Annotated in this window: 210 protein-coding genes, 1 tRNA gene, 5 pseudogenes and 1 riboswitch (2 of these 217 only partly in view); of the genes and pseudogenes, 130 read left to right on the plus strand and 86 right to left on the minus strand. The window is 73.3% G+C overall.

What is annotated here, in order from left to right; all coding sequences use genetic code 11:
* The 3 genes from BSL84_RS32340 to BSL84_RS32350 form a co-directional block, all read left to right on the plus strand.
* Positions 1–184, plus strand: the 3' portion of a protein-coding gene (locus BSL84_RS32340; RefSeq protein ID WP_079273379.1) for a sensor histidine kinase. 1,058 nt of this gene lie to the left of the window's left edge; 184 of the gene's 1,242 nt are visible here — the last part of the coding sequence; its start codon lies off the left edge, out of view; the stop codon is at positions 182–184.
* Positions 181–849, plus strand: coding sequence for a response regulator (locus BSL84_RS32345; RefSeq protein WP_045321311.1), 669 nt, complete (start codon positions 181–183; stop codon positions 847–849). Before BSL84_RS32340 ends, BSL84_RS32345 begins: the two co-directional genes overlap by 4 nt.
* 143 nt (positions 850–992) lie before the next feature.
* Complete coding sequence (locus tag BSL84_RS32350) at positions 993–1,229, plus strand: hypothetical protein (protein WP_045321312.1); 237 nt, start codon at positions 993–995, stop codon at positions 1,227–1,229.
* Between the two features lie 20 nt (positions 1,230–1,249).
* On the opposite strand, the gene BSL84_RS32355 is transcribed toward BSL84_RS32350, so the two are convergent.
* Together BSL84_RS32355 and BSL84_RS32360 are read right to left on the minus strand one after the other, a co-directional pair.
* Positions 1,250–1,747 (minus strand): CAP domain-containing protein, encoded by a 498-nt coding sequence (locus BSL84_RS32355; protein ID WP_075971806.1) that lies wholly within the window; start codon positions 1,745–1,747, stop codon positions 1,250–1,252.
* Between the two features lie 172 nt (positions 1,748–1,919).
* A complete protein-coding gene (locus BSL84_RS32360) occupies positions 1,920–2,453 on the minus strand; it encodes a DUF6817 domain-containing protein (RefSeq protein ID WP_234363587.1) in 534 nt (177 codons plus the stop codon).
* A 197-nt stretch (positions 2,454–2,650) separates the two neighbouring features.
* Between BSL84_RS32360 and BSL84_RS32365 the strand changes: the two genes are divergently transcribed.
* The gene (locus tag BSL84_RS32365) at positions 2,651–3,559 is read left to right on the plus strand and encodes a LysR family transcriptional regulator (protein ID WP_030029510.1); all 909 of its coding nucleotides are present in this window, start codon (positions 2,651–2,653) and stop codon (positions 3,557–3,559) included.
* On the opposite strand, the pseudogene BSL84_RS32370 reads toward BSL84_RS32365, so the two are convergent.
* Together BSL84_RS32370 and BSL84_RS32375 are read right to left on the minus strand one after the other, a co-directional pair.
* Positions 3,524–4,783, minus strand: a pseudogene (locus tag BSL84_RS32370) (MFS transporter); the annotation flags it as partial. The gene BSL84_RS32365 and the pseudogene BSL84_RS32370 overlap by 36 nt on opposite strands.
* 38 nt (positions 4,784–4,821) lie before the next feature.
* Complete coding sequence (locus BSL84_RS32375; protein WP_075971808.1) at positions 4,822–5,424, minus strand: TetR/AcrR family transcriptional regulator; 603 nt, start codon at positions 5,422–5,424, stop codon at positions 4,822–4,824.
* A 190-nt stretch (positions 5,425–5,614) separates the two neighbouring features.
* Here BSL84_RS32375 and BSL84_RS32380 point away from each other — a divergent pair, with 190 nt between their 5' ends.
* Positions 5,615–5,860, plus strand: a complete 246-nt coding sequence (locus tag BSL84_RS32380) for a DUF6158 family protein (RefSeq protein WP_030035296.1) — start codon at positions 5,615–5,617, stop codon at positions 5,858–5,860.
* A 29-nt stretch (positions 5,861–5,889) separates the two neighbouring features.
* Here the strand turns inward: BSL84_RS32380 and BSL84_RS32385 are convergent, their stop codons facing one another.
* Positions 5,890–7,269, minus strand: coding sequence for a helix-turn-helix domain-containing protein (locus tag BSL84_RS32385; protein ID WP_075971809.1), 1,380 nt, complete (start codon positions 7,267–7,269; stop codon positions 5,890–5,892).
* 212 nt (positions 7,270–7,481) lie between these two features.
* Here BSL84_RS32385 and BSL84_RS32390 point away from each other — a divergent pair, with 212 nt between their 5' ends.
* Positions 7,482–8,810, plus strand: coding sequence for a M64 family metallopeptidase (locus BSL84_RS32390; RefSeq protein WP_075972351.1), 1,329 nt, complete (start codon positions 7,482–7,484; stop codon positions 8,808–8,810).
* A gap of 81 nt (positions 8,811–8,891) precedes the next feature.
* On the opposite strand, the gene BSL84_RS32395 is transcribed toward BSL84_RS32390, so the two are convergent.
* Together BSL84_RS32395 and BSL84_RS32400 are read right to left on the minus strand one after the other, a co-directional pair.
* Positions 8,892–9,080 carry a DUF6381 family protein gene (locus BSL84_RS32395; RefSeq protein WP_030029698.1) on the minus strand — a complete coding sequence of 63 codons (189 nt, stop codon included), beginning with the start codon at positions 9,078–9,080 and terminating at the stop codon, positions 8,892–8,894.
* A gap of 183 nt (positions 9,081–9,263) precedes the next feature.
* The gene (locus BSL84_RS32400) at positions 9,264–10,037 is read right to left on the minus strand and encodes a VOC family protein (protein WP_075972352.1); all 774 of its coding nucleotides are present in this window, start codon (positions 10,035–10,037) and stop codon (positions 9,264–9,266) included.
* Positions 10,038–10,277: 240 nt separating this feature from the next.
* Between BSL84_RS32400 and BSL84_RS32405 the strand changes: the two genes are divergently transcribed.
* The 3 genes from BSL84_RS32405 (at position 10,278) to BSL84_RS32415 (ending at position 13,157) form a co-directional block, all read left to right on the plus strand.
* The gene (locus tag BSL84_RS32405; RefSeq protein WP_030029701.1) at positions 10,278–11,264 is read left to right on the plus strand and encodes an isopenicillin N synthase family dioxygenase; all 987 of its coding nucleotides are present in this window, start codon (positions 10,278–10,280) and stop codon (positions 11,262–11,264) included.
* A 90-nt stretch (positions 11,265–11,354) separates the two neighbouring features.
* Positions 11,355–12,539: an alpha/beta hydrolase family protein gene (locus BSL84_RS32410; RefSeq protein ID WP_075971810.1), complete on the plus strand. Its 1,185-nt coding sequence runs from the start codon at positions 11,355–11,357 to the stop codon at positions 12,537–12,539.
* Between the two features lie 84 nt (positions 12,540–12,623).
* Positions 12,624–13,157, plus strand: coding sequence for a GNAT family N-acetyltransferase (locus tag BSL84_RS32415; protein ID WP_030029703.1), 534 nt, complete (start codon positions 12,624–12,626; stop codon positions 13,155–13,157).
* 84 nt (positions 13,158–13,241) lie between these two features.
* Here BSL84_RS32415 and BSL84_RS32420 read toward each other — a convergent pair whose 3' ends face one another.
* Together BSL84_RS32420 and BSL84_RS32425 are read right to left on the minus strand one after the other, a co-directional pair.
* Positions 13,242–13,517 carry a hypothetical protein gene (locus tag BSL84_RS32420; protein ID WP_324616563.1) on the minus strand — a complete coding sequence of 92 codons (276 nt, stop codon included), beginning with the start codon at positions 13,515–13,517 and terminating at the stop codon, positions 13,242–13,244.
* On the minus strand, positions 13,514–13,993 hold the full coding sequence (locus tag BSL84_RS32425) for a GmrSD restriction endonuclease domain-containing protein (protein ID WP_324616569.1): 480 nt from the start codon (positions 13,991–13,993) through the stop codon (positions 13,514–13,516). The genes BSL84_RS32420 and BSL84_RS32425 overlap by 4 nt, the downstream gene beginning before the upstream one ends.
* Positions 13,994–14,053: 60 nt before the next feature.
* Here BSL84_RS32425 and BSL84_RS36715 point away from each other — a divergent pair, with 60 nt between their 5' ends.
* From BSL84_RS36715 to BSL84_RS32450, 6 genes are all read left to right on the plus strand, one after another.
* A complete protein-coding gene (locus BSL84_RS36715; protein ID WP_199838821.1) occupies positions 14,054–14,227 on the plus strand; it encodes a hypothetical protein in 174 nt (57 codons plus the stop codon).
* A gap of 211 nt (positions 14,228–14,438) precedes the next feature.
* Positions 14,439–15,308: a DUF4132 domain-containing protein gene (locus BSL84_RS32430; protein ID WP_030029790.1), complete on the plus strand. Its 870-nt coding sequence runs from the start codon at positions 14,439–14,441 to the stop codon at positions 15,306–15,308.
* A complete protein-coding gene (locus tag BSL84_RS32435) occupies positions 15,305–20,224 on the plus strand; it encodes a DNA-binding protein (protein WP_075971811.1) in 4,920 nt (1,639 codons plus the stop codon). Before BSL84_RS32430 ends, BSL84_RS32435 begins: the two co-directional genes overlap by 4 nt.
* 316 nt (positions 20,225–20,540) lie before the next feature.
* Positions 20,541–21,659: an ATP-binding protein gene (locus BSL84_RS32440; RefSeq protein WP_420711132.1), complete on the plus strand. Its 1,119-nt coding sequence runs from the start codon at positions 20,541–20,543 to the stop codon at positions 21,657–21,659.
* Positions 21,656–25,882, plus strand: a complete 4,227-nt coding sequence (locus tag BSL84_RS32445; protein ID WP_234363588.1) for a DUF5682 family protein — start codon at positions 21,656–21,658, stop codon at positions 25,880–25,882. Before BSL84_RS32440 ends, BSL84_RS32445 begins: the two co-directional genes overlap by 4 nt.
* Positions 25,879–27,819 (plus strand): hypothetical protein, encoded by a 1,941-nt coding sequence (locus tag BSL84_RS32450; protein WP_075971812.1) that lies wholly within the window; start codon positions 25,879–25,881, stop codon positions 27,817–27,819. Before BSL84_RS32445 ends, BSL84_RS32450 begins: the two co-directional genes overlap by 4 nt.
* Here BSL84_RS32450 and BSL84_RS32455 read toward each other — a convergent pair.
* Entirely contained in the window at positions 27,785–28,267 is a 483-nt protein-coding gene (locus BSL84_RS32455) for an HAD domain-containing protein (protein WP_075971813.1), read from the minus strand. The genes BSL84_RS32450 and BSL84_RS32455 overlap by 35 nt on opposite strands.
* Before the next feature lie 59 nt (positions 28,268–28,326).
* Between BSL84_RS32455 and BSL84_RS32460 the strand changes: the two genes are divergently transcribed.
* The gene (locus tag BSL84_RS32460) at positions 28,327–29,046 is read left to right on the plus strand and encodes an MOSC domain-containing protein (RefSeq protein WP_051873380.1); all 720 of its coding nucleotides are present in this window, start codon (positions 28,327–28,329) and stop codon (positions 29,044–29,046) included.
* 189 nt (positions 29,047–29,235) lie between these two features.
* Here the strand turns inward: BSL84_RS32460 and BSL84_RS32465 are convergent, their stop codons facing one another.
* The gene (locus BSL84_RS32465) at positions 29,236–30,861 is read right to left on the minus strand and encodes a carboxylesterase/lipase family protein (RefSeq protein ID WP_075972354.1); all 1,626 of its coding nucleotides are present in this window, start codon (positions 30,859–30,861) and stop codon (positions 29,236–29,238) included.
* A gap of 214 nt (positions 30,862–31,075) precedes the next feature.
* Between BSL84_RS32465 and BSL84_RS32470 the strand changes: the two genes are divergently transcribed.
* On the plus strand, positions 31,076–32,167 hold the full coding sequence (locus tag BSL84_RS32470; RefSeq protein WP_075971814.1) for a hypothetical protein: 1,092 nt from the start codon (positions 31,076–31,078) through the stop codon (positions 32,165–32,167).
* A gap of 80 nt (positions 32,168–32,247) precedes the next feature.
* Here the strand turns inward: BSL84_RS32470 and BSL84_RS32475 are convergent, their stop codons facing one another.
* Genes BSL84_RS32475 through BSL84_RS32485 form a run of 3 tightly spaced genes read right to left on the minus strand, consistent with a single transcriptional unit; the run spans position 32,248 to position 34,960 of the window.
* Positions 32,248–33,273, minus strand: coding sequence for an NAD(P)/FAD-dependent oxidoreductase (locus BSL84_RS32475; RefSeq protein ID WP_045321327.1), 1,026 nt, complete (start codon positions 33,271–33,273; stop codon positions 32,248–32,250).
* Entirely contained in the window at positions 33,270–33,851 is a 582-nt protein-coding gene (locus tag BSL84_RS32480; RefSeq protein ID WP_234308339.1) for an isoprenylcysteine carboxyl methyltransferase family protein, read from the minus strand. Before BSL84_RS32480 ends, BSL84_RS32475 begins: the two co-directional genes overlap by 4 nt.
* Positions 33,852–33,901: 50 nt before the next feature.
* On the minus strand, positions 33,902–34,960 hold the full coding sequence (locus tag BSL84_RS32485) for a type III polyketide synthase (RefSeq protein WP_030033358.1): 1,059 nt from the start codon (positions 34,958–34,960) through the stop codon (positions 33,902–33,904).
* Between the two features lie 76 nt (positions 34,961–35,036).
* Here BSL84_RS32485 and BSL84_RS32490 point away from each other — a divergent pair, with 76 nt between their 5' ends.
* Positions 35,037–35,945: a UbiA family prenyltransferase gene (locus BSL84_RS32490; RefSeq protein ID WP_079273381.1), complete on the plus strand. Its 909-nt coding sequence runs from the start codon at positions 35,037–35,039 to the stop codon at positions 35,943–35,945.
* 29 nt (positions 35,946–35,974) lie between these two features.
* Here the strand turns inward: BSL84_RS32490 and BSL84_RS32495 are convergent, their stop codons facing one another.
* Together BSL84_RS32495 and BSL84_RS32500 are read right to left on the minus strand one after the other, a co-directional pair.
* Complete coding sequence (locus tag BSL84_RS32495) at positions 35,975–37,009, minus strand: PHP domain-containing protein (RefSeq protein WP_075971815.1); 1,035 nt, start codon at positions 37,007–37,009, stop codon at positions 35,975–35,977.
* 54 nt (positions 37,010–37,063) lie between these two features.
* Positions 37,064–37,579, minus strand: a complete 516-nt coding sequence (locus BSL84_RS32500; RefSeq protein ID WP_051873207.1) for a MarR family winged helix-turn-helix transcriptional regulator — start codon at positions 37,577–37,579, stop codon at positions 37,064–37,066.
* Between the two features lie 131 nt (positions 37,580–37,710).
* Here BSL84_RS32500 and BSL84_RS32505 point away from each other — a divergent pair, with 131 nt between their 5' ends.
* Entirely contained in the window at positions 37,711–38,121 is a 411-nt protein-coding gene (locus BSL84_RS32505; RefSeq protein WP_030029085.1) for an organic hydroperoxide resistance protein, read from the plus strand.
* A 177-nt stretch (positions 38,122–38,298) separates the two neighbouring features.
* A complete protein-coding gene (locus BSL84_RS32510; protein WP_030029086.1) occupies positions 38,299–39,927 on the plus strand; it encodes an FAD-dependent monooxygenase in 1,629 nt (542 codons plus the stop codon).
* Between the two features lie 45 nt (positions 39,928–39,972).
* On the opposite strand, the gene BSL84_RS32515 is transcribed toward BSL84_RS32510, so the two are convergent.
* Complete coding sequence (locus BSL84_RS32515) at positions 39,973–40,326, minus strand: DUF6204 family protein (protein ID WP_075971816.1); 354 nt, start codon at positions 40,324–40,326, stop codon at positions 39,973–39,975.
* A 104-nt stretch (positions 40,327–40,430) separates the two neighbouring features.
* On the opposite strand from BSL84_RS32515, the gene BSL84_RS32520 reads away from it, so the two are divergent.
* From BSL84_RS32520 to BSL84_RS32530, 3 genes are all read left to right on the plus strand, one after another.
* Positions 40,431–41,714 (plus strand): VWA domain-containing protein, encoded by a 1,284-nt coding sequence (locus BSL84_RS32520; protein WP_030029088.1) that lies wholly within the window; start codon positions 40,431–40,433, stop codon positions 41,712–41,714.
* Positions 41,714–42,520, plus strand: coding sequence for a hypothetical protein (locus BSL84_RS32525; RefSeq protein WP_030029089.1), 807 nt, complete (start codon positions 41,714–41,716; stop codon positions 42,518–42,520). Before BSL84_RS32520 ends, BSL84_RS32525 begins: the two co-directional genes overlap by 1 nt.
* Before the next feature lie 252 nt (positions 42,521–42,772).
* On the plus strand, positions 42,773–43,963 hold the full coding sequence (locus BSL84_RS32530; RefSeq protein ID WP_030026113.1) for a S8 family peptidase: 1,191 nt from the start codon (positions 42,773–42,775) through the stop codon (positions 43,961–43,963).
* Between the two features lie 35 nt (positions 43,964–43,998).
* Here BSL84_RS32530 and BSL84_RS32535 read toward each other — a convergent pair whose 3' ends face one another.
* Positions 43,999–46,461 (minus strand): serine hydrolase, encoded by a 2,463-nt coding sequence (locus BSL84_RS32535; RefSeq protein WP_234363589.1) that lies wholly within the window; start codon positions 46,459–46,461, stop codon positions 43,999–44,001.
* A 219-nt stretch (positions 46,462–46,680) separates the two neighbouring features.
* Between BSL84_RS32535 and BSL84_RS32540 the strand changes: the two genes are divergently transcribed.
* A complete protein-coding gene (locus tag BSL84_RS32540) occupies positions 46,681–47,340 on the plus strand; it encodes a lysophospholipid acyltransferase family protein (RefSeq protein ID WP_075971817.1) in 660 nt (219 codons plus the stop codon).
* Positions 47,341–47,347: 7 nt separating this feature from the next.
* Here BSL84_RS32540 and BSL84_RS36320 read toward each other — a convergent pair whose 3' ends face one another.
* Both BSL84_RS36320 and BSL84_RS32555 read right to left on the minus strand, forming a co-directional pair.
* Positions 47,348–48,124, minus strand: coding sequence for a hypothetical protein (locus tag BSL84_RS36320; protein WP_159393603.1), 777 nt, complete (start codon positions 48,122–48,124; stop codon positions 47,348–47,350).
* A gap of 120 nt (positions 48,125–48,244) precedes the next feature.
* Positions 48,245–48,676 (minus strand): GNAT family N-acetyltransferase, encoded by a 432-nt coding sequence (locus BSL84_RS32555; protein WP_075971819.1) that lies wholly within the window; start codon positions 48,674–48,676, stop codon positions 48,245–48,247.
* A 124-nt stretch (positions 48,677–48,800) separates the two neighbouring features.
* Between BSL84_RS32555 and BSL84_RS35805 the strand changes: the two genes are divergently transcribed.
* The 7 genes from BSL84_RS35805 (at position 48,801) to BSL84_RS37295 (ending at position 53,058) form a co-directional block, all read left to right on the plus strand.
* Positions 48,801–48,983: a hypothetical protein gene (locus BSL84_RS35805; RefSeq protein WP_045321334.1), complete on the plus strand. Its 183-nt coding sequence runs from the start codon at positions 48,801–48,803 to the stop codon at positions 48,981–48,983.
* 61 nt (positions 48,984–49,044) lie between these two features.
* Positions 49,045–49,896, plus strand: a complete 852-nt coding sequence (locus BSL84_RS37860) for an RHS repeat-associated core domain-containing protein (RefSeq protein ID WP_075971820.1) — start codon at positions 49,045–49,047, stop codon at positions 49,894–49,896.
* A 196-nt stretch (positions 49,897–50,092) separates the two neighbouring features.
* A complete protein-coding gene (locus tag BSL84_RS36325; protein WP_045321336.1) occupies positions 50,093–50,479 on the plus strand; it encodes a hypothetical protein in 387 nt (128 codons plus the stop codon).
* Positions 50,480–51,210: 731 nt separating this feature from the next.
* Positions 51,211–51,483, plus strand: coding sequence for an N-acetyltransferase (locus BSL84_RS32575; RefSeq protein WP_075971821.1), 273 nt, complete (start codon positions 51,211–51,213; stop codon positions 51,481–51,483).
* Positions 51,484–51,584: 101 nt separating this feature from the next.
* Positions 51,585–51,923, plus strand: a complete 339-nt coding sequence (locus BSL84_RS32580) for a hypothetical protein (protein WP_234363590.1) — start codon at positions 51,585–51,587, stop codon at positions 51,921–51,923.
* Positions 51,924–52,082: 159 nt separating this feature from the next.
* Positions 52,083–52,403: a hypothetical protein gene (locus BSL84_RS32585; RefSeq protein ID WP_234363591.1), complete on the plus strand. Its 321-nt coding sequence runs from the start codon at positions 52,083–52,085 to the stop codon at positions 52,401–52,403.
* A 223-nt stretch (positions 52,404–52,626) separates the two neighbouring features.
* Complete coding sequence (locus tag BSL84_RS37295) at positions 52,627–53,058, plus strand: hypothetical protein (protein ID WP_234363592.1); 432 nt, start codon at positions 52,627–52,629, stop codon at positions 53,056–53,058.
* Between the two features lie 44 nt (positions 53,059–53,102).
* Here the strand turns inward: BSL84_RS37295 and BSL84_RS32595 are convergent, their stop codons facing one another.
* Complete coding sequence (locus BSL84_RS32595; protein ID WP_075971822.1) at positions 53,103–53,600, minus strand: hypothetical protein; 498 nt, start codon at positions 53,598–53,600, stop codon at positions 53,103–53,105.
* A 257-nt stretch (positions 53,601–53,857) separates the two neighbouring features.
* On the opposite strand from BSL84_RS32595, the gene BSL84_RS32600 reads away from it, so the two are divergent.
* Positions 53,858–54,520, plus strand: coding sequence for a hypothetical protein (locus BSL84_RS32600; RefSeq protein WP_075971823.1), 663 nt, complete (start codon positions 53,858–53,860; stop codon positions 54,518–54,520).
* Between the two features lie 345 nt (positions 54,521–54,865).
* On the opposite strand, the gene BSL84_RS32605 is transcribed toward BSL84_RS32600, so the two are convergent.
* The 3 genes from BSL84_RS32605 to BSL84_RS32625 form a co-directional block, all read right to left on the minus strand.
* A complete protein-coding gene (locus tag BSL84_RS32605) occupies positions 54,866–55,501 on the minus strand; it encodes a hypothetical protein (RefSeq protein ID WP_079273382.1) in 636 nt (211 codons plus the stop codon).
* A 732-nt stretch (positions 55,502–56,233) separates the two neighbouring features.
* Positions 56,234–56,527, minus strand: a complete 294-nt coding sequence (locus BSL84_RS36330; protein ID WP_075971824.1) for a hypothetical protein — start codon at positions 56,525–56,527, stop codon at positions 56,234–56,236.
* 25 nt (positions 56,528–56,552) lie between these two features.
* Entirely contained in the window at positions 56,553–58,103 is a 1,551-nt protein-coding gene (locus tag BSL84_RS32625; protein WP_075971825.1) for an AMP-binding protein, read from the minus strand.
* Positions 58,104–58,220: 117 nt separating this feature from the next.
* Between BSL84_RS32625 and BSL84_RS32630 the strand changes: the two genes are divergently transcribed.
* The 3 genes from BSL84_RS32630 (at position 58,221) to BSL84_RS32640 (ending at position 60,137) form a co-directional block, all read left to right on the plus strand.
* Positions 58,221–58,958, plus strand: coding sequence for a class I SAM-dependent methyltransferase (locus BSL84_RS32630; protein ID WP_030026134.1), 738 nt, complete (start codon positions 58,221–58,223; stop codon positions 58,956–58,958).
* Positions 58,959–59,117: 159 nt separating this feature from the next.
* On the plus strand, positions 59,118–59,528 hold the full coding sequence (locus tag BSL84_RS32635; RefSeq protein ID WP_030026136.1) for a rodlin: 411 nt from the start codon (positions 59,118–59,120) through the stop codon (positions 59,526–59,528).
* Positions 59,529–59,846: 318 nt separating this feature from the next.
* A complete protein-coding gene (locus BSL84_RS32640; RefSeq protein WP_037660596.1) occupies positions 59,847–60,137 on the plus strand; it encodes a hypothetical protein in 291 nt (96 codons plus the stop codon).
* A gap of 107 nt (positions 60,138–60,244) precedes the next feature.
* Here the strand turns inward: BSL84_RS32640 and BSL84_RS32645 are convergent, their stop codons facing one another.
* Complete coding sequence (locus BSL84_RS32645) at positions 60,245–63,721, minus strand: M28 family peptidase (protein ID WP_075971826.1); 3,477 nt, start codon at positions 63,719–63,721, stop codon at positions 60,245–60,247.
* A gap of 183 nt (positions 63,722–63,904) precedes the next feature.
* On the opposite strand from BSL84_RS32645, the gene BSL84_RS32650 reads away from it, so the two are divergent.
* On the plus strand, positions 63,905–64,864 hold the full coding sequence (locus tag BSL84_RS32650; protein ID WP_075971827.1) for a LysR family transcriptional regulator: 960 nt from the start codon (positions 63,905–63,907) through the stop codon (positions 64,862–64,864).
* Positions 64,865–64,907: 43 nt separating this feature from the next.
* Here the strand turns inward: BSL84_RS32650 and BSL84_RS32655 are convergent, their stop codons facing one another.
* From BSL84_RS32655 to BSL84_RS32680, 6 genes are all read right to left on the minus strand, one after another.
* Entirely contained in the window at positions 64,908–65,738 is an 831-nt protein-coding gene (locus BSL84_RS32655) for a class I SAM-dependent methyltransferase (protein WP_030026143.1), read from the minus strand.
* Positions 65,739–65,913: 175 nt separating this feature from the next.
* Entirely contained in the window at positions 65,914–66,144 is a 231-nt protein-coding gene (locus tag BSL84_RS32660) for a hypothetical protein (protein ID WP_030031658.1), read from the minus strand.
* Positions 66,145–66,204: 60 nt separating this feature from the next.
* Complete coding sequence (locus tag BSL84_RS32665; protein ID WP_075971828.1) at positions 66,205–67,440, minus strand: mannosyltransferase family protein; 1,236 nt, start codon at positions 67,438–67,440, stop codon at positions 66,205–66,207.
* A gap of 143 nt (positions 67,441–67,583) precedes the next feature.
* Positions 67,584–68,042, minus strand: a complete 459-nt coding sequence (locus tag BSL84_RS32670; RefSeq protein ID WP_075971829.1) for a hypothetical protein — start codon at positions 68,040–68,042, stop codon at positions 67,584–67,586.
* The gene (locus BSL84_RS32675; protein ID WP_030031655.1) at positions 68,035–68,532 is read right to left on the minus strand and encodes a SigE family RNA polymerase sigma factor; all 498 of its coding nucleotides are present in this window, start codon (positions 68,530–68,532) and stop codon (positions 68,035–68,037) included. Before BSL84_RS32675 ends, BSL84_RS32670 begins: the two co-directional genes overlap by 8 nt.
* Positions 68,533–68,832: 300 nt before the next feature.
* Positions 68,833–68,906, minus strand: a tRNA-Met gene (locus tag BSL84_RS32680).
* Between the two features lie 289 nt (positions 68,907–69,195).
* On the opposite strand from BSL84_RS32680, the gene BSL84_RS32685 reads away from it, so the two are divergent.
* The 3 genes from BSL84_RS32685 (at position 69,196) to BSL84_RS35070 (ending at position 71,343) form a co-directional block, all read left to right on the plus strand.
* Positions 69,196–69,399 (plus strand): cold-shock protein, encoded by a 204-nt coding sequence (locus tag BSL84_RS32685; protein ID WP_030036890.1) that lies wholly within the window; start codon positions 69,196–69,198, stop codon positions 69,397–69,399.
* 183 nt (positions 69,400–69,582) lie between these two features.
* Positions 69,583–70,281, plus strand: coding sequence for a ribonuclease H family protein (locus tag BSL84_RS32690; protein ID WP_075971830.1), 699 nt, complete (start codon positions 69,583–69,585; stop codon positions 70,279–70,281).
* A 76-nt stretch (positions 70,282–70,357) separates the two neighbouring features.
* Positions 70,358–71,343, plus strand: a protein-coding gene (locus BSL84_RS35070) for an IS5 family transposase (RefSeq protein WP_420711141.1) whose coding sequence is annotated in 2 segments (ribosomal slippage) — positions 70,358–70,759 and positions 70,762–71,343 — 984 coding nt in all. Because the reading frame shifts where the segments join, the coding sequence is not laid out codon by codon here.
* A 19-nt stretch (positions 71,344–71,362) separates the two neighbouring features.
* Here the strand turns inward: BSL84_RS35070 and BSL84_RS32705 are convergent.
* Positions 71,363–71,782: pseudogene (locus tag BSL84_RS32705) on the minus strand (GNAT family N-acetyltransferase); the annotation flags it as partial.
* A gap of 119 nt (positions 71,783–71,901) precedes the next feature.
* On the opposite strand from BSL84_RS32705, the gene BSL84_RS32710 reads away from it, so the two are divergent.
* Positions 71,902–72,531 carry a class I SAM-dependent methyltransferase gene (locus BSL84_RS32710; RefSeq protein ID WP_029394286.1) on the plus strand — a complete coding sequence of 210 codons (630 nt, stop codon included), beginning with the start codon at positions 71,902–71,904 and terminating at the stop codon, positions 72,529–72,531.
* 111 nt (positions 72,532–72,642) lie between these two features.
* On the opposite strand, the gene BSL84_RS37300 is transcribed toward BSL84_RS32710, so the two are convergent.
* The 3 genes and pseudogenes from BSL84_RS37300 to BSL84_RS37305 all read right to left on the minus strand — a co-directional run.
* Positions 72,643–73,398, minus strand: coding sequence for a hypothetical protein (locus BSL84_RS37300; RefSeq protein WP_234363593.1), 756 nt, complete (start codon positions 73,396–73,398; stop codon positions 72,643–72,645).
* Positions 73,395–74,684, minus strand: coding sequence for a tyrosine-type recombinase/integrase (locus BSL84_RS32720; RefSeq protein WP_075971832.1), 1,290 nt, complete (start codon positions 74,682–74,684; stop codon positions 73,395–73,397). Before BSL84_RS32720 ends, BSL84_RS37300 begins: the two co-directional genes overlap by 4 nt.
* Positions 74,685–74,755: 71 nt before the next feature.
* Positions 74,756–74,920, minus strand: a pseudogene (locus BSL84_RS37305) (GNAT family N-acetyltransferase); the annotation flags it as partial.
* Between the two features lie 181 nt (positions 74,921–75,101).
* Between BSL84_RS37305 and BSL84_RS32730 the strand changes: the two are divergent.
* Positions 75,102–75,704 (plus strand): CGNR zinc finger domain-containing protein, encoded by a 603-nt coding sequence (locus BSL84_RS32730; protein WP_075971833.1) that lies wholly within the window; start codon positions 75,102–75,104, stop codon positions 75,702–75,704.
* A 5-nt stretch (positions 75,705–75,709) separates the two neighbouring features.
* Positions 75,710–76,105: an SRPBCC family protein gene (locus BSL84_RS32735; RefSeq protein WP_045321388.1), complete on the plus strand. Its 396-nt coding sequence runs from the start codon at positions 75,710–75,712 to the stop codon at positions 76,103–76,105.
* 95 nt (positions 76,106–76,200) lie between these two features.
* Here BSL84_RS32735 and BSL84_RS32740 read toward each other — a convergent pair whose 3' ends face one another.
* A complete protein-coding gene (locus BSL84_RS32740; RefSeq protein ID WP_075971834.1) occupies positions 76,201–76,860 on the minus strand; it encodes a family 16 glycosylhydrolase in 660 nt (219 codons plus the stop codon).
* Between the two features lie 334 nt (positions 76,861–77,194).
* On the opposite strand from BSL84_RS32740, the gene BSL84_RS32745 reads away from it, so the two are divergent.
* From BSL84_RS32745 to BSL84_RS32755, 3 genes are read left to right on the plus strand one after another with little or no spacing between them, the layout of a single operon-like run.
* Positions 77,195–78,058 (plus strand): hypothetical protein, encoded by an 864-nt coding sequence (locus tag BSL84_RS32745; protein ID WP_159393604.1) that lies wholly within the window; start codon positions 77,195–77,197, stop codon positions 78,056–78,058.
* Positions 78,058–80,214 carry a bifunctional serine/threonine-protein kinase/ABC transporter substrate-binding protein gene (locus BSL84_RS32750; RefSeq protein WP_075971835.1) on the plus strand — a complete coding sequence of 719 codons (2,157 nt, stop codon included), beginning with the start codon at positions 78,058–78,060 and terminating at the stop codon, positions 80,212–80,214. Before BSL84_RS32745 ends, BSL84_RS32750 begins: the two co-directional genes overlap by 1 nt.
* 6 nt (positions 80,215–80,220) lie before the next feature.
* Positions 80,221–82,371: a bifunctional serine/threonine-protein kinase/ABC transporter substrate-binding protein gene (locus BSL84_RS32755; protein ID WP_075971836.1), complete on the plus strand. Its 2,151-nt coding sequence runs from the start codon at positions 80,221–80,223 to the stop codon at positions 82,369–82,371.
* Positions 82,372–82,427: 56 nt separating this feature from the next.
* Here the strand turns inward: BSL84_RS32755 and BSL84_RS32760 are convergent, their stop codons facing one another.
* A complete protein-coding gene (locus BSL84_RS32760; protein ID WP_030032488.1) occupies positions 82,428–83,048 on the minus strand; it encodes an L-threonylcarbamoyladenylate synthase in 621 nt (206 codons plus the stop codon).
* 186 nt (positions 83,049–83,234) lie between these two features.
* Between BSL84_RS32760 and BSL84_RS32765 the strand changes: the two genes are divergently transcribed.
* From BSL84_RS32765 to BSL84_RS32785, 5 genes are all read left to right on the plus strand, one after another.
* Positions 83,235–85,367, plus strand: a complete 2,133-nt coding sequence (locus BSL84_RS32765) for a SpoIIE family protein phosphatase (protein ID WP_045321360.1) — start codon at positions 83,235–83,237, stop codon at positions 85,365–85,367.
* A 40-nt stretch (positions 85,368–85,407) separates the two neighbouring features.
* Positions 85,408–86,655, plus strand: coding sequence for a serine hydrolase domain-containing protein (locus BSL84_RS32770; RefSeq protein WP_075971837.1), 1,248 nt, complete (start codon positions 85,408–85,410; stop codon positions 86,653–86,655).
* Positions 86,656–86,689: 34 nt separating this feature from the next.
* Positions 86,690–87,214: a GNAT family N-acetyltransferase gene (locus BSL84_RS32775; RefSeq protein ID WP_075971838.1), complete on the plus strand. Its 525-nt coding sequence runs from the start codon at positions 86,690–86,692 to the stop codon at positions 87,212–87,214.
* 54 nt (positions 87,215–87,268) lie between these two features.
* Positions 87,269–87,667, plus strand: a complete 399-nt coding sequence (locus tag BSL84_RS32780; protein WP_030036587.1) for a nuclear transport factor 2 family protein — start codon at positions 87,269–87,271, stop codon at positions 87,665–87,667.
* An 86-nt stretch (positions 87,668–87,753) separates the two neighbouring features.
* Positions 87,754–88,659 (plus strand): aminoglycoside phosphotransferase family protein, encoded by a 906-nt coding sequence (locus BSL84_RS32785; RefSeq protein WP_234363594.1) that lies wholly within the window; start codon positions 87,754–87,756, stop codon positions 88,657–88,659.
* Between the two features lie 42 nt (positions 88,660–88,701).
* Here the strand turns inward: BSL84_RS32785 and BSL84_RS32790 are convergent, their stop codons facing one another.
* On the minus strand, positions 88,702–89,331 hold the full coding sequence (locus BSL84_RS32790) for a sigma-70 family RNA polymerase sigma factor (RefSeq protein ID WP_234363595.1): 630 nt from the start codon (positions 89,329–89,331) through the stop codon (positions 88,702–88,704).
* 77 nt (positions 89,332–89,408) lie between these two features.
* On the opposite strand from BSL84_RS32790, the gene BSL84_RS32795 reads away from it, so the two are divergent.
* Positions 89,409–90,242 carry an alpha/beta fold hydrolase gene (locus BSL84_RS32795; protein WP_030036593.1) on the plus strand — a complete coding sequence of 278 codons (834 nt, stop codon included), beginning with the start codon at positions 89,409–89,411 and terminating at the stop codon, positions 90,240–90,242.
* Between the two features lie 174 nt (positions 90,243–90,416).
* On the opposite strand, the gene BSL84_RS32800 is transcribed toward BSL84_RS32795, so the two are convergent.
* From BSL84_RS32800 to katG (BSL84_RS32810), 3 genes are all read right to left on the minus strand, one after another.
* A complete protein-coding gene (locus BSL84_RS32800; protein WP_030036595.1) occupies positions 90,417–91,601 on the minus strand; it encodes a cytochrome P450 in 1,185 nt (394 codons plus the stop codon).
* On the minus strand, positions 91,591–92,298 hold the full coding sequence (locus tag BSL84_RS32805; RefSeq protein WP_075971840.1) for a tRNA-dependent cyclodipeptide synthase: 708 nt from the start codon (positions 92,296–92,298) through the stop codon (positions 91,591–91,593). Before BSL84_RS32805 ends, BSL84_RS32800 begins: the two co-directional genes overlap by 11 nt.
* 256 nt (positions 92,299–92,554) lie before the next feature.
* Complete coding sequence (gene katG / locus BSL84_RS32810) at positions 92,555–94,771, minus strand: catalase/peroxidase HPI (RefSeq protein WP_075971841.1); 2,217 nt, start codon at positions 94,769–94,771, stop codon at positions 92,555–92,557.
* 321 nt (positions 94,772–95,092) lie between these two features.
* On the opposite strand from katG (BSL84_RS32810), the gene BSL84_RS32815 reads away from it, so the two are divergent.
* From BSL84_RS32815 to BSL84_RS32825, 3 genes are all read left to right on the plus strand, one after another.
* Complete coding sequence (locus tag BSL84_RS32815) at positions 95,093–95,503, plus strand: Fur family transcriptional regulator (RefSeq protein WP_030036598.1); 411 nt, start codon at positions 95,093–95,095, stop codon at positions 95,501–95,503.
* Between the two features lie 177 nt (positions 95,504–95,680).
* Complete coding sequence (locus BSL84_RS32820; RefSeq protein WP_030036599.1) at positions 95,681–96,049, plus strand: STAS domain-containing protein; 369 nt, start codon at positions 95,681–95,683, stop codon at positions 96,047–96,049.
* A 14-nt stretch (positions 96,050–96,063) separates the two neighbouring features.
* Complete coding sequence (locus BSL84_RS32825; protein ID WP_030036600.1) at positions 96,064–96,507, plus strand: ATP-binding protein; 444 nt, start codon at positions 96,064–96,066, stop codon at positions 96,505–96,507.
* A gap of 53 nt (positions 96,508–96,560) precedes the next feature.
* On the opposite strand, the gene BSL84_RS32830 is transcribed toward BSL84_RS32825, so the two are convergent.
* From BSL84_RS32830 to BSL84_RS32845, 4 genes are all read right to left on the minus strand, one after another.
* On the minus strand, positions 96,561–97,484 hold the full coding sequence (locus BSL84_RS32830) for a SigB/SigF/SigG family RNA polymerase sigma factor (RefSeq protein ID WP_075971842.1): 924 nt from the start codon (positions 97,482–97,484) through the stop codon (positions 96,561–96,563).
* A gap of 105 nt (positions 97,485–97,589) precedes the next feature.
* Positions 97,590–98,321, minus strand: coding sequence for a metallophosphoesterase family protein (locus BSL84_RS32835; protein ID WP_030036602.1), 732 nt, complete (start codon positions 98,319–98,321; stop codon positions 97,590–97,592).
* On the minus strand, positions 98,318–98,572 hold the full coding sequence (locus tag BSL84_RS32840; protein ID WP_030036604.1) for a hypothetical protein: 255 nt from the start codon (positions 98,570–98,572) through the stop codon (positions 98,318–98,320). Before BSL84_RS32840 ends, BSL84_RS32835 begins: the two co-directional genes overlap by 4 nt.
* On the minus strand, positions 98,569–99,216 hold the full coding sequence (locus tag BSL84_RS32845) for a nucleotidyltransferase family protein (RefSeq protein WP_037666203.1): 648 nt from the start codon (positions 99,214–99,216) through the stop codon (positions 98,569–98,571). Before BSL84_RS32845 ends, BSL84_RS32840 begins: the two co-directional genes overlap by 4 nt.
* A 203-nt stretch (positions 99,217–99,419) precedes the next feature.
* Here BSL84_RS32845 and BSL84_RS32850 point away from each other — a divergent pair, with 203 nt between their 5' ends.
* The 5 genes from BSL84_RS32850 (at position 99,420) to BSL84_RS32870 (ending at position 107,057) form a co-directional block, all read left to right on the plus strand.
* Positions 99,420–100,100, plus strand: a complete 681-nt coding sequence (locus BSL84_RS32850) for an HAD family hydrolase (RefSeq protein ID WP_030036607.1) — start codon at positions 99,420–99,422, stop codon at positions 100,098–100,100.
* 60 nt (positions 100,101–100,160) lie between these two features.
* Positions 100,161–100,643, plus strand: coding sequence for a DUF6328 family protein (locus tag BSL84_RS32855; RefSeq protein ID WP_030036608.1), 483 nt, complete (start codon positions 100,161–100,163; stop codon positions 100,641–100,643).
* A 284-nt stretch (positions 100,644–100,927) separates the two neighbouring features.
* Complete coding sequence (locus BSL84_RS32860; RefSeq protein WP_075971843.1) at positions 100,928–104,875, plus strand: Pls/PosA family non-ribosomal peptide synthetase; 3,948 nt, start codon at positions 100,928–100,930, stop codon at positions 104,873–104,875.
* Positions 104,876–105,000: 125 nt separating this feature from the next.
* Positions 105,001–106,323, plus strand: coding sequence for a M1 family metallopeptidase (locus BSL84_RS32865; RefSeq protein ID WP_075971844.1), 1,323 nt, complete (start codon positions 105,001–105,003; stop codon positions 106,321–106,323).
* A gap of 251 nt (positions 106,324–106,574) precedes the next feature.
* Positions 106,575–107,057 (plus strand): hypothetical protein, encoded by a 483-nt coding sequence (locus BSL84_RS32870; protein ID WP_045321370.1) that lies wholly within the window; start codon positions 106,575–106,577, stop codon positions 107,055–107,057.
* 37 nt (positions 107,058–107,094) lie between these two features.
* Here the strand turns inward: BSL84_RS32870 and BSL84_RS32875 are convergent, their stop codons facing one another.
* The gene (locus BSL84_RS32875; protein WP_075971845.1) at positions 107,095–108,951 is read right to left on the minus strand and encodes a protein kinase domain-containing protein; all 1,857 of its coding nucleotides are present in this window, start codon (positions 108,949–108,951) and stop codon (positions 107,095–107,097) included.
* Between the two features lie 361 nt (positions 108,952–109,312).
* Here BSL84_RS32875 and BSL84_RS32880 point away from each other — a divergent pair, with 361 nt between their 5' ends.
* The 3 genes from BSL84_RS32880 to BSL84_RS32890 all read left to right on the plus strand — a co-directional run bounded on the left by BSL84_RS32880 (position 109,313) and on the right by BSL84_RS32890 (position 115,101).
* Positions 109,313–111,181 carry a VanW family protein gene (locus BSL84_RS32880; RefSeq protein WP_079273384.1) on the plus strand — a complete coding sequence of 623 codons (1,869 nt, stop codon included), beginning with the start codon at positions 109,313–109,315 and terminating at the stop codon, positions 111,179–111,181.
* Between the two features lie 56 nt (positions 111,182–111,237).
* Positions 111,238–114,000 carry a SpoIIE family protein phosphatase/ATP-binding protein gene (locus tag BSL84_RS32885; protein WP_078848862.1) on the plus strand — a complete coding sequence of 921 codons (2,763 nt, stop codon included), beginning with the start codon at positions 111,238–111,240 and terminating at the stop codon, positions 113,998–114,000.
* A gap of 102 nt (positions 114,001–114,102) precedes the next feature.
* Positions 114,103–115,101: an RNA ligase family protein gene (locus BSL84_RS32890; protein WP_075971846.1), complete on the plus strand. Its 999-nt coding sequence runs from the start codon at positions 114,103–114,105 to the stop codon at positions 115,099–115,101.
* A gap of 48 nt (positions 115,102–115,149) precedes the next feature.
* Here BSL84_RS32890 and BSL84_RS32895 read toward each other — a convergent pair whose 3' ends face one another.
* Complete coding sequence (locus tag BSL84_RS32895; RefSeq protein WP_075971847.1) at positions 115,150–117,234, minus strand: SpoIIE family protein phosphatase; 2,085 nt, start codon at positions 117,232–117,234, stop codon at positions 115,150–115,152.
* A 311-nt stretch (positions 117,235–117,545) separates the two neighbouring features.
* Here BSL84_RS32895 and BSL84_RS32900 point away from each other — a divergent pair, with 311 nt between their 5' ends.
* Complete coding sequence (locus BSL84_RS32900) at positions 117,546–117,899, plus strand: hypothetical protein (protein WP_030037247.1); 354 nt, start codon at positions 117,546–117,548, stop codon at positions 117,897–117,899.
* Here BSL84_RS32900 and BSL84_RS32905 read toward each other — a convergent pair.
* Entirely contained in the window at positions 117,889–119,262 is a 1,374-nt protein-coding gene (locus BSL84_RS32905; RefSeq protein ID WP_030037248.1) for a pyridoxal phosphate-dependent decarboxylase family protein, read from the minus strand. The two genes, BSL84_RS32900 and BSL84_RS32905, sit on opposite strands and share 11 nt — an antisense overlap.
* 69 nt (positions 119,263–119,331) lie before the next feature.
* Positions 119,332–119,856, minus strand: coding sequence for a flavoprotein (locus BSL84_RS32910; protein ID WP_030037249.1), 525 nt, complete (start codon positions 119,854–119,856; stop codon positions 119,332–119,334).
* Positions 119,857–119,998: 142 nt separating this feature from the next.
* Between BSL84_RS32910 and BSL84_RS32915 the strand changes: the two genes are divergently transcribed.
* The 5 genes from BSL84_RS32915 to BSL84_RS32935 all read left to right on the plus strand — a co-directional run bounded on the left by BSL84_RS32915 (position 119,999) and on the right by BSL84_RS32935 (position 124,160).
* Positions 119,999–120,844 carry a hypothetical protein gene (locus BSL84_RS32915; RefSeq protein WP_159393605.1) on the plus strand — a complete coding sequence of 282 codons (846 nt, stop codon included), beginning with the start codon at positions 119,999–120,001 and terminating at the stop codon, positions 120,842–120,844.
* Between the two features lie 106 nt (positions 120,845–120,950).
* Positions 120,951–121,643: a DUF6882 domain-containing protein gene (locus BSL84_RS32920; RefSeq protein WP_324610009.1), complete on the plus strand. Its 693-nt coding sequence runs from the start codon at positions 120,951–120,953 to the stop codon at positions 121,641–121,643.
* 515 nt (positions 121,644–122,158) lie between these two features.
* Positions 122,159–122,800 carry a DUF4360 domain-containing protein gene (locus tag BSL84_RS32925; RefSeq protein WP_030031415.1) on the plus strand — a complete coding sequence of 214 codons (642 nt, stop codon included), beginning with the start codon at positions 122,159–122,161 and terminating at the stop codon, positions 122,798–122,800.
* Between the two features lie 48 nt (positions 122,801–122,848).
* Positions 122,849–123,526 (plus strand): DUF4360 domain-containing protein, encoded by a 678-nt coding sequence (locus BSL84_RS32930; RefSeq protein ID WP_045321375.1) that lies wholly within the window; start codon positions 122,849–122,851, stop codon positions 123,524–123,526.
* A gap of 82 nt (positions 123,527–123,608) precedes the next feature.
* The gene (locus BSL84_RS32935; RefSeq protein WP_030031417.1) at positions 123,609–124,160 is read left to right on the plus strand and encodes a GNAT family N-acetyltransferase; all 552 of its coding nucleotides are present in this window, start codon (positions 123,609–123,611) and stop codon (positions 124,158–124,160) included.
* Between the two features lie 13 nt (positions 124,161–124,173).
* Here BSL84_RS32935 and BSL84_RS32940 read toward each other — a convergent pair whose 3' ends face one another.
* The gene (locus tag BSL84_RS32940; protein ID WP_075971849.1) at positions 124,174–126,108 is read right to left on the minus strand and encodes a serine/threonine-protein kinase; all 1,935 of its coding nucleotides are present in this window, start codon (positions 126,106–126,108) and stop codon (positions 124,174–124,176) included.
* A gap of 354 nt (positions 126,109–126,462) precedes the next feature.
* Between BSL84_RS32940 and BSL84_RS32945 the strand changes: the two genes are divergently transcribed.
* Complete coding sequence (locus tag BSL84_RS32945) at positions 126,463–127,503, plus strand: hypothetical protein (RefSeq protein ID WP_051873165.1); 1,041 nt, start codon at positions 126,463–126,465, stop codon at positions 127,501–127,503.
* 10 nt (positions 127,504–127,513) lie between these two features.
* Here the strand turns inward: BSL84_RS32945 and BSL84_RS32950 are convergent, their stop codons facing one another.
* The gene (locus BSL84_RS32950; protein ID WP_030028352.1) at positions 127,514–128,110 is read right to left on the minus strand and encodes a DinB family protein; all 597 of its coding nucleotides are present in this window, start codon (positions 128,108–128,110) and stop codon (positions 127,514–127,516) included.
* A gap of 408 nt (positions 128,111–128,518) precedes the next feature.
* Between BSL84_RS32950 and BSL84_RS32955 the strand changes: the two genes are divergently transcribed.
* Positions 128,519–130,672: a discoidin domain-containing protein gene (locus tag BSL84_RS32955; protein ID WP_075971850.1), complete on the plus strand. Its 2,154-nt coding sequence runs from the start codon at positions 128,519–128,521 to the stop codon at positions 130,670–130,672.
* An 85-nt stretch (positions 130,673–130,757) separates the two neighbouring features.
* Here the strand turns inward: BSL84_RS32955 and BSL84_RS32960 are convergent, their stop codons facing one another.
* A complete protein-coding gene (locus BSL84_RS32960; RefSeq protein WP_051873164.1) occupies positions 130,758–132,143 on the minus strand; it encodes a GH1 family beta-glucosidase in 1,386 nt (461 codons plus the stop codon).
* Positions 132,144–132,320: 177 nt separating this feature from the next.
* Here BSL84_RS32960 and BSL84_RS32965 point away from each other — a divergent pair, with 177 nt between their 5' ends.
* From BSL84_RS32965 to BSL84_RS32985, 5 genes are all read left to right on the plus strand, one after another.
* Entirely contained in the window at positions 132,321–133,625 is a 1,305-nt protein-coding gene (locus tag BSL84_RS32965; protein ID WP_075971851.1) for an ROK family transcriptional regulator, read from the plus strand.
* A 94-nt stretch (positions 133,626–133,719) separates the two neighbouring features.
* On the plus strand, positions 133,720–134,562 hold the full coding sequence (locus BSL84_RS32970) for a class I SAM-dependent methyltransferase (protein WP_030028447.1): 843 nt from the start codon (positions 133,720–133,722) through the stop codon (positions 134,560–134,562).
* Between the two features lie 272 nt (positions 134,563–134,834).
* A complete protein-coding gene (locus BSL84_RS32975; RefSeq protein ID WP_030028449.1) occupies positions 134,835–135,245 on the plus strand; it encodes an Ig domain-containing protein in 411 nt (136 codons plus the stop codon).
* A gap of 68 nt (positions 135,246–135,313) precedes the next feature.
* Complete coding sequence (locus BSL84_RS32980; protein WP_045321382.1) at positions 135,314–135,934, plus strand: nucleoside/nucleotide kinase family protein; 621 nt, start codon at positions 135,314–135,316, stop codon at positions 135,932–135,934.
* Between the two features lie 126 nt (positions 135,935–136,060).
* A complete protein-coding gene (locus BSL84_RS32985) occupies positions 136,061–136,615 on the plus strand; it encodes a hypothetical protein (protein WP_030028452.1) in 555 nt (184 codons plus the stop codon).
* Positions 136,616–136,669: 54 nt separating this feature from the next.
* Here the strand turns inward: BSL84_RS32985 and katG (BSL84_RS32990) are convergent, their stop codons facing one another.
* Positions 136,670–138,859: a catalase/peroxidase HPI gene (katG, locus tag BSL84_RS32990; protein WP_045321384.1), complete on the minus strand. Its 2,190-nt coding sequence runs from the start codon at positions 138,857–138,859 to the stop codon at positions 136,670–136,672.
* Between the two features lie 310 nt (positions 138,860–139,169).
* On the opposite strand from katG (BSL84_RS32990), the gene BSL84_RS32995 reads away from it, so the two are divergent.
* Positions 139,170–139,598, plus strand: coding sequence for a Fur family transcriptional regulator (locus BSL84_RS32995; protein ID WP_030028456.1), 429 nt, complete (start codon positions 139,170–139,172; stop codon positions 139,596–139,598).
* A gap of 16 nt (positions 139,599–139,614) precedes the next feature.
* Here the strand turns inward: BSL84_RS32995 and BSL84_RS33000 are convergent, their stop codons facing one another.
* A complete protein-coding gene (locus tag BSL84_RS33000) occupies positions 139,615–139,836 on the minus strand; it encodes a hypothetical protein (RefSeq protein ID WP_030028458.1) in 222 nt (73 codons plus the stop codon).
* A 200-nt stretch (positions 139,837–140,036) separates the two neighbouring features.
* Between BSL84_RS33000 and BSL84_RS33005 the strand changes: the two genes are divergently transcribed.
* Both BSL84_RS33005 and BSL84_RS33010 read left to right on the plus strand, forming a co-directional pair.
* Positions 140,037–140,861, plus strand: coding sequence for a crotonase/enoyl-CoA hydratase family protein (locus tag BSL84_RS33005; protein WP_075971852.1), 825 nt, complete (start codon positions 140,037–140,039; stop codon positions 140,859–140,861).
* 53 nt (positions 140,862–140,914) lie between these two features.
* Positions 140,915–141,514, plus strand: coding sequence for a 2'-5' RNA ligase family protein (locus BSL84_RS33010; protein WP_079273386.1), 600 nt, complete (start codon positions 140,915–140,917; stop codon positions 141,512–141,514).
* 635 nt (positions 141,515–142,149) lie between these two features.
* Here BSL84_RS33010 and BSL84_RS33015 read toward each other — a convergent pair.
* Both BSL84_RS33015 and BSL84_RS33020 read right to left on the minus strand, forming a co-directional pair.
* Positions 142,150–142,338 (minus strand): antitoxin, encoded by a 189-nt coding sequence (locus BSL84_RS33015; RefSeq protein WP_030036186.1) that lies wholly within the window; start codon positions 142,336–142,338, stop codon positions 142,150–142,152.
* A gap of 105 nt (positions 142,339–142,443) precedes the next feature.
* Positions 142,444–142,761: an SCO4225 family membrane protein gene (locus BSL84_RS33020; RefSeq protein ID WP_158880195.1), complete on the minus strand. Its 318-nt coding sequence runs from the start codon at positions 142,759–142,761 to the stop codon at positions 142,444–142,446.
* Between the two features lie 164 nt (positions 142,762–142,925).
* Here BSL84_RS33020 and BSL84_RS33025 point away from each other — a divergent pair, with 164 nt between their 5' ends.
* Positions 142,926–143,162 carry a hypothetical protein gene (locus BSL84_RS33025; RefSeq protein WP_030036182.1) on the plus strand — a complete coding sequence of 79 codons (237 nt, stop codon included), beginning with the start codon at positions 142,926–142,928 and terminating at the stop codon, positions 143,160–143,162.
* Between the two features lie 144 nt (positions 143,163–143,306).
* Here BSL84_RS33025 and BSL84_RS33030 read toward each other — a convergent pair whose 3' ends face one another.
* The gene (locus BSL84_RS33030; RefSeq protein WP_030036180.1) at positions 143,307–143,753 is read right to left on the minus strand and encodes a C40 family peptidase; all 447 of its coding nucleotides are present in this window, start codon (positions 143,751–143,753) and stop codon (positions 143,307–143,309) included.
* Positions 143,754–144,065: 312 nt separating this feature from the next.
* Between BSL84_RS33030 and BSL84_RS37865 the strand changes: the two are divergent.
* From BSL84_RS37865 to BSL84_RS33040, 3 genes and pseudogenes are all read left to right on the plus strand, one after another.
* Positions 144,066–144,707: pseudogene (locus BSL84_RS37865) on the plus strand (MFS transporter); the annotation flags it as partial.
* Positions 144,708–144,719: 12 nt separating this feature from the next.
* The gene (locus BSL84_RS37870) at positions 144,720–145,376 is read left to right on the plus strand and encodes an MFS transporter (protein WP_420711226.1); all 657 of its coding nucleotides are present in this window, start codon (positions 144,720–144,722) and stop codon (positions 145,374–145,376) included.
* On the plus strand, positions 145,373–146,581 hold the full coding sequence (locus BSL84_RS33040; protein WP_075971853.1) for an anhydro-N-acetylmuramic acid kinase: 1,209 nt from the start codon (positions 145,373–145,375) through the stop codon (positions 146,579–146,581). Before BSL84_RS37870 ends, BSL84_RS33040 begins: the two co-directional genes overlap by 4 nt.
* Before the next feature lie 24 nt (positions 146,582–146,605).
* Here BSL84_RS33040 and BSL84_RS33045 read toward each other — a convergent pair whose 3' ends face one another.
* Entirely contained in the window at positions 146,606–147,106 is a 501-nt protein-coding gene (locus tag BSL84_RS33045) for a hemerythrin domain-containing protein (RefSeq protein WP_030036175.1), read from the minus strand.
* A 250-nt stretch (positions 147,107–147,356) separates the two neighbouring features.
* Between BSL84_RS33045 and BSL84_RS33050 the strand changes: the two genes are divergently transcribed.
* Positions 147,357–148,550, plus strand: a complete 1,194-nt coding sequence (locus BSL84_RS33050) for a serine hydrolase domain-containing protein (RefSeq protein ID WP_075971854.1) — start codon at positions 147,357–147,359, stop codon at positions 148,548–148,550.
* 182 nt (positions 148,551–148,732) lie between these two features.
* A complete protein-coding gene (locus tag BSL84_RS33055; protein WP_075971855.1) occupies positions 148,733–150,271 on the plus strand; it encodes a glutamate synthase subunit beta in 1,539 nt (512 codons plus the stop codon).
* A gap of 73 nt (positions 150,272–150,344) precedes the next feature.
* Here the strand turns inward: BSL84_RS33055 and gap are convergent, their stop codons facing one another.
* The 3 genes from gap to BSL84_RS33070 all read right to left on the minus strand — a co-directional run bounded on the left by gap (position 150,345) and on the right by BSL84_RS33070 (position 153,233).
* Positions 150,345–151,343 carry a type I glyceraldehyde-3-phosphate dehydrogenase gene (gene gap, locus BSL84_RS33060; RefSeq protein WP_045324024.1) on the minus strand — a complete coding sequence of 333 codons (999 nt, stop codon included), beginning with the start codon at positions 151,341–151,343 and terminating at the stop codon, positions 150,345–150,347.
* Between the two features lie 204 nt (positions 151,344–151,547).
* A complete protein-coding gene (locus BSL84_RS33065) occupies positions 151,548–152,504 on the minus strand; it encodes a GlxA family transcriptional regulator (protein WP_030036167.1) in 957 nt (318 codons plus the stop codon).
* Positions 152,505–152,588: 84 nt separating this feature from the next.
* On the minus strand, positions 152,589–153,233 hold the full coding sequence (locus BSL84_RS33070; RefSeq protein ID WP_030036165.1) for a LysE family translocator: 645 nt from the start codon (positions 153,231–153,233) through the stop codon (positions 152,589–152,591).
* A gap of 269 nt (positions 153,234–153,502) precedes the next feature.
* Between BSL84_RS33070 and BSL84_RS33075 the strand changes: the two genes are divergently transcribed.
* Positions 153,503–154,735, plus strand: coding sequence for an FAD-dependent oxidoreductase (locus BSL84_RS33075; RefSeq protein WP_075971856.1), 1,233 nt, complete (start codon positions 153,503–153,505; stop codon positions 154,733–154,735).
* 95 nt (positions 154,736–154,830) lie between these two features.
* Here the strand turns inward: BSL84_RS33075 and BSL84_RS33080 are convergent, their stop codons facing one another.
* The 6 genes from BSL84_RS33080 to BSL84_RS33105 all read right to left on the minus strand — a co-directional run bounded on the left by BSL84_RS33080 (position 154,831) and on the right by BSL84_RS33105 (position 161,447).
* Positions 154,831–156,561 (minus strand): acyl-CoA dehydrogenase family protein, encoded by a 1,731-nt coding sequence (locus BSL84_RS33080; RefSeq protein WP_075971857.1) that lies wholly within the window; start codon positions 156,559–156,561, stop codon positions 154,831–154,833.
* A 93-nt stretch (positions 156,562–156,654) separates the two neighbouring features.
* Positions 156,655–157,251 (minus strand): PadR family transcriptional regulator, encoded by a 597-nt coding sequence (locus BSL84_RS33085; RefSeq protein WP_075971858.1) that lies wholly within the window; start codon positions 157,249–157,251, stop codon positions 156,655–156,657.
* Positions 157,252–157,340: 89 nt separating this feature from the next.
* Positions 157,341–158,723 (minus strand): carotenoid oxygenase family protein, encoded by a 1,383-nt coding sequence (locus BSL84_RS33090; protein ID WP_030036158.1) that lies wholly within the window; start codon positions 158,721–158,723, stop codon positions 157,341–157,343.
* A gap of 69 nt (positions 158,724–158,792) precedes the next feature.
* Positions 158,793–159,287: an SRPBCC family protein gene (locus tag BSL84_RS33095; protein WP_075971859.1), complete on the minus strand. Its 495-nt coding sequence runs from the start codon at positions 159,285–159,287 to the stop codon at positions 158,793–158,795.
* Between the two features lie 28 nt (positions 159,288–159,315).
* Entirely contained in the window at positions 159,316–160,797 is a 1,482-nt protein-coding gene (locus BSL84_RS33100; RefSeq protein WP_075971860.1) for an MFS transporter, read from the minus strand.
* Positions 160,798–160,880: 83 nt separating this feature from the next.
* The gene (locus BSL84_RS33105; protein WP_075971861.1) at positions 160,881–161,447 is read right to left on the minus strand and encodes a TetR/AcrR family transcriptional regulator; all 567 of its coding nucleotides are present in this window, start codon (positions 161,445–161,447) and stop codon (positions 160,881–160,883) included.
* Between the two features lie 567 nt (positions 161,448–162,014).
* On the opposite strand from BSL84_RS33105, the gene BSL84_RS36720 reads away from it, so the two are divergent.
* The 9 genes from BSL84_RS36720 to BSL84_RS33150 all read left to right on the plus strand — a co-directional run bounded on the left by BSL84_RS36720 (position 162,015) and on the right by BSL84_RS33150 (position 171,840).
* On the plus strand, positions 162,015–164,273 hold the full coding sequence (locus BSL84_RS36720; RefSeq protein ID WP_075971862.1) for a DUF6777 domain-containing protein: 2,259 nt from the start codon (positions 162,015–162,017) through the stop codon (positions 164,271–164,273).
* Positions 164,274–164,490: 217 nt separating this feature from the next.
* Entirely contained in the window at positions 164,491–165,033 is a 543-nt protein-coding gene (locus tag BSL84_RS33115) for a hypothetical protein (RefSeq protein ID WP_075971863.1), read from the plus strand.
* A gap of 298 nt (positions 165,034–165,331) precedes the next feature.
* Complete coding sequence (gene sigK, locus BSL84_RS33120; protein WP_075971864.1) at positions 165,332–165,952, plus strand: ECF RNA polymerase sigma factor SigK; 621 nt, start codon at positions 165,332–165,334, stop codon at positions 165,950–165,952.
* Complete coding sequence (locus tag BSL84_RS33125; protein WP_045324010.1) at positions 165,949–166,701, plus strand: anti-sigma factor; 753 nt, start codon at positions 165,949–165,951, stop codon at positions 166,699–166,701. Before sigK ends, BSL84_RS33125 begins: the two co-directional genes overlap by 4 nt.
* 92 nt (positions 166,702–166,793) lie before the next feature.
* A complete protein-coding gene (locus BSL84_RS33130; RefSeq protein ID WP_075971865.1) occupies positions 166,794–168,059 on the plus strand; it encodes an NAD(P)/FAD-dependent oxidoreductase in 1,266 nt (421 codons plus the stop codon).
* On the plus strand, positions 168,053–168,802 hold the full coding sequence (locus tag BSL84_RS33135) for a DUF1365 domain-containing protein (RefSeq protein WP_045324013.1): 750 nt from the start codon (positions 168,053–168,055) through the stop codon (positions 168,800–168,802). Before BSL84_RS33130 ends, BSL84_RS33135 begins: the two co-directional genes overlap by 7 nt.
* Positions 168,799–170,250: an SAM-dependent methyltransferase gene (locus tag BSL84_RS33140; RefSeq protein WP_079273388.1), complete on the plus strand. Its 1,452-nt coding sequence runs from the start codon at positions 168,799–168,801 to the stop codon at positions 170,248–170,250. Before BSL84_RS33135 ends, BSL84_RS33140 begins: the two co-directional genes overlap by 4 nt.
* Positions 170,247–171,068, plus strand: coding sequence for a DUF1295 domain-containing protein (locus BSL84_RS33145; RefSeq protein WP_075971866.1), 822 nt, complete (start codon positions 170,247–170,249; stop codon positions 171,066–171,068). The genes BSL84_RS33140 and BSL84_RS33145 overlap by 4 nt, the downstream gene beginning before the upstream one ends.
* Positions 171,069–171,147: 79 nt before the next feature.
* Entirely contained in the window at positions 171,148–171,840 is a 693-nt protein-coding gene (locus BSL84_RS33150; protein WP_045324011.1) for an alpha/beta fold hydrolase, read from the plus strand.
* Here the strand turns inward: BSL84_RS33150 and BSL84_RS33155 are convergent, their stop codons facing one another.
* Positions 171,841–173,964: an MMPL family transporter gene (locus BSL84_RS33155; RefSeq protein WP_037664266.1), complete on the minus strand. Its 2,124-nt coding sequence runs from the start codon at positions 173,962–173,964 to the stop codon at positions 171,841–171,843. It lies immediately after the preceding gene.
* A 247-nt stretch (positions 173,965–174,211) separates the two neighbouring features.
* Between BSL84_RS33155 and BSL84_RS33160 the strand changes: the two genes are divergently transcribed.
* From BSL84_RS33160 to BSL84_RS33170, 3 genes are all read left to right on the plus strand, one after another.
* Complete coding sequence (locus BSL84_RS33160) at positions 174,212–174,826, plus strand: dihydrofolate reductase family protein (protein ID WP_030031395.1); 615 nt, start codon at positions 174,212–174,214, stop codon at positions 174,824–174,826.
* A gap of 3 nt (positions 174,827–174,829) precedes the next feature.
* On the plus strand, positions 174,830–176,116 hold the full coding sequence (locus BSL84_RS33165) for a ClC family H(+)/Cl(-) exchange transporter (protein ID WP_075971867.1): 1,287 nt from the start codon (positions 174,830–174,832) through the stop codon (positions 176,114–176,116).
* A 121-nt stretch (positions 176,117–176,237) separates the two neighbouring features.
* Positions 176,238–176,753, plus strand: coding sequence for an SRPBCC family protein (locus tag BSL84_RS33170; RefSeq protein WP_045324006.1), 516 nt, complete (start codon positions 176,238–176,240; stop codon positions 176,751–176,753).
* A 341-nt stretch (positions 176,754–177,094) separates the two neighbouring features.
* Here the strand turns inward: BSL84_RS33170 and BSL84_RS33175 are convergent, their stop codons facing one another.
* A complete protein-coding gene (locus BSL84_RS33175) occupies positions 177,095–178,015 on the minus strand; it encodes an SDR family oxidoreductase (RefSeq protein ID WP_045324139.1) in 921 nt (306 codons plus the stop codon).
* Positions 178,016–178,191: 176 nt separating this feature from the next.
* The gene (locus tag BSL84_RS33180; protein WP_234308588.1) at positions 178,192–178,737 is read right to left on the minus strand and encodes a hypothetical protein; all 546 of its coding nucleotides are present in this window, start codon (positions 178,735–178,737) and stop codon (positions 178,192–178,194) included.
* A gap of 263 nt (positions 178,738–179,000) precedes the next feature.
* On the opposite strand from BSL84_RS33180, the gene BSL84_RS33185 reads away from it, so the two are divergent.
* The 4 genes from BSL84_RS33185 to BSL84_RS33200 all read left to right on the plus strand — a co-directional run bounded on the left by BSL84_RS33185 (position 179,001) and on the right by BSL84_RS33200 (position 182,136).
* Positions 179,001–179,276, plus strand: coding sequence for an isoamylase early set domain-containing protein (locus BSL84_RS33185; protein WP_030037081.1), 276 nt, complete (start codon positions 179,001–179,003; stop codon positions 179,274–179,276).
* 118 nt (positions 179,277–179,394) lie between these two features.
* The gene (locus tag BSL84_RS33190) at positions 179,395–179,796 is read left to right on the plus strand and encodes a cofilin family protein (protein ID WP_030037079.1); all 402 of its coding nucleotides are present in this window, start codon (positions 179,395–179,397) and stop codon (positions 179,794–179,796) included.
* A gap of 295 nt (positions 179,797–180,091) precedes the next feature.
* Positions 180,092–180,703 carry a class I SAM-dependent methyltransferase gene (locus BSL84_RS33195; protein ID WP_037666315.1) on the plus strand — a complete coding sequence of 204 codons (612 nt, stop codon included), beginning with the start codon at positions 180,092–180,094 and terminating at the stop codon, positions 180,701–180,703.
* 266 nt (positions 180,704–180,969) lie between these two features.
* A complete protein-coding gene (locus BSL84_RS33200; RefSeq protein ID WP_075971868.1) occupies positions 180,970–182,136 on the plus strand; it encodes an alanine--tRNA ligase-related protein in 1,167 nt (388 codons plus the stop codon).
* Here BSL84_RS33200 and BSL84_RS33205 read toward each other — a convergent pair.
* The 3 genes from BSL84_RS33205 to BSL84_RS33215 form a co-directional block, all read right to left on the minus strand.
* On the minus strand, positions 182,114–182,863 hold the full coding sequence (locus BSL84_RS33205; protein WP_075971869.1) for a hypothetical protein: 750 nt from the start codon (positions 182,861–182,863) through the stop codon (positions 182,114–182,116). The genes BSL84_RS33200 and BSL84_RS33205 overlap by 23 nt on opposite strands.
* Before the next feature lie 541 nt (positions 182,864–183,404).
* Positions 183,405–183,929 carry a hypothetical protein gene (locus tag BSL84_RS33210; RefSeq protein WP_030037074.1) on the minus strand — a complete coding sequence of 175 codons (525 nt, stop codon included), beginning with the start codon at positions 183,927–183,929 and terminating at the stop codon, positions 183,405–183,407.
* A gap of 923 nt (positions 183,930–184,852) precedes the next feature.
* Entirely contained in the window at positions 184,853–185,644 is a 792-nt protein-coding gene (locus BSL84_RS33215) for an SDR family NAD(P)-dependent oxidoreductase (RefSeq protein ID WP_075971870.1), read from the minus strand.
* 203 nt (positions 185,645–185,847) lie between these two features.
* Here BSL84_RS33215 and BSL84_RS33220 point away from each other — a divergent pair, with 203 nt between their 5' ends.
* Complete coding sequence (locus BSL84_RS33220) at positions 185,848–186,438, plus strand: TetR/AcrR family transcriptional regulator (RefSeq protein ID WP_030030391.1); 591 nt, start codon at positions 185,848–185,850, stop codon at positions 186,436–186,438.
* A gap of 58 nt (positions 186,439–186,496) precedes the next feature.
* Here the strand turns inward: BSL84_RS33220 and BSL84_RS33225 are convergent, their stop codons facing one another.
* Positions 186,497–187,033: an NUDIX hydrolase family protein gene (locus BSL84_RS33225; protein ID WP_107069741.1), complete on the minus strand. Its 537-nt coding sequence runs from the start codon at positions 187,031–187,033 to the stop codon at positions 186,497–186,499.
* Between the two features lie 247 nt (positions 187,034–187,280).
* Here BSL84_RS33225 and BSL84_RS33230 point away from each other — a divergent pair, with 247 nt between their 5' ends.
* The gene (locus BSL84_RS33230) at positions 187,281–188,501 is read left to right on the plus strand and encodes a cytochrome P450 family protein (RefSeq protein ID WP_075971871.1); all 1,221 of its coding nucleotides are present in this window, start codon (positions 187,281–187,283) and stop codon (positions 188,499–188,501) included.
* A 52-nt stretch (positions 188,502–188,553) separates the two neighbouring features.
* Here the strand turns inward: BSL84_RS33230 and BSL84_RS33235 are convergent, their stop codons facing one another.
* Positions 188,554–189,372 (minus strand): peptidoglycan recognition family protein, encoded by an 819-nt coding sequence (locus BSL84_RS33235; protein ID WP_075971872.1) that lies wholly within the window; start codon positions 189,370–189,372, stop codon positions 188,554–188,556.
* A 189-nt stretch (positions 189,373–189,561) separates the two neighbouring features.
* On the opposite strand from BSL84_RS33235, the gene BSL84_RS33240 reads away from it, so the two are divergent.
* A complete protein-coding gene (locus BSL84_RS33240) occupies positions 189,562–190,212 on the plus strand; it encodes a hypothetical protein (RefSeq protein ID WP_030026485.1) in 651 nt (216 codons plus the stop codon).
* A 223-nt stretch (positions 190,213–190,435) separates the two neighbouring features.
* Positions 190,436–191,095, plus strand: a complete 660-nt coding sequence (locus BSL84_RS33245; protein WP_075971873.1) for a GNAT family N-acetyltransferase — start codon at positions 190,436–190,438, stop codon at positions 191,093–191,095.
* A 16-nt stretch (positions 191,096–191,111) separates the two neighbouring features.
* Here BSL84_RS33245 and BSL84_RS33250 read toward each other — a convergent pair whose 3' ends face one another.
* From BSL84_RS33250 to BSL84_RS33265, 4 genes are all read right to left on the minus strand, one after another.
* Positions 191,112–191,564, minus strand: a complete 453-nt coding sequence (locus BSL84_RS33250) for a hypothetical protein (protein ID WP_234308589.1) — start codon at positions 191,562–191,564, stop codon at positions 191,112–191,114.
* Positions 191,555–191,920, minus strand: coding sequence for a hypothetical protein (locus BSL84_RS36725; RefSeq protein WP_075971874.1), 366 nt, complete (start codon positions 191,918–191,920; stop codon positions 191,555–191,557). The genes BSL84_RS33250 and BSL84_RS36725 overlap by 10 nt, the downstream gene beginning before the upstream one ends.
* Positions 191,921–192,037: 117 nt before the next feature.
* Entirely contained in the window at positions 192,038–192,520 is a 483-nt protein-coding gene (locus BSL84_RS33260; RefSeq protein WP_075971875.1) for a DedA family protein, read from the minus strand.
* Positions 192,521–192,820: 300 nt separating this feature from the next.
* Complete coding sequence (locus BSL84_RS33265; RefSeq protein ID WP_045324147.1) at positions 192,821–193,951, minus strand: NADH:flavin oxidoreductase; 1,131 nt, start codon at positions 193,949–193,951, stop codon at positions 192,821–192,823.
* Between the two features lie 121 nt (positions 193,952–194,072).
* Here BSL84_RS33265 and BSL84_RS33270 point away from each other — a divergent pair, with 121 nt between their 5' ends.
* The 5 genes from BSL84_RS33270 (at position 194,073) to BSL84_RS33290 (ending at position 197,600) form a co-directional block, all read left to right on the plus strand.
* Positions 194,073–194,612, plus strand: a complete 540-nt coding sequence (locus BSL84_RS33270; protein WP_075971876.1) for a MarR family winged helix-turn-helix transcriptional regulator — start codon at positions 194,073–194,075, stop codon at positions 194,610–194,612.
* A 117-nt stretch (positions 194,613–194,729) separates the two neighbouring features.
* Entirely contained in the window at positions 194,730–195,446 is a 717-nt protein-coding gene (locus tag BSL84_RS33275; RefSeq protein ID WP_075971877.1) for a helix-turn-helix transcriptional regulator, read from the plus strand.
* 32 nt (positions 195,447–195,478) lie between these two features.
* The gene (locus tag BSL84_RS33280; protein WP_075971878.1) at positions 195,479–195,982 is read left to right on the plus strand and encodes a DUF3291 domain-containing protein; all 504 of its coding nucleotides are present in this window, start codon (positions 195,479–195,481) and stop codon (positions 195,980–195,982) included.
* A 116-nt stretch (positions 195,983–196,098) separates the two neighbouring features.
* Positions 196,099–196,515 carry a hypothetical protein gene (locus BSL84_RS33285; protein WP_159393606.1) on the plus strand — a complete coding sequence of 139 codons (417 nt, stop codon included), beginning with the start codon at positions 196,099–196,101 and terminating at the stop codon, positions 196,513–196,515.
* Positions 196,516–196,724: 209 nt separating this feature from the next.
* On the plus strand, positions 196,725–197,600 hold the full coding sequence (locus BSL84_RS33290; RefSeq protein WP_045323245.1) for an alpha/beta hydrolase: 876 nt from the start codon (positions 196,725–196,727) through the stop codon (positions 197,598–197,600).
* A 415-nt stretch (positions 197,601–198,015) separates the two neighbouring features.
* Here the strand turns inward: BSL84_RS33290 and BSL84_RS33295 are convergent, their stop codons facing one another.
* Positions 198,016–198,390, minus strand: a complete 375-nt coding sequence (locus BSL84_RS33295) for a VOC family protein (protein WP_030026504.1) — start codon at positions 198,388–198,390, stop codon at positions 198,016–198,018.
* 65 nt (positions 198,391–198,455) lie between these two features.
* On the opposite strand from BSL84_RS33295, the gene BSL84_RS33300 reads away from it, so the two are divergent.
* Positions 198,456–199,406, plus strand: a complete 951-nt coding sequence (locus BSL84_RS33300; protein WP_030026506.1) for a helix-turn-helix transcriptional regulator — start codon at positions 198,456–198,458, stop codon at positions 199,404–199,406.
* 502 nt (positions 199,407–199,908) lie between these two features.
* Here BSL84_RS33300 and BSL84_RS35830 read toward each other — a convergent pair.
* Positions 199,909–200,202: pseudogene (locus BSL84_RS35830) on the minus strand (transposase); the annotation flags it as partial.
* Positions 200,203–200,259: 57 nt separating this feature from the next.
* The gene (locus BSL84_RS33310) at positions 200,260–201,381 is read right to left on the minus strand and encodes a nucleotide disphospho-sugar-binding domain-containing protein (RefSeq protein ID WP_075971881.1); all 1,122 of its coding nucleotides are present in this window, start codon (positions 201,379–201,381) and stop codon (positions 200,260–200,262) included.
* A 591-nt stretch (positions 201,382–201,972) separates the two neighbouring features.
* On the opposite strand from BSL84_RS33310, the gene BSL84_RS33315 reads away from it, so the two are divergent.
* The 6 genes from BSL84_RS33315 (at position 201,973) to BSL84_RS33340 (ending at position 206,877) form a co-directional block, all read left to right on the plus strand.
* Positions 201,973–202,215, plus strand: a complete 243-nt coding sequence (locus BSL84_RS33315) for a protealysin inhibitor emfourin (protein WP_030026511.1) — start codon at positions 201,973–201,975, stop codon at positions 202,213–202,215.
* 117 nt (positions 202,216–202,332) lie between these two features.
* A complete protein-coding gene (locus BSL84_RS33320; protein WP_075971882.1) occupies positions 202,333–203,811 on the plus strand; it encodes an RNB domain-containing ribonuclease in 1,479 nt (492 codons plus the stop codon).
* Positions 203,812–203,854: 43 nt separating this feature from the next.
* Entirely contained in the window at positions 203,855–204,682 is an 828-nt protein-coding gene (locus BSL84_RS33325; RefSeq protein WP_045323242.1) for a hypothetical protein, read from the plus strand.
* 210 nt (positions 204,683–204,892) lie between these two features.
* On the plus strand, positions 204,893–205,318 hold the full coding sequence (locus tag BSL84_RS33330; protein WP_030026515.1) for a nuclear transport factor 2 family protein: 426 nt from the start codon (positions 204,893–204,895) through the stop codon (positions 205,316–205,318).
* On the plus strand, positions 205,315–206,259 hold the full coding sequence (locus BSL84_RS33335) for an NAD(P)H-binding protein (RefSeq protein ID WP_075971883.1): 945 nt from the start codon (positions 205,315–205,317) through the stop codon (positions 206,257–206,259). Before BSL84_RS33330 ends, BSL84_RS33335 begins: the two co-directional genes overlap by 4 nt.
* Before the next feature lie 15 nt (positions 206,260–206,274).
* Complete coding sequence (locus BSL84_RS33340; protein ID WP_030026519.1) at positions 206,275–206,877, plus strand: TetR/AcrR family transcriptional regulator; 603 nt, start codon at positions 206,275–206,277, stop codon at positions 206,875–206,877.
* A gap of 4 nt (positions 206,878–206,881) precedes the next feature.
* Here BSL84_RS33340 and BSL84_RS33345 read toward each other — a convergent pair whose 3' ends face one another.
* From BSL84_RS33345 to BSL84_RS33355, 3 genes are all read right to left on the minus strand, one after another.
* Positions 206,882–207,214, minus strand: a complete 333-nt coding sequence (locus tag BSL84_RS33345) for a GYD domain-containing protein (RefSeq protein ID WP_030026520.1) — start codon at positions 207,212–207,214, stop codon at positions 206,882–206,884.
* Between the two features lie 172 nt (positions 207,215–207,386).
* Complete coding sequence (locus tag BSL84_RS33350) at positions 207,387–209,543, minus strand: hypothetical protein (RefSeq protein ID WP_075971884.1); 2,157 nt, start codon at positions 209,541–209,543, stop codon at positions 207,387–207,389.
* Positions 209,544–209,625: 82 nt separating this feature from the next.
* On the minus strand, positions 209,626–210,414 hold the full coding sequence (locus BSL84_RS33355) for a type 1 glutamine amidotransferase domain-containing protein (protein ID WP_075971885.1): 789 nt from the start codon (positions 210,412–210,414) through the stop codon (positions 209,626–209,628).
* Positions 210,415–210,676: 262 nt separating this feature from the next.
* Here BSL84_RS33355 and BSL84_RS33360 point away from each other — a divergent pair, with 262 nt between their 5' ends.
* Positions 210,677–211,714 (plus strand): AraC family transcriptional regulator, encoded by a 1,038-nt coding sequence (locus tag BSL84_RS33360; RefSeq protein WP_051873365.1) that lies wholly within the window; start codon positions 210,677–210,679, stop codon positions 211,712–211,714.
* Between the two features lie 193 nt (positions 211,715–211,907).
* Positions 211,908–211,970: riboswitch (guanidine-III (ykkC-III) riboswitch) on the plus strand.
* Between the two features lie 80 nt (positions 211,971–212,050).
* Here BSL84_RS33360 and BSL84_RS33365 read toward each other — a convergent pair.
* The gene (locus BSL84_RS33365; RefSeq protein ID WP_051873596.1) at positions 212,051–212,653 is read right to left on the minus strand and encodes a DUF4328 domain-containing protein; all 603 of its coding nucleotides are present in this window, start codon (positions 212,651–212,653) and stop codon (positions 212,051–212,053) included.
* Between the two features lie 328 nt (positions 212,654–212,981).
* On the opposite strand from BSL84_RS33365, the gene BSL84_RS33370 reads away from it, so the two are divergent.
* From BSL84_RS33370 to BSL84_RS33425, 12 genes are all read left to right on the plus strand, one after another.
* Positions 212,982–213,266, plus strand: a complete 285-nt coding sequence (locus BSL84_RS33370) for a WhiB family transcriptional regulator (RefSeq protein WP_051873597.1) — start codon at positions 212,982–212,984, stop codon at positions 213,264–213,266.
* Positions 213,267–213,655: 389 nt separating this feature from the next.
* Positions 213,656–214,945 carry an NAD(P)/FAD-dependent oxidoreductase gene (locus tag BSL84_RS33375; RefSeq protein ID WP_075971886.1) on the plus strand — a complete coding sequence of 430 codons (1,290 nt, stop codon included), beginning with the start codon at positions 213,656–213,658 and terminating at the stop codon, positions 214,943–214,945.
* Positions 214,946–215,206: 261 nt separating this feature from the next.
* A complete protein-coding gene (locus BSL84_RS33380) occupies positions 215,207–216,691 on the plus strand; it encodes an aldehyde dehydrogenase family protein (RefSeq protein ID WP_075972365.1) in 1,485 nt (494 codons plus the stop codon).
* 14 nt (positions 216,692–216,705) lie between these two features.
* On the plus strand, positions 216,706–218,298 hold the full coding sequence (locus tag BSL84_RS33385) for a GMC family oxidoreductase (RefSeq protein WP_078849148.1): 1,593 nt from the start codon (positions 216,706–216,708) through the stop codon (positions 218,296–218,298).
* A complete protein-coding gene (locus BSL84_RS33390; protein WP_075971887.1) occupies positions 218,295–219,398 on the plus strand; it encodes a quaternary amine ABC transporter ATP-binding protein in 1,104 nt (367 codons plus the stop codon). Before BSL84_RS33385 ends, BSL84_RS33390 begins: the two co-directional genes overlap by 4 nt.
* 259 nt (positions 219,399–219,657) lie before the next feature.
* Positions 219,658–221,544, plus strand: a complete 1,887-nt coding sequence (locus BSL84_RS33395; protein ID WP_420711208.1) for an ABC transporter permease — start codon at positions 219,658–219,660, stop codon at positions 221,542–221,544.
* A 28-nt stretch (positions 221,545–221,572) separates the two neighbouring features.
* Positions 221,573–222,532: an ABC transporter substrate-binding protein gene (locus BSL84_RS33400; protein ID WP_030031051.1), complete on the plus strand. Its 960-nt coding sequence runs from the start codon at positions 221,573–221,575 to the stop codon at positions 222,530–222,532.
* A 197-nt stretch (positions 222,533–222,729) separates the two neighbouring features.
* Complete coding sequence (locus BSL84_RS33405; RefSeq protein WP_075971888.1) at positions 222,730–223,335, plus strand: hypothetical protein; 606 nt, start codon at positions 222,730–222,732, stop codon at positions 223,333–223,335.
* A gap of 117 nt (positions 223,336–223,452) precedes the next feature.
* Positions 223,453–224,223 (plus strand): hypothetical protein, encoded by a 771-nt coding sequence (locus BSL84_RS33410; protein WP_045323227.1) that lies wholly within the window; start codon positions 223,453–223,455, stop codon positions 224,221–224,223.
* Positions 224,224–224,370: 147 nt separating this feature from the next.
* Positions 224,371–225,504: an LLM class flavin-dependent oxidoreductase gene (locus tag BSL84_RS33415; RefSeq protein WP_045323226.1), complete on the plus strand. Its 1,134-nt coding sequence runs from the start codon at positions 224,371–224,373 to the stop codon at positions 225,502–225,504.
* Positions 225,501–226,193 carry a CE1759 family FMN reductase gene (locus tag BSL84_RS33420; protein ID WP_075971889.1) on the plus strand — a complete coding sequence of 231 codons (693 nt, stop codon included), beginning with the start codon at positions 225,501–225,503 and terminating at the stop codon, positions 226,191–226,193. Before BSL84_RS33415 ends, BSL84_RS33420 begins: the two co-directional genes overlap by 4 nt.
* A gap of 288 nt (positions 226,194–226,481) precedes the next feature.
* Positions 226,482–227,257, plus strand: the 5' portion of a protein-coding gene (locus BSL84_RS33425; RefSeq protein WP_075971890.1) for a M20 metallopeptidase family protein. The gene runs 481 nt beyond the window's last position; 776 of the gene's 1,257 nt are visible here — the first part of the coding sequence; the start codon lies at positions 226,482–226,484; its stop codon lies off the right edge, out of view.

The following is a 227,257-nucleotide window of genomic DNA, read 5'->3' on the forward strand; positions in this document are numbered from 1 at the left end:
AGCACCGCCGCCGGCCGCCCGGCCCGCCGCGGGTGGCGGGTACGGTCTGATCGGAATGCGCGAACGCGTGGCCCTCCAGGGCGGAACCCTGGAGGCGGCCGCACGCGTCGACGGCGGATTCCGGGTGGCGGCACGCCTCCCGGTCCCGGCCGGGCGGGGCGGCGAGGGAGGGGAACACCGATGATCCGTGTGCTCATAGCGGACGACCAGCCGCTGGTACGGCGGGGCCTCGCCCTGATCCTCGGCCCGGACCCGGAGTTCCAGGTGGTGGGCGAGGCCGAGGACGGCGCCCGCGCCGTCGCCCTCGCCGCGGAACTGCGGCCCGACGTGGTCGTCATGGACATCCGGATGCCCGTCCTCGACGGCGTCCAGGCGACCGCCGAGCTGGCGCGGACCCTCCCCGGCGTCCGCGTCCTGGCGCTCAGCACCTTCGACATGGACGAGTACGTGGTCGCCGCCCTGCGCGCCGGAGCGTACGGCTTCCTGCCGAAGGACGTCTCCCCGGAGGAACTCGGCGCCGCGGTCCGCATCGTGCACGCCGGCGAGGCGGCCGTCGCACCCCGGCTGCTCACCCGGCTGCTCTCCGCCTACGTACGGACGCCCGCGCCCGTCCGACCGGCCGCGACGCAGGTGCCGCCCGGCATGACCCCGCGCGAGCGGGAGATCTGGCAGCTCCTGGCTTCGGGCCTGGACAACGCGGAGATCGCCGCGGAGCTGGACATCAGCGTCTCCACGGTCAAGAACCACATCACCGGCATCTTCGGCAAGCTGGGCGTCCGCGACCGCGCCCAGGCCGTGATCGCCGCGTACGAATCGGGCCTCGTCGAGGCCGGCTGCGGCAGCGGTTGATCACGAAGTGCCCGCAAGAGGATCGTAATCCGCCTGGTGACCGCACCTCTGATCAGCCGGAACACTGGACGATCCGCCGGTGCGGAGGGCGCCTCGTCCATGGCACAGTGCGATGAGCCCAGCCGCACCAGCAGGGAGCCTCCATGCGCGATCCGCACGTCACGCCGCTCGCGGCCGCCCCCGCGTGCCCGCCCGAGCCGGGCCCGCTGCCGTGCTGTCCGGTGTGCGGCCGGGTGCCGCAGCGCATCTCCTGGCGCCAGTGGCCCGGGGAGCCGGTGCTGCTGGCCTTCGACCCCTGCGGCGACCGCTGGGGTACCCCGGCTCCGCCGGTCCTCGCGCTCACCCCGCCGCGCGGACACGGTCACGCCGGCGCCGGCTGAACCGGCGCCGACGCGCCCGATCAGCTGGTGAACACCTGCACGATCCGGTCGCCGTTGACCGCGACGCCCGTCTTGGTGAAGCTGCAGTTCTTGATGTTGCCCGCGTGGCCCGTGCTCTTCAGCCACCCGTCGACGTGCACCTTCTCGTCGCCCGAACCCCACGCGATGTTCTCGGCGTACCCGTTGAACGTCGCCCCGGCCTTCTTCAGCCGGTCCGGGATGGACGAGCCGTCCGAGCCTGTGTGGCTGGTGGTCGTGTCGTTGGCGTACTCCTGGGCGGCGGCCTGCACCTGCGGATCGACCGTGAGCGGCTGACAACCCGCCGCGACGCGGGCTTCGTTGACGAGCTGGAGGACCTTGTCGGGGTCGGCCTGGAGCGGAACGGACGCGCGCGCGCCCACCGCGGCGGGCTCGTCGGCCGCAGCCGTCCCGGCGCCTGCGGCGCCCCCGAGGACCAGCAGCGAGGACGCACACACGGCGGTGCACCCGCGCCGTATTCGGCCGGATCCGAAAGCCATGGGAATACCTTCCTACTCGACGAGAAGCGGCAGACGCGGCGTACGCCGCCGCCGGTCACCCCCCATCCCTGCCGATTCTCCGCCGCACCCCGTCGCCCCGCATCTCCCGACGGCAAAAGCCCACGCCGCGGACCCTCAGCGGCCGCCGCGGCAGCGGTGCGCCGGCTCAGCCTCACGCGCCCACGAGCACTGCCTGGCACTCCCGCCACGCGGGCTCGCTCAACAGACCCCGCAACCGGCCGAACAGCGCCAGGAGTTCGCCGCCCCACGCCGCGCGGAAGGCCGGATCGACGCGCGCCAGGTCGAGTTCGTTCGCCGCCGACAGCTCCGCCAGGTCCCGCCGCGCCTCCAGGGCGGGGGAGTGGACACCGCCCGTGAACCGGTCGCGGTAGGACGCCCGCGCGTGGCCGAGCGCCGGATACGAAGCCGCCCGGTCGCAGGCGGCGTAGAGGTACACGATCGCCTCGGCCTCGCCGCCGATGACCTCGGCCAGCTCCGCCCGGCGCGCGAGCGGCAGCAGCACCTCGGGGAAGCCGTCGGTTCCGTAGAACGCGTGGCACAGGCCCGCCCGTTGCAGGGCCGGCCGGGCGCCCCAGGACGCGAGTAGTCCCTGGACACGCTCCAGGTGCGCCAGCAGGGTGCCGCCGGGGTGGGCGACGTCCTGCGCGCCCAGTTCGCGCAGCCATGCCACGGCACGTTCCGACACGGAAACCTCCCCGGGATCGCGGTTGTGGATCGGCGGTGGTGGGTCGGCACCCGCCCGCACCTTTCGCCGGGGGTCCGGACCCCGCGGCGAAGGCAGGGGCGGGTTGCCGCCCGGGCCCTGCATCGATCTTGATCCACCCCCATATCCAAGTCAATCCTCCTGTTTGCTCCCCACATCCAAGGAATATCTTGGGTCTCATGACCCTCGACGACCTCCGCGTGTTCGTGGCCGTCTGCCGCGCCGGCAGCCTCAGCGCCGTCGCACGCGACCTCGGCTGCACCCAGTCCGCCGTCAGCCAGCACGTCCGCCGCCTGGAGAAGCAGACCGGCACCAGCCTCCTCGAACGGCACGCCCGCGGCGTCGTGCCCACCGAGGCCGGCCGCATCGTCCAGGCGGCCGCCGCCGACGGCATCGCCGGCCTCGACGGCGCACTGCGCCGCGTGGACGACCTCGTACGGGGCGGCGGCGGTACCGTGCGCGTCACCACCGGCGCGACGACCGTGCGGCACTTCATGTCCGAGGCCGTCGTCTCCTTCCGCCGCGACCACCCCGAGGTGAGCCTGGAGTTCCAGACCGAGAACTCCAGCCGCAGCTGCTTCGACGCCCTCGCCGCCGGCGACCTCGACCTCGCCTGGATCACCGTCGGGGCCCCCGTGCGGGGCATCGAGCAGCGCCCCGTCATGGAACTGCCCTGGGTACTCGCGGTCGGCGCCGACGACCCCCTCGCCGACCGGGCCGCACTCACCCCCGCCGACCTCGCCGGGATCCGCCACATCCGGCTCCCGGAGAACTCCGCCTCCCGCTCCCACCTCGACGCCGCCCTCGCCGAGTCCGGCATCCACGTACGCTCCGACACCAGCGTCGCCGACTGGGACACCGCCCTGCTGCTCGCCGAACTGGGCCTGGGCCACGCCGTCGTGCCCGCCCTGCCCGGCTGGCAGATCCCCGGATCAGACGGGCCGCTGCGCCTCGTCCCGATCCCCGCCCTGCCGCCGCTCGCCGTCGGCTGGGCCGTCCGCCGCTGGGCCGCCCTCGCCCCGCCGGCCCTGGTCTTCGCCGACGAGGTCGTGCGCAGCTGCCGGGCGCGCGCGGCCGGGCAGCAGTGACGCCGCGGCCAGACCGGCCGCCGCCAGCGCGGCCAGCGCCACCAGGGACGCGCCGTGCACCCCGGCGCCCGCGGCGACCGCGATACCCAGGGCCGGACCGACGTTCATCGCCGTCTGCTTGAGCCCGCCGACCACCCCCGCGTACCCAGGCGGGGCCTCGCCGACCACCGCCCCGGTCGCGGTGACCATGACGGTCGTGAAACCGGCCCCGAGCACCGCGAAGGCCGGCCCCGAGGCGGAGCCGAGCCCGGCGATGCCGGCGACGACCAGGGCCGTACCGGTCAGCGCGGTCCCACGCGCCCCGAACCGGCGCAGCGCCACCCCCGCCACCGGAGCCCCGGCGACCATCACCGCCGTCAGCGGCAGTACCCGAAGCCCCGTGTCGAGCGCGTCCAGCCCCTGGACGTCCTGGAGCCGGAACGTCGCCGTGAACAGCGCCCCGAACATGCCCGCGGACACCACCAGCAGCAGCCCCATCGAGGCCGTCACCGCCCTGGCCCGGGCCACGGCGGGCGGCACCAGCGGCCGCGCGGACCGCCGCTCCCGCCGCACGAACCAGGCGGCGACCACGGCGGCGCCCGCGAAGCCCAGCAGCGTCGGTACGCCGCTCCACCCGTACTCCGGTACGCCGACCAGCGCGTGCACGAACACCGCGACGGCCGTCGCGAGCAGGGCGGCACCGCCGAGCTCCAGCCGCCCGGCCTCCGCCCGCGGTGGCGCGGGCGCCCGTACCGCCAGCGTCAGCGCGGCGATCACCACGGCCACGGGTACGTTCACCACGAACACCGCCCGCCAGTCCCACCAGGCGACCAGCAGGCCGCCCAGCAGCGGACCGGCCGCCGCGGCCACCCCGATCGCACTGGTCCGCACGGCCACCGGCGTGCCCAGCCGGTCGGCCGGATACGCGAGCCGCAGCAGCGCCAGCGTCGCCGGCTGGAGCAGCGCGCCGAACACGCCCTGCACGGCGCGCAGCGCGATCACCCAGCCCACGCCGGGCGCGAACACGATCCCCGCCGACGCCGCGGCGAAACCGAGCACGCCGACCAGCAGCAGCCGGGCGTGCCCGTACCGGTCGCCCAGCCGCCCGGCGACGACCAGGAACGCGGCCACCGCCAGCATGTAGGCGGTGCTCGTCCACTGGACCTGCGCCACACTCGCCCCGAGGTCGCGGCTCAGGCTCGGCTGCGCCACGGTCAGCACCGTCCCGTCGAGCGCTACGAGCATGGCGCCCGCCACGCTGACGATCAGGGAGATCCGCTGCCTCACGCCGGGACACCCCCGAGATGCGCGTCGACGGCGGCGTCCACCAGCCGTTCGACGCCCGCGGCCCGGTCCTCGCCGAGGACCAGCGGCAGGCTGCCCCAGCGCCACAGCTGCGCCACACCGTGCAGGTTCGCCCACAGGGCGGCGGCGGTGACGGCGGGATCGGCCGCCCCGCACCGGCCGGCGAGCGCGACGAGCAGGGAGAACAGCGGGAGGGTCGACTCCCTCAGCCGCGGCTCGTCCGAGGGGTCCTGCCCCCCGCTGTCGAGCAGGTCGTGCCGGAACATCAGCTCGAACATCCCGGGGTGCTCCAGCGCGTAGCCGACGTAGGCGCAGCCGATCGCCCGCACCCTCTCCCGCGGGGTGCACTCCCTCGCTGCGGCCGCCACCCGGGCGAACCGCTCGCCGAGATCGGCGAAGCCGCGCCGGGCGATCGCCGACAGCAGGGAGTGGTGGGTGGGGAAGTACCGGCGCGGCGCGCCGTGCGAGACGCCCGCCCGGCGGGCGATCTCGCGCAGCCCGAGGGCGCCCGTGCCCTCGCTCATGACGAGCTCGGCGCCGATGTCGATCAGCCGTTCCCGAAGGGGTCTCTCCTGGTCCATGGGGCTCTGTCTACCAGCGGGAGTAGACAGTGTCTACTCGCGGTAGGCGCAGGCAGTGGTGCACGCAGCGGTGCGGGCGGCGAGCGTGGCGGGGCGGGGCGGCGGGGGGCCCGGGCGGTTGGCGAGGACGCGGGGCGCGGTGCGGAGGATGATGGACTGGTCGGGGATCGGAGGAGGAGGTGCACGTGCCATGACGGAGCACGACGGCGGCCCGTCGGCGCAGGACCTGGAGGAAGGCCGGCTGCTCAAGGAGCTGGAGGCCATCCACCGCACACGCCACGAGACCTTGTTGCACGGGTCCGACGACGCCCTGGTCACCCATACCAAGCGGATGAACGAGCTGGAGCACGAATACGTGCGCCGCCATCCGCAGCGCGCCCAGACCGCCTCCCGTACGCGTTCGGGCGCCCGCGCCCGGACCAACGGCGAGCACTGACACCGCCCGCCCCGGCCCGCCCGCCGCGCTCAACGCGTACGGTCTCCGGCCGGCCGGGGGGCACCGGCCCGGGCGGGCCGGAACGCGGCCGCGGGCGCCGGGCCCAGCGTGGTGGTGCCCGGCGCCGCCGCCCGGTGCCCCAGACCCGTGCGGTACGCGTCCATCGCCGCCTCGACCCGGCCCGTACGCCGCAGCAGGTCGCCCAGCAGCCGGCACAGATCGGCGAGATCGCCCGTCGCCCCGCTGCGCTCCAGCAGGGAGAGCGCCTGCACGTAGTGCTCCTCGGCGGACTCCGTCTCACCGCGCTCCTCGGCCATCAGCCCGAGGAGCCGGTGCGCGCCGCCGGCGTGCACCGCGCCGTGGCTGTTGCCGAGGTCGAGCAGCGCGTCGAGCAGCCCGGTGGCCTCCTCCTGCCGGCCCAGCCGGCGCAGCACGTCCGCCAGCTCGACCTCCACCTGGGCCGTGTACAGGCCTGCCCGCCGGGCCGACAGCATGTCGCGGGCGGTGCGCAGCTCCCGTTCCGCAGGCCCGAGTTCACCGTTCTGGGCCAGTACGTAGCCGCGCATCCAGTGGCAGTGCGCCAGATCGGTGCTCAGCTGCAGCCGGCCGTAGATCTCCTGCGCCTTGGCCAGGGAGGCGTCGGCCTCGGCCATCCGCCCCTCGGCGAGGAAGGTCCGCGCCACCTGCCGGTGCATGCCCGCCACCAGCGCCGGATCGCTGACCTGCGGCGCCAGTGCGAGCGCCAGCTCCGCCGAGTGCGCGGCCCGGGCGTGGGCGCCCATGTCCATGTACGGCCCGATCACCGCCGCGTGCAGCATCACGAGCGCGTCGGGGTCGGCCAGCCCGCTCGCCCCCAGCTCGTCGATGGCGGACTCCAGCAGGTAGCAGGCATAGCGCAGCTCGCCCGCGAGCAGATGCGCCACGGCCCGCCCCCGCACCGGGCGGGCCCGCAGCGGTAGCGGCTCGTCGGCCAGCAGGCGTTCGGCCTCCTCGAAGTGCCCGATCGCCGCCTGCAGTTCGCCGGACTCCAGCGCGCACTCGCCGAGCCCGAGGCGGGCCTGCGCCTGCTCCAGGGCGAGCCCGAGCTCCTCCGCCTCGGTGAGCAGCCGGCGGTAGCGCGCAGCCGCCTCCTCGGCCGCGCCGGTGGTGAGTGTGCGCTGCGCGTCGGTGAGGGCCAGGCGCAGCTCGGTGGCCAGGTGGGCGGGGCGGCCGGTGGCGAGTTCCTCGTACGAGGTGCCCAGGCGGTCCGCGAGGAAGCGCAGCGCGGTCTCCGAGGGGCGCACCTTGCCGGACTCCAGGGTGGAGACGTAGGCAGAGGTGTAGGAGGGGTGCGCCAACTGCTTCTGCGTCAGGCCGCGTTCGACACGCATGCGTTGGACCCTGCGGCCGATCTGGCCCGGTTCGTCCATGGAAAACCCCCTGGTTGCTCGAACTCCCCAGTATTCAACCGGAGTACGCCATTGCGCACCTCCCGCGCGCCGCCTAGTTTAAGCAGCCGATTCAATGCGTTTATCAATCTGCTTAACTTCCTTTCCCGGGGGAGGACTTCATGGATCCGGTCACAGGCGCGTTCAGGCGGAGAAGGCGGCGGACACGGCGTCCGGTGCGTGCGGCGCTCGCGATGGTCTGCGCGACCGCCGCGCTGGTGGCCGCCGGCCCGGCGGGCGCGGCGGACACGGCGCCCGCGGCGCCCGCGGCGGGCGGCCCGGCCGGGGGCCGGGTGAAGGTCGAGGTCCCCGGGCCCGAACAGGGCGGCGACGCCGGATCCGGGCACATCCTGGTCCCGTCGGCCGGGAGCCCCGCGAAGAGCCCGGGCCGGCTCACCGAGGCCGAGCGGTCGGCCGACGGCGAGGTGACCAAGATCATCGACAACGGCTCGACCGCCGACCGGCTCGACGTCGTCGTCATCGGCGACGGCTACACCGCGGCGGAACTGCCCCGGTTCCGCGCGGACGCCGAGCAGAAATGGGCCGAGGTGGCGGCCGTCGAGCCGTACACCACCTACCGCGGCCTCTTCAACCTCTGGACCGTCGACGCGGTCTCCCGGGAATCGGGCGTCTCCGGCGATCCGGACCAGGCCACCGCCCGCGACACCGCCCTCGGCTCCTACTTCTGGTGCGACGGCATCGAGCGGCTGCTCTGCATCGACCAGCCCAAGGTCGACGCCTACGTGGCGAAGGCGCCCGCGGCCGACCTGGTCATCGTCCTGGCCAACAGCGCCAAGTACGGGGGCGCCGGCTACAACGAGCCCAGCGCCACCCTCGGCTACGAGGGCATATCGACCGCCTCCGCCGGCCACCCGAAGTCCGGCCAGGTCGCCATCCACGAGACCGGCCACTCGCTGGGCAAGCTCGCCGACGAGTACTTCTACCCGGGCGTCCCGGACTACGAGAAGTACACCGGGCCCGAGCCCGGCGAGTCCAACAGCTCCGGCCTGACCGCCGACCGCATGGCCGCGCAGCGGGCCAAGTGGTACCGCTGGCTCGGCGAGGAGTCGCCCGACGGCGGGACCGTCGGGGCGTACGAGGGCGGCAACTACTACGTGACGGGGCTGTACCGGCCCACCGACAACTCGCTGATGCGGCTACTGGGCAAGCCGTTCAACCTGCCCGGCGTCGAATCGATGATCGCGGGGTTCTACCGGCACGCGAAGGCCGCCACCGCGCTCACTCCGACGGACCGGACCCTGCGCATGCGCCACAAGGCGAAGGTCGCCGTCCCCAGGCTGACCGGAGCGGAGGGCCGGCAGCTCGTGGTCCGCTGGTACCTGGACGGCAGGGAGGTCCGGCGCTTCGAGGGGCGCACCGAGGTGTCCGTGGCCGAGCTGCGGCTCTTCGACCTGCGCACCCACCGCCTGTCGGTGACGGCCGAGGACCGCACGCCCTCGGTCCGCGACCCGAAGACCGCCCGTACGCTGCGCACCACGGTGGAGTGGAAGGTCCGGCTGTAGGCCGTGCGGCCGGCCGCCGCCGCGACGCCCGTCGCGGCGGCCACCGGCCGGGGCCCGGTGAGCCGGGAGGGGCCGCGCAGGCTACATGGGGTCCATGCCCCGGTCGTCCATGCGGCTCTCCTGCTCGCTCTGCTCCTGCAGACGGCGGGCCTTCTCCTGCAGCCGGCGGCGCTCCTCCGGATCGGTGGACCGCTCGGCGGCCTCGTTGAGCTCCCTGGCCTTGGTGCGCATCTGCTGGGACCGGCCGCGGGACTCGCCTGAAACGCTCATGATCGCTCCTTGCACTGTGGGGGAGAGCGGGCGGATTCAGCGAACCAGCCCCGCCGTGCACCCGCATCTCGAACCGTCCCCCAAGGTGATGCGCCGCGAACCGGCCCGGGTGGGGGCGGGCGCTGCCGGGCGTCCGCGGTCATCACACCGTCGGCCCATCCGGCGGCGCAGGCACCCGGCCGGTCAGTACAGGCCCGGCCGGGCGAGGTCCTCGTCGGAGTCCGCCCGCAGCTCGGTGGTGAGGGTGAAGAGCGCCCCGTCCGGGTCGCGCAGCGTCACCCACCGCTCCAGGGCGTTCGAGGTGATGTCCGAGACCATGCGCCCGCCGAGCATGACGGCCGCCTCGATCGCCGGCCGGAGCCTGGGCACGCGGAAATGCACGTGCCAGCGCGGCCGGGTGTGCGGCGAGTAGGCGGCGAGCTCGACGGGGCCGCTGTTCAGGCGGGCCACCGGCTCGCCGTTCTGCCGCAGGACGACCTGGTCCTCCTCGTAGGAGACCTCGCAGCAGCCCGGACGGTCGGTGGCCCATTCCAGGACCGCGCCGTAGAACATCGCCGCGTCGAGGGCGTTGCGGGTACGTAGTTCCAGCCAGGCCGGGAGCGGACCCTTGCCGGCCCGCCAGTCCGCGGCCACGTCGCCCTCCCAGATGCCGAAGACCGCACCGTCCGGGTCGGCGACGAGCGCCGCGCGGCCGCCGGACTCGAAGGAGACCGGACCGACCGCGATGGTGCCCGTCCGCTCACGGATGCGGTCCACCGCCACGTCGGCGTCGTCCACGGCGAAGTACGGGGTCCATGCCGCCGCGACCCCGAGATCCGCGGCCAGCGCCCCGATGCCCGCCACCGGGACACGGTTGAGGAAGGCCACCGAGAAGGCGGCGCCGAGGCGGGCCGGCCGGAACCGCCAGCCGGCCACCGCACGGTAGAAGCGCTGGGCCGCCTCCAGGTCGCGCGTCATCAGGCTCACCCAGCACGGAGCCCCGAAGACCTCCCGTGTCGAAATCTCCACCGCACGCTCCGTCCCTGAGGCACCCATCGTTCCATTCTGGTCCTTTTCGGGACGATCCACCCGACCTGAGACGGCCGATGCGCACAGAGGGTGGCCGGAAATTACGCACCGTTCCGGTCCCGCCCTCCTGTCCGCGGCGATAGCCTCGCCCCCGTAACGCACCGTGCGGCGTCGGAAGGCAGGTCTCCCATGGCCCCATCCCAGGTTCCCGTGATCGATCTCGGGCCGTGGCGGTCCGGCGGGCCGGAGGAACGGGCCGGTACGGCCGCCCGCGTGGACGAGGCCCTCCGCGCGGCCGGATTCCTGCTCGTGACCGGCCACGGCGTCGACCCGGCGCTCCCCGCCCGGATCCGGGACGCGGCCCGCGCGTTCTTCCGGCTGCCGGCCGCCCTGAAGGAGCCGTACGCCGTCACCGTCGGCGGCCGGGGCTGGCTGGGGCCCGGCGCCGAGGCCAACAGCTACGCGGAGGGGACCGCCTCGCCGCCGGACCTCAAGGAGTCCCTGTCCTTCGCGGCCGACGAACCGACCGGGCAGCCCGCCGTCGACGCCGAGTGGTTCCGGCCCAACACCTGGCCGGAGGAGGTGCCGCAGCTGCGCCCGCTGGTCACGCAGTACCTGGCGCGGATGCGGGCCCTCTCCGACGAACTCCTCGGACTCCTCGCCGCCGCCCTCGGGCTCGACGAAGACCTCTTCACGCGCCACACCGGCCACCCCACCTGGGGGTTCAACCTCAACTGGTACCCCGGCACGCAGACCGTGGGCACCCCCCTGCCGGGCCAGTTCCGCATCGGCGCCCACACCGACTTCGGCACGGTCACCGTCCTGGACCGGCAGCTCGGCTCGGGCGGGCTGCAGATCCACACCGACGCCGACGGCTGGCAGGACGCGCCCTACGACCCGGCCGCGCTCACCGTCAACATCGGCGACCTGATGGCCCGCTGGACCGGCGACCGCTGGCGCGCCGGCCGCCACCGCGTGCTGCCCCCGCCCGCCGACGCCCCCGCCGAGGAGCTGATCTCCCTCGTCTACTTCTACGAGTGCGACGCGCACACCCGGGTGGAATCCCTCCCCGCCCCCATCGGCCGGGTGCTGCACGACCCCGTCGACTCCCACACCTACCTGCGGGAAAAGCTCCGGGCCATCAGCGTTCCCGCAGGTACTGATACTTCGGAGTGACACGCGGCGCGCAACCCTCCCCAGGGGCTACGCCACGGATCAACCGGCAAGGTGACGACCTGCCAGGCCACGCCCCGTAGCGTCGGTTGCATGACCCGACGCCGCACAGCCAGCGCCGCCGCCTTACTCGCCCTGCTCCTGCCCCTCCCGCTCGCCGCCGCCGGCACCGCCGCCGCGTCGGCCTCTCCGTCGGCCCTCGCGTCCGCGCCGCCGTCCGCGGCCGAGCGCAGTCGGACCGCCGTCGAACTCCCGCGCCCCACGGGCCGTTTCGCCGTCGGCCGCGAGGACCTGCACCTGGTGGACCGCAGCCGGACCGACCCCTGGGCGGGCTCCGGACCGCGCGAACTGATGGTCACCATGCGCTACCCCGCACGGCGCGACACCGGCAGCGCCGCGCGCTACCTCACCCGCGAGGAGGCCCGGCTGCTCCTCGTCGACAGGGGACTGGAACAGGCCGTGCCCGTCGAGACCCTGGCCGGTACCGCGAGCGCGTCCCGCAGCGGCGCCCGCCCGCTCCCCGGACGCCACCCGCTGGTCGTCCTCTCACCGGGCTTCACCGTCCACCGCGCCACCCTCACGGCGCTCGCCGAGGACCTGGCCTCCCGCGGCTACGTCGTCGCCGTGGCCGACCACGCATACGAGAGCGTGGGCACCGTCTTCCCCGGCGGCCGCGTCCTCACCTGCCTGGCCTGCGACAGGTCCGAGGAGACGGGTATGCGGGCGGTCAGCGACAACCGTGCCCGCGACGTGTCCTTCCTGCTGGACCGCCTCACCGGGCCCCGCCCCGCCTGGCGGCACGCCGGCCTGATCGACCCCGGCCGCATCGCGATGGCCGGCCACTCCATCGGCGGCGCCTCGGCGATAGCCGCGATGGCGGCCGATCCGAGGATCCGCGCAGGGGTGAACATGGACGGGGGCAACGCCACCCCCGTGCCCGCCACCGGACTCGGAGGACGGCCCTTCCTCCTCCTCGGCGCCCAGGAGCGGGGCCCCGGCGGCAACGAGAGCTGGGACAGGGACTGGCCGCTGCTCGACGGCTGGAAGCGCTGGATCACCTTCGACGGCTCCGGCCACTTCACCTTCAGCGACTTCCCCGCCATAGGCGAGCAACTGGGCCTGAACGACCCCGACAGCCCGCTGCCCGGCGCACGCTCCGTCGAACTGACCCGCCGCTACCTCGGCGCCTTCCTCGACCGGTACCTGCGCGGCGAGTCCCGGCCCGTCCTGGACGGCCCCTCCGCCGACGCCCCGGAGGTCCGCTTCCACACCCCGTAGCCCGCCCGGCCCCGGCCGTGTCCGGGGAGCGGGCGGCGACGGCCGATTACCGCCGGCCCGGCGGGTTTCGGCAGGATGTGCGGCATGACCGAGATCCGCACCCCCCGACTCCTCCTCCGCCTCTGGACCGACGACGACCTCGTCCCCCTCTCCGAGATCCACGCCGACCCGGAGGTGATGCGCTGGGTCGGCGACGGCTCCACACTCGGCCTCGACGAGACGGCCGAGGCGATCGAGCGCTGGGAGGAGGAGTGGGACGAGGAGGGCTTCGGCCTCTTCGCCGTCGAGCTCCTCGGCTCCGGCGAGCTCATCGGAGCCGTCGGCCTGTCGGTCCTGGAGGACCTGCCCGACGCACGGGCCGACGTCCAGATCAGCTGGCTGCTCGGCCGCCAGTACTGGGGCCAGGGCTACGCCTCCGAAGCCGCCCACGCCACCTTGGAGTTTGCCCTGCAGGACCGCGGCCTGGACCGCGTCGTCGCGGTCCACCGGCTCGGCGACACCGCCTCCGAGAACGTGACCCGCAAGCTGGACATGGTGCGGGAACGCGAGACCACCCACCCCCGGTACGGGCACGCCGTACAGGTCCACGGCATCGACCTCACCGAGTACGAGGCCTGACGGCCCGACCGGACACGGCACGGCGGGCACGGACGGGGGAGCGGGGACGCGCCGCAGGGCCCGCGCCGGGCCTGGCGGCGCGGCTCAACCCGTCCGCGGGGCCACGGCGCCGCCGCCCGCCCGGACCGCGGCGACGGCCGCCGCGTGCAGGGCGGCCGGGGCGCCGTGACCGGGCCGGGGGCTGCCCGTGAGGGTGTACCACTCGTCGGCGTCCTTGTACTGGACTTCGAACCGCACCAGCCCCCCGCCGGCCACCGTGGTGCGCACGGTCAGCGGGCCGGTGACGATGCCGACCTCGTCGGTCATTACACCGCCCGGTCCGGCGGGCACGTCGTCCTGCCACTGCTCGGCGCCGGTCACGAGGCGCAGGTGTCCAGCATCGTGGTGAGCATCTTCTTCTCCGGCTCGGTGACGGTCAGCTCGTACGCGGATTTGACGGTGGTCCAGGCCCGCCCGTACTGGCACCAGCTCGAACGGTCCGGCGGCTGCCACAGGTCGGGGCTCTGGTCGCCCTTCGACCGGTTGGAGGCCGCGGTGACCGCCAGCAGCTGCGGGTGGGCCAGGTCGTTGGCGAAGGCCTTGCGGCGGGCGGCGTCCCAGCCGGACGCGCCGGAGCGCCAGCCCTCGGCGAGGGGCACCATGTGGTCGATGTCCAGCTGGCCCGCGTCGGTGACGGTCACCCCGTCGTAGAGGCTCTTCCACGTCCCGGACACGGCCCGGCACTCGCCGTCCCGCTTCACCCCCGCGCCGTCCCGTTCGAGGACGGTCTCGCGCGTGTCGCACTTGTCGCCCTGCTCCGCCCAGTGCGTGAACCTGGCCCGGCTGTAGCCGGCCATCGTCCCCACCGGAGCACCTTCAGCGCGGCCAACCGGGTGCGGGCCACGGCGGTGGTGACCATGCCGGGCAGCACGTCCCCGCCGCCCGGCGCCCCGGCCGGCGGCGGCGCGGAGCCGGACGGCTGCGGCCTCGCGTCCCCGCCGGCCGGCGAGCCCGTACCGGCCGGACCGGAGCACCCGGCGCCGCCCGCCAGCAGCAGGGCGGCCAGCAGCACACCCGGTACGCGTATCTGACGTCCCATAACCCCACCCCGAGCCCGAACCGCTCCGCCACCGTCCGCGAAAGCCTACCCAGAACCGGACATTCAACCTACGGCGCCCCCTCCGGCGGGCGATGTCAGTGGCCCTCGCTAGTCTCCCGGCATACCGCAGCTCAGGGGGGTTTGGTCCCCCCTGTCAGAGCTGCGCCGGAACACGTACGGAACAGGCGGAGGGGCACAGTCTGATGGCATGGCTGGCGGCGGGCGAGGGGTACGAGATCGCCCTGGTGGAGGGGAGGGTGGCGGCGAGGTCCGTCACCGGCCGGGCAGCGGGACGGCAGTTGAAGACGCTGCCCAAGGCACTGAAGGACCACCCCGAGGTGGACCGGCTGCGCCGGCTCGCCGAATGGCTCGACCGGCACGCGGCGGCCTGCGTCGCCCAGGTCGACGGCTGGATGGTGTCCTCGCTGCCCGTCCCGACCGAACTGCTCGCCCGGGTCTGGCCCGACGAGGCCTGGCAGAACGCCCTGCGCGACCTGGCCGTCGTCGGCGACGACCCCGACGAGGTCGGCTTCCTGCGGGACGCCACCGCCGACGGCGAGCTGAAGGTGGTCAACCTCGACGGCGAGACCGTGCGGCTCTCGCCGCGCACGGTCACCCTGCCCCACCCGGTCCTGCTGCCCGACCTGGACGACGTACGGGAGTTCGCGGCCGAACTGGGCATCGTGCAGCAGGTCGAGCAGATCCACCGCGCCACCTGGCTCAAGCCCGAGGTCTCCGCCACCGCCACCGAGGTCCGCGACTACGCCGGCGGGGTCTTCCCCACCCGCTTCAGCCTCGCCGCCCGCGCGACCGCCCTCGGCTACCGGGTCTCCGGCGGCTACGCCACCTGCAAGGTCCGCGACGCGGGAGCCGGCACCGGCACCGAGGCGGCGGTGTGGATCGGCGAGCCCTACTACGACGACGAGACCACCACCGGCGCGCTGAGCTGGCACGACGAGAACGGCCGGACGGTGACGCTGGCGAAGGTCGGACCGGTGGCCTGGTCCGAGGGAATGCGAATGGCCGCGGCACTCTACGCCGGGCGCAAGATCGAGGAGGGCGGGAACGCATGAGCGGCAACCTGACAGACACCGGGACGACGACCGAGACCGCACTGCTGCTCCAGGCAGGCGCCGTCCTCCCCAACGGCACCACCGGGGCCGGCGCCGACGCCGTCGACCTGACCGCCCGCACCTACCGCCACCCCGGCCTCGACGAGGACCGCGTCGTCGTCCGCCTCGCCGCCGCCGAACTCGGCGCCGCCGAGGACCTCGCCGCCGGCTTCCTGGGCCTCGTACGCGACGAGGGCGAGCCGCCCGTCATCGGCCTGAGCCGCCGCCAGGCACTCGGCTTCCCCGAATGGGTCCTCGTGCACCACCCCGAGGACGGCCACCACGCCCTCGCCGTCGTCCCCGAACTCGACCGGATCGCCCGCCAGGCCAAGACCAAGCCCAAGGCCGCGCTCGACGCGTTCCTCGAACTGGCCGACCGCCTCGCCGCGTCCGTCCCGCACTTCCTGCCCCTCTTCCACGAGCAGGCGGCACGCATCTTCCTCGCCGTCGAGAACACCACCTACGCCGCCCAGCTGTTCGGCCGCGCCCGCAGCGCCGAGGCCCAGTACGGCCTGCCCGTCGACGAGGACCGCCTCGACTCCGTCTTCCTCGAATTCGCGCTGGCCGGCGCCCTGCCGGTGAAGGTCCTCTCCGGCTACGGCAAGGCACTGGCAGTCCGCGTCAGCCCCGACGAGGCCTACGAGCGCTTCCGCCGCCTGTGCGTACGCCGCACCGCCGGCGGACTGCCGCCCTCCGCGCAGGCCGCGGTCGAACTGCGCCGCCTCGCCCGCGCCGCCGGTCTGACCGGCACCGAACCCGAGCAGGACTACCTCGCCGAACTGCTGCCCCTGCCCGCCACCCTGCGCGCCGCCATCGGCTGGTGGAAGGCCCACCGCAGCGCCCTCACCGCACTCGCCCGCCGCGTCCCCGCCGTACGCGGCACGCTCCTCGGACTGACCCCGCCCAGCGGCGACGTCGACCTCACCGACCTGTGGCTGGACATCCTGGAGGAGTCCGGCGCCACCGCCGGACTGGCCGACGAGCACCTGCCCGAGGAGGAGCGCTGCGCCGACGGCGCCGCCGGCTGGCTCGAACGCTTCCACACCGCCCGCCACTCCGGCTGGGGACGCCGCCCCAGCAACCGGGTCCTCCTCGACCTCGTCGAGCGGTGCGCCCCGCGGCTGCGCGCCGAACTCGCCCGCCCCGGCAGGGAGGCCGGCCTGAAGGTCGGCGTCCTGGACGCCGACCTCCTCGACCTGCTGCTCACCCTCGACATCCCGGTCGTCTCGCCCGACGAAGACGACAAGCGGCACCGCCACGACACGCTGAACCTGTCGGACTGGTCCAGCCGCGACGAGCGCCGCGACCTGGCCGCGGTCGCCGCCGACCCCCGCTTCCGGCCCGCCTTCCGCCGGGCGCTGAACAACCTGGGCAGCGGCGGGGCCGACATCGTCCGGCTCGTCGCCGCCTCGCCCGGCGCCCGCCCGCTGCTCACCGAGTGGATGGTCGACGTCGCCCGCGCGTCCGTCGCCGCCGGCCTGCCCGGCGTCCCCGACGCCATCGAGCGGCTGACCTGGCTGCCCGCCGAGGCACTGGCCCTCGCCCCCGAGGAGGTCGCCGCCGCGGCCGCCGCCGACCTCGGGGAAACCCTCGCCCGCACCCTGCGCGGCGGCCTCTTCGAGGAGCTGGCCTGGCCCTCCTGGGAGAGCGCCATCGCCGAACTGACCCCCGGCAAGGACAGGAACGGCCTCACCATCGTCGAGGCATGGCCGTACCTCATCGTCGCCAACGCGACCCAGGTCCGCGTCATCGACGCCGACTCGACCGTCCTCACCCACGACCTGCGCGTGCCGGCGGGCTCCCACCGCCGCATGGGATTCCACTACGTCGACGGCGAACTGCTCGTCTTCTGGTCCGACTGGAGCGCCAACCGCGTCGAGGGCTACTGGCACTCCTCGCCCGGCACCGTCCTCACCCTCGACACCGACCGCAACTACTGGTCCCTGCGCAGCGACCACCTCTCCCTGCAACTGCCCGGCGGCGGGCGCACCACCGGCGGCGGCGTCCTGCACCGCGGCGACACCCGGCTGCCCGACGAGCGGCCGCTCCTGTCCGACGGCACCTCGTACTGGGTGTGGCGCCAGGGCGACCGCGGCCACGACGGCGGCTGGCTCGAATACGACCCGGTCGGCGGCGCCCACGGACGCTCCTCCATGCCCGCCTTCTTCACCGACACCACCAGGGCCTACAACGGGAACGCCTCCTCCGGGTACTCCAGCCGGCTGCTGCCCACGCCCACCGTGGAAGGCTCCGTGCTCGGCGCACCCGTCGACGGCCTCCTCGGCTGGCACGCCGTACGCCTCCCCGACCACGGCTGGGCCGGCACCGACACCGGCGGACGCACCGTCACCGTCCCCGAGGGCGGGGACAAGCCGGTGGCGGCCCTCGCCTTCCCGGGAGACGACCGCCCGCGCGCCCTCTCGCACAGCTGGCGCTCGCTCACCCTCACCGACCCCGACGGCGTCGTCACCGCCCAGACCCGCAACGACCGCCACGACACGCCCTTCAGCACCGGCAGCGTGGACCTCCCGCCGCTCTCCCACTGGTACGCACTGCGCCCGCGCGACCCGCAGGGCTCGGCGGCGCTGCGCACGGCCGACCGAGAGACCGTCGGGGCCCTCCTGAAGGCGGCCGCCGCCGTGTCGAAGGCCACCGAGCTGCCGGACGTGGTGAGCGCGGCCCTGCCGCAGGTCACCGACCCGAAGCTGATCGGCGGCATCGTCGAGGTCCTGCGGTTCGCCCTCGTCCAGCAGAAGGCCCTGGACCGCATCTCGGCCCGGCTCGACGCTGACACCGCCCCCGCCGAGGACCGCGAGCGGGGGCCCGCCGACCGGCTGCTCGCCGCCGCCCTGGGCGGCCTGCTCGACCACTACCACTACCGCTACGACGACGACAGCGACGGCGCACACCACACCCTGCGCCTCCTCGGCTCCGCCCGCGCCGCGACCGACGCCGCCGCCGTGCCCGGGCAGCTCCACTTCGACACCCCCGCCCTGCCGTACCACACCCTCACCTGGACGCCGCTGCTCGACCAGCCCGCGGCCGCGGCCTACCGGGCCGTCGCCGCGACGACCACCGGTGAACAGCGGACGGCCCTCCTCGCCGTGCTCGGCGAGGTGGACGCCCTCGGGATGGCCTCGGCCCGGGGCTCGGCCGGCACCTGGCGCCGGGTCGTGGTCCACCTCGGCCACGCCCACCTCACGGGGCCCGACGGCCTCGACCGCAACCGCTACCACCGCAGCCTGCTGCCGCTGGGCGGCGGAGCCGTGCTCGCCATGACGGAGCAGGGCGAATCCGTGCCCGACGGCCACGAGTTCGGAGCCCTCCTGCACGACCCCACCGGACGCTTCACCGTCCCCGGCCCCTACACCGTGCGCCGCGAGAGGCCCGTCGGCGACCCTGATCGGGACCCGGGCTGGCTGGCCGCCTTCCTCGGGGCCGCCGCGGAGCACGGCCCGGCACCCTTCCGCCCGGAGGCCGCGGAGGAGTTCTCCCGGCTCACCGGGGTCTCCGGCGCCCTCGCCCGCCTGGTGGTCGCCGGGCTCCCGCACCTCGACAGCTACGAGCGCAACTTCCTGCCCGCGGAGACCCGTACGGCCCTCGGGGTCAAGGCGACCGACGCCGCCTACGCCCGTGACGAGCTCAGGAGCCTCGGCGCCGGAGTCCGGCGCGCCCTCGTCGCCGCCCTGCTGCCCGCCGACCCCGCCCGGCTGTGGAGCGAAGGCCCCGACGTGGCCGCCGCGGCCGAGCTGTGGAACCGGCGCGTGGGCCGCCGCACCCCCGTACCCGACTGGCTCGCCACGGAGGCCGCCCGCGCCGTCCGCGGCGGATGGCCCGCACCCCGGGTACTGGCCGCACTCCTCGACCCGGCCGCCTCCCGCGAGCTCTCCGTCGACGTGCCGTGGACGGTCAGGGGCGACCACGTGGAGCCCGCCGAGCCCGCCACCGACCCGTTCACCGCACAGGTCCTGACCGCGACCGTGGCGATGAGCGCATGGCTGGCCCACCGGCTGCCGGCCGGGGACCCCGTACGAGCGGCCCTGCCGCCCGCGCTGACCGCCGTACGGCAGAGGCTCGCCGCCCCCGGCCTGCTCCTGGAGATCGGCCACTACACCAGCCTGTCGCACTTCCGGAAGACCGCCGGCACCCCGACCGAGACCGGCGAGGGCTACGAACGCTACGGCGCGGTCGTCATGGCCACCCACGACGAACAGCCCAAGCCGGCGGTGCGGACGGCGCTGCTGGACTCCACCGGCTCCGACCCGTACCTGCCGGCGCTGCGCGGCGACGACCAGCAGCCCCTCGTGGCCGAGACGGCCCTGCGGACCGCCCACGACCCGCGCTTCGCCGCCCTGCTCGCCGACCCGGGCGCCCCGGCGGCCGGCACGGTCGACGCGGCGGGCACCTGGTGGCCGCAGGACCCGAGCCGATCGGTTCCCGAGCTGGTGGCCGAGGTCGGCGCCGAGTACGGGCTGGGCGCCGACGCGGCCGCCCTGTACCTGGCACTGCTCGCCATGCCCGACCCCACCGACCGCAACACCGCCCGGTGGACGGGCTGGAAGCCGGCCCGGCTCAAGGCCGCCCGCGCCGAACTGGCCGCCACCGACCTGGTGGTGTCGGCCGACCGCAGCCGCGCCGGACGCTCGCTGTTCCTCCCCGGTGGATGGGCCGACATGCCCTCCCCGGCCCTGCCGGTGGAGCAGTGGAAGCTGCCGATGTACGGCCTCACCCACGGCGGCCGCCCGCTGCTGGGCGTCCTGGCACCGGCCGAACCGGCCGCCGAGCTCTACCGCCGCGCCTGGCAGCGGATCCGGGAGGGCGACGTCCCGCGCTTCCAGGAGCTCAAGGTGAAGCGCACCCGCGCCCGCCGCCGCTGAGCCGCCCGTAGGGGGTGACGTCCAAGTCCCGTCTGGGTGGCGGGGTCCGGCACGCTCGCTCGCCGCGTTGTCGTCGGTCGCCGACGCCCGCGTCGACTCCCTCCCGCGCCGTACGAGCGTACGCACCGGACCCCGCCACCCCCGCCCTCACGGGCGGCCGACGCCACTTCGACGACACCCTGGCCCGCCGCGGAGCCGGCGCGGCCCACCTGACACGGTGGGCCGCGCCGGCCCCCACCACCCTTCGCACCCCGCGCACACCGCAGAGGAACCACCCGTGACCGTCACCGAACCATCCGCCCCGGCCGCCCGGCAGATGCTGCCCGCCGAAGAGCGGCACGCCGCCGAGCTCGCCTTCCTCGCCGCCCACGACACCGGCCCCCGGCCGCCCGGCTGGGCCCTGACCCCTCGCGCCGTCGTCACCTTCGTCTGCGGCAGCGACGGCACCGAACTGGCCCTGCCCAAGCGCCGCGCGGGCCTCCCGTCCAAGCTGGCCATCGCCCCCAAGTTCGTCGGCGAACGCGCCCTCGTGGAGCGGTGCGTCGTCACCCTCGCCGGAGAGCGCGGCCTGCTCCTCACCGGAGAGCCCGGCACCGCCAAGTCGATGCTGTCCGAACTGCTGGCCGCCGCCGTCTGCGGCACCAGCGCCCTGACCGTCCAGGGCACCGCCGGCACGACCGAGGACGCCTTCCGCTACGGCTGGAACTACGCGCTGCTGCTCGCCCAGGGCCCGAGCCCGGACGCCCTGGTCGACTCCCCGGTGCTCTCCGCCATGCGCACCGGGCGCGTCGTCCGGGTGGAGGAGATCACCCGCTGCCTGCCCGAGGTACAGGACGCGCTCGTCTCGATCCTCTCGGACCGGCGGGTCAGTGTGCCCGAACTGACCTCGACCGAGGACGCCGTGGTCTCCGCCGCCCCCGGCTTCACCGTCATCGCCACCGCCAACCTCCGCGACCGCGGCGTCTCCGAGATGTCCGCCGCCCTCAAGCGGCGCTTCAACTTCGAGACCGTCGCCCCCATCGCCGACGCGGACGCGGAGGCCACCCTGATCCGCCGCCAGGCCGTCGCCGCCGTCCAGCGGGCCGGCGCCGCCTTCGGCGTGGACGACGCCGTGCTCGACGCGCTCGTCACCGTCTTCCGCGACCTGCGCTCGGGACGCTCCGCCGAGGGCTGGGACGTGGAACGCCCCGGCACGGTCATGTCCACCGCCGAGGCGGTCCAGGTGGCGGCCTCGCTGGGAGTCGCCGCCGCCTATCTGCCGGACGGGGACGTGCTGGACCTGCTGCCGGGGCACCTGCTGGGCGTCGTACGCAAGGACGACCCGGCCGACCACGGAAGGCTGCTGGGGTACTGGGACGGCCCGGTCCGGCGCCGCGCCGAGGACGGCTCGGCGATGTGGCGCCGCCTCTGGGACCTGCGCGGGAGCCTGCGTTGACGCACACCGACCCGCGGGCCGCGGTCGACGCGCTCGCCGCGGCCCGCGCGCCCTACCTGATCGGGGTACGGCACCACAGCCCCGCGCTGGCCGCGGTGGTGCCGGCCCTGCTGGACGCCTCCGGCGCGGATGTCGTCTGCGTGGAGCTCCCGGCGGACTTCCAGCCGTGGCTGGAGCACCTGGCCGACCCGGAGACCGTCGCCCCCGTCGCCCTGGCGGGCACCGGCGAGGACGGCCGCCTGGCGTTCTACCCGTTCGCGGACTTCTCCCCGGAGCTGGCGGCCATCCGCTGGGCCCGCCGATCGGGCGCGGCCGTCCTGTGCTGCGACCTCCCCCTGTCCGACCCCGGCTGGACCCCCCGTCCGGCCGTCCCCCACCCGACCCCGCCCGCGGACGGCCCCGCCGCCCCGCCGCGGGCCGCGGACACCACGTCCACGTCGAGCCCGACCGCCGCCGCGGCGTCGGTCTCGGCGACCGCCACGGACAGGGCCTCGGCCTCGGTCTCGTCCGCGATCACGGCTGCGGCCTCGGGCACGGCCCCGACTTCGGCCGCGGCGACCGCCTCCGGAAGGGCTCCGGGCCCGGGTGCCGGCAGCGCCCCGGCACCGGGCACCGCCGACGTGCGGCACGCCGCCGCGGTCCCGGTCCCGGCGACCGCAGCGCCCTGCGCGGGCTCGGCCTCCGGCGTCGCTTCGGCCTCGGCCGCGTACCCGTCCGCCGCGCCGGCTTCTTCTGGGGCAAACACCCCGGCGCGGGATGCCGCCGCGGGCCCGGACGCGCCGACGGCAGCCGTCCCCTCCGGAACGCCCCAGGCGGGCACGGCTCCCGGGGGCGACACCGCTGCGGCAGGCGGCGGCCCGCGTCGCGCCGGCAGCTTCGCCGACGGGCTCACCGCCGCAGGCACGGGCCGTGACGGCGACGACCTGTGGGACCGAGCCGTCGAGGTCCTCGCACCGGGCTGCTCTCCGGAGGCCGTACGCAGGGCCGCGCTCGGCGTCGGCTGGGCCCTGCGCGAGGACGGCCCGATCCCGGACCGGGACCTCGCCCGTGAGGCCCACATGCGCGCCGTGATCGCCGGAGCCGCCGCCGGCGGCCACCGGGTGGCCGCCGTCATCGGCTCCTTCCACGCCCCGGCGCTCGTGACGCCGTCGGCGACCGCCGAGGCCGAGGCCGACGGACCGGACCTGCCGGGGACGACCGCTGCGCCCCTCCCGACCGGGAGCGCCGCAGCGGAGTCCGCAGCCGCCCGGGGCACGGACAGCCCGCCCGCAGCCGGCCAGGGTTCCGCCGCAGACGCCGCAGACGCCGCAGACGCCGCCGACGGTGCCGCACCCGGTCACGCGGTCCGGTCCGCGCCGGGTCGACGCCCGGCCAAGGCCGACCCGGCCGAGTCGGACCCGGCCGGGTCGGTGGACGCCGCCGTCACCTCCCTCGTGCCGTACTCCTTCGACCTGCTCGACTCCCGCTCCGGATACCCCGCCGGCATCCGCGACCCGCTCTGGCAGCAGGCCGTCCTCCAGGCCGGCGGCGACCCCGAGCGGGTCCGGGAGGCGGCGTCCGTCGCCGTCACCGGACTCTGCCGGGAGCTGCGCCGGGCCGGACACACCGCCGGCACCGGCGAAGCGGCCGAGACGCTCCGCCTCGCCTGCGACCTCGCCGTCCTGCGCGGGCTCCCCGCGCCCGGCCGCGGCGAGCTCCTGGAAGCCGTCACCACCGTCCTCGGACAGGGCGAACCGCTCGGCCGGGGCCGGGCGCTGGCCCACGCCCTCGAAGCGGTGCTCGTCGGTGCCGCCCGCGGGCGGATCACCCCGCACGCCCCCCGCTCCGGGCTCGGCCCGTCCGTCGAGGCGGAACTCGCCGAGCTGCGCCTGCCGTGCCCCGAGGACCCCGCACCCCGCGAGATCCGCCTCGACCCGCTGCGCTCCGCCCTCGACGGCCGCCGCGAGGTCCTGCTCCAGCGCCTCCTCGTCTGCGGCGCGTCCTACGGGGAGCCGCTCACGGTCGCCGCCACCGGCGACGGCACCGCCCTCGGCACCAAGTGGCGGCTGTCCTGGACGCCCTCCGTCCCGGCCCGGCTCGACCTCACCGGCGTGCGCGGCGTCACCGCCGCCCAGGCGGCCGCCGGGACGCTCGGCGAGACCGCCCGCCGTGCCGCCGCCGAAGGCGGCCCGACGCCGGCCCAGATCCTCGCCGGGCTGGCCGCCGCCGCGCGGTGCGACCTGCCCGAACTGGTCGACGTACGCCTCCACGAGGCGGCCGCCGTCCTGCCGCGGACGGCGACCCTGCCCGAACTCCTCGACGCCGTCGACCTCCTGGAGGCCCTGCACCGCGGCCACCTCCCCGGCACCTCCGCCGCGTCCCGCGCCGCCTGCGCCGCGCTCACCGGCGAGCTCCTCGAAGCCGCCGTACGCTCTCTGCCCGGCCTCGCCGGCAGCGACGACCCGGCCGACGCCGCCGCCCTCGTGGCTTTCGCCGACCGGGCCTGCGCCCACCATCTGGGCCTGCGCACGGACGACGCCCTCGCCGCGCTCGCCGCCACCGCGTCGCCGCTGATGCAGGGCGCCGCCCTGGCCGTGCGGGTCCTCCTCGACCTCGACCCGGCCGAGGCGCTCGGCGACCGTGCCGCCGGATGGATCGACAGCACCGGCACCGCCGACAGCCGGCGCGCCCTGACCCGCCGGCTCGCCGGACTGCTCACCGCCGCCGGCCCGTTGCTGCAGTCCTCGCCGGCCGCCCTCACCCCGCTCCTCGACCGCGTCGAGCACCTTGCCGACCAGGACTTCCTCGACCGTCTCCCCGCCCTGCGCGGCGGCTTCGACGCGCTCGCGCCGGCCGCCCGCGACCGGCTGCTGGACACGGTCACCGAGCGCCTCGGCGACCGCGTCGACCTCGCGCTCGACGCACCGCCCGCGCTGCTCGCCCTCTGGGCCGCCGCCGACGCCGCCGGCCTCGCCGCCCTCAAGGCCCTTCCGCTGCCCCAGCCGCAGGAACCGCCTACCGAACGGGTGGCGGAACCGGACCTGGTCCCGCCCGCACCGGCCCCGTCTTCGGACGTCCCCGGGACGGCGTCCGCCCCCACCGCCCGGTCGGAGGCGCACCGGCTGGCCCCGGCCGACCGCTGGCGGCTCCTGCTCGGCCGTGAACGCGACCGGCTCCCGGCCGGCGCCCGCCGCTACGCCCACGCCCTGGACGAGCTGTACGGCTCCGGACACGGCGAAGGGGCCGGCGACCTCGGCACCGGCCAGGGACCGGGCCGGGCCGGCGGTCAGGAGGCCTCCTTCCCCACCGCCCGCGAATGGTCGCAGGAGCTCGAAGCGCTGTTCGGCGCCGACGTACGGGAGGAGGTGCTGGCCGGTGCCGCCGAAGCCGGCCGCACCGACGTGCTCGCCCAGCTCGACCCGGCGGCCGTGCGGCCCTCAGTCGAACTGCTGAGCTCGGTGCTGTCCCTCGCCGGGGGAATGCCGGAGGCCCAACTCGCGCGGCTGCGGCCCCTGGTGAAGCGCCTGGTGGACGAACTCTCCAAGGAACTCGCCACCCGGATGCGGCCGGCCCTCTCGGGCCTCACCACACCACGCCCCTCCCGTCGTCCGGGCGGCGGACTCGACCTGGCCCGCACCCTGCGCGCGAACCTCGCGCACGCTCGCCGCCGACCCGACGGCACGGTCGTCGTCGTACCGGAGCGGCCCGTCTTCAGCACCCGCGCGAGCCGCGAGGCCGACTGGCGGCTCGTCCTGGTCGTCGACGTGTCCGGCTCCATGGAGGCCTCCGTCATCTGGTCGGCCCTGACCGCCGCCGTACTGGGCGGCGTGCCCACCCTCTCCACCCACTTCCTCGCCTTCTCCACGCAGGTAGTGGACCTCACCGACCGGGTCGAGGACCCGCTCTCCCTGCTGCTGGAGGTACGCGTCGGCGGCGGCACGCACATCGCCGCCGGTCTCGCCCACGCCCGCTCGCTGATCACCGTGCCGAGTCGCACCCTCGTCGTCGTGGTCAGCGACTTCGAGGAAGGCGGACCGATCGGCGGACTGCTCGGGGAGGTCCGCGCGCTGGCCGCCTCGGGCGCCCATCTGATGGGCTGCGCCGCACTCGACGACACGGGCACGCCCCGGTACTCGGTCCCGGTCGCACGGCAACTCGTCGCGGCCGGCATGCCTGTGGCCGCCCTCAGTCCTCTCGCCCTCGCCCGCTGGGTGGGCGACCGCCTCCGTGGAGAGTCCCGTTGAGCACCGAACTGCCGCCCGTCGCACCCGAGGTGCTCGCCGAAGCGGTCGAAAGCCTCACCGCACGGCTGCGCAAGAAGCTGGACGACGCCACCGCCGCCTGCGCGGACTCCGCCACCCCCGAGGCCGACGGAAGCGTCACCCTGCGTTTCGGCGAGGACGCCCTCGTCACCCTGCGGCCCGGCCCGGCGGGGACCGTCACCGAGGCCGGACAGGCCACCTGCACCTGCCTGTTGACGCCCCGGTGCCTGCACCGGGCGGCCGCGCTCGGCGCCGCGCCGCTCGCCGACGCGGCGCCGCCGGAGCCCGCGTCCGAGCCGGCCGGTGCCGTCGCCGAGGGAACGGAGCAGGGGCCGGCGGCCCCATCCGCCGAAGCCCGCGCCGAAGCCGAAGCCGGCGCCCGCGCCCAAGCCGGAGCCGGAGCCGGATCCGGTTCCGGAGCCCTTGCCGAGCCCGAAGACGAGCCCGTCCCGGCCCTCACCGGCGCCCAGCTCCGCGCCGCGGCCGCGCTCTGGCACGCCGCCGCGCAGACACTGTCGGCCGGCGTGACCGCCGGGGGAGCCGTCGTCCAGGCCGAGCTGCTGCGCGCCGCGCACACCGCCCGCCTGGCCGGCCTGCCCCGCGCGGAGGCGGCCGCCCTCCGCGTCGTACGGGGCCTGCGCGCCGCCCGGGAACGCCGCACCGCGCACCGCCTGGGCGACCTCACCGCTTCCTTCCGCGAACTCCTGCACACCGCCGGGGTACTGGCCTCCGGTACGGCCGGCCCCGCACTGACCGGTAGCTCCCGGCGCGCCTACACACAGGGCGGCAGCCTCCAGGTGCGGGGCCTGTGCCGGGAACCGGTGCTCTCGGCCACCGGCTACGGCGGGGTCGTCACCCACGTGATGGCCCCGGACGGCTCCCGCTACTCCGTGTCGGACGTCCGCCCCGGTGGCCTGGCCCGCGCCCGCGGCGCCGGGCGGGCCTCCGTCGCCCTCGGCGGCGCCACCCTCGACCACGCCGGCCTCGCCCGGGGAGGCCTGCGCATCGTCGGCGCGACCGTCTCCCCGGAAGGCCGGCTCGGCGCCGGACGAGGGGTCAAGGCGACTCCGCTGCCCGGCGCCGCGTGGGCCGACGGGCCCGCGGCCGCGCTGTTCGCCCGCCCCGCGGCCGAGGCCGTCGCCGCGCTGCAGGCGGCCCCGGCCGGTGCGGCCGACACGGAAACCGCCCTGATCGGCTGCGATGTCACGGTCGTCGGGGCGTCCGGTGACCACCTCGTCGTCCGCGAGGCAGGACCGAACGCACCCCTGCTGAGGCTGCTCCCCGCGCATCCGCACCCGGAGCTGCCGCACACCGAGAACCTGCGGCGCATCGCCTCCTACCCCGGCCTCCGGGTGCGCGTCCTGGGCCGTCCCGACCTCGACCGCGCCGCCACGCTGCGCCCGCTGGCCGTCGGCCCGGTGCCCGGCGCGCCGTACACGCTGCGGCTGCCCGGGGAATGGCTGGGCCGGGCCGATCTCGGCTACGACCGCCTCCAGGGCGAGCACTTCCCGCCGCCGGACGCCGCCGCGGAGACGGCCGAGGCCGCCCCCCTGCCGGCCGCCGAAGCCCCGGACCCGCTGGCCGAATCTCCTCTGTGGCGGGTGCGCCGCCTGCTGGAGACCGGTGTCGCCGGCGGCCGCCGCGCCGTCGCCGAAGCGGCCCGCGGTACGGCGGCCCTGGCCGCGCACCACCCGCTGCGCCGGGCCGGCTTCACCGCCGCGGCGGACCTGGCCACCGCCCTGGCGGCCGAGGCCGACCGACGCCCGCGCGACGCCTTCGGCCGGCTCGCCGACCCCTCGCCCGACGGCTACGCCTGGGCCTGGCTGGCCGCGGCCACCCACCTGGCGGCGGCGGAGCGCTCCCTGGTCGCCGCGTCGTGGACGGCTACACCGAACGGAGCCACGCCCCCAGCGCCCTGACCTCCCCGGCAGTCAGGCCGACGCCCGCATCGACACGGTGCAACAGCGCCGGGCCCGGATGGCGCTCGTCCACCCAGGCCCGGTCCGCCCCGGTGATCTCGTCGTCGACCCACACGAAAGGCCGCCCCGACGCGTGTTCGAGGAGGGCGGGTGTCTTCCAGTGGATGCCCCCGCGCCCGTCCTCGTCGGAGGGCTCCGGCCAGGCCACCACGGGCAGCTCCGGCAGCCCGAGCAGCGGCGCGACGCACGCGTTGGCCTCCGCCATCCAGGTCGTCGCCCACCACAGCTCGCACGGCAGTCCCGCCAACAGCGGCCCGAGCGCCGCGTCCACGCGGGTGAGCAGGGGATGGGGGCCGCCGTCCCCGGGCGGGTACGGCCCCGCCCCGAAGGGGATGAGCGGTCCGTCGACATCGAGGTAGAGGAGGGGAAGGGTCGTGGAGCTGGTCATGGCCCCACGGTAGCCCCCGCCCGGTGGGCCGTCGGGGTGGGTGTACTACCGTCGCGGCGGTGGCGGACGACGTGGGTGTGACAGAGCGGTTGTGGCGGTATCCGGTCAAGTCGACGGGCGGTGAGCCGCTGCGCAGTGCGCAGGTCGACCCGCGGGGGCTGGTGGGCGACCGGCTGTACGCGGTGCGGGACGCGGCCGGGAAGTTCGGCTCGGGCAAGAACACCCGGCGCTTCCGGCGCATGGACGGACTGCTGCACCTGCGCTCCCGCTACGCGACGGGTGCGGGGGAGACGGGCCCGCCCGAACTGCTCGACCCCGACGGGCGCGTGGTGGCCGACCCCACGGCCTTCCTCCGCGCCTACCTCGGCCGTGACGACGTCGAACTGGCCCGTGAGGGCGAGGTGTCGCACTTCGACCAGCTGCCGATCAGCGTCCTCACCACCGCCACCCTCGACTGGATCCGCCGCCGGCTGCCGGACGTGCCCGTCGACGAGCGCCGCTTCCGGCCGAACCTCCTGGTGCGCACGCCTCCCGGTACCCCGCCCTTCGTCGAGGACGAGTGGATCGGCCGACGGGCGCGCCTCGGCGACACTGTGAGCCTGCACTTCCAACGCTCCAGCGAGCGCTGCGTGATGACCAACCAGGCCCAGCAGGACCTCCCGTACTCGCCGCTGGTCCTGAAGGCGATCGCCGCCGCGCACGACAACCGGCTCGACGTGCTCGCCACGGTCGTCACCCCGGGCACGGTCAGGGTGGGAGACCGTCTCGTCATCGGCTGACGCGTCCGGCCGCGCGGAACCACTTCCGCCGTGGCGGCCTCTTGCCCGCCCGCCGCACCGGTCCGGCCCACCGGCATCCGCACCGGCGCCGGCCGACTGGTTCGACGTGAGCCGCGACTTCAGGGCGTACCACCGCGCGCACCGCATCCGCCTGGCCGACCAGGTGCCGGTCACGCGGACCGCGGGGCGTCACCCAGCCGTCGTGACCCCGGGCCCGGGCCACCGCTCGTCCCAGAGCGCGCAGTGGTGTTCGCCCCGCGCGTCCACCGTACGGACCCCGTCCGCGCCCGGTGCCAGCGACAGCACCCGCGCCGACGTGCCCAGCCGCGGCCACGGCGGGGCACCGGGCGCGGCCGGGACACCGGTCCGCGCGAACCCGGTCCAGTAACCCGCCATCCGGTCCGCGAGCCCCTGCTGCGCCGCGCCCAGCGGGGTGATCGTGAACAGGTACGGCAGTTCGAAACCGTGGGCCGCGCCGAACGGCAGCCCCGGCACCGGCGCCAGCCCCGTGAAGTTCGGCGCGTCGCGGTCACTGAACCGGTAGCCGTACGTCGGCACGTGCCGCCGCAGCGCCGCCCCGTCCCGCAGCGTCGGGCAGACGAACGACGCGTCGGTCAGCACCGCCGCCCAGGCGATCGCCGGGGTCGGGTACGCCGACACCGGATAGGCGGCCAGCACCGCCCGGGCCGTCTCCACGCCGAACGACCGCGCCGCCCGCGCCCGGTACGCCCCCTCGTCGCCGATCGGATACGCCGCCAGCGTCTGGGACAGGAAGAGGCGGATCTCGTCCCGGGTGGTGCCCTGCACCACCGGCACCCGGTGGAACCGTCCGGCCTCCAACGCCCGCCGCGGCTCCACCGGCAGGCCGCCGTCCCCGTAGGAGACCTGGGAGAACCGCTGCATCAGGTCGGCGGTCGCCAGCGTACGGGCGTCCAGGCCGCGCAGGCAGTCCAGCGCGCCCGACGGCCGGCCGCAGCCGAGCCGGGCCGCCGCGAGGACGCCCTGCGCCACCGTGCGCCGCGCGGGCACGAACGGCTCGTACGTACCGAGGTCGGGCAGCAGCGCGGACGGCGGCGTCGTGGTCGAGCACGATCCGCTCTGCACGATCGCCCGGTGGAACAGGCCGGCGGAGGCGGGCGAGGTGAGGTGCGCGCAGACGCTCAGGGCCCCCGCCGACTCGCCGAAGACGGTGACGTTGCCGGGGTCGCCGCCGAACCGCTCCGCGTTCGTCCGCACCCAGCGCAACACCGCCCGCTGGTCCGCCAGGGCGAAACCGGGGGCCCCGCCGAGCTCCGGATGGCCGAACAGGCCGAAGACGCCCAGCCGGTAGTTGGCCGTCACGACCACCGCACCGCCCCGGACCGCCAGTCGCTCCGGCCGGTAGGCGTCGCCCGAGCCGCTGAAGAAGCCGCCGCCGTGGAACCAGACCATGACCGGGCGCGGTCGCGGGCGCGGCACTGGCCGCATGCCCGCCGCCGGGCCCGCCGGGACGGTGACGTTGAGGTGGAGGCAGTCCTCCGAGCCCACCGGTCCGCCGCCCCCGAGCACGGGCAGCTGGACACAGCGCGCGCCGGGCGCGCCGGCGTCCCGTACGCCCGCCCACCGGCGCGCCGGCTCCGGCAGCCGCCAGCGGCGCGGACCCGTCGGCGGAGCCGCGTAGGGGATGCCCTCGAACGTGCTGTACGCCCCGTGCGTCCGGCCGCGTACCGGACCGCGGTCGGTGTCCACGACCGGGCCCCGCGGCCCGGCCGCGGCGCCCACCAGCACGAGGAGCACGGGCAGCAGGAGCGCGCACCGGCGCCGGACCACTCGCATGTCGGGCACGGCCCTCGCCTTTCCCTCGGAGCGCGGAGCAGCCCGGAGCCCGGAGCCCGGCGGCGGTCGGCGGCGGCCCGCACCCCCGTTTGCACGCCCCGAATGGCGCAGTGGGCGGAAGTGGCACTCAATGTAACAAAGCGTGCGCTTCCCATGACGCACGATGACCGGCGCGCGATTGCGTAGACCCGCGCGTCGGCGAACGGAGCTTTCCATGAATGACCCCATCACTCTCGCGGCGACACAACACGAGGACCGCCGCGGGACCCCCGACCCCACCGCCCCGGACGTCCCGGACGTCCCGGACGCCCACGACACCCCGGGCACGGCCGACACCTCCCGCACCCCGGACAACCGGAAGGCGCCGGACAGAACGGACGCGCCGGCCGGCCCGGACTCGCCGGACGCCCAGGACGACTCCGACGCGCAGACCACCCAGCGCATGCGCACCCTCCTGGAGACGGCGGCCACCTGCCGCCCGGTGGAGGAGGTCACCGCCCTGGTGAGCCTCCTCAAGGAGGACGGCCCCCTGCCCGACGCCGGACACGACGCGCTGCGCGCGGCCGCCGTGACCCGGCCCGTACAGGACGTGCAGCGGATGGTCACCCTGCTGGGCGAGGCCCCGCGCGAGGTCGGCGAAGCGGACATCACGCTGCGCGCCGCCGCCGTCGGACGGTCCATCGAGGACGTGGCCCTGCTGGTGAACATCCTCGGCAAGGACGCCCCCGGCGAGCCGGAGCCGCAGCGCCGCCCCGGGCCCGCCGGCACGGCCCGGGCGGGTGAGGCGGCCGCCCGCGAGGCCGCGCCGTCCCCCGTGCGGGGCGAGGAGCCGTACGAGGTGCCCTACCCGGCCCTGTACGAGGCGCCTCACCAGGTGCGGACCCGGCGGCCCGACCCCGGCCCCACCGGCCGAGCGGCGGGCACGGCGGCGCTGCGGCACGCGCTGCGCTGGCCGGCGGCCATCGCCCTGCTGGTCAGCGGCGCCCTGCACCTGCCGCAGGAGTTCATAGCCCTGCCGTCCGCGACTCCCCTCGGCCTCCTGCCCCTCCTGGTCACCGCGGTGTGCCTGGGCGTCGGTGCGCTGGTGGCGCTGCGCGACACCACGGCCGTGTGGCGGGCGTGCGCGGCCGCGGCCCTGGGCGTGGTCGCCCTGCACGTGATCGGCGGGTCCCTCGCCTTCGACCCGCTGGCCGGCACCGTCGGCGGCTCCCGGGCCTGGGCCGGAGCCGCCGTCATGCTGAGTGCGGCGGCCGGAGCGGTCCTCGCCGGACTGGCCCTGCGCAACCGCCAGGAGAACTCCGCCTGACCGGCGTCCGCGACCGCCGCGGCGGCACCCCGCGCCACCGGGCGCGGGGTGCCGCCGCGTTCGCGCCCGCGGGCCTCCGCTCAGGCCAGCAGGTTGACCGCCCCCGTGAACACGCGGGGCAGCCGGGCGGCGAGCGGGACGATCCGGGTCGCGAGGCGCGGCCGCCGACGCGCCCAGAGCAGTGACTCGGTGAGCGAGCGGTAGCTGCGCGACAGGTCCCGCCAGGCCTGTTCGTAGGCCTGCGGCCGGCCCGCCCGTACGCACCGCACCAGTTCGCCCGCGGCCGTCACGGCCAGGGCGAGCCCTTCGCCGGTCAACGCGTCCACGTAGCCCGCGGCGTCCCCGACGAACAGCACCCGCCCCGAGACGCGTACGCGCGCGCCCTGACGCAGCGGCCCGGCGCCGCGCACGGGCGTGCCGGCGTCCCCGGCGAGCCGGGCCGCCAGCCGCGGGAAGTGGGTGAGCTGTTCGTCGAAGGGCGCCTGGTCGGTGGTGAGGATCGCCACGCCGATCCGGTCGGGCGCCACAGGGGTGACGTAGGCCTCGCTCCGAGCCGACCAGTGCACCTCCACGAGGTCGCTCCACGGCTCGACGGCGTAGTGGCGGCGCAGCCCGTAGCGGGCCGGCCGGCGGGGCGTGGCGGGCGCCGACAGGCCGAGTCCGCGCCGGACGGGGGAGTGCAGGCCGTCCGCCGCGACGAGGTAGCGGGCGGTGAGCCCGGCCGCGGTGACATGGTCGACGCCCTGGCGCACCTGGTCGACGCGCTGCGGTAGGACCTGTACGCCGAGCAGCGCCGCCCGTTCGGCGAGTGCGGCCTGGAGGTCCGTGCGGCGGGCGCCGAGGCCGGGTCCGGACCGGAAGAGCCCGTCCGCCTGCAGGCCGCTCGCGTCGTCGACGTAGCGGATGCCCCGGAAGGGCTGTCCGGGCACGGACACGCCCAGTTCCTGGAGGCGGCGTACCGCTCCGGGCATCAGGCCCTCACCGCAGGCCTTGTCGATGGGGGTGGGCCGCGGCTCCACGACCACGACCTCCAGGCCGGCGAGGGCGCCGTGGATCGCGGTCGCCAGTCCGGCGGGTCCGCCGCCCGCGATCAGCAGGTCGATCATGACGGCGCTCCCGCCGACGGGACGGAGGCGGGGGCGCGCAGCCGTTCGCCGTCCGTCAGGGCAGCGTCCTCGCAGCCGATCCGCACGCGCAGCAGCACCAGGTTGAGCACGGTGAAGCCGAGGGCGGTCACCCAGGCCGAATGCACCAGCGGCAGTGCGGCGCCCTCGGCGACCACCGCCGCGTAGTTGGGGTGGCGCAGCACCCGGTAGGGGCCCCGCTCCACCAGCGGCAGACCGGGGACCACGAGCACCCGGGTGTTCCAGCGTGGACCGAGGGCGGCGACGCACCACCAGCGCAGGCCCTGGGCCGCGACGACGACGGCGAGCGCGGGCCAGCCGAGCAGCGGGACGAACGGCCGCCCGGCCACCAACGGCTCGGCCACGCAGCCCGCCAGCAGCGCGGTGTGCAGGGCGACCATGGCCGGGTAGTGGCCGCGGCCGTACTCGCGGCCGCCGCGCGCCAGGCTCCAGGCGGTGTGCCGGCGGGCGGTGGCCAGCTCGGCGAGCCGCTCGGCGGCGACCAGGCAGACGAGCAGCAGGTACAGGCCGACGGAGGTCGAGGAGGTTGGGGAAGTCACGGAGGTCATGGAGGTCACGGAGGTCAGGGTGTGCATCGGGTTCTCCGGGGTCACCAGCGCAGGAGGGCGAGTTCGGAGGCGAAGCCGGGGCCGAAGCCGAGCATCAGCCCGACGGACCCGGGCGGCGGTGCGGTGCCGCGGACGCCTTCGAGGATGTGCAGGACCGAGGCGGAGGAGAGGTTGCCCACGGCGGCCAGCGACCGCCGGCTCGCCGCGAACGCCGACTCCGGCAGCCCCAGCGCGTCCGAGAGCGCGTCGAGGATCTTCGGGCCGCCGGGATGGCAGATCCAGGCGTCGACGTCCGCCGGTTTGAGGTCGTGGGCGGCCAGGAAGCTCTCCACCTCCTCGGCCACGTGCAGCCGCGCCAGGTCCGGGAGTTCACGGCCGAGGACCATCCGCATGCCCCAGTGGCCGATGTCCCAGCCCAGGAGGTGCTCCGTGCCCGGGTAGAGGCGGCTGCGGGCGGCGACGATCTCCGGTCCGGTGCCCGTCGCGTACAGGGGGTGGTGGCGGCCCACGGCCACCAGGGCGGCCGCACCGTCGCCGAAGAGGGCGCCCGCCACCAGGTTCGCCATCGAGGAGTCGGTGGACTGGAGGGTGAGCGAGCAGAGCTCGGTGGACAGCAGGACGGCGGCCTGAGCGGGCCGGCCGGCGAGCAGGTCGTGGAGATGGCCCACCCCGGCGGCTCCGGCTGCACACCCGAGACCGAAGAGCGGCAGCCGCCGTACGTCGGGACGCAGCCCCGCGCGCGCGGCGAGCCGGGCCTCCACCGAGGGCGTCGCGAGCCCGGTCACGGTGGTCGACATGACGAGATCGACCTCGGGGGCGGTCAGGCCCGCGTCGGCGAGGGCGAGTTCGAGCACGCGGGGCCCGAGTTCGAGGGCCGTCCGTACGAACAGGGCGTTCGTGGTGCCGAAATCGTTCGCGGGCCCGTAACGCTCCAGGGGAAGGGCGAGATGGCGGCTCTCCACGCGCACCGAGGCGTGGACCCGGCGCAGCAGGGCGGTGTCGGAGCCGGGCGGCAGGAAGCGGGCGAGCGCCTCCGTGATCTCGGCCTGGGGATGGCGATGGGGCGGGAACACGCTGCGCACTGCCAGAACACGTGTCATTACGTCACCATAGGAAACAACTGACACTTCGTTACGAATCACTCGATCCGGGCGCGGCGCCGCATAGCGTGTCGCCGTGCCCGTACGAACCACACAGTTCACCGAGAGCGGCGACGGCAGCGGCTCGGCCGCCCGCGCCGCCGGCGACGGACATGCCGCCGGCGCCCGGTCGTCCCTGTCGGCCCTGCGGGGCCTGCCGGCGGCGTGCCACCCGCTTCCCGCGGCGGCCGTGACCCTCTTCACCGCCGTCATGGCGGCCGCTGCCGGGCACGGCCCGTCGGGAGTGGCCCTCGCCGCCGCGGCAGTGGCCGCCGGACAGCTTTCGGTGGGCTGGTGCAACGACCGGGCGGACCTCCGGCGCGACCTGGCCGCGGGCCGACGGGACAAGCCCCTGGCCGCCGGTACGGCGTCACCCGCCGCGGTGGCCCGGGCGGCGGCGGCGGCACTGCTGGTCTGCGTTCCGCTGTCGCTGGCGGCCGGCCTCCCCGCGGGCGCCGCACACCTGGCCGGTGTGGCCGCCGCCTGGGGGTACAACCTGTGGCTGAAGGGCACGGTTCTCTCCTGGGCCCCGTACGCCCTGGCCTTCGGCCTGCTGCCCGCCTTCACCACCCTCGGGCTGCCCGGTGCGCCCTGGCCGCCGCCGTGGCTGACGGCGGCCGCGGCCCTGCTCGGCGCGGGCGCCCACTTCGCGAACGTCCTGCCCGACATCGACGACGACCTGGCCACCGGCGTGCGGGGACTGCCCCAGCGGCTCGGCGCCCGGCGCTCGGCCGCGCTGGCCGGGTTGCTCGTCCTGGGCTCGGCGGCCGCCCTCGTGGCCGGACCGCCGGGGCGGGTGACGGCGTACGGCTGGGCCCTGCTGGCCGCGACGGCCGGGGCCCTGCTCCTCGCGTCCCGCCGTCCCGCGGGCCGGGCCCTCTTCCGTACGGTGATGGCGGTGGCCGGAGCCGATGTGGTCCTGCTGGTGGCCGAACTCCGCCCGTGACCCGTTCCGGCGGGGAGGGCCGCCCGCCCTCAGGGCGCCTGCCGCGTGCGGGTCCAGGCCAGCAGGTCGTCCGCCGGCCAGGTGTTGACGACGCGCTCCACCGGGACACCGCATTCCACGGCCCGTTCGCAGCCGATCACCTGCCAGTCCAGCTGGCCCGGGGCATGCGCGTCCGTGTCGATCGCGAAGAAGGTACCGGCGTCCACGGCCAGCCGCAGCAGCCGCCGAGGCGGGTCCAGCCGTTCGGGCCGGCTGTTGATCTCCACGGCGGTACCGGCCTCGGCGCAGGCCGCGAACACCGCCTCCGCGTCGAACCGCGACTCCGGCCGGCCGCGCCCGGTGACCAGCCGGCCCGTGCAGTGACCCAGGACGTCCAGCAGCGGGTTGCGTACGGCCGCCACCATCCGCCGGGTCATCGCGGGCGCGTCCATCCGCAGCTTCGAATGGACCGAGCCGACGACGAGATCGAGCTGTTCCAGCAGCTCGGGCTCCTGGTCGAGGGCCCCGTCGTCCAGGATGTCGCACTCGATCCCGGTCAGCAGCCGGAAGGGCGCCCAGTCGGCGTTGAGCTCGGCCACCACGTCGAGCTGCTCGCGCAGCCGGTCCGGGGACAGACCCCGGGCGATGGTCAGCCGCGGCGAATGGTCGGTCAGCACCGCCCACTCGTGGCCCAGCCCGGCCGCCGCCCGTCCCATGGCGTCGATCGGGCTTCCGCCGTCCGACCAGTCCGAGTGCATGTGGCAGTCCCCGCGCAGCGCCGCCCGCAGCGCGGTGGCGGCGGGTGAGGCCGGGGGGCCCTCCGGGTGCGCCGCGGCCTCGTCCTCCAGGGCCTGCAGATAGGACGGCACCCCGCCGGCGAGAGCCTCCCGTACGACCTTCGCCGTCTTGGGGCCGAGGCCCTTGACGGCCTCCAGGGTGCCGGCGGCGGCCCGCTCGGCCGCCTCCTCCCCGCCCATGCGCGCGACGGCGGCGGACGCGGTACGGAAGGCCCGCACCCGGTAGGTCGGCGCCATCGCGCGCTCCAGCAGGAACGCGATCCGGTCCAGCGCCGCAACCGGGTCCATCGGGCACCTCCTGCCGCAGGGTGGGGTGGGCCCAGTGTCCGTCGCGGACGGCGGCTACGCCTCCGGGGCCTCCGGGGTCTGCCGGGCCTCCCGTGCCTCCTCCAGGGGCACGGCGGCGTCCAGTGCGGCGGTCAGGCGGCTCAGCCGGGCCTGGAGGTCGACGACCTCGGCCAGGTCGAAGCCGGTGGCCGCCGCGATCCGCCGCGGCACTTCCACCGCCCGGGCGCGCAGCGCCGCGCCCTCGTCGGTCAGGGCGGCGCGCACGGAGCGCTCGTCCTCGGTGCTGCGCTCGCGGCGCACCAGTCCTGCCGCCTCCAGCCGCTTGAGCAGGGGCGAGAGGGTGCCGGAGTCCAGCCGCAGGTGCCGGCCGATCTCCTTGACCGGCATCTCGCCGTGCTCCCACAGCACCAGCATCACCAGGTACTGCGGATAGGTGAGCCCCAGGTCCTTGAGGACGACGCGGTAGAGGCCGCCGAAGGCGCGGGTCGCGGCGTTCAGCGCGAAGCAGATCTGGCCGTCGAGGCGCAGGAAGTCCTGCTCGGAGTGGGTCGCGGCGGGCTGCTGGGTCATGTCGGCCAGTGTACCCGGGTAGGACTTGCGAGGCATTGAATTGTGCACAACTGAATTGCGTGCTCTACTGGTGGGGCGCAGTCGGGAAACACCGGCCGCCGCCACGGATCATTTCTGCGAGAGGAACTCTCATGGACGCGCTCTACACCGCTGTCGCCACCGCCAACGGCCGCGAGGGCCGCACCGTCAGCTCCGACGGCCGGCTCGACCTCGCCCTCGCCATGCCTCCGGCGCTCGGCGGCAACGGGCAGGGCACCAACCCCGAGCAGCTCTTCGCCGCCGGCTACGCCGCCTGCTTCGCCAGCGCGCTCGGCCTGGTCGGCCGCCAGGCCAAGGCGGACACCAGCGAGGTCTCGGTCACCGCGGAGGTCTCCATCGGCAAGGACGGCGCCGGCTTCGGCCTCGCCGTCACCCTGCGCGTCGAGCTCCCGGACTCCCTGGCAGGCGAGACGGGCGCCCTCCTGGTGAAGCAGGCCCACGAGGTCTGCCCCTACTCCCGCGCCACCCGCGGCAACATCGAGGTCGACCTCGTCGTCGAGTAACCCGACGCACCACCCGACGCGCCCCCCCGCGCACGCAGAGTCGCGCAGGCGTGCGCAGGGGCGGGTGCGCAGGGGTGTGCGGGCCCGCGAAGATCGCACCGAGATGCCGTACGCCGGGCGTACGGCCACCATGGAGGCAGACCGACTCTGACGGGGGCCGCACGCCGGGAGACGCCAGTGGGCCACAGCAGCACGACGGACGTACTGGTCGTAGGCGCCGGCCCGATCGGGCTGACCGCCGCCGCCGAGCTCCGCCGGCGCGGCGTCTCCTGCCGGATCGTCGACCGCCTCCCCGCGCCCCTGCCGTTCGCCAAGGCCGTGGGCATCCAGCCGCGCACGCTGGAGATCTGGGACCGCATGGGAATGGTCCGCGCCGTCCTGGACGCGGCCGTCCCCATGCGCGGGCAGCTCACCTACGTCAACGGCGCCGAGCAGCCCCGGATCGACCTCGTCCTGCCGCCCGAAGTGCCCTACCGCTTCGCGGCACTGCCGCAGTACGAGACCGAGCGCATCCTCCGCGAACACCTGGGCCGCTGGGGGACCGCCGTGGAACGCGGCACCGAACTGGTGTCCTTCAGCCAGGACGCCGACGGCGTCACCAGCCGGCTGCACACCCCCTCAGGCGCCGAGGAGGAACTGCGCACCCGGTACCTCGTGGGCTGCGACGGCGCGCACAGCATCGTCCGCAAGGGACTCGGCCTCTCCTTCGAGGGCGGCGCCCTCCCCGAGGAGTACATGCTCGCCGACGTCGCGGTCGACTGGGACCTGCCGTACGGCTACTCCCTGCGCGCCATGCACCTCGACGGCGCCGGCGCCGTCGACGACGTCCTCGTCTGCATCCCGCTGCCGGGCCGCGGCCGCTACCGGATGTCCATGAAGGTGCCCCCCGAACTGTCCACCGCCCAGCAGGCCGCGGACGGTGTGGCCCACGGCCTCCAGAGCGGCCGGGCCCCGCAACTCGCCGACATCCAGACCGTCCTGGACCGCCTCTCCCCGACCTCCACCACCGCCTCGGACATCCGCTGGTCGTCGGTCTTCCGCATCAGCCACCGCATCGTCGACCGGTACGGCCACGGCCGGGTCTTCATCGCCGGAGACGCCGCGCACATCCACCCGCCGACCGGCGCCCAGGGCATGAACACCGGCATCCAGGACGCCTGGAACCTGGCCTGGAAGCTCGCCCTGGCCGTCGAGGGCGCCGCCCACCCCGGCCTCCTGCCCAGCTACGACGCCGAACGCAGGCCGGTCGGCGAGGAGGTCGTCGGCCGTACCATGCGCCACGCCGCCCAAGGCGTCCAGTCCGACCCCGAGGACGCCGACACCCTGATGCTGCGCGAAGCCCAACTGCTCGTCGGCTACCGCGCAAGCCCCGTCGTCGACCCGCCCGGCGAAGGCCCCGGACCCCGCCCCGGCGACCGGGCCCCGGACTGCGGCGGCCTCACCTCGCCCATCGCCGCCGTCCCGCTGCGCCTCGCCGACCTCCTGCGCGAGCGCGAACACGTCCTGCTGCTCTACGGCACCGGCCTCGACGAACTCGCCGCCACAGCCCGTGAATCCTCCGGCGGCCGCGTCGAGACCTGCGTCGTCCTGCCGGCCGGAACCCCACCCGACACCCCGGCGGGCCCGGCCGTACTGCCCGCCTACCACGACACCGGCGGCGAGTTCGCCCGCCTCTACGCGGCCGAGCAGCCGACCGCCGTCCTCATCCGCCCCGACGGCTACCTCGGCGCCCGGCTCTCCCCGCCGACCCCGCAGCGACTCGCCGCACACCTCGCGACCGTCTTCGCCCCGCACGCCCGGCCCTGACCGCGCTCCCCCCGCCTCGCCCGCCCCGGCCGGGTCCCGTCCCGGTCAGCCCCGAGCGGCCTCCCGCCGCTGCCGCTTGCCCAGCGGAGCCAGCGACAGGTCCTGGGCCTGCGACCGCACCTGCTTGAAGCCGTACCCGCGTTCCGTCAGCCAGCTCTCCGCGGCCAGCTCCGCGCGAGCCGTCGCGTCGAGGATGTCCTCCTCCGCCTCGCCCGAATCCAGGAAGCGGAACGTGAAGAAGGGGCGGGCCGCGAGGTCGTACGTGAGGTGCCCCTCGGCGGTGAACTCCGCACGCAGCATGTCGTGCTCGGCCGCGCCCGCGAGCAGCTCGGCCCGCTGGCCGTCGGTCAGCCCGTCGAACGCGCCACGGACGGTGATACGGAAGGTACGGGTACTCATCCCCGAAGCCTAGGAGGGGACCCCCGCCCCACGCATCCGGATATCCGCCCGCCCGCCGGGCCGCTGCTTTTGGATTGCCGCACGATCCTCAATACGATCCGGCGATGATCACAAGAAAACGGCTTGCGGCCCGGGCCTGCGGCCTGTTCGCCGCACTGACCGTCGGCCTCCTCCCGGCGAGCGCCACAGCCGCCGACGGACCGACGGCGAAGGAACCCCCCAAGGTCGACCTCGTCCTGGACGTCAGCGGCTCCATGCGCGCCAACGACATCGACGGCCAGTCCCGGATGGCCGCCGCGAAGCAGGCCTTCAACGAGGTCATCGACGCCGTCCCCGCCGAAGTCCAGCTCGGCATACGGACCCTGGGCGCCGACTACGCCGGCGACGACCGCAACCTCGGCTGCAAGGACACCAAGCAGCTCTACAAGGTGGGGCCCCTCGACCGGACCGAGGCCAAGACCGCCGTCGCCACCCTCGCCCCGACCGGCTGGACCCCCATCGGCCCGGCCCTGCTCGGCGCTGCGCAGGACCTGGAGGGCGGCAACGCCACCAAGCGGATCGTGCTCATCACCGACGGCGAGGACACCTGCGCCCCGCTCGACCCGTGCGAGGTCGCCCGCGACATCGCGGCCAAGGGCATCCACCTGGTCATCGACACCCTCGGGCTCGTTCCGGACGCCAAGACCCGCGCCCAGCTCACCTGCATAGCCGAGGCCACCGGCGGCACGTACACCTCCGTGCAGCACAAGGCCGAGCTCTCCGGCAGGGTCCGCCAACTCGTCGACCGGGCCGCCGACCCCGTCGTCAACCCGGTGGCGACCGAGGGAGCCAAGCAGTGCGAGGGCGCCCCGCAGCTGAAGGCCGGCCTCTACAGCGACCGCGAGACCTTCGGCGAGCACCGCTGGTACCGGGTGGACGTCCTGCCCGGCCAGGAGCTCCGCGCCTCGGTGAGCATCGGCGCCGACCGCGCCGTCAACAACGACTACGGCGTCCTGCTGCGCGCCACGACCGTCCACGGACGGGAGATCGTACGCGGCTCGGAGGCGGGCGACGGCCGTACCGACGTCCTCTCCACCGGCCTGCGCTACCCGAAGGCCGAGGTCGACGACTCCGGCGCGGACTCGGACGCGAAGCCCGCGGCGGAGACCGTCTGCCTCCAGGTCAGCAACTCCTTCTCCGCCCCCGCCTCCGTCAAGACCACCCCCGGCATGCCCGTCGAGCTGACCATCGACCTGGTCGACGGTCCCGCCAGCGCCTCCGACGCCGCCGCCTTCGGCCTCGGGCGCGGCTGGTGGACGCCGGCCGTGCTGGTGCTGGCCGGACTGCTGGCCGGCCTGGTGTGGGGATGGATCTCGCGCTGGCGCATCTCCGTCTGGAGGACCAACTGATGCGTACCGTACGCACACTGACCGCGGGCCTGCTCGCGGCCGCCGCGGCCCTCGCGGTGGCCGGCACGGCCGCGGGTGCTGCCGTCGCCGACACCCCGTCGCCGAGCGCCACCACCGGCAAGGACGCGGCCCGCGCCGAGTCGGCCCCGACCGAGGCGGGCACGAGCTTCCGTACCGCCACGCCCTTCCGGCCCGGCCAGAAGGCCACGGCCGGCGCCTCCAGCGGCGACTACCTGTACTGGGTGCTCCCGATCGACGCGCAGCAGCGCGCCACCGTCAAGGCCGCCGTCACCCTGCCCGATTCCGCGGCCCGGCACGGCGCCTCGACCTGGCAGCTCGACGTCTACGACGGCCTGCGCCGCCGCCAGGCCTGCACGTACGGCACGCAGACGCGGGCGGCGGCCAAGGAGGCCGCCACGGTCGAACTGTCCTGCACCCTGCGCACGGTCCGCGCCGGCGCGGAGCCGTGGGCCAACGACCCGCTGCCCGGGAGCTACTACGTCCGGCTGACGGTCGTGGACCTTCCCGACGAGGACCTGGGCCTGCCGGTGCGCGCGGCCGTCGAGGCCGACGTACAGGAGGCCGGCGGCGCCTACGCGGTGGACGGCGCCCTCGCCACACCGCTCGTCGCCGGCACCGTGACCGGATCCCTGAGCGAGCCCGAGGACGGCTGGTCCGGCGGCTGGTGGTCGGACCGCTGGATCTGGACCGCGGCCGGCGGGGTGCTCGGCGCCCTCGCGGGGATCTTCGGGTACTCCCTGACGCGCGGCAGGGGCCGCCCGTCGCGGATGCCGTCCGGCGCCTGACCGGCGGCGCACCACGGGGCATGACCCGGCGGCGCACTCGGACCCGGCCGAGCGGGCCGGCCACGGCACAGACCGCGGCCGGCCTGCCCGCGGCCGCGCCGCCGGACGTGTCCGGCGGCGGCGCTGGGCCATGTGAGGAGCAGGCCCTCAAGCCCTCCCGCGCCCCGTCCGAAGGAGAGGGAGGCCGCGACCGAGCACGGACGAGGAAGCGGCCGTCTCCTGACGACCGCCGACCTCCTGGGGAGTACCTCCATGCGCCTGCTCGCACGTCTGACCGCCGCGGCCCTGATCGCGGCGACCCCCGCACTCGCCGGCGCCGCGGCCGCGGACGCCCCGAAACCCGTGCGGGCTCCGCTCCTGACGTCCTCCGCCGCAGTCCCCGGCAAGTACATCGTCAGCCTCGACGAGGACGTCGACGCCCCCGGCCTGGCCGAACGGCTCGGACTGGAGCCCACCTTCGTGTACGGCTCCGCGATGAACGGCTTCGCGGCACCGCTGAGCCCACAGCAGCTCGACGCCGTCCGCACCACCCCCGGCGTCCGCTCGGTGGAGGCGGACGCGGAGATCTCCGCCCCGCCCACCCCGGCCGGCCCCGCGGCACTGCCCGCCCCCCGGGTTCCCGCCCCCACCTGGGGCCTGGACCGCATCGACCAGCGGACCCTCCCGCTCGACGGCGACTACACCGCCGCGGGAGACGGCGCCGGAGTGACCGCGTACATCCTGGACACCGGCATCGACTACGGCCACCCCGAGTTCGAGGGCCGCGCCGAGCCAGGATTCGACGCCGTCGGGGACGGCGGCGACGGCCGGGACTGCGAGGGCCACGGCACGCACGTCGCGGGCACCGTCGGCGGCCGGACGTACGGTGTCGCCCGCGCCGCCCGGCTGGTCAGCGTCCGCGTCCTCGGCTGCGACGGGCGCGGCGAGTACTCCGCGGTCGTCGCCGGGCTGGACTGGGTGGCGCGGAACGCCCGGCAGCCGGCCGTCCTCAACGTCTCCCTGGGCGGCAGCCGCTCCGACGCCGTGAACAGGGCCGCGACCGCCGTCGCCGAGTCGGGCACCCTGCCGGTCGTCGCCGCCGGCAACTCCGGGGCCGACGCCTGCACGGTCTCCCCGGCCTCGGCCGACCGGGTGGTGACGGTCGCCGCGAGCAACCAGGCCGACGAGCAGTCAGGCTTCTCCAACCGCGGCGAGTGCGTCGAGATCCACGCACCGGGCGAGCGGATCGACTCCGCGCTGCTCGGCGGCGGCGGTGTCGCCCTGGACGGCACCTCCATGGCCGCACCGCACGTCACCGGCACGGCCGTCCTCTACAAGGCGGCCCACCCCGCCGCCACGCCCGAGGAGGTCGCCGGCCGGCTCGTCGAGACGTCCACCAAGGACGTCCTGACCGGAACCGGCGCCGGCACCCCCAACCGTCTGCTGTTCACGGACGGCAGCTGACGGCTGTTCGCGGATGGCAGCTGCCGGGATCCTCCTCAGCCCAGGCGGGTGAGCCTGGTGCCGAACGAGGGCTCCGCGAGGGCCCCCTGGACGGCCACCGGGACGCTCTGGGCCCCCTCGCCCTCACCGGCCGTCAGCACGGCGACCTCCGTGCCGGCCTTCGCGGTGTGCGGCAGCGGCGACGCGCCGGCCGTCAGGGACAGCTTGAAGCGCTGCCCGGGCACGCCGACGACGTTCAGGTCCTTGACGGCCACGAGCGGCGTACGGCCGCCGAGCCCGTCGTCCACGTAGCCGACCGTGTCGCCCTTGCGGACGAGCGCGGTGGACGCGAGTCCCGACCGTACCGCCTCGATGATCTTCTTGCTGTTCGCCTTCACCAGGGCCAGGCTGTTGAGGGCGTCCTTGTCGGGGGCGGGCGCGCGCTGCTCCATCAACGAGCCGAGGATCAACCGGTCCTTGTCACCGACCCGCTTGTAGGACGCCCACACGAAGGTTCCGCCGGCGGGCGTGCTGGAGCCGGTCTTGATGCCGCGGACGCTCAGATCCAGGTCCGTGAGCAGGTGGTTGTTGTTGACTAGCTTCGTGCCCAGGCCCTTGACGGGTGCCTCGGGCATGGCCACGATCGCGCGGAACGCATCGTCCTTCATCACCGCCTCGGCGAGCTTCAGCTGGTCGGCGGCGGTGCTGACGGTGCCCGCGTCCAGACCGCTCGGATCGGTGTAGGTGGTGTCCTTCATCCCGAGATCTCGGGCGGCGGAGTTCATCTTCTCCACGAACGCGGCCTCGGAATCGGTGCCCGTGTCCCAGCGCGCCAGCAGGCGGGCGATGTTGTTGCCCGAGGGGATCATGAGCATCTTCAGCATGTCCTGCTGGCTGAACTTCGAGCCGGCGGTCAGGCCCGTGATCCGGGACTCGTGCTCGGAGTTGCCGTCCGCCACTGCCTTCGCGTCGACCGTGACGGCGGGGCCGGCCTCGTCCTTGCGCAGCGGGTGGCCCTTGAGGACCACGTAGGCGGTCATCACCTTGGCGACGCTGGCCGTCGGGACGGGCTTCTGCTCACCGAAGGTGCCGATGTCGCCGGAACCGACCACGCGGACGGCGCCCTGGCCCTTGCCGGGCCACGGTATGGCGAACTGCCCGTCGACGGTGCGCTCGGCCTCGGCGGCGACGAGCCGGGGGGCGGGGAGGGGCCGCAGCATCTGGCCGCCGATGCAGGCTCCGGCGAGCAGCAGCAGGATCGGCGCCCACACCTTGACGCGGCGCAGCGCGGTGCGGCGCGGGGTCTCCGGCGGGGCCGGGGTGTTGGTGAGTTCGGCGAGGAGGTCCAGCGGGGGCAGGGGCTGAGGGGCCGCCTGCGGGCGCGGTTGCGGCTGGGGGCGCGGCTGCGGGCGGGCCGGGGCCGGCGGCGGGACGTCGAGGTCCTTGAGCGCGACGAACTGGCTCGTCCGCTCGGAGTCCGCGTTCCCGCCCTTGGCCCATCCGGGTACCCGCGGCCCGTCGCCGTCCTTGCGGGCGGTGTCCTCGCCGGCGGAGCGCCCTGCTCCGGGCTCGGCCCGGTCCGCCGCGGGGCGCTTCGCGTCTCCGCCGCCGACGGCGGTGGGCTTTGGCTCGGGCTCGGGCTTCGGCTCGGGCGCGGGCTCGGGCGCGGGCTCGGGCTTGGGCTTGGGCTTGGCGAGCGTGAGCGTTCCGTCGGCTTCGGTGGGGCGCGGGGGCATCTTGAGCACGCGCGTGACGTCGTCCCCCTCCGGGACCCCGGCGGCGGGATCCTCGGCATCCGCGGACGCGTCGTCCCCCTCCTCGGCGCCCTTCCCTTCCTCGGCGGCGTCCTCGGGAGTGGCGGTGGTGGCGGCGGCCCGCGCGGGCACCTTGAGCACGCGCGTGGCGTCGGACGCCTCCGGGGTTTCACCCTCCGGGTCCCTGCCTCCGGGCTTGCCACCCCCGGCCGTCGCGGCCTTGGCGGGCACGACAGCGTCGGCGTCGTCGGGAGTGTCGGTGGCGGCCCGCGCGGGCATCTTGAGCACGCGCGTGGCGTCCGAGGCCTCCGGAGCCTCGCCCTCCGCATCGGCGCCCTCGGGCTCAACCGCGTCGGCCGGGGCGTCTTCGGAGTCGGTCCGGCTTTCCGCGCCGGGATCGTCGGCCGGGTCGGTGGCAGTGGCGTGCACGGGTGCCTTCAGCACGCGCGTGGCGTCGGCATCCTTCGCTGCCGCCCCGTCCTCTGGCTCCGCGTCCGTGTCCGCCGGGACAGGGGCCGCCGTCTCGCCGGCCTCGGCCGACGCACCGGCCCGCTCGACGGCTTCGGCATCCGGCTCGCCCTCGCCCGCCCCGGCGGCGGGGGACGACCGGTCCTCCGGCACGGCGCCGGCTTCGGCCCCGTCCTCGGTGTCCGGGTCCGTGGACGTGTCATCAGGGTCCGTTCCCGCGACGGCGGTTCCCTCGATCCTCGGGTCCTCCGACTTCGGGTCCTCCGAGGAGCCGCCCGCCACCCTTACCGCCTTCATCCCAGCCCCGCCTTGCCGCTCACACTGTGCAGATACCGTGCGGCGGTGCCCCGACAGGGCTCCGCCGCACTGCTAGATGCGGGCCGTGGACCTTGCGTTCCCCGACCCCGATCTTGTGACCGTTCGGTCATATTCGGTGAGTACGGCTACTCATGACCGCACCGCCACCCCCGCCGACGATGGACCGCACCACCACCGCACCACCGAACGGGGCCGTCCATGCTCAGCCGAATCGCCTCCGCCCTGGTCCCCGCCTTCGGGCGGCTGACCGTCACCGCCGACCCCGGCGCCCGGCCCGCCACCGGTTCCATCCTCGTGGCCAACCACACCTCACTCGCCGACCCCGCCGTCGTGGTCGCGGCCCTGCGCCGGCACGGGATCGAGCCGGTCATCCTGGCCACCGCCGGACTGTGGCGCGTACCGCTGCTCGGTCCGGCACTGCGCCGCGAGGGGCACATCGCCGTCCACCGCGGCACCGCCCGGGCCGCGGACTCCCTGGACGCCGCCGCGATGGCCCTCGCCTCGGGCCGCAGCGTGCTGCTCTACGGCGAGGGCGGCCTGCCCCCGCGCCGTGACGCGGGGGAGTCCGCCCCGGGTCCCTTCCGCAGCGGTCTGGCCCGCCTCGCCGCCGCGACCGGGGCGCCCGTCGTGCCCGTAGGCCAGGCCGGCTCCCGCCGCCTGTGCTCCGGCAGCCGCACGAAGCAGCTCGCGGGAGTCTTCACGGCACCGCTGCGCAGGCCCTGCCTCCACGTGCACATCGGGTCGCCGCTGCAGCTCCCCACCCGGGTGGCGGAGGCGACGGACCGGGCCCACGAGGCCGTCACCGCGGCCTGGCGTACCGCCGCGTCCGCCGTCGGGGAGACCTGCGCGGCGGCGTGACGGCGGCTCAGCGGGTGCTGTGCCCGAGCAGGACATGGGCCGCGGCCTCCCGGTCGGCGTCGGTGTCGATGAAGGAGACGACCACCGGGCTGCTGCCCGTCGGGCCACCGGCCGTCGCGCGCAGCCGGTAGCGCTCGGTACGTACCGCCCCGCGGGCGAGCGGTCCGCCGCCCGTGAACAGCGCCAGCGGCTTGGCGTCGTTCGCGACGCGCAGCTCGGCGGACCGCCAGGTACCGGAGGCCGGGTCGAACCGCTCCAGCAGGAACCCGGGCCCGCTGCCCGCCCGGTCTCCCGGTTCGCCGACGAGCATCTCCATCTGGAGGGCGACGAGCAGATGCCGGTAGTCGGCGGAGTTCCCGTTGCGCAGGGTGACGGTGAACTCCTGCGCGGCACCGCCCCGTACGAGGGCGAGCCGACCGCCGCGGGTGTTCACCGCGACGGTCAGCCGGGTCGGAGCCGGGGGCTGCGTCGCAGGCGCCCGGGTCGTGGGCGCGGTCGAGGCCGTCGCGGCCGACGCCGTCGCGGCCGACGCCGTCGCGCCAGCGGTAGCGGGCGTGGAGGCAGTGGGCGAGGGCGTCGCCCCGGAAGCCGCGGCCTCGGTGGCCACCGCCGCGGCCGTGGCCGACACCGCGGCGGAGGCGGAGGCGGAGGACGAGGAAGCGGGGTCCACGCCGTCCCGGGTCCCGCATCCGGCGGTACCGGCGAGCAGGACGGCGGCCACCGCAGCGGCGCACAGCCCCCTGCGGGGCACGCTGCGTGGCACTCGGGCTCTGGCTTCGGGCATGGGATCGGTTCCCCCGGGGTCGACGACGCCAGGAACCTAACAAGCGGGTGACCGGCCGACGAGTCCGATCGGGCCTCGGGGCGGCGACGGTTCGGTCACGGACGACAGCACCCTCCCCCCTCAGCGGAGCGGCTTGTCGAAGCTGAACGCGGTCACGGCCATCCGCTCACGGAAGTAGAAGCGGTGCGCATCCGTCCGCTGGGTGCCGGAGTCCAGGGCGAGGACGGCGCATCCGGCGGCCTGGGCGTGCTGCTCCAGGTGGGCGAGCAGCGCGCTGCCCACACCGGTGGAACGGGAGGCGGCGGACGTGACGAGATCGTCGACGTAGAGCTTGCGGACCACCGAGGTGGTGGCGACGATCCGCCAGCCCGCCGCCCCCACGCACAGCCCGTCCGCGCCGTAGGCCGCGGTGAAGCGCAGCCCCTGGCCCTGGCCCTCTTCGAGGATCGAGAGGAACAGCTCCTCGGTGAGGTGGGGACGCAGTTCGAGCAGGACGGGAAGCAGGTCCGTGATGAGCCGGGCGTCGCCGTGCTCCAGGTCGATGATCTTCATGACGGCAGGGTACGGGGCTCACTCGGGCGCGGGCGCCCTGAACGAAGTCCACCCTGGCGGGACGGGCCGTCCGCATGCCGGACACCGGACCCCGTTGTCGGACCCCGGCCCTACTCTTGATCACGTGAGCCCGACGCCTGACGACCAACCGGCCCCCGAACGCCCCCTCGCCGAGATCAACGCCGACATCCGCTGCCTCTTCGCGCGCGCCGAGGGCCGCCTCTCCGACGCCGAGCGGATCCGCCACGCCGCACTGCTCCAGGAATGGGCCGCGGCGATGCGCGCCGCGGTGGTCCCGGCCGCGTAGCCGAACAGACCGCGGTGGGCCGGCCCTCCCTCGAAGTACGACAATTCAGGGATCCGTCGCCGTGCAGCTCCCGCTGACCACCGGTCAGCCGCCCGTGGTGCTGGACACAGACGAGTACGGCAAGCCCCGCACGGGACAGGCCTCGGCCCGCTACGGCCGGCTGGGCGGTCATCAGCGCTCCAGCGGGACACCCAGCGGTCTGACCCGGATCGGCGCCCGCCTCTACAACCCGTCCACCGGCCGCTTCCTTTCCGCGGACCCGGTCTACGGCGGCAGCGCGAACGCGTACGAGTACGCCAACGCCGACCCCGTCAACCAGCAGGACCTGGACGGCCGGATCTCCAAGTCCTGGCGCAAGAAGATCATCGAGGCCAACGCCTGCAGGACGCTCGGATGGCGCGGCTGCGCCCTTGCCTCGGCGATCTCGGGGATGCTGCTCGCGACCTTTTGCAAGGGCCGAGTCAACAACGCGATCCGGCACTTCATGTGGCAGACCAGCCTGACCGTCTTCTTCGGCGCGCGTGCGGCCAAGCGGCTGGGAGACGCGCACGAGTGGGGCGAAAGCGGTTACGACACCAAGATCGACCAGCACAACAGCAGCGTCGCCCGGAGCTTCGCCGTGCGGAACTGGTGGAGCATGCTGCGGTGGTACTACTCAGGCAGCTTCTGGTGGAACCTCTGCTCCTGTGCGCTCGTATTCCTTGCCGTCGTCAGAGCCGACGAACACGCCCGCCGTCCCGGGCCGACTGACCTGGTTCCGCTGTCCTGCAACGAGATCCAGCGCCTGTTCAACAGGGTCGTCGTCCAGCCTCTCCACGACGTGGCTCACCGGCTCGGCTGGCCCCACTGGCGACGCCGCCATCAGAAGCGCTCACGCACCAGCCGTTACCGGCTGCAAGCACCCCAGACATGAAGATCACGATCTACAGCTGGAGTATTAGCCGATGGTGAGGAAGGCGTTCCAGCCAGAAAGGATGGCGTACCTGCCTGGCCAACCGGTCGGCCCGTGTGCCCTTGAGCCGCTGGATACCCCTTCCCGCAGCGGTCGGCGTCCGAAGTCGACGGCCTGATTCGACCATGACAAGGGCTTGAACGATTACGCTACGCCCATGGGATATGCGTTCACGTTCGAGCGGTCGGCCCCTGGCGACACGTTTTCCTTGAACAACTGGCAGATGGGATTCGTCCGGGAAGCCATGCGGGAGGCCGGTGCCGCAGCCGGCCAGGGTCTGGAGCAGGTGTTGCGTACGCCGGGACTGGAACCGACCGGGCAGACAGTGGACATGGAGAAGTTCCTGTCGAATTCGAACTGGCACGTCAGCAGCGAGGAGGCGGGCTTCATCGCATCACGCTTGCGCCTGGCGGCGAGCAAGGACGTGATCTCCGATCTGATGTCGTTCTTCGACGATGCGCCCGACGAAGTCGAGCAGTGGATCGAGGACTTCGCCGATTTCAACGAGCGGTCGGGCCCTCACGACGGTTACCGCGTGAGGTAACGCCCGTCGATCAACCGACGACCACAGCCCGGCTGGCCGGCCCGCCCCGTAAGGGGCGGGGCGCAGCCGCGGCACAGGCTTTGGGAGGCCACCTCGGCGCCTGAGGGCAGGTCGGCCAGGGGCCTCCGACGGGGCGGACGTTCGGATGGTGCCGCAGCCGTAACACGCCAGGTGGGGGTGGGGATGGTCGGCGTTCGGGTTGTGGCGCTCGGCCGGCCGTCGGTGGACACCATCTCGCCGGGTGCGACGAGCTCGCCAAGGCTCCGAGGGCGTACCAAGGTACCCGTAGGTGGAACAATTCTGCACATAGACCCTCAAGCAGTTTCGTTGCCGAAGTCGGGCTGTGTCGCGGCGAAGGCAACCGTCATCGCGGTGGACATCAGCGGTGACGGAAACGTGAGCTACGGAACGGCGCTCGACGCCTTCGCGCAGCGTCTCTACCAACGATGCGAGCCGAGCGGACCGGTCAAGTGGGTCACCGCTTTGCCGAACGCCAAGGCATCAGGAGGGGGCCGCCGGGGCACAAGCGGTCCATGTCCGGAGACCACGCACGTTCCACGAGCGCCCTCTTCCGTTCTGCCCCCGGCCCCGAAGCGCCGCCTGCGGCGAGGAACAGGCACCGCGGGCGACTCGGTAGGTGGTGGCGCCGCAGGATCCTCGCCTACCGCGACATCGATCTTCTCTCCACCCGTATCCCTGGCGACCCCGGGCCCGGCCAGGAGTGCCTCCTGTTGGTCCACGTCCGGAAGATCGTCGGCCAGGTCCACTACCGGATCTGCACAGACTGCGGGCAGGGTTTGATCACCGGCATCGACATCGACGGAAGCTTCCTCTCCAGCGGCCTCGGCAACCGTGCACTGTCCCACCTGCGAGCCCGCCATCCAGGCATGTCCTGGCGCAGCACCCTGAGCCTGCGCACCACACGTGACCTGCTGCGGTGCATGCATATCCCCGCCGCCTCGGCCGATGTCCCTTGCGTCCACGGGCTCACCGCAGCCGGCTGAGGATGGAGTCCGAGTCGTCCCCTGGCCGCCGGGCCTACTCATGTTCGTCTGGGTAGCCGCACTCAGGCGGACCCCATGATCCGTTGCCTAGCCTTCGGATCATGACTTCCGTACAGCAGATCGATTCGTTCGACGAAGAGGCTCTCCCGCAGCCGACGGGAACCTGGTCCCTCACACTGGGCACTGCTGCTGTCGCGGCCGTCGGCTGCCCCCTGCTTCCGGAATTCGTTCCGAACCTGCTCCGCTACCTCCCCGTCTACTTCATCCTGCCCTTGGGGATCTGGGCGGTCGTCTCAGGAGGCATCGCCCTTCGACGTGTGCGCGGCGACAAGGGAGTCAGTCGCATCCGGGCGCGGGCCGGGATCGCCCTCGGCACGGTAGCCGTCGTGACAGCGGTGGCCACCATCGTCTGGGCGTGCTGGGCACTGCGCCATATCTGAGGGTGACGGCCGTGTGAAAGAGCGTTTCGTCCCGGCCGGGGTGTTTGGTAACTCGGTCGCAGACGCTTGGTACGGGTGGTCCTGCGTGTGAAGATCGTGCCGTGTGCGTACCCAGGAAGCGGTTTCGCGCGTGGCCGCCCGAGCGGCCAAGGAGAGGTGATGGAAATGTTCGCAGGGAGAACGGCGCGGCTAGTGGTCGGCAACGACGCCGAGGTGCCGTTGGATCTGGTGCTGGAGCCCTGGGGTGACGTCCATCGGATCTTGCCGAAGGAGGAGTGTGTCGTTGTCACTCATTCCTCTGCGGGAGATGGATCGTGGCCCGGGACGCAGCTTGGGGATGAGCCGTTCCAGGTTGACCACCGGCGTGACTCGGTCACCGTGTGGGCCAACGGCCACTGCTTCCACCTTTTTGACAGGAGGGGCAACGAAATCGACCCGTACATCTACGGGGGATGCCCTGCCCAGAGCCCGGCCGCTTGAAGGACTGCTTGACCTGGTGGAGCGGTCGTTCAAGTGCTTCGCAAGTGCCCCACGAACGGGCAGTGATGCAGCACCGCACGGTCAGGTGTCGCGCCAGTTCGGGGTGGATTCGCGGGTCCCGCTGGCCGGGCTCTGATGGGGAAGGTCCGCCGGGATGAGTAGGCTCAGTTGGCTGCGTTGGAAGGGGGCGGGCGTGACGCGGAGACCGGCGGGGGATGAGGCCGTGGGACTGCTGGAAGGTGAACTGGGTTCTCCAGCCGTTGCCGATCTGGTGCCGGGAGGCGTCTGGTTTGCCTTTCTTCGTTTCGGCCGGCGACTGTTCCGCGTTCCGGACACACCCGATGCCGACGGCCTTCTGTTTCAGTACGGGACCTACGCGTTCGACGGTCCTGCGGCGTTCACGCTGGACCTCGCCCGACAGTTCGAGGTCTCCGACAGCGACGGTGAGCACGACCACTACGTGCAGGTCCACTGCGAGCTCGGATTCGGACTCACACCCGCCCTGGAGGCCCTGGGCAGCTTCCACTCGTGGTTCTTCCATGAAGCCGGTGCAGATCTCGAAGAGTGGGCCCAAGGGCTGACCGAACGGGCGGCGTGGACAGCGATCCGCAGACTCAAGCCGACGGAGCTCAGGGTGTACCAAGAGCGGGTGTAGCTGCTCAGGCCGCCAGCGTGGTGGGACGTCCTCCCCATCGCGGCCTATGCGTCGGGCGGTGTCCACCGCTTGATGATGTTGGGCAGCGAGTGCGGTGCGGGCCATGCCTGGACCCGGAGCTCCTCCCTGTCTTCGGGCTCGTCCTCGCTGTCGGGGTCGGGGCAGGTCGCGGCTTGGAGGTTCCGCCGGGACGCCCTGATGCGGGTCCATCCGGCGGGCATGTCGAAGCGTGCCGCGTCGGGGCCGTAGTCGGTGCAGCCGAGCACGACCATTCGTCCCGAGGCCAGGTTGCGGCTTGCCTCGACGACGTGGTCGAAGTCGGTGCTGTCGTCGTCCGGCCGGCCCGTGAGGAGGTCGATGGCGACGTCGACGGTTTCGTTGACAGCCGTCCCGATGGCCAGGGCGTGTTCGGCGACGCCGAGCCCGTCCAGGACGGCCTGTTCGGTCCACACGTCACCGATGCCGGTCTCGGTGGCCTCGGAGTCGTCGTCCAGGACGTGGATCTGGAAGTAGTCCGCGAAGAGCTCCAGGTCTGTCACCACGCAGCCATCATCGCCGCTGCCAGGTGAGGTCGGGGTGGCGGGGGTCGGACGAGCTCAGGGAATGCCGCTGCGCCCCTCGCCGCGCTCAGTTCAGTCCCATGGTCCACCAGCACTTTCAGCTGTTCGCCCCCCTGCGTTTACGTCGTGGAGATTTGGATCACGGGTTGGCGCGGCAGCGGGGATGCAGTGAGCCATGTGGGCGATGGGGGATCATGTCTGCCTGTACGAGGAGCTGCTGGTGGGATGGGGAAGCTGCCATGAGTACGGGAAGGTGGCTGTGGGCCTGCCTGCAGCGCTACGTCATGACCGCAGCTCTCGGCTGGGTGGCCGCGGCGCTGGTGCTGCCCGTTCTGGGCGACGATCCCTTCTGGGCGTCGTTCGGTGCGGGGCTGGGAGTGGGGCTGATCGTGGTGCCGCTCCTGACGCTCGTGACCATGTTCGTCCTGGTCCTGTTGGCCGGTCGGCGGTTCGAGCCGCCGACCGGCGGTCCCTCGCGGATCCGGGGCGGCTGGCTGATCGTGCTGCCCCTGCTCCTGCTGCTGCCCGCGGCCCTGCTCGTGCCACTGCAGTACCTGATCGTGCTCGGCGCGCAGCTCGTGTACCGGGTGTGGGTGCTGCCCTGCCAGGACGCCCGCGACACGACGGACATGCTGCGCTCGCTCGCCGACCCGGCCGTCCCCGCGGAGCAGCGGGCCCGGATGGCACGGGCGGTCGCGGGACTGCAGGGCAGGCCGGTCGTCGAAGCCCTGGTGCAGGCCTCGGCCGATGCGGAGCTTGAGGTCGCCGAGGCGGGTCTGGAGACTCTCTGCACCATCTGGGGGCGCGACGGAGTCGTCGGCGAGGACCTGCTGCTGAAGCTCGACCCGCAAGGCCAGGAACGCGTCCGGGCCCTCGGCGTCAGGGTGCGGAGCCCGTGGTGAGATTCGCTGCGATCGGCTTCGACGCTCCGTGAAACGACTCACGTAGGCTTCCAGGCCCCACCCCCGGGGGTGCACAAGCCAGTCTGGGTAGGGGCGGTGTGGCCGAGGGTGGGTAGATCGCGCGTTGGCGAGGGCGCCGTCAGGCAAAGGGGGTATGCGGCGGACGAGCGGTTCGAGGTGGCGAAGGAGTACGCGGCGGAGCTTGCGCGGTTCCTGTTCGCCCCGCGCCCATGCCCCGGGATCGCCCGGCCGCCTGCCTCTCCCGGTACCGACCTTGGCGTAGATCACCCGGCGGCGCCGCTGCCTGCGCGACGCCCTGCCGTGGGGGTGCGGTAGACGGGGCGGTCAGTGTTCGAGGTCGGCGCGCATGGCGGCGAAGAGGCGGGCAGCGTCGGCCGGGGTCGTGCGGGGGAAGAGCGCGACGGCAGCGGTGGTGGTGTCGGACCAGCCGCAGATGACGTCGGTGGTGCTGGCGGACTCCGGCAGGCTGAAGCACTCAAGGGAGCCGCCGAATGGGCCGGGCTGGTACGGCTTCGCGGTGGTGGGGGTGCCGGTGGAGCCGTTCTGCAGGGCGTAGTCGATCAGGCCGCGCCAAAGGTGCTCGCGACGCTTGTTCGGGTCCTCGGGAACGCTGTCGACGCCAACGAAGAGGATGCGGCGGCCGGAGGTCTGCCCGGCACGGTTGTAGTCAGCGACGACCAGGTGCATGCCGTCATGCATCTCGCCCGGGTCAACCGGGACGTCGGAGACCGCGCTGGCACCGGTGGCCTTGGTGAGCCCGCCGGCGGTGGCGGCCTCGGCCAGTGTGTGCTTGCCCGAACCGGCGGGCGAGGTGGAGGAGGCCGGCGCGGAGACAGTGGCGGAGGCGGCGGAAGGGGCGGGAGGGTCTTCGGCTTCGCCTGCGGGGTCGCAGGCGGTCAGCGTCAGCGTGGTTGTGAGTGCGATCGTGGCGAGGAGGGCGCGGGGACCAAGGATGGGCATGGCGGAGTCTCCGGGTGTGGTGGTCGGCTGGGCTGCTGAGCCCAATGGCCGCACACTAATGGCCGACTGGCGGGCTGGTGCCCGGAGCCCAATTCCCTTACAGCATGGGGACATGGTGGTGACGCAGTCACAGCCATTCATTGAGGACTGCGACCAGCACAGTCGCTTCGTAGCGGACGGCAAGCTTGTCGTACCTGGTTGCGACAGCGCGGTGGCGCTTGAGCCGGTTGCTGCCGCACTCGACGAACTTCGGCGGCCGGCCGCCGAGGGAGCCAAGCCTGCGCCGGTTGCGGACCCGGTCCGCCGCAACGGGATTGTCGCCTTGATACCGCGCCTGCCCAGGTAGGCGCGGTTCTTGCGGAAGTCGTATGCCTTGTCGACTCGGACTCGGTTCGGGCGTTTACGTGGTCTGCCGAGCCCCAGCCGGGGAACTCGGATCGCTTCCAGGGCCGGTGCAAACAGCGGGGAGCCACCTCGCCGGCCGACTGTGATCACCACGGACAGCGGCTTCTGTCCCTGCTCGACCGCAAGGTGGATTTGGCTGGTCAGGCCGCCGCGCGATCGTCCGAGTCCGTGGTCGGCCGGCTCGGAGAAGATCCTGCCAGGGGGCTCCTTCTGGAGGTCCCCTTTTTCGCCGCCCCAGCGGCGGGCTGGTGGGCCCGTCAGACCGTCGAGTCGACGTTGACGTCCCAGGTGATCAGGCCTTTCCCTGTCACCCCTCGTCAGCCGACGTCAGTCGGCGGGGACGTCGCCCGCCGCCTCCTGCGCCCTGGCCTCCACCATGGCCTCCAGAGCGTCGCGCTCCAGACCGGCCGTCTCCGCGTACTCCTCCAGGGCCGTGTCCAGCAACCACCACGGCTCGCGGGCGTCCTCCCACGCGTCCCGCCACGTCACGTGCTGTTCCTCGGTCCACCCGGCCGCCTCGCCGAGCTCGCCCTGCAGGCGCATCAAGTCGGCATGCGCTTCGTCGGCCGCAGCCTTCAGCTCCACCAGTTCGTCGACTACGTCGGAGAGGTCGGTTTCCACCCCGGGATCCTAAACGCTGCGGCTGTCACTCCCCGCCGGCGGCGGGGGCCCGGTGGCTGCGTCCGCCTGCTTCGCACGCAGCCGCGGCGGCTGTGCGCAGGTGGCGTTTGTTCGGTTTGCCGCGCGGGGTCAGGGGGATGTCCCGGACCCAGAACACCGCCGTGGGCCGGTGTGCGCGGGCCAGCTCCCGTTCCACCATGTCGCAGGCCTCGCCGGCTGCGCCCGGGCCCGGCGCGCACCCTGCCGCCGGAACGAGGAAGGCGCACACCTCCTCCCCCGTGAGGTCGCTGTGCCGGCCCACCACCACGGCCTGCGCCACGGCGGGATGCCGGGCGAGCGCCGCCTCGACCGGCATGCAGTACACGTTCTCCCCGTCGACCATCACCACGTCCGCGACCCGGTCGTCGAGGTACAGGTAGCCGTCCCCGTCGAAGTGCCCGAGGTCCCCGGTGCGCAGCCAGCCGTCCCGCAGCACCTCGGCCGTCAGCTCGGGCCGGCCCCAGTAGCCGGACATCGCGGCCCGCGACCGGATCCACACCTCACCCGTGCGCCCGGCCGCCACCGCCCCGCCCGCCGCGTCGCGGACGTCGGCCTCCACCCCCTCGACGGGCCTGCCGACCGACGCCAGCAGATCCGGCCTGCCGCCCACCGCCGCGTCATGGTCGGCCGGAGTCAGCCGGCAGATCACTCCCGCCTCGTTCGTGCCGTAGCCCTGCCGCCACCGCCCGCCCCAGCGCGTCACCGCCTCCCGCAGCCGCTGCGGATGTACCGGCGAGTCCCCGTACGAGACCATCTCCAGCCCCGGCACCCCGTGCGCTGTCACCGGGTCGTCCAGCAGCCGGTACACCATCGACGTCGTCAGGTACGTGGACACGGGCCGCAGGCGCACGCAGGCCTCGGCGAACTCCCGCGTCCCGAACGGCTCGACGATCTCCACCCGCCCGCCGGCCCGGAACTGCTCAAGGCACCGGCCCCCGGAACGCTGCGCGAGCGACGTGACCGACAGATAGGCCGTCTTCGCCCAGCCCGCCGACCGTACGGAGTTCCGCGCGGCCATCGCGCCGAAGGTCGAGGCCACCCCCTTGGGCCGCCCCGTCGTCCCGCCGGTGTACGTCACCCGCGCCACGTCGTCGTCCCGCGCGGCCACCGACACCGGGCCGGTGGCCGCGCGCCGACCCGCCTCGCGGACCGCTTCGTCCAGGTCCAGCCGGCGCGCCCCCGTGGACGGCACCGGGACGTCGTGCACCACCAGGTCCGGCAGGCAGTCCCGCAGGACGAAGTCCAGCCCGTACAGCGCGGCTCCGGCGAGGACCTGGGTCAGCCGCGCACCCAGCAGGTGCGCGGCGATCCGCACCAGCAGCACCTCCGGCCGGTTCGTGCCCGCCACACAGGCCAGCCCCGAACCACGCCCGATCCCCGCATCCGCCAGCACCCCGGCGAGCCGCCAGGACGCGTCGAGCACCTCGTGGAACCCCAGCACGACCGGCGTGCCGGTGGGGGCGCTTCCCAGCGCCGGCCGCCCCGCGTGGCGCTCGAACGCCCCGACCAGCTCCGTTACATACCGCGCGGCCACCATCCGATCCGCCTCTCCAGGTACCGTCGGAGATCGTACGGGCCCGCCCGCCCACACCGCCCCCACCACACCGGGCGGCCCACTCCACGAAAAGCCCCGCCCGGCGGCATCATGGGCGGCATGACGACCGAATCCCGTGCTCGTTCATTCAGTTCGGCGGCCGTTCGCTATGCCGCGAACCGCCCCTCGTATCCGCCCGAGCTCTTCGACACACTGGAGCAACTGGCCGGGTTTCCCCTGGCCGGCGCCCGCGTGGCCGATGTGGGCGCGGGTACGGGAATCGCCACCTCCCTGCTGGAGGCCCGCGGCGCCCGGGTCGTCGGGGTCGAGCCGGGCGAGGGCATGGCCGCCGAGTTCCGGCGCCGCAACCCCCGCACACCGCTGGTCCGCGCGGACGGCAACAGGCTCCCGCTGTCCTGCGGCTGCCTGGACCTGCTGACGTACGCGCAGTCCTGGCACTGGACCGATCCGGACCGCGCGGTCCCCGAGGCGCTGCGGGTGCTGCGGCCCGGCGGAGCGCTCGCGATCTGGCACAACGACCCGGACGTCACGGTCGGCTGGATCGCGGAACAACAGGCGCGCATCGAGGCCCGGTTCGGGCCCGGCTGGTACATCAACGAACGCGCCCGCCCCCAGGACGGGCTGCGGTTCACCGGCCGCCACCTGGCATGGTCGCGCCGGGTCCCGGTCGACACGCACCTGGCGAAACTGTCCACCCACTCCCTCTTCCTCGTCGGTGAGCCCGGCACGGACGACTTCCTCTCCGACGAACGCGCCCTGCTCCTGGATCGGTTCCCCGACGGCTGGGTGGAGGAGCACTACGTGGTCGAGGTGAACGTGGCTGTCCGGGGAGGGTGATCCCAGGGACGGTGATCCCAAGGACGGGGGAGTGGGGGTGGGGGAGCGGGGGCGGCTACGGGGATGCGGCCGTTCGGGTGAAGCACCGGAACCCCCGGCCGCCCCGTCCGTTGATCAAGGCGCTCACCCCCATGCACTCGTGTGACACAAGGACCCCTGATGCTCAAGAAGATTATGGCCACCGCCGCCGCCACCGCCTCCATCGTCGGCGCGGGCGCCGCAATGGCCGCCCCGGCCATGGCCATCGGCAACGACAACGGGATCAACACCGTCAACGGCAACGGTGCCCAGCAGATCTACGGCAACCAGAAGACCGAGGGCGACCTGAGCCCGCAGCTCGGCCTGGTCCAGGGCACCCTGAACAAGCCCTGCATCGGCCTGCCGGCGAAGGTCAACGCCCAGTCGATCCTGGCTCTGATCAACGTCGGCGTCCAGGACATCAACGTCCTGTCCAACCCGCAGAACCAGCAGTGCACCGAGAACTCCACCCAGGCCAAGGGCGACGAGCCGCTCTCCCACATCCTGGACAACATCCCGGTCCTGTCCGGCAACCTCTCCGCCGGCAGCTGACGCAGTCCCCTTGTGCGAGCCGGGGCCTCCGACGCCTGCGCGAGTGCCCACGGGGCCCCGGCTTGACCCATCCGGATCCACCGATCCGGCGTTCGAAAGGCGCGCGGCGGCCCCATCGGCCGTCGACGTGGGCACCGAGAACCGCACACCGCAGAGCCTCCCGCCCGACCGGGCCGGGGGGCTCTGTCGCGTTCCGGCCGCTGCGACCGCGCGGTGGCCCTCGCGGTACGTCCCGCGGCGGCCCGCGCGGTGATCGCGATGCGGCGCCCCGCCGTGTGGAACCGGTCGCGCGGTGCCCCGTCCGGTAGCTTCGGTTCCATGACCAGTGAGCCGCAGACCTTTCAGATCCTGGTGGTGCCCGAGCACATCGTGAACCTCCGCGGCGCTTCTCCGGCGGACCGCGCGCTGAGGTCGGCCGTCGTCGAGGCGACCGGCGAGCAGGGCGCCTCCGGGTACCCGCGCTACCGGGGGGAGGGAATGGAGGCCGACATCGACCCCGACACCCGCACTGTCGAGGCCCTGCTCGTCGACGGCGCGGAGCTGGACTACGGGCTGATCGCCATGATCGCCCCGGAGGAGGAGAGGGGCCGGGGAGGCCACCGGAAGTAGCCGGACGCAGCTGCAAGCAATCGGGGAGGCCGCCGGAGACAGGTGTCCGGCCCGACCCTTCGTCGCGCGGGGCCGGGCCGGACGTACGCACGTGCGTCAGGCGGGCGTCAGCTCACCTGGAGGGTGACGTCGTCCACGACGAAGGAGGTCTGCAGTGACTGGTCCTCCACGCCGTTGAACTTCAGGGTGACGGTCTGGCCGGCGTACGCCGACAGGTCGTAGGACTTCTCCACGTAGCCGGACCTCGCGTCCAGGTTGGAGAAGGACGCCAGCGTCGTCCCGGCCACCGACACGGTGAACCGGTCGTAGACGACGCTAGTGCGCTCGTCCGTGTCGATGTGCAGGAAGAATCCGAGCCGGTACGAGGCGCAGCCCGAGGGGATGGCCAGCGACTGCGAGGCGCTGTCGGTGTGGGTGGAGCCGTAGCCGGCGAGCCAGGCCTTGTAGCTGCCGCTGTGCGGGGCCTGCCCGGACTGGTTGGTGATGACGCCCGTGGTCGCGCTCCACGGGCTGGAGCCGTTCTCGAAGCCGCCGTTGACGACGAGCTGGCGCGGGGTGCAGGAGCCGCCACCGGTGACGGTGAGGGTGTAGGTGGTGGTGTGGCTGACGGTGCCGGTACCGGTGACCGTCAGGGTGTAGGTGCCGGGCGCGGTGCTCGCGCCGACCTGCACGGACAGGGCGGAGGAGCTGCCGGACTGGACGGAGGACGGGCTCAGCGTCGCGGTCACGCCGGACGGCGCGCCGGAGACGGAGAGCGCGACGGTCTGCGCCGCACCGCTCACGGTCGCGGTGTCCACCGTCGCCGAGGTGGAACCGCCGGGCGCCGCGCTGCCCGCGGACGGGCTGACGCCGACGGAGAAGTCCTGCGCCGGCGTCTCACCGCCGACGGCCTGCTTCCACACGGCGTAGGCGACGCCGTCGGCGCTGCGGTTCAGCACGGTGGCGCTGACGTTGCCCGTGGTGTCGCAGGACCGGTGGTAGCAGGGGTCGTAAGCGGCGTTCGCGGTGCCGCCCCACTTGGCGGCCTGCGCTGAGGTCTTGCGCGCGCCGGCTCCGGCCGCGTAGCCGGAGGTGGGGATGCCGGCCTGCTGGAAGGAGTAGTCGTCGCTGCGGCCCTGGCCCTCGGTGTTCTCCTCCGGTGCCAGGTTCAGCGAGGTCCAGTACGCCTTGAGCGGCGCGGCGGTGGCGGAGTTGAGGTTGTTGATGAAGTAGCCGCCGTTGGTGGAGCCGACCATGTCGAAGTTGTAGTAGCTCTTGATGGCGGCCCGCTGGGCGCTGCTGAGCTGGTTGACGTAGTACTCGGAGCCGTTGAGGCCCTGCTCCTCGTCGGTCCACCAGGCGAAGCGCACGTGCTTGGTCATCGTCGGGTTCTTCTGGGCGAGGACGAGGGCGTTCTCCAGCAGGGTCGCGGAGCCCGTCCCGTTGTCGTTGATGCCGGGTCCGGCCGATACGCCGTCCAGGTGGGCGCCGAACATGACGGTCTGGTCGGCGGGGCCGCCCGGCCAGTCGGCGATCAGGTTGTTGGAGGGGTAGGTGCAGGAGGTGCAGTTCTGCTCGGTGACCGTGTACCCGGCGGCCTGCAGCTTGCCCTTCACATAGGCCAGCGACTGGGTGTAGCCGGCGCTGCCCGCACGGCGGTGGCCGCCGTTCTGGGTGGCGATGGTGTTGAACTGCGCCAGGTGGGCCTGCACGTTGGCGACGTCGATGTCCGGCGGGTCGTTGCCCGGCTGGGTGCCTCCGACGTTCAGCGTGTAGTCGACGGTGTGGGACAGCGCAGCGCCCTGGCCCTTGACGACGACGGTGGACGTGCCGGGGGCGGCGTTGGCGGTGGCGGTCAGGGTCAGCACGGAGGACTGGCCGGACTGCACGGTCGCCGGGTTGAAGGAGGCGCTGACCCCGGCCGGCAGGCCGGAGGCGGTCAGGGTCACCGGCTGGGCGGTGCCGGTGGTGACGGTCGTACCGATCGTGGTGGTGACCGTACCGCCCTGCTGGACGGTGCCCGAGGACGGGTTCAGCGCCATCGAGAAGTCGTTGTTCTGGCCGCTGGGGGTGCAGGTCGGGTCGGCGGACTGGGCGGGCACGCTGATGGCGTCCCAGGCGCCCTTGGTCCTGGTGAAGAGGTCACAGGTGGCGTCCAGCGACTTCGCCGCGTTCAGGGTCGCCGTCCGGTACTTCTTGTAGGACATGCTGCTGGTCTTGAGCAGCATGCCGCCGTAGAAGATCTTGCCGGCGTTCTGTACGCCCACACCGGTCAGGCTGGTCCCGTTGCAGGTGCTGCTGTCCGGCTTGCCGCCGCCAGGGCTGGTGCCCTCGGCGAGCAGGTAGAACCAGTGGTTCAGGGGGCCGGCGGCCGCGTGCACCTCCGTACCGGGTATCGCGGAGCTGTAGCAGGACGGGTCGTTGTCGATGGCCGACGGGTTGTACATGTTGCGGATCGGGCCCCGGCCCTGGAGGTTGATCACCTCGCCGACCGTGTAGTCCGGCGTGTCGTACGGGGCCGGTTCGTTGGCGAAGGCCTCGGTCAGCGCACCGAAGATGTCGCCGGTGGCCTCGCCGAGCCCGGCTTCCTGGCCGCTGGTGCCGCCGGGGGTGTTGGAGTCGATGGCGTGCCCGTACTCGTGGGCCACCACGTCGATGCCGGCGATCCACTCGCCCGCGCTGTTGCGGCCGATGGTGACCGAGCTGCCGTCCCAGTAGGCGTTGAGGTCGTTCAGGCCGACCTTGGCGGGGAAGCTGCGGCCGTTGCCGCTGACGCCGTTGCGGCCGAGCCACTGGGAGAGCATGTCCCACTGCTTCTGCGCGGCGAACATCAGGTCCACGCAGCCGGTCTCCCTGCTCGTGGGGTTGCCGGTGCCCCAGGAGTCGGAGGACTTCGTGAAGACCGTGCCGGTGCTGTAGTCGGCGCAGCTCAGACCGGTGCGGTTCGGGTCGCGCAGGGTGTAGGTGGAACCGGAGTTGGTGGTGTCGATGGTGATCGGCCCGGGGCCGTTCCACTTGCTGTCGCCGGTGCCCGCCACCACGTCGTCGTAGCTGTCGACGAAGGCACCGGTGCGCGCGTCGACGAAGACGTGCAGCTTGCTGGGCGCGGTCCTGGTACGGCCGCTCAGCACGGTCTCCCAGGCCAGCACCGGCTTGTCGTCCTTGAGCCGGACGACGAGCCGGCTGCTCTCCACCTTGTCGACCGCGGCCAGCTTCGCCCGCGAGGTGGCCTCGGCGTCCTTCGCGGACACGGAGGGCCGGGTGGCGACGTCGATGCGTACGGAGGAGGCGGACTGGAGGGCGCGGACCTTGCCGGCGCCGTCCGCGAGGACGACCGCGTCGCCGCCGACGACCGGCAGGCCGCGGTAGGTGCGCTCGTACGCCACCGAATAGAGGTCCTTCACCCAGGGGGTGAAGAGTCGTCGTTCGTACTGCTCCTGCGCGGAGTTGACCAGGGAGTCGAGACCGCTGTCGACGGCCCGGTCGGCGGCCGCGACCGCGCGTGCGGCGGGTGTGTCCTTCTGGGACGGTGCCGGCTGCGCCTGCTGCTGCGCTGCCGATGCCGTCCCGGCCAGGGCGCCGACGAGACTCGCGGTCAGCGCCATCGCTGCCACGGCCGCCGTCCATCTGGTGGGCTGCAACGTCCACTCCGATCGTGGGGGGTTCGGGGATGAGTGGGTGTTCGTTCGCGGCCGAGTATGAGCGTGGACATGACGAGAATGGGACATCTCGGCAGGCATAAGACCCGCGTTATGGTGCGGTCGCGGCGCCCTGCGTACGCTGCCCGGATGCAGCTGGAGTTGAGGCATCTGCAAGCCGTCCTCCGGATAGCGGAGGCGGGCAGCCTGGGGGGCGCGGCGCGGCGGCTGGGAGTCTCACAGCCGGCACTGTCCGCCCAGCTGAGGCGCATCGAACGGGTCACCGGAGGCGACCTGTTCGTACGGGGACGCGCCGGTGTGCAGCCCACGGCGCTGGGGCAGTTCGTGCTGGCGCGGGCACGGCGCGTACTGAGTGAGATGGACGCTCTGGGAGCGGAGGCGCGCGCCATCTCGACCGGCGGCCCGCTGCGGCTCGGCTGCATCCTGCTCGTACTGCTCGACGGCCTGCTGGCTCGGACCGACCTGTCGATGTCGGGCCGGGAGATCGCCGTGGACCTGGAGGACTCGGTCACCGCGCTGGCCCGCATGCTCGGTGCCGGACGCTACGACGCGATCGTCTACGGGGAGGTCAACGAGCACGTGGTGGCCCTGCCGGAAGGGGCCTTGGCCAGGACGCTGATCCCGAAGGAGCCCTTCGCGATCCGGCTGTCCGCGAGGCATCCACTGGCCGGCCGCGACCGGATCGACCTCGCCGACCTCGCGGGGGAGTCCTGGATGACCCCCGTGGAGGACGACGACGGAGGGCCCGAGGCGCTCGTCGCGGCCTGCGCCGAGGCCGGGTTCAGCCCGTCACTGCGCTACCGGATCACCGACCGCAAGATGCACCACGACCTGGTCGCGGCCGGCCGTGCGGTCTCGCTGTGCCAGCCGACGGCCCCGGCGGCCGAGGGCACGGTGACGCGCCCGCTCGTCGGCAGCCCCATCACCGGACGCATCCGCCTCGCCTGGAACCGCTCGGCGCTCTCGGCCGGGGAGGCGCGGCAGCTCTACGGTGCGGCGGCCCGCGCCTACCTGGCCGACGTCGACAACAACCGCTTCCACCGGGAGTGGTGGGACGCGCACCCGGAGGTGCACCCGGTCGTCGACTGACGCGCGGGGGTTCGAGTTCGGCCGTGTGCCAGCCGGTGCGAGCTCAGGCCCGCCGGTGGGCGGTCAGCAGCAGGTACTCCCACTCCATGACGCCGTCCACGGTGTGCTCGGCGGCGAGGGCGTCGAGAGCCGCGTCAAGGGCGGCGACCTTCTCCGGATCGTCGCCCACCGCGCGGTACACGGCGATCGTCGGCCCGTAGCAGGCCTTGAAGAACTCCCGGAAGTCCGGCGGGTTCTTGAAGAGGGTCACCGGGACGGTCTGGCGGCGGGCGACGACATCGGTGACCGCGTCGCCGAGCAGCTCGTGGACGTACTCCTCGCTGCCCCACAGCGGTGGCGGCTGCACCCCGGGCGGAGGCGGCGGCGCGTAGGGCTTCATCGTGGCGAACAGCCGGCCGACGAACCCCTCGGGGGTCCAGTTGACCAGCCCGACCGTCCCGCCGGCGCGGCAGACGCGGAGCATCTCGTCGGCGGCGGTGCGGTGGTGCGGGGCGAACATGATGCCGACGCAGGACATGACGACGTCGAACTCGCCGTCCGCGAACGGCAGTGCCTCGGCGTCCGCCACCTGCCACTCCAGCTTCGCGCCCTGTACGGCGGCCAGGTGCCGCCCGACCTCCAGCAGCTCGGGGGTCAGGTCGGTGGCCACGACGTCCGCGCCCGCCAGCGCCGCGGGGATGGCGGCGTTGCCGGAGCCCGCCGCGATGTCGAGGACGCGGTCGCCGATCTGGACCCCGCACTCCTTCACCAGCAGGGGCCCCAGCCGGGGAATGACGTGGGAGGCGACCGACGGGTAGTCGCCCAGTGCCCACATCGCCCGGTGCTTGGCCTTCAGGGTGCGGTCGGCCTGCTGCGCCTCGCTCGCATCGGTCATGACGGCGTCCTCCAGCGCTCGAAGCGGTCCTTCCCCGAGCCTAGGGACCTTCGGGCGGACCGGCCCGTCGGCGGGGCCACCCGGGTGGCGGGCCCGCGACGGCCCGGCCGGTCACGGCCGGCGGCCGCGGCTGTCAGTCGCGGCTGGTCAGTCGCGGCCGTCAGTCCTGCGGCCGTCAGTCGCGCGCCGCGAAGCCGCCGAAATCACGGGCGAAGCCTTCGCGGAAGCCGGGGCGTTCGAGGGCGTCCTCGAACGACCGGGCGGCACGGGCGAGCGCGGTCGAGTTCTCCTGGGCGGCGGCGAGTTCGGCGAGGTACGCGCGCAGGCTCAGTCCGCGGTCGGCGGCGAGCACGGCGAGCCGGTCGCGCACGTCGGTGTCGACCTCGACGGTGGTGGTGTCGGCCATCCTCCGAGTATGCGCGCCCGGCGCCCGCCCGGGGGCCCGTTCCACCTCGCCGGACAACCGCTACCCGGCCCAGCGCCCGGTGAGGAAGGTGACGGCCACCGTGGTGCACAGCGGCGCCGCCACGTACAGGTAGGCGCTGCGCACCCACGGGCGGCGCAGGCTCCAGCCCGCCAGGGCGATCCACAGCGGCCACCACAGCAGGGTGGAACGCGGTACGGAGGTGTACCAGTAGGACGTACCCAGGGCCCACAGGGTGAGGGCGATGTAGAGCGCTTCCGGCCAGCGGCGGCCGCGTACCAGCACGGCCAGGAGGACGACGCCGGCCACCATGGCCAGCAGCTCGGCCTGCGACATCAGGGCGTAGCCCGTGGGCTGGGTGTGCTCGAAAGCGGCTGTCCAGGTGTGGGCCCAGGCCTCCCACGGCAGATGGAAGTCCCGGTACCAGCCACGCTCTTGGGAGTGCTTCCAGGCCATCCAGTCCCCGGTCCACGAGTACAGGTACCAGCTGTGCAGCACCGGTGCGAGGGCCGGCAGGAACAGCCAGGGGGCGGACCGCCAGGTGGCGCGGGTCCGGGCGGTCAGGAGGAAGTGCAGGACGAGCGCGGCCGCGAGGAAGAGACCCGTGACGCGTACCGAGCAGGCCAGGCAGGCCAGGACCGAGGCGGCGGCCCAGTTCCGGCGCTGCGCCGCCAGCCAGGCGGGCAGGGCCAGTGCGAGGAAGAGCGACTCCGTGTAGCCGGCCGCGAGGAACACCGCGCAGGGTGAGACCAGCAGGAACGCCACCGCCCGCCGCCCCGCCTCCCGGTCGCCCAGGAGGCCGCGGGCGATACGGGCGAGAGCCAGGACGGCGACGCCTCCCGCGACGAAGGAGATGAGCGCTCCGGACGCGGCCCAGGAGGGGACGACCGTGTGCACGGCGCGCAGGGCGAGCGGGAAGCCGGGCAGGAAGGCCTCCCTGTTGTCCCAGCCGGCCGTCCAGGGCCCGGCGCCGTCGGGGAAGTAGCCCTCCTGCGCTATGCGGAGGTAGAACGACCAGTCCCATCGCTGCCAGGGCGCGAGCAGCGACACGGGCCGGCGGCTCTCACCGTCCGGGGGGAACAGCCGGCCTACGGCGGCAGCGGTGGCCCAGATGCCGACGCGGGTCACCAGGTAGAGCCACAGCACCTCCCGGTCCGCCCGACCGAACCACCGCGGGGCGGAGAGCGCGCGCCGGGGGCGGGGGACTACGGGACGGCCCGCGGTGGCGGGCCGCGAGCGGGGAGTCCCGGACGGCCGAGGCGGGGCGGATGTGGACATAAGGGATCTCCTGGGCCGTCTGAGGGCACGCGGAGCCACCGGCGGGGCAGGGCGGGCCGGTGTCCGGGCGGGGCGGGGCGCGGTGCGGTGGGAGGTGGGGCGGGGTGTGGGAGGCGGGGCTGGGCGGGGTCGGCGGATGGCCGCTACGGGGGCGGCTGCGTCGTGGCGGTGCGGGTGTCGCGGTGCGTCGACCCCTGGGGTGGACGGGCGTTCCTGGTCCGGGTGGGGTCGGGGTCACCCGTGACTTCCGCGGTCGCGGAGGGCGGCGGGTTCAGCGCGGTGGTGGTGCTCTGCGCGGAGGGAGGCGTGGAGGGGGGAGGAGACGGCGGAACGGAAGCCGGCAGGTCCGACGGGGCGACCGGAGAGGGGGTGGTCGCCGGGAGGGTCGGCCGGCCGGAGTCCTGCGGCAGGAACGCGGCCAGCGCCGCGCCGGTTCCGCCGAGGAACAGGCAGCAGGCCGCGGCGATACCGACGATCCGGCGCCGCCGGACCTGTTCCCCCCGGTGCTCGATGGCGGAGACGGGCGGGAGCGAGGCGGCGGACTGCCCGGCGGAGGCCGCGGCGCGGAAGGCCGACCGCAGGGGGTTGTGGGACTCAGGCATCGGGAGCCTCCTCGGTGCGCGGATCCTGCAGATGGCGTGAAAGGGCGGCGCGGCCGCGGGAGAGGTGCGTCTTGACGGTGCTCGCGGACAGCGAGGTCTCGGCGGAGATCTGTTCGACGGTCAGGTCGCACAGGTAGTGCAGCGCCATCGTGCGGCGCTGCTTCAGGGGGAGCTGCCGCAGGGCCTCGACGAGCGCCACGGCCTCGGGGCCGGGCCCCTCCACGTGCGGTGCGGGAGCGGTCCGCCGCCAGGCCTCGGCGCTGCGCCGCCGCACCCGCCAGCGGCTCACCGCGAGCCGCCACGCGACCGTACGGATCCACGCTTCCGGCCGGCCGTCGCGGTCCAGCTGGCGTCGGCGGCCCCAACCGCGGACGAAGGCCTCCTGCACCACGTCCTGTGCCTCGTGATGATCACCGAGCATCACGTACAGCTGTCCTGTGAGCCTTCCCGCCGCTTGTGCGTAGAACGCTTCGAACTCCTCGACGGTCAAAAATCGCTCCCGAATCCATGTGTCCCTCTCACCGGGCATACGCCCGGCGCACCGCATCCGGTCGACATCGGACGACCACAACTTCTGTGACTGCGGTCACATGCGGTGCGGCGGGCCCATCGTCGCGCCGGCCACCTCGGGGACAGCGGCGCCACGAGCGGCTGTCAGGGCGCGGCGGGCGGGCGGCCGGGCCGGGCGCCGCGGCGCAAGGCAGGCGACGCGGCGGGGCGGATCCGGCCCCCCGTCACCCGAAACGGCGGAAGGGCCCGGATCCACAAGGATCCGGGCCCTTCCGAGCAGTAGCGGGGACAGGATTTGAACCTGCGACCTCTGGGTTATGAGCCCAGCGAGCTACCGAGCTGCTCCACCCCGCGTCGGTGAACCCCACCCTACGGCATCCGGGCGAAGCCCTTCGACGGAATTTCCGGGCGGCGCCGCCCGGCAAGTCCGTACAAGGGCGAAATCCCGCCGCGCAGGCGTGATCATTCCCCCTGGTGACAGTGCGTGCAGGCGTGTACCTTCTCCGGTAGCTGTCGTGGTTCCAAGTGCCTTGCCCGCGCCATCCGGTGTGGGCAGTTTTGCTGTGTTGTGCCGTAGGACCAGGGCGATCACCTCCGTCCTTCACGCCGTGTGGAGGACTTACGTCAACGGGAAGGCATGAACATGGCTACGGGAACCGTGAAGTGGTTCAACTCCGAGAAGGGCTTCGGCTTCATCGCCCAGGACGGCGGCGGCCCGGACGTCTTCGCCCACTACTCGGCGATCAACGCCACGGGCTACCGTGAGCTCCAGGAGGGTCAGGCCGTGACCTTCGACATCACGCAGGGCCAGAAGGGCCCGCAGGCGGAGAACATCACCCCCGCCTGATCCCCGGCCGGCCCGGGCCGCGGCCCGGGCCCCGGAGAACCGTTTCCTCCCCCGGCGCGAACCGGGGGAGTGGACGACGCGGACGATCAGGGCCGCGCGGCACCCCCGCGCGGCCCTGCCCCGTACCCGGACCGCGGTCCACTGCCCGCCCGCGCAGCCCTCGGCATGAGGCATGATCGGGGGATGTCTGATCGCATCATTGCCGCCTGTGACGGAGCGGCGAAGGGAAATCCCGGGCCCGCCGGCTGGGGATGGGTCATCGCCGACGCCGAAGGCCGCCCGCAGCGCTGGGAGGCCGGCCCGCTGGGGCGGTCAACCAACAACGTCGGCGAGCTCACCGCGCTCCAGCGGCTGCTGGAGGCGCTGGAGCCCGGTACGTCCGCCGAGGTGCGGATGGACTCGCAGTACGCGATGAAGGCCGTCACCCAGTGGCTGCCCGGCTGGAAGCGCAACGGCTGGAAGACCGCCTCCGGCCAGCCCGTCGCCAACCGCGAACTCGTCGAAGCCATCGACCGGCTGCTCGCCGACCGCGACGTGACGTTCCGGTACGTGCCCGCGCACCGCGAGGACGGCGACCACCTGAACGCGATCGCCGACCAGGCCGCCAGCGACGCGGCCCTGCGGCAGGAGGCCGCGGGCACGGCCCTCGGGAACACGGACATGCCCGTCCCGGCGCCCGCCGCGCCCGCGCGGGCCAAGTCCGGTACGGCGAAGAAGCGGTCGGCGTCCACCGGTTCCGCGGCGGGCCGCGGCGGCCGGGCCATCAAGGCGAAGTTCCCCGGCAGCTGCCCCTGCGGCAAGCCGTACGCCGCCGGCGACATGATCGCCAAGCACGGCAGCCGCTGGGGCCACGAAAGCTGTGCGACCGCCGGCACGGCCTAGGTCCTGTCTGGAGTTCGGATCAGGAGTTCAGTAGATCGCCTGCGCGCGGAGGCTCGGTCTTGATAGACCGTCAGTCATGGCGCGAGGCGATCTCACCGACGAGCAGTGGGCCCTGATCGAGCCCCATCTGCCGATTGCCGCGGTTGGGCCCATCCCTGACCTGCGGAAGCACTTCAACGCGGTGATGTGGCGGTTCCGGACCGGTAGCCCCTGGCGTGACCTTCCGGGCGAGTTCGGGCCCTGGCAGAGCGCGTACGACCGCTTCCAGATCTGGGCGACGCAGGGCGTCTTCCAGCACCTCATGCAGGCAGTGATCGCCGAGGCCGCCACCCGCGGCCAGGCCGACTTGGGCCTGGTCAGCGTGGACTCGGCGACCGCCCGGGCCCACCATCACGCCGCCGGAATGGCCTTGGACCCCGAGCAGTTGGCAGCCTTGGAGATGGTCGTCGAGGTCGAAAAGGGGGCGAGGCGACTGGGCAAAGGCCGCAGGACGGACAGGTCGAGGATGAGGCGCGCATCGAGCGGCGACGGGCCCGTCGGCGACACAGGGCCCGCTTGAAAGCCGCCGAGCTGGGGCGTTCCCGAGGCGGGCTGACCAGCAAGATCCATGTGGCAGCCGACCGGCGCTGCCGCCCGCTTGCGTTCGTCCTCACGCCCGGGCAGGCCGGCGACAGCCCGCAGTTCGCCCCGGTCCTGGAGCGGGTCAAGGTACGCGGCCCGATCGGGCGTCCGCGGACCCGGCCGGACGCGGTGGCCGCGGACAAGGCGTACTCGTCCCGGCGCAACCGCCGCTACCTGCGACGACGCGGTATCCGAGCGGTGATCCCGGAGAAGGTCGACCAGGCCGCGAACCGCAAGAAGCGTGGCAGCGTCGGCGGTCGGCCGGTCTCGCACGACACGGCGCTCTACAAGGAGCGCAACACCGTGGAACGGTGCATCAACCGACTGCGGAACTGGCGCGGTATCGCTACCCGGTACGACAAGACCCCGAAGAGCTACGAGGCCGGACTGCACCTGTGCGGTGCGATGCTCTGGCTCCGCAGCATCGCACCACACTCATGATCCGGACTCCAGACAGGACCTAGTAGTGCGTTGTCGGCCGGACCTGTTGCTTCGGGTGGACGGTACGAGAGCGCGGGACCGGGGACCACACGCCGAACCACTGCTCGGCGCCGAACTCCTCGAACCGCTCCACCTCGGTGCACCCCAGCTTCTGCGCGACACGCACTGAGCGGTCGTTGGCCACCTGGGTGCAGAGCACCACCGGCTCGCCGGGAAACGCGTCGGCGAACCAGTCGAGTGCCGCCGAGCACGCCTCAAGAGCGTACCCACGTCCCCACACCTTGGGCAGGAACATGTAACCCAGCTCGGCCTCCCCGGCACCAGGACGGACGTGCCCCGGACACTCCGCGTCCCGTCGGTCGAGCGTGACGGTGCCGATCATCGCGCCGTCGCGCTCGACCACGAACACGCCAGGGCGCCGTCCGGGCACTTCAGGCACCTTCTCCGAACTACCGGGGCGTCCCATGGTCAGGTGACAGGACGATCCGTCCCGTGGAGAAGGGGCAGGTATGAGGCTGGAGAACTGCTCTGAACGGCGCGGGTGTTAGCTTCCTTCCCGTGTTGAAACACCAGGACGAGACCAGGGCGGCCTACGACGGGGTCGTCGAACTGTATGCGTCGATGTTCGCCAATCAGTTGGAGACGCAGCCGTTCGCGCGGAACATGATCGGCACCTTCGCCGAGCTCGTGCGTGGCACGGGGAACCTACGGGCAGCCGACGTCGGGTGCGGACCCGGCCACTTGACGGCCATGCTGCACGACTTGGGGTTGGACTCCTTCGGGCTTGACCTCTCCCCGGCTATGGTCGCCCACGCCCGGCGGGCCCATCCGGAGCTGCGGTTCGACGAAGCACGAATGGAGGCCCTGCCGGTCGAGGACGGCGCGCTCGGCGGAGTGCTGGCCCACTACTCGATGATCCATACCCCACCTGAAGAATTGCCCGCGCTGCTCGCTGAGCAGGTGCGTGTCCTGGCACCAGGGGGCCTGCTCCTGGCGTCCTTCTTCGGAACCGACGGGCCGGAGCCTGTCCGCTTCGACCACAAGGTGGCGCCTGCCTATAGCTGGCCAGCGGACCAGTTTGCCGAGTTGCTGACCGAGGCCGGACTCGTCACGGTGGCTCGGTTGCTCCACGACCCAGCGTCCGAGCGGGGCTTCCTCGACACCCACCTACTGGCCCGCCGCCCGTAGAAACTGGCCCGTGGCCGGGGACGGGGAGGCGTAGATCATCCGTGGCTGAAGCCCGTCCAAGCACCGCGCTCTGCGGCGATGTCCGCTGAGCACGCCGGGATAGCCATTCAGTCACGCAGGCCCCGGCGGGGTGGCCACCCCACTGGTACGAGCAGCGATCTCCCGGAAGGTAGGAATTCCCATGTCGACAGACTCCTGCTTCCGGGAGATCTGGGCGTCGAGTCGGGCAAGCTTCTCCTCGGCGTGGGCCAGGCTGCTCTGCAGCCCCTCGATCTCGCCGAGCCAGCCTTCCCTCTCGGCTTCCAAGATGCGCGTGAGGAGGTTGTCGCGGATTTCGACAAGCCGGGGACGCTCTGTCGCGTGGACGATCAGGACGGGGCATCGGACACAAGCGTGCTCGTGAGCACAGTCAGTTGACCCGATGAGGAACTCCGGGTCGGGTCTGACAGCATCCGCGCAGAGCAGCGCCAGCACCCCGACGAGAAGCGTTTCACGGCGCGATACTCGCCCTTCCGGGCGGGCCCAGGCTACGAAGGCATTCCTCCAACCCTGCGACGCAATGTGCTGGCCGTGGGCAGGGCTCCTCTGCCAGCGCTGTTGCCAGGTTTCGCCCGGAAGAGTCATCAGCCAGTCGAGCACGAGACGTGCCCCGAACATCCGATTCGCCTGGGCACTGGGCTCCACAGCTCGTAGCGGTGGGCGAGCCAGCCGCTCAAGGACCTCTTCACGGGTGACCGCGGTCGCTTCCCACGTGCTTGGTCTTTCCCGATGCGGGAATCGGCTCATCAGCTTGAGCTCTTCGGCGCCCACCATGCTGGTGACCCGCGGGACGAAGCTCGAGCCGACGTGCGTCGCAGTGTTCGTCATGGGGCGTCCCGGCCGAAGAGGATGGACAAGGAGTCGGGGTTGTAGGACGGCTCGTCAACAGCCACAGGGGTCTCCTCGCGTCGCTTCTCCTGACGGGCGTGGTGAGCAAGGCCGGCTCTGATGACGTCGTCCCTGGTCGGACGGTTGTAGATGTCCAGGGTCGACAGGTACTTGTGGCCGAGGATCTTCTGCACGCAGACCGGCGGCATGTTCGGGTCATCGAGCATGAGGAACGTCGCCGTGTGCCGCAGATCGTGAAGGGTCCAGTTGGCGCCCAGAAGATCGTTGGCGCGGTTGAACATCATGCGCGCCGCGTCGTATTCCAGCGGCCGCCATGGGCGCCGCAGCGTCCACCACAGCGGGTGGTGGCGGCCCCGAAGGACGCCCTTTTTCCAGGCGGACTCTTGGTAGAGCCGTAGCCAGACGAACGCATCCGGGGTTGCGGCCAGGTCCTGATAGTCGCGGGTGCCCTTGCGGATCACACTGACGGTTTGCTCGCCGACAACCGCGCCGCCCTGCTTGACCGTGAGCAGTTCCTCGGCGCGGGCGCCAGTGGCGACCCAGAAGGCCAGCAAGGCACGGTCACGATGAGAACGGAGCCCGGCGAAGACCTTGGTGTACATCTCGTCGGGAATCCGCCGCGGGACCCGCTGTGGAACGGTCGGCCGGTAGAGGCCCGTGCGTCGGTTGCGGTGCTTCTTCCCACCATCACGCTGTGTCCCGAGCTGGGACAAGCGGCGCCCACGGACCAACGGGAAGGGGTTCACCAGCAACGAACCGGTGCTTTCATCCAGATGGAAGTTGTAGAACTCCCGCAGCACCGTCTCGCAATGAGCCCGGGTTGCCGGCGAGTACTTGGTCCCGACCGTGGGCTTACCAGTCACCGGATTCGGCGTCCCCGGTGCCGGCCTGCCACTGCGAGGCGGCGGGACCTTGGAGAGAGCCTTGCCGCGATGGCGCCAATGGATGCGCTTCGGCTTGTCCGCCACCTTCATCCACAACATGAAGTCCCGGGCGTCTTCCCGGGTCGCACGGTCCCACTCGATCGCGAGCGCCCATAGGAACCGGAACCAGCGCAGCAGATCCATGCCGTACGAACGTGGCGTCAACGGCGAGCTGTTCCTGGCCCTCAGCTCCTTGAGGTAGAGCGCAGCGGACTCGACCGGCCTCCCGCGTCCATCCAGCACCCTGTACGGCTCCCAGGGATCTCCCGTCTTCAGCAACTGGCCTAACTCAGGCAGGACAAAGTTCTTCAGGTCCCTTCCGGACCGCTGCTCATCAAGCACCTCGGGAAGCTAGCAGATGCCTAGCCTGACCTGCGAAGACAGCTGAGTTGGTTCGGTTAACAGGCCCCACTCTCAAGCGCAGCACGTTGTCGGGGACCACCGAGGTACGTCCGCACCTCTGACGAGGCCAACAGGTCGATGAACACCGCACGGTCCCGGGCCTCGGACTCACGCAACACGAGCCGCTCGGTCCCCAACCGGACGGGAGGCCAGACAACGGGTCCAAGCTCACCCATGAGAGGCGACCTGCCGACTCGTTCGAAGCGGGTCCACCTGCCGGAGAGGTACGGCAGCCGGAGGGGTGTCTACGACCGGCTGCGGAGGTGGGCCGTGGACTGCACCGCCGAGGACGGATGCGTTCGTGATGTCGATGACCAGCTTCCGACCCAATGTCATGTAACCAGTTATAGTGGTTACATGGATTCCCCGGCAACCACAGGGCTGACGCTGTACTCCCACACCGGCGTCGCCTACCGGTTCGACCCCGGCGCGCTGTGCCTGGAACTGCTGACCACCGGCGGCCCCGGCCCCTACCGCCGGTACGAGGTCCTGCACGAGCCCGCCGACCTGGCCGCCTGGGCGGGCCGGTCGCGGCTGACCCCTACGCCCGCACTGGACATCTCCCAAGCGGAGGTGGCCGACGTGCGAGGGCTGCGCGACGCACTGTTCCGGGTGGTCATCGCCCACACGCGCGGCGAGCCTCACCCGCCCCGCGAACTGGAGGTCATCAACGAAGCGGCCGCCCGTCCGGCCATGGCCCCCGCCATCACGCCGACCGGAATGCGACAGTGGGCCGGAACCGCCACCGGCACGCACCTGGCGGCCACCGTCGCCCGGGACGCCGTCGATTTGCTGACCGGCCCCTTCGCGCACCGCATCCGCACCTGCGCCGCCGAGGACTGCCACCTCGTCTACGTCGACACCTCACGCCCCGGACGCCGCCGCTGGTGCTCCATGGAGCACTGCGGCAACCGCCACAAGGTCAGGGCGCTGCGCGCCCGCCACACCGAGGAAGGATGACCTTCATGCCCACAGGACTCACCAAGGACGCCGGCTGGCAGATCGGCGTGTCCCGCACCCTGCCCCATCCCGCGGCCATCGTCTGGGAGTTCATCAGCAGCCCCGAAGGCATTGCCCTCTGGCTCGGCCCCGGCGCGGTCCTCGCCCCGGAACGTGGCACCCCCTACCGGACGGCCGAAGGAGTGGCGGGCGAGGTGCGCGGCTACCGCTCCGCGGACCGCATCCGCGTCACACACGACAACACCACGGTCCAGGTCGCACTCACCCCCGCCGCCGACGGAGCCCGGACGATGCTCCGCTTCCACCAGGAGCACCTGGCAAACGCTGAAGAGCGCGAACGGCAACGGGCGCACTGGCAGCACGTCATGGACCAGGTCGCCACCGCCCTCGACCGGCAGTGACAACGGCGTGCGAGGCCTGAGCGGGCGATCCCGACAACGCGGCGGAGTGCCGTGCGCCCGGCACCGCGAGCCGGACGAGGCTTGCGCAACACGCCCTATGGGCGGATGACGCGGAGGTAGGCCACCTCGTACGACATCTCCGACACGTCGCGGTCGGGGGCGGGGTGGTAGCGGCCCGCGCAGACCGAGAGGTTGACGATGAGATACGCGCGCCAGCGGCGGCCCACCCCGCGCCGGTCGGCGAAGACCTGCTTGCCGTTGACCCACCACACGACCGAGCGGGAGCCGAACTCGACCTTGAGGTCCACCCAGCGGCCGGGGCCGACCGCGGCGTCGCGGTGGTAACGGTAGCCGCCCTTGACGTGGTTGGACAGTTCGAGGAGGTCGGGGTTGTCCGGGTGGTACTCGAAGACGTCGATCTCGTTCCCGCCGTCCAGCCAGGTCCAGATGGCGGGCCAGGCCCCGAGCTCCGAAGGCAGCCGGACGCGGGACTCCAGGACGTCCCCGGTCCGCACCATGAAGCCCTCCTCGCTGCCCTCGGTGGTCAGCAGGCCGGCGTTCCAGTTGCCGTCGGGGCGGCGTACGGCGCGGAAGGTGCCGCTGCGGCTGAAGGACGGGTCCTGCACGAGGTGGTCGAGCTTGTTGTCGCCCGGGTTGGTGGGACCGCCGTTCGGATAGGCCCAGGAACGGCCGGCGACCCACTGGCGGGTCGAGCCGAAGTTCGCAGTGAAGACCGGGGTCCGGGCGGCGCCCACCGGGCCGGTGCCCTCACCTTCGGAAGCGGAGCGGGATGCCGAGGCGGACGTCGAGGCGGACGCCGAGGCGGATGTCGAGGTGGATGTCGAGGTGGAGGTGGAGCGTCCGAGGAGCCGTCGGATCCGGTCGAGAACCTGAGTGAGCACATCGCTCCTTCCCGAGCACACGAGCTCTGGAAGCATGCCCGCCTTCGACGCGTTGCATACCGGTCCGCCGGTTTGTTTTTATGCGCCCCCGCAGGTAACGGTGCCGGTTGCGCACCTCAACAGCAGTTGTGCATAACCCAGTTGCGGGCGTCCCCAGCGGGGTAGCATCCGTGCCGTGGGGGGAAAAGTGACACGACGTGATGTCGCGCTGCGCGCCTGCGGCTGCGCGGCGGCAGGCTTGTTCTTCACGGCCATGGTCGGGTGCACCGCCGAGCGGGGGGCCGAAGGCGGGGCGGGCGGGAGCCATACCCCCGCCGCCTCACCGGCACTGCCCGTCTCATCCGCAGCACCCCCCTCGCCCACATCCACCGCCCCACCCGCACCCGGGGCCACGGCCGTCTCCCTCGTACCGGATCTGGACGAGTCCAAGCAGCCGAAAACCGCCGCCGAGGCCCAGGCGCTGCTCGACCGGATCGTCATCACCGAGGACGCCTTCGGCCCGGACGTCGTGCGCCGCACCCCTTTCGAGAGCAGCCCCGGCCGCTGGCCCGTCCTCGACGAGCGGTGCGTGTGGCAGACCACCGGCCTGCCGCCGGACGTACTCGCCACCAACACCCGCTACTTCCAGATCCCGGCAGGCAACGGCCACGGCCGCGTCCAGATCAACGCCACGGTCACCGTCCACCACAACCGCGCCGAATCGGGCTGGGAGACCGCCCGCGCCATGGAGGAGGTCGTGCGCTGCCCCGACCAGAAGCTGCGCGAGGGCGAGGAACTCAAGGGGCTGCTGGGCACCGTGAACCACCAGGGCGAACAGCTGAACAACTGGAGCGAGGACGCCTTCAGCGAGTTCGGCACGTACGTCGGCCCCCAGGGCGGCGAACCCCAGAGCTACTTCTGGTACCAGGCGCAGTTCGGCCCCGTCACCGTGGCCATCGCCGGCAAGGGCGCCGAGGGCTTCAAGCAGGAGACCCTCAGCCAGCTCGTCGTCCAGGGCAACAGCCGCATGCTCGCACAGGCCAAGCAGGTCCTCGGAAAGGCGGCCGGCTGATGGAGGCGCTGCACCCCTCGGACCCGTCCCGGATCGGCGGCCACCGCCTCCTCGGAAGGCTCGGCGCAGGCGGCATGGGCGTCGTCTACCTCGGCCGCACCGACGACGGCGCGCTCGCCGCCGTCAAGGTGATCCGCGCCGAGTACGCCGAAGAGGCCGACTTCCGGGCCCGCTTCCGCCGCGAGGCCGAGATCGCCGCCGAGGTCGACACGCCGTGGGCCGTACGGATCACCGGCGCCGACCCCGACGCCCGCGAACCATGGCTGGCCACCGCCTTCGTCGCCGGCCCCTCCCTGGCCGAGGCCGTCTCCGCCCACGGTCCGCTCCCGCTGCGGGCCGTCCGGATCCTCGGCAAGGCCCTGGCCAAAGCCCTTCAGGTGATGCACGCGCAGGGCCTCGTCCACCGCGACGTCAAACCCGGCAACGTACTCCTCGGCATGGACCGGCCCCGGCTCATCGACTTCGGCATCGCCCGCGGCGGCGAGCACACCGCCCTCACCTCCGCCGACGCCGTCCTCGGCACCCCCGGCTTCATCCCGCCCGAGCAGGCCGAGGGCCGCCCCGCCGAACCGGCCGGCGACGTCTTCGCCCTCGGCTGCCTCCTCGCGTACGCCGCGACCGGCCGGCTGCCCTTCGGCGCCGGCACCGTGGAGGCCGTGCTCTACCGCACCGTCCACGACGAGCCCGACCTCGGACCGGAACTCCTCGCCGACCCCGAACTCACCGCCCTGCTGCGGACCTGCCTCGCCAAGCACCCCGACACCCGCCCCACCGCGGCCGCACTCGACGACGCCCTCATCGAGGACACCCCGGGCGAGGGCACCGACTGGCTGCCCGACCCGGTCGTCGCCACCATCGCGGAACGGGCCGCCGCCCTGCTCGCCCTGCCCGGCATCGAGGAGACCGTCGCCGACCCCGGGGCCGCCCCCGCACCCGCCAGCGCCTCTGCGCCGTCGCGCCGGCGGTTCCTCGGCTACGCCGCCGGCGCCGTGCTCGCGGTCGGCGGCGGCACCGCCACCTGGCTGGCCCTGCGCGCGGACGACGACCCCCGACGCACACCGGCGGACGCTCCCCGGCCGTGGGTGATCGGCGTACAGGCCGACCTGTCCGGCCCGCAGAAGCCCGCCGGGCTCGCACAGGAGCGGGGCGTGCGCCTCGCCGTGGAATCCTTCAACTCCCGCAAGGACAAGCCCTTCACGCTCACCGTCGCCACCGCGGACGACGCGGGCGCCGCCGACCGCGCCCCGGCCGCCGCCACCAGCCTCATCTCCAACCCGGACGTGCTCGCCGTGATCGGCCCGACCGGCAACGCCGCGGTCACCCCCTGCCTGGAGCTGTACGGAGAGGCGGCCCTGCCCCTGCTCACCGTCTCGGCCCTGGCGAGCGCCTTCGGCGTCGCCGACCGCCGCAGCTTCTTCCAGGTCAGCCCCATCTCCTTCATCCAGGGCTCGGCCCTCAACCAGGCGCTGGCCCGCCGCCGGGGAGTGAACAGGCTCGGCGTCCTGTGCGACCGGGACGGCGACGGGGAGGGCTGGCAGGCGATCCTGCACGCGAGCCGCACCATCGCCGCCTACGTTCCCGGAGCCACCGTCTACCCGCGCGTCGTCCCGCGCGGCACCCAGGACCTGTCCCCGGTCGTCAACGACATGCTCGCGCACGGCGTCGACGCCTTCTTCTACTCCGGCACCCCCCGGGGTGCGGCCAGGACCGCCGTCCTGCTCGCCGCCGCCGGCTATCACGGGCACCGGGCCGCCGACTACACCTCCATGGGCCCCGATTTCCTCGCCGCGGCGGGCCCGGCCGCCGAGGGCTGGCAGTTCGTCGCCCCGTACACCGGCCCCGAAGCCCCCCAGACCGCCGAGGTGGCCCGCGCGCACCAGGCCGCCTACGGCACCGCGCCCGACGTGTGGACGGCCGAGGCCTACGACGCCGCCAACCTCGTCGCCGACCGGCTCGTCACGGCCGCCCGCGGCGGCGGCCGGCCGGCCCGCGCCGAACTGCTGACCGCCCTCGCGCAGGGCACCTTCCGAGGCCTGACCAAGGAGTACGCCTTCGGGGAGGAGCGGACGGTGAAGGGCAACACCTTCTTCCTCCACCGGGTGGAGGGCGGCCGGATCCGCTACGTGGGCCCGGCCGCCGAAGCCCCGCCGGGGTAGCGGGCGATGCGCCCCCTCCTCCCCGCCGATCCGGCCGCGATCGGCGGGAACCGACTGCTGGGCAGACTCGGGTCGGGCGGCATGGGCACCGTCTACCTGGGCCGTTCCCCCGAGGGCGTCCTCGTCGCCGTCAAGGTGATCCGCGCCGACCATGCCGCGGACCCCGCCTTCCGGGCCCGGTTCCGCCGCGAGGCCCAGGCCGCCGGCGGGCTGACCGGCCGCTGGGTCGTCCCCGTCGTCGCCGCCGACCCCGAGGCCCGCGAACCGTGGCTGGCCACGCCGTTCGTCCCCGGCCCCTCGCTGGCAGAGGCGGTGGGCGGGTACGGGCCGCTGCCCGCCCGGACCGTACGGATCCTGGGCACGCGCCTCGCCGAGGCCCTGGCCGAGGTGCACACGGCCGGGCTGGTCCACCGCGACGTCAAGCCGGGCAACGTCCTGCTGGCCCCGGACGGGCCCCGCCTCATCGACTTCGGGATCGCGCGGGCGGCCGGCGCGACCACGCTCACGGCCGCGGACGCGGTCGTCGGCACGCCCGGCTACCTGGCTCCCGAGCTGGCCCGCGCGGGCGGTCCCGCCGCGGGACCGGCCGGCGACGTGTTCTCCCTCGGCTGCGTCCTCGCGTACGCGGCCACCGGAAGCGGCCCCTTCGGCGGCGGGCACGCGGCCGCGGTGGTCTTCCGCACCGTCCACGAGGAGCCGCAACTCGGCGAACTGCCACCGGAGTTGCGTGAGGCCGTCGGCGGCTGCCTGCGGAAGGAACCGGCGGACCGGCCGACGCTCGGCGAGCTGACCGCCCTCCTCGGAACCGACACCGGAGGCGAGGGCTCCGCCGCGGCCGCCGACTGGCTGCCCGCCCCGCTGCCCCGGATCATCGCCGAACGCTCCACCCGGGCCCTGGACCTGCCCGCGCCCGAACCCACCCGGATCGACGCCCCGGCCCCCGCCCGGCCGTTCACCCGCAGACGGCTGCTCGCGGCCGGCGCGGCCCTGGCCGCCGCGGCCGCCCCGATCGCCTGGGTCACCACCAGCAGACCGGGCGGCGGCGCACCGTCCGCCGGCGCCGACCGGGACCTCCCGTCCCTGACCCTCGCCCTCCAGGCCGACCTGACCGGCCCCGGCCGGGCGACCGGCCAGGCGCACGAGCGGGGCATGCGGCTGGCCGTGGCCCGGCACAACGCCCGCCCGGACGCCGACTTCCGGCTGGCCCTGCGCGTCGCCGACGACGGCGGGGACCCGCAGCGCCTCAAGCAGGCCGCCGCGGAGCTGCTCGCCGACCCGGCCGTGCTGGGCCTCGTCGGCCCCACCTGGGACGCGGCCGTACCGGAGCTGGCCGGCGCCTGCCTCACCGCGGACCTCACCCTGGCGCTGGTGTCGGTGCACAGTCCGGAGAACACCCAGGCGCTGTGGCGCACGGTGTGCGCCACCCGCCCGACCGACGAGGGCCTGGGCCTCCCGGTCCTGCACTACCTGTCCCGGGTGCGGATCTCGCGCCGCACGGCCGTCGTGGAGGACGCGGCGAACGGGGCACCGGCATGGCAGGTCACCCGGGTGCTCCAGCAGAGCCCCCCGGCGCAGGGCAGCGTGAGCGTCCACCGCGTCGCCGACGCCGGCTCCGGCTTCGGGGCCACCGTACGCGCGCTGACCGAGGCCCGCGCCGAAGCCGTCGTCTACGCCGGCACCTCGCCGCAGCGCGCGGCCGAGCTGGCCCGCGCCCTGGCCGACGCCGGCTTCCCGGGCCCCCGCGTGGCGCTCCAGCACGCCATGGAGCCGGCCTTCCTCACCTCGGCAGGCCAGGCGGCCGAGGGATGGGTGTTCAGTGCCCTGTGCACCGACCCGCTCGCCCTGCCCGCCGCGTCCGAGTTCGTCGCGGCCCACCGGAGCGCCTACGGCGAACCGCCCGCCCGGTGGGCCACCGAGGCTTACGACGCGGTCGGCCTGCTGGCCACCGCCCTGACCGGGCTGGAGGGGGAGGTACGCGACCGGGCGGGTCTGTCCCGCCGGATCTTCCGTACGACCTACCAGGGCCTCGCCAAGACGGTCGCCTTCGACACCCGGACGCGCGCCCTGACCGGAGACGCCCTGGCCCACCTCTACCGCGCCGAGGCGGGCGCCTTCCGCTACCTGGGCCGGTATCCGGACGTACGCGCCGACCCGTGAGCGCCCGAAGGCTGTCGCGCGGTCCCCGGCGCCGGCCGGGGACAGCGGGACAGCCCCTACTCGAAGCGGGAGGCGTCCCCGGCCCCGCGGCGCACGATCTCCACGTCACCACCGGAGAAGTCGATCACCGTGGTCGGCTCGGTGCCGCAGTCACCCGAATCCAGTACGGCGTCCACCTCGTGGTCGAGCCGCTCCTTGATCTCCCAGCCCTGCGTCATCGGCTCCGCCTCGTCCGGCAGCAGCAGCGTGCTGGACAGCAGCGGCTCGCCGAGCTCCGCGAGCAGGGCCTGGGTGACCACGTGGTCGGGGATCCGGACGCCCACGGTCTTCTTCTTCGGGTGCAGCAGCTGGCGCGGCACCTCCGAGGTCGCCGGGAGGATGAAGGTGTAACTGCCGGGCGTGGCCGCCTTGATGGCGCGGAAGACGTTGTTGTCGATCTGCACGAACTGCCCCAGCTGGGCGAAGTTCTGGCACACCAGGGTGAAGTGGTGACGGTCGTCGAGGTTGCGGATCGACCGGATCCGGTTGATGCCGTCCCGGTTGCCCAGCTGGCATCCCAGCGCGAAGCAGGAGTCCGTCGGGTACGCGACGAGCTTGCCCGAGCGGATCATGCCGACCACGTTGTCGATGGTGCGCCGCTGGGGATTCTCGGGGTGCACGTCGAAGTATTTCGCCATCCGCCGAGCCTACGCCGTCGTGGCGGGGCCCGGTCACGGCCGCTCGGGACGCTTCCCGGCGGATTCGGGGGGACGATGAGAGGTGACCGTGCGCCCTGGACCGGCCCGGACCGCCCCGAACGGGGCGCCGCAGCGGCCCGGGGCGGGTGGGCGCCGGGCCGACGGTGCCGGAAGGGAGCATCGCCGATGGGTGCGATCGACGGGTCGGGGGCCAACGGGAGGCGGCCCGTCGCGGCCGGGCTCGCCCCGCCGAGCGGGCTGCTCGACGTCCTGAACGTCGCGGCCGTCGTCCTCGACGCCGAAGGCCGGGTCGCCCTGTGGAGCCCGCAGGCCGAGCAGCTGTTCGGCTGGACGGCGGGCGAGGCCCTGGGCCAGCCCGCCGCCCGGCTGCTCGCCGCGCCGCAGCACGTGGGCCTGGTGACGGAGCTGTTCGCCCGGGTCATGGGCGGTGCCGGCGACTGGGCGGGCGCCTTCCCGGTGCGGCACAAGGACGGCAGCACACGCCTCGTGGAGTTCCGCAACATGAGGCTGCTCGACGAACGCGGAGACCTGTACGCCCTGGGCATCGCCACCGACCGCACCACGCTGCGGCAGCTGGAGCGGGACCTCGCCCTGTCCGCCCGCCTGGTGGCCCAGTCACCGATCGGGCTCGCGGTCCTGGACACCGAGCTGCGCTACGTCCTGGTCAACCCCACCCTGGAGCGGATCAACGGGCTTCCCGCCTCCGAGCACATCGGCCGGGGCGTCCGGGAGGCGCTGTCCTTCCTCGACGACACCGAGGCCGCCGAATCGGCGATGCGGCAGGTCCTGGCCACCGGCACACCCCTGCTGGAGCAGTTCACCGCCGGCCGCACCCACGGCGGGCACCGCGCCGAACACGCCTGGTCGGTGTCCTACTACCGGCTGGAGGACGCCACCGGCCGGGTCCTGGGCCTGGCCACCTCCGTGGTGGACGTCACCCAGAGCCACCAGGCGGCCCTGGAGATCGCCCGCAGCCGCCGCCGCCTCGCGCTGATCGCCGACGCCACCGTCCGTATCGGCACCACCCTCGACCTCGACCAGACGGCACGCGAGCTCGCCGACGTCGTCGTGCCCGAGCTCGCGGACATCGCGGCCGTCGACATCCTCGACTCGGTCCTCGAAGGCCGGCCCACCCTCAGGTCCTCGGCCCACGAACCGGCGGTGTTCCGCGCCCTCGCCGTCGCGGCCGCCTACCCGAGCGAGGCCGTCCGCGCCGCCGACCCCCCGGGCGACATCGCCCGCTACGCCGCCGACCGGCTGGTCACCCAGTCCGTGACGACCGGGCACCCTGTCCTCGTCGCCCACGTACAGGCCCGGGACATCTCCCGGATCGCCCGCGACAGCAACGCCGCCTCCCTGCTGACCCGCGCCGGGCTGCGCTCGTACCTCGCCGTCCCGCTCATCGCCCGCGGCGAGGTGCTCGGCGCCCTCGACCTCAAACGCACCCGCAACCCGCTGCCGTTCAACGACGACGACATCGTCCTGGCCGGCGAACTGGCCGCACGCGCCGCCGTGTGCATCGACAACGCCCGCTGGTACCGCAACGCGCACCACACCGCCCTCGCGCTCCAGCACCACCTCCTGCCCCACCACCCGCCGCCGACCCCCGGCCTCGAAGTCGCCTCGCGCTACCGACCCGCCGCCGCCAGCAGCGAGATCGGCGGCGACTGGTTCGACGCCATCGCGGGACCCGACGACACCACCGTCCTCGTCATCGGAGACGTCATGGGCAGCGGCATCAACGCCGCCGCCAGCATGGGACAGTTGCGCACGGCGACCCGTACCCTCGCCGAACTCGCCCTCGACCCGCCGCAGGTGCTCCAGCAACTGGACCGCACCACCGCCGCCCTTGAGGAGACCATCGCCACCTGCGTCTACGTCGTCCACGACCCGCACCGCGCACAGTGCCGCATCGCCGTCGCCGGCCACCTCCCTCCCGTGCTCATCCGCTCCGGCCGCGCACCCCGCCTGCTCGACCTGCCCACCGGCGCGCCCCTGGGCGTGGGCGGCATCCCCTTCGAGGCCACCACCGTCGCGATGGCCCCGGGGGACCAACTGGTCCTCTACACCGACGGCCTGGTGGAGACCCGGGACCAGCCCATCGACGAACGGCTCGACCTGCTCCTGGACCTGCTCGCCGACACCGGACGTCCGCTGGAGGAGACATGCGACCGGCTCCTGGACTCCCTGCGCCGGCCCGACGACCACGACGACGTCGCCCTGGTCATCGCCCGTGCCAGGTCCCTGACCGACCGCGACGGCTCGCCTCGCGGCCCCGCCGGTACCGGCCTACGCTGACCGTGCACGCCCTGCCCTGGTCCTCGTACCGCAGGAGGCACTGGTGAACACGACGCACACAAGGCTTCGCCGGGCCTGCGCGGCCACCGCCGCGGCGGGCCTGCTCCTCACCGGAGCCGTCACGGCCACCGCGTACGGGGCGGCGCCCACCCCCGGACCCTCCGCTTCCGCCACCTCCGCGTCCCCCTCGCCGACGCCGGCCCCGAGCGGGGAGTTCAAGCAGCTCACCCCGGCCGTCGCGCGCCAACTCGACGCCGCCGTCCGGCAGGTCATGAGCGAGGCGCAGGTCCCGGGTGTGATCGTGGGGCTGTGGGCCCCCGGCAAGGGAAGCTACGTCAAGGCCTTCGGCGTCGCCGACAAGGCCACCGGCGCGCCCATGCGCACCGACTTCAACACCCGCATCGGCAGCCAGACCAAGACCTTCACGGTCACCGCCCTGCTCCAGCTGGTCGACCAGGGCAAGGCGGGCCTGGACGACCCCATCGGCGACTACGTGTCCGGCGTGCCGAACGGCGACCGCATCACCCTGCGCGAGCTGGCCGGCATGCGCAGCGGGCTGTTCAACTACAGCGAGGACCCGGACTTCGACAAGGCGCTCACCAGCGACCCCGACCGCCGGTTCACCCCTCAGGATCTGCTCGCCTACTCCTTCAAACACCCGGTGCAGTTCGCGCCGAACGCGCAGTTCCAGTACTCGAACACCAACCTGGTCCTGCTCGGCCTCGTGATCGAGAAGATCACCGGCCGGCCGCTCGCCGAGGTCGTCAACCAGGACGTCGTACGGCCGGCCGGCCTGAACCGCACCTTCTTCCCGACCGGCGCGGAGTTCCCCCAGCCGCACGCCCAGGGCTACACCGACCAGACCGCCACCGGCAAGGTCGAGGTGGCGACCGACTGGGACCCGTCCTGGGCCTGGGCGGCCGGTGCGATGATCTCCGACCTGCAGAACCTGCGCAGCTGGGCGCGCACCCTCGCCACCGGTACGCTGCTGACGCCCGCGACCCAGGCCCAGCGCCTGAAGACCACGTCGGTCGGCATCCCCGGCGCCGGCTACGGGCTGGGACTCTTCGACGTACAGGGCTGGATCGGACACAACGGCTCGCTCCCGGGCTACGAAAGCCTCGGCGTCTACCTCCCGCAGGCCCAGGCGACCATGGTCGTCATCCTCAACACCGACATCCTGCACGACGGCCAGGAGCCCAGCACCCTCTTCGGCGAGGCGATCACCGGCATCGTGAGCCCCGGCAACGTGTACCCCGGCCACAAGCCGTCCGAGCCGAAGAACTGACCGGGCCGGTCGGCCGGCTGTTAGGGTCCCAGGCATGCCCGAGCTCATCGCCCCCACCCCCCGCCTGCACGGATCCTGGACCGCCGCGCAGGAGGAGTGGGGGCCCGAGGCCCACCTGGACGGCGCCGGGCTCGGCGCCGACGACGACGTCGCGAGCCCGCAGGGCTTCGCCGCCTGGACGCAGAGGCTCCGCCGGTACGGGGACCGCTCGCTACCGGTCGACCACGGCCGCGTCCACGCGACGTACTGGTGGATAGCCGAGGGCGACACCTACCTGGGCGCCATAGACCTGCGCCACTACCTCAACGGCTTCCTCCTCGACGCCGGCGGCCACATCGGCTACGGCATCCGGCCCTCGGCCCGCAGGCGCGGCCTCGCCACCTGGGCCCTGTCCGCGGTCCTCCACGAGGCGCGCCTGATGGGCATGGACCGCGTCCTGCTGACCTGCGACCCCGGCAACGAGGGGTCCGTGCGCACCATCGAGCGGTGCGGAGGCGTACTGGAGGACGTGCGCGAGACCCTGATCGGCCCCAAGCGGCGCTACTGGATCACTCTCTGACCGTTCCGCCCGGGCGATTGCGGACGGGGGGCCCGGCGAATTAGTGTCGCGTCCATGTCCAAGGCCGAGATCGACATGGTGACCGCCGAGTTCTTCGGGTCGTTCGACAACCGGGGCGGCAGGACCGCCGACGTGGCCCGGATCCGCAAGCTCGCCCTGCCCGGCGCGGTGATCGTCATGACCGGTCCGCGGTTCACCGTCTACACCGTGGACGAGTTCATCGAACCCCGCCGTGAACTGCTGTCCGGGGGACGGCTGGTGGAGTTCAGCGAGTGGGAGACCTCCGAACGCACCGAGATCGCGGGCGACATCGCCTCGCGGTTCGGCGAGTACCGCAAGGCGGGGGTTCTGGACGGCGAACCCTTCGAGGGCGTCGGTACCAAGACCATCCAGTTCGTCCGCACCGCCGAGGGCTGGCGGATCGCGGCCTTCTCCTGGTACGACCGGCCCTGAGCGGGCCGCCGGAGGCACCCGGCGGAGCCCCGGCCGGTCCGGAAACCGGTTGACCCCGGCCGTTCCCGCCGGGTCGGATGGCTGCCGTGAGCACAGGACAGATGCACCCCGGACAGCACCCCGTCGACGAAGGCCTCGTACGGCGGCTGCTGGCCGGGCAGTTCCCGCAGTGGGCGGGTATGAGCGTGGAGCGGTTCCCGTCCGGCGGCACGGTCAACGCCATGTTCCGGCTCGGCGAGGACCTGTCCGTACGGCTGCCGCTGTACGAGGGCGGGGCAGGGGACGTGCTGACGGAGCGGCACTGGCTGCCCCGCCTCGCTCCCCGCCTGCCGACGGCCGTCCCACAGGTGCTGGGGGACGGCGAGCCCGCGCAGGGCTATCCGTGGCGGTGGTCGGTCTGCGGGTGGCTGCCGGGGGAGAACCCGCAGGCGGGCACGCTGGGCGGGTCCGTCGCCCAGGCCCTGGCCCGGGACCTGGCGGCCTTCGTCGTGGCGATGCGGGGCATCACCCTGACCGGGGCGCCGCAGGCGCACCGCGGCGGGCCGCTCGCCTCGCTCGACGCACCGACCCGGGAGGCGATCGGGGCGCTGCGGCTGATACCGGAGGAGGGCGTCGACTGCGATGCCGTGGAGGCCGTGTGGCAGGACGCGCTGCGGGTCCCGGAGTGGGACGGGCCGCCGGTGTGGCTGCACGGCGACCTGATGCCCGGCAACGTCCTGGTGGAGGGCGGGCGGCTGACCGCGGTCATCGACTTCGGGTGCACGGGGTTGGGGGACCCGGCCTGCGACCTGTTCCCGGCGTGGAACCTGCTGCCCGCCGCCGCGAGGGAGGTGTTCCGCGAAGCGCTCGGCGTGGACGACGCGACCTGGATCCGCGGCCGGGGACGCACGCTCTCGCAGGCCGTGATCGCGCTGCCCTACTACCGCAGGACCAATCCGGCGATGGCGCGCAACGCCCGGCACGTGATCCGGGAGGTCCTGGCCGAGAGGTGACGGGCAGGGGCGGCCACCGGCCGCCAGGCGTCGCCTTGGCTGTCAGGCGTCGCCCCTGAGACGGTCGCGCTGGAGCTGGCGGGCGACGGCCCGGCGTACCGACGCCGGCGCCGACCCGGCGGCGGCCGCCTTCGGGCCGGCGTCGAGACCGCGGCTGATCTCGTCGTACGCGGCGCGGAAGGCGGCGGGCAGCTCCGCGGCGCCCAGCCGCAGATCCTCTTCCAGGAGGCGCCGCAGCTCCTGCGAGCTCTCCGGTGTGAACCGCCTCCGCCCCCTGGCGAGGGCGCTGACGAAGCGCGTGCAGCGTGCTGTGTCCAGCGCCTCGGAGACCTCCTCCGCCAGCGCCCACAGGCGTCCTTCGAGCCATGCGGTGTCGGGCTGGTCGAGGGAGAGTCCGAGGCGCGGCGGCGGTTCGCCGGGCGTCAGCCGCGTGATCTGCTTGGACACGGCGGGCTGGCTCATGTCCGTGATCCGGGCGATCTTGTCCTGGGTCCAGCCGAAGCCCGCGAACAGTTTGACCATCTCCGTGCGCAGCCGGCGCATCTCCTCGCCGGCGCGGATGACCTCGTTCATTCCGGCGAGCATCCGCGCGGCCTGCTCCTCGGTCAGGGCCCCGGTCGGTGCCCCGGGCTCGTGCCGCACCCCGGTGCCTTCTTCGTCCGCGTGTTCCACACCCTGGTTATACACCTGGCACACCCGTCCTCATAACCAGGTTGTACAACCAGGTTATGGATGTCAGGATCCGCGCCATGGCCTCATCCACGTTCACCGCGCCCGACGGAACCCTCCTCGCCTACCGCGCCCGCGGCAGCGGAGAGCCCGTCGTCTGCATCCCCGGCGGCCCCGCGGACTCCGCCTACCTCGGCGACCTCGGCGGTCTGTCCGCCCACCGCCGCCTGGTCGTCCTGGACCTGCGCGGCACCGGCCGCTCCGCGGTCCCGCAGGACCCCGGGTCCTACCGCAGCGACCGCCTCGTCGACGACATCGAAGCCCTGCGCGGGCATCTGGGCCTCGACCGGATCGACCTGCTCGCCCACTCCGCGGGGGCCAACCCCGCCGTGCAGTACGCCGCCCGGTACCCGGACCGCATCGGCAGGCTCGCCCTGATCACCCCCGGCACCCGGGCCGTCGGCACGGTGATCACGGGGGACACGCGCAGGGAACTCGCCCGACGGCGCGCCCACGAACCATGGTTTCCGGCGGCGTTCGCAGCCCTGGAGGACATCATCGCCGGCGCCGGAGGCGACCCCGACGCCATCGCCCCCTTCTTCTACGGTCGTTGGGACGCCGAGGCGCGGCGGCACCACACCGCTAGCCGCCCGGACAATCCGGAGGCCGTAGCCCGCTTCGGGGCGGAGGGAGCCTTCGACCCGGAGGCCACCCGCGCCGGCCTCACGGCCCTCCGGGCCCCGGCCCTCCTGCTCGCCGGCGAGTTCGACCTGAACAGCCCGCCCGGGGCGGTCGCCGAGTGCGCGGAGCTGTTCCCCCACGCCACACTCGTCGTACAGCCGGGTGCGGGCCACTACCCCTGGCTCGACGACGCGGGCCGCTTCGTGGCGGCCACCGCGGCGTTCCTGGGGTGAGCCCGCCCGCGGCCGCCCCCCGCCGGCCGGCCGCGGAGCACAGCCCCGGCCTGTCCGCGGCCGCCGCACGCTGCCGCCCGTACGCCCCCCGTACGCACGGCGACGGCCCCGGCCGGATTCCCCCCGGCCGGGGCGGTCTTCAGCGTGTCAGCGCGCCGCCGCGCGCCGACACCGCTACCACAGGACGGGGAGCCGCTCCGGCAGGCGCTTCATGAACCGGGTACGCCAGACGAGCTGGTCGAACGGCACCGCCAGCTGCAGGCCGGGCATCTTCTCCAGCAGCACCTCGACGGCGATCTCCGTGTGCCGCTTGCCGAGCGCGGTGGCCGGGCAGTAGTGCGGTCCGCCGCCGAAGGACAGGTGCGTACCGGCGTTCGCGCGGTCGATGTCGAAGGTGTGCGGGTCGGAGTACACGGCCGGGTCGGTGTTGGCCGCCTCGACCAGGACGAGCAGCAGCTCGCCCTTCTTGACCTGGACGTCGCCGAGGGTGACGTCCTCCAGCGCGAGCCGGGGCAGGCCGTCGGCGATCGACAGGTTGACGCGCAGGAGCTCGTCCACGGCGGACGGGATCTTCTCCGGAGACGTGCGCAGCTGCTCCCACACGTCGGGGTTCTGCAGAAGCGAGACGATCGCCATGGTCAGGAAGCCCATGGTCGAGATGACCCCGGCGCCGAACAGCGTGACGCCGACGGTCGCCAGCATCTCGTCCGTCAGGTGCGCGTAGTCGGGGTCCTCGCGCAGCGCGGCGAGTTCGGCCATCAGCCCGACGGTGGCCGGGTCGTCGAGGCGCTCCACCATGTAGGCCATGTCGCGGTCCCAGTTGAGCTTGGCGCCCGTGACGGGGCAGGCCGAGTTCATGAACGCGATGTCCAGGCTGGCGGCCAGCCGCGGGGCGTCGGCCTGCGGGATGCCGAGGATGCGGCAGTGGAGGTTCTCCGCGTACGGGTTGGTGAACGCGCCGCGCAGGTCGACCGGCGCACCGCTGCGCAGGATGCCCTCGACGAGGGAGTCCGCCTGCTCGCGCATCCAGCCGGTGAGGTTGTCCGTCTTCGGGTTGATCGCCTTGAGCACGGCCTTGCGCAGTCCGGCACCGGTGATGTTGCCCATGTTGTTGACGACCTCGGGCGGGATCGTCAGCGCGTACTGACGGGGAACGCCGGGGGCGGAGGTGTCCTTCAGGCTGAACCGCGGGTCTTCGAGGACCTGCTTGCAGAGCGCATGGGACGAGACGAGCCACGCCTCGTCGCCGGCTATCGTGCGCACGCGCTTGACCGGCTCGTCCCGAAGCTGCTCGATCTCGGCCGGGAGCCGGTCGCCGCGGGCGGAGAACGGGAAGTCGAGGAGGGTGTCAGCGGTCATCGGAGTCTCCTTCGGCGGGGGTGATGATGGCGTGGCCCTGGTTGCGTGAGGCACGAAGCCCCGAGCCGCGCGAGTAGAGCAGTTCCGCCATGGGCAGGAGCTGGTGGTAGCAGTTGAGCGAGGACGGCACGCCGAGGATGGCGGGGGTGTCCAGGAACAGCGGCGCCTCCGCGCAGACGTACTCCAGGCAGACCTCGCGCTGACGGGTGGTGGCCGTCTTGCCGCCCAGCACCTTCGAGGAAAGGAACGCGTCGACAAGGGAGTTGCAGGTCTCGCGGAACTCGGGATCGATGTCGAGCAGGTTGTTCAGGTGGTTGTGGAGCGTCCGGTACGCCGGGATGTCGGTGAGGGACGACATCGGACGGGCCCGTAGGCGAAGGCCGGTGGGGTCGGCTTCGGCGGCGGCGTTGTTGACCTTGGCGCGGACACCGCGCAGGTTCTTCACCGCCTTGCGGCGAGCTTCGTCCTCGCCGTATCCGAGGGCCTCGTACATCTCCGCGACATGCATGTCGGTGTAGATGAGGTCGACCTGCGCGAAGTTGCGCATGCCCCACTGGGCGAGGTCGAGAACACGCTGGGCCGAGAAATAGCTGTTGCCCGGCGAGATGCCGATGACGGCGTGATCGCCCTCGTCGTTGATCACCTGGCAGTGCGGGGTGTATGGCCGGACTGTGAAGACTTCGGTTGCTGTCGTCAACAGGGGTCGGGTCCTTTGCGCCGCAAGTCCCGTGGGGCCCTGTGCCCCGGGTGTGGCGGCGACGTGATGGAAGGTACCCGAACTCTGAGCGACGTTCCATGTCTCCTGGGTAGTAACTCACCAGGCGGACAGAGCAGTTGACCAGGGCATCCTTCCCCTGCCCGGCCGGGCGGCCCGACACCGGCAGCCGACCCCGGCGCGGGCCGGAATGCGACGGTCCGGGCCGGCCCGTGTGGGCCGGCCCGGACTCCGGGGGTCAGACGAGGTCGAACCGGTCCGCGTTCATGACCTTGTCCCACGCGGCGACGAAGTCCCTGGCGAACTTCTCCCGCGCGTCGTCGCTCGCGTAGACCTCGGCCAGCGCCCGCAGCTCGGAGTTGGAGCCGAAGACCAGGTCGGCACGGGTGCCGGTCCACCTGACCTCGCCGGTGGCGGCGTCACGGCCCTCGAAGGTGTTCCCGTCCCCGTTGGCCGACGTCCAGGTCGTGCCCAGGTCGAGGAGGTTGACGAAGAAGTCGTTCGTCAGCGTGCCCGGGCGGTCCGTGAGGACGCCGTGCGCGGAGTCGCCGTGGTTGGCGCCGAGGACGCGCAGACCGCCGACGAGGACGGTCAGCTCGGGCGCGCTCAGGCCGAGCAGGTTCGCCCGGTCGAGCAGCAGGTACTCGGCCGGCAGGCGGTTGCCCTTGCCGAGGTAGTTGCGGAAGCCGTCGGCGGTGGGCTCCAGGGCGGCGAACGACTCGGCGTCGGTGTGCTCCTCGGTGGCGTCCACCCGGCCCGGGGTGAAGGGCACAGCGATGTCGTGGCCGGCGTCGCGGGCGGCCTTCTCCACGGCGGCGGCGCCGCCGAGGACGATCAGGTCGGCCAGGGAGACCTGCTTGCCGCCGGAGTTGAACTCCGACCGGACGCCTTCCAGCACCCGCAGGACCTGCGCCAGCTCGTCGGGCTCGTTGACCTCCCAGCCGGCCTGCGGCTGGAGGCGTACGCGCGCCCCGTTGGCGCCGCCGCGCTTGTCGCTGCAGCGGAAGGTGGAGGCCGACGCCCACGCGGTGGAGACCAGCTGGGAGACGGTGAGGCCGGAGGCGAGCACCGCCTCCTTGAGGGCGGCGATGCCGGCGGCGTCCAGGAGCTCGCCCTGGGCCTCGGGCAGCGGGTCCTGCCACAGCAGGGTCTCCGCCGGGACCTCGGGGCCGAGGTAGAGCGACTTCGGACCCATGTCGCGGTGGGTCAGCTTGAACCAGGCGCGGGCGAAGGCATCGGCGAACTCCGCGGGGTTCTCGTAGAACCGGCGCGAGATCTGCTCGTAGACCGGGTCGAAGCGCAGCGACAGGTCGGTGGTGAGCATCGTCGGAAGGTGCTTCTTCGACGCGTCGTAGGCGTCGGGGATGATCGCCTCCGCGTCCTTCGCCACCCACTGGTGGGCGCCGGCCGGACTCGTCGTCAGCTCGTAGTCGTACTCGAAGAGGTTCTTGAAGAAGCCGTTGCCCCACTGGGTGGGCGTGGTGGTCCAGGTGACCTCCAGGCCGCTGGTGATCGTGTCGGCGCCCTTGCCGGTGCCGAAGGAGTTGGCCCAGCCCAGGCCCTGCGCCTCGATCGGGGCGGCCTCGGGGTCGTCGCCCACATGGTCCGCCGGGCCGGCGCCGTGGGTCTTGCCGAAGGTGTGGCCGCCCGCGATCAGGGCCACCGTCTCCTCGTCGTCCATCGCCATCCGGCGGAACGTCTCGCGGATGTCGCGGGCCGCGGCGACCGGGTCCGGGTTGCCGTTCGGGCCCTCCGGGTTGACGTAGATCAGGCCCATCTGGACGGCGCCGAGCGGGCTCTCCAGTTCGCGGTCACCGGTGTAGCGCCGGTCGTCGAGCCAAGTGGTCTCGGGGCCCCAGTACACGTCCTCGTCCGGCTCCCAGACGTCGGCGCGGCCGCCGGCGAAGCCGAAGGTCTCGAAGCCCATCTGCTCCAGCGCGACGTTGCCGGTCAGGATCATCAGGTCGGCCCACGACAGGTTCTGGCCGTACTTCTTCTTGACCGGCCACAGCAGGCGGCGGGCCTTGTCCAGGTTGCCGTTGTCCGGCCAGCTGTTGAGGGGCGCGAAACGCTGCTGGCCGGCGCCGGCGCCGCCGCGTCCGTCGCTGATCCGGTAGGTGCCGGCGCTGTGCCACGCCATGCGGACCATGAACGGGCCGTAGTGGCCGAAGTCGGCGGGCCACCAGTCCTGCGAGGTCGTCAGCACCTCCGCGATGTCCCGCTTCACCGCGGGCAGGTCGAGGGCCTGGAACGCCGCCGCGTAGTCGAACTCCTCGCCGAGCGGGTTGGCCACCGCGGGGTTCTTGGCCAGGATCTTCAGGTTCAACCGTTCGGGCCACCACTGCCGGTTTCCGCCGCCCTGGGTGGGGTGCGCCGCCCGCTCGTGCGCGACGGGACAGCCACCCCCGCCCTGCGCCTTGGCGTCCGTGACGATCGCGTCGTGGTTCTCAGACATGGAAATCCTTCCGTACCAGGGGAATCGCGGTGCTCAGATCGCAGTGCTCGAAAACGCAGTGCTCGGAACGCGGCGCTCGGGACCGAATGCGGTCCGACAGCGGGGACAGGGCCCCGCCCGCCGGACCCGGCTCCGCCGGCCGGCCGACGCCGAGCGCCCGCCGTCCCGTACTCCCGCCGCTCGGGAGTCTCCCTGCCTCTTGGTTATCAACGGAACCGATCCTACGATGGACCCAGTCCAAGTCAAGATGAGTACCAAGCCCATATTCGATCGGATCCCGGAAGCGGCAGGGGCTCCGCGGACCTGATGGGGGGAGCCGAGATGAGCGACCTGCTGGAGCGGCTGCGGGGACGCGGCTGGCGCCTGACATCCCAGCGGCGGGTGGTCGCGGAAGTCCTCGACGGCGACCACGTGCACCTGACCGCCGACGAGGTCCACGCCCGCGCGGCCCGGCGGCTGCCGGAGATATCCCGGGCCACCGTCTACAACGCGCTGGGCGAGCTGGTGGCCCTCGGAGAGGTCGCGGAGGTCACCACGGACGGCCGCGCGAAGCGGTACGACCCCAACGCGCACCACCCGCACCAGCATCTGGTGTGCTCCGGTTGCGGCCTCATCCGCGACGTCCACCCGGACGGCGACCCGCTCGCGGTGCTCCCCGCCGCCGAACGCTTCGGGTTCACCGTCGCCGGAGCCGAGATCACCTACCGGGGACTGTGCCCCGCCTGTGCCTGAGGCGGCGGCCGCCAGGCCCGGATTGGCGTCCCGCCCACGGGGGTAGGCGCCGTGCAGAACCGGGAGAAGCGACGCCGGAACGGCCTCGGCGGGCGCGGCCGATCACCGGTCGCGGTGCGCGGAGGGTGGCAGGACGATGGCTTCACGTACCTGCGTAGTGGGAAGAGGTGGTTCCCGATGGCCCCGCCGGCGGACGGTGAGCGATTCGCCGTGGAGGTGCGGTCCGAGGACGACGTGCTCGTCTTCACCCTGACCGGAGAGCTGGACCACGACACGGCCGAGCCCCTGCGCGCGGCACTCGCCGCGGCCGTCGACGGCGGCGCCCGCAGGCTGTTGCTGGACTTCTCCGGGCTGCGGTTCTGCGACTCCACGGGTCTGAACGTGCTCCTGCACAGCCGGCTCTCGCTGCGGGAGGAGGGCGGCAGCATCGCACTGGCGGGGCTGCGCCCGCCCGTCGCACGGATGTTCCGCATCACCGGCGCGGACGGGATCTTCTCCGTACACCCCGACGTGGCGCACGCGCTGGCCGAGCCGCGGCCCGCGTGAGGGAGGAACGCGTCATGGAGCCACGGCCACTCGACCGGACGCGGAGCCTCCTGCTGACGGGCATGACCGATGTCGTCACCCGTTGCCGTGACTTCACCCGTGCCGCTCTGATCGACTGGAAGTGGATGCCGGGCGCCGGCGACGACGCCGAGGACGTCCTGCTGCTGGTGTCCGAAGTGGTCGCCAACGCCTGCCTGCACGCCGGCGGACCCCATGCGCTGCTGCTGGAGTGCACGGACGACCGGCTGCGCGTCGAGGTCACCGACGGCAACCCGGCCGCCCCCATGCCGCGCTCGCGCCCGGATCCGGCCCGCCCGGGCGGCTACGGCCTGCTGATCGTGGAGCGGATAGCCCGGCGCTGGGGCACGCTGCCCCTCGCCGACGGAAAGTGCGTGTGGGCGGAGATCGACTCGCCGCTGCGGGCCCCGGACGTCCGCGGCCCGCAGCCCGTCCTCTGACCCACCCCTACGTAGCCACCCCGCCACGCAGGCGCGACGGCGGCAGCGGGCTCTCAGTACGCGCCGTCCTCCTCCTGGCCCTGCGGCTGTCGCCGGTCCCGCGTCTCCGTGCTCCCGGCGCCTTCGGTGTCCTCCAGCATCCCGGCCCGCAGCTTCGCCATGATCCGGCTCAGCAGCCTCGACACGTGCATCTGCGAGATGCCGAGGCGCTCGCCGATCTGCGACTGGGTGAGCTCGTCGCCGAAGCGCAGCTGGAGCACCAGCCGGTCGCGCTCACCGAGCGCGCCGAGGAGCGGCTTGAGGGTCTCCAGGTCCTCGATGCGCTGGTACGCCTCCTCCTCGGAACCCAGGGAACGCGGCAGGGACCCGCCGTCGGAGTCCTGGCCCACGGAGGTGCTGAGGGATTCCGCGACATAGCAGTTGGCGGCCTGCCGGCCCTCGGCCAGGGCGTCGTCGCTGACGCCGAGGTGCTCCGCGAGCTCGTGGTCGGTCGGCCGGCGGCCCAGGTCCTGTTCCATCGCGTCGCAGGACTTCGCCATGTCCAGGCGCAGCTCCTGGAGGCGCCGCGGCACCTTCACCGACCAGCTGGTGTCCCGGAAGAAGCGCTTCATCTCGCCGGTGATCGTCGGCACGGCGAAGGTGGCGAACTCCACCCCGCGCTCCACGTCGTACCGGTTGATGGCTTTGATCAGGCCGATCGTGCCGACCTGGACGATGTCCTCGAAGGGTTCGCTGCGGTTGCGGAAGCGCCGGGCGGCGTACTTCACCAGGCTGAGGTTCAGCTCCACCAGCGTGTTGCGGACGTAGGAGTACTCCGCCGTGCCCTCGGCCAGGGAGCGCAGCCGGTGGAAGAGCGCCACGGACAGGCTGCGGGCGTCATCCGTACTGACGGCCAGGGGGTTCTCGGGAATCTCTACGGTGTCCACCGTCAGCCCGGTATGGACGGGGTCCGCGGTGTCGCGGGGCAGGGGGGTCATGGGTTCCTCCGACGGGTCGGGGTGCCGCGCGAGGCGCGGCGGGGCCGTCGTGGGTTCTGTTCGGGTATATACCCCATCGTGGCGCCCTGACCCTTCCGGCGCCTCTCAGCCCGGCGACGGGGAGAGGTGGTACACCGCGAATGCGCGGTCGATGACGGGCATGGCGACGTTGCGTACGCGCACCCCGCCGCCCGTCATCCCGTGCTCCGTGCCGAGGTGGGCGTGCCCGTGGACCGCGAGGTCCGCACCGGCCTCGTCGATGGCCTCCGCCAGCAGGTAGCTGCCGAGGAAGGGGTAGATCTCCAGCGGTTCGCCCGCCAGGGTGTCCGGAACCGGCGAGAAGTGGGTGAGGGCCACACGGATTCCGCTGCCCAGGGTGTCCAGCTCGCGCAGGGTGCGGCCGAGCCCGTCGGCGCACGCCCGGGAGTACCTGATGAAGGCCTTCATCTCCGGTTCCCCGAACTCCGTGGCGCTGCGGCCCGCGAAACCCCCGCCGAAACCCTTCGTCCCGGCGATCCCGACGGTGACGCCGCGGATGTCGAAGGTGACGCCGTCGCCCTCCAGGACGCGGACGCCCTCCTCGGCCAGTTCGCGGGCCACGAGGTCGGGCTGGTCGCTCTGGTAGTCGTGGTTGCCGAGGACGGCGACCACGGGCACGGGCAGGCCGGCGACCTCGGCGGCCACCACCCGGGCCTCCTCGGGGGTCCCGTGCCGGGTGAGGTCGCCGGCGAGCAGCAGCAGGTCCGCGCAGTCACCGAGCGTGTCGAAGGCCGGCCGCAGGGCCCCGGCGCTGTCCGGTCCGAGGTGGATGTCCCCGACGGCCGCGATGCGGATCACGACAGCACCTCCGCCGGGCCGGGCGGCCCGATCCGGTGCACGGTCAGGTCCTCGTGCCAGGGCACACCCTCCAGTTCCTCCGCGACGATCCGCAGGACGGCGTCCCGGGAACCGGCGTCGGTGAGCACGCCCCAGACCATCACCCACGCGCCGCGCGTCTCCACCCGAACGCCCAGCTCGGCGATGTCCTCGCGCGCGAGGCGGTCGCGCAGGTGCGCCACGCGGTAGTCGAGGTTCTCGACGGAAGTCATGAGGTCCCCTTCCCCCGGTCGATGACCCGGAGCCGGTCGAGGAGGTACAGGAAGGCGTCGGGCAGCGGGGAGTCCCGGTGTACGCGGTCCAGCCGGCCCCAGTCGATCTGCTCGCGCAGCATCCGGGCCATCGGCAGCAGGTCGCCGAAGTCGCAGTAGTGCTCGGACAGGGCGGACAGCAGGCTGTCCATCAGGTCGGTGGGGGCGAGGACCGGCATCCACACCGAGTCCACCGACTTCACCGGCGCCCGCTCCAGCAGCTCCGTACTGACGGGCCGACGGGCGAGCTCGAAGATCAGGTCGATCTCCTCACCACCCGTACGGCCCTTGACCAGCCAGTCCTCCGCGGCCCGGCGCATCTCGATGCCACCGTCCTCCAGTGCCTTGATCGCCGCGTCGGCGTCCTCGCGCCGCATGCAGAAGTCCGTGTCGTGCTGGAAGCGGGCCGGGACGCCGTGGGCGAACGCGGCCACGCTGCCGGCCAGCGCGAACGGCTGCCCGGACTGCTTCAGCAGCGCCGCCACACGCTTGGTCACCTGCAGGATGGCCTGCGTGTGGTCCTCGGGGAGCTGACCGTCGGTGATGGTGGGCGGGCTCAGGGCCTCCGGGGGAGGGGCCCCGCCGGAGGTGTCGGCCGGAGGCATGTTCACAGAAGACCTCGCTCCTTCGAACCGGCATGGACCGGGGATCCGCGCGCTGACGGCAGGCACCTAACCCGTCCGGCGCCCGCGAAACCCCGGCAGTAGGCCATACGAGTGACAGGGGGCGCCGGGGGTAGGCGCCCGTACGTGGCGGGGCCCCGGCGTCCCCGCACGGTCCCGGCCACCGACCCGTAGGGAGGCGGAAGATGAACCGCGCCGCTCTGTTCGACGTCGACGGCACCCTCGCCGACACCAACCACCTGCACGTCACGTGCTGGTGGGAGGCGCTGCGCCAGGCCGGCCACGACGTGGCGATGCACGACATCCACCGCGCAGTCGGCCTGCCGGGCCAGGACCTCCTCGCCCACCTGCTGGGGGAGGACCGCGACACGAGCGGGGACGAGCGGCTCACCGCCGCCCACGACACCCTGTACGCCACCTGGTTCGACCGCCTCCCCGGCCTCGACCGCGCCGCCGACCTGCTGCGCGAGCTCGACCGCAGGGGCTGGCGGGTCGTCCTGGTCACATCCGCGAGCGAGGCCGAGCTCACCGCGCTCAGAGGTGCCATCGGCGCCGACGACGCCGTCACCGCGACCGCCAGCTCCGACGACGTCAGCGAGGGCAAGCCGGCACCGGACCCGGTGCACCACGCCCTCGGACTCGCCGGCGCCGCCGCGCGGGACGCCGTGTTCGTCGGCGACACGGTCTGGGACATGAAGGCCGCCACGCGCGCCGGCGTCGTCTGCGTGGGACTGCTCAGCGGCGGGATCCCCAGGCGGGACCTGGAGGAGGCCGGAGCCCGCGTGGTCTACCGGCACCCGGCCGACCTGCTGGCCGGCCTCGACGACAGCCCCTTCGCCGACGGGTCCGGCGAAGGTGGGAAGTAGGACCGCGGCCGAGGCACCCGGGCGCCGGAGCCCCGGACCGTACGAAACGAGGGAGAGAACATGACCGGCACCACCGAAGGACGGGACGAGAGCCCGAAGGAGCGCGCCGACCGGCAGTGGACGGAGCTGATCCAGGAGATCCGCGTCGCCCAGACGGGCGTGCAGATCCTCTTCGGTTTCCTCCTCACCGTGGTCTTCACCCCCCTCTTCCACGAGCTCCCCCAGACGGACCAGATCATCTACATCGTCACCGTCGTCCTCGGCTCCCTGGCGACCGGCGCACTCATCGGCCCGGTGGCCTTCCACCGCATCGTCTCCGGCCGGCAGATCAAGCCCGAGGCCGTGGCCTGGGCCTCGCGCCTGACCTTCACCGGCCTCGTCCTGCTGCTGGCCACGTGCACGGCGGCACTCTTCCTCGTCCTGCGGGTGGCCACCCACAACGCCGTCGTGCCGTGGCTGGTGGCCGTGGTGCTGGCCTGGTACCTGCTGTGCTGGTTCGCCCTGCCGCTGTGGGCGCGGATCCGCTACACGGTCAAGGAGTGAGCGCAGGACCCCGCGCGCGCCGAGCCGCCGGGGACGACGGGACAGCCGTAGGGGGTGTCGTCAAAGCCCCGTCCGGGTGGCGGTGCCCGGCACGCACGCTCGCCGCGTTGGCGTCGGTCGCCGACTCCCGCGTCGACTCCCTCCTCCGCCACGGGCGGCCGACGCTACTTCGACGACAGCCCCCTAAGCTGGTGGGTTGTTCGGCCACAGACCGTGACAGACAGGGTGAAACCAGGTCTCGGCCGACGAAGCGGACCGACTGCCGGAACGACACGCGAGGGCCGATGCCAGCCACACCCGACCGCACTGAACTCGCACTTCTCGACGGCCGCAGCCTCCACCCCGCCCCGGACGCGGGAGCGGCGGCGTACGAGGAGACCGGCAAGGCCGCCCGCTTCCGCACCGGCCCCGCCGCCCCGCCCCGCACCCTCGTCGACATCCTCGAAGCCACCGTTCGGGCGTACCCCGACGAACCGGCCCTCGACGACGGCGCCACCCGCCTCACCTACCGCGCCCTGGCCACCGAGGTCGACCGCGGCCGCCGCGCCCTCGCCGCCGCCGGGATCGGCGCCGGCGACCGGGTCGGCGTACGCGTCCCCTCCGGCACCGCCGACCTGTACGTGGCGATCCTCGCCGTCCTCGCCGCGGGCGCCGCCTACGTACCCGTCGAAGCCGAGGACCCCGACGAACGGGCCGCCCTCGTCTTCGGCGAGGCCGGAGTGCGGGCGGTGGTCGGCGCAGGACGGCGCATCGACATCCTCGACACCACAAGTGACACGGCCCCCCGCGGCGACCGCTCCGCCCGTCCCGGCCCCGACCACGACGCGTGGATCATCTTCACCTCCGGCTCCACCGGCAGGCCGAAGGGCGTCGCCGTCACCCACCGCAGCGCCGCCGCCTTCGTCGACGCCGAAGCCGCGCTCTTCCTCACCGAGGAACCCCTCGGACCCGGCGACCGGGTCATGGCAGGCCTGTCCGTCGCCTTCGACGCCTCCTGCGAGGAGATGTGGCTGGCCTGGCGCCACGGAGCCTGCCTCGTGCCCGTCCCGCGCAGCATGGTCCGCAGCGGCGCCGACCTCGGCCCCTGGCTGGTCGAACAGGAGATCACCGCGGTCTCCACGGTCCCCACCCTCGCCGCCCTCTGGGAGCCCGAGGCCCTCGGTGAGGTCCGGCTGCTCGTCTTCGGCGGCGAGGCCTGCCCGCCCGAACTCGTCCAGCGGCTGGTCACCGAGGGCCGCGAGGTCTGGAACACCTACGGCCCCACCGAAGCCACCGTCGTCGCCTGCGCCGCACTCCTGACCGGCACGGGGCCCGTCCGCATCGGCCTCCCGCTGCACGGCTGGGAACTCGCCGTCGTCGACGGGTCCGGAGAGCCGGTCCCGATGGGCGGCAGCGGCGAACTCGTCATCGGCGGCGTCGGCCTGGCCCGCTACCTCGACCCGGGCAAGGACGCCGAGAAGTACGCCCCCCTCGCATCCCTCGGCTGGCAGCGCGCCTACCGCAGCGGCGACCTCGTCCGCGCGGAACCGGAAGGGCTCGTCTTCCTAGGCCGCGCCGACGAGCAGATCAAACTCGGCGGCCGACGCATCGAACTCGGCGAGATCGACGCCGCCCTCCAGGCACTGCCGCACGTGGCGGGCGCCGCCGCAGCCGTCCGCACCGCCCGCAGCGGCAACCAGCTGCTCGTCGGCTATCTCGTCACCCAGGACGGCTGGGACCGGGCCGCCGCCGTCGAACGCCTGCGAGCCGAGCTGCCCGCCGCGCTCGTACCGCTCCTCGCCCCCGTCCCCGAACTGCCCACCCGCACCTCCGGCAAGGTGGACCGCGACGCGCTGCCCTGGCCGCTTCCCGACCTGGAGAGCGCCGGACCCGCCGAAGAGCTCCACGGCACCGAGGCCTGGCTCGCCGAACAGTGGCGGGAGACCCTCGGCACAGCCGTCACCAGCGCCTCCGACGACTTCTTCGCGATCGGCGGCAACAGCATCGCCGCCGCCCGGCTCACCACCCGGCTGCGCACCCGCTACCCGAGCGCAGCCGTGCTCGACATCTACCAGCAGCCCACCCTCCGCAAGCTGGCCCGCCGCCTGGAGAAGTCCGCACCGGACGCCGGCGCGGCACGCCCCGTCGCACCCGTCCCCCGCCGCGCCCAAGCCGTCCAGTGCCTCCTGCTGCTGCCGCTGCTCACCGTGCTCGGCCTGCGCTGGACGGTCGCCCTGCTGGCGCTCGGCAACGTACTGCACCGGTTCGGGCCGTATCCGTGGGCGCCGACCGCCTCCTGGTGGCTCGTCGCCGCCGGCGCCGTCCTGCTCTTCAGCCCGCCGGGCCGCCTCGCCGTCGCAGCCGGCGGCGCCCGCCTGCTCCTGCGCGGGGTCGAGGCCGGACGGTACCCGCGCGGCGGCAGCGTCCACCTCAGACTGTGGACCGCCGAGCGGCTGGCCGAATACGCGGGCGCGACCTCCCTGACCGGATCCTGGCTGGAGCGCTACGCCCGGGCCCTCGGCGCCAAGGTCGGCCCCGAGGTGGACCTGCACGCACTGCCTCCCGTCACCGGCATGCTCAAGCTCGGCCGCGGCTGCGCCGTGGAGGCCGAGGCCGACCTCAGCGGCCACTGGCTGGACGGCGACCAGCTGGAGATCGGCCCCCTGAGGATCGGCGCCGGAGCGGTGGTCGGCACCCGCAGTGTGCTCTTCCCGGGCGCGCGGATCGGCAAGCGGGCCGAGGTCGCCCCCGGCTCCGCCGTCACCGGGACCGTGCCGACCGGCCAGCGCTGGGCCGGCGCGCCCGCCGTCGAACTCGGCAGGGCCAAACACAACTGGCCCGGTGAACGCCCGCCCCGCGGGGTCCACTGGCGCGCCATGTACGGAACCACCGGCTTCTGCCTCACGGCGCTGCCCGCCCTCGCCGCCGTACCCGCCCTGCTCGTGCTGACCCGGTTCGTGCCCGCGGACGCCACGCTCGCCGAGGCCCTGCGCGGAGCCCTGGTCGCCGTGGTGCCCGCCACACTCGCCTTCGGCCTGGCCTACGCACTGCTGCTGCTGGCCGGCGTACGCCTGCTGAGCCTCGGCCTGCACCCCGGCAGCCATCCGACGCACAGCCGGACCGGCTGGCAGGCCTGGACGGTCACCCAACTCATGGACCTCGCCAGGGGCGCACTCTTCCCGCTGTACGCCGGGCTGATCACGCCGGTCTGGCTGCGCCTGCTCGGCATGAGGATCGGCCGCGGGGCCGAGGTGTCCACCGTACTGGCGCTGCCCAGCCTCACCACCGTCGGCGACGGCGCGTTCCTCGCCGACGACACCCTCACCGCCCCCTTCGAACTGGGCGGCGGCTGGGTGCGGATCGGGCACTCCGCGATCGGCCGCCGGGCCTTCCTCGGCAACTCCGGCATGGCCGCTCCCGGCCGTGCCGTGCCGGACGACGGGCTGGTCGGCGTACTGTCCGCCGTCCCGAAGAAGGCCAAGAAGGGCAGCTCCTACCTGGGCCTGCCCCCGGTCAAACTGCCCCGGTCCGCGGCCGCCGCCGACCACAGCCGGACCTACGACCCGCCCGCGCACCTGCTGTGGGCCCGCGGCCTGGTGGAGCTGTGCCGACTCCTCCCCGTCTTCTGCTCGGCGGCCCTGGCCGTACTGGGCGCGGCGGCGCTGTGCGCGCTGACCGCCCACGGCGGCCTGGGCCTCTGGTCGGCCGCGCTGCTGTCGGGAGCCGTACTCCTGGCCGCCGGAACGGCCGCGTGCTGTGTGGCGGTCACCGCGAAGTGGCTGCTGGTCGGCCGGCACCGGCCGGGCGAGCACCCGCTGTGGAGCGGCTTCGTCTGGCGCAACGAGCTCGCCGACACCTTCGTCGAGGTACTGGCCGTGCCCTGGCCCGCCGGACCGGTGCCCGGTACCCCGCTGATGTCCCTGTGGCTGCGCGGGCTCGGCGCCCGCATCGGCCGGGGCGTGTGGTGCGAGAGCTACTGGCTGCCGGAGGCCGACCTGGTCACCCTCGGCGACGGGGTCAGCGTGAACCGCGGCTGTGTGCTGCAGACGCACCTCTTCCACGACCGGATCTTGCGGACGGATACTGTGGTCCTCCGCGAGGGCGCCACCCTGGGCCCCGGTGGAATCGTCCTGCCCGGCAGCACGGTCGGGGCACGCAGCACCCTGGGCCCCGCCTCCCTCGTGATGGCCGGGGAGTCCGTCCCCGCCGACACGCGCTGGCTGGGCAACCCGATCGAGGCGTGGCGCTCCTGAGCAGGCGGCGGCGCCGGCCGGCACACGAGCGGCGGCAGGTACGGCGAGGGCGGCACGGGCGGCACACCGGCACGTCGCACGAGCAGGAGCACGGGTACGAGCACGGGCAGGGAGCGGAAGCGGCAGTGAGCGGCCAGACCACAGCGGTACCGGACCCGTACTTCCCGGCCAACGGGGACGCCCGCTACCGCGTGCACCGGTACGAGATCGCCCTGGACTACCGCCCCGCCCCCAACCGGCTGGCGGGAACGGGCCGCCTCAGCGCGATCGCCGGCCGGGCGCCGCTCACCGAGTTCCACCTGAACCTGGCCGACTTCAAGACCGGCCGTGTCCTGGTCGACGGGCGGCCGCCGCAGTACACCCACCGCGGCGGCAGGCTCCGCATCCGCCCCGCCAAGCCGCTGCCGCCCGGAGCCGCCTTCACCGTCGACGTGCAGTGGTCGGGCAACCCCAGGCCGGTGCGCAGCCCCTGGGGCGGCCTCGGCTGGGAGGAACTGACCGACGGCGCCCTCGTGGCCAGCCAGCCCGTCGGCGCCCCCTCCTGGTACCCCTGCAACGACCGCCCCGCCGACAAGGCCTCGTACCAGATCTCCGTCAACACGCCGTCCGCCTACACGGTCGTGGCCGGCGGCCGGCTCCTCACCCGCACCACCCGCGCGAGCACCACCACCTGGGTGTACGAGCAGCCCGCGCCGACCTCCAGCTACCTGGTCGGCCTCGCCATCGGCATGTTCCAGACGGTGCTCCTGGGCGACCCCGGACCCGGCGGCGTGACCCAGAGCGCCCACGTGCCCGCCCACCTGCTCCAGCGGTTCGCCCGGGACTTCGCCCGGCAGCCCGCCATGATGCGGCTCTTCGAGGAGCTCTTCGGCCCCTACCCCTTCGGCGAGTACGCGGTGGTCGTCGCCGACGAGGAACTGGACGTGCCGGTGGAGGCGCAGGGACTCTCCCTCTTCGGGGCCAACCACGTGGACGGCGTCCGCGGCTCGGAGCGCCTGATCGCCCACGAGCTCGCGCACCAGTGGTTCGGCAACAGCGTGACCATCGCCGACTGGCGCCACATCTGGCTCAACGAGGGCTTCGCGAAATACGCCGAATGGCTCTGGTCGGAGCGCTCCGGCGGCCGCACCGCACACGAGCAGGCGGCCGCCGCGCACCGGTCGCTGACCGCCCGGCCGCAGGACCTGCGGCTGGTCGACCCCGGCCGGAAGCTGATGTTCGACGACCGCCTGTACCAGCGCGGCGGTCTCACCGTCCACGCGATCCGCCGCGCCCTCGGCGACGAGGCCTTCTTCCGCATGCTGCGCGACTGGGCCGCCGTACACCGGCACGGCGTGGTGAGCACCGCCGCGTTCACCGCCCACGCCGCCCGCTACACGGCCGATCCGCTGGACGACCTGTACTCGGCCTGGCTGTACGAGGCCCCGCTCCCGCCCCTGCCGGGGTAGCCCGTGTGGTTTCCGGACGCATTGGACACCCGTCCGTCCACCCCTCCTCGGTGATCGTGCAGGTCAGGGGCTTGTCCAGGGCGGCCTGAAGTCGGCAGGCGGGGGTGGGGCCGCCCTTGCCGGGGGACTATGCGGCTGCCAGCATTCAGCGCGCGCCCCGCGGAGGTCCGGGGCCGGAGCAGATCCCGGCACCTCCCGTCGCATCTCTCGCATGGTTCCGTCCGGTGAACAACGAGCCAGGAGTGCATCCCGTGATCCGATCGAAACTGCGTACGCTGCTGCTCGCCGGCGGCGGTGCGGCCGTCATGCTGGCCACAGCACTCGTCCCCGGTACCGCGTCCGCGTCGCCGTCCGCCTCCCCGTCCGGGCAGACCCCGGCCGAGGCCGCCGGGTTCTGGTCCTGCACCGTCCCGCCCGGCTACACCTTCTCCTCCACCACCAACACCCTGAACTGCGGGGGCAGCGGCTTCCGCACCTACTACTTCGTCCAGCCGCCCAGCGACGGACTGTGGGCCTGCACCGTCTCCGACGGGTTCACCTACTCCTCCACCCAGAACACGCTCGACTGCTCCACCGGCGGCGGCTTCCGCACCAAGTACCTGCTGCGCACTCCGAAGACCGGTCTGTGGGCGTGCACGGTCCCCTCCGGCTTCACCTACACCAGTACGCAGAACACCCTCGACTGCTCGACCGGCGGCGGCTTCCGCACCAAGTACCTGCTACGCGCCTTCTGACACGGGCGCGGCGGCCGACGCTACTTTGACGACACCCCTAGGTCTGCTTCGTCCAGCGCTGGGAGGCCTCCCCGCCGCAGGTCTTCGTCACCAGGCCGCTGCTCATGCCGAGGTCGAGGCAGCCCCCGCCGAGGTCGCTGCGCAGGGCGCCGTTCGAACCCGTACGCCACACCCGGCCGATGTCCTGGGAGCAGTCGCCGACGAAGACGGCCTGGCCGAGGCCGTTGGAGTAGAGGCAGCTTCCGCTCTGCTGGTTGACGAGCTTGAAACCGCCGTCCGGCATGCTCCGCACGGTCCAGCGGGCGGAGCCGTTCGCGCAGTCGCCGAAGTCCGAGGAGCCGAAGACCTGGGTGATGCACTTGCCGTTGTTGCCGTTGCGATAGCGGTAGGTGCCGGAGTCGGGGGATGAGGGAGGCTGCGCCGGGGCCTTGGTGGGCGCCGCCGACGTCCCCCCGGCGGCGGGGCGGGATCCGCCGTCGCCGCCGCCCGCGCCCGCGGAGCCGCCCGTGCCCGGCGGGGCGCCGCCGGCCACCGGGCCCGCGCCGGGTCCGGTTCCGGCGCCGCCGGCCGCGGTGGCCGGGTCACCACCGGTGGCGCCCGGCGCCTGCCCCGGGTCCTGGGCCGGCGGATGTGCGGACGGAGCCGTACCGGACGGGCTGCCGCCGGCCGCCGAAGCGGGGTCGGCCGGGGCCGTCACGGAAGCGGTCGGGGTGTTTTGTGCCTCGGCCCGCGGCGAAGAGGTGTGCGGCAGGTACTGGATGGCGAGTGTCGTGCCGCCGGAGAGCACCACGACGGGCAGGACCGCGAGGAGGACACGGGTGCGTCGGCGCTCGCGCCGCACACCCCGCTCGGGCCCGTCCGGGGGAGACCCGGGCGCGGGGTCCGGTCCGGGGGCTTTCTCCTTCTCCTTCTCCTCGCCAGCCGCCTCCGCCTCCGGCCTCCCGCCGGAGAGCGGGAGCGTGGGCACGTCGATCTCCTGCACGTTCTCGGCGAAGGCGGCCCGTTCGGCCAGGCGCTCGTCGACGGCCGCCGGCCACAGCGGCTGCGTGAACGGTCCCTTCCGGGAGGCGCGGTCGAGCAGTTCCGGCGCCGTGGGGCGGCTGTCCGGATCCTTGGCGAGGCAGGCCTCGACGATGTCGGCCAGCTCCGGCGCCCGCTCCCGCAGCGGCTCCAGGTCGGGCTGCTCGTGGACGATCCGGTACAGCACACCGTGGCCGGACTCGTCTCCGAAGGGGGGCCGGCCGCACGCCGCGTACGCGAGTACCGAACCCAGCGCGAACACGTCGGTGGCGCCGCTCAGCGCCCGCTTCCCCGAGGCCTGCTCGGGAGCCATGTAGGCGGGAGTGCCCACGACCATGCCGGTCACGGTCAGCCGGCTCTGCTCGGCGGCCCGCGCCACACCGAAGTCGATGAGGGTCAGCCCGTCCAGGGTGAGCATGACGTTCGAGGGCTTGAGGTCGCGGTGCACCATGTCCAGCGCGTGCACCGGCGCCAGGCTCGCCGCCGCCTCCCGCAGCAGCAGCCACAGGGCGTCCTCGGGGAGCGGGCCGCCGTGCAGCCTGAGGGCTTCGCTCAGGGTGAGCCCGGGGACGTAGGCGGTGGCGAACCACGGCGGTCTGGCCTCGCGGTCGCCGGCGAGCAGCGGCGCCGTGGCCCCCGCGGGCAGCCGGGCGAGGTTGTCCAGCTCGTGCCCGAAGCGGCGCAGGAAGTCCTCGTCCTCGCCGACGACGGAGGACAGGAGCTGCTTGACGGCGACGTAGCGGCGCTCGTGGACGCCGAGGTACACCCGTCCCATGCCGCCGGCCCCGAGCCGCCCCGCCAGCGGGATCGGCCCGATCCGAAGCGGATCCTCCGCCTCCAGTGGCTCGGCCCCGCTCCCCGTCAGCTCTAACACGTCGCCTGCCCCGCTTGGATCGGTAACCGTCTCCGGGAATCTATCCCGGTGATCCGAAGAGGGCAACGAGCCTGGTGAGCAGTCGAGTTGCCGGTCCGCGGCTGCTGCGGGCCGGCTGCCGCCGGGCGGCGGTGGAGCCCCGGGCCGTCCCGGTCGGCGGTTCGCGCCCGTGCCCCCGCCGCATCCCGCCCGCGCGCCGACCGGGCTCGCCCTGGCCGTCGTGGCGCCATCGTGAGAACCGTTACATTCATCCCTCAATTGCCCCTTTTGGGGGAATCATGATTCCCGGTATCTGTCGTCTATGCGCCGCGCGAGCCGCGGCCCGCGCCGCCCCACCGCGGTCGGCGCTGCTGGGAGTGACATGGGACGCGTGCACGGCTGGACGGGCAACCGGCGGACGGCCCTGCCGATGGTGGCGGGCGGAGCCGTCGTCCTCGGGCTGGGCGGCCTCTACGTCACCGGCCTGGTGGTGGGCGGCGACATCGACCAGGGCACCCGCGTGCGCGGCGTGGACATCGGCGGAATGACCGTGGCGCAGGCCCGCCGGACGCTGGACCGCGAGCTCGGCCCCGCCGCCACGGCGCCCGTCGCCATGAAGATCGGCGACCGCGTGGAGAAGGCGGATCCCGCCGCACTCGGACTGTCGCTCGACACCGGGGCGACCGCCGGGCGAGCCGCACGCAAGGGATACGACCCCGTGACGGTCATCGGCGGCCTCTTCGCATCCGGCGAGCGCGACCTCGAACCGGTGATCCGCGCGGACGAGGAGAAGGGCCGGGCCGCGGTCGACCGTATCGCCGAATCCACCGCCCGCGCGCCCCGCGACGGAGCCGTCGCCTTCGAGAAGGGTGCGGCGAAGGCCGTCACCCCCCTCCCGGGCGTCACCCTCGTCGAAGACCGCGCCCTCACCACCCTCCGTGACTCCTACCTGCGCCCGGGCACCTCGCCGGTCGTCCTGCCGGTCGAGCACACCGAGCCGGCCGTCGGCGCCGAGGAGACCGGACGGGCGATGAAGCAGTTCGCGCAGCCCGCCATGTCGGGCCCGGTCGCGCTCACCGTCGCGGGCAAGAGCATGTCCATCGCCCCCGCCGTGCTCGGCGAGCACCTGAAGATGAGCCCCGACGCCCAGGGCCGCCTCGTGCCAGCCCTCGACTCCAAGGGCCTGCTCGCCGACCCCGCCGTGGCCCGCCCGATCGAGGAGGCCAGCCGTCCGCCGCTGGACGCCGCACCCCGGGTCACCCCGGACGGCACCGTGGTCCTGGCCCAGCACAGCCGTGCGGGACACAAGGTCACCGAGGACGCCCTCGGCAAGGCCGTACTGCCGCTCCTGACCCGTACGGGAGCCGCCCGCAGCGGCGAGGTCGCCACCGTGGCCGTCCAGCCGGAGCTGACGAGCGAGGCGGCCCGGCTCGGCATCAAGGAGAAGCTCTCCTCCTTCACCGTCGACTTCCCCGCCGCCCCCTACCGCAGCACCAACATCGGCCGCGCCGTCGAGCTCATCAACGGCTCCGTGGTCCAGCCGGGCAGGGAGTGGAGCTTCAACCGCACGGTCGGCGAGCGCACCAAGGAGAACGGTTTCGTCGACGGCATCATGATCAACGACGGCCAGTACGTGAAGTCGCCCGGCGGCGGCGTTTCAGCGGTCGCCACGACCATGTACAACGCGGTCTTCTTCGCGGGCCTCAAGCCCGTCGAGCACGGAGCCCACTCCTTCTACATCGAGCGCTACCCCGAGGGCCGCGAGGCCACCGTCGCCTGGGGCACCCTCGACCTGCGCTGGATCAACGACTCCGGCCACCCCGTCTACGTACAGGCCTCGTCCACCGACACCTCGCTGACCATCACCCTCCTCGGCACCAGGAAGTACGACGAGATACGCGCGACCAAGGGGCCGCGCAGCAACATCACGCCGCCCGCGAAGCGCACGGGCACCGGACCGGCGTGCGAGGTCCAGACCCCCCTCGAAGGTTTCGACGTGACCGTCGGCCGCATCTTCGTCCAGGGCGGCAAGGAGGTCCGCAGCGAGGAGTTCAAGACCCACTACACCCCGCGCGACGAGGTCGTCTGCACCCCGCAGACCCCCGGGGCAACGCCGGCCCCGGCCCCCACGGCGGAAGCCGCCCCCACTGCGTCCGCCCCCACTGCGTCCGCCCCCACTGCGTCCGCCCCTGGCCCGTCCGCCACCACCGGCGGCCGCCTGAGCGCCGCCGGCGCACCCGTCTCGTCCTGACCGGCGGCACGGACGGGGCGTGACACTCCCGGCGCGAATTGTGCGTGCCGGGAGCCATGACGGCCCGGAAGTGCTACAACTGGGTGCGTGACCATTCCTCGCCACCCGTGCCGGGCACGTCGGTGCGGTCACCTCTAGGCAACCGCTTCAGGAGCGTCGCCGGCCAGGTATTCGTCCTCCAGGTGGCGATCGTGGTGTTGCTCGCCGCCGGAGCGCTCCTGGCCCTCGTCCTCCAGTCGCGGCACGACATCGACCGCGAGGCGCGCAACCGCTCGGTGGCCGTAGCCGAGACCTTCGCCCACCAGCTCGGCCTCCAGCCGGCGCTGAAGACGTCCGACCCCTCCAAGGTCCTGCAGCCCCTCGCAGAGCAGACGCGCAAGGCCGCCGGAGTGGACTTCATCGTGGTGATGGACACCAACGGCATCCGCTACAGCCATCCCCAGCCCGACCGCATCGGGAAACGGTTCGTCGGGACCATCGAGCCCTCCCTGCAGGGCGAGGTCCACACCGAGAGTGTCGAGGGCCCCCTCGGCAAGGAGATCCAGGCGGTGGTCCCCGTCAAGGGACCCGACGGCGGGGTCGTCGCCCTGGTGTCCGCGGGCCTGACCGTCGAGAACGTCACCGGAGCCCTCGATCGCCAGCTCCCCGTCATCCTCCTGGCCATCGCCACGGGCCTGGCCCTGGCGACCGGCGGCACCTGGCTGATCAGCAGACGCCTGCTCCGCCAGACCCACGGGCTCGGCACGCAGGAGATGACCCGGATGTACGAGCACCACGACGCGGTGCTCCACGCCGTCCGCGAGGGCGTCCTGATCACCGACGGCGATGGCCAGCTCCTGCTGGCCAACGACGAGGCCAAACGACTCCTCGGCCTGCCCGACGACGCCGAGGGCCGCCACATCGGCGACGTGCCCGGCCTGGAGCGCCGGATGGCCGACCTGCTGCTCTCCGGCCGCGAGGCCACCGACGAGGTGATCGGCTCCGGCGACCGCCTCCTCGTCGTCAACCAGCGCCCCACCCACCCCCGCGGCCGGCCCGAGGGCGCCGCGGTCACCATCCGCGACTCCACCGAGATGCAGATCCTCACCACGCGCGCCGAGACCGCCCGCAGGCGCCTCAAACTGCTCTACGACGCCGGCGGTGACATCGGCACCACCCTCGACGTGGTCCGCACGGCCGAGGAACTCGCCGCCGTGGCCGTGCCCCGCTTCGCGGACTTCGTCACCGTCGACCTCGCCGACCAGGTCATCGACGGGGACGAGCCCGCCCCGGGCGCGGACATGCGGCGTACGGCGATCAGCGGCATCCGATCCGACCACCCCCTCTACCCCGTCGGCCGCCTGATCGACTTCCTGCCGTCCACCCCGCAGGCCCGCGGCTACGGAACCGGCCGGGCGGAACTGGTCCCCGACCTGTCCAAGGCGCCCGGCTGGCAGGCCCAGGACCCGCCCCGCGCCCGCGCCATCGTCGACTACGGCATCCACTCGCTCATCGCGGCCCCGCTCATGGCCCGGGGCGTCGTCCTCGGCGTGGTCAACTTCTGGCGGTCGCAGAAACAGGAGCCCTTCGACGAGGACGAGCTGTCCCTCGCCGAGGAGCTGGTCGCCCGCGCGGCGGTCAGCATGGACAACGCCCGCCGCTACACCCGCGAGCACGCCCTCGCCGTCACGCTCCAGCGCAGCCTGCTGCCGCGCGCCCTGCCCGAACAGAGCGCCATGGACGTCGCACACTTCTACCTGCCCGCCCAGTCGGGCGTCGGCGGCGACTGGTTCGACGTCATCCCGCTCCCCGGCAGCCGTGTCGCCCTGGTCGTCGGCGACGTCGTCGGACACGGACTGCACGCCGCCGCGACCATGGGCCGGCTGCGCACCGCGGTCCACAACTTCTCCTCCCTCGACCTGCCGCCCGACGAGATCCTCGCCCGCCTGGACGACCTCGTACAGCGCATCGACCACGACCACAACGGGGACGCCGACGACGCGGACGGCGGCGGCGTCCTGGGCGCCACCTGCCTGTACGCCGTCTACGACCCGGTCTCCCAGCGCTGCACGATGGCCCGGGCCGGCCACCTGCCCCCGCTCCTCGTCGCCCCCGACGGCAGCACACAGATCGTCGAGCTGCCCGCCGGACCGCCGCTGGGCCTGGGCGGCATGCCGTTCGAGACCGCGGAGCTGGACGTGGCCGAAGGCAGCCAGCTGGTCCTCTACACCGACGGGCTGGTGGAGGAGCGCACCCGGGACATCGGCGAGGGCCTGGAACTGCTCCGGGCGGCGCTGAGCCACCCCGACCGCGACCCCCACGACAGCTGCCGCGCCGTGCTCGACATGATGCTCCCTGCCCGGCCCACCGACGACGTGGCCCTGCTCATCGCACGCACCCGGACCCTCGGCCCGGACCGGGTCGCCCAGTGGGACGTGCCCTTCGAACCGAGCGCGGTCGGCGCGATGCGCAGCGTCGCCGCCAAGAAGCTCGACGAATGGCACCTGACTGAGCTCGGATTCGCCGCGGAACTGATCCTCAGCGAGCTGATCACGAACGCCCTCCGGCACGGAAGCGAGCCGGTGCGGGTACGGCTCCTGCGCGACCACAACCTGACCTGCGAGGTGTGGGACGGCAGCAGCACCGCCCCCCACCTGCGCTACGCCGCCACCACGGACGAGGGAGGACGCGGCCTGTTCCTGGTGGCCCAGCTCAGCGAGCACTGGGGCACCCGCTACACCCCCGACGGCAAGGTCATCTGGGCGGAACTGGCCCTGCCGGGCGCCCCCGGCGCCGGCGAGGCCGTCCTGTCGGCCTTCCTCGACGTCGACCCCCTCTGACGGCACCGCTTCTGACGGCACCGCTTCTGACGGCACCCTCCGAGGGCACCCCCCGGGCAAAAGGACCTGCTCGGCGCGGGCCGTGATCGCTACCATCGCCCGGTGCACAGCGAACCCGGATGGTCCCCCTACCCCAAGATCCCCGCGAACACCCGGCTGGGAGAAGCCCGCGGCCGGACCTGGGTGGCCCACGAGAAGATCCACGGCGCCAACTTCGCCGTCGTGTGCGACGCGGCGGGCGCCCACCCCGCCAAACGGCGCGAACTGCTCGGCGACGGCGGACTCGACGACTTCTTCGGCGTCGGCCGCATCTGGCCCGCCCTGGCGGTCGCGGCCACCCGCTGCGCGCACGCCCTGCGCGAGGCCGCCGGCGCCGCGCCGGCGGCGGTCGTGACCGTCTACGGCGAACTGGCCGGCGGCCGCTACCCCCACCCCGACGTCCCGGCCGTGCCCGCCGCGGCCGCCGTACAGACCGGCGTCTGGTACGCCCCCGACCTGATCTGGCTGCCCTTCGACGCCACCGTCACCGACGACGACGGGCCGCGCTGGGTCGCCGACCGCACCCTGCGCGCGGCCGCGGAGTCGGCGGGGCTGCGGTGCGTGCCGCTGCTGGCCGAGGGGCCGCTCGTACGGCTCCAGGAGCTGCCGGCGCTCTTCCCGACCCGGCTGCCCGGCCTCCTCGGCCTGCCGGCGCTGCCCGGGAACCTGGCGGAGGGCCTGGTCGTCAAACCCGCGGAGGAGTCCCGGGGGCCCGCCCGCCCCATGGCCAAGGCCAAGCAGCCGGCCTTCGCCGAGGACGAGCGGTTCGACGGCGCACGCCCCTACCGGGCGCCGGCCGAAGGCGCCGCGGGCGTCCCCGGCTGGCTGCTCGCCCACGGCACCGGCCTGCTCACCCCGGCCCGCGCCGCGTCGGCCGTCGGCAAGCTGGGACCGCGCACCCCGCCGGGAGAGGTGGCCGCCGAGATCGTGCGGGACGCCACCGAGGAGGTCGCCCAGGAGCTGGGCGGCCTGGACGGGCCCACCCAGCGGGCCCTGGAGGACTCCCTCCTCGCCGGCGCCCTCGCCCTGGCCCGCTTCGACGCGTCCGACCGCCGGGCATGACGCCGCGGCCTGCAGAACGGGGCGGCGGGGCCGGCGTGGGACCCGGGCTCACCGGCCCATCCGGTGGTTCACGCCGATGCGGGCCGTCAGCAGGGCGATGTCGTCGTCGGCGGACGCCGGGACGAGGTGGGCGATCAGTGAATCGCACAGGTGGTCGAGAGGCTGGAGGGGTTCCGTGAGGAGGCCCGTCAGCTCGCCCAGGCGCTCGTCGATGTCCCGGTTGCGGGCCTCGATCAGCCCGTCGGTGTACAGGACGAGCAGGCTGCCCTGCGGGAGGACGATGTCGGTGGTGGTGAAGGTGACCCCGCCGACCCCCAGCGGCGCGCCGGGCGGCGTCTTCACCAGGTAGACGGTGCCGTCGGGCTCGGCCACGGCCGGCGGCGGGTGGCCGGCGCGCGTGACCGTGCAGCGGCCGGTCGCCGGGTCGCACACCACGTACAGGAACGTGGCGAGCATCGGCTCCGCGAGGTCCGCGAGCGCCGCCTCCAGCTGGTGGAGCAGCGCGGCCGGCGGCATGTCGAGCCGTGCGAGGGCGCGGACCGTCGCGGACAGGCGCCCCATCACCGCGGCGGCGGCGATACCGTGCCCCATCACGTCGCCCATGAGCAGGCCGGCCCTTCCGCCGGTCAGGGCGACGACGTCGTACCAGTCCCCGCCGACCTCGTTGACGTCGCTGGCCGGCAGGTACCGGTGCGCGATCTCGATACCCGGCGGCGGGGTCACGTGCTGCGGCAGCATGCTGCGCTGCAGCACCACCGCGGTCTCGTGCTCGTGATGGTAGAGGCGCGCGTTGTCGATGCTGATCGCGGCCCGCGCCGCGAGCTCGCCGGCGAGCGTGACGTCGTCGGAGCCGAACGGCTCGAAGGGACGGGCGCGGAAGAACGAGGCCACCCCGAGGACGAGGCCCCGCGCGATCAGCGGGACCATCATGAACGAGTGCACGCCCGCCTCCACGAGCTGCGCCGACCGGGGGGTGTGCCGGGCGGCCGAGGCCACCGACATGGCGTCGAGGTGCGCGACCAGGTAGGGCTGGCGGGCGGCGAGGGCCTGGGTGTACGGGGCGGTCGAGGGGAAGGTGAGGGTCCTGCCCAGCGGCGCCAGGATCTGCGTGACCGCGGTCCCGGTCAGCGGGGCCTTGCCCAGACGGCGCAGCGCGACGCCCCCGGTCAGCCCCATGCCCGGTTCGTTGCCGCACGCCAGCGAGTCCAGGACGTCGACGGTGACGGCACTGGCGAGGTGCGGGACCGCCAGGTCGGCCAGCTCCTGCGCGGTGCGTTCGAGGTCGAGGCTGGCCCCTATGCGGGAGCTGGCCTCCGTGAGCAGGGCGAGCCGGCGCCGCCCCGCCTCGGCCTCGGTGTGGTCGCGCTGCTGCGTGGTGATGTCGAGCAGGGAGGCGATCACACCGATCGGCTGCCCGCCTGGGTCCTCGGCCCGCACGTACGAGCACGCCCACACGTGGTCGTGGTCCGGGTCGGCGGGGGTGCGGCCGGTGCGCAGGCGGTTGAGGACCGGTTCGCCGGTCTCCAGCACCTGGCGCATGGCCTCCTCCATCTCGCCCGCGTTCACCTCCGGCAGCACCTCGGCCAGACGCCGGCCCACATGCGCCGACTCCGTCAGACCGTTCATGGCCTCAAGAGCCGGATTGACCTGCAGAAACCGCAGCTGTGTGTCGAGTACGGCGATCCCGACGGGCGAGCGGGCGAACAGGCCGTCCCACACCGCCGAGGCCCCGCGGATCCGGCGCGCCGCGTGCGCGTCCGCCGCGAACACCAGCACGGCCGAGGCGCCGTGCCGCCGATCGGGTACGGGGCAGGCCCAGATCTCCAGCTCCATCGGGTGGCCGTTGCGGTGCCAGGCGGTGACCGTGCCCATCACCCCGCGGCCGGTGGCGGCCGTCTCCCACAGAGAACGGCCCAGACTGCGGTCCGCGCCGGGGTGCAGGAGATCGGCGATGTGGCGTCCGATGACCTGCGGCGGGTCGTAGCCCAGCAGCTCCTGCGCGCCGTGGTTCCACCGCACGATCATCCCGTCGCCGCTCGTGGCCACGAGGGCCACCGGCAGCGCCCCCAACCACCCGCCGGCGGCCTGCGCGGCGCTGCTGATCAGGTCGTGCAGCGGCATCTCCTCATGCATCCCGCACCCGCTCCTTCCGGGCGGACCCGGCCTTGCCGCACGGCAGCCCCGGATCACGGCGCAGCTCGCGCCGGCCGCTCGCCGAGCCCGGTCCGCGGCTGCGTCTGTTCCCCTTCATCCCCTTCATCGTCGCTCCCGGCGACGGGCGGCGCCCCCCGGCCGCAGCACTCGGGTGCGGCGTCCACCCGGGTGCGGGAGCCGCCCTTACCGGTCGCGTTCATCCGGTCGGCCGAGCACAGCAAGCCACCCGCGCCGCGCCGGGCCACGCTGTGGGCAAGGACCGCCACCACCGCACAGACGAGGACCGCACCATGTCCCACAGGCGACGTATCGGCATCATCGCGGGGGTCGCAGCGCTGCTGCTCAGCGCCACCGCTTGCTCCGGTCTGGGCCGGACCACCGTCGGCCGGCTGAGCTTCCGCGGACACGACTCGCCGGTCGAGATCAACTACAACAACACCCTCGTCAGGGGCTGCCACCGGATCGCCATCCCCGACGGGGCCACCCATGTCGAGAACAACACCCTCGTCGACGTCGTCCTGTACCAGAACCACGACTGCAAGAAGACCGACGATCCGGACAACGGCATCTACGTGGCGACGACCCTCTCGGACGTGACGGCCCCAAGGACCCGGCCCTGGCGGAGTTTCAGCGTCATCCACTGACGCCGGCGGCGGCGCGCCGGATCGCGTCCAGCGCGCGCGTCACGTCGTCGTCGTCCGTCGACCAGTTGCTCACCGAGATGCGCATGACGCGACGGCCGTGCCAGGTCGAGCCGCTGATCCACGTCGTGCCGTCGTCGAGCAGCCGGGTGAGGACCCGCTCGGTGCGCTCGTCGTCGCCGAACTCGGCGCACACCTGCGTGAACACCACGTCGTTGAGCACCCGGCCGCCGTCGATCGCGGCGATGCCGCCGGCGAACGCGCGGGCGTGCCGGCACAGCCGGTCGACGAGGTCGGCGACCCCCGAGCGGCCGAGCGACCTCAGCGCCGCCCACACCGTGAACGCCCTGCCGCGGCGGGAGAGCTCGGGGACCGTGTCGACCGGGTCGCCGTGTTCGTGCTGGATGAGGTAGTCGCCCCGCAGACCCATCGCCGCCCGGAGCGCGGACGGGTCGCGTACGACGGCGAGACCGCAGTCGTAGGGGACGTTCAGGGTCTTGTGCGCGTCCGTCGCCCACGAATCGGCCGACGCGCAGCCCTCCGTCAGGTGTTCGTGGCGCGGCGAGGCGGCCGCCCACAGTCCGAAGGCCCCGTCCACGTGCACCCAGGCGCCCGCCTCGCGAGCGGCGCGTACGGCCTCGGGGAAGGGGTCGAAGGCGCCGGAGTGGATGTCCCCCGCCTGGAGGACCACGACGGCGGGGCCCTGTCCGCCCGCGGCCAGGACACGCCGCAGGTCCTGCGGATCCATGCGCCCCTGGCCGTCGGCCGCCACCAGGGCGGGGGCGCCGAGCCCCAGGTAACGCAGCGCCAGGTCCACGGCCATGTGCCGGTCCTGGCCGGCGACGGCCCGTACGCGCGGGCCTCCGGCGAGGCCGTCGCGGGCGACGCTCCAGCCGGCGCGCCGCAAGACCTCGTCCCTCGCGGCCGCGAGGCAGGTGAAGTTCGCCATCGTGGCGCCGGTGGTGAAGCCGACGCCGCTGTCGTCCGGCAGACCCAGCAGATCGAGCAGCCACGCGCCGGCGACCTCCTCCACCGCCGCGTACGCGGGCGACGCGGCCCGCATCACGGAGTTCTGGTCCCAGGCGCTGACCAGCCAGTCCGCGGCGAGCGCGGCGGGTTCCGTACCGCCGACCACGAAGCCGTAGAACCGGCCGCTCGGAAACGCGGTCAGTCCCGGCTCGCAGGCCGTGGCGAGCAGATCGACGACGTCGGCCGGGGTGCCGGGGGTATCGGGCAGTTCGGTGCCGAGCGCGCGCACGATCTCGTCGACCGATGCGCGTGCGGGAATCCGCCGCTCGGACAGGCTCGCGAGCCACCGGACGGCATGCTCGTGCGCCCGCAGGAGCGCGGCCTCGCGCGCGTCCACACTTCGGACTATGGGACAGCCGTCGCCGGCCCGCAAGCCGCGGCTCGTACGCGCGTACCCCCTCGGCGGTCAGAGCGGGACGGCGGTGTGGTCGAGGCCGCCCAGGGCTGCGGCCCACGGGAAGGGGGCCGCGTCGGCGGAGGTGTTGTCGTGCTGGAGGAGCTGGACCCCGGCGTTGCGCAGCGTGGCGAGCGATATGTCGTACTGCGGGTGCGCGGCGAGGGCGTTGTTGGTGCAGGCGACGGCGGTGACGGGGGTCGCGTTGCCGAGTGCCTCGGCGGCGAGACCGATCGTCAGCCGGTCGGTGAGACCGAGAGCCCAGGCGTTGACGGTGTTGAAGGTGGCGGGGGCGTAGAGGAGCGCGTCGGGGGCCGGCCACTGCTCCGGTTCGCCGGGAAGGCGGTACTGCCACAGGACCGGATGGCCGGTGAGCGCGGCGAGTCCGTCGAGGCTCTCCGCGAGCCAGTGTGCGGCCGTGGGGGTGAGCCCGAGGCAGACGTTCCAGCCGCGGGCCTGGGCGTCTTCGATGACGTGGGCGACGTCGAACACGGGTGGCGCGGCGGAGCAGAGCAGGTAGAGGGTCTTCGTCGTCATGCGGCATTATGATCATAACGTCAGACCTCAAGTGCGGTTGAGGGTGCGGGATCCAGCCCGCGGACACCGGCCGGGCGGCCCCAACCGGACGGTGTGCCCTGCCCCTGTCGCCGCACAACCGCTGGTGGGGGACAGTGGATCTGTGGTGGACGTCGACGCGGTGGCAGCCGAGCTGTACGGGCTCAGGCCGGAGGAGTTCACGGCCGCTCGGGACGCTCACGCGGCCACCGCGCGCAAGGCGGGGCAGCGGGCCGACGCGAAGCGCATCGCCGCCCTGCGCAAGCCCACGCTCGCTGTGTGGGCGGCGAACCGCCTCGCCCGCGCGGACGCGGACCAGGCCCAGCACCTGCTGGAACTCGGCCGGGGGCTGCGCGAGGCGCACCGGACCCTCTCGGGGGAGGACCTGCGCAAGCTGTCCCACCAGCAGCACGTGGTCGTCGCGGCGATGGCCGGCGAGGCCCGCCGACTGGCCGGCGAAGCGGGGCAGGACCTCTCCGCCGGGGCGCAGAGGGAGGTCGAGCAGATCCTGCGCAGCGTCCTCGCCGATCCCGAGGCGGCCGACACCTGGGCGCGCGGGATGCTGGAGAAGGCGCCGCCCCCGGCCGTGGGCTTCGCCGAGGTGGCACCCGCCCCGGGTACGGCGCCGCGACCGCAGCCTCCCGAACGTGATCGGGAGCCGGAGCCCGGCCCCGAGCCCGAGCCGGGGCGGCAGGCGGAGCCCGACACGCAGGAGGCCCAGCGGACGAGCCGGGAGGCCGAGCTGGCCGAGGAGGCCCTGGCGCGGGCGGAGGCGGAGCGGGAGCAGGCCCGTACCGGCGTGGACGCGCTCGACGAGCAGATCGTACGGCTGGAGCAGCGGCTGGATGACGCCCGACGGGAGCGCGAGCGCCTCGCGGCCGCCGCGGAGGCCGCCGAACGCGCCCACCGGGAGGCCGTACGGGAGGCGAAGAGGGCCCGTACGGCGGCCCGGAAAGCCCGGCGCCGCTGACGGGACCGCACGTCGGCGCGGAGGGAACGGCCGGTTGTGAGTGGGGGTGCCGCACCCCGGGCCGGGCAGGCGGGACTTCGCCGGGGTACGCCCTAAGGTCGTAGGCATGATCATGAAGACAGAGTTCAGCGACGCCTTCCTGCTGGAAGCCGAACGCCATGCGGCCTGGGGCGCGGCACAACTGGAGGCCCTCACCGAGTTCATGCCGGGGGGACCCTGGACGGCGGACCTGGAGGCCTGCCGCTACCGGCAGGGCGATCTGGAGCTCCGGGTGGCCGTGCTGGGCACGTACGACCTGCGGGAGCGGTCCTGGATGTGGGGCTGGGCCAACCCGGGGCTGCGCGGCAGCGAGGTCGTCGCCCTGACGGGCGCCGTCGCGCGCTACGGACGGGCCCACGGGATAGCCGAGTTCACCGAGGAGGTCCTGGACCTGTCCGGATTCGAGGACCCCCGCCGGGCCGCGGAGACGCTGGCCTTCGCGGGCATGGGCGTGACGGAGGCGCCCGGATACCTGGGCCTCCCGGCGGGGCCGGACAGCCAGGTCTACTTCCTGCCGGACGATCCGCAGGTCCCGCGGGCCGGCCTCGACGCGGTGTCGCTGCCGCGTCAACTCGTGACCGGAGCAGGCCTGATCGGCCGTTCGGCGCGGCAGGTGGTGACGGGATACCTGGAGCACCACGGCCTGCCCTCCCGGGAGGACGGCAACCTGATCCGGACCGACCTGCCCGGCGGCAGCGCGGCGGAGATCGAGTTCGACGGATCGGGCCGCATCGCCGCCGTACGCCTCACCGCGGTCTGACCGGCGGCCCCGGCCCGGACCCGAACCAGGCCGGCGCCGGGCGTCGGTGCCCCCTTTCCGGACCGTGAGACCCGCCCGTGTGCCCCGCCGCCCGCCTCCGCGGTGCCGGCCATCCCGCCCGGTCCGGCCAAGTTGCGCACCGGGTGCCCGCCGGGTGTCCCTCCGGTCTGCCCGGCGGCGCCCCGCCCCACCTGCGTCGCGCCGCGTCGAGCGCGGCTCCGCGGGCATGGCAGGCCAGGGTCCCGTGCGGCTGCTGGGGCGGGGGTGGTGGGCGGCCGCCCCGCCGAACCGGGCCTTTCCGGCCCATCGCGGGCGCCGTGGCCGGCCGGGCGGCAGGCCACCGGCGGCCTGCCGCCGCGGACGCCTCGCCGGAGTGGAATCCGGCCAGCCGACGGGTGCGCGCATCGCCGCGGGGCGTTTGTCCATATCCCGTCCTGTCGCCGCACCCGCGCCTCGTGGTGGCATGTCCATGCCGAAATTGATCGGCGTCCCCCGATGAACGGAGAAACAGGATGATGCTCCGCAGACTGACCGTCGGCGCGGCGGTGGCGGCGTTGTCCGCCCTGGCGATGCCGGCGCAGGCGCACAACACCACCTATCCGCCCGGAAGAATCACCGTCGACGTCGTCGGCGTCAACGGTTCGGGATGCCCCCAGGGCACGGCGAGCGTCGCCGCCGCCTCCGACAACACCTCCTTCACCGTCACGTACAGCGACTACCTCGCGCAGACCGGCGCCGGCTCCGGCGGCACCGACTTCCGCAAGAACTGCCAACTCGCCCTGCAGATCCACGTGCCGCAGGGCTTCACGTACGCCATCGCCCGGGCCGACTACCGCGGCTTCGCCCACCTCCAGCGCGGCGCCTACGGCCAGGAGCGCGCCAACTACTACTTCCAGGGCATGGCCCAGACAACGCGCCGCACCCACCAGTTCAACGGCCCCTACTCCGACAACTGGCAGGCGAGCGACCAGACCGACTACGCCGACCTGGTCTGGGCGCCCTGCGGCGAGGAACGCAACCTCAACGTCAACAGCGAACTGCGCGTGTACGCCGGAACATCGAGCCCGCAGGCCCTGAGCTTCATGAGCATGGACTCCACGGACGGCAGCGTCAGCACGGTCTACCACTTCGCGTGGAAGGAATGCCCGGCGGTCTGACACGGCGTGATCCTCGGAACCAGCACATCACGGTCAGGAGTGACAACGATGTCCCACCCCCTGTCCCGCACCCTGTTCACCGGCGCCGCCGCCGCGGCACTGATCGCCACGGCGACCCCGGCCGGCGCCGCCGGACCCGTCCCGCCGATCGTCACCGCACCGCCCGACAAGATCGTCATCGAACTCGCCACGGTGAACGGGTCCGGATGTCGCGAGGGCACCGCGGAAGTGGCCGTCGCACCCGACAACACGGCCTTCACCGTCACCTACAGCGACTACCTGGCCCAGGTCGGGCCCGGCGCGCCCCCGACCGGATTCCGTAAGAACTGCCAGCTCAATCTGCGGGTCCACGTTCCCTCGGGATTCACCTACGCCATCGTCCAGGCGGACTACCGGGGATTCGCATTCCTCCAACCCGGTGCATGGGGGCAGGAGAAGGCGAACTACTACTTCCAGGGAATGCCGCAGACGACCAGCCGCACCCACACGTTCCACGGACCGCTCAACGACAACTGGCAGTCGACCGACAGGACGGAGTACGCGGATCTCGTCTGGGCGCCGTGCGGTGAGAAACGCAATTTCAACATCAACACCGAACTGCGCGTCAACGCGGGCACGTCCAACCCGCAGTCGGCGACCAGCTTCATGACGATGGACTCCACCGACGCGAGCGTGAGCACCCTCTACCACCTCGCCTGGCAGGCCTGCCCGGCCCCGCGGACCTGACCCGCCGCACACCCCCCCGGCGCCGCCGGCCCGGGGCGGGCGCCCTGAACGGCGCCCGCCCCACCGGTGCTACGTTCGCCCCATGCCCGAGCTGCGAACCGAACGCCTCGTCCTGCGCCAGTGGCGGGACAGCGACCTGCGACCCTGGGCGGGGATGAACGCCGACCCGGTGGTGCGCGAGCACTTCGACGGCGTGCTCACCCGTGAGCAGAGCGAGGCGTCCGCGGCCCGCTTCCGGGCCGCCATCGAGCAGCGGGGCTGGGGCTGGTGGGCCGTCGAGGTGCGGGACACCGGCGAGTTCATCGGATTCACGGGACTGGACCCGGTGGACGAGGGCATGCCGTTCACCGGAGTGGAGGCCGGCTGGCGGCTGGCCCGCACGGCCTGGGGGCACGGCTTCGCCACCGAGGCCGCCCGGGCCGCGGTGGACTTCGCGTTCGACACCCTCGCGCTGCCGGAGGTGCTCGCGGTGACCACGGCCGCCAACCACCGGTCCCAGGCGGTGATGCGCCGCCTCGGGATGACCCGTGACCCGGCCGACGACTTCGACGACCTCACCGTGCCCGCCGGGCCGCTGCGCCCGAGCGTGCTCTACCGGCTTCGGGCGGACGGCCGCCACCCCGTCGCGGGGTGACGGCGGTCGCGCGTCAGCGGGAGCCGGATCCCACCGCGCCGTTGCGCCAGACCGTCATGTCCAGGGTGAGGTAGGTGCTGGGGGAGTCCTCCGGCGACATCCCGCGCACCGTGACCAGGGCGAGGTGGCCGGTGCCGGTCGTCACGCAGATCTGCCGGCCCGTGCCGAGCTTGTTCACGTACACGTTCTCCGTGAAGCGGGTCTCGGCGCGGCAGGTGGCGAGCGAGCCCTCCTGGCCCGGGTCGAGGAGGACCATGCTGCCTCCCCGGCTCTCGGTGTCGAGGTAGCCGCCGGTGTCGTAGGACAGCTCGTAGCCGCCGTCCTCGCCCTTCTGCGGGCGCAGCGGGTCCTCGCCCAGGGTGAGGTGGTAGCCGGCGGTGAGGTTGACGCTCTTGTAGTCGGCTGGCGCCGGGTCGGGGCGGGTGTTGCCGGCCGACGGCTTCGAGCCCTTGGCGCCGTCGCCCTTGGTGCCTTCGCCGCCGCCCGTGCCCCCGTCGGCCGTGCCGCCGCTGCCCGTGCCGCCGGAAGCGGAGGAAGTGGCGCCGGAGTCCTTGGCCTTGTCCTTCACCAGCCCGTACACGGCCGTGCCGCCGACGACCGCGAGCACCAGGGCGGCGGCCACCACGGCCGGACCCCGCTTGCGCCCCTGCGGCGCGGGTGCGGACTGCGGCTGGAACGGCAGCGGCGGATAGCCCGGGTTCTGGTGGGCCTGGGGGTGGGGAAGAGGCTGTACGGCCTGGGGCCCGGGCTGGGGCCCGCCGAACTGCGTGGCCGCGTAGGGGCTCACGGGCGGGTAGGCCTGCTGCCCGGCAGGCGGGGTCAGCGGTCCGGACGTCGCGGCGGCCTGCGGGGCGGTATGCGCTCCGGTGTGCGGACCAGTCGGCGCAGCAGCGGGCGGACGCGCCGTGGACGGCGCCGTCGGCGCGTACGCCGCTCCGCCGGGAGCCGTGGCCATCGCCGTCGGCGGGTGCGTCGGAGGCGGCGGCGTGAGATCAGGGGCGGGCGCGGCGGACCGCGCGGTGATCTCCGCCGTGACCGCCGCGGGCAGCCAGTCCTCGGGCCGCCGCAGCGTGGTGGCGTCGTTCGCGGTCTGGCACAGTGCGATGACCTCGGCGACGGACGGGCGGTCCGCCGGGTCCTTGGCGAGGCAGCGGGTGACGAGCTCGGACAACCGCGAAGGCACGCCCGACAGTTCGGGCTCCTCGTGCACGATGCGGTAGAGCACGCCGTGCGAGGGCCCCTCGCCGAACGGGGGCGCCCCGACCGCGGCGTACGCCGCGACCTGGCCGAGCGCGAAGACGTCGGTGGCCGGACCGACGCCCCGCCCGGCGGCCTGCTCCGGCGCCATGAAGGCAGGCGTACCGACGAACACGCCGCTGCCCGTGAGGGAGGTCGCGTCGGCGGCGTGGGCGATGCCGAAGTCGATGACGCGCGGGCCGTCGGAGGCGAGCAGGACGTTCGACGGCTTCAGGTCACGGTGCACGATGCCCGCACCGTGGATCACCTGGAGGGCTTCCGCGATCCCTGCGACCAGCAGCAGCACGGTCTCCACGGGCAGCGGCCCGTGCGCTGACACGGCCGCCGCGAGCGAGGGCCCCGGCACGTAGGCGGTGGCCAGCCAGGGGTGCGGGCCGTCGGTGTCGGCATCGATGACGGGCGCGGTGTACAGGCCCTGCACCCGCTGCGCGGAACGGATCTCCTGCGCGAACCTGCGCCGGAACTCGGGGTCCTCGGCGAACTCCGGCCGGATCACCTTGATGGCGACGGGCCGGCCTCCGGGCGTGTGGGAGAGGTAGACCTTGCCCATGCCGCCCGCGCCGAGCCGGGCGCCGAGCCGGTAACCGGCCACGGTGGTCGGGTCGTCGGGACCGAGAGGCTCGAAATGCGCGGACGCCCCGTCGCTGTCGCTCCGCATGCCGCCGTCGTCGTCCGGCTGCTGACCGTTCATCACCCTGCCGCTCCCCAGTCCCGCCCGTTCGGTGCGAACCGCACCCTATCCGAGTCGGCGGACGGCGGCGCACCTCCGCGCGACCGCCGGCGGACACGACCCGGGCCCTGCGCGACGGCCGCCGGTCCGGGGCGGCTGACCTGCACGGAGGCGACGGGGCAGGGTGCCGGGGGCCGTGTACGGCCGCGCCCCGGGCCGGGTTACCGTAGCCCTTCATCCGAGGGGGACACAGAAATGTCGCACAACACGGGGTGGGCACAACACCCGGGACAGCAGCCGATGCCACAGTGGGGAGGCGGCTGGGTACCGCCGTCTGCGCCGAAACCCGGGGTCATACCCCTCCAGCCGCTCAGCGTGGGCGAGATACTCGGCGGTGCCTTCTCGGCCGTCCGCAAGAACTGGAAGGCCCTGGTCGGTGTCATCCTCGCCGTGCAGGGCATCGGGATGTTGCTCGTGGCTCTCGCCGTCGGCATCGCCGTCGTCGCCGCGCTCGACCGGTTCGCCGCCGTCTTCGACCTCCCACCGGGGGAAACCCCCGCCGGCGAGGACGTGACGGCCCTGCTCCTGGCCTTCGTACCGGCCGGAGTGCTCCTCGTGGTCACCTTGACGTTCGGCGCGGCGATGTTCAGCGCGCTGGGTCCGGCCGTGGTCCAGGAGGCCGTCGTCGGCCGCACCGCGACGTTCGGCGCGATGTGGCGTCGCTGCTGGTCCCGGCTCCCGGCGGTGCTCGGCACCGTGCTCCTCACCGCGCTGCTCGCGGGCGGGCCGATGCTGCTCGTCTACGCGGTCTGCGTGCCGCTGGCCATCATGTCCTCGGACGGATCCGGACCGTCGGCCGCGCTGATCGTGCTGCTCCTGGGCGTCCTGGTCTGCCTGCCCTTCTCGCTCTGGCTCATGACCCGTCTCGGCCTCGCGCCCGCCGTCGCGGTGTGCGAGGGCCTCGGCGCCGTCGCGTCCCTGCGGCGTTCCGCGCAGCTGGTCAAGGACGGCTGGTGGCGGGTGTTCGGCATCTCGATGCTGGGCTCCGTCGTGGCGATGGCCGTGGGCTACGCCATCCAGATGCCGTTCAGCATGATCGGCATGGCGGCGTTCCTGCCGATCATGCTGGAGGCGGGAGACCCGGCCGGGGACGCGACCGTGGCGATCGCCGGACTCGGCGTGTACGTGCTCTGCATCCTGCTCGGCGGCCTGGCCAGCGGGATCTTCCAGTTCGGCTTCCCGCCCCTGGTCCTGGGTCTGCTCTACGTCGACCTGCGGATCCGCAAGGAGAACCTCGCGGAATCCCTGATCGCGGCGACGGCCCCGGCCGACGTCCGTACACCGGCCGCACCGCAGCCTCCGGCGGACACCCAGACCCCGCCGCCCCCGGCGGCCCCGGAGCCCGATCAGCGTTGAGTGCGGCGGGCTAAGCCCTGATCGCCGCGGCCGACCCGGCGGCCGACCTGGCGGCCTGTTCGATCCGCGCGCGGTAGGCCGCACGGGCTTCCTCGTCGACCGGCCGCTCGTGCTCGGCCCGGAGCCCGGTCCGGCCGTCAAGGCCCTCGCGCAGGATGTCGGCGTGCCCGGCATGCCGGACGGACTCGGTGAGTACGTGGACCATGACGGCGAACAGGTTCGTGTTGGGAGACGGCTCCGGCCACCACGGCACGTGGCCGGAGGCTTCGAGGGGAAGCTCGGCGATCGTCGCGTCCGAGTGCTCCCACGTGCGCCGGTAGAACGCGATGATCTGGTCGCGGGTCTCGTCCTCGGCCGCCCACAGATCACTGTCGTCGGAGTCCTGCCACCGGGGCAGCGGTTCCGGGGAAGGGCGGCCGAAGACCTCACCGAAGTACCTGGCCTCGACGGTGGCCACGTGCTTGACCAGGCCGAGGAGGTTGGTCCCGGACGCCGTCAGCGGCCGGCGGGCGTCGTATTCGGACAGGCCGTCGAGCTTCCAGAGCAGCGCCTCGCGGTCCCGCCGCAGTCTCCGGTGCAGGTTGTCCTTCGCGAATTCGTCGATCATGCGGCATGAGCCTGCCACGGGCTGCCCGCGGTCTCAAGATCACGCCCCCTTCCGCCGACCCGGGGGGCGGCGTGGCGGGGCGCGGTAGCGATGTCAAAGCTCGAACATGCGACGGCTCTCTGTTCCACCATGCGGTTACTTCTTGAAGTGCTCCGGGCGATCAGTCCTGGCGGCCGGGGCGGCGACGTCCCCGGGTGGTGCGGTCAGCTCGCTCCGCTCAGTCCCGGCAAAATTTTTTTGTCACCACTTTTCACAAGGATTGAAGAAACCCCGAGTTCAGGGCCACGGCGCACATGTGACACCCCGTCCAGCCTTCGGTTCATGAATGCTCAAAGCCTTGACGACCTTCGCGGCGGGCAGTTCACTCACGCTCCGATCCCCCGGATCCACGACGTCAGGAGCACCCCCATGTCTCCACGCCCCAGGCCGTCCCTCGCCGCGGCCCTCGCCGCCGCGCTGGTCGCCACCCTTCTCGTGCTGCTGCCCGGCAGTACGGCCGCCCAGGCGGCGCCCGTCCTGCTCTCGCAGGGCCGTCCGGCCACCGCCTCCAGCATCGAAGGCGCCGGCACCCCCGCCTCTGCCGCCGTCGACGGGGACGACGGCACCCGCTGGTCCAGCCGGTTCGCCGACCCCCAGTGGATACAGGTCGACCTCGGCACCACCGCCCGGCTCCACCAGGTGGTGCTGCGCTGGGAGACCGCCCACGCCCGGGCCTACCGCATCGAACTGTCCACGGACGGATCGACCTGGACCACGGCCCACACCACCACCGCCGGAACCGGCGGAGTGCAGACCCTCGACATCACCGGCACGGCCCGCCACGTGCGGATGTACGGCACCGAACGCGCCACCCCGTGGGGCTACTCGCTCTGGGAGTTCCAGGTCTACGGGACCACCGACACCGGCCCCACCCTCCCCGGCGGCGGCGACCTCGGCCCGAACGTGATCGTCTTCGACCCCTCCACCCCCGGCATCCAGGCAAAGCTGGACCAGGTCTTCCGGCAGCAGGAGGCCGCGCAGTTCGGTTCCGGCCGCTACCAGTTCCTCTTCAAGCCCGGGACCTACAACGGCCTCAACGCCCAGATCGGCTTCTACACGTCCATCTCCGGCCTCGGCCTCAACCCCGACGACACCATCATCAACGGTGACGTGACCGTCGACGCCGGCTGGTTCGACGGCAACGCCACCCAGAACTTCTGGCGCTCCGCCGAGAACCTGGCCCTCAACCCCGTCAACGGCACCAACCGCTGGGCCGTCTCCCAGGCCGCGCCGTTCCGCCGGATGCACGTCAAGGGCGGCCTCAACCTCGCCCCGAACGGCTACGGCTGGGCCTCCGGCGGCTACATCGCCGACTCGAAGATCGACGGCCAGGTGGGCAACTACTCGCAGCAGCAGTGGTACACCCGCGACAGCTCGATCGGCGGCTGGTCCAACGGAGTCTGGAACCAGGTCTTCTCCGGCACCCAGGGCGCGCCCGCACAGGGCTTCCCCAACCCGCCCTACACCACCCTGGACACCACCCCGACATCACGCGAGAAGCCCTTCCTGTACCTCGACGGCAACGACTACAAGGTGTTCGTGCCCGCCAAGCGGGTCGGTGCGCGCGGCACCTCATGGGGCAACGGGACCGCCCCGCAGGGGACTTCGCTTCCGCTCAGCCAGTTCTACGTGGTCAAGCCCGGCGCGAGCGCCGCGACGATCAACCAGGCGCTCGCCCAGGGCCTGCACCTGCTGTTCACCCCCGGTGTCTACCACGTCGACCGCACCATCCAGGTGGACCGGCCCGGCACCGTGGTCCTGGGCCTCGGCCTCGCCACGATCATCCCGGACAACGGGGTGACCGCCATGAAGGTCGGCGACGTCGACGGCGTGCGCCTGGCCGGATTCCTGATCGACGCCGGCCCCGTCAACTCGCCCTCCCTGCTGGAGGTCGGACCCGCCGGCACCACCACCGACCACGCGGCCGACCCGACCACCGTGCAGGACGTGTTCATCCGCGTCGGCGGCGCCGGTCCGGGCAGGGCCACCGTCGGCATGATCGTCAACAACCACGACACGATCGTCGACCACACCTGGATCTGGCGCGCCGACCACGGCGACGGAGTCGGGTGGGAGACCAACCGCTCCGACTACGGCTTCCGCGTCAACGGCGACGACGTGCTCGCCACCGGCCTGTTCGTGGAGCACTTCAACAAGTACGACGTGCAGTGGAACGGGGAACGCGGCCGGACGATCTTCTTCCAGAACGAGAAGGCGTACGACGCCCCCAACCAGGCGGCGATCCAGAACGGCTCGGTCAAGGGCTACGCCGCCTACCAGGTTGCCGATTCGGTCCAGGTCCACGAGGGCTGGGGGATGGGCAGCTACTGCTACTACAACGTGGATCCGACGATCCGTCAGGAGCACGGCTTCCAGGCACCGGTCACACCGGGTGTGCGGTTCCACGACCTGCTCGTCGTCTCCCTCGGCGGCCAAGGACAGTACGAACACGTGATCAACAGCGTCGGCGCCCCGACCTCGGGCACCACCACCGTCCCGTCCACGATCGTCTCCTTCCCCTGACCTCCCTGATCCCGTGACGATGCGCTGCGGGGCGGCCGGAACCGCCCCGCAGCGCACCGCTCGCAGCGCACCGCCGCAGCCGCGGTCACCCCGCCCGGTGGGCGGCGATGATCGCGGCATAGTGGCGGCCGCTCGACTTGACCGTGCGCCGCTGGGTGGCGTAGTCGACGTGGACCAGGCCGAAGCGCTTGTCGTAGCCGTAGGCCCACTCGAAGTTGTCCAGCAGCGACCAGGCGTAGTAGCCGGCCACCGGCGCGCCCCTGCGGGCGGCGCGGGCACAGGCGGCGAGATGGGCCGTGAGGTAGGCGGCCCGTTCCGGGTCGTGCACGGTGCCGTCCGGGGCGACGGTGTCGGGGTAGGCCGAGCCGTTCTCGGTGATGTGGACGGGCCCCGCCCCGTACTGCAGGTGCAGGCGCATGATCAAAGTCTCCAGGCCGTCCGCGTCGACCTCCCAGCCCATGCCCGTGCGGTGCACGCCCACCCGCGCCACCTGCCGGGCGTAGGGGGCCGGGCCGTCCGGGTCGGCGGTGACGACCTGCGGGAAGTAGTAGTTGAGCCCGATCCAGTCCAGCGCGGTGGCGATGGCGGCCAGGTCCCCGCCGCGCTCGGGGAGGTCGACCCGGTACACCTCGCGCATGTCGGCGGGAAAGCCGCGGCCGTGGACCGGGTCGAGCCACCATCGGTTGACGTGCCCGTCCATACGGCGGGCGGCGGCCAGATCGGCCTCGCGGGGAGTGGCGGGCTCGACGGTGGAGAGGTTGTTCACGATGCCGATGCGGGCTCCGGGTGCGGCCGCCCGGACGGCGCCGGCGGCGAGCCCGTGACCCAGAAGCAGGTGGTAGGAGGCCCGGACGGCGGCGGTCAGGTCGGTCAGGCCGGGTGCCATCCGGCCCTCCAGATGGCCGATCCAGGCGGAGCAGAGCGGCTCGTTGAGCGTGGCCCACTGCATGACGCGGTCGCCGAGGCGCGCCGCGACGAGGCCCGCGTACGAGGCGAAGTGCTCGGCGGTCTCCCGCTCGGGCCAGCCCCCGCGGTCCTGGAGGGCCTGCGGCAGGTCCCAGTGGTAGAGGGTGACGCAGGGCTGGATGCCGGCGGCGAGGAGCGCGTCGACGAGCCGGTCGTAGAAGTCCAGGCCCTTGGGATTGACCGGGCCGTCCCCACCGGGGACGACGCGCGGCCAGGCGACGGAGAACCGGTAGGCGTTGGTGCCCAGTTCCCGCATCAGGGCGATGTCCCCGGGCCAGCGGTGGTAGTGGTCGCAGGCGGTGTCCCCGGTGTGGCCGCCGTCGACGGCGCCGGGGACGCGGGAGAAGGTGTCCCAGATGGACGGGGCCCGGCCGTCCTCGTCGACGGCTCCCTCGATCTGGTAGGCGGAGGTGGCGGTGCCCCACAGGAAGTCGCGGGGCAGCGCGGCGACGTCGACGGCGTCCACGCCGGTGCCGGTGCCGGGAAGGCTTTCGGAGAGGGGCATATGAGGGCTCCTGCCGTGAGTCCGGCCCCCAGATACGAGCGCTCCTGAGGGCCGACCGGGCTGATCCAGGCCTTAATTCAGATCGTGAGTTAAGCGGCGGGCAAGGGTCGCGTCAAGTGGCCGGGCAGGGGTATGTTGCGAGCGGTGTCACGGGGACGTGACGGCGGAAGGGGCCAGATGTCCACAGGGCGAAGCGGACGCACGGTACGGGACCTGCGGCGCGGCAACCGCAGTGCCGTGCTCCAGCAGCTGTACTTCGGGGGCCCGATGAGCCGCCAGGAACTCGGGCCGGTGACCGGCCTCAGCTCAGGCTCCGTCAGCAACGTCGTCGGCGAACTCGTCGCCGACGGGCTGCTGGAGGAGGCCGGCGTCGTCGACTCGGACGGCGGCCGGCCGCGCACCCTGCTGCGCGTCCGGCCCGGCAGCGCGTACATGATCGGCGTCGACGTCGGCGAGACCCGGGTCCGCGTCGAGCTGTTCGACCTCGCACTGACCGAACTCGCCCGAACCGAGATGCCGTTGCTGCCCCGCGGCTGCTACGACGTCGGCCCGATCGTGGAGCAGGTCACGGCGGGCATCGCCACCGTCCTGGCCGAAGCGGGCATCGGCGCGGACCGGCTGCTCGGCGTCGGGGTCGGCGTGCCCGGCATCGTGGACCGGGACGCCACGGGCGCAACCGTGGTCCACGGCCAGACCATCGGCTGGGACGCGGTCCCGCTGGAGCGGCTGCTGCGGGCCACCGGGACGCTGCCCGAGGAGGTCCCGTACCTCATCGACAACGGCGCGCGCACCCTCGGCCAGGCGGAGATGTGGTTCGGCGCCGGCCGGGGGGCCAGCGACGCCGTCGTCGTGCTCCTCGGCTCGGGAGTCGGCGCGAGCATGATCACGGACGGTTCACCGGCCGGCGGGACCACCGGGGGCACCCCGCTCGAAGGGGGCCACCTGACCGTCTCGGTGCGCGGCAGGCGCTGCCGGTGCGGCGCGCTGGGCTGTCTGGAGGCCTACACGGGCGCGGAGGCACTGCTGGCCCGGTGGGCGGAACGCGGCGGCGGCCCCGCACGGTCCGGGACGGCGGACGAGGAAGAAGCCCTCGCGGAACTGCTCGCGGCGGCGCGCGCGGCGGATCCGGTGGCCGTGGAGATCCTGGAGGAGGCGGCGGAGTACCTGGGCGCCGGCCTGTCGGACCTGGTCAACCTGTTCCGGCCGGAGCGGATCCTGATCGGCGGCTGGGCGGGCCTCCTGCTCGGCCCGTACCTCCTGCCGTCGGTGCGGGAGCACACGACCCGCTACTCCCTGAGCCACCCGGCCGGACGGGTCGCGGTCGGCCTCGGCTCGCTGGGACCGGACGCGGTCACCGTCGGCGCGGCCACGCTCCCGCTGTCGGCGTTCTTCGCCACCGGCGGCCGCCGTGCCGTGCCGCGGCCGGCCGTGGAGCCCCCGGCCTGGCGCCTGTCGCTCGCCACCCGGGCGGGCGGAGCCTGACGGCGTGCCCGGGACCCGGCTCCCGGGCACGCCGGGTCCGCCCGGTGGGGGTGCGCCACGCGCACGCACGGCCGATCGAGAGGACAATTGCCCCATGGCTGACACAGGGACGTCACCGGACGGTGCCGGCTCCCCGGGCGAGGGGCGCTACGGCGAACGGGTCTTCCGGCCGGACCAGGGAGGCGAGGGCGACCGGATCGACCTCGGCGCCCTCACGTACGACGACACGACCATGGCCCGGCTCCGCACGCTCGGAGCCGGTCCCGGCTGGACCTGCCTGGACGTGGGAGCGGGAACCGGCACGGTGGCCCGCCGCCTGCTGGAGGAAGCGGGCGTCGCCGAAGTCCTCGCCGTGGACCGCGACGTCCGCTTCCTCGGCGCGCACCCCGTGACCGGCCTGACCGTGCTCCAGGCGGACGTCACCGCCGACGACTTCGCCCCGGGCGTCTTCCGGCTGGTCCACGCCCGGTTCGTACTCATGCACCTGCCCTCGCCGCGGCACATGGTCACCCGGCTGAGCCGGCTCCTCGCCCCCGGCGGCGTGCTCGTCGTCAGCGACGCGGTCGACCTGACCACCGCCTCCGCCCCCGACACGCCGTACACCCGCGCCATGCGGGCCATGTGGCAGGGGCTGCGCGACAGCATCGGCACGGACGTGTCCCAAGTGCCCCGGCACCCCGAGCTGTTGCGGGAGGCCGGCCTGGAATCCGTGGCGGCCGAGATCCACGTACCGCCCCTCCAGCCGGGCAGCCCGATCAGCCGGTTCTGGGCCGACACCTGGGAGCGGGCCCGCGGAGCCATGGTGGGCACCGGCCTCATCGACGACGGGCAGCTCGACGAGGCCTTGCGCCACCTCGGTTCCCCCGAATGCGTGGGACTGTCACCCGGCATGCTCACGGCCTGGGGCCGCAAGCCCGCGCCCGAAGGCGTGCTCTGACCGACGGCTGCCCGGCCGTGGGCGGGCCCCCTGGGCTCGGCGCCGATCGGCGCCGATCAGGCTGTCCGGGGCCCTCAGACGGCGTCCGCGCGAGGAGATCCACTCCAATCGGGCATCGGACGCCCGCGGGAGAACCCATCGACGCGGCGGGCCGGGCAGCCTATGATGCCGACGCCATATCGCACCTCGAACACACGTATCCGGCACGGGCGTTGACGTAGTCGGGGACTCCTGTCGCAACCGCCCGTACCACGACCAGTTCGGAGGTCCTGTTGAGCACGCACTTACCCACCCAGCGCAGACTCGCGGCCCTGGCCATCGGCCTGGCGGCCCTCTTGGCCGCTCCCGCCGGCCAGGCCGTCGCCGCACCGCAGGCCGCCACCGGTGTCGTCCGGGACGCCGCGGCCGCCCCCGTCGTGGCCAGCCCGGGCAACCAGGTGAACCTCCAGTGGGACGCGGTCCGCCTGCAGATGAAAGCCACCGGTGGCGTCGCGCCGTACACCTGGTCGGCCTCCAACCTGCACCTCGGCACGACGATCAACGCTTCGACCGGTCTGATCTCGGGTGTCGTACGCGGCAGCGGAACCCGCACGGTCACCGTCACCGTCCGGGACGCCGCAGGCGCCCCGGCCTCGACCACCTTCACCTGGCGCGTCATTCGCGACGCCTGCCCCCGCTGCTGACCCCCAGGCCGGCCCGGCCCGCCGCCGCCCCGTCCCCGCACCGCCCGATCCTCGGGCAGGATACGCACGTGCAGAGGACGACTGAGCTGGTGGAGAGGGCGGCCGGGCTGGCCCGCCGCGGCGGTCGGCGGATCCTCGGCGTGGCCGGACCGCCCGGATCCGGGAAGTCGACCCTCGCCGCCCGGGTGGCCGAAGCACTCGGCCCGCGAACGGCCGCGGTGGTCCCGATGGACGGATTCCACCTCGCCCAGGCCGAGTTGCACCGCCTGGGGCGCGCCGACCGCAAGGGCGCCCCGGACACCTTCGACGCGGCCGGCTACGTGGCGCTCCTGCTCCGCCTGCGCGCGTCCGACGGCGCCACGGTCTACGCGCCCGCCTTCGACCGCTCCCTGGAGGAGCCGATCGCGGGCAGCATCCCCGTGCCCCCGGACGTGCCGCTGGTGATCACCGAGGGGAACTACCTGCTGCACGACGCGGGGGAGTGGGCCGCGGTGCGGCCTCTGCTCGACGAGAGCTGGTACTGCGCCCCGGACGAGGACACGCGGATCCGCCGCCTGATCGAACGGCATGTGCGGCACGGGAAGGGGCCGGCCGACGCCCGCGCGTGGGTGGGCCGTTCGGACGAGGCGAACGCCCGCCTCGTCGCCCGTTGCCGTCACCGTGCCGACCTCGTCGTCGACACCGGCTGACGCCCGCCCGCGTGCTTCCGCGGACCGGGCGTGGCGGAATGAGGTTGTCCGAATCCGCTGTTAGGGTGACGTGTGCTCGTCAAGGCGAGCGCATTTCGGTTCCTGACATTCCAACGGGGTACAAACGTGAAGTTTCGTCATGTCCGTGCAATAGCCGTCTTCGGCATCGCCGTCGTCGCTCTGACGGGTGCCCGCGGCTCCCACGGCGCCAGCTGTGGCGGAGGCAGCAGCTCCAGCTCCAGCAGCTCCGGCGGCAGCAGCAGCGGCAGCACCTCCAGCGGCAGCGACAGCAGCAGCGGCAGTACGACCAGTGGCAGCGACAGCACCAGCGGTACGAGCAGCAGCTCCGGCGGCACCACCACGACCGGCGGTACCAGCCGGGACAAGGCCCAGCGCGACATCAAGATCGACAGCTGCAAGCTGGACAGCGCCGGCAAGAACCTGGTCGCCCGGCTGACCGTCACCAACAGCGGCTCGCTGGACCAGACCTACAGCATCACCATGAAGTTCAACCCGGGCCCCGGGTCCAGCGCGGTCGCCGCCCAGGCCCGGGTCACCGGACTCAAGGTCAAGGCCGGCGCCTCCCAGCAGACCGAGGCCACCACGCCGTACACCGGCAAGGGCGACGGCAGCGAGTACAAGGAGTGCGTGGTCTCCAGCGCCTCCAAGAGCTCCCTCTGACACACCGCTGACGTCCCGGCCGGCCGCCCCGCGCAGCCGGCCGGGACGTCCGCGTCAGGCGAGGTCGAACCGGTCGAGGTTCATGACCTTGTCCCAGGCCGCCACGAAGTCACGGACGAACTTCTCCCGCGCGTCCTTGGACGCGTACACCTCCGCGATGGCCCGGAGCTGGGAGTTCGCACCGAAGACAAGGTCCACGGCGGTGGCCGTCCACTTCGGCTCCTCCTTGCCGCCGCTCCGGCCCTCGAACACGTTCTCGTCCGCGGTCGACGCCTTCCACTGCGTCCCCACGTCCAGCAGGTTGACGAAGAAGTCGTTGGTCAGCGTCTCCGGCCGGTCGGTGAACACGCCGTGCGCGGACCCGCGGAAGCCGGTGTTCAGCGCCCGCATCCCGCCGACCAGCACCGTCATCTCGGGAGCCGTCAGGTTCAGCATGCAGGCACGGTCCAGCAGCAGGGTCTCCGGAGACAGCTTCTCTCCCGCCGGAAGGTAGTTGCGGAACCCGTCGGCCCTCGGTTCGAGCACGGCGAACGACTCCACGTCGGTCTGCTCCTGCGTGGCGTCCGTGCGCCCCGGCGCGAACGGAACCGTGATGTCGTGCCCGGCGTTCTTCGCTGCCTGCTCGATCGCCGCACAGCCGCCCAGGACGATCAGGTCGGCGAGGGAAACCCTCGTCCCGCCGTCCTGCGAGCCGTTGAAGTCCCGCTGGATCCCCTCCAGGGCCCCGATCACCTCGGTCACCTCGGGCAGAGCGTTGACCTCCCAGTCCTTCTGCGGCGCCAGCCGGATCCGGGCACCGTTGGCCCCGCCCCGCATGTCGGTGCCACGGAAGCTGGCCGCCGACGCCCAAGCGGTGGTGACCAGTTGGGAGACCGACAGCCCGGAGGCGAGGATCCGGCCCTTCAGAGCGGCGACGTCACCGGCCGAGACCAGCTCGTGGTCGACCGCGGGGACGGGGTCCTGCCACAGCTGCGGCTCGGCCACCCACGGGCCCAGGTACCGTGACAGCGGCCCCATGTCGCGGTGCAGCAGCTTGTACCAGGCCTTGGCGAACGCCTCGGCAAGCTTGCCCGGGTTCTCGTGGAAGCTCTTCACGATCGGTGCGTAGACCGGGTCCAGCTTCAGCGCGAGGTCCGTCGTCAGCATCATCGGGGCGTGCCGCTTGGCGGGATCGTGCGCGTCCGGCACCGTGCCCTGCGCCGAGGCGTCCTTGGGCGTCCACTGCTGCGCCCCGGCCGGGCTCCTCGTCAGCTCCCAGTCGTACCCGAACAGGTTGTCCAGGTACCCGTTGTCCCACTTCGTCGGCTCGTTCGTCCAGGCGCCCTCAAGCCCGCTGGTGATCGTGTGGCCACCCCGGCCGCTGCCGTACGAGTTGTGCCAGCCGAGACCCTGCTGCTCCAGCGGAGCGGCCTCCGGCTCCGGGCCGACGTACTCCGGATCGACCGCGCCGTGGCACTTGCCGAAGGTGTGGCCGCCGATGATGAGCGCGGCCGTCTCCTCGTCGTTCATCGCCATGCGCCCGAACGTCTCACGAATGTCCCTGGCGGCCGCAAGCGGATCCGGATTGCCGTTGGGGCCTTCTGGATTGACGTAGATCAGGCCCATCTGCACGGCGCCGAAAGGCCCGGTGAGTTCCCGGTCACCGCTGTAGCGCTCGTCGCCGAGCCACGTGTCCTCCGGCCCCCAGAAGACCTCCTCCGGCTCCCAGATGTCCTGCCGTCCGAATCCGAAACCGAAAGTCTTGAACCCCATCGATTCCATCGCGCAGTTACCCGCGAAAACCAGGAGGTCGGCCCAGGAGATCTTACGGCCGTACTTCTGCTTGACCGGCCAGAGCAGACGGCGCGCCTTGTCCAGACTCGCGTTGTCCGGCCAGCTGTTGAGGGGGGCGAAGCGCTGCGCGCCGGAACCGCCTCCGCCGCGGCCGTCGGCGATGCGGTAGGTGCCCGCGGCGTGCCAGCTCATCCGGATGAAGAGCGGCCCGTAGTGGCCGTAGTCGGCGGGCCACCAGTCCTGCGAGGTGGTCATCACCTCGAAGACGTCCCGCTTCAGCGCGTCGACGTCCAGGGACGCGAACTCCTCCGCGTAGTCGAAGTCCTCGCCCATCGGATTGGCCTGGGGCGAGTTCTGGTGGAGAACCTGGAGGTCCAACTGGTTCGGCCACCAGTCCCGATTCGTCCGGGGACGAGTGGGCGCGGGGGTGGGGGAGGGGATTGCTGGGTTCTCGCTTTCGCTGCCGGACACGTCCGTCCTTCTTCCTGTCTCGGTGCTTCCCACTGCTGGCTGCTCGCTCTTGACGGCGTCCGTATGGTCGCGCACCGCAGACCGCGTGGCGCAGAGAACACGCAGGGCTTCCCCGCCCAAGACGCTTTCCGGCTCCCGCCCGCGCGGGAAAGAGGGAGAACAGCAGAGATCGTGCGATCATCGTTATCGCTCTGTCGCGACGAAATGCCTCTCAGGCATCACCGCCGGGTAACCTGTAGCTCGCCTTTTCGGGCCTCTCACAGGTCCGTCTGGATCCTTTGTCCCGCCGAGCGTGAACTGGTGAGCCGAAATGAGTGACCTGCTGGAGCGGCTGCGGGGACGCGGCTGGCGCATGACGTCCCAGCGGCGTGTCGTGGCGGAGGTCCTCGACGGAGAGCACGTGCACCTCACCGCTGACGAGGTGCACGCACGCGCGGCTCTGCGGCTGCCCGAGATCTCCCGCGCCAGTGTCTACAACACCCTGGGCGAGCTGGTCACCCTCGGCGAGGTCGCGGAACTCTCCGCACACGGGCGTGCCAAACGGTACGACCCCAACGCCCACCGGCCGCACCAGCACCTGGTGTGCTCCGGCTGCGGCCTCATCCGGGACGTCCACCCGGGCGGCGACCCCCTGGCCGGCCTGCCTGCGCAGGAGCGCTTCGGCTTCACGGTGTCCGACGTCGAGATCGTCTACCGCGGGCTGTGCCCCTCCTGCGCGGCCGCTCCGCCCCACGCCTGAGAGCGCAGGCCCCGGCCTACCACTCCGGGTGGACGTCACGGCTGTCGTAGCGGTCGCCCGCGGGGGTGATCCACGGCCGGAAGCGGCCGGGCCCCGTGCTGTCGTGGGCGTAGCCGACCGGCTCCCGGGTGTCGTCGGTCACGATCACGGCTCCGGCCCGCTGGGCGCTGCGCAGGGCATGCGTCCAGTGGCGGCCGCGGTGGCCGGTGCGGTAGTCGGGGATCTTGCACTGGGACATCTCAGGTCTCGCCGTCTGCGTCGCTTCATCGGATCCGGACCGGGCGTATACCCCGTTCGGCCTGCTCCGAACATGCGTCCGCGGACAGCCGTCGGTCCCGTCCATCCGGGCCCTCTCGTGCCGGCCGCGTGATTGCCCCAGAGTGGTCGATCGCACCTCCTCCGCATCCGCCGGCACCACTCGACCCATGGAGCTCCGCCGTGGCCACGACCTCCGAACCGCCCGGGACGACATCCGCCGCCGCGTCCGCAGAACCGGGCGCCGTCCGCGTCGAACGGGACGGCCCCGTCACCACGGTGATCCTCCACCGCCCGGAAGTCCGCAACGCGGTCGACGGCCCGACCGCGGCCCGGCTCGCCGACGCCTTCCGCGCCTTCGAGGCGGACGAGGACGCCGCCGTCGCCGTCCTGTGGGGCGAGGGCGGTACGTTCTGCGCCGGCGCGGACCTCAAGACCGTCGGGACCGACCGCGGCAACCGGGTGCGGGCCGACGGAGACGGCCCCATGGGACCCACCCGGATGGAACTGGGCAAACCGGTGATCGCCGCGATCAGCGGGCACGCGGTGGCGGGCGGGCTCGAACTGGCCCTGTGGTGCGACCTGAGGGTTGCCGAGGAGGACGCGACCCTCGGCGTGTTCTGCCGCCGCTGGGGCGTGCCCCTGATCGACGGCGGTACGGTGCGGCTGCCCCGCCTGATCGGCGAGAGCCGCGCCATGGACCTCATCCTCACCGGCCGCCCCGTGACCGCCGCCGAGGCCCACGGGATGGGGCTCGTCAACCGCCTCGTCCCGCCGGGAGAAGCCCGGCGCACGGCGCAACGCCTCGCCCGCGAGATCGCCCGGTTCCCGCAGACGTGCCTGCGCCACGACCGGCTCTCCGTACGGGAACAGCACGGCCTGGGGGAGCGGGAGGCCCTGGCGGCCGAACACCGGCACGGCCTCGCCGCGCTCACCTCCGGCGAGACGCAGGCCGGCGCCGACCGCTTCGCCGCGGGAGCCGGCCGCCACGGCTCCTTCGCCGGCTGAGGCCGCCCGCCTGCCCGCTCCTTGTGCCGCCTCACCGGGGGCATCATGGCGGTGTGAACGTGTCCCAGGCCGCCGGCGGCGGAGCGGGCGTCCCCGGCTTCCTCGGGGTCGCCCCCACGCCCCGGACCGCCGTGGTGTGGCTCCCCCCGGCGGCACTGTGGCCCGCCCTCCAGAGCATCCGGGCCGAGCACGACCCCCAGATCCGGCGCTGGCCGCCGCACGTCAACCTGCTCTTCGGCTTCGTACCCGAGGCCGACTTCGCCCGCGCCGCGCCACTGCTGGCGGCCGCCGCGGCCGGCATCGAGCCGTTCGACATCAGGCTCAGCGGAGTGCGGGCGTTCCGGCACCGCGGCTGCGCCACCGTGTGGCTCGACCCCGCCGCCGCCGGCCTCGCACCGTGGACGGCGCTCCAGGAGAGCCTCGCGGAGCCCTTCCCGGCATGCCGCGGCCGGTTCCCGGTGTTCACACCGCACCTCTCGCTCGGCCGCACCCGCACCCCCCGGCCCCTGGCCGCGGAATGCGCGGCCCGCCTGGGCAGCACGGCGGCCCGGGTCGACGAGATCGTGCTGCTCTCCCGCCGCGGTGACGAGCCCATGCGGCCCCGTGCCGTGATCGGCCTGGGCACGGCCACCACCACATGGTCAGCGCACTGAAACCGGATCCGCCGGCCCGTCCTCCGCCGGGGACGCCTGCGGCAGGGCGGCACGCAGGCGCTCCAGGAGGGCCCGCGCCGTTCCGCTCCCGCGGGGGTGGCGGTTTGGGGGTGGCCCCCGGGCCGGTGGTGCTGGGGCTCTGCCCCAGGCCCCGCGCCTCAAGCGCCGGCGGGGCTGGTGTGGTGCGGGCGGTCGCGGGGCCGGGCAGGGGTGTCTCCTCGGCTCGGCGAGCGCGAGCGATCACCACGGTGCTCGGTGGTGACGCCTCGTCCTGCGGGGACACCCCTGCCCGTCCCCGCTCCAACCGCGACGAGGGGGTGTCAGGAGGCGCCTTGGGCGGCTGCCGGGTACGGGCGAATGCACTGCCGTGGGGTGGGGACACGGCGGAGTGTCCCCGCAGGACGAGCGCGCACCACCGACCCACCTCCGCAATCCTGGGCACCGCGCGAGCCGAGGAGACATTCCGGCGGGGCACCACCCCACACCACCCAAGCCCCGCCGGCGATTGAGGCGCGGGGTCTGGGGCAGCGCCCCAGCACCACCGACCCGGGCCGACGCCCGAAACCGCCACCCCCGCGGGAGCGGAAGGGCGCCGGGTCTGGGGCGGAGCCCCAGCAGCCGCCCGGGGCAGCCGGTCAGGTCTGGGGCGGGTTGCCCTGGTCGCGCCGCATCTGCTCCCTGAGCTTGTCCTGCGCGGTGTCCACATGGCGGCTGTACTTGCCCTGCGTCTTGCCGTCGACGTAGTCGCCGGCCTTGTCGATGCCCTGGTCGGCCTGGCTCTCGTGACCGCGCAGCATCTGCTTGAGCTTGTCCATCATCGACATGACGGCCTCCTTCGGGTTCGTCCCCCACGGCAAGGGTTGCCGATGATCGACCTGGCCGCATCCGCGAGGCTCTGACCTCGCCGGATACCGGTACGCCGCCGGCCGTCAGAGGCTGACGCGCTCCCCTTTCCGGCGGACCGCGCGGGCGATCAGGCCGAGCAGGTAGGCGTGGAAGAGGTACGAGAACGCCAGGATGCACCAGATGACGGCGCCGGTCTGCGCCCACGCCCCCAGCGAGTTGACCACCGAAAGCAGGAGGGCCCCGGTGGGGACGGCCAGCATCAGGGCGAATATCCCGGCCGTCTGGTCGCCTCCGTCGCCGGCGCCTGCCAGCAGCAGGAGCGCGGCCAGGCCGAGGTAGGTCCCCGACAGCCAGTTGCCGAAGGTGAGGACGGCGAAGGTGCGCACCGGTCCAGAACGCATGGGACTCCTCGTGTTGCCCGGGTGGGACGGCCTTGATGATCACCATGGTGGGGCCGGCCCGCCGGGCGCGTCAGAGTACGCGTACTCAGTGGACGTACTCATTGCGGGCGGCCGACGCGCTGCCAATGGGCGGGACACGGCGGTCGGCATGGAACGATCTCCGCATGACAGAGAGCATGAGCCCGTACATGTCCTCGGCGCGGGTCACAGTCCTGGGGGTGCAGCCCGGTGACCCGCCGTTCCGGATCGTCGAGATCGACGGGGAGGTGGTCCGTATGGCGACATCCATGACCGATGTGATCCTGGCTGCCGCGGATGCGGGGATCACCATCCACGACCTCGACGATCCGGACGCGGTCCGCTGGGTCGGCGGCGGGAAACTGACCTGGCGGCTGCACTAGCCCTTCACTGTGCCGGGCGGCTGCGCCGTGCCGTCGCCCGCTTGCAGGTCACACGCACCACCGAGAAAGGATCGGTGACCAGGGGGCGTTCGACGTCGACGCGCGTGCGCCGGTCACTGCCGGGCAGGCGGTGCGGAGGATCGCTCAGGTGGCGCGTCCGTATCGGACCGCTCTGCTCCAGATCCGTTCCAGGCGCACGGTCGTGCCGGGACGCGGAGCGTGCCAGATCCTGTTGTTGCCGGCGTAGATGCCGACGTGGGTCATGGTCGCTCCCCGGGGGAAGAAGACCAGGTCACCGGCCGTGCGGTCGGCGGCGGGGATGTGGCGGGTGTGCTCGTACTGCTGGTCGGCGGTGCGTGGGAGGCGTTTGCCGGCCTTCTTGAAGGCGTAGAGGGTCAGGCCCGAGCAGTCGAAGCGTCTGGGGCCGGTGGCGCCGTAGGCGTACGGCGAGCCCTGTTTGGAGGCGGCCACCTTGACGGCTTTCGCGCCGTACGACGGCGCCGCGTGAGCCGGGTCCGTGGGGCCGGCGAGGGCGCCGGCCGCGAGGAGCAGTATGAAGAAGACGGCGCGTGCTCTGGGGCAACAGCACATCGGAGAAGTGCCCTTGAGGGCCTTTCGGAAGTCGGTCCTGGAGCAGGACATCGTGACACCTCCGCAATCGGTTGGCAGGCGACGATTCAGATCAGTGGCCTGGTCCTGTTCTCGGTGGCAGTCGTCTTGGCTCTGACGGCGGACCAGTTTTCCCGCACGCCCTGTTTCGGCCGCATCGGACACGATGTGATTTGTCCCGATTTTGCGTTCGATTCGAGATGATACGAACAGATGACCATCAGGCCGCCGCCGTTGTGCTGAATCGGGACGCCGACAGGCATCGGCCCGCCGCGGAGCGGGCACGCAGCACGGGTGAGCCCGACCGAACTGCTCCCGGCGCCGCCGCCCCGCACCGCGGCCCGCCGAGCCCTGCTCGCCGGTTCGGCGGGCAACCTCGTCGAGTGGTACGAGTTCGGCGTCTACGGCTGCTTCGCCACCGTCATCGCGGCCAACTTCTTCACCCCGCACGCCGGAAGCCCCGGCGGCGGCGCCGAAGCGCTGGTCACCACCTACGCCTCGTTCGCCCTCGCCTTCTTCTTCCGGCCCGTCGGAGCCCTCCTGTTCGGGCGTATCGGTGACCGCTTCGGCCGCCGCCCCACCCTCGTGCTCGTCGTCGGCCTCATGACGCTCGCCACCACCCTGATCGGACTGCTCCCCACGCGCGCCGACATTGGAGCCGCGGCGCCCTGGCTGCTCACGTTCCTGCGCGTGCTCCAAGGGCTGTCCGCCGGAGGCGAGTTCGGCGGAGCGGTGTCCCTGATGGTGGAGTACGCGCCACCCGGCCGCCGCGGCCTCTACGGCGCATGGCAGTCCTTCACCGTCGCCCTCGGCCTGCTGGCCGGTGCCGGCACGGCGGCGGCCCTGGCCACCGCCCTGCCGGCCGGGGCGCTGTACGCGTGGGGGTGGCGGATCCCGTTCCTGCTGGCCCTGCCGCTGGGCATCGTCGCGCTGTGGCTGCGCACGGCGTTGGAGGAGCCCCCGGGCGGGCCGCCCACCGCCGCGCTCCGCCGGGCCGGCACAACCACCCTGGCGGAACAGGCGCGTGCCGTCGCACTCGGCATCGGACGGATCCTGGGCTGGTCGGCGGCCGGCTACACCTTCCTCGTCGTGCTGCCGTCCCATCTGCAGTCCGCGCTCGGCGCGTCGTTCCGCGACGCCCTGCTGGCCACCACCCTCGTCAACCTCGGCTTCGCCGCGTCGATCCTGCCCGCCGGACTGCTCAGCGACCGCGTCGGGAGGCGCCCCGTCATGCTCGCCGGCGCGCTGGGGATCGCCGTACTCGCCCACCCCCTGCTGGACTTGCTCCAGTCGCCCGGGGTGTCCCCGCACACCCGGGCCGCGGCCGTCCTCGCGGCCGGCGCGCTGGTGGGCCTGCTCGCCGGACCCGGGCCGGCCATGCTGGCCGAGATGTTCCCCCGACGCGTCCGCTGTACCGGGCTCGGACTCTCCTACTCCCTCGCCAACGCCGTGTTCTCCGGCTGTGCGGGGCTCGTCGTCACCACGCTCACCGCCAGGACCGGGGACACCGCGGTCCCCGCCCACTACGCCGCCGGCGCCTGCGCCGTCAGCGCCGCGGCGCTGCTGACCCTGCGCGGCGACGACCACCGGGAGCCGCTGCGATGAGGGTGATCGGCCTGATGTCCGGGACCTCGTACGACGCCGTGGACGCGGCCGCCTGCGACCTCGACCACCGGCCCGGGGACGGCACGCTGCACCTCACCCCGTTGGGCATGGTGAGCGAGCCGTACCCGGAAGACCTGCGCGGCGAGCTCGCGCGGGCCCTGCCCCCGGCGCCCACCGCACTCGCCGACGTGTGCCGTCTCGACACCCGCATCGGACAGGCCTTCGGCCGGCTCGCCGTACGCGCCGACCGCGAACTGTGCCGGGGGAGCGCGGAGTTGATCGCCTCGCACGGGCAGACCGTGTACCACTGGGCCGCGGACGGACGGGTCCACGGAACCCTCCAGCTCGGCGAGCCCGCCTGGATCGCCGAGGCCACCGGGCGCCCGGTCGTCTCCGGCTTCCGGACGCGCGACGTCGCCGCCGGCGGGCAGGGCGCCCCCCTCGTCGGCCTGATCGACCTGATGCTGCTGCGCGGCCGGACCGGAGTGCCGGCCGCCCTGAACATCGGGGGCATCGCCAACGTCACCGTCGTACCCCGGCACGGCGCTCCCGTGGCCTTCGACACCGGCCCGGGCAACGCCCTGATCGACGCCGCGGTACGCGAGCTGAGCGGCGGGCGGCTCGCGTACGACGAGGGCGGCGCGCTCGCGGCCTCCGGACGCGTCCACGAAGGCCTCCTGCGACGGTTGCTCACCGAGCCGTACTACCGGCTGCCCGCCCCGCGGACGACCGGCAAGGAACTGTTCCACCAGGGGTATCTCCGTTCCCACCTGGGGGAGTTCGGGCAGCTGCCGCCGCAGGACGTCGTCGCGACACTGACGCGCCTCACAGCCCGGACCGTCGCCGACGCGTTGCGGCCGCTGGGCGCCACCGAGGTGTTCGCCTCGGGAGGCGGGGTGCGCAACCCGACGCTGACCGCGATGCTGCGCGCCGAACTGGCCGGCACGCGGCTGCGCGCCTCGGAGGAACTGGGGCTGCCCGCCGCGGCGAAGGAGGCGTACGCGTTCGCCGTACTCGGCTACCTCACCGTGCACGGCCTCCCCGGCAACGCACCCGGCTGCACCGGGGCGGCCGGGCCCCGGGTCCTGGGGTCGATCACCCCCGGCAGCGGCCCGCTACGACTGCCGGCCCCGGCGCCCCTCGCCCCGAGCTCCCTGTCCCTGCGGGCGGACGGCCCCGACGCACGGCCAACCGCGCCGCCCTGAGGGCCGGCGCCCCGGCCGGGCCGGTCACCTGCCCACGATCTTGCGGACGTTCTCGATGCTGCCGCAGTCCGACGCGAGCTGCCTCTCCCGCTCCCGCAGGAACGCCGCGCCCAGCTCGGCCCTGCGCTCGTCGGGGACGTTCTCCCGGGTGCCGTTGAGGATGGTCCGCTCCTCCTCGTCCAGATGGTGGGAGACCGCCTTGACGAGGTCCTCCAGGCGCTCGTCCCACTCCTCGGAGCCGACGTCCTCCACCTCCAGGAGCCTCAGCAGCGCCTCGTTGCCCTCGGCGTGCTCCTCCTCGCCGTGCTCCACCTCGTCGTCGTCGACGCCCCGGAAACGCTTGAGCGCGCCGTACACCTCGGCCTCCTCGGCCTCGCCGTGCGCGATGAGCAACGCCGAGAACTCGTCCCGGGCCGCCTCGCGGTCGGCCTCGATGCTCCGCATCCGGCGGAAGAGCTCCTCCATCGTGCGGTGGTCCTTGAGGATCACCGCGACCACGTCCTGGCCCTTGCCCTGGTCCGCCATTCCACACGCCTCCTCGATCGGTGTTCACGGTCTCCTCGCGCCTGCTCGCTCGCCGCGCCCTGAAACCCTCCGACCACCCGCGATCAGCGGCGGAGCACCTTGCGGGGACACCCGGCCGCCGAGCAGGCGGTCTGGTCCCGGCCAGGGCCGGATGGGCCACGGCCGCCCGCGCGCGGCCGTGTCTGCACCGGCATCGACGCCGCCGGTGCCATCGTGGGCCCCCGCGCTCCGTCTCCCTGGAGGTCCCGCCGTGTCCCCACGCCCGTACGGCCACGCCCGCCGGATCGGTCCGTCCCTGGCCGCCGCCACCGTCGTGTGCGGCGCCCTGCTCGGCGTCTGTGTGCCGCCCGCGCAGGCCGTCGCGGACCGCAACCCGCCGCCGCTTACCGGCGCGGACCTCCGCCAGGAGCTCCGCGACCTCGTCGACCGCCCCGACGGGCCCCCCGGAGTCATCGCCGTCCTGCGCGACGGCGACCGTACGAAGGTCTACCGCGCGGGCGTGGCCGACCTGGAGAACGGCCGGCCGCCGAGCGCGACCGACCACATGCGCATCGCCAGCGTCGCCAAGGCCTTCAGCGGGGCCGTGGCCCTGAGCCTCGTCGACCGCGGTCGGCTGAGCCTGGACTCCACCATCGGCGAGGTCCTGCCCGACCAGCCCGCCGCCTGGCACGAGGTGACCCTGCGCCAACTCCTCAACCACACCAGCGGGCTGCCCGACTACTCGGCCTCCCAGGAGTTCCGCGACATCGTCTCGGCGGATCCCCGCCACCGCTTCGACTCGCGCCGCCTGCTGGAGTTCGTCGCCGGCGAGGACCTCGCGTTCCGGCCGGGCAGCCGCTACCAGTACTCCAACTCCGACAACATCGCCGTCGCCCTCATGGCCGAGGCCGCCACCGGAAGCCGGTACGAGACGCTGCTGCGCGAGCTCGTGTACCGGCCGCTCGGCCTGACCGCCACCAGCCTGCCCCAGGGCTACCGGCTGCCCGTACCCTTCCTCCACGGCTACCAGATCGACCCGGAGGAAGGGCCCGTCGACGTCAGCGAGGCCGTGAGCGCCTCCGGAGCCTGGGCGGCGGGGGGCATCGTCTCGACCCCCAAGGACCTGACCGCCTTCATCCGGGGCTACGCGGGCGGCGCCCTCATCTCCGACCGCACCCGCCGTCAGCAGTTCCGGTTCATCCCCGGTGCGCTGTCCCAGCCCCCCGGCCCGGGCCGCACCGACGCTGGCCTGGCCATCTACCGCTACACCACCCGCTGCGGGACGGTGTACGGTCACACCGGCAACACGCCCGGCTACACACAGCTCGCGGCGGCCACCGCGGACGGCAGCCGCTCGCTGACCTTCACGATCACCACCCAGACGTCACTGACCGCCAACCCGGACCTGCTCGCGCGGGTCCGGGACGTCCAGGAGGACTTCGTGTGCGCCCTGCTGCGCGGGTGACCGGCCCCGAGCCCGCACCCCCGAGCCTGAGCCTCTGAGCTGGCGGGCGCGCACGGCCGAGCGGCCCTGCGCGCCCGACACGGAGGCGGCGTAACCTGGTCGGACCGCCACTGAACGCGCGCGCCGCAAGCGCGGTGCGCGCACCCGTACACCCCGCCGCGAACGATCCAGGGAGGCGGCGAGTGACCGATCCGTTCGGCTTCCTCAGGATCCCCCGCGAGCCCGTCCCGCCCCGCCCCGTCGAGGAACGGCTCGGCGACTGGCACGAGGTCCACGCGGGCCAGGCCCTGCTCCCGCTCGTCTCCCGGCAGGCCGACCGCTGCATGGACTGCGGAATCCCGTTCTGCCACACCGGCTGCCCCCTCGGGAACCTCATACCCGAGTGGAACGCGTACGCCGCCCACGGCGACTGGCACGAGGCGTACGAGCGGCTGCACGCGACGGACAACTTCCCCGAGGCCACCGGACGGCTCTGCCCCGCCCCCTGCGAGGACGCCTGCGTCCTCTCGATCAACGCCGACCCCGTGACCATCAAGAACGTCGAGCAGACGATCGCGGACGAGGGCCTGCGGCGCGGCTACATGCAACCGAGGCCGCCCGGACGGCACAGCGCCAAGACCGTGGCCGTCATAGGCTCCGGCCCGGCCGGACTGGCCGCCGCGCAGCAGCTGACCCGGGCCGGCCACGCGGTCACGGTCCACGAGCGGGCCGACCGGATCGGCGGCCTGCTGCGCTACGGCATCCCCGAGTTCAAGATGGAGAAGGCGTACCTGGACCGCCGGATCGAGCAGATGCGCGCCGAGGGCACGGTCTTCGTCACCGGCCACGACGTCGGAGCCGCGGCCGAAGGAGGCGCCCGTACCCGCGCCGACGCCGACGCGGCGGAGCTGCGCGGCCGGTGCGACGCCGTCGTCGTCGCGGTCGGAGCGGGCGAGCGCAGGGAACTGCCCGTCCCCGGCCGCGAGCTGCGCGGCATCCACCAGGCCATGGACTATCTGACCTGCGCGAACCGGGTCCAGGAGGGCGACCGGGTCGACTCGCCCGTCACCGCCGAGGGCAGGCACGTGGTCATCGTCGGAGGCGGCGACACCGGATCCGACTGTATGGGTACGGCCCTGCGGCAGGGCGCGATCTCCGTGGCCCAGCTCGACATCAACCCGGAGCCCGGCCCCGGCCGCACCGACGACGAGCCCTGGCCGGTGTACCCCAGGACGTACCGGATCTCCCACGCGCACGCCGAGGCCCGCGGCCGCGAAGGCCGCGACCCGCGGCTGTTCGCCTGCGCGACCCTGCGCTTCGAGGGGGATGCCTCGGGACGGGTACGGGCTCTGCACCTGACCGCCGTCGAGCCGGTGGGCCGCAGCCCGCTGGCGGGTACCGAGCGGGTCCTGCCGGCCGGGCTGGTCCTGCTGGCGCTCGGCTTCTCGGGCCCCGAGCGGGCGGGCGGTCTGCGTGAGCAGCTGGGCCTGGAGTTCGACGGTCGCGGCAACTTCGCGCGGGACGCCGGCTTCGCGGCGCGCGGCGGCCGGGCGCCGGGGGTGTTCGTCGCGGGTGACGCGGGCCGGGGGCAGTCGCTCGTGGTGTGGGCCATCGCCGAGGGCCGGGCGGCGGCAGCCGCCGTGGACCGCTACCTCACCGGCTCGACGTGCCTGCCGGCCCCGATCGCCGCGCACGACCTGCCGATGTCGGCGCTAGGCCGCATGCGCTACGGGGACTACTGAGGAGGGTAACGGCACGCTCCGGCCGGCCCGAGGGGCCGGCCGGAGCGCGGGTCACTGACGGCGGGGCGGCTGCTCAGCCCGCGGCCAGGAGCGTGAGGGTGTCGATCACGCGGTTCGAGAAGCCCCACTCGTTGTCGTACCAGGCGACGACCTTGACGTGGCGGCCCTCGACGCGGGTGAGCTCCGAGTCGAAGATCGACGAGGCGGGGTTGCCGGTGATGTCGGACGACACCAGCGGGTCGTCCGAGTACTCCAGCACACCGGCCAGCGGGCCCTCGGCCGCGGCGCGGTACGCCTCAAGGATCTCCTCGCGCGTCACCTCGCGGGCGACGGTCGTGTTCAGCTCCACGATGGAACCCACCGGGACCGGCACACGGATCGAGTCGCCCTGCAGCTTGCCGTCGAGCTGCGGCAGGACCAGGCCGATCGCCTTCGCGGCGCCCGTGGAGGTCGGCACGATGTTGACGCCGGCGGCGCGGGCGCGGCGCGGGTCGCGGTGCGGGCCGTCCTGCAGGTTCTGCTCCTGCGTGTAGGCGTGCACCGTGGTCATGAAGCCGTGCTCGATGCCCGCGAGCTCGTCCAGGACCGCGGCCAGCGGGGCGAGCGCGTTCGTCGTGCACGACGCGTTCGAGACGATGGTGTGCACGGCCGGGTCGTAGGCGTCCGTGTTGACACCGTACGCCAGCGTCACGTCGGCGCCGTCCGACGGCGCGCTGACCAGGACCTTCTTCGCCCCCGCCTTGAGGTGGGCGCGGGCGGCGTCAGCCGAGGTGAAGCGGCCGGTGGCCTCCAGCACGATGTCGACGCCGAGGTCGGCCCACGGCAGCTGCTCCGGCTCCCGCTCGGCCAGCACCGTGATGCGGCGGCCGTCGACGACCAGGGTGTTCCCGTCGACGGTCACCGGGCGGCCGAGCCGGCCGGAGGTGCTGTCGTACGCGAGGAGCCGCGCGAGGGCCTTCGGCTCCGTGAGGTCGTTGACGGCGACGACCTCAAGGTCGCTGTCGCGCTCCAGCAGCGCGCGCAGCACGTTGCGTCCGATGCGGCCGAATCCGTTGATGGCGATGCGAGTCATGAGCGAGTCCCTTTCGTTCGCCATCAGGTTCGCCTCCCGTGCCCGCCCGCGACAGCGGCGTGATCGCCACTGTTCAAAAGGATCCCGCCAGCGGCGATGGCGCGATCCTCACGGCCGTAGGGGGTGTCGTCGAAGTCCCGTCTGGGTGGCGGGGCCCGGCACGCGCGCTCGCCGCGTTGTCGTCGGTCGCCGACGCCCGCACCCCTACTCGCCCTTGGTGAAGGTGCGCCGGTACTCGGTCGGGCTGGTCCCCAGGATCCGCTGGAAGTGCAGCCGCAGGTTCGCCCCGGTGCCGAGGCCGACGTCGGCCGCGATCTGCTCGACACCGCGCTGTGAGCGTTCCAGCAGCTCGCGTGCCACGTCGATACGGGCCCGCATGACCCACTGCATCGGCGTGTACCCGGTGTCCTCCGAGAACCGCCGCGAGAACGTACGAGGCGACACCCCGGCGTGCCGGGCCAGCGACTCCAGGGTGAGGGGCTCGCCCAGCCGGCGCAGCGCCCACTCCCGGGTGGCGGCGAACCGCTCGCCGAGCGGCTCCGGCACACTGCGCGGCACGTACTGCGCCTGGCCGCCGCTGCGGTAGGGGGCGGCCACCAGGCGCCGCGCCGCGTGGTTCGACGCGGCCACGCCGAGATCGCCGCGCAGGATGTGCAGGCACAGGTCGATGCCGGACGCGGCGCCCGCCGAGGTGAGGACGCTGCCCTCGTCGACGAACAGGACGTTCTCGTCGACCCGGACGAGCGGGTGCTTGGCGGTGAGCGCCCGCGCGTAGTGCCAGTGTGTCGTCGCGCGCTTACCGTCGAGCAGGCCCGTCGCGGCGAGCGCGAACGCGCCCGTCGAGATGGCGGCGAGCCGCGCGCCCCGCTCGTGGGCCGCGATCAGCGCGTCGATGACGGGCCGCGGCGGGTCCTCGCGGTCGGGGAAGCGGTAGCCGGGGACGAAGACGATGTCGGCCCACGCGAGGGCGTCCAGCCCGTGCGTCACGTGGTAGGAGAGCCCGTCGCCGCCCGCGACGAGCCCGGGGGCAGCGCCGCACACCCGCACCTCGTACGGCATGCTCGCGCGGGTCGTGAAGACCTGCGCGGGGATGCCCACGTCGAGCGGCTTCGCGCCCTCCAGGACGAGGACGGCGACACGGTGGAGAGGGGAGGCTGGCACGCTACCGAGCCTAGGGGGTGTCCGGCGGATCAGGCGCCGCCCGCCCGCCCGGGACCATCGCGGCAGTCCCGGGGCGGATCCGGCTCAGGCCGCCGCGGGCGTACGCGACAGGGCGGTGCGCAGCGCGAAGAAGCCGAGCAGGCCGCCCGACGCGAGCCGCTGAGCGGTCATCACGCGGGGCCGGGCGGCCAGGAACCCCGACACCCGTGCCGCGCCCAGCATGATCAGACCGTTCACGGAGATCCCCACGACGATCTGCACACCACCGAGCTGGAGCAGCTGCGCCCAGTCCGGGCCGGCCTGCGGATCCATGAACTGGGGCAGAAGAGCGGCGTACATGAGGGCGATCTTGGGGTTGAGCAGGTTGGTCAGGAGCCCCGTCGAGAACAGACGGGTGTCGGAGACCGGAGGCAGGTCCCCGGCCGGCGCGAAGGGCGAACGGCCACCGGGCTTGAGCATCCCCCAGGCCAGGTAGGCCAGGTAGGCGGCCCCGGCGAGCTTGACCACCGTGAACGCGAGCGGCACGGCGGCGAACAGCGCGGACAGGCCCGCGGCCGCGGCCACCAGATAGCACACGAATCCCACCGCGGTCCCGCTCAGGCTGACCAGGCCCGCCCTGCGGCCCTGGGTGATCGCGCGAGACGCCAGGTGGATCATGTTCGGTCCCGGAGTCAGGGCCATGCCCAGCTCGATCAGGGCCACTCCGCCCACCGCGGCCAGACTGATCACCGGTCAACTCCCGATCGCTTGCCGGGTAGCCGTACCCGGAGTGGGGTGGCGCCCGGCTGTGTGACGGGCGGCTGCGACGCGTCGGCAGTGCCGCGGTCGACTTCGTGGAGGATACAAGCCGGCCGGTCAGCGGATCCGCGGACCCCACGACGCCCGCCTGCCGGACGGCTCCTGAGCGCAGCCGGCGAGTGTCCCGCCCGGGCCGCCGCCCGCGGTGGGGTATACGTGCCCTGGAGGATCGACCGACCTCCGCGAAGGGAGTGGTTGCCGTGGAGCGAACGACCTGCTGCGTGGTGGGGGGCGGCCCGGCGGGAATGGTGCTCGCGCTGCTGCTGGCCCGTGCCGGTGTGGAGGTGTCGGTGCTGGAGAAACACGGTGACTTCCTGCGCGACTTCCGCGGCGACACCGTGCATCCCACCACCCTGTCACTGCTCGACGACATCGGTCTCGCCGAACGCTTCGCCCGGCTCCCGCAGCGCCGCGTCACCACCGTCCAGCTGCCCATCGGACCCGACCGCACGCTGGTCACCGTCGGCAACATCGGAGCCCTGCCCGGGAAGTACAACTACATCGCGATGGTGCCCCAGTGGGACCTCCTCGACCTCCTCGCCGACGAGGCGCGCCGGGAGCCCGCCTTCCACCTGCGCATGGACACCGAGGCGACCGGCTTCCTCGTCGAGGGCGGACGGGTGCGCGGCGTGCGCTACCGCACCGCGGACGGCGCCACCGGCGAACTCCGGGCCACCCTGACCGTTGCCTGCGACGGCCGCGGCTCACTGGCCAGGGCACTGCCCGAACTCGGCCTGGAGCACTTCCCGTGCCCCATGGACGCCTGGTGGTTCCGCCTGCCGCGCCACGAGAGCGACCCCAGCGGGCTCGTGGGCGGTCTGGGCGACAGGTTCTTCACCGCGCTCATCGACCGCGGGGACTACTGGCAGTGCGCGGCGCTCATCCCGAAGGGGACCGACGCCGAGCGCCGCGCCGAGGGCCTGGAGCGCTTCATGGACCGCTTCGCGGAGGCCGCCCCCTGGCTGGCCGACCGGAGCCACGCCGTCAGCTCCTGGGACGAGGTGAAACTGCTCGACGTACGACTGGACCGGCTGCGCCGCTGGCACCGGCCCGGTCTGCTGTGCATCGGCGACGCCGCCCACGCGATGTCCCCGGTGGGCGGCATCGGCATCAACCTCGCCGTGCAGGACGCGGTCGCCACGGCCCGCCACCTCGTACGCCCGCTCCGCGAGGGCAGGGTGGGCCTGAACGACGTACGCCGGGTCCAGTTCCGCCGCTGGCCCACCACCGTGGCGACCCAGGGGCTCCAACGACTGGCCCACGCCCAGGTCTTCGAACCCATCCTGGAAGGCCGCACCGCGTTCGGTGATCCCCGGCGCGCCCAGCGGATGACGGAACTCGTCACCGAATCGCCCTGGTTGAACCGTATCCCGGCGTACTTCATCGCCTACGGAGCCCTCCGCGAGCGTCCCCCGGCCGAATCACTCCGCTGAGACGCCCGGCCCGCCGGCGGCGGAATCCCCTTGGGTGGATTCCCTGCGGTGGTCGCCGCGGCGCTGCCGTGGCGACCACCGCAGGGACGCCCGTCCTACTGCGCCATCTCGTACGCGCCGGACAGGGCCTCGACCCGGGCCCACACACGGGCCGAGCGGGCCTCGTCGACGACCGGGCGGCGGACGGCGGCCAGCGCCCAGGCCTGCTGCTCCGGCGTGCTGGAGTCCTTGCCGTGCAGTTCCACGGCGTGCTGGGAGAAGTCCCGCACGAGCACCGAGAACAGCTCGTCCAGCACGGACTCGTCCAGGTCCGTCAGGCGGGCCTGCTCCAGGATCAGCTGTCCGTGGACGACCAGGGCGAACAGCTGCCCCACGGAGAGGAGGAAGTCGAGGTCGCGTCCCTGCGCCTCGTCGGGTGCGATGGTCGCCGCGAACTCGGCCAGTGCGTCGGCCTGTTCGCGGAAGCGCGCCACGTTCGGCACGGCGGCGTAGGAGTCGTACGCCGGGCGCCAGTCGTGGAAGCGTACGGAGCCCAGGCCGCGGGCCGGCCCCTGCCGGAACAGGAAGTCGTCGTCGGCGGCGTCGAGGCGCGTCGGTACGGGCTCGTACTCCGCCGGGGCCAGCAGGTGGTTGCGCATGAACTTGAGGATCAGCGCGAGGTTGACGTGGACGGTGCCCTCCAGCTTGGGCAGTCCGCGGATCTCGACGGCCGCCTGGGCGAAGTAGTTGTCCTTCTCGAACCCCTTGGCGGCGATCACGTCCCACATCAGGTCGATGACCTTCTCGCCCTCCGTCGTGACCTTCATCTTGGTCATCGGGTTGAAGAGCAGGTAACGGCGGTCGTCCGGCCCGGCGGAGCGGAAGTAGTCGACGGCGCGGTCGCTGAACAGCTTCATCCCCACGAGGCGGACGTAGGCGTCGGCCAGCTCGCGGCGCACGTGCGGGAAGGCGGTGACGGGCCGGCCGTAGAGGATCCGGTTGTGCGCGTGCGTGACGGCCTCGTACATCGCGTGCTCGCAGATGCCGATCGAGGCGGTGCAGAGGTTGAACTTGCCGACGTTGACGGTGTTGAGCGCGGCGTCGAAGGCGGCGCGCCCGGTGTGCAGGACGTCCTCGGCGGACACCGGGTAGTCCTCCAGGCGGAACTCGCTGACGTACTTGGAGGAGTCGACGACGTTCTTCACGAGCCGGTACGCCGGGTGGCGGCTGTCGGCGGCGAAGAAGACGTAACCGTCCGGGCCTTCGACGTCGGTGCGGCGGCCGAAGACGGAGACGAGCCCGGCGGCGTTGCCGTTGCCGATGTAGTACTTGGATCCGCTGGCGCGGAAGCCGCCGGAGCCGTCGGTGGACGGCTCCAGCAGCATGTCGGTGGAGTAGATGTCGGCGCCGTGGGTCTTCTCGGACAGGCCGAAGGCGAACACCTCGCCCTCCGACAGCAGTTGTGCGGCGCGCTCGCGGGCGGCGGCGTTGTCGCTCTGCCAGACGGGGCCGAGGCCGAGGATGGTCACCTGCCAGGCGTACCAGTAGTCGAGACCGTAGAAGCCGAAGATCTCGTTGAGGGCGGCGATCCGCGCGGTGTCCCAGCGCTTGTCCGGCTCGTCCTCCCCGGCGGCGGCCGCCGGGGTCAGGAACGTCGCGAAGAGGCCTTCCTTGGCGGAGAAGGCGAGGAAGTCGGCCAGCCAGGCTCGGGTGCGGTAGTCCTCGATGATCCGCCGCTTGCCGCGGGCCTCGAACCAGTCGACGGTCGCGCGCAGCAGCCTGCGGGTCTCCGGGTCGAAGTGCGCCGGGTCGTAGGTGTGCGGGTGGAACAGCAGAGGGTCGGACATGGCGGATCACCTTCCGAGGGGTCGGAGTCGGGTCCGCGCGGGTGCGCGGAGGAAGCGGGGGAGGAAGCGGGAGGCGGCGGGGGTGCGCGCGGGCTACGAGGCCGGCGGCGCGGGCGGTGCGGGCGGTGCGGGCGGCGCGGTGCGGCCGAGCCGGTGGAGGGTGGCCAGGACGTCGTCGAGCCAGGCGATCGTCATCCGCTCCTGCGCGATGCCCCCGCGCAGTACGACGTGCTGGAGTTCCTGGCCGGCGTCGAGCGGCGCCGGGGCGTCGGGCCCGGTGAAGTCGCGCAGTTCCCCGGCGAGATAGCGCGTCAGCCGGTCCCGGTGGGCCTGCTGGTGCCGTTCCACCTCGCGGATCAGGGACGCCGGGTCGTCGAAGGCCGCCCCGCGGATCTTCACGGCGAGGTCGTGCCGCAGGCTTTCCGGCTCGATCGGCTCGTGCAGCCACCGCGCGAGCGCGGCCCGGCCGGGACCGGCGGCCGAGTACTCCTTCTTGTCCGGCCGGCCCTGCTGCGGGATCGTACGGACGGCGAGCAGCCCGTCGCTCTCCATGCGCTTGAGCACGCGGTAGATCTGCTGGTGCGTGGCGGTCCAGAAGTAGCCGATCGACCGGTCGAAGCGGCGGGCCAGCTCATAGCCGGAGCCCGGCTTCTCCAGCAGGGAGACGAGGATCGCGTGTTCGAGCGCCATACCCCGATCCTGCTATGCAACTCGTTGCATGGACAAGCGGCGGCGCCCAGGTGAGACGCGGCTCACCCGGGCGCCGCCAGGGGCGGGATTCACGCGGAGGCGTCGGGGATCCAGGAGCCGTGGATCATGGCCGGGACCCGGCGCGGCAGGTGGATCGTGGCGACCGGCGGGACGGTCAGGTCGCCGGCGTCCAGGACCAGCAGCTGCGAGGCGTTCGCGTGCAGGTCGCTGACCACCGTCAGCAGGTACCCGGCGTCCTCCTGCGACGCGCCCGCGCCCTCGGCGGGTACGAACACGGCCTCGCTGGGAAGCCGCCCGGCACCGAACGGCAGCAGTTGCCGGGCCCCGGTGGAGCGGTCGTACTTGACGAGCGTGTGGGCGGCCGTCCCCATGTCGTCGGGGAAGGCGAGCGCGTACTGGTAGCGGTGTTCGATGCCGAGGAAGGCGTCGTTGATGGTCGGGAACTCCACGGTGAGGTCGTCGGTCACCTCCTCCTTGACGGCGCCCGCCGCCAGGTCGACGGTCCAGCGGGTGCTGCGCGAGCCGTGGTTGGGCTCGGCCCCCCGGTCCTCGGCGCCGACCCACCAGTTCCAGGAGCGCTGCCAGCCCTCCCGGCCCACGCTCGGGCCCTCGACGACGATGCGCCCGTGGGGGTCCTCGTAGGCGTTGGCGAAGTGCATGCCGTAGCCCTGCCCGATCTCGAACCAGCGGATCTCGCGGGCCCGTCCGCCGCCGCCCGCGCCCGCGGCCGTGCGCGGCATGACGCCGATGCGCGAGATCTGCTCGTCGTCCCAGCTGTACGGGATGCCCGAGCGCTCTGCGGGGTCGAACGTCACGGAGCCCTCCAGGAACACCACGTAGTGCTCGGTGAGGGCGAAGTCGTGTTTGAGTGCCGCGCTCGCGCCCGGTACCTCCTGGCTCTCCAGCACCTGCCCGTCGGCGGTGGCGACGTGGTGGACCAGGTACGGCGGGAAGGGGGAGGAGGCGAAGAAGTGCAGCTCGCCGGTGACCGGGTCCTCCTTGGGGTGGGCGGTCATCGCCGAGGTCAGCCTGCCTCCGAAGTCGTAGGCCCCTACGGTGTCCAGGTCCGCCGTCAGCTCGAAGGGCAGGGCCGCTTCGCTGAGGGCGAGGAGCCGGCCGGCGTGTTCGATGACGTGGGTGCCGGCCGTGCTGGCGGTGAGGTCGGGGCCCTTGTCGGTCATGTAGGGGGCGCCGTCGAGGGCGGGGGTGTGGACCCAGCGGTTGCGGTACCACTCGGCGCGTCCGTCGCGCAGGCGGATGCCGTGGACCATGCCGCTGCCCTTGAACCAGTGGGTGGGGGTGATCCCGGGCTTGGGGTTGTGGCTGTTGCGGATGAGCCTGCCGGACAGCTCGGGCGGGATGGTGCCTTCGACGGTGAGTCCGGTGGCGGTGATCTCGTCGGTGACGGGGGTGTAGTGGCCGGTCAGATATGGCTTCGGGATGCTGGTCACGGCGGGTCCTCGATTCTGGGACGGCGGAGCGGAACGGTGGGTGAGTGGTTTCTGGGGAAGCGGGTGCGATCAGTCCCGCTCGGGGGCGGTGGTGGCGGTGGCGGCCGCAGCGGCCTCGGCCTCGGCCCGGACCTTCAGTGCGGCGAGCCAGGCGTCCAGCGACTGCCGCAGCACCTGTTCCATCTCCGTAGGCCGGGCCTCGACGGGTGCGCCGCTCCAGGACTCCTCGGTGCGGACCGTCACGGTGCCGGGCGCCGTCTCCTGGAACGTCCAGACGTGGATGCCGTCGATGCCGTGTGCCGGGCCGCCCCAAACGATCCGCTCGCCGGGGACGACCTGGTGGACGGTGGAGGTGATGTCCAGGCCGTGGGTCAGCCAGCGGAAGGCGGTGCCGGGGGTCAGCGGGCCGGCGTACTCGACCCGGTCCACGTCCGTGTTCCAGTCGGGCCAGGCGGCGATGTCCGTGTGCAGGCTCCAGACCGTCGGGAGCGGGGCGTGCACGGTGGTTTCGACGCGGACGACGACCGGTGCTTCGGAGTCGACGGCGGTGGGGTGCGTGGTCATGGGGGTTGCTCCTTCGGTGGTGGTGGGGTCAGCGGGTGCGGGATGGCGGGCGGACGGCGGTCGGCGGCGGGGGAGCGGCGGGGACGGTTCCCCGCGGCGGGCGGGTTCCGCGGGCGAGCAGTGGAGTGAGGGCCGCCCCGACGCCGAGGACGGCGGCTGACATCAGGAAGGCGGCGCGGTACCCCTCGGTGAGGGCCGCGGTGTGCGGCAGGTCGGAGGCGGCGGTGCGGGCGGCTGCCAGGGTCCCCAGCACGGCGAGGCCGACGGCGCCGCCGACCTGGCGGGTGGTGTTGACCAGGCCGCCGGCCACTCCCGCGTCGGCGGGCTCCACCCCGTCCACAGCCGCTCCGGTGAGCTGGACGAAGGTCGTGCCGAGGCCGGCGCCGACGAGGAGGACGGGGCCGAGCAGGTGGACGAGGAAGGTGCCGTCGGCCGGAATCCGGGCCAGCCACAGGAATCCGGCGGCCTGGACCGCCAGGCCCGCGAGGAGGGTGCGGTGCGGGCCGATGCGGCGGGCGAGGACAGGCGCCAGTCCCGAGCCGATCATGTTCGCCGCGGCGAGCGGCAGTTGGGACAGGCCCGCTTCCAAGGCGCTCGCGCCGAGCACCTGTTGCTGATAGAGGGGGAGGAAGAAGAACAGGCCGACCCAGACCGCACCGAGCAGCGCCATGACGAGGTTGGCGGGACCCGCGGCGCCGCGGGTGAGGAGCCTCGGCGGCAGGAGCGGCGCCGGGTGGCGCCGTTCGAGCCGCACGAAGAGGGTGAGCAGCACGGCCGCCGCTCCGAAGGAGCCGAGGACGAGGGGGTCGGTCCAGCCGGAGCGGCCCGCGGCCGTGAGCCCGAAGACGAGCGCGACCAGCCCGGAGGTGACGGTGAGGGCTCCGGTCGCGTCGAGACGTGAGCGGGGCTCGGCGTCCTCCTTCCGGTCGGCGGGTACGAGCCGCAGGGTGGCGGCCAGGACCACCGCCGCGCCGACGCCGGAGGCGTGGAACACCCAGGGCCAGCCGGGGCCTTCGGTCAGTACGCCGCCGAGCACGACCCCGGCCGCGCCGCCCGCGCCGGAGACGGCGCCCCACACCCCGAGGGCCCTGGCGCGGGCGGTGCCGGGCGGGTGGAGCCGCATGACCAGGGACAGTGCGGCGGGGGCGATCGCCGCGGCACCGACCCCCTGCGCCGTGCGGGCGGTGACGAGCATCCAGGGCGTGCTCGCCAGCCCTGCGGCGACGGCCGCCACGGTGAAGACGGCGAGGCCGGCCGTCAGTACGCGGCGCCGCCCGAGAAGGTCCGCCGCCCGGCCGCCGAGCAGGAGCAGCGCGCCGAAGGCGAGGCCGTACGCGTTGACGACCCAGGACATGCCCGCGTCGGACAGGCCGACCCCGTCGCGCACGGCGGGGAGGGCGACGTTCACGATCGACGTGCTGAGGGTGACCGCGAACTGGGCGGCGGCGAGCGCCACCAGGGCCGCGGCGGCGGGAGCGGGGGTTCGGCGGTCGGGCGGTGTGGCGTCCATGCTGCGATCTCCTGTGTGTGGTTGACCACTCACTCTTGGGTCCGAAAGAAGGGCGGACCGTGTGGGTCCGCCGGGCCGTAGCACTAGTAGTGCCGGATGCCGTCCGCAAGCGTCCGGGACCAGGGTGCGTCCACCTCGTGCGCGTCCAGCGACACCAGGAGGTGGCAGAGCATGCCGGTCGCGAAGAACTGCTGGACGTCTGCCTCCGCCGCGCCCGACGCGCCGCGCACGTACTCCACCATTCGGGCGTAGCCGGCGCGCACCGCCTCGCGTACGGCCGTCTCGGAGACGGCCGCGGCCTGGGCGTGGGTCAGGACGAGGAGCAGGTCTTTGTCGGCGATCAGGCGGGCGTACGTGTCGCCCATGGTGTGCAGGACGGCCTCGGGGCTGCTTCCCTGCGCCTGGGCCGCGCCCTCTTCGAGGCTGGTGCGCACGCGGGTGAAGCAGCGCTCGACGACGGCGGTGAAGAGTGCCTCCTTGTTCGGGAACAGCCGGTAGACGTAGGCCTGGGAGATCCCGGCGGCCTTGGCCACCTCGGTGGTCGTCGTGCCGAAGTAGCCGCGGGCGGCGAAGGCTCCGATGGCCGTCCCCAGGACGGTCTCGCGGCGCTCTTCGGCCGAGGAGAGCTGGCGTCGTCGTTCCGTGTTCATGTGAGTAATAAACCACTCACACTCGTGGGAGTCAATGCCTTTCGCCGACGGGGACGGGCGGCCCGGCGTCCACTGGTCGTGTCAAGTCCCGAAAGGTCGCGACATGACGCGGCGCGGGGGCGGGCGGCCTACTCGACGTACGGGTTCACACCCACAACGTGGCCCCATCGATGCCGCGGGTGATCGGACGGCCCCGCCCGGGACCGTCCCTTCGGCGACTTCGGCATCGCGGCACGGTTTCGAGGATCCCCTCCGGGATGTGGAGGCGTTGACGGCCAGAAGGAGCGAGCGCATGCGAGTCACCATCGTTGTCCCAGTGCCCTGTGACAGGGGGCGAGTGTCGTGAGTTCCATGCCCTCTTCGTCTTCCGAGCACCCCTCGGGCCCCCCGCCCGGCCCGCTGTCGGGCCGGGGGGCGCAGCCGCAGCCCGCGCCTCCACCGGAGGCTCCGCCGCCGGTGCCGCCCCCGCCTCCGCCGCCGTCCCAACCGACGGAGCCTTCCGCGCCGCCCGCGGGCGGGAACGGGGAACGGCGGCCGAGGTCCCGCTGGCGGTCACGCAGGACCGTGGTGAGTGCGAGCACCGCGGCCGTCGTCGTCTCGGCGGCCGTCGTCAGCTTCACGGTGCTGGGAGGCAACACCGCGGCCGGCGGCGAGGTCTTCCTGGAGGCCGCCGCGGCTGCCGGGCCGGATCCCTTCACCCCGTCGACGGCCGTTGAACCGGAGCAGGCCGTGGCCGCGCCCGCGACGGCCGGGACGGTCCAGGGCGGTACGGGCGGCGCGCGCACCCTCGAAGTCGACGGCGGACACCCGGGCCTGTACGGCGGCACGCGGAACGTCGCGAGCTGTGACGTGGAAAAGCAGATCAAGTTCCTCGCTGAGCACGCGGACAAGGGCGGTGCCTTCGCCGCCACCCTGGGCGTCCGGCAGGCCGGGATCCCCTCCTATCTGCGGTCGCTCACGCCGGTCCGGCTGGGCTGGGACACCCGGGTCACCAACCACGGGTACAGGAACGACGCGCCCACGGGCTATCAGGCGATCCTGCAGGCCGGTACGTCGGTCCTGGTCGACGGACATGGCGTCCCCAGGGTCCGGTGTGCCTGCGGAAACCCGCTGACGCCGCCGGTCGCGGTCCGCGGCAAGCCCAGGATCAGCGGTACGGAGTGGTCCTCGTTCCGGTCCGCCGAGCTGGTGGCGGTCAAGCCCGCGGCGAAGCCGGTGAAGACGGTCACGGTCTTCGACCCGGCGCGCAAGAGCTGGTACCAGCGCCCGAGCGGCGCCGCAGGGGGCCGGTCCGACCGCGAGGTGGAGCCGCCGCCGAGCCAGCCGGCCGGCTCGTCGTACCCGGCACTGCCGCCGGCCCACCAGGGATCGGCCCGGACGAGCCCCGGCGACGCTGACACGAAGCCCCGGGAGCCGGCGAAGAGCCCGGACCGCGCGCCTGAACCGGCGCCGGGGGTTGCGCCCGGCCGCAACCCCGAGCCGGCCCAGGAGCCCGGCGGGCAGCACCACGGGGACAAGCAGCAGGCTCCGCAGAAGGACGCCCCGAAGCGGCCTGACACGACACGGGACGAGTCTCCGCACGAACGGGGCCCGGACCACGGCAGGGAACCCGGCAAGGCGCCGCCGGACAAAGCTCCGGAGAAGGCCCCTGAGAAGGCCCCTGAGAAGGCCCCGGACAAAGCTCCGGAGAAGGCCCCGGACACAGCTCCGGAGAAGGCTCCGGAGAAGGCCCCGGACACGGCTCCGGAGAAGGCCCCGGACACAACTCCGGACAAGGCCCCGGGCAAGGCCCCGCAGGAGGCTCCGGCGAAGGAGCAAAGCCCTGGCAGTCCGCCCGGGACGGTTCCAGGCGGGGAACGGGACCAGGGATCCGGCCGAGATCCCGGCAAGCGACCCGGCAAGGCGCGGGACCGGGAATCGGGCACGGGCCAGGGGAAGGACCCCGGCAAGGCGCCGGACGAGACACCGGCGAAGGATCCGGGAACGGGCCAGGGCGAGAAGCCAGGCCGCGATCCCGCGGGCGTTCCCGGCAAGGCGCCCGGACAGGATTCAGAATCGGGCCCGGGCAAGTCCCCCGGCCAGGAACCGGGCCAGGAGCCGGGCACCGGCCAGGGGTCGGACCGGGTACCCGGCGGGGTGCCGGAGAAGGGCACGGGCAAGGCGCCCGGTCAGGAATCCGGCAAAGGCAAGGGCGAGGGCCGGGCGCCGGGTCAGGGATCGGGCACCGGCCAGGGCAAGGACCCGGAGACCACTCCCGGACGGCAGGAGCCGGGCTCCGGCGGCCAGGGGTCGAGCCGGCCGCCCGGGAAGGTGCCGCCGGAGCCCGGAGGCACCCCCGGCAAGGATTCGGGCAAGGCGCCGGGCCAGGGCACGGGCAAGGCGCCCGGCCACGGCACGGGTACGGGTAACGGCCAGAGCACGGACAAGACCCCCGGTCAGGAGCCCGGCGGCGGTTCGGGCAAGGCGCCCGGCAGCGGTACCGGCGAGGGCTCGGGCAAGGCGCCCGGCCAGGGCACGGGCAAGGCGCCCGGCCAGAGCACGGGCAAGGCACCCGATCCCGGCCCCGGCGACGGCACCGGCAAGGCGCCCGGCCACGAGGCGGGCAACGGCAGCGGCAAGGTCCAGGGCGGGGGACAGGGGCCGGGCTCGGGGCAGGCGCCCGCCCAGGAGACGGGCGGCGGAGACCAGAGCCGTGAGACCGGCCGGGACGGTCCTGGACCCGGGAGCAAGCGGGTCCAGGACGGCCCTGTCGGCGGCGGTACGCAACAGCAGCCGAGCAGAACCGGGGATTCGGGGAGCCGGGAGGACCAGCCGCTGCTCAGGTAGCGCCCTGCATGCCGAGGCCGAGGCCGGTGTCACTCCCGTACCAGGTCCCCGAACCGGCGGCGAGTGCAACACGGTCCGAGCAGCGGCGACAGGGTTCACGGCACGCACTCCGAAGGGAGAGATATGGAGGTTTGAAAGTCTTGGCAATCCTTCACTCCGTTCGTCACGAATCCGTGGTGACGCTCCAGATGGTGAAGGAGCAGACGAAGCCGAATGCATGACGAACCTGTTCGACGAAAGGGAGGAGGCGAGCCAGATGACCGCTTCGACGAACGTCAAGCGCGTGGCCGTCTCAGTCGCATCCACCGGGCTGCTGGCAGGCGGCTCGCTGCTGGGCCTGTCCGGTACGGCGAACGCCGCCCCGGCGACGGCGAACTCGATGCCCACCAGCACCAGCACCAGCACCAGCACCAGCACCAGCACCAACGACCGCGACCGTGACCACGATCACGACCGTGACCGCAACCGGGACGACCACTGGGACCGCCACAACCGCCACGACCGCCACGACCGCTGGGACCGCCGTGACCACCACGACCGGTGCAGCTGGGTCAAGGGCCACTGGGTCACCGGCAAGTGGGGCAAGGGTCACTGGGAAGCCAAGTGGCACCCGGGCAGTTGGCTCCCCGGCCACCGGGACCACCACGGCAGGTGGCACGACGGCTGGTGGAGCAAGGGCTACTGGAAGCAGCACTGGGTGCCCGGCCACCCGGTGAGCCACTGGGTGCCCGGGCACTGGAACTGCCACGACAAGTGGTAGCCCCGCCCCCGGCCCGGCGGGGGTTCCGGAGCCACGGCCCCGGAACCCCCGCCGATCCACCCGGCGCGCCCCCCTTACCCAGAAGCTGCGCCGGCACGCTCATCTGCTCCGTTTGCCAAAAATCCGGCCATCCGCACGCACTTGCGCTACGAAGAACCCTCTGAGCCCCCGACGGCCCGGTTCCACGTAACAGGGCAAGGACAAGGACAAGGACCACCATGCGACGGACACCCCGCCCCCGGCAGGCCGGCACCGGCCGCTGCCCCTACGCCCCGTCGCCGCAGCCGGAGCCCGCCCTGTGAACCACCCACTCCCGTTCGGCCCAGGCCGCACCGGCCGCACCGGCCGCACCGGCCGTGCCAGTCACGCCGGCCGCAGCGACCTCTGCGAGGTCATGGACGAGGTGGCGCACGGCGACAAACACGCTTTCTCCGTGCTCTACGACGCGCTCGCACCCATGGTGTTCGGCATCGTGGTCAGAGTCGTACGCGACCGGGCCCAGTCGGAGGAGGTCGCACAGGAGGTCATGATCGACCTGTGGCGGCAGGCCGCCCGCTACCGGGCCGACCACGGCAGCGTCACCGCGTGGGCGGCGACGATCGCCCACCGGCGGGCCGTGGACCGGGTCCGCTCCGCCCAGGCGTCCGCCGACCGGGAACAGGCCCAGGCGGCGCGCGAGCACCAGACCGCGTTCGACGAGGTCTCCGAGCAGGTCGAGACCCGCCTGGAGAGCGAGCAGGTACGCCGCTGCATGCGCGGCCTGACCGAACTCCAGCGCCAGGCAGTGACTTTGGCCTACTACCGCGGCCTGACCTACCGTGAGGTCGCCGAAGCCCTGCGCACGCCGCTGCCGACCGTCAAGACACGCATGCGCGACGGGCTGATCCGGCTCCGCGACTGCATGGGGGTGACCACATGAAGCAACACCACTCCGACGTCCACACCCTCGCCGCCGCCTACGCCCTCAACGCCCTCGACCCCGCCGAGCGGAAGGCGTTCACCGACCACCTGCCGCACTGCCAGGCGTGCCGCGACGAGGTGGCCGAGTTCGAGGCGACCGCCGCGCGCCTGGCGGACGCCGCGGCGGAGTACCCGCCGACCGCGCTGAAGCACCACGTCATGGCCGCGGTCGACGGAGTACGCCAACTGCCCCCGCGCGTCCCCCACACCGCGCCGAGCGTGACGGTCGGCAGCGCACTGCGGCGCCGGGCGGTTCCCCTGGCGCTGGCCGCCAGCGTGGTGGCGGCCGCGTCGTTCGCCGGCCTGGCCGCCTGGCAGAACCAGCACATCGAGCAGCACCGGCAGCGGGCCGCCCAGGCCGAGCAGCGCCTCGACGACGTCAGCACCGTCCTGGCCGCGCCCGACGCCCGCGCCGCCCACGGCCGGGCCAGCAACGGAGCGGCCACCACCGTCGTCGCCTCCAAGCGGCAGAACAGGGCCGTCTTCACCGCCGCCGGACTGCCCGCACCCGCCCCCGGCACGACCTACCAGCTCTGGCTCGACCACGACGGGACGATGCGCCCGGCCGGGTTCATCCGCCAGGACGGCACGGTCCTCGTCGACGGGGACACCGCCGGCGCCGGTGCCCTCGGACTCACCGTCGAACCGGCCGGGGGATCCCGCCGCCCCACCTCCGCCCCCCTGCTCCTGATCACCCTGCCCACCTGACGGCCACCTTCCACCAATCCCCCCGCCCCTCTGCTGCGAAGTAGGGGTGAGCGACCGCACCCGGCGGCGCGTTGAGTGGCGGGAGTGCTGAGGTGGAACACCGGAAAGCGGCGGTGATCGGCGCCGGGGTCGCGGGCCTGACGGCCGCCCACGTCCTGGCGCGCTCGTACGAGGTCACCCTCTACGAGGCCGACGGCCGCCTCGGCGGCCACGCCCACACCCATGAGTTCTCCGGCCCGGACGGGCGGCCCATGGGTGTGGACTCGGGATTCATCGTCCACAACGAGCGCACCTATCCGACCCTGCTACGGCTCTTCCGCGAGCTGGGAATCACCACCCAGGACGCCGAGATGAGCATGTCGGTACGGTGCGACGGCTGCGGCCTGGAGTACGCGGGCGCCCGCGGCCCGGCCGGCCTGCTCACCGGCCGGGCGGCGCTGCGCGGCCGCTACCTGCGCCTGCTGGCCCAGGTACCCGTCTTCCACCGCAGGGCCCTCCGGCTGCTCGCCGACCCGCCCTCCCACCACGTCACCCTGGGCGACTTCCTCCGCGAAGGCCGCTTCTCCCCGTACTTCGTCAGCCATTTCGCCCTCCCGCTGGTCTCCGCGGTGTGGTCGTGCCCCGCACGCACCGCACTGTCCTACCCGGCCGCGCACCTCTTCACCTTCCTCCGGCACCACGGCCTCCTGTCGGTCACGGGCTCCCCGCAGTGGAAGACCGTCACCGGCGGGTCGGCCGCCTACGTCGAGGCCGTGGCCAAGAGCGTGCACCGCGTCCGCACCTCCAGTCCCGTGCGTACCGTCCACCGGGCCGCCCGCGGCTCCGGCGCCTGGATATCCACCGAGAACGGCGCCACCGACGGCTACGACGCCGTCGTGATCGCCACCCACCCCGACCAGGCCCTGCGCCTGCTCGCCGACCCCACCCCGGACGAACGCCGGCTCCTCGGCGCCTTCACCTACGCACCCAACCCCACGGTCCTGCACACCGACACGAGCCTGCTGCCCCGCTCGCCCCGCGCCCGCGCCTGCTGGAACTACCACCTGCCGGACTGCGCCCCCTCCGCCGAAGCCGTCCGCGTCAGCTACGACATGAAGCGCCTGCAGAACCTGCCCGACGGCGCCGACTACGTGGTGACCCTCGGAGCCGACGACCGCGTCGACCCCGGCCGGGTGGTGCGCCGCATGCTCTACGAACACCCCGTCCACACGCCCGCCTCGGTCGCGGCGCAGAAGGAACTGCCGCTCCTGAACACCGGCGTGACCGCGTACGCCGGAGCGTGGCAGGGCTGGGGCTTCCACGAGGACGGCTGCCGCTCCGGCGTGGCAGCCGCCCGCGCCCTGGGGGTGCGCTGGTGACCCGGGCAGCGGCACCCGCCGCCGCGCTGTACGAATGCCTGGTCGTCCACACCCGTACCGCACCCCTGCGCCACGACGTCCGGCACCGCACCTACCTGTGGTGCGTGGACCTCGACCGGCTCCCGGCCCTGCCCGGCGCGCTGCGCCCGCTCGCCCGGTTCGACCCGCGTGACCACTTCGCCGGCCGGGCACCCACGATCCGTGCCGGCCTGGAGGAGTTCCTCGCGTCCCGCGACATCGACATCGAGGGCGGGCGCGTGATGATGCTCGCCCACGCCCGCGTCCTCGGATTCGTCTTCAACCCCCTCAGCGTGTACTGGTGCCACGACGCCTCCGGATCCCTGGTGTGCGTCGTCGCCGAGGTCCACAACACGTACGGGCAGCGGCACTGCTACCTGCTGCACCCCGACGCGGGCGGCCGGGCGAGGGCGGAGAAGCGGTTCTACGTCTCCCCCTTCTTCCCGGTCGAGGGCCACTACCGGATGCGCCTGCCGCTCCCCGAGGACCGCCTCCACCTGACCGTGCACCTCGACACCGAGGCCGGCCGGCCGTTCACCGCCACCGTGCGCGGACGCGCCCGGCCCGCAACGGCCCGCGGCCTCCTACGGGCCGCCGCCCGCCGGCCCTGGTCGACCGCCGCCGTGTGGGCGGGGATCCGCCTCCACGGCATCCGCCTGCTCCTTAAAGGCCTGCCCGTACAGCCCCGCCCCCGGCACACCCCGCAGAAGGGAATGGTTCCGTGACCCGCCCCGCCACCAGGCCAGACCACCAGCTCCGGACAGCCCACGACCGCCACCGGACCCCACACGACCACCACCGGACGCCCGACGACCACCCCCGGACCGCCGACCACCAGGTACGCCCGTCCGACCGGGGGCCGCTCCCGTCCGAACCCGAAGGCGAACCCGAGCCCGAGCCCCGGACACCCGACCCCGGCGCCGTGATCCGAGGTCAGGTCTCCGCCGCCCGCTGGCCGGACGTGGCCCGGCTGCCGCCCGCCCGGCGCGCCCGGACCGCGGTCGCCGCCCACCTGGTGGGCCGGGCCCTGGACAGGCTGCCGCTGGACGTCAACCCCGGCACCGCCGGCGGCCGCTCCGCCACCCGATGCCGCCCGGACATCACCATCCACGACCCGGAGGCCTTCTTCCGGCGCATCGGACGCGACGGCCTGATCGGCTTCGGCGAGTCCTACATGGCCGGCGAATGGGACAGCGGTGACCTGACCGGCCTGCTGACCGTCCTCGCCACCCACGTCGACGACCTCGTCCCGGCCCGGCTGCGGGGACTGCGTCCGCTGTGGGCGCCGTCCCGCCCCCGCCGCGACCGCAACACCCGCAGCGGCGCACGCCGGAACATCCACCACCACTACGACCTGTCCAACGACCTGTTCGCGGCCTTTCTCGATCCGACCCTGACCTATTCCTCCGCCGTCTTCAGCGTCTTCCCCGCCCGGTCCGAAGACCTCCCCGCCGCCCAACAGCGCAAGATCGACCGCCTCCTGGACCTCGCGCACGTCACGGACGGCACCGAACTCCTGGAGATCGGGACCGGTTGGGGAGAGCTGGCCCTGCGCGCCGCCGCCCGCGGCGCACGCGTCACCACCCTCACCCTCTCCGCCGAACAGGCCGAGCTCGCCCGCGCCCGGATCCACGCCGCCGGACTCACCGACCGCGTCGACGTCCAACTGCGCGACTACCGGGACGCCGAAGGCCGCTACGACGCCGTCGTCAGCGTCGAGATGATCGAGGCGGTCGGCGCCGAGTACTGGCCCTCCTATTTCGCAGCCCTGCGCGGTGCACTCCGGCCCGGAGGCCGCGTCGCCCTCCAGACGATCACCATGGGACACCGGCAGATGCGCAACACCGCCGCCACCCGCACCTGGATCAGCAAGTACGTCTTCCCCGGCGGTGTGATCCCCTCCCGCCGCGCCATTGCCGAACACGCGGCGGCGGCCGGCCTGCGCATGGTGTCCGACGAGGGATTCGTCGAGCACTACGCGCAGACCCTGCGCCTGTGGCGGGAGCGTTTCACCGCGAACCGGCAGACCGTCACCGACCTCGGTTTCGACACCGTCTTCCAGCGGATGTGGGAGTTCTACCTGGCCTACTCGGAAGCCGGCTTCCGCTCCCGCTACCTGGACGTCCGCCAGATCGCCCTCGCCGAGAAGCCCCCGAGGGCGGCACGGCCGTGAACGGCACCGCGTGGCACGCCCTCGGCGCCGGCCTCGCCGCCGGCGCGGCCGTCGCGACGGCCGTACTGCTCACCGCGTTCGCCATCGGCACGCACCTGCGCCTGCACCGCGTCGCCGACATCGCCTGGGGCCTCGCCTTCAGCGGTGTGGCCGTCACCACCTACCTGCTGTCCGCCGGACACGGAGACCCCGAAAGGCGGCTGCTGGTCGCCGCCGCGACCGTCGTGTGGGGCCTGAGGCTGTCCGCGCACCTCGCATGGCGCTCCCGCGGCCACGGAGAGGACCCGCGCTACACCGCCCTCCTCGACCAGGCACGCGGAAACCGGACCTGGTACGCGCTGCGCACCGTCTACCTCCTCCAGGCCGCGCTGGTCTGGCTGGTCTCCCTGCCCGTCCAGGCCGCCTCGTACGCGGACGCCCCGGTGGGAGTCCTCGGAGTGCTCGGGCTCGCCGTGTGGGCCGCGGGAGTCGGCTTCGAGGCGGTGGGCGACCATCAGCTGGCCCGGTTCAGGGAGGACCCGGCCAACCGGGGCCGCATCATGGACGGCGGCCTGTGGGCCTGGACCCGGCACCCCAACTACTTCGGCGACTGCCTCGTCTGGTGGGGCCTGTACCTGCTGGCCTGCACCAGCCTCACGTCGGCGCTGCCGCTCCTGGTCTCCCCGGTCGTCATGACGGCGCTGCTGACCGCCGGCAGCGGCAAACGCCTGCTGGAGAAGCACATGGGGGACCGCCCCGGATACGCCGAGTACGCTGCCCGCACGAGCGGGTTCCTGCCTCTGCCACCCCGCCACGACCTCTCGGAACTCAGGAGGTGAGCCGGTGAACCCCATACCGGAGCCCCCAGGCGGACACGGCGGGGGCGGGGAGCCCGCCCCGGAGCCGTCCGGGCCGGCCCTGGTCCCCGCCTGCGGCCACCGGCTGTCGCGGCGGACCGAAGCCGCCGTCCTGTTGCTGCACGGCGGCCGCGCGGACGCCCTGCAGGCACCGCCCCGGCTGAACCTGCCCGCCCTGCGCATGCGGCCGTTCGCGACCGCCGTCACGCGCGCCACCGCGCACGCCGACGTGCTCGTCGCCCACGTCCGCTACCGCCACCGCGGCTGGAACGGCGGCCACGCGCATCCGGTCGCCGACACCCTCCGGGCCCTCGACGAACTCCGCGCCGCCGCCGGACCGGTACCCGTCGTCCTCGTCGGCCACTCCATGGGCGGCCGAGCCGCCCTGCGCGCCGCCGCAGACCCGCAGGTAGTGGGAGTTGTCGCCCTCGCCCCCTGGTGCCCGCCGGACGAACCGGCCGCCCACCTGCGCGCCCGGGCGGTCGTCGCCCTCCACGACGAGAGCGACCGCGTCACCCGGGCGGCGGACACCTGGGCGTACCTCACGCGTGCCCGTGAGGCCGGGGCACGGGTCCACGGCGTCCGGATGCCCCGCGGAGGGCACGCCATGATCGGCGGCGCTGGCCCGTGGCACCGGATCACGGCCGGAGCCGCGGCGGCGCTCCTGGGACTCGGCCCGTATCCGGCCGGCCTCGCCGCTCCCGCCGACCCCGCCGGGCACACGGCGGGAACGGACCGGCCCCCGGCCCGGTGATCACCGGGCCCGCGCCGCCCGCTCGGTGCGCGCGCCGGAGCCGCCGTCCGGTCGGGACAGCGCGCTGGGCCACCAGGCGCGCGGCCCGATGTCGACGATGAGGGCCGGCACCAGCAGGGAGCGCACGACGAGGGTGTCCAGGAGGACCCCGAACGCGACGATGAAGGCGATCTGCACGAGGAAGGCCAGCGGGATCACCATCAGCGCGGCGAAGGTGGCGGCGAGGACGACGCCCGCGGAGGTGATGACCCCGCCCGTCGTGACGAGGCCCCGCAGCACGCCCGCGCGGGTGCCCGAGCGGACGGTCTCCTCACGCACCCGAGACATCAGGAAGATGTTGTAGTCGACGCCGAGGGCGACCAGGAAAACGAACCCGTACAGCGGCACCGAGGCGTCCGTGCCGCTGAAGCCCAGGAGGTTCCCGAAGACCAGCGCGGACACGCCGAGCGTCGCGAGGAAGTTCAACGCGACCGTCGCCACCAGCAGGACGGGCACGAGCACCGACCGCAGGAGCGCGATCAGGATCAGCAGGATGATGCCGAGAACGATCGGGACGATCACGGTACGGTCGCGTGCCGAGGTCTGCTGGGTGTCGAACTGCTGGGCTGTGTAACCCCCGACGAGCGCGTCCGCCCCCGGCACCGCGTGCACGCGCTCGCGCAGCCGCTCGACCGTCCGCTTCGCGGCGTCGCTGTCGGCGGCCGCCTCCAGCGTGGCGTCGAACCGCACCCGGCCGTCCACCACGAGCGGAGCGCCCGGGCCGCCCGGCCGGCCGCCCGCGGTGACCGGTACGACCGCGGCGACCCCGTCCGTGCCCTCGGCGGCCGCCCGTACCTCGGCCGCCCGGTCGGCGTCCGCGATGACGACGGCCGGATTGCCCGAGCCGCCGGGGAAGTGCCGCGCGAGGGTCTGCTGGGCGCCGACCGAAGGGGCGTCGTTGACGAAGATCTCGTCCAGCGGCACACCCTTGGACGACAGGGCGGGGGAGAAGCCCGCCAGCACCACGAGCAGCACGGACGTGGACACCCACACGCGCCGCGGCGACCGGTCGATCAGCCCGGCGATCCGGCGCCACACGCCGCGCCCCTCGCCCGCGGCGTCGGCCGGCCCGGGCACGGCGGGCCAGTAGGCGGTGCGGCCCAGCAGCACCAGCACCGCCGGCAGGAAGGTCAGCGAGCTCAGCACCGCGCAGACGATGCCGATCGCACCCACCGGCCCGAGCGCCCGGTTGTTCGTCAGATCGCTCGCCAGCAGGGCCAGCAGCCCCAGCGCCACCGTCGCCGCGCTGGCGGTGACCGCCCCCGCCGACCGGCGCACGGCGGCCCACGCCGCCTCCGCCCGGTCGCCCCGTACGGCCAGCTCCTCACGGAAGCGCGCCGCGACGAGCAGGGCGTAGTCCGTCGAGGCACCGATCACCAGGATCGACAGGATCCCTTGGACCTGGCCGTCCACGCGGACCAGGCCCCGGTCGGCCAGCGCGTACACCACCGCGCAGGCCAGGCCCAGCGCGAACACCGCACTGACGATGATCACCAGGGGTAGCAGCACACTGCGGTAGACCAGCAACAGGATCAGCAGCACCGCTCCGAGGGCCACCCCCACCAACAGCCCGTCGATCCCCGCGAACGCGTCCGACAGGTCCGCCTGGGTGGCCGCCGGCCCGGCGATCCCCACCGAGGTGCCCGGCACCCGCTGCGCCGCCTCCCGCACCTCGTCCAGCACCGCCGGAAGCTCCTCGCCCAGGTCGGGCGCGAGCGGCACGACCGCCTGCACGGCCAGCCCGTCGGCGGAGACCACCGCCGGCGAGGGCGGACCGGTGACCCCGGGCCGGCCGGCCAGACCCCCGACGGCCCGGGCCGCCGCCTCCTGCTGCGCGGCCGTCACCCGGGCCCCGTCCGCCGTCCACACCACGATCGCCGGAACGGACTGCGCGCCCTCGAACGCCTTGCGGGCTTCGATGACCTTCGTCGACTCGGCACTCCGCGGCAGGAACGCCGCCTGGTCGTTCGTGGCGACCTCGCTCAGCTTCCCCGCGTACGGTCCGAGCGTCCCGCCGATGCCGAGCCATACGAGCAGCAGGGCGAGGGGAACGATCCAGCGGGCCCAGCGGGGTGTGTTTCTCAAGGCGAGTCCTCGGGTCTTGACAGGTGCGTCGGCCGGTGAAGACCGTCCATGGCAACGACGGTGCCTCATCTCCCCTTCCGGGAAAGCACCCGATCGGGTTGCACTTTCTGCGCACGGACTGCTCCGAGACGGCGCCGGAGCCGACGCAGCCGCCGTGCGGGTGAATGCCCCGGGTAGCGGCCACCGCGTGCCCTTGGATGGGCCCGTACGCGGCAACGGCCCCGACCACCAGCTCCCGGAGACCGCCATGAGGAAGATCAAAGCGCAGCTGTTCATCTCGCTCGACGGCGTCGTCGAGGCACCCGACCAGTGGCACTTCCCCTACTTCGACGAGGACATGGGCGCCGCCGTCGACGCCACCCTCGGCCGCGCCGACACCCTGCTGCTCGGACGCCGAACCTACGACAGCTTCGCGGGCGCCTGGCCCGAACGGGAGGCAGCCGGCGGGGAGGACGCGCCGTTCGCCAGGGTGCTCGGCGACGCCCGCAAGATCGTGGTGTCCAACAGCCCGCTCACCTTCACCTGGCGCAACTGCGAACAGCTCGCCGGCGACCTCACCGCGGGAGTCGCCGCCCTCAAGGAGGAGCCCGGCGCCGATACACCCGTGTGGATCAGCGGCTCGGTCTCCGTCGTACGCCGACTGATCGCCGACGGGCTCCTGGACGAGCTGAACCTCCTCCTCCACCCGATCGCCGTACGCACCGGCATGCGTCTGTTCGAGCAGGACGCCACCCCGGTCCCGCTTGAGCTGGTGTCCGCCGAGACCTTCCGCACCGGCGTGCTGAACCTCTCCTACGCCCTGGCCGCCGCGCCCGGCGAGGCGACGTACGAAGACGCCAAGTCCCACCTGCCCCAGCAGTAGCCCATGACCGTCGGAGGCCGGGGGAGAGACGGCGGCCGCGCCTTCGTGGCCGCGGCGCTCGCGGGCTGTGCGGTCGGGCTGGTCGGCGGGGGCTTCCGCTGGTGCCTGGACCACGCCGACCTGCTGCGCGCGATGCTGCTGGACGCCACCGGCGCCCTGGGGTGGGCGGGCCGCCTGATCCCCGTCGCCGTCACCGCGGCGGGCGCCGCGGCGGCCTGCGCGCTCGCCAGGCGGGTCCCGCACGCCCCGGGCAGCGGAATCCAGCACGTGGAAGCGGTGTGGCGGCAGGAGGCGGAGCCCGGTTCGGCCCTGCTGCTGCCCGTGAAGTTCGTGGGAGGCCTCATCGCCATCGGCTCGGGCCTGGTCCTGGGCAGGGAGGGCCCCATCGTCCACATGGGCGCCGCGATCGGCTCCGGCGCCGGCCGGCGCGGCCGGCTGGGCGCGGAGGACGCCCGCATGCTGCACACCGCGCTCGGCGGGGCCGGCCTGGCGGTGGCGTTCACGGCCCCGCTCGGCGGACTGGTGTTCGTGTGCGAGGAGGTCACCGGCACGGTACGGCCCCGCCTGGTGCTGCTGACCCTCGTCGGGACCCTGACAGCCGTCGCCGTTTCCCAGCCCCTCGTGGGAGAGGGACTGGTCCTCCCGGCCGCGGCCGTCACCGCCCCGCCGCTGTGGACACTGCCGATCTTCCTGCTGTGCGGGGTGACCGCCGGAGCGCTGGGCGCCGCGTACAACACGCTGGTCGTGGCGACGCTGGAGGCGTGCGACCGGCTGCCCCGGGTGCCGCTCGTTGCCCGGGCGGCCGCCATCGGGGCCCTGGTCGGTGCGCTGATGGGCTTCGATCCGCTGCTCACGGGCGGAGGCGACCAGCTCAGCGAGCGCCTGCTGGCGGGCGGGGGGCTGACGGCGGGGGCGCTGGTGCTGTGCCTCGCCGTACGGTTCGCGGCCGGCCCGCTCAGCTACGCGGCCGCGACTCCGGGCGGGCTGTTCGCCCCGCTGCTGGCCCTCGGCGCCCTGTGGGGGAGCCTCAGCCATGTCCTGCTCTCGCCCCTGCTCCCGCCGGACGCGCCGGGCCGGGCCGCGTTCGCGGTGGTGGGGATGGCCGCCGTGTTCACCGGCGTGGTGCGGGCACCGCTGACGGGAATCGTCCTGGTGACCGAGATGACGGGGGCCGGCGAGCTCCTCCTGCCCCTGCTGGCGGCCTGCTTCGCCGCGGCCGTGACGGCGGACCGGATGGGGAGCGAACCCGTCTACGACACGCTGCGGCGCCGCATGCTGGAACGGACCTGACGGGGCGCGGGGGAGGCGCGGCGGGCAGACGCGCGGGGAGGCGCGGCGGGCAGGCGCGGCGGGGGCGCCGCTTCCGGGCGCGGCGGCGACCGCTACCGTCGTGCCCCGAGGAGGGAGCCACATGCCCCGTACGTTCAGCGTCCACGACCGCGTCATCGTCGAGGCCGACCCGTCGACGGTCTACCAGCACGTCTCCGACCCTGCCCTGATGGGCCGTTGGAGCCCGGAGAACCTGGGGGCGACCCCGGTCGAGGGCCCCGGCACCGCCACCCGCGTCGGGATGGTCTTCGACGGCCGCAACAAGCGCGGCCCGTTCCGCTGGACGACCCGCTGCACGGTGACCGCAGCCGACCCGGGCGAGGTCTTCCGGTTCCGGGTCCACGCCATAGGACTGCGCCGCCCGTGGCTGCGCGGCCCGATCGCCACCTGGGAGTACCGTTTCGCCGCCGTGCCCGGCGGCACCGAGGTGACCGAGACGTGGACCGACGACCGGCGCGGCTGGCCGGACCCGGTGGCCAACGCGTTCGACAGGATCGCGACGAGGGGGCACACCTTCGCCGAGTTCCAGCGGAAGAACATCCGGGCGACGCTCCGCAAGCTGAAGTCGGAGCTGGAGGCCGGCCCCGGCGCGCTCTGATGCTGCGACCGGAAAGGTTCACCGGGTCACGGCGCCCGGTACGGCGACTCGCCGCGCTGTCGGACCACGCACGTACGTCCGGTACGAGCCGTGGGGCCCTCCGCCTTGCGATGCACCGCACCGGACACCGCGACCCGGCGAACCTATGCGGCCACGACCCCAGGGGGTGTCGTCGAAGTGGCGTCGGCCGCCCGTGAGGGCGGGGGTGCCGGGCCCCGCCACCCAGACGGGACTTTGACGACACCCCCGGCTGCATTGACCCGCGGCCGGCCGAACTCCCCAGCCGCGGGTCGCACCCGGCCCTGCTCAAGGAGGGCCCACGCCTGCCCGCCGGCGGCGGCTCAGGAGTCCCCGGGGCGGTTCCAGGCGTGCCAGTCGGCGAGGCCCCCGGCACCCAGGACGGTGGCGCCGGCCGTCAGCTCGCCGCGCCCGCCGCCACGCAGCTCCCGCCGGGCGACGTGGGCGACGATCGGCGGGAAGAGCGGCCGCAACGGCTGGCACCAGCGCAGCCACGGCGGCGCGTACACGGAGCGGGAGCGGTGTGTGATCCCCTGCGCGAGCCAGGCGGCGACCTGCTCCGGAGTGCGGACCCGGCGGGCGAACCGGGGTTGGTGGCGGCGCAGTGCCCGCAGCACGGGGAGCTCGTCCATGCCGCTGACCATGTCGGTACCGGTCCAGTGGACGTAGGCGATGCCGACGGCGACACCGTCGGGCTCCACCTCGCCGCGCAACGCCAGGGCGAAGGACTCGACGCCGGCCTTGGATGCGCAGTACGCGCTCATCATGGGGGAGGAGCCCAGCGCGGCGGTGGACGCCACCTGGAGGAAGTAGCCCCGCGTGCGGGTCAGCTGGGGCAGGAAGGCCCTGGCGGTGTTGGCGGATCCGGTGAGGTTGACGTCGATGACCCGCTGCCACAGGTCGGCCGCCGTGCGGTCGAAGGGCCCGCCGACGGCGATCCCGGCATTGGCCGCGACCACACCGGCCGGTCCCAGCATCTCTTCCACCTGCCGCGCGGCGGCCTCCAGCGCCGCGTTGTCGGTGACGTCGGCCTCGACGCAGACGCTCCGGTTCGGCAGGGTCCGGGCGGTCGCACGCAGCGACGCCTCCTCGCGGCCCAGCAGCGCCACGGACATCCCCGCCCGGGACAGGTTCCGTGCCAGTGCCGCCCCGATGCCGCGCGCGGCCCCGGTCACGACCGCGACCCTTCCCCTCAGCGGGCTACCACGGTGGCGGCGTCGGCCGTGCGTGGACATGTCGCGCATCGCGCCCCTCGTTCCTCCTGCGGGCGGAGCCCGTCGGCCGGCCTCCGGTATCGGGCGGACCGCACGGCCTCTCTAACAGCCCGGGACCCGCAGTCGGCGCAGCCCCCGCGCGCCACCGCCCATGTCACACCGGGTGGAGTACAGCGTCGCGCGCGGGCAGCTCTCCCGGACCGTGCTCAGCCGGCCAGCTCGGCCTGCCACTGTCGCGGCCACTGCCCCGACGGCGGTGGAGCACCTCCGATGCCGAGGTCGCGCCGCGCACTCTCGTAGAAGGCGTCGCGTGCCGAGCTCGCCAGCCGGTGCGCCTTGGTCCACAGCTCGCCGTCGACCGAGTCCTCCCGTATCAGCAGCTGTATGGTCCAGATCGTCTCGTGCCAGCGCCGCGCGGCCGCGACCGTCGCCGCGTCCCCCACCAGCAGGACGGCCTCCCACTCCGTCGCGCGGTGGGACTCGGCGTCGGCGAGCAGGGGCAGTCCGTCGGCCGGGGCCAGCGGGTCGACCACGTCGGAGTAGCCGAGCGAGGCGCCGATGCGCTGGGTGAGCCGGAGCTGCGCCTTGAGGGCGTTGGCGTAACGGCCGTACGTCTCGAAGCGCTTCTCGTCCCACCGCTCCTCCCGCTGCCGCCTCCACCGTCGGCGCTCGGTGAGCGTCTGTACGGCGTAGGAGCCGAACGAGCCGACCACCACACCTATGAGCGCGGGCAGTTGATCGAGCAGTGCCACAGTCCCTCCCCGAACCGGACGCCTGATGCCGCACGTTCGGTGCGTGACGGCAGGCAGCTCCTACCCATCTTCGGCGCCGAGGATCTCCGCGCGGCCGAACCTTCTGTCCCCGCCACCGGGCGTCACCACGCCGTCGGCGGCCGGCGGGGGCGGCCAGGCGGGTGACTTCTGCCCGTACCCCGGCCCGGTGCCCCACGGCGCACCCGCCCCCACAGGAGGATGCACGGGCCGGTTTCCCGTTTCCCGACGGCTGGAGTGTCCCCGTGCTCGAACGCAAGAAGCTCAAGGGCCGTACGAAGGTCACCTTCGTCCTCCCGGCGGAAACACCGGACGGGCCGGTCAGCGTGGTGGGGGACTTCAACCACTGGAATCCCGCCGCCCACCCCCTGGAGCCCCGCGGCGACGGCACCCGCGCCGCGACCGTCGCCCTGCCCGCCCACAGCTCCCACTCCTTCCGCTACCTCGCGGCCGGCGACTACTGGTTCGACGACGAGCACGCCGACGCCCACGACGGCAGGAACGGCCGTATCCACACCTGACGGCAGCCGCTCCCGGCCTCCAGCCCTGCCCTGCCCTGCCCTGACCTGCCACGCCCGGCGCCGCACCGCGCCGCACCGACGCCGCGCCGCACCGACGAGCACCGAGGGGTGAGACCCAGTGAGCAGCCCGATCGGACTGTCGGAAGGCTGCGTCGCCGCGATCCGGCACCTGAGGGAGCTGCGGGAGGTCAACACCGTGGTCTTCCGCACCGCGGACGCCCCGGGCGTACTGGTTCCGGAGCTGGAAGCCAATCTCACCCACGACGAGCTGGTACAGGGCCTGCCCTCGGACGAGCCCCGGCTGGTCCTCCACGAGCTGTCCTTCGCCAGCCCGGAAGGCACACGGCGCAACGAGCTCCTGCTGGTCCTCTGGATGCCGGCGGCGGCCGGTGAGCAGGAGGACGCCTACACGGCCGGGTACTCCGCTCTGAAGGAGTACCTGGCCGACGTACACGTCCACCTCACCGCCCGACGCGCGGACCAACTGGCCTACCGGAGGCTGGTCGCCCTGGCCGGCTGAACCGGCCGTAGGCGGCGTGCGGTGGACGGCTCTGCCGGGACAGCCCTTAGGGTCGTCCCTCGTGGCCGAACTCCCCGAAATCGCCGAAGTCCCCGAAATCCCCGAAGTCACCGAAATCCCCGAAGTCCCCGAAATCCGCGAAGTCCGCGAAGTCCCCGAAGTCCGCGAACTCGCCAAGCGTGCCGGACCTGTTGGGTGCCCGGAACAGCCAGGGCGCCCGGCAGGCCCTGGACGCGCCGGACTTCCCGCTTCGCTCCCCGCGTACCTCCGTGCGACGTCCGACGCCTACGACAGCGTGGTCGTCCGTTACGCGGATCTCGCCCGCGACTGGCTCGACGGTGTTCCGCTGGACCGCTCCGTCCTCGCCGCGTTCGCGGAGCTCGCCCGCACCGCCGACACCGGTCCCGTGGCCGAGCTGGGGTGTGGTCCGGGCCATGTGACGGCCCATCTGCACGATCTGGGGCTCGACGTCTTCGGCGTCGACCTGTCACCCGCCATGATCGACTTCGCCCGCGAGGCCCATCCGGTCCTGCGGTTCGAAGTGGGTTCCATGGACGCCCTGGAGCTGGCCGACGGCCGGCTGGGCGGCATCGTGTCCTGGTACTCGGTGATCCACGCCCCGCCGCGGGAACTCCCCTCCTACCTTGCCGAGTTCCGCCGCGTGCTGGCTCCGGGCGCACCCCTCCTGCTCGCCTTCTTCGAGGCCGAAGGCGGCCCCGTGGCGGCGTTCGACCACAAGGTGACGACCGCCTACCGGTGGCCGGTCGACGACCTCGCGCGGCTGGCCCGCGAGGCCGGCTTCACGGAGGTCGGGCGGATGCTGCGCGAGCCGGGCGCCGAGGAGCGCTTCCGTCGGGGCCACCTGCTGATGCGGGCGCAGGACCGTCCCGTCCCCGAAGCGAGGTGATCGTTTCCGGTGCCGGGGTCCAGGGCGGGCGAAAACCGCATGCCCGGCGGGCACGGCCGCGCTACCGTTGCCGGCATGAACGTCAACGGCCCGAGCACCACCGCGACCGCGCGAGCGACCAGCTCGCCGGTTGCCGCCGCCTGACCTTCCCCTCTCCCCGGCGACCGGAAACGGTCCGCCGGCGATGCCGTGGCACCCCCGCCCCGGCCGGTGCCTCCGGTCCCGTTCTCCGGTGCCCTCCCGCTGTGATGCGAAGGAGCCACCCCATGAACACCGAACGTCTCAGCGACACGTTCGTCGAGTACTTCGAGGAGCGCCGACACCACCGCATCGTCGGCTCGACGCTCCTGCCGCCTCCCGGCGACCCGGTGCTCTTCACCACCTCCGGCATGCACCCGCTGACCCCGTACCTGGAGGGGCGCCCCCATCCGCAGGGCAGGCGGCTGGTCAACGTACAGCGCTGCCTGCGCACCACGGACCTGGAGGAAGTCGGCGACGACACCCACCTGACGGTCTTCGAGATGCTCGGCACGTGGTCGCTGGGCGACTACGACGGCCCGCTCAGCCTCGACTGGGGACACGGGCTGCTCACCGAGGGACTCGGAGTGGATCCCCGCCTCCTGTACGCCACCGTCCACGCCGGCGACGACCGGACCGGGCCGGACACGGCCTCCCTCCGGCTGTGGCAGGACCGCGGTGTCCCCGTCGAACTCACCACCACGGACAACTGGTGGTCCAACGGACCCGTGGGCCCCTGTGGCCCCGACTCGGAGATCTTCCTGTGGAGCGGCGACGGCCCGCCCCGGTCGACCCCCACCCGCGACGACCGCTGGGTGGAGGTGTGGAACCACGTGACCATGACCCACCGGCGCCTCGACGACGGCTCCCTCGTGCCCCTGCCCCAGCGCAACGTCGACACCGGACTCGGTCTGGAACGCCTGGCCTCACTGCTCCAGGGCAAGTCCTCCGTGTTCGAATGCGACGTCTTCGACCCCTGGCGCCGCCTCGTACCACCCCTGTGGCACCTGGACGAGACGTCCCTGCGCGTGGTCTGCGACCACCTGCGCTCGGCCGTCGTGGTGCTCGGCGACGGCGTGCGCCCGGCCCCCACCGGACGCGGCTACGTGCTGAGGCGGCTCGTGCGACGGGTACTGACCGTGCTGTGGCGCGACGATGTCTCGCGCGGTCTCGGGGACCTGCCGGAGGAGCTGGTCCGGCACACCCTGGACCACTTCCGGCAGGACATGCCGCCGGGCGACGTGCTCCGGTTGCTGCGCGAGGAGGAACACCGCTTCCGCGGCCTGCTGGAGCGCGGTCGGCGGGTGCTCGCCCGCCCCCGGTTCCGAAGCCCGCTGACCGAGGACGACTTCCACTACCTCCACGACACCCATGGCCTGCCGCGCGACCTGGTCACGACCCTGCGGCAGGGCTGAGGGCGCGGACGGGAGGCGCGGACGGGAGGCGCGGACGGGGGGACGCCGAGGCGGTGCGTTCTCTGCGGCGCGACGGCTCCCGAGTCCGGGGAATGCTGCAGTCCGGAAGCGTCGAGCGCCTCGAAGTCGGAGCCCTTGCGAGCTGGTCGTTGTCCCAGCCGGAGTTCTCCTCAACGGAGATGAACCAGGCCGAGCCGTTGTCGGCGACGATGGCGCCGTACTTCTTGAGAGCCTCGGCGACCGCCTTGGCCTGCGGGGCCGGCGTCGAGGTGTCGACGTAGCTCCAAAGCCGCAGCCGCAGTCCCATGGGAGGCAGCGCGGGGTCCGCGGCGGCGCCCGCCTGGTGCCGCGCGGGCCACACGTAGCTCTGGTCCGAGCGCGGCACCGTGATGCGGATCGCGTGGTCGACCCGCCCGGACGCCGCCTCCTCGTGGCGCACCAGGCCCGGCAGGATGGCGAGTCCGGCGGCATCCACCGACGTCCCCCCGTCGGGCCGCAGCTGGTGGCTGCGCAGGTCGAAGACCGCGCCGCCGCCCGCGTGCCAGGCGTTTCCGCCCCGTGGCTCAACGTCCCAGAGCTCGTAGGACCTGCACAGCCCGCGGTCCCACACGACGACGTGCCGGTCGCCTTCGCTCGCCGGGCGGTTCTCGATCTTGGCGTCCTGCGGGATCCGGTACCTTGAGGGGGCTTTCCTCGGCATGTCGAAGGTGACCTTCGATTCCGGCACCGGTGTGTCCGTGACGGTGATGGGGATGCCGATCGGCTGTCGAGGTGCAGGGGCTCCGCGGCACCGATCGAGGAGAGCTACCGGGCGGAGTCGCGGTGCACGGGCAGCGTGTCCACGGGCGCACGCCAGAAGCTGTCCGCCAGCGCGGTCTCCCAGGCCTCAGCCGCGGCCGCCGCCCGACCCGGGTCCGGATACCCGGAGACCGACACCAGACCGGCGGAGGCAACGGCCAGCGCGGCGGCGACGGCCTGGAGCCGACGGGCCGTCCGTGGTGCTCCTGTGCGCTGCGCCGTCCTGGCTTCACCCCGTCCGAGCGGGCTCCCGGAGGGAACCCCCGCTGTTCCGTCGGCGCGTGCCTGATGGCCCTACCAGCGTAGATGCCCCGCACCCAGGCGCCCTGCCACCCGTACGCGCCATGCGTCGCGGTGCCGCACCGACGGTCGGGAGCCCCCAGCGCAGACGGAACCGGCCTACGCCGAGGCCCATGGTGACTGCGAGGGGTGAGATGCGAACCGCGAGCTGATCAGCTCGCGCATTGAGCCTATCTGACGTCGTGTGAGCTGGTCAGGTGCCCGCCGGGCCGACGGGCGGACGCGGCGCGTGTCGGGAGGTAGGCCCACAGTGCGATGCCGATGAAGAGCACCTGCTCGGGAATCCGGAACCACAGCGGTGTCGCCGGCTTCCCGTTGAGTGCGATGTGCTCGACGGCCGCGTGGATGTTGGCGGGGAGCATCAGGACGAACAGCACGGCGAGGCCGAGTCCGGCCGCCGGCCGGGTGGATTCCCGCACCAGTCCGGCGGCGCCGAGGAGTTCCAGTACGCCGGTCAGGTAGACCACGACCCGGGGGAGCGGTACGAACGTCGGGACCATCGCGACCAGGTCGTGATGGCCGGGCAGGGGGCCGAGGTCGGACGGCGCGAAGTGCGCGCTCGCCGTGAACACCAGCATGGCGGCGAGGCCGTGCAGGACGGACACCCGCCAGGTCGCGAACCGTCCGACGCCGAACATGCCGAGCAGCCGGAACAGCACGGTGGGTACGGCGAGGAGCATGAGCGTGCCGAACATGAGAGGTGAATCCCTTCACTGGGCGGGTCTGCCGGCCGAACTCGGGCCGGCTGCGCGCCGACAGGGCATGAACGCGTGAGGGAGCGTTGTGCCGTGCGCGTGCATCATGCTCGCGGCCGGTCCGTCTCCGCCCCAGAGCCAGGATTGACATGCGGAGATACTTTTCTGCCAGGCCGGCCCGCGTAGCCGGGCGACTGGGGCGTGTTGCGAAAGTCTCGTCTGGGTCGCGGCACCCCGCCGCGTTGTCGGGATCGTCGGCGTACGACCGCGGTACGCTGCCGACCCTCCGCCTTGCGAGGCACCGCACCAGACATCGCGAGCACCGCCCTGCGGGCGGACGACGCCACTTTCGCAACACGCCTCAGCGGGCGCCGACGGCCGTCACGTGGGTGGTGCCGTCGGGAGGGCGGCGACGGCGACCTGGCCCGCGGGGAAGGGGGGCCGCGCCGTTCGGGCCGGGGACGCGGACGAACGGGGTCCAGAAGCCGTCCGGCCTCCTCACGTCGTGCCGGACCCGCCCGTCGAGCCCGACCGCCACGACCTGCGCCGAGCCGTCCGGCGTTCCCGCGAACCGGGACGTCGAAGGGGACGTACGACCACTGGCCGTTGCCGTAGGGGGAGCGGCCCGTGTAGGTGGTGGTCGCCGTAGCGGTCCCCTGCCCCCGCCTCGCGGCCCGCGCGACCGGTGCGGGCACCAGCCGCGGTGACCCCGCCCGCGGCCAGCAGAGCCCCCAGTCGCAGCAGGGACCTGCGCTCGACCTCGGGGCGGACCCCGGGTCCGTCACTCGGGAGGTGTTCACTCGGCACAGCCGTGCTCTGCGTTCACATGGCGTGGCATGGAAGGCGTGCGTGTGCGTGTGCGTGCAGGTGTGTCTGCAAACGTCGTGCTGACGGCCCGAGGTGCGCAGGGGCGGGGAAACCGCTCAGCGGCGTCCGCGCTGGGCGTCGACGATCTGTCGCACGGAGCCGTCGACGTCGGTCCGTGCCTGGATCCGCTCCGCGAAGCCGGGGAACTGCCCGGCGACGGCGCTGAGCAGGCGCAGTTCCAGCGGTGCGACGTTGACCTCGCACAGGTCGCGGTGGACTGCCCGTACGACGGCGTCGGCGACCTGGCCCGGCGTGACCGTCCGGATGCCGCTGGGGGTGGCGGCACCGGTGGCCGCGAACATCCCGGCGTCCCGGACGAAACCGGGCTGGACCAGGGACACCCCCACCCCCGTACCCCTGAGCTCCTGGCGCAGGGCGAGCGCGAATCCGCGCAGCCCGAACTTCGTCGCGTTGTACAGGGAGGTGGACTTGGTCGCGGCCTTGCCGGAGATGGAACCGACCAGTACGATGTGGCCGCGGCCGCGGGCCACCATGTGTTCGGCGAGCAGCCGGGACAACAGGAGGGGCGCCCGCAGGTTGACGTCGAGGGCGCGGTCGAGCTGCTCCTCGGTGTAGTCCAGGAGGTCGCCGCTGGCGGGGAGGGCGGCGTTCGCGATGAGGACGTCCGACTCGGCGCAGGCCTCGGCGAGGCGCACGACGTCCGACCGGACGGCGAGATCGGCGAGCACGCTCCGCGCACCGCAGGCGTCCGCGGCGGCCTTCAGGGCGGCCTCCTGCCGGCCGGTGACCGTCAGGCGGGCCCCCTGCGCGGTCAGGCGCGCGGCCAGGGCGGCGCCGATGCCTCCGGTGGCCCCGGTGAGCAGAACGTTCGATCCGGACATCTTCACGACGACTCCCGTACGGCGTTACGGCGTTCTTCAACTGTTCGTTCGAACGAACAGTAGGGACCGCGCCGCACCTTGTCCACACCCCACCTTGTCCACACCGCACCCGTCCCAACTCCCCGGCCCCACAAGGCGGCACCCGCCTCCACCCCCCTCCGCGCGGCCCCGCACGGCGCCCTCGTCGGCCGATGGGGCAGAATGCGGACATGCCCCCCGCTTCCGCCACCCGCCAGAGCATCATCGACGCCGTACTGCGGATCATCGGGCAGGACGGCATCGCGGCCGTCACCAACCGGCGCATCGCCAAAGAGGCAGCGGTCTCCCTGGGCTCCGTCACCTACCACTTCGCCACCCAGCACGAGCTGCTGCGCGAGAGCCTGCTGCACTTCGTGGCCGAGGAGACCCGGCACTTCACCGCGCTCGCCGACGAATGCACCGACGAGCACTTCGACATCGGCCGGGCGGCCGAGGAGGTGGCACAGGTCGCGGGCGGCAACGCCTTCGACAGCCGCCACATCGCGCCATTCGAGCTGTACGTCCAGGCGGGCCGCGACGAACGGCTGCGTGCCGCCGCGGCCGAGTGCTTCGCCGCCTACGACCTGCTGGCCACGCGGATCCTGGCCCAGCTGGGCGTGCCGGACCCCGAGCGCCTGGCCGGCGCGGCCGTGGCCCTGGTGTTCGGGCAGCAGCTGCGCCGCCTGGCCACCGGGGCCCCCGCCGAGGACCTGGTCGACACACTGCTGGTCCTCACCGACTTCACGCCGGCGCAGGCAGCCTCCCGGCCGGTGGCGCCGTGAGCGCGAGGGTTCACCGGGGGCTCACGGCGCGCCCGGCGAGCCCTCCCGGTCCCGGCACTCAGTAGGCGAGTCCCACATGCGCGAGTGCCTGCTTCAGCAGCACCGCGTGGCCGCCCGGCATCTCGCCCTGCACGGCCGCCGAGGCCGCTTCCTGCGGGCTGAACCAGACCAGGTCCAGGGCGTCCTGCCGGGGACGGCAGTCACCCGTCACCGGCACGACGTAGGCCAGCGACACCGCGTGCTGCCGCGGGTCGTGGAACGGGGTGATGCCGGCCGTCGGGAAGTACTCGGCCACCGTGAAGGGCTGGAGCGAAGCCGGTACCAGCGGCAGGGCCACCGGGCCCAGGTCCTTCTCCAGGTGGCGCAGCAGCGCGTCGCGGATCCGCTCGTGGTGCATGACACGGCCGGACACCAGCGTCCGGCTGATCGTCCCCTCCGCGCCGATCCGCAGCAGCAGTCCGACACTGGTGACTTCGCCGGTGTCGTTCACCCGCACGGGAACGGCCTCGACGTACAGGATCGGCATCTGAGCCCTGGCCATGTCCAGCTCGTCACTGGTCAGCCAGCCTGGCGTGGTTTCGGTCATGTCAGCCATTTCTTGATCATACTTTCCGCAGTGGTCCTGGCCCAGATCATGCGGCCATCGGAAATCGACCGGCCGTCAGGTCGCCGTCGCCGCGCCCCGCTGCCGGGCTGTCGCGCCCCCCACGGACGGACCGCGGTGCCCGCCGGACGGCCGAGGAGCGTCCCGTGATCCGGCATGACCGAAAAGCAGCATTCATGGAGACTCGGGCGCATATCCTCACTTCCCATGGAGAGGGTGACCTATTCCGGGAGGCACGATGAGTGAACAGCCGGTCCTACTTCCCTACGCCGACCGGGAATTCGTAGCCGACCCCTTCCCGCTCTACGGGAAGCTGCGCGAGGACGGCCCCGTACGCCGCGTCGTCGTCGCGGGCGGCCTCGACGCCTGGCTCGTCACCCGCTACGAGGAAGGGCTCGCGGCCCTGTCCGACCCGCGCCTCAGCAGCGACGTACGCGACGCGTCGGACCCCCGGCTCCTGGCCCAGCTGCCCGCGACCGAGCGGGAGTCGATGATGAGCAACATGCTCCGCAGCGACCCGCCCGACCACACCCGCCTGCGCCGCCTGGTCTCCAAGGCGTTCACCGCCCGCAGGGTCGCGCAGATGCGGCCCCGGATCCAGACCCTCACCGACCGCCTGCTCGACGCGGTCACGCCGGCCGGCCGCGCCGACCTCGTCGCGGACCTCGCACTGCCGCTCCCCGTCGCCGTCATCGGCGAACTGCTGGGGGTGCCGGTGGACGACCAGCACGACTTCCAGCGCTGGACCGACCGAATGATCGCGCGGGGTGCGGAGCCGCCCGACCCCGCCGTCGTGGACGAGGCATGGCGGCACATGCGCGCCTACGTCACCGACCTCATCCGGGACAAACGGGCCCACCCCGGCGACGACCTGCTGAGCGGCCTGGTCACCGCCCGGGACGAGGAACAGCGGCTGAGCGAGGACGAGCTCATCGCCATGGTGTTCCTGCTGCTGGCCGCCGGCTACATCACCACCGTCAACCTGATCAGCGGCGGCATCGCGATACTGCTCGCCCACCCCCGCCAGCTGGACCTCCTGCGCTCCGACCCCGAACTCCTGGGAAGCGCCGTGGAGGAGTTCCTCCGCTACGACGGCCCCGTGAGCCCCGGCATCGCCCGCTTCGCCCGCGAGGACGTCGAGATCGCGGGCGTGACCGTCCCGCGCGGCGCGACCGTCCTGATCGCCACGGCCATCGCCGACCGCGACCCGGCACGCTTCCCGGAATCCGACCGGCTCGACATCACCCGGCAGGACAACGCCCACCTCGCGTTCGGCCACGGCGTCCACTACTGCATGGGCGCCCCATTGGCCCGGCTGGAGGGGCAGATCGCGATCGGCACCGCGCTGCGCCGGCTCCCCGGCCTCGCCCTCGCCGTGGAGCCCGACGAGATCCGCTGGCGTGGCGGCGGACTGCGCGGCCCCCTGAGCCTCCCGGTGACCTTCCGCCCGGGCGGTTGACCTTCCGCCCCGGCGGTTGACGGGCTGTTCGCGGCGACCCGCGGACAGCCCGTCAGGGCAGGAGGCCCGCCGGCAGGTACTCCCCGATCGTCGCCGCCGGCCGGCCCGTGGCCTGGCGTACCAGATCCCAGACCGGGTCCCGCTCCTGGCCCTGCTCCGCATCCTGCTCCGGGTCGGACAGGGTCGTGCCGAGGCGGGTGGCGACGTCCTTGCGCAGGTTCGGCAGCAGGGCGTACAGGCGATCGCCCGGGCAGGACGTGGCGTTGAAGTCGCGGTGCCCGTAGATTTCCGACGCGGGCAGACCGTACTGGTCGCAGACGTGCGCACACAGGTCCGCCAGCGCCGCGTACTGCGCGGCGGGCGGCGCCTGCGAGGTATAGGTGCCCTCGTTCTCGATGCCGATCGACACCGTGTTCTGCCCGACGCAGTGCGCCGCGCGCACCTGGCGTGTGCCGTTGCGCAGCTCCGCGAGGCTGTTGTGGCGGCCCTCCAGCACGAAGGCCCCCCGGCTGACGGTGAAGTGCTGGCCGGTGTCGATCCACCCGTGCGCGTCCATGTGGTAGGTCTGGATCGCCCGGGCCAGCGCGACGGCGCGCTGCCTGGAGTAGTCCGTCACGTTCGCCGTCGCCGTGTGGTGGACGACGATCCGCTCGGGGCGGTTGGCGAGGACGACGACGGGTTCGGACGCGGCCCGCGCACCCCAGGTGGCGCAGGCGATGATGTCCGGGCCGGCGGCCGCGTACGCGCGCCCGGCCGCGGCGACGGGCAGCGCCGCCGCGGTGGCCACGGCGAACGCGCCCGTGAGGACGGACCGGCGGGAGTAGCGGCCCGCAGCGGGTGCCGGCTGGTCGTGCGGTGCGCGGAGGGTCATACGGTGCCCGTTTCCGTAGGAGGCTGCCCATTCAAGGGAGCCCGGCGGCACCGGCCGCGCAGACACACCGAGCGGCAACCGGACTCTCCCCGACCGGCCGTGGCGCCGGCGCACGCGACCGCCCACCCCCGCCGCGCAGGCGTTCACCGCGGCGCGGTTGGATGGCTCGCGGACTACGAAAGGGCAACCGTGGCACTGCATCCGGAAGGCGTCTACACCAGCGGACCGATCGCGCACCTCGTCGGACTCGCGGCCGGCGGACCAGACGCGCTGGAGTGGGAGGTGCTGCGGCTCGCGCGGGTCACCCAGGCCAACCACTGGGATCCGACCTGGCGGACCGGCTTTCAGACCCTCGCCTCCCACCTCGACCATCTGGCCACGACGTTCAGCGAGGAGTTCTTCGCGAGGTGCCCGCAGAACGCGCGGCGGGCATGGACCGCGGCCGCCGGAGCCGGAACCGTGCCCGAGTTCATGACCGCGCTCGCGATGCTGCTACGGCTCTCCGACCGCGAGGCGACCGCCGGTTACGACGAGGTCCCGCTGGCCGCCTGGGAGGTGCGGGCCCGGTTCCCACTCCTGCTCGACCTGGATTCGTGGGCGTACGACGGCGAGTACGGCTCCTACGAGGAGAGCCTGCTGGCCTTCATCGGAGCCGGGCACCCCTACTGCCACGACGAACTGATCCCCCGCCTGACCCAGGCGCTGGAGGCTCGGACGCTCCTCGCTCAGTCCGACGCCTTCGCCCGGTCGTTCCGGAACCTCGTACCGGACGCGACACCGGAAACCCTCGGCGTGCTCGCGAGGCTGACGTTCGCCCACATGGCGGAGCACCACGGGTGACCCGCCCAGGGCGCGTTGCGACAGTGGCGTCGTCCGCCCGCAGTGCGGTGATCCGCAGCACCGGGCAGCGGTCCACGGTCGGTCCGGCGACGTACCGGTACGGCCGGCGCACCGGTACGGCGGGAGCCGGTTCACCCCGGGGGACCGGTGAGCGGGTGGCGCGTACGGCGTGTCCGCCGCTGCGGGGAGGGGAAGGCCGGGTCCGGCTGCCTACCGTGCTCCCATGAGCACACGACCCGCAGCGCCGTTGGCCGGGTACGGCATCCGGGCCGCCCGGCCCTCCGAGGCCGGAGCGGTCGCCGCGCTCCTGGCCCGCGCCTTCGCCGACGACCCGGTCATGGCGTGGATGATCCCCGCTGCCGACCGGGAGCGCAGGACGGCGCGGTACTTCCGGCTGTCCCAGCGCCAGCAGCGGCCGCGCCATGGCGGAGTCCGCGTCGCCGCGACGGCCGACGGGCGGCTGCTGGCCGCCGCTCTGTGGTCGGGCCCCGGGTGCTGGAAGACCTCCGGGGTGCGGGAGTTGGCGGCGCTGCCGTTCTACGCGCGCGCCTTCGGGCTGCGCGGGATGCCGCGGGCCGGGAAGGTCCAGAACGCCATGCACGAGGCCCATCCGGACACGCCGCACTGGTACCTGCCGTCGGTGGGGACGGACCAGGGGCTCCAGGGGATGGGCGTGGGGTCGGCGCTGCTGCGCCAGCAGCTGGCCCGGTGCGACCGGTTCGGCCAACCGGCCTACCTGGAGTCCAGCAACATCACCAACGTCCCCTTCTACGAGGGGCTGGGCTTCCGGGTGACCGGTGAGATCCGGCTCCCGGGCGGCGGCCCGACCTTGTGGCCGATGTGGCGCGATGCCGCCCACGCGGACGACCGGAGCGCCGGCTGACACCCCGGAGCGGTACTCAGGTCTGGCACTGCCTGGTCGCGGCGGGGGACCAGCCGCTCCAGGCCGCGCCGTCGGCCCGGGCGTGCACGCGGATCTCGACCTTCACGGGGCCGCACACGCGGGTGCTGCTTCCCACTTCGAGGGGTCCGACGGACTCCCCGGCCCGCACGTGGGTGCGGCCGCTGCCCAGCTTCTCCCAGTGACCACCGTCGACGACGCGGAAGAAGGCCTCGTAGGCGACGCCGACTCCCTTGCTCCCGGTGTTGCGTGCCTTGACGTATGCCGTGATCTCGCGCGTGGGGAACCGGCCCGCGGATCCCCTCTCGGCGCTGATGCACCCGTTGACGGCCACCCGACCGGTCGACGTCCCGCCCCCGCAGGCGACCGCCGCGGCGTCCGCGGTGCCCGGGACCGCCAAGACGGTAAGTGCTGCCGCGGCCAGGACCGCTCCGATGCGCCTCAGATGCAACGTTCCATGCCCTTCACCGAGTCCGTCGGGTCCGTCGAGACGGCCGAGTCCGCTGTCTCTTGACAGACCTTGGCCCGGGTCGGGCCCGAGGGGGAGGGGTCGGCCGCGTCTTTCGCCCGAAAGGAGTCGTCGGAGGCCTCGCGGACGACGCGCCGCAGCTCGACGCCCCCGGACCGCCAGCCGGCGGGAGCGGCCCAGTGCGGATGGGTGCACAGCCGGCCGGACAGCGCGATCAGCCGCCGCCGCAGCACGGTCGTCCCGCTTCCGGGAGGCACCCGTGCGAGCTCGCCGTAGGTACGCTGCCACGCCAGCTGCAGCGCGACCAGGTCCTCGGGAAACCGGAATGATGCCGTCACACCATCATTCCAACACATGTTCGATTTAATGGTCGAGCGCAGCCTCCGGGGCTCCGAGGTGGTGCGCTCGGAGGCTGTCGCTGCTCGCTTCCGGCGTGCGCGTGCCGGCGGGCGGACCTACGATTCGTCGGCCGCGGTGTCACCGCAGGACGGGGCCGCCCTTCTTCTGCGGTACACCACCACCCCGCAGGCCGCGAGGAGCAGGGTGGCCACGGCGAACGCCCCGAGCGCCGGCCGCTGGGCGAAGAGCCGCCCCAGCACTTCCAGCACGCCGAGCCCCGCCGTCGCGTAGATCAGCGCCCAGGCGGCACCGCCCACGAACAGGGCGGGGAGGTAGCGCGGCAGGGGCATGCGCATGCTGCCCGCGAGGAAGTTGGCGGCGGTCTGGAAGCCCACGGTCAGGAACGAGACGGCCACGACCGGCGCGCCCCACCGCTGGATCGCCCGCTCGGCGCGCTGGAACCTCGGCGTGGAGATGCGCCCGGCGAGCCGGCTGCGCCGGGCTCCCGCGCCGGCCAGCCATCCGACGGCGAACGTCCCTCCGGCGCGAAGCAGCACGATGACGTACAGGGCTCCGGCCGTGAGCGCGAGCTTATCCACGGGGCATCGGTCCGATCCCCGAGCCGCACCCCGGTATGCCCGTCACCGGCATACCGGTCTGGGGCACGCCCGCCACCGGCATGCCCGACACGGCTGGGGCCGACCCGTCCCAGCGGGTGTACGACGCGCACAAGCCCGGTCACCACCTCTCGCCCGCGCCTTGCCCCTGCGCGCTTCCGCCGTCCGGATTGCCACGTCAAACGAGGTTAGCCTAACCGAACACGCATGCGGCAGGCCGGGCTCCGTGCAGTCACTATGCGAGGTCCGCGCGCCGCGCCGAAGGCCCGATCGCGGCCGCCGTCAGCGGCTGAGCGAGCGGAGGGCCGCCGCGTCGTACGGCTTCAGCTCGTCGAAGCGGTTGCCGAGGACCTTCGCCGCCCACTGGGGGTCCTGGAGCAGCGCCCGGCCGACGGCGACCATGTCGAACTCGTCTCGCTCCATGCGGTCCAGGAGGTTGTCGATGTCGCCGAGCGCCGCACCCTCGCCGGCGAAGGCGCGGAGGAAGTCGCCGTCCAGGCCGACCGAGCCGACCGTGATGGTCGGCCGACCGGTGAGCTTCTTGGTCCAGCCCGCCAGGTTCAGGTCCGAGCCCTCGAACTCCGGGATCCAGTAGCGCCGGGTGGAGGCGTGGAACGCGTCGACGCCCGCCGCCGCCAGCGGGGCCAGGATGGCCTCCAGCTCCTGCGGGGTCTGCGCCAGCCGGGCGTCGTAGGCCTCCTGCTTCCACTGCGAGTAGCGGAAGATCACCGGGAAGCCGGCCGAGACGCGCTCGCGCACCGCCGCCACGATCTCCGCGGCGAACCTGGTGCGGGCCACCGCGTCGCCGCCGTACGCGTCGGTGCGGCGGTTGGTCCGCTCCCACAGGAACTGGTCGAGCAGGTAGCCGTGGGCGCCGTGCAGCTCGACGCCGTCGAAGCCGATCTGCTCGGCGGCCGCCGCGGCGTCGGCGAACGCGCCGATGACGTCGTCGAGGTCGGCGCGGGTCATGGCCTTGCCGGTCCCCTCGGTGCCGTCGACGCGGATGCCGGAGGGGCCGACGGCGGGCGCGTCGGCGTAGGGGGCCTCGCCCTGCTTGCGCACCATGCCGATGTGCCACAGCTGCGGAACGATCGTTCCGCCGGCCTCGTGCACGGCCGCGGCGACCTTCGCCCAGCCCGCCAGCTGGTCCTCGCCGTGGAACCGCGGCACCCGGTCGCTCTGCCCGGCGGAGTCGTGGCCGACGTAGGTGCCCTCGGTGACGATCAGGCCCACACCCGCTGCGGCCCGGCTGGCGTAGTACGCCTGCACGTCCTCGCCGGGCACGCCGCCGGGGGAGAACATCCGCGTCATCGGAGCCATCGCGATGCGGTTGGGGACGGTCAGGCCGTTCAGCGTGACGGGCCGGGAGAGGATCTCGGACGCGCGCGAGGCGGTGGACGTGGTGACGGACATGCGGGCCCTCCGGTGTGAGGCAGTGGCTCGTCGGACGACGACGAGAAGTGCATAGTACACACGCTATGTATCATGCATATCAGTGCTGGGGCGGGCCGCGGGAGCCCGCCGGTCCGCGATAATGGGGCGCCGGAAAGGAGCGGGAGGCGCAGTGCTGGAAAAACTGGAGCGGGAGCTGATGCTGCTCTCACGGCACCAGGTGCTCGCTCGGCGCGAGCGTGACGCCGAGCGCCTGGACCGCTCCGCGTACCTGCTGCTCAGCCGCATCGACACCCAAGGGCCCATGTCCATCGGGCAGTTGGCGGAGGCCTTCGGCCTGGACACCTCGACCGTGAACCGCCAGACGGCCGCACTGCTGCGCTGCGGACTGGCCGAGCGCGTCCCGGATCCGGACGGCGGCATGGCCCGCAAGCTGCGCATCACCGTCGAAGGCGCGCGCCGGCTCGAAGAGGACCGCGAGGTCAACTGCTCCTGCCTGGCCCGGGTCGTCGCCGACTGGTCGCCCGAGGAGGTACGAGAGCTCGCGGACGCCCTCGTCCGGCTCAACCGCAGCGCCGAGGCCCTAGAAGGGCGGCACTGGCCGCGCACGGAGGAAGGCGACGCCGCGCCCTCCTGCCGCCGCCCGGCTGCCCCGCAGGAACAGACTCCTCCCGCGCCGTAGACCGGGCGGGCCGCGCGCCCGGCCGCCTGCCACCTGTCGCCTGCCACCTGTCGCCTGCCCCGAGGCGGGCCGCGACTGCCTTCTATCTCCAACCCGTGTCGTTTCTAGAATGGCAGGGTGGAAGACATCGACGTGATCGCGGTGCTGCAGGACCCGGTGCGCCGCCGGCTGTACGAGTACGTGGCCGCTCAGGGGCGCGAAGTCGGGCGCAACGAGGCGGCCGAGGCTGCCGGGGTGGCGCGGACGCTTGCCGCGCACCATCTGGACCGGCTCGCCGAGGCGGGACTGCTGGAGAGCGGCAGCCGCCGTCTGACGGGACGCTCGGGTCCGGGGGCCGGCCGCCCGGCCAAGGTCTACACGCGGGCGCGCGTCGAGCGGTCGGTCTCGCTGCCCGCCCGCGACTACCGCACCGCCGCCGAGCTGCTCGCCGAGGCCGCCGAGGAGGCGGGGCTGGACGCCGGCCTCTACGCGGCCGCGCGCCGCCGGGGTGAGTCCCTGCGCGGGACTCCGGAGCCCTGCGGCGGCCTTGAGGAGGCCATGGCGGTACTCGCTTCCCGAGGCTACGAACCGCACCTGGAGGGCGGCGGGGACGGCGCACCCGGGGAAGGGCGCGGGGGTGGCGGGGATGGCGGGGGTGGCGGGGAGCGCGTCGTGCGAATGCGCAACTGTCCCTTCCATGCCGTGGCGGAACGCTTTCCCCCGCTCGTCTGCGGCATGAACCTCGCCCTGTTGGAGGGGCTTCTCGGCGTCGACGGTCCGGTCCGCGCCCGCATGGACGCCCGGCCGGGGGAGTGCTGCGTCGTCGTCGAAGCTTCTAAAAACAATGTGCATTGACATAGAAATGCGGTGCGTGCTGGGATGACGCCATGACCACACCCGCGCGCGCCTTCCACCTCGCCCAGCTCAACGTCGCCACGCTCCTCCACCCCATCGACGACCCGCGTATCGCGCCCTTCGTCGATCTGCTCGACCCGGTCAACTCCGCCGCCGACGAAGCACCGGGCTTCGTGTGGCGGCTCATGGGAGAAGGCGAAGCCGACGCCACCGCACTGCGCCCGGCGGGCGAGGACGTCATCGTCAACCTGTCGGTGTGGGAGACCCAGGAGGCCCTGTGGGACTTCGCCTACCGCAGCGGCCACCTGGAGGTGATGCGGCGCCGTCGCGAGTGGTTCGAGCGGCATGTCCAGGCGCACATGGTGCTCTGGTGGGTTCCGGCCGGGCACCTGCCGGGCGTCGGCGAGGCACTGGAGCGCCTGGACGACCTGCGGGCGCACGGTCCGTCGCCCCGCGCCTTCACCTTCGCCTCCTCGTACACCGCAGCCGAGGCGGACCCGCACCTTGCGGCGGCGGACGAGGTGGCGGCGCTCTGACACCCCGCCGCATCTGCCGTATCCGCCGCGGCCGCCCCGCCGGCCCCGTCCTTCCCCGCCCCCCTCCCGTCCCTCTCGGGTCGCCCCGCGCCGCGCCGGAAAGCACGATGGGAAGGGTGATGACCGTGTTGGTGGTCGGCGTCCCCGAGGGCGAGCAACTGGAACTGCTCCGCTCGGGCATCCAGCGCAACCCCCACTTCCAGGTCGTGTCGCACGCGGACGACCCCGACGTCGCCCTCGCACACGCCCGGGTCCTGCTGCCCGACATCACCGTCCTGTCCCTGCCCGCCGGTGTCGACAGCATCGACTCGCACCGCGAGGTCCTTCGCGTGTTCCGCGGAGTGCGGGGCCTGGACCCGCCGAGCGGGGTGGTGCTGCGGACGCCTTCCGCGCGGGTGCCCCGGGCGGTGTCGGGCCTCGAAGTCGAGGGAGCCGTACACGTCGTACGCGAAGGGGACTTCGAGGCCCTGATGCGGGCCCTCCGTACGATCGGGCTCCGCCGGGCCAGCTGCGACCCGGACGAGATGCCCTGAGCCAGCCGGATGCCCAGAACCTCGGCGGGACGCGGCCGGGCGACGGCCAGGCGGGCGGGCGCAAGCGGAGGAACGCGTACCGATTGGTTTGATGATCACACCCTGCGTACTGTCCTGCGGGGATTCCGGGCAGGCGCTCGCCGCCTCCCGATGTGCCGCCGGCCTCCCGGCGGGTCCTCGTAGCCGACAGAGAGTGAGCAACCGGACACATGCAGCCGACTCCGACGTTCGTGCTGGTACACGGCGCCTTCGCGAACTCCTTCTCCTTCGCCCCGCTCCAGGCCGAACTCGGCCTGCTCGGGCACCGCTCCGTAGCCGTCGACCTGCCCGGCCACGGCTTCGCGGCGACCTACCAGCGCGCCTACCAGGCGCCGCAGGACCTCGAAGGCCTCGCCGTGGCGCCCGGATCGATCCAGGGCGTCACACTCGCCGACAACGCCAAGCACCTGATCGGCGTCCTGGAACGGGCCAAGCAGCACGGGCCGGTGATCCTCGTCGCCCACAGCCGCGGCGGAGTCACGGCCACCGCCGCCGCCAACGCACGGCCGGACCTCATCGACCGCATCGTCTACGTCGCCGCCTGGGCCCCCGTCGACCTGGAGGTCGGCGACTACTACGCCGAACCGGAGATGGCCACGGTCGACGCGGCCTCCCTGGCCCAGGCACTGGTCGGGAACCCCGCGGAACTCGGCCTGCTGCGCGTCAACTTCCGCTCGGCGGACCCCGCGGCCCTCGCCGCGTTCAAGGCCGCGTTCCTCGCCGACGGCACCGACGAGGAGTTCCTGACCTTCCTGAACACCTTCCAGCCCGACGAGAACCTCGACGTCGGCACTTCCACCGACCGGGCGCAGGCTGCGACATGGGGCACGATCCCGAAGACTTTCGTGCGCCTGGCCGACGACGCGAGCATGCCGCTCGCCCAGCAGGACCGGCTGATCCGCGAGGGCGACGCCCTGACGCCGGAGAACCCGTACGACGTCCACACCCTGCCGGGCAGCCACCTGAAATGGCTGGTCGACCCGGCCCCGGCGGCCGAGCTCCTCGGCGGACTCGCCGCGCTCACGGCACCGACCGCCTCTTCCTGACCGCGCCCGGGCGAAGCGTGGTCCTACGGTGACCACGCCGCCGCGCCGATCAGGCCGTCCACGAGGCGTGGGACTACTCCAAGATCGGTGAGCAGCAGCCCTGCCGCGACTGGCCGGTCTGCGCCTCGATGATCAGGCCCGTACGAGCCTGATCATCGAGGCGCGGCCCAGGCCGCCTCATCCAGGGGGATAGGGCCCAACCGACGCTGAGGACGATGAGTCAGACGCCGCCAACGGGCCGGCGCCGAGCCCGGGCCCATCCTGGGGGCGCTGCGCAACGGGCCGCTGCAACGCGCCCGCCAGACGGTGGGGCGAACTCTTCCCGCCCAGACGCGCCTGCGGGCGGGACCCCTCACTACCCCCGCGCCCAGGAGGAAGCTGCCGCTGCCGCTGCCGCTGCTGCCCTGCGGCGGACTCAGATCCCGTGTGTCGCGATGCAGAAGGGGTGGCCCGCCGGATCCAGGAGCACTCGCCACACATCGGGCTGAGGTTGGAAGGAGGGCAGGACGGCGCCGAGGGCGAGCATCCTCTCCTGCGCGGCGTCCAGGTCTTGGACGCCCAGTTCGAGGTGGGCCTGCTTGCTGTGGGTGGGGTCGGGCCAGGCCGGGGGTTGGAAGCCTTCTTGGCGGATGAAGCCCACTCCGGGGGCGCCGGCCCGCCCCAGCAGGACATAGTCGTCGCTGCGGTACAGCACGGGCAGGTCCAGGGCTTCGCCGTAGAAGCGGGCCAAGTCGGCCGGGTCGAGGCAGTCGAAGTCAACGGAAAGCAGACGGATCTCTGGGGTGTTCATGGGACGGGACCGTAGGTCATGATCCGGACAGGGCATGTCCTGGTCATAGGGAAGACTGGCTGGTTGTGATCAAGACTTCCTCCCGTCTGCTGCGCTTGGTGTCGCTGTTGTCCGCGCGTCCCGAGTGGACCTGTCGTGAACTGGCCGAGCGCATGGAGGTCACCGACCGCACGGTCCGCCGGGACATCGCCCGGCTGAGGGACCTCGGCTACGGTGTCGAGTCCGCGCCCGGTCCCTGGGGCGGCTACCGGCTCAGTCCTGGCAGTCGGATGCCGCCGCTGGTTCTGGACGACGAGGAGGCCCTGGCCGTCGCTGTCGCCCTGCGCGAGGCCGCGCTCAGCGGAGTACTCGGTACGGGGCAGGCGGCCCTGGCCGCTCTGCTCAAACTCCGCCAGAGCCTGCCCACACGCCTGTCGGACCAGTTGAGCGCACTGGACGGTGCCCTCGAACACACTCCTCGCTCCGGCGAACCACAGGTGGACCTGCTCGTGCTGCTGGAACTCGCGCGAGCCTGCCACAACTCAGTGCGCACGACCCTGTCCTATCGGGATCACGCCGGCCGGGCTTCTGTGCGGGCCATCGACCCGTACCGGTTGGTCCATACCGGCATGCGCTGGTACCTGGTCGCCCGAGACGTCACCAAAGGACAATGGCGCACCTTCCGCGCCGACCGGGTGGTGAGCATGCGCGCCACCACCGAACCGGCCGACCTGACCGATCCGCCCGACGCTGCGGCACTTGTCTCCCACGGGATCGCACATGTCGTCTACCCGGTGTACACGACGATCCGCCTTCCGCTGTCCCTGGACCACGCCCTGCAAAAAATCCCGCCCACCATCGGCACCCACAGCCCCGACGGCCCCGAAGCCACCACGGTCCGGATCGGCGGCAACAGCACCGACTGCCTCACCACCTACCTCCTCAGCCTGGCCACACCCCTCACCGTGCTGTCCCCCGACGAGGTACGCCAAGCGCTCATCCGACACGCCCAGGCCCTCTTCACAGCCAATCACTGAAAAGCGACGGACACCGAGGCGTTGGAACGCCACATTCCCCAGAAGACTCCACAGCGCGCAGCGGGCAACGGCTCTGCAGTGCGCCGACGCCGTTCCTGACGACGCCCTCGCCACCAGCGGCTGACCGGGCCCGGCAACGAGCAGCTGCGATACACGCGGCGTCGTTCTCGGCGTAGCGGATGACCGTGGAGACGGACGTTCCTGCCGAACTCGGCGCGGCTGAACGGTCGTGGTCTTGCGGCGTGCCGGCCGATGGCGGGAAAGAGACCCGGGGCGGACCGCCATGTCGTCTGGTGGGTCGAGGCCGGTTCCGAAGGGCAGTGGCGCTCGGTCTCCGAGCCCTGCAACGGGCGGTACACGGCACTGGAACGACTTCAGTGGTGCCGGGTGCCTGCCCCGCCCGCGGTGTCCTACCGCCTCGTCCGTATGACGACCCGGGTGACCACAGCCGTTGAGAACGTCTGAGCCCCTTGCGCCAGATCCGGAAAGTGCCCCCTGCAGCTTCGGCGTCGGGCCCGTCCCAGGCGGCGGGCAGGAACAGACGCCAGGACAGCGGGCACGAGGCGCTGTCGGAGGCGGCGTGGAGGCTGACGCCGATCTGGCAGTTGCCGACCTTGCCCAGGGTGCCCGAGTACTGCCGGGCCACCCCGGGCGAGGCACGTCCGTCCTTGGGAAAGCCGGTGTCGTCGACCCCCCACACCTGTGGCCACACCGCCACCACCGCCCGCCAGGCCGGCCGGGCCCGGACGTCCTCGACGGGCCAGGTCGAGGACGGCATGAACTGTTGCAGCCGCTGGTCTCGGAAGGCTGGTGCTGCGACCGCGAAGGTTCGCGGGCAAACCTTCGAGGAGGCTCAGGCGGCGGCCAGGGCCTCCAGGGTGGGGACCGTTTCGGCCGGACTCGGCAGGGCGGCGTTCTCCGCGCGCAGGCGTGCGGCGGCCTCGCGCAGGGACGGGTCGGAGACGAGGCGGGTGAGGAGGGCGGCATCCGCCTCGTCGGAGGTGGCCCGCAGTGCGGCGCCGGTCGCGGTGAGGGCGTCGGTGTTGGTGAAGTGGTCGGCACCCTGGGGGAGCAGGAGCTGCGGCAGGCCGGCCTGGAGGGCGGTCAGCAGGGTTCCCGAGCCGCCGTGGTGGACCAGTGCGTCCGAGGCGGTCAGCAGCTCGGCCAGCGGGACCCACGGCAGCGGGCGGACGTTGTCCGGAAGAGTACCCAGCGGCGCGAGGTCGGCATCACCCACCGCGAGCAGGAACTCGGCGTCCACCGACGCCGCCGCCTCGATCAGGCGGACGATGGCACGCACGCCGTCGAACTCGGTGAGCACCGTGCCCAGGGTGACGGCCACGCGCGGGCGGTCACCGCGGCTGAGCAGTTCCAGAGGGACGACGCCGCCCCCGTTGTATGGGACGTAGCGCATCCGCAGGCCGCCCGGATCGCCGCCGAGGGAGGCGGGGACGATGTTCAGCGCAGTGGACTCGGCGGGGCCGTCCACTCCGTACGCCTCGTACGCCTCGGTGAAGTTGGCCGCGAGCCGGCGGGCCATGTCGAGGCCGGAGGTGACGCCGAAGTTCTGGATCACCGACGGGATCTTGAGCTTGGCCGCGACCAGCGGGGCGGAGGCCTGGAAGGAGTCGTAGACCAGCAGGTCGGCACGCCAGCTCTCGGCGGCCTGGAGCAGACCGCCCACCGTGGGACGGGAGACGAGCGCGAAGCCGTGCGCAGCCCGGTCCAGGATCTGGTCTGGGGTCAAGTCAGGCGAGACGTAGCGCACCTCGTCGTCCGTGGACTCCTCGAACACGTCCCGGACACTGCGGCCGTCGCCTATCTCGACGAGCGGAAAGCCCGCCTGGCGCAACTGGTGCAGCGGCTGCGAGCCGGCGAACAACACGTCGTGGCCGGCGGCGCGTAAGGCCTGCGCCGTCGGGATCATCGGAAAGAGGTGCCCGGCCGAGGCCGGACCGGTGAAGAGTATCCGCACTGCTGCTTCTCCTTGCCCATGGTGTGTCGGTCGGGGCCCGCCGTGCGGCGCGCCCCGGTTCCATCCCTTGAACTCACGGGACGGCACGCGGGGTTCCCCGGCGGAGATCGAGAACCGGCCAATCCGGGAGGACCGTCACAGCGCGGACGACGTAGTCGACACAGGCGATGGCCGCCCGGCGCGGATCGCCGGCCTGGCGCTCGTACGCCCGCTGCTGCCCGGCGTGCGCGACCTACCGGACCCCGGGCCCCACGCCGGTCCAGGCCGGGCGTGATCGACGACGCGGGACACGCCCTCCCGTACGAGCAGCCGGAACTCCTGCGCGCTCTCCTCGCCGACCGGCTCGCCCGAGTCGAGCGCTCACTCTGACCGGCCGGAGCCGTACGTACGCCGCCTTCCACACGGCACGGCACCTACGGCATGTGAGGACGGCCGGGCGGCAACGGCGCTTTCCGGACGTTCGCGGGGCACGGCCCCCGCCGGGTGACAACAGGCCGCCGTTCGGGGCAGGCGCGGCAGTGGCTGCGACACGCAGACCGTGTGCCACCCCAGCGAACCCCAGCGAACCCCAGCGAACAGGAAGGAACGGCCATGCTGATAACGGTCACCCGCTCCGGAGGCTTCGCCGGCCAGGAGAAGCTCGGCGCACTCGACACCTCCGGCCGCACGGACGCCGCGGACCTGGAAGAGCTCGCCAAGCGGGCCGTCGCGCCCGTCGCGGACGGCTACCACTACCGGATCACCGTCGACGACGAGGTGCTCGACCTCCAGGACCCCTGCCTGTCCGACGCCCAGCGCACACTCATCCGAACCGTCCTCGGAGTGGGCGCCTGACCGGCCCGCTGCACCCAGGTCCCACCGCACGAGGAGCCGGCTCCGCACCGGGGCCGGCTCCACCCGGACGGATCTCCCCGCCGTGCCGGGGTGCGGCCGCCGCCCTACGCTCGGGGCATGCCACGCCGCCCGATGCGCATGTCCGAAGAGGCCAAGGCCGCGCTCGCCACCGCCTTGCAGAAGCTCCGGACCGATCTGCAGGCACGCCCGGTCTTCCCCGACCCCGTGCTCGCGGCGGCCGAGGCAGCCGCCCGCGCGCCCCGGCTGCCCGACAAGGACGCCACCGACCTGCCGCTCTTCACCATCGACCCGCTCGGGTCCAAGGACCTCGACCAGGCCATGTACCTGGAGCGGCGGCCCGGTGGCGGATTCCGGGTGCACTACGCCATCGCCGACGTGGCCGCCTTCGTCACCGCCGGCGACGCGCTCGACGCCGAGGCCCACAAGCGGATCGTGACGCTGTACTTCCCCGACGGCAAAGTGCCGCTGCACCCGCCCGTCCTGTCCGAGGGCGCGGCCAGCCTGCTGCCGAACCAGAAGGTCCCCGCCCTGCTGTGGGAGCACGACCTCGATGCCCACGGTGAGGTGACCAGGTCGTCGGTGAGCCGCGCCCTGGTCCGCAGCAAGGCCCAGTACGACTACACGGGCGTCCAGCAGGACATCGACTCCGGCACCGCCGAGGAGTCCGTCGCCCTGCTGCGCGAGATCGGCACCCTGCGCGAAGCCGTCGAGGCCGAACGCGGCGGCATCTCGCTCAACCTGCCGGACCAGGAGGTCACCTTCGCGCACGGATCGTTCCGGCTGAACTACCGGGCCGCACTGCCCGTGGACGGCTGGAACGAGCAGATCTCCCTCATGACCGGCATGGCCGCCGCCACCATGATGCTGGCGGGCGGCCCCGGCATCCTGCGGACCCAGGAACGGGCCCCGACCCACGAGGTCGCACGCCTGCGCCTCATCGCCCAGGGCCTCGGCATCGACTGGCCGCACCACGTGTCATACGCCGAGCTGATCCGCTCGCTGGACCCGCGGGAGCACAGGCACGCGGCCTTCCTCCACGAGGCGGCCGGGGCGCTGCTGCTGAAATCGGTCTACCGGTCCTTCCGCGACCACGACCAGATCCCCGCGCAGACGGTCCACGCGGCGATCGCCGCCCCGTACACGCACTGCACGGCGCCGCTCAGGCGCCTGGTCGACCGGTACGCCGGCGAGGTGTGCGTGGCCGCCGCCGCGGGCCAGGACACACCCGAGTGGGTGCTCGCGGCCCTCGACGCCCTGCCGGACACCATGGCGAAGGCGAAGGGCAGTGCGGCGGACCGGCAGTCCGTGGACCTGGTGGAGGCGGCGCTGCTCATGGACCGGGTGGGAGCCGTATTCGACGCCGTGGTCATCGACACCGACGCGGAGGAGGACCGGCCGAACCCGCGGGAGGGGAAGGTCCAGCTGGCGGAGCCCGCCGTGCTGGGCAGCGTCACTTCCGCCGCCGCCGACCTCAAGCTCGGTGCGAGCGTCCGGGTCAGGCTCGAACGCGCCGACCCCGCTTTTCCCGAGAAGAACAAGCGGGTCCTCTTCAGCCTGGTGCAGAACGGCGGCTGACCCCTCGTCGGCTGCCGGTGCCGGGCTGACGTAGCGTTCGGGCATGAGCACGCCCCCGCCCCAGCAGCACCCCGGCCCGTACGGGCCCCCGCAGCCCGCCCACCAGCAGCCCTTTCCGGCCCAGCCGTACCCCGCGCAGCCGTACTCCGGTCAGCCACACCCCGGGCAGCCGTACCCTGCCCAGCCGTACCCCGGCCAGGGCGCATGGGGTCAGCCCCCGATGGGTCCGCCGCAGCGCAAGAACCGGACGGGGCTGGTGATCGGCATCGCCGTGGGCTCGCTGGTGGTGCTCGGGGTCCTCGGGTTCGCGGCGAACCTGCTGACGGGATCCGCGGGCGGCTTCCCGGAGGCCACCCACCGCCTCACCGTCCCCAAGACCCTCCTGGACGGCAAGTACCAGCTGGACCAGGACCTTTCGGCCACCGCCGGCGAAGAAGCCCTGAAGGGCACGTACGACTCCAAGATCCGTGATCCGAAGCCGGTCGTCGGCCAGTACAGCTCCGAGTCCCCGCAGGGTACGGGGGCCCTCGTGCTCTCGGGCATGTACGGCCGGTTCAAGGACCCCGCGGGCGCCCGCAGGAAGATGCTCAAGGGGGCCGGAGAGTCCGACGGCGCGACGGTGGCGGTCCCCGCGAGGGACATCACCCCCGTCGGTTCCGACATCACCCTGTCCTGTCAGGTGCTGACCATGAAGCAGGGCGCGGCCGAGGGTTCCCTGCCGATGTGCGCCTGGGCGGACGCGAACACCGGAGCCTCGGTCGGATTCGTCACCCCCGAGACGGCGCAGCAGAAGCCCGCTTCCGTCGACCTCGCCGCGTTCGCCGCGGCCACCCTCAAGGTGCGCTCCGAATCCCGGCAGCCCATCGGCTGATCGCAGCCGGCGGCTCCCGACCGTCACAGAGTCCTGCCGAAGCCGTAGCCGACCCTCCCGGGATCGGCTACGGCTTCGTCGCGTGCGCAGTCCCGAACTCCGCTTGCTAAACGGACCGCCGGTCCGTAAGGTCACGATCATACGGACTAGCGGTCCGCTTATGCGGGCGGCCCGCGCCCCCCTCCCACCGGCAGACAGGAACCCCGAACGATGACGACGACGATCCCCATGACGGCCGCGGAGCTCTACCGCCACGGCCTGGAGCTGCTGTTGCGGTCGGACTTCGCCGCCTGGATCGACCTGTGGGACACCCGCGGCGTCCTCGAATTCCCCTTCGCCCCCGACGGCTGGCCCTCGCGTCTCGAAGGCAAGGCCGCGGTCGGCGCGTACATGCGCCACTACCCCGACCACGTCGACCTGTACGACTTCCCCGAGGTGATGATCCATCAGACCGCCGTCCCCGAAACGATCGTGGTCGAGATGCGCGGAGTCGGCCGCCTCGTGAAGACCGACACCCCCTACGACATGAAGTACATCGCCGTGGTCACGGTCGAGGACGGTCTCATCACCTCCTACCGCGACTACTGGAACCCCCTCGCCGCGCCCGGCACCGACTTCACCGGAGCGAACCGATGACGAACACCACCAGCACGAGCACGAGTGCGGGCACCGCAGCAGCCCCCGCCACCCTGGTCACCGGAGCCACCGGTACCACCGGCCGCCGCGTCACCGCCGGGCTGATCGCCGAAGGGACACGTGTCAAGGCGGCCGCCCGCACCGCCGGCCGGGGGTCCGCGCACACCGGCGCCGAGGCCGTCCGCTTCGACTGGAACGAGCCCGCGACCTGGACCGAAGCCCTGGACGGCGTCGACCGCGCCTACCTCGTTCCACCCACCGGCTCACCGGACCCGGCCGCCGTCATGCTGCCGTTCCTCCGCCAGGCCCGCGCGGCGGGCGTACGCCGCGCCGTGCTGCTCAGCTCCTCCGCGATCCCCGCGGGCGGCCCCGCCGTGGGCTGGGTCCACGAGCAACTGCCCGCCCTGTTCGAGGAGTGGGCGGTGCTGCGGCCCTCCTGGTTCATGCAGAACTTCGCCGGATCCGCCCCCCACGCGCGCACCATCCGCGAGGACGGCGCCATCCTCACCGCCGCCGGCGACGGCCGCGTCGGATTCGTCGACGCCGACGACATCGCCGCCGTCGCCGTACGTGCTCTGACCGGTGAACGGGCCCCCGACACCGACCTGATCCTCACCGGGCCGCAGGCACTCAGCTACACCGACGCCGCCGCGATCATCAGCGATGTCACCGGACGGCCCGTCGTGCACCGGCAGCTGACCTACGAGGAGCTGCGCGACCGGTGGGCGGCCCGGATACCCCTTGAGTTCGCCACCATGCTGGCGCGGATGGACCGTGCCATCGCCGAGGGGGCCGAGGACCGCACCTCGGACACCGTCGAGCGGATCACCGGCCGGCCCCCGGGCACTCTGCGCGCCTTCGTCGAACGGGAACTGCGAGCGGGCGCGAGCCGCGCACACGAACCGGCCGAATATCATTCCCCGGGGCCGCAGAGGCCGTAGACTTAAGGAGGACGAGTGGCCCGACGACCGGAGCCCGCGGAGCGTACGGAGCGCGCCGACGCCCAGCGCAACCGGGAAGCCGTCCTGGCGGCCGCCGACGCCCTCTTCGCCGCCAGCAGCAGCCCGCACAGCGTGTCGATGGACGACATCGCGGCGGCCGCGGGCGTGGGCAAAGGCACCCTCTTCCGCCGCTTCGGAGACCGCGCCGGCCTGATCGCCGCGGTGATCACCTCCCGCCTCGAACCGCTTCAGCACACGGTGCGGGAGGTGCAGGAGTCGACCGGTTCCGCACCGAGGCGGCGGGTGCTGGCCCTCCTCGACGCCTCGCTGACCTTCAAGATCGAGAACCGGCACCTCATGGCGGCCGCCGAGGACGCCGGGCTCAGCAGCCCCTACCAGGCCGCGCACTACGGCTGGTGGCACGAAACGCTGCGGGCGGCGCTCGACCAGGTACCCGGCGTCCACGACCCGGAATTCACCGCACACGCCCTGCTGGCCGCCATCCGCGCCGACCTCGTCGCACACCTGGTCGACGAACGGAAGATGTCCCCGGAGGCCCTGCGCTCCTCGCTCGCCGCCCACGTCGACAGGGTCCTCGGCGGAGACAGCGGTCAGTAGGCGCTCACTCCGGCCGGCCGGGAGGCCGGTAGCGGATCTGCTCGGCCTTGCGCAGCGCGTCCAGCGTGTCGTCGACGGAGAGGAGCACGGTCGTCTCGAACGAGCTGAGCGCCCCGCCCCCGCTGATCGCCAGCGCCACCGAGGCCATGGAGACGTTGTCGGGGGCCTCCCACAGGTTGTATCCGTCATGGCTGCCGAAGGCGTACCAGAAGCCGTGGAGCTTCCCGCCGACGGACTCGATGTAGGACCTGGCGGCCGTCGCGCGGTCCTCGGGGTGGCTCATCAGCCGTGCCCACGTCTCCGGGGTGTAGCTGAACCTCGACAGGTAGAGCGGCATCGTGCACCTCGTTTCCGTTGTGTGGAAGAGGTGCCCGCAGCCGCCCGGGGAAGGGCCCGTCAGGTCCCCGGATCCCCCGAACGGCCGCCCCCGAACGGGCCGCCCCGCGGCCCGCGCGACGGCGAGGTGCCCCCGGGCCGCACGCGCCGGGGGCACCTCGGCCCGTACGCCGCTACGGCGACGCCGCCGCCGGCATGACGTGGCCGAGCAGGCCCTCCCGCACGTACGGCCCCTCGCAGTCGGCGCGGTTGGAGACGAAGTGGTCGAAGACGGACGGTATGTAGCACCGGTAGAGGGGTACCGAGCCCGGCACCGCCTCCGTGTACACGTAACCGATCGCGCCGAGGGGCTGCTGCCCCTCGCAACCCGGATCGGGGGTCAGCAGCGAGTGGTTCGCCGCCTTGCACTCGTACAGCCGGACCGTGCCGGGCGCCGGGTCGCGCAGCACCTTCCAGACCGCCTCGTGGGTGAAGCCGGCGGGCAGCGGCCGTGGGGAGGCCAGGTGCCCGGCGTGCGGACGGTAGCCGCGCACCAGGGGCGCGTACGGGGTGCTGTGGCCGTGGGCGCGCCCCCATGTGCGCAGGTAGCCCTCGGCGCCCTGCATGAGCTCGTCCACCACGTCCTGGCCGCCGGTGACCCGGATGTCCTCGATCCAGTCCGGCACGAGGCCGTAGTGGGCGCCGCCGCCGTCCGTGTTGACGTCCCACACGCGCGAGCCGGTGACCTGCCGGTCGAGGAGCGAACCGCCGTCCGCGCTGCGGAAGGGATAGCGGACCTGCTCTCCGCCGGCGGCCCGGGGGCCGGGCAGCCAGGCGAAGCCGTTCATGTCGGTGCCGATGCCGTACCCCGCGCCGTACCGGGCGCGCAGGGCGGCGTGTTCACGCGCCTCGGCGGCGAACGCGGGGGCCTCGTACATGTGGCCCGTGATGAAGCCGCCCAGGCGGTAGACCCGCTCGGTCCAGTTCTCGTCCATCCAGCCGTGCGTGGACAGCACCCCGGAGTAGCGCTCGGCTTCGAGCACGCGCAGCGCCTGGTTCGCGGCCTTGACGCTCATGTGGTCGATCTCCAGCATCATGCCGCGCTTCGTCATGCCCAGCACCGCGTACTCGCCCAGCGCGGTCAGCCCGCGGCGGTTGCACTGGGCAGCGGCCTGCATGGAGGGGCCGCCGTACTCGGGGAGCTCCACGCCCTCTGGCAGGGCGGCCCGGATCCGGGCCGCCGCCTCCGCCTCCGACGGCGCGGTTCCGGCGCCCGCGGGGCCGGCGGCTGCGGCGGTGGCAGCCGCGGCGTGCCCGGCGTGCCCGTCCGGTCCCGCGGCCGGCCCGAAGCCGATCGGGTTGTCGTGCTCCGGCCCGGTGCACGGCTCCGTGCTCCAGAAGGTGCCCGTCGACAGGAACTGGCCCGCGTTGACGGCCATCCCCTGGGTGCCCGAGTCGAACCGTACGCCGCACAGCGCGTTGTCGAACTTGTGGCACAGGAACATGCTGCGCACACCCAGACGGTGCAGTTCGTCCAGCCCGCGGTCGATGTCGTCCATGGTGCAGCGGGCGCTGTCCAGCACCTGCTTGCAGCCGAACGGCTCGGAGGTCTCCACCCCGAGGACGACGGCCAGCTTGCCCTCTTGGATGACCTTGCGCGCCTGGCCGGGATCGGTGACGACCCGGAACCAGCCCTTGCCCGCGCCGCCGTACATGGTGTCCACGTAGGCCTGGAGCTCGTACGTCTTCTGGATCTGGAGCCGGATCGCGCTCATCTCGTCGCAACCGCGGTCCTTGAAGAAGTACAGCGAGCAGATCACCCCGTTGGTGACCATGTCGTTCACCAGGACCCGCTGGCCGCCCCGCCAGGCCCGCTCCACCCACGCGTAGTACGTCTGCTGGTGGGTGGCGGAGTCATGGGCCGGCCAGTCGCGGAACGTCGGCCAGCCGTTCGGGTCGTGCCTGCCGTCACCACCCTTGGTGATCATGTCGAAGAGGGCGAGGACCCCGTTCGGATAGTGCTCGGGACAGTCCTTCAGCGCGTCGGCCACGCCCGCGGTGGAGAAGGCCTTTCCGCATACCAGCCGCCCGCCGAAGCCCTCGTCGGACATCAGGTGGACATGCCCGTCCACGTATCCGCGGACGCGGCCCTGGTCGTCCGTCCCGGTGAACGGCGCCCCGGTGACGTTGACCTGCGAGTCCGGGGCCGGGCGGGCCACCGGCTCCCACCACTGCGGCCCGGCGGGCGCGCCGGCGGCCGCCGGGCCGAGGGCCAGCGTCACCAGTGCGAGGACCAGGCCGATCAGGAGGTACCGGTACCGGCTCCGTTTAGAGGCTCTTCGTCGGTTCATCCCCATCCCTTCCACGAAGCGTGCACGACACTGCGGAGATGGTCTTCGTCGGTCCCGGACACCGCCTGCGCGCCCGCGGGGGTCACCCCGGCCGGTCGGCCGCTCCCGCCGCCGCATGCGCACGGACCAGGGACAGATAGTCCGCCGCCAGGCGGTGGCAGTCACCCGGCCACCGCGCCGAGACGTAGTTGCCGTCCGTGACGGTGAAGCCGCGCCCGGGCCGGGCGGCGGTGTCGCGGACGGGCAGCGGCGGACCGGCCAGGAAGTGGCTCGGATCGGCGAGCGCCGCGGTGACCTCCTGCTGCACCGTCGCCTGGTACGTCCGGTAGTAACGGCCGAGCCAGAGGCGGGTGAGGTTCCACCCCGTCAGCTCCAGCAGGGACGTCAGAGCCGTGGTCCGCCGGCCGTGCAGCACCGAGCGCCCGGTGGCGGGATCCTGCGCCCTGGCGGCGAGCAGCACCCCGTGGCAGACGGCCCCCACCGGCAGCCCCCGCGTGAAGACCCGCGCGAACAGCCGCTGCGCGGTGGCGTCTTCGAGCAGCGTCCGCATCCGGGGGGCGTGGCCCCCGGGTACGAACAGGCCGGTGATGTCGGACGGCTCGGCCTCCGCTTCGGCTTCCGTGTACGAGAAGGGGGCGAGGAAGGAGGGGTCCTCGGTGAGGCGGCGGTAGGCGGCCAGCTCGGCGCGGCGGGTCATCAGCCACGGCGACAGCCAGGAGAAGCCGAGGTCCGTGAGGCGGGGGTCGGCGAGCGCGACCTTGCCGTCCGGGGTCGCGAACCGCACCTCGAAGCCGGCGTCCCGCAGCGCGGCCCACGGCACCGCGGCCTCGGTGGGGTCGTAGTCGCCTGCCGGGAGCAGGAAGAGAATCACGGCGTACTCCTCTGAGCGCTGGTCATCAGGGCAGCGCGTTCGCTTCCGCGGCCCCGGGGGCCCGACCCCCTGATCTCCTCGGTGTCCGAAGGACGACCCTAGAAGGGGCCGGTGGCGCCGTCATTCACTCCGACGGCCAAGGCGTTGACTCCCCGGACCGACTTGCCGGACCGGCGTCCGCCCGCCGCCGCCCCCGCACCGCGGGCAGCCCGTCCCGCGGACCCTATTGACGCGGGTGGTGCGCCCGCCTTGACTGACGGCCGTGTCCATCCCAGAGCCCACCCCCCTCACCGGGCCCTCCCTCACCGGACGCTCCCTCACCGGGCCCTCCGTCAACGCGTCCTACGCCCTCGCCGTCCTGAGCGCGACGGCCGAGGCGGGCCCCGGCGGCACCGACTCCTGGGCCATGCCCACGGACCGGCTGGAGTACGGCGAGATGCGCGCCCTGTGGGACGAGGTGCTGACCGCCCGCGACGCGGGCCCCCACACCGGGCTTCTCGTGGGCGACCGCCTACGGCCCGACGGCCTGCACATCCTCGGCCACCTGATCCTCACCTGCGCCAGCCTCGCGGACGCCGCGCGGGCGGCCGAGCGCTACCACCCCCTGGTGAGCCAGGCGGGCACGGTGACCCTGCGCCGCCTGGGCGGCGTCGGCCGCATCTGCTACCGGCCGACCGTCGGCCCGACCGCCATGCTTCCCCAGCAGGTGGAAGCGGTCGTCAGCAGCATGGTGCGGGCTGCCCGCTGGATCACGGGCGACGACTGGGCACCGGTGGCCGTGTCGTTCGCCCACCCCCGGGCGGGCGCGGCCGAGCCGTACGCCCGCGTCTTCGGCTGCCCCGTCACCTTCGGCGCCCCGGAGAACGCGATCACCGTCACCGGCGAGGACCTCGACCGGCGCCGTCCCCTCTACGACCCGGCGCTCAACCGCCTCCACCAGGCCTACGCGGACCGCCTCCTGCACCAGCTGTCCGCGGCGTCCCCGACCGTCGCGGAGCGGGTCCGGCAGTGGCTGGAGCACGCCGCGCTGGAGGAAGCGGACCCCGAGGGGCCCGCCCGCCAGCTCAACCTCAGCGTCCGCACGCTGCGCAGGGCCCTGCACGCCGAGGGCACGACGTGGCGCGCGCTCCTCGACACCGCCCGCCACGGCCGGGCCAGGCGGCTGCTGGAGACCACGGCCCTGCCCCTGGACCGGATCGCCCCGCTCGTCGGCCTGAGCGGGGCGACGGCCCTGGTCCGCGCCTTCACCCGGTGGGAGGGCATGCCACCGGGCGCGTACCGCAGCCGGTACCGGTGCTAGGGTCTGTATCGAGTTGCCCCGCGGCGTCGCGACGCCCGGCACGCACCCTCGGCGCACGAGCCGAATGCCCTGGTAGCTCCGCTACGAGGACATTCGTCCCGCACGCCGAGGGCACGCACCGAACGCCGCTCCTTGCTCCACGGGGCAACTCGATACAGACCCTAGGGCGTGCTGCGACCGGCACCGGAATGTCCGGCGGCCGGATTCCCGGCCTCGGACGAGATGTGCCGTACCCGGTCACGCACGACGACGCGGGCGGTGCCGCACGAGCGGCACCGCCCGCTGTCCGCTCCCGGGCAGCGTCCTCCGCGAGCGGTGCGGCCGGACGGCTGTCGGCTACCTGCTTCCGGCCGGGGTGCCGTCGCCGTCCAGCATGAGGGTCAGGCGCGCCGCGAAGAACATGGCCGCGGCCGCCGCGACGATGCTCAGTGCGTCGGCCGCCATGCCCACGGTCACCGCGTCGAGGAAGGGACCGAGGCCCTCGGCCCGCCGGTAGCTGACGCTCGCGTACCGGCCCAGCACGATCGAGCCGGCGAACGCCGCCCACCAGAGGTTCAGGGGCCAGAAGGGGCCTGCGGCACCCCGCAGGCCGACGGTCCAGGCCTCGTTGGCGATCCGGTACGGCACCCAGAGGAAGGCCACCGGGATGAACCAGCCGCCGATCGCCCAGCCCGGACCCCGGCGGAACGCCGTGGGCGCCAGCATGCCGGCCCGCAGCCGGACGCGGTGGAACCACATGATGAAGACGACCGCGCACACGAGCACGGTCACCATCTGGTACCCCTCCACCCTGGTGAACATCGAGTTCAACGCATCCCACCGCTCCTCGGGGACATACGCGAACTCCCCGTCCCCCTCCACGGCGAAGTGCGCCCGGAAGCCGGCGTACAGGGAGAGGACGTCGCCCGCCGCGGCCGCCGTCAGCGTGGCGTGGAGCACCCCGAGCAGCGCACGTCGGGGACTGGGGGACGGGCGGGCCAGCGGCGGACGAGGGCGGAGGTCGTTCGGATGGGACGAGGACATGACGCTGGAACCCCCCACGGGCACGCTGGAGCAGACGCCCGAGGATGAGCGCGCAGAGGGAATTTACGGCAGCGAGCACCCACCCGTCCACCGAGAAACCGCAGGTCCCCGGCCTGCACCCCGGCTGTCGGCCACTATCCGCACCCACCGCGCAGACCTCGCCCGCGCATGAACGCGCCGGTTGCGGAGATACGAGCGGCACAGGCGGCCATGACGGGCCGCCCCCTGCCGGAAGGAACCGGGCGTGACCGACAACTCCCGTACGGACGTGCTCCTCGACCCCCGACACGACGCGCCGCTCGTCGGACCGTGCCGCTCCGGGGAACGGGAGGTCTTCGAGCGGGGCGCGAACGAGCCGGCCGAAGCCGCCCGCAAGCGCGAACAGGCCGCCAAGGCCGTCTGCCACCGCTGTCCGGTCCGCCTTCCGTGCCGCCGCCACGCCCTCGCCGCCCGGATCCCGCACGGCGTACGCGGCGGCCTCACCCCGGACGAGCGCCACCTCCTTCTCGTCGACAGCCTGGGGGCATGACCAACCCCCTCACCCCCCGCCCTCGGGTCCCTTCCAACTGCTGCCCATCGTCGAGTGGTGTTCGACCGGCCGGTCCGTCCCGAGTTTCGCCCAGATCAGGAACGCGCACGTCCCCACCCCCAGCAGACCGGCCGGTATCAGTACAGCAAGCAGCCAACCGAGCATGACGACCCCCATGTCAGCTTCCCCACACCCTGTCCTATCAGGATAAACGCTCCCACTGACACTCCCTCAGGACCGCGCGGGAGCCCGCCCGCACGACGCCCGCGGGCTCCCGCGCCACGCCGGCCGCCCCGCTCCCGAGCGCTCTGCATAATTCGTCATGTGCCTGACAGCAGGCGCTCGCACTCCCACGCACGGCACCACACCCCGAAGGGAGCGACCGGTACATGACCAGACCCGAGAGCGCCGGACACGGCGACGCGGACGAGAGCGAGTACGACGTCGTCGTCTGCGGAGCCAGCCTCGCCGGCAGTGCCGCCGCCATCCTGCTGGCCCGGCGCGGTGTCCGCGTCGCACTGCTGGAACGGCGTTCGGACCCACAGGCGTACAAGGTGCTCTGCACGCACTCCATCACCGCCAACGCCTACCCCGTCCTGGACGAACTCGGCCTCGTGCCCGCCATCGAGAAGGCCGGAGCCGTCCGCAACGAGGTGCGCTGGTACACCCGTTGGGGATGGATCGAGCCGCGGGCCGCGCCCGGCGGACCCGAGCTGCCGTACGCGTACAACATCCGGCGCAGCACCCTCGACCCGATGCTCAGGTCCCTCGCCGGCCGGACTCCGGGCGTCGATCTGCTGCTCGGCCACCACGTGACCGGACTGGTCCGCGAAGCCGGTCGGACCGTGGGCGCACGCGTGAAGGAGCCGCAGGGCGAGCGTGAGATCCGCGCCCGCCTGGTCGTCGGCGCGGACGGCAAGGACTCGGCCGTGGCGAAGTACGCGGGGGTGCCCGGACGGCGGTACGAGAACGGGCGGTTCGGCTACTTCGCGCACTTCCGCGACCTCCCGCTGCCGGGAGGGCTCGGCCACACGTGGTTCCTCGATCCCGACATGGCGTACGGGTTCCCCAACGAGGACGGCGTCACGGTCATCGCGGTGCTCCCCGGCAAACAGCGGCTGCCCGCCTTCCGCGACGACCTGGAGGGCAGCTTCCTCGCATTCGTCCGCGCCCTGCCCGAGGCGCCGCCCATCGACTCCGCCGAACGCATCACGAAGATCACCGGCACTGTCGACCACCCGCTGCACACCCGCAAGCCGACGGCTCCCGGCGTCGCGCTCATAGGTGACGCCGCCCTGACCGGCGACCCCCTGTGGGGCGTGGGGTGCGGCTGGGCCCTGGAGTCCGCGCAATGGCTGGCGGAGGCCGTCGCCTCCGCCGCGACCGGCCGCGGCGACCTCGACGGTTCCCTCGTGGCCTACGAACGCAGACACCGCCGCTCGCTGCGCGGACACCAGTACCTGGCGGCCGACTTCGCCAGGGCCCGCCCCTTCAACCCCATGGAGAGGCTGATGTTCTCGGCGGCGGCGCGCGACGCATCGCTGGCGCGCCACATGCACCTCTTCGGATCCCGCCTGATCGGGCCGGCGAGATTCCTCAACCCCGCGGCCGTGGCCAGGGCCGCGACCGTCAACATCAAGCACCGTCGTGCGGCCGCGCGACCACCCGCGCACGTGTGACACCCACGGCCCTGACCCCGTCCGTACCTGCCCCTCCCGTTCCGCCCAGGCCGGCGCCCCCGCGCCTGGGCGGCACGCAGGTCGGCGCCTCACGATGTCCGAAATGTAAATAAATGACCCAAGTCCCTGTGAGGTGACGGAAAGTGACTCCCGTCACTTCCAGGGGCTGATGGGGCATGCGTTCGGAGGACCGGGGCATGCGCGCCCGATGACCACCACCGCGGGCAGGCCGCGGTGCCCGATTCGGAGGTACAGCGCGTCGTGTCCGAGCAGCCGACCATCCACATCGCCGGGACCTGGCGTTCCGCGATATCAGGAGCCACCCGAGAGGTCCTCGACCCGGCGGACGCCACGGTCCTCGCCGTCGTCGCCGAGGGCGGCACCGCGGACACCGACGCGGCCGTCAGCGCCGCCCGCGCGGCCTTCGACGGCGGGGAGTGGCCGCGGACGCCCGTCCTGGAGCGGGCCGCACTGCTGCGCCGCACCGCCGTCCTGCTCCACCGCGACCGCGAACGCCTCGCCCTGCTGGAGAGCCGCGACGCCGGCAAGACGCTCGAAGAGGGCCGCGTGGACGTGGACTGCGTCGCCGACGCCTTCCTCTACTTCGCCGACCTCGTCTCCGGCGAGAACGCGGGCCGTGTGGTCGACGCCGGCAACCCCGACATCCACAGCGTCGTCGTCCACGAACCCGTCGGGGTCTGCGCCCTGATCACCCCCTGGAACTACCCGCTCCTCCAGGCCTCCTGGAAGATCGCCCCGGCCCTCGCGGCCGGCAACACCTTCGTGATCAAGCCCAGCGAGATCACCCCCCTGTCCACGGCCGCCCTCATCGGCCTGCTGGTGGAGGCCGGCCTGCCGGCCGGTGTGGCGAACCTGGTCACCGGCGCCGGCGACCCCGTCGGCGCCCGCCTCGCCGCCCACCCCGACGTCGACCTCGTCTCCTTCACCGGAGGTCTCACCAGCGGTACGAAGGTGATGCGCGCGGCCGCCGACTCCGTCAAGAAGGTCGCACTCGAACTCGGCGGCAAGAACCCCAACATCGTCTTCGCCGACGCCTGCACCACGCAGGACGGCTTCCACACCGCCGTCGACCAGGCGCTCAACGCCGCCTTCATGCACAGCGGCCAGGTGTGCTCGGCGGGCTCCCGCCTCATCGTCGAGGAGAGCGTCGCCGAGCGTTTCGTCGCCGAACTCGCCCGCCGAGCCGACCGGATCCGCCTCGGCCGCGGCACCGACCCGGGCGTGGAGTGCGGACCGATGGTGTCCGCCGCCCAGCGCGAACGCACCGAGGAGTACGTGGCCTCCGCCCTCGCGGAGGGAGCCGTACTGCGCTCCGGCGGCGTACGACCCGACGAGCCGGGCTACTTCTACCGGCCGACCGTCCTGGACCGCTGCCACCGGGAGATGCGCGTCGTACGGGAAGAGGTCTTCGGGCCCGTCCTGACCGTCGAGACCTTCCACACCGAGGCCGAGGCCGTCGCGCTCGCCAACGACACCGAGTACGGCCTGGCCGGCGCCGTGTGGACCACCGACGCCGGACGCGCCCGCCGCGTGGCGGGCCGGCTGCGCCACGGCACCGTCTGGATCAACGACTTCCACCCCTACCTCCCGCAGGCGGAGTGGGGCGGCTTCGGCAAGTCCGGCATCGGGCGCGAGCTGGGCCCGTCGGGCCTGGCCGAGTACCGCGAGACCAAGCACGTGTACCAGAACCTCGCTCCGCGCCCCGTGCGCTGGTTCGCGGGCTGAAGGAGGAGCAGCGCATGACCACATCCACACCCACCCCCGCACCCGTCCCCGCGCCCGCGGACCGGCACGAGTCCCTGCCCGAGTACCGGTACGACTACGTCGTCGTCGGCGGCGGCACGGCCGGCTCGGTGATCGCCTCCCGCCTGACCGAGGACCCCGACGTCACCGTCGCCGTCATCGAGGGCGGCCCCAGCGACGTCGACCGCCCCGACGTGCTCACCCTGCGCCGCTGGATGGGCCTGCTCGGCGGCGAACTCGACTACGACTACCCCACCACCGAGCAGCCCCGCGGCAACTCGCACATCCGCCACAGCCGCGCCCGCGTCCTCGGCGGCTGCTCCTCGCACAACACCCTGATCTCCTTCAAGCCGCTCCCGTCCGACTGGGACGAGTGGGAGGAGGCGGGCGCCGAGGGCTGGCACGCGTCCGCCATGGACCCCTACTTCGACAAACTGCTCAACAACATCGTCCCGGTGGCCGAGAAGGACCGCAACGCCATCGCGCGCGACTTCGTCGACTCCGCTCAGAACGCCCTGGGCGTCCCGCGCGTCGAGGGCTTCAACCGCAAGCCCTTCCACGAGGGTGTCGGCTTCTTCGACCTCGCCTACCATCCCGAGGACAACAAGCGCTCCTCCGCCTCGGTGGCCTACCTCCACCCCGTCATGGACGAACGCCCCAACCTCCGCATCCTCCTGGAGACCTGGGCCTGCCGCCTCGAACTCGACGGCACCCGGGCGCGCGGAGTCCGCGTACGAGCCGCCGACGGTACGGAGTCCGTCGTCACCGCACGCCGCGAGGTGATCGTGTGCGCCGGCGCCGTGGACACCCCGCGCCTCCTCCTGCACTCGGGCATCGGCCCGCGCGCGGACCTCGAAGCCCTCGGCATCCCGCCGGTGCACGACCTGCCCGGGGTCGGGGAGAACCTTCTCGACCACCCCGAGTCGGTGATCGTGTGGGAGACCGACGGCCCGATACCGGAGAACTCCGCGATGGACAGCGACGCGGGACTCTTCGTCCGGCGCGACCCCGAATCCGCCGGACCCGACCTGATGTTCCACTTCTACCAGGTCCCCTTCACCGACAACCCCGAACGCCTCGGCTACGAGCGCCCCGCGCACGGAGTGTCGATGACCCCCAACATCCCCAAGCCGCGCAGCCGTGGCCGCCTCTACCTGACCAGCGCGGACCCCGAGGTCAAGCCCGCCCTGGACTTCCGCTACTTCACGGACGAGGACGACTACGACGGCCGGACCCTGGTCGACGGCATCAAGCTCGCCCGGAAGATCGCCGCGACCGAGCCGCTCGCCGGCTGGCTCGGGCGCGAGGTGTGCCCCGGCCCCGACGTCACCGGCGACGAGGAGCTGAGCGCCTACGCCCGCTCCGTCGCGCACACCGTCTACCACCCGGCCGGCACCTGCCGGATGGGCGCCGCGGACGACCCCGGAGCCGTCGTCGGCCCGGACCTGAGGATCCGCGGACTCGAAGGCATCCGCATCGCGGACGCATCCGTCTTCCCGACGATGCCCGCGGTCAACCCGATGATCGGAGTGCTCATGGTCGGCGAGAAGGCAGCCGAACTCATCACCGCGGACGGCGGTACCCGATGAACACCACCGCCACCGCCCCGGCGCCCGACGGTGCCCCCGACTCCGCCGCAGAGCCCGTCTTCTCCGTGAACGGCCTCTGGAAGGTCTTCGGCCCCGACAAGGCCGCCGCGAAGGTCCCCGGCTCCGCCGACGCCGACCTGCCCGCCGCCGAACTGCGCGAGCGCACCGGCTGCACCGCGGCCGTCCGCGACGTCACCTTCGACGTCCGCAAGGGCGAGGTCTTCGTCGTGATGGGCCTGTCCGGCTCCGGCAAGTCCACCCTCGTACGCTGCCTCACCCGGCTGATCGAGCCGACCGCCGGAAGCCTCGCCATCGACGGCGAGGACGTCCTGGCCATGGACGCCACCCGGCTCCGCACCCTGCGCCGCCACCGCGCCGCCATGGTCTTCCAGCACTTCGGACTGCTCCCGCACCGCACCGTCCTCGACAACGTGGCGTACGGACTGGAGATCCAGGGCGTCGGCCGCGGCGACCGCCGCGACAAGGCCGCCGAACTCGTCGCCAAGGTCGGCCTGGACGGACTGGAGCACCGGCGCCCCGGCCAGCTCTCCGGCGGCCAGCAGCAGCGCGTCGGCCTCGCCCGCGCCCTCGCGGCCGACCCCGAAGTGCTCCTGTTCGACGAGCCGTTCAGCGCCCTCGACCCCCTCATCCGTCGCGAGATGCAGGAGGAGGTCGCCCGGCTCCACCACGAGGAGGGCCGCACCATGGTCTTCATCACCCACGACCTCGCCGAGGCCCTCCGCCTCGGCGACCGGATCGCGCTGATGCGCGACGGCCGGATCGTCCAGCTCGGCACACCCGAGGAGATCGTCGGCTCGCCCGCCGACGACTACGTACGGGACTTCGTCCGCGACGTACCCCGCGAACAGGTCCTCACCGTCCGCACCGCCATGCGCCCGCCCACCGGCACCGAGGCGGAAGAGGGCCCCGCCCTGGCGCCCGCCACCACCGTCGTCGACGCCATCCAGGCCGTCGCGGTCAGCGGCGGACCGGCCCGCGTCGTCGACGGCGGCCGCTGCCTGGGCGTCGTCGACGACGCCGGGCTGCTCGCCGTCGTCGCCGGGCTCCCGGCCCCGACCGGACGGGGGGTGGCGGCGTGACCGGCCCCGCCCGTCCCCCGGTCCCCGTCCCCGGCACACGGAGGTGGTGCGCATGACCGCGACCCCTGCCCACACGACAGCCCCCGCCGAGACCCGCATCCCCGGCTCCCGTGCCGCCGCCCCCTCCGCGGCCGTGCCGGCCGCCACACGCGCCGACGGCCCTGCCGCCTCCGGCACCGCGTCCACCGCACCCACCGCGCCGGACCGCCCCCGCAGAGGTCCGCGCGGCCTGGCCGCGGGCCGCGCGTTCCTCCTGCCGATGGGTGTCGCCGCCGCCCTGCTGATCCCCCTCGCCCTCGCCTTCCCGGGCGCCGGCAGCTGGCCCGCCGCACTGGCCGTGGACCTCTCCGGCCCGCTCGGCCGCGCCGGCGACTGGATCATCGACCACCGCGACAGCCACCCGCTGTTCCTCCACTTCTTCGGCCACGTCAGCAACGCCGTCGTGGTGTCCGTCCGCGCCGTGTACCTGCTCCTCCTGGCCGCCGGCTGGACCGGGGTCACCGCCCTGGCCGCCCTGGTCGCCTGGCGCCTCGCCGGTGTCCGCCTCGCCGCGACCTGCGCCGCCGCCTTCGCGGCCTGCGGACTGCTCGGCATGTGGGTGCCGACCATGCAGACCCTCGCGCTGATGGTCGTCGCCGTCACCGCCTCCGTCGTACTCGGCGCCCTGCTGGGCCTCGCCGCCGGGCTGTCCCCGCGCGCCGACCGCGTACTGCGCCCCGTACTCGACACCATGCAGATCCTGCCGGCCTTCGCGTACCTGCTGCCGATGGTCCTGGTCTTCGGTATCGGCGTACCCGCCGCAGTCCTCGCCACCGTGGTCTACGCCGCCCCGCCCATGGCCCGCCTCACCGCCCTCGGCCTGCGCGAGGCCGACAAGGGCGTCATGGAAGCCGCCGCCTCGCTCGGCGCCACCGGACGCCAGCGGCTGCTCACCGCCCGACTGCCGCTCGCCCGCCGCCAACTCCTCCTCGGCGTCAACCAGGCCATCATGACGGGACTGTCCATGGCCGTCATCGCCTCCGTCATCGGCGCGGGCGGCCTCGGCGACCGGGTCTACCAGGCCCTCGCCACCGTGGACGTCGGCGCCGCCCTCGCCGCCGGCATCCCGATCGTGCTGCTCGCCGTCGTGCTGGACCGCATCGCCGACGCCGCGGGCCGCCGCCTCGGCGCGGACCCCGTACCCCTCGACGAACAACACCTCCTGCGGCGGGTGTTCTCCGGCTGGTACGGCCGCCTGCTCACCCTCCTCGCGGCGGTGGCCGCCGCCGTCGCCGGCCGGATGGCCGGCACGCCCGTATGGCCCGAGTCCTGGACCGTCTCCGTCGCCGATCCGGTGAACTCCGCCGTCGCCTGGATGACCGACCACCTCTACTCCGGCGTACCCGTCGTCGGCGGCACCGCCGACTGGGCCGCCCGCTTCACCGGCTGGATCCTCGACCCGCTGCGCAGCGGACTCCAGGCCGCCCCGTGGTGGCTGCTCCTCCTGCTGGCCTGCGCGCTCGGCCTGCGCACCGGCACCTGGCGCACCGCCGTCACCGCCGTCCTCGCCCTCGGCGCGGTCGGCGTGCTCGGCGTATGGGAAGCCTCCCTGGACACCCTGTCCCAGGTCCTGGCCGCCGTGGCCGTCACCCTCGTACTCGGATTCGCGATCGCCGTGGGCGCCGCGCGCAGTGCACGCGCGGAGCGGATGCTGCGGCCCGTACTCGACATATGTCAGACCCTGCCCCAGTTCGTCTACCTCATCCCCGTCGTCGCGCTGTTCGGCGTCGGCCGCGCCCCGGCCGCCGCGGCCGCGATCGTGTACGCCCTGCCCGCCGTCGTCCGGATCACCGTCCAGGGCCTGCGCGAGGTGGACCCGGCCGCCGTGGAGTCCGCCCGCTCGCTCGGCGCCACCCGCGCACAGCTGCTGCGCCAGGTACAGCTGCCGCTCGCCCGGCCCGCGCTGCTGCTCGCCGTCAACCAGGCCGTCGTCCTCGTCCTCGCCGTCGTCATCATCGGCGGCCTCGTCGGCGGCGGCGCACTCGGCTACGACGTCGTCCTCGGCCTCGCGCAGGGCGACCTCGCCACCGGCCTGGTGGCAGGCGCGGCGATCGTCTGCCTGGGCCTGCTCCTCGACCGTGTCACCCAGCCCGCGAAGGAGGCCTGACATGCGCGACACCCGTCACCGGCGCCCCATGCGCCACCGCCGCGGCGCGGCCGTCCTCGCCGCCGCCACCGGACTCGCCGTCCTCACCGGCTGCGGGGCCGCCGACATGACCCGCCAGTCCTCTCCGTACGCCGCCGCCGAAGGGGCGAAGACCGTCACCCTCTCCGTCCAGTCGTGGGTCGGCGCCCAGGCGAACACCGCCGTCGCCTCCTACCTCCTCGAACACGAGCTGGGCTACCGCGTGGACACCGTCCAGGTCGACGAGGTCCCCGCCTGGGACGCCCTCAGCCAGGGCCGCGTCGACGCGATCCTGGAGGACTGGGGCCACCCCGAGCAGGAGAAGCGGTACGTCGAGGGCAAGAAGACCATCACCCGCGGCGGAGACCTGGGGGTGACGGGCCACATCGGCTGGTTCGTGCCGACGTACTTCGCGCAGGAGCATCCGGACGTCACCGACTGGAAGAACCTCGACAAGTACGCCGACCGGCTGCGCACACCGGAGAGCCGCGGCAAGGGCCAGCTGATGGACGGCTCACCGTCCTACATCACCAACGACAAGGCGCTGGTGAAGAACCTGGACCTGGACTACGAGGTGGTCTTCGCCGGATCCGAGGCCGCCCAGATCACCCAGATCAAGCAGTTCGCCAAGGAGCGCAAGCCCTTCCTGACGTACTGGTACGAGCCGCAGTGGCTCTTCGAGCGCGTCCCGATGACCGAGGTGAAGCTGCCGGAGTACACCGAGGGCTGCGCGGACGACCCGGAGAAGGTGGCCTGCGCCTACCCGCACACCCCGCTGCAGAAGTACCTCAACACGCGCTTCGCCGAGTCGGGTGGAGAGGCCGCCGACTTCCTGAAGAAGTTCCACTGGACGAAGGAGCAGCAGAACGAGGTCTCGCTGATGATCGCCGAGGAGAAGCTGTCCCCGCAGCAGGCGGCGAAGAAGTGGGTGGAACGCAACGAGGCCGTCTGGAAGCCCTGGCTGACCTGACCTACGCCCGACGTGACCGGCCCGTGCCCTCCCCACCTGGTGGGGAGGGCACGCCCACACCTCCCGCCGCGGGGGACGGCGCTGCGCCAACCTGGCAGGGTGTCCGGGACCCGTGCCCCGATGGCCCTGTGGAAGGGCCCGGTCCCGCGTACGGTCGGGGGACCGGGTCCTCTCGACGCCAGTGACGGGAGCAGTCGTTGCTTCTCTACGCCCAGACCCCCGCGCGCCGCAACCGCCAGATCCTCGCCGACCTGACCGCGCTGCTCCTGATCGCCGCCGCGGTGGCGTTCGCCCTGGCCGTCCATGACGCGATCATGCTGCTGGCCGAGCCCGGACGGAAGGTGGAGAGTTCCGGTGACAGCCTGGCCGCCGCCCTCGACGACGCCGGCGAGACCGCATCACGGGTGCCGCTCGTCGGCGATCTCCTGAAAACCCCCTTCCGCTCCGCGGCCGAGGCCGGTACCGGGATCGCCGACGCCGGACAGTCGTTCCAGGACATCGTCGGCCAGGTGGCCTTCCTGGCCGCGCTCGCGCTGATCGTCGTCCCCGTGTCCTGCGTCCTCCTGTTGTGGCTGCCCCTGCGGCTGCGCTGGATCCGCCGCAGCGCCGCCGTCCGGAGCCTGCTGACCGCCCCCGGCGGCGCCGACCTGCTCGCGCTGCGCGCCCTCACCGGTCCGCCGGGCGACCTGTCCGCGATCCCGGCCCCGCCCGGCGGCTTCGCGGACGCTTGGCGCCGCGGCGACCCCGAGGCCATCTCCGCCCTGTCCGCGATCGCACTCAGGCGGGCCGGCCTGCGCCCCTGACGGCGCGGGCGGCCGAACGCCCCGTCCGGCCGCCCGCGCACGGGTCTGCGGGGCCGGCGGCGGTCTGGAAGGATCAAGGCCTACGGTGCCCTTGACCCATGTGATGAGGAGGATCTGATGAGCGTGGCCGACGGGGGGCGGCAGTGGCCGGACGAGGTCAGCGTCGAGAACGCGAGGGCGACACTGCTGCAGCTCCTGGCGCGGGCGGGGGTCCCGTCCGATGACGCACGGCAACTGATCGGGCTCCTGGAAGCGGGCGCGCTGGCGCTCGCGCACGGGGAGCTGAGCGGCGCCGGCGGCCCCACCCGCACCGTGCCGGGGGACGGGGACCGGGACCGGGACGAGGACGAGGGCGAGGACAAGGCGTACGAGTCGGGTCGGCTCGACGGGGCCCGGGAGGTCCTGGACGAGCTCGGCGCCGTCACCGAGCGGGCCCTGGCACGGGCCGTGGGTGCGGAGGGCGAGCCGGGCCCGGCGGGGGAGCGGCCCCGGCCCCGGCGCATGGAGGTGGAGCGGGCGCGGGTGGCGCTCACGCCCCTGTACCTGACGTTCACCACGGTCTCGGAGCTGGACCCGGAGGTGACGGACGAGGTCCTCGCCGCCGTCCTGGGCACCATGAGCCCCCGGCAGCGGGCCGGATACGCCGGACGGCTGACGGAGTTCGCCGCGGACCACCGGGCCCGGCTGGAGCGGATGTTCGCCGGGTACGGGCCGGACAGCGCCATCACGATGCACGGCCGGTATTCGCTCCTGCACTCCGCCACGAGCATCGCCGTGCTGGAGCGGCTCGCCGCCGCCCCGCGGGAGCTGCGGGAGGAGTGGGACGCCGTGGAGCTGCCGCCCGCATGGCTGGACGGGCTCACCACCGCCTGGAACGCCCCCGCCTGACCCACCTGCCGGCCTCGCTGACCTCCGCCGTCCGGAGACCGCCCGCCGGGCGGCGGGGCCGCCCTGCCCGGCGGGTCGGGAATACCGCGGACGCACCCCTCGTTCCCACGCATAGTTGAATCGTAAACAACCCTGGGAAGGGGAGCCATGCAGTTCGGAATCTTCACCGTCGGCGACGTCACGGCCGATCCGACAACCGGACGCGTGCCCAGCGAGCACGAACGCATCAAGGCGATGCTCGCCATCGCGCAGAAGGCGGAGGAGGTCGGCCTCGACGTCTTCGCAACCGGCGAGCACCACAACCCGCCGTTCGTGCCCTCCTCGCCGACGACCATGCTCGGCTACATCGCCGCCCGCACCGAGAACCTCATCCTGTCGACCTCGACGACGCTGATCACCACGAACGACCCGGTGAAGATCGCCGAGGACTTCGCGATGCTCCAGCACGTCGCGGACGGCCGCGTCGACGTGATGACGGGCCGCGGCAACACCGGACCGGTCTACCCCTGGTTCGGCAAGGACATCCGCGACGGCATCGACCTCGCCATCGAGAACTACGCGCTCCTGCGCCGCCTCTGGGACGAGGACTCCGTCACCTGGAAGGGCAAGTTCCGTACCCCGCTGCAGTCCTTCACCTCCACTCCCCGCCCCCTCGACGGCGTCGCCCCCTTCGTCTGGCACGGCTCCATCCGCTCGCCGGAGATCGCCGAGCAGGCCGCCTACTACGGCGACGGCTTCTTCCACAACAACATCTTCTGGCCGGCCTCCCACACCGAGCAGATGGTGAACCTCTACCGCCGCCGCTACGCCCACTACGGCCACGGCACCCCCGAGCAGGCCGTCGTCGGCCTCGGCGGCCAGGTGTTCATGCGCAGGAACTCGCAGGACGCGGTGCGCGAGTTCCGCCCGTACTTCGACAACGCGCCGGTCTACGGCCACGGCCCGTCCCTGGAGGAGTTCACCTCCCAGACGCCGCTGACCGTCGGCTCGCCCCAGCAGGTCATCGAGCGGACCCTGTCCTTCCGGGACTACGTGGGCGACTACCAGCGCCAGCTGTTCCTGATGGACCACGCGGGCCTGCCCCTGAAGACCGTCCTGGAACAGCTCGACCTGCTCGGCGAAGAGGTCGTGCCGGTGCTGCGCAAGGAGTTCGCGAACCTGCGCGCCCCCGGCGTGCCCGACGCGCCGACGCACTCCGCCCGCGTGGCAGCGGCGGCGGCCCGAAAGGCCCCGCAGCACGAGAACACCTCGCAGCAGCAGACGCAGGAGGCACAGGCATGAAGATCGTCGTCGTATCGGCCGGGCTGAGCTCGCCCTCCTCCACGCGACTGCTCGCCGACCGGCTCGCCGCCGCGACCCTGGAGCACGTCGACGCCGAGACCGAGGTCGTCGAGCTGCGGGACCTGGCGACACAGATCGCCCAGCACCTCGTCACCGGATTCCCGTCCGCCCGGCTGGCCGCCGCACTCGACGCGGTGGCCGCCGCGGACGGGCTGATCGCCGTGACACCGGTGTTCGCGGCCTCGTACAGCGGACTGTTCAAGTCGTTCTTCGACGTCATCGACAAGAACGCCCTCACCGGCAAACCGGTGCTCCTGGGCGCGACAGGCGGCACGGCCCGGCACTCCCTCGTCACCGAACACGCCCTGCGCCCGCTCTTCACCTACCTGCGCGCCCTCGTCCTGCCGACCGCCGTGTACGCGGCCTCCGAGGACTGGGGCGGGGAAGGGTTGGCCCAGCGGATCACCCGCGCGGGCGCAGAGCTGGCACGCTTCACGGCCGCCGGCACGGCCGCCACAGTCGCGGCCCCGGCCGTCCAGCACGCCGGCCCGGGTGGCGCCGTCGACGTGGACACCGCCGCCGCCATCGCCCCCCGCTCGCTGACCGGGGCCATCACGTCCGTGGACCCGGCGGAGGGCTTCGTGACCGTGCCCTTCGAGCAACGCCTGGCCGCACTGCGCGTCCCCTGACGCCGGCCCTCCACGCCCGCCCTGTCCACGGTCACGGCACCGTGGACAGGTGCGGACCGACACGAACCCGTCGCCACCGCGGCGCGCCGCATACGGCATCTCGGCGTGGCGGCCGGGCACGGGGCACCATGGCAGGCGCCCCATACGCCCGTTCCCGCTCCCGTCCCGCTCCCGTGGAGGAGGCGCCGTGCACGTCGCTTCGCCGCCCGGCGGTGGCCCCGCCGCGCCGCACACCCGCCGGACTCACCCCGCGCACACCCCCGCGCCACCGCTACGGGCAGCACTGCGATGACGTCGGCCGCCTTCGAGGGGCTGCTCGCCGATGCGCGCGCCGCCCTGCCCGCCATGGTGGCGCTGCGCCGCCGCATCCACCGCCACCCCGAGACCGGCGCGCACCTGCCCCGCACACAGCAGGCGGTCCTGGAGGCCCTGGACGGGCTGGGCCTGCACGTGGCGGCAGGGGTGGGCCTGAGTTCCGTCACCGCACGCCTCGAAGGCGACCGGCCGGGCCGCACGGTGCTGCTGCGCGCCGACATGGACGCGCTGCCCATGGAGGAGGACACCGGCCTCGACTTCTCCTCCGCGGTTCCCGGGGCCATGCACGCGTGCGGACACGACATGCACACCGCCATGCTCGTCGGGGCGGCCCGGCTGCTCGCGGCCCGCCGCCCCCAACTGGCCGGCGGCGTCGTCTTCATGTTCCAGCCCGCGGAGGAAGTCGGCGGCGGCGCCCGGCACATGATCGACGAAGGGGTACTGGAGACCGCCGACGGCGGACGTGTCGCGGCCGCCTTCGCCCTCCACGTCACCACACGCTTCGCCGCCGGCACCCTCCACCTGCGGCCCGGACCCACCTTCGCCGCGTCCGACGGGCTGCACGTGACCGTACGCGGCCGTGGCGGACACGCCTCCGCCCCGCACCGGGCCCTCGACCCCGTCCCCGTCGCCTGCGAGATCGTCCAGGCCCTGCAGACCATGGTCACGCGGACGGTCGACGTCTTCGACCCGGCCGTGGTCACCGTCGCCTCGATCCACGCCGGCACCACGGGCAACGTCATCCCCGA

The organism is Streptomyces sp. TN58 (genome assembly GCF_001941845.1).
GTDB lineage: Bacteria > Actinomycetota > Actinomycetes > Streptomycetales > Streptomycetaceae > Streptomyces.

Bases quoted from the DNA above. Each gene is read 5' to 3' on its own strand.
- BSL84_RS32345 (WP_045321311.1), top strand. From the start codon at position 181: ATGATCCGTGTGCTCATAGCGGACGACCAGCCGCTGGTACGGCGGGGC.
- BSL84_RS32350 (WP_045321312.1), top strand. From the start codon at position 993: ATGCGCGATCCGCACGTCACGCCGCTCGCGGCCGCCCCCGCGTGCCCG.
- BSL84_RS32355 (WP_075971806.1), bottom strand. From the start codon at position 1,747: ATGGCTTTCGGATCCGGCCGAATACGGCGCGGGTGCACCGCCGTGTGT.
- BSL84_RS32365 (WP_030029510.1), top strand. From the start codon at position 2,651: ATGACCCTCGACGACCTCCGCGTGTTCGTGGCCGTCTGCCGCGCCGGC.
- BSL84_RS32375 (WP_075971808.1), bottom strand. From the start codon at position 5,424: ATGGACCAGGAGAGACCCCTTCGGGAACGGCTGATCGACATCGGCGCC.
- BSL84_RS32380 (WP_030035296.1), top strand. From the start codon at position 5,615: ATGACGGAGCACGACGGCGGCCCGTCGGCGCAGGACCTGGAGGAAGGC.
- BSL84_RS32385 (WP_075971809.1), bottom strand. From the start codon at position 7,269: ATGGACGAACCGGGCCAGATCGGCCGCAGGGTCCAACGCATGCGTGTC.
- BSL84_RS32390 (WP_075972351.1), top strand. From the start codon at position 7,482: ATGGTCTGCGCGACCGCCGCGCTGGTGGCCGCCGGCCCGGCGGGCGCG.
- BSL84_RS32395 (WP_030029698.1), bottom strand. From the start codon at position 9,080: ATGAGCGTTTCAGGCGAGTCCCGCGGCCGGTCCCAGCAGATGCGCACC.
- BSL84_RS32400 (WP_075972352.1), bottom strand. From the start codon at position 10,037: ATGACGCGCGACCTGGAGGCGGCCCAGCGCTTCTACCGTGCGGTGGCC.
- BSL84_RS32405 (WP_030029701.1), top strand. From the start codon at position 10,278: ATGGCCCCATCCCAGGTTCCCGTGATCGATCTCGGGCCGTGGCGGTCC.
- BSL84_RS32410 (WP_075971810.1), top strand. From the start codon at position 11,355: ATGACCCGACGCCGCACAGCCAGCGCCGCCGCCTTACTCGCCCTGCTC.
- BSL84_RS32415 (WP_030029703.1), top strand. From the start codon at position 12,624: ATGACCGAGATCCGCACCCCCCGACTCCTCCTCCGCCTCTGGACCGAC.
- BSL84_RS32425 (WP_324616569.1), bottom strand. From the start codon at position 13,993: ATGGCCGGCTACAGCCGGGCCAGGTTCACGCACTGGGCGGAGCAGGGC.
- BSL84_RS36715 (WP_199838821.1), top strand. From the start codon at position 14,054: ATGCCGGGCAGCACGTCCCCGCCGCCCGGCGCCCCGGCCGGCGGCGGC.
- BSL84_RS32430 (WP_030029790.1), top strand. From the start codon at position 14,439: ATGGCATGGCTGGCGGCGGGCGAGGGGTACGAGATCGCCCTGGTGGAG.
- BSL84_RS32435 (WP_075971811.1), top strand. From the start codon at position 15,305: ATGAGCGGCAACCTGACAGACACCGGGACGACGACCGAGACCGCACTG.
- BSL84_RS32440 (WP_420711132.1), top strand. From the start codon at position 20,541: ATGCTGCCCGCCGAAGAGCGGCACGCCGCCGAGCTCGCCTTCCTCGCC.
- BSL84_RS32455 (WP_075971813.1), bottom strand. From the start codon at position 28,267: ATGACCAGCTCCACGACCCTTCCCCTCCTCTACCTCGATGTCGACGGA.
- BSL84_RS32465 (WP_075972354.1), bottom strand. From the start codon at position 30,861: ATGCGAGTGGTCCGGCGCCGGTGCGCGCTCCTGCTGCCCGTGCTCCTC.
- BSL84_RS32470 (WP_075971814.1), top strand. From the start codon at position 31,076: ATGAATGACCCCATCACTCTCGCGGCGACACAACACGAGGACCGCCGC.
- BSL84_RS32475 (WP_045321327.1), bottom strand. From the start codon at position 33,273: ATGATCGACCTGCTGATCGCGGGCGGCGGACCCGCCGGACTGGCGACC.
- BSL84_RS32485 (WP_030033358.1), bottom strand. From the start codon at position 34,960: ATGACACGTGTTCTGGCAGTGCGCAGCGTGTTCCCGCCCCATCGCCAT.
- BSL84_RS32495 (WP_075971815.1), bottom strand. From the start codon at position 37,009: ATGGACCCGGTTGCGGCGCTGGACCGGATCGCGTTCCTGCTGGAGCGC.
- BSL84_RS32500 (WP_051873207.1), bottom strand. From the start codon at position 37,579: ATGACCCAGCAGCCCGCCGCGACCCACTCCGAGCAGGACTTCCTGCGC.
- BSL84_RS32505 (WP_030029085.1), top strand. From the start codon at position 37,711: ATGGACGCGCTCTACACCGCTGTCGCCACCGCCAACGGCCGCGAGGGC.
- BSL84_RS32515 (WP_075971816.1), bottom strand. From the start codon at position 40,326: ATGAGTACCCGTACCTTCCGTATCACCGTCCGTGGCGCGTTCGACGGG.
- BSL84_RS32520 (WP_030029088.1), top strand. From the start codon at position 40,431: ATGATCACAAGAAAACGGCTTGCGGCCCGGGCCTGCGGCCTGTTCGCC.
- BSL84_RS32525 (WP_030029089.1), top strand. From the start codon at position 41,714: ATGCGTACCGTACGCACACTGACCGCGGGCCTGCTCGCGGCCGCCGCG.
- BSL84_RS32530 (WP_030026113.1), top strand. From the start codon at position 42,773: ATGCGCCTGCTCGCACGTCTGACCGCCGCGGCCCTGATCGCGGCGACC.
- BSL84_RS32535 (WP_234363589.1), bottom strand. From the start codon at position 46,461: ATGAAGGCGGTAAGGGTGGCGGGCGGCTCCTCGGAGGACCCGAAGTCG.
- BSL84_RS32540 (WP_075971817.1), top strand. From the start codon at position 46,681: ATGCTCAGCCGAATCGCCTCCGCCCTGGTCCCCGCCTTCGGGCGGCTG.
- BSL84_RS36320 (WP_159393603.1), bottom strand. From the start codon at position 48,124: ATGCCCGAAGCCAGAGCCCGAGTGCCACGCAGCGTGCCCCGCAGGGGG.
- BSL84_RS32555 (WP_075971819.1), bottom strand. From the start codon at position 48,676: ATGAAGATCATCGACCTGGAGCACGGCGACGCCCGGCTCATCACGGAC.
- BSL84_RS36325 (WP_045321336.1), top strand. From the start codon at position 50,093: ATGGGATATGCGTTCACGTTCGAGCGGTCGGCCCCTGGCGACACGTTT.
- BSL84_RS32580 (WP_234363590.1), top strand. From the start codon at position 51,585: ATGACTTCCGTACAGCAGATCGATTCGTTCGACGAAGAGGCTCTCCCG.
- BSL84_RS32585 (WP_234363591.1), top strand. From the start codon at position 52,083: ATGGAAATGTTCGCAGGGAGAACGGCGCGGCTAGTGGTCGGCAACGAC.
- BSL84_RS32600 (WP_075971823.1), top strand. From the start codon at position 53,858: ATGAGTACGGGAAGGTGGCTGTGGGCCTGCCTGCAGCGCTACGTCATG.
- BSL84_RS32605 (WP_079273382.1), bottom strand. From the start codon at position 55,501: ATGCCCATCCTTGGTCCCCGCGCCCTCCTCGCCACGATCGCACTCACA.
- BSL84_RS32625 (WP_075971825.1), bottom strand. From the start codon at position 58,103: ATGGTGGCCGCGCGGTATGTAACGGAGCTGGTCGGGGCGTTCGAGCGC.
- BSL84_RS32630 (WP_030026134.1), top strand. From the start codon at position 58,221: ATGACGACCGAATCCCGTGCTCGTTCATTCAGTTCGGCGGCCGTTCGC.
- BSL84_RS32635 (WP_030026136.1), top strand. From the start codon at position 59,118: ATGCTCAAGAAGATTATGGCCACCGCCGCCGCCACCGCCTCCATCGTC.
- BSL84_RS32640 (WP_037660596.1), top strand. From the start codon at position 59,847: ATGACCAGTGAGCCGCAGACCTTTCAGATCCTGGTGGTGCCCGAGCAC.
- BSL84_RS32645 (WP_075971826.1), bottom strand. From the start codon at position 63,721: ATGGCGCTGACCGCGAGTCTCGTCGGCGCCCTGGCCGGGACGGCATCG.
- BSL84_RS32650 (WP_075971827.1), top strand. From the start codon at position 63,905: ATGCAGCTGGAGTTGAGGCATCTGCAAGCCGTCCTCCGGATAGCGGAG.
- BSL84_RS32655 (WP_030026143.1), bottom strand. From the start codon at position 65,738: ATGACCGATGCGAGCGAGGCGCAGCAGGCCGACCGCACCCTGAAGGCC.
- BSL84_RS32660 (WP_030031658.1), bottom strand. From the start codon at position 66,144: ATGGCCGACACCACCACCGTCGAGGTCGACACCGACGTGCGCGACCGG.
- BSL84_RS32665 (WP_075971828.1), bottom strand. From the start codon at position 67,440: ATGTCCACATCCGCCCCGCCTCGGCCGTCCGGGACTCCCCGCTCGCGG.
- BSL84_RS32670 (WP_075971829.1), bottom strand. From the start codon at position 68,042: ATGCCTGAGTCCCACAACCCCCTGCGGTCGGCCTTCCGCGCCGCGGCC.
- BSL84_RS32685 (WP_030036890.1), top strand. From the start codon at position 69,196: ATGGCTACGGGAACCGTGAAGTGGTTCAACTCCGAGAAGGGCTTCGGC.
- BSL84_RS32690 (WP_075971830.1), top strand. From the start codon at position 69,583: ATGTCTGATCGCATCATTGCCGCCTGTGACGGAGCGGCGAAGGGAAAT.
- BSL84_RS37300 (WP_234363593.1), bottom strand. From the start codon at position 73,398: ATGACGAACACTGCGACGCACGTCGGCTCGAGCTTCGTCCCGCGGGTC.
- BSL84_RS32730 (WP_075971833.1), top strand. From the start codon at position 75,102: ATGGATTCCCCGGCAACCACAGGGCTGACGCTGTACTCCCACACCGGC.
- BSL84_RS32735 (WP_045321388.1), top strand. From the start codon at position 75,710: ATGCCCACAGGACTCACCAAGGACGCCGGCTGGCAGATCGGCGTGTCC.
- BSL84_RS32750 (WP_075971835.1), top strand. From the start codon at position 78,058: ATGGAGGCGCTGCACCCCTCGGACCCGTCCCGGATCGGCGGCCACCGC.
- BSL84_RS32755 (WP_075971836.1), top strand. From the start codon at position 80,221: ATGCGCCCCCTCCTCCCCGCCGATCCGGCCGCGATCGGCGGGAACCGA.
- BSL84_RS32760 (WP_030032488.1), bottom strand. From the start codon at position 83,048: ATGGCGAAATACTTCGACGTGCACCCCGAGAATCCCCAGCGGCGCACC.
- BSL84_RS32765 (WP_045321360.1), top strand. From the start codon at position 83,235: ATGGGTGCGATCGACGGGTCGGGGGCCAACGGGAGGCGGCCCGTCGCG.
- BSL84_RS32775 (WP_075971838.1), top strand. From the start codon at position 86,690: ATGCCCGAGCTCATCGCCCCCACCCCCCGCCTGCACGGATCCTGGACC.
- BSL84_RS32780 (WP_030036587.1), top strand. From the start codon at position 87,269: ATGTCCAAGGCCGAGATCGACATGGTGACCGCCGAGTTCTTCGGGTCG.
- BSL84_RS32795 (WP_030036593.1), top strand. From the start codon at position 89,409: ATGGCCTCATCCACGTTCACCGCGCCCGACGGAACCCTCCTCGCCTAC.
- BSL84_RS32800 (WP_030036595.1), bottom strand. From the start codon at position 91,601: ATGACCGCTGACACCCTCCTCGACTTCCCGTTCTCCGCCCGCGGCGAC.
- katG (WP_075971841.1), bottom strand. From the start codon at position 94,771: ATGTCTGAGAACCACGACGCGATCGTCACGGACGCCAAGGCGCAGGGC.
- BSL84_RS32815 (WP_030036598.1), top strand. From the start codon at position 95,093: ATGAGCGACCTGCTGGAGCGGCTGCGGGGACGCGGCTGGCGCCTGACA.
- BSL84_RS32820 (WP_030036599.1), top strand. From the start codon at position 95,681: ATGGCCCCGCCGGCGGACGGTGAGCGATTCGCCGTGGAGGTGCGGTCC.
- BSL84_RS32825 (WP_030036600.1), top strand. From the start codon at position 96,064: ATGGAGCCACGGCCACTCGACCGGACGCGGAGCCTCCTGCTGACGGGC.
- BSL84_RS32830 (WP_075971842.1), bottom strand. From the start codon at position 97,484: ATGACCCCCCTGCCCCGCGACACCGCGGACCCCGTCCATACCGGGCTG.
- BSL84_RS32840 (WP_030036604.1), bottom strand. From the start codon at position 98,572: ATGACTTCCGTCGAGAACCTCGACTACCGCGTGGCGCACCTGCGCGAC.
- BSL84_RS32845 (WP_037666203.1), bottom strand. From the start codon at position 99,216: ATGCCTCCGGCCGACACCTCCGGCGGGGCCCCTCCCCCGGAGGCCCTG.
- BSL84_RS32850 (WP_030036607.1), top strand. From the start codon at position 99,420: ATGAACCGCGCCGCTCTGTTCGACGTCGACGGCACCCTCGCCGACACC.
- BSL84_RS32855 (WP_030036608.1), top strand. From the start codon at position 100,161: ATGACCGGCACCACCGAAGGACGGGACGAGAGCCCGAAGGAGCGCGCC.
- BSL84_RS32860 (WP_075971843.1), top strand. From the start codon at position 100,928: ATGCCAGCCACACCCGACCGCACTGAACTCGCACTTCTCGACGGCCGC.
- BSL84_RS32880 (WP_079273384.1), top strand. From the start codon at position 109,313: ATGGGACGCGTGCACGGCTGGACGGGCAACCGGCGGACGGCCCTGCCG.
- BSL84_RS32885 (WP_078848862.1), top strand. From the start codon at position 111,238: ATGACGGCCCGGAAGTGCTACAACTGGGTGCGTGACCATTCCTCGCCA.
- BSL84_RS32895 (WP_075971847.1), bottom strand. From the start codon at position 117,234: ATGCATGAGGAGATGCCGCTGCACGACCTGATCAGCAGCGCCGCGCAG.
- BSL84_RS32900 (WP_030037247.1), top strand. From the start codon at position 117,546: ATGTCCCACAGGCGACGTATCGGCATCATCGCGGGGGTCGCAGCGCTG.
- BSL84_RS32910 (WP_030037249.1), bottom strand. From the start codon at position 119,856: ATGACGACGAAGACCCTCTACCTGCTCTGCTCCGCCGCGCCACCCGTG.
- BSL84_RS32920 (WP_324610009.1), top strand. From the start codon at position 120,951: ATGATCATGAAGACAGAGTTCAGCGACGCCTTCCTGCTGGAAGCCGAA.
- BSL84_RS32925 (WP_030031415.1), top strand. From the start codon at position 122,159: ATGCTCCGCAGACTGACCGTCGGCGCGGCGGTGGCGGCGTTGTCCGCC.
- BSL84_RS32930 (WP_045321375.1), top strand. From the start codon at position 122,849: ATGTCCCACCCCCTGTCCCGCACCCTGTTCACCGGCGCCGCCGCCGCG.
- BSL84_RS32935 (WP_030031417.1), top strand. From the start codon at position 123,609: ATGCCCGAGCTGCGAACCGAACGCCTCGTCCTGCGCCAGTGGCGGGAC.
- BSL84_RS32940 (WP_075971849.1), bottom strand. From the start codon at position 126,108: ATGAACGGTCAGCAGCCGGACGACGACGGCGGCATGCGGAGCGACAGC.
- BSL84_RS32950 (WP_030028352.1), bottom strand. From the start codon at position 128,110: ATGATCGACGAATTCGCGAAGGACAACCTGCACCGGAGACTGCGGCGG.
- BSL84_RS32955 (WP_075971850.1), top strand. From the start codon at position 128,519: ATGTCTCCACGCCCCAGGCCGTCCCTCGCCGCGGCCCTCGCCGCCGCG.
- BSL84_RS32960 (WP_051873164.1), bottom strand. From the start codon at position 132,143: ATGCCCCTCTCCGAAAGCCTTCCCGGCACCGGCACCGGCGTGGACGCC.
- BSL84_RS32965 (WP_075971851.1), top strand. From the start codon at position 132,321: ATGTCCACAGGGCGAAGCGGACGCACGGTACGGGACCTGCGGCGCGGC.
- BSL84_RS32970 (WP_030028447.1), top strand. From the start codon at position 133,720: ATGGCTGACACAGGGACGTCACCGGACGGTGCCGGCTCCCCGGGCGAG.
- BSL84_RS32995 (WP_030028456.1), top strand. From the start codon at position 139,170: ATGAGTGACCTGCTGGAGCGGCTGCGGGGACGCGGCTGGCGCATGACG.
- BSL84_RS33000 (WP_030028458.1), bottom strand. From the start codon at position 139,836: ATGTCCCAGTGCAAGATCCCCGACTACCGCACCGGCCACCGCGGCCGC.
- BSL84_RS33015 (WP_030036186.1), bottom strand. From the start codon at position 142,338: ATGTCGATGATGGACAAGCTCAAGCAGATGCTGCGCGGTCACGAGAGC.
- BSL84_RS33020 (WP_158880195.1), bottom strand. From the start codon at position 142,761: ATGCGTTCTGGACCGGTGCGCACCTTCGCCGTCCTCACCTTCGGCAAC.
- BSL84_RS33025 (WP_030036182.1), top strand. From the start codon at position 142,926: ATGACAGAGAGCATGAGCCCGTACATGTCCTCGGCGCGGGTCACAGTC.
- BSL84_RS33030 (WP_030036180.1), bottom strand. From the start codon at position 143,753: ATGTGCTGTTGCCCCAGAGCACGCGCCGTCTTCTTCATACTGCTCCTC.
- BSL84_RS33040 (WP_075971853.1), top strand. From the start codon at position 145,373: ATGAGGGTGATCGGCCTGATGTCCGGGACCTCGTACGACGCCGTGGAC.
- BSL84_RS33045 (WP_030036175.1), bottom strand. From the start codon at position 147,106: ATGGCGGACCAGGGCAAGGGCCAGGACGTGGTCGCGGTGATCCTCAAG.
- gap (WP_045324024.1), bottom strand. From the start codon at position 151,343: ATGACTCGCATCGCCATCAACGGATTCGGCCGCATCGGACGCAACGTG.
- BSL84_RS33080 (WP_075971857.1), bottom strand. From the start codon at position 156,561: ATGTCCGACCCTCTGCTGTTCCACCCGCACACCTACGACCCGGCGCAC.
- BSL84_RS33085 (WP_075971858.1), bottom strand. From the start codon at position 157,251: ATGGCGCTCGAACACGCGATCCTCGTCTCCCTGCTGGAGAAGCCGGGC.
- BSL84_RS33095 (WP_075971859.1), bottom strand. From the start codon at position 159,287: ATGACCACGCACCCCACCGCCGTCGACTCCGAAGCACCGGTCGTCGTC.
- BSL84_RS33100 (WP_075971860.1), bottom strand. From the start codon at position 160,797: ATGGACGCCACACCGCCCGACCGCCGAACCCCCGCTCCCGCCGCCGCG.
- BSL84_RS33105 (WP_075971861.1), bottom strand. From the start codon at position 161,447: ATGAACACGGAACGACGACGCCAGCTCTCCTCGGCCGAAGAGCGCCGC.
- BSL84_RS33115 (WP_075971863.1), top strand. From the start codon at position 164,491: ATGACGAACCTGTTCGACGAAAGGGAGGAGGCGAGCCAGATGACCGCT.
- BSL84_RS33125 (WP_045324010.1), top strand. From the start codon at position 165,949: ATGAAGCAACACCACTCCGACGTCCACACCCTCGCCGCCGCCTACGCC.
- BSL84_RS33160 (WP_030031395.1), top strand. From the start codon at position 174,212: ATGAGGAAGATCAAAGCGCAGCTGTTCATCTCGCTCGACGGCGTCGTC.
- BSL84_RS33165 (WP_075971867.1), top strand. From the start codon at position 174,830: ATGACCGTCGGAGGCCGGGGGAGAGACGGCGGCCGCGCCTTCGTGGCC.
- BSL84_RS33170 (WP_045324006.1), top strand. From the start codon at position 176,238: ATGCCCCGTACGTTCAGCGTCCACGACCGCGTCATCGTCGAGGCCGAC.
- BSL84_RS33175 (WP_045324139.1), bottom strand. From the start codon at position 178,015: ATGCGCGACATGTCCACGCACGGCCGACGCCGCCACCGTGGTAGCCCG.
- BSL84_RS33200 (WP_075971868.1), top strand. From the start codon at position 180,970: ATGAACACCGAACGTCTCAGCGACACGTTCGTCGAGTACTTCGAGGAG.
- BSL84_RS33210 (WP_030037074.1), bottom strand. From the start codon at position 183,929: ATGTTCGGCACGCTCATGCTCCTCGCCGTACCCACCGTGCTGTTCCGG.
- BSL84_RS33220 (WP_030030391.1), top strand. From the start codon at position 185,848: ATGCCCCCCGCTTCCGCCACCCGCCAGAGCATCATCGACGCCGTACTG.
- BSL84_RS33225 (WP_107069741.1), bottom strand. From the start codon at position 187,033: ATGGCTGACATGACCGAAACCACGCCAGGCTGGCTGACCAGTGACGAG.
- BSL84_RS33230 (WP_075971871.1), top strand. From the start codon at position 187,281: ATGAGTGAACAGCCGGTCCTACTTCCCTACGCCGACCGGGAATTCGTA.
- BSL84_RS33235 (WP_075971872.1), bottom strand. From the start codon at position 189,372: ATGACCCTCCGCGCACCGCACGACCAGCCGGCACCCGCTGCGGGCCGC.
- BSL84_RS33245 (WP_075971873.1), top strand. From the start codon at position 190,436: ATGAGCACACGACCCGCAGCGCCGTTGGCCGGGTACGGCATCCGGGCC.
- BSL84_RS33265 (WP_045324147.1), bottom strand. From the start codon at position 193,951: ATGTCCGTCACCACGTCCACCGCCTCGCGCGCGTCCGAGATCCTCTCC.
- BSL84_RS33270 (WP_075971876.1), top strand. From the start codon at position 194,073: ATGGGGCGCCGGAAAGGAGCGGGAGGCGCAGTGCTGGAAAAACTGGAG.
- BSL84_RS33280 (WP_075971878.1), top strand. From the start codon at position 195,479: ATGACCACACCCGCGCGCGCCTTCCACCTCGCCCAGCTCAACGTCGCC.
- BSL84_RS33290 (WP_045323245.1), top strand. From the start codon at position 196,725: ATGCAGCCGACTCCGACGTTCGTGCTGGTACACGGCGCCTTCGCGAAC.
- BSL84_RS33295 (WP_030026504.1), bottom strand. From the start codon at position 198,390: ATGAACACCCCAGAGATCCGTCTGCTTTCCGTTGACTTCGACTGCCTC.
- BSL84_RS33315 (WP_030026511.1), top strand. From the start codon at position 201,973: ATGCTGATAACGGTCACCCGCTCCGGAGGCTTCGCCGGCCAGGAGAAG.
- BSL84_RS33320 (WP_075971882.1), top strand. From the start codon at position 202,333: ATGCCACGCCGCCCGATGCGCATGTCCGAAGAGGCCAAGGCCGCGCTC.
- BSL84_RS33325 (WP_045323242.1), top strand. From the start codon at position 203,855: ATGAGCACGCCCCCGCCCCAGCAGCACCCCGGCCCGTACGGGCCCCCG.
- BSL84_RS33330 (WP_030026515.1), top strand. From the start codon at position 204,893: ATGACGACGACGATCCCCATGACGGCCGCGGAGCTCTACCGCCACGGC.
- BSL84_RS33335 (WP_075971883.1), top strand. From the start codon at position 205,315: ATGACGAACACCACCAGCACGAGCACGAGTGCGGGCACCGCAGCAGCC.
- BSL84_RS33345 (WP_030026520.1), bottom strand. From the start codon at position 207,214: ATGCCGCTCTACCTGTCGAGGTTCAGCTACACCCCGGAGACGTGGGCA.
- BSL84_RS33350 (WP_075971884.1), bottom strand. From the start codon at position 209,543: ATGAACCGACGAAGAGCCTCTAAACGGAGCCGGTACCGGTACCTCCTG.
- BSL84_RS33375 (WP_075971886.1), top strand. From the start codon at position 213,656: ATGACCAGACCCGAGAGCGCCGGACACGGCGACGCGGACGAGAGCGAG.
- BSL84_RS33385 (WP_078849148.1), top strand. From the start codon at position 216,706: ATGACCACATCCACACCCACCCCCGCACCCGTCCCCGCGCCCGCGGAC.
- BSL84_RS33390 (WP_075971887.1), top strand. From the start codon at position 218,295: ATGAACACCACCGCCACCGCCCCGGCGCCCGACGGTGCCCCCGACTCC.
- BSL84_RS33395 (WP_420711208.1), top strand. From the start codon at position 219,658: ATGGGTGTCGCCGCCGCCCTGCTGATCCCCCTCGCCCTCGCCTTCCCG.
- BSL84_RS33400 (WP_030031051.1), top strand. From the start codon at position 221,573: ATGCGCCACCGCCGCGGCGCGGCCGTCCTCGCCGCCGCCACCGGACTC.
- BSL84_RS33410 (WP_045323227.1), top strand. From the start codon at position 223,453: ATGAGCGTGGCCGACGGGGGGCGGCAGTGGCCGGACGAGGTCAGCGTC.
- BSL84_RS33415 (WP_045323226.1), top strand. From the start codon at position 224,371: ATGCAGTTCGGAATCTTCACCGTCGGCGACGTCACGGCCGATCCGACA.
- BSL84_RS33420 (WP_075971889.1), top strand. From the start codon at position 225,501: ATGAAGATCGTCGTCGTATCGGCCGGGCTGAGCTCGCCCTCCTCCACG.